This window comes from Leptospira bandrabouensis, assembly GCF_004770905.1.
GTDB lineage: Bacteria > Spirochaetota > Leptospiria > Leptospirales > Leptospiraceae > Leptospira_A > Leptospira_A bandrabouensis.
Genome location: NZ_RQHT01000014.1, coordinates 1,326,444 through 1,555,000, shown reverse-complemented (window position 1 = coordinate 1,555,000; position 228,557 = coordinate 1,326,444). Strand labels below are relative to the sequence as shown.

Annotated in this window: 194 protein-coding genes, 1 pseudogene and 1 riboswitch (1 of these 196 only partly in view); of the genes and pseudogenes, 93 read left to right on the top strand and 102 right to left on the bottom strand. The window is 37.4% G+C overall.

What is annotated here, in order from left to right; translation table 11 throughout:
- Nucleotides 1–273: 273 nt before the first annotated feature.
- From EHR07_RS14500 to EHR07_RS14460, 9 genes are all read right to left on the bottom strand, one after another.
- Nucleotides 274–741: a GNAT family N-acetyltransferase gene (locus tag EHR07_RS14500; RefSeq protein WP_135745716.1), complete on the bottom strand. Its 468-nt coding sequence runs from the start codon at nt 739–741 to the stop codon at nt 274–276.
- A 122-nt stretch (nt 742–863) separates the two neighbouring features.
- The gene (locus tag EHR07_RS14495; protein WP_135745715.1) at nt 864–2,507 is read right to left on the bottom strand and encodes a PEGA domain-containing protein; all 1,644 of its coding nucleotides are present in this window, start codon (nt 2,505–2,507) and stop codon (nt 864–866) included.
- Nucleotides 2,497–3,270: an ABC transporter permease subunit gene (locus tag EHR07_RS14490; RefSeq protein ID WP_135745714.1), complete on the bottom strand. Its 774-nt coding sequence runs from the start codon at nt 3,268–3,270 to the stop codon at nt 2,497–2,499. The genes EHR07_RS14495 and EHR07_RS14490 overlap by 11 nt, the downstream gene beginning before the upstream one ends.
- A gap of 2 nt (nt 3,271–3,272) precedes the next feature.
- Nucleotides 3,273–4,151: an ABC transporter permease subunit gene (locus EHR07_RS14485; RefSeq protein WP_135745713.1), complete on the bottom strand. Its 879-nt coding sequence runs from the start codon at nt 4,149–4,151 to the stop codon at nt 3,273–3,275.
- Nucleotides 4,152–4,155: 4 nt separating this feature from the next.
- Nucleotides 4,156–4,617, bottom strand: coding sequence for a PTS sugar transporter subunit IIA (locus tag EHR07_RS14480; RefSeq protein ID WP_135745712.1), 462 nt, complete (start codon nt 4,615–4,617; stop codon nt 4,156–4,158).
- Between the two features lie 34 nt (nt 4,618–4,651).
- Nucleotides 4,652–5,542: a hypothetical protein gene (locus EHR07_RS14475; RefSeq protein WP_135745711.1), complete on the bottom strand. Its 891-nt coding sequence runs from the start codon at nt 5,540–5,542 to the stop codon at nt 4,652–4,654.
- 13 nt (nt 5,543–5,555) lie between these two features.
- Entirely contained in the window at nt 5,556–6,557 is a 1,002-nt protein-coding gene (locus tag EHR07_RS14470; protein WP_135746310.1) for an ATP-binding protein, read from the bottom strand.
- A gap of 168 nt (nt 6,558–6,725) precedes the next feature.
- Nucleotides 6,726–7,004, bottom strand: a complete 279-nt coding sequence (locus EHR07_RS14465) for a hypothetical protein (RefSeq protein ID WP_002973362.1) — start codon at nt 7,002–7,004, stop codon at nt 6,726–6,728.
- Nucleotides 7,005–7,083: 79 nt separating this feature from the next.
- Entirely contained in the window at nt 7,084–8,625 is a 1,542-nt protein-coding gene (locus tag EHR07_RS14460) for a cellulose synthase family protein (RefSeq protein ID WP_167483376.1), read from the bottom strand.
- Nucleotides 8,626–8,746: 121 nt separating this feature from the next.
- On the opposite strand from EHR07_RS14460, the gene EHR07_RS14455 reads away from it, so the two are divergent.
- Together EHR07_RS14455 and EHR07_RS14450 are read left to right on the top strand one after the other, a co-directional pair.
- Nucleotides 8,747–10,930: a hypothetical protein gene (locus EHR07_RS14455; protein WP_135745709.1), complete on the top strand. Its 2,184-nt coding sequence runs from the start codon at nt 8,747–8,749 to the stop codon at nt 10,928–10,930.
- Nucleotides 10,927–11,667, top strand: coding sequence for a motility protein A (locus EHR07_RS14450; RefSeq protein ID WP_135745708.1), 741 nt, complete (start codon nt 10,927–10,929; stop codon nt 11,665–11,667). Before EHR07_RS14455 ends, EHR07_RS14450 begins: the two co-directional genes overlap by 4 nt.
- On the opposite strand, the gene EHR07_RS14445 is transcribed toward EHR07_RS14450, so the two are convergent.
- Nucleotides 11,664–12,659, bottom strand: a complete 996-nt coding sequence (locus tag EHR07_RS14445) for a class I SAM-dependent methyltransferase (protein ID WP_135745707.1) — start codon at nt 12,657–12,659, stop codon at nt 11,664–11,666. The two genes, EHR07_RS14450 and EHR07_RS14445, sit on opposite strands and share 4 nt — an antisense overlap.
- Nucleotides 12,660–12,869: 210 nt before the next feature.
- Here EHR07_RS14445 and EHR07_RS14440 point away from each other — a divergent pair, with 210 nt between their 5' ends.
- From EHR07_RS14440 to EHR07_RS14415, 6 genes are all read left to right on the top strand, one after another.
- Complete coding sequence (locus EHR07_RS14440) at nt 12,870–13,283, top strand: ribonuclease HI family protein (RefSeq protein WP_135745706.1); 414 nt, start codon at nt 12,870–12,872, stop codon at nt 13,281–13,283.
- Nucleotides 13,284–13,297: 14 nt separating this feature from the next.
- Nucleotides 13,298–13,645: a hypothetical protein gene (locus EHR07_RS14435; RefSeq protein ID WP_135746309.1), complete on the top strand. Its 348-nt coding sequence runs from the start codon at nt 13,298–13,300 to the stop codon at nt 13,643–13,645.
- A 32-nt stretch (nt 13,646–13,677) separates the two neighbouring features.
- Nucleotides 13,678–14,100 (top strand): Fur family transcriptional regulator, encoded by a 423-nt coding sequence (locus EHR07_RS14430; protein ID WP_002986407.1) that lies wholly within the window; start codon nt 13,678–13,680, stop codon nt 14,098–14,100.
- On the top strand, nt 14,091–15,377 hold the full coding sequence (locus EHR07_RS14425) for a CCA tRNA nucleotidyltransferase (protein WP_135745705.1): 1,287 nt from the start codon (nt 14,091–14,093) through the stop codon (nt 15,375–15,377). Before EHR07_RS14430 ends, EHR07_RS14425 begins: the two co-directional genes overlap by 10 nt.
- Before the next feature lie 179 nt (nt 15,378–15,556).
- Nucleotides 15,557–17,071 (top strand): outer membrane beta-barrel protein, encoded by a 1,515-nt coding sequence (locus EHR07_RS14420; RefSeq protein WP_135745704.1) that lies wholly within the window; start codon nt 15,557–15,559, stop codon nt 17,069–17,071.
- Between the two features lie 10 nt (nt 17,072–17,081).
- Nucleotides 17,082–17,546, top strand: coding sequence for a hypothetical protein (locus EHR07_RS14415; protein WP_135746308.1), 465 nt, complete (start codon nt 17,082–17,084; stop codon nt 17,544–17,546).
- Nucleotides 17,547–17,668: 122 nt separating this feature from the next.
- On the opposite strand, the gene EHR07_RS14410 is transcribed toward EHR07_RS14415, so the two are convergent.
- The gene (locus tag EHR07_RS14410; RefSeq protein ID WP_135745703.1) at nt 17,669–18,115 is read right to left on the bottom strand and encodes a hypothetical protein; all 447 of its coding nucleotides are present in this window, start codon (nt 18,113–18,115) and stop codon (nt 17,669–17,671) included.
- Nucleotides 18,116–18,228: 113 nt separating this feature from the next.
- Between EHR07_RS14410 and EHR07_RS14405 the strand changes: the two genes are divergently transcribed.
- The 4 genes from EHR07_RS14405 (at nt 18,229) to EHR07_RS14390 (ending at nt 23,315) form a co-directional block, all read left to right on the top strand.
- Nucleotides 18,229–20,271, top strand: coding sequence for a methyl-accepting chemotaxis protein (locus EHR07_RS14405; protein ID WP_135745702.1), 2,043 nt, complete (start codon nt 18,229–18,231; stop codon nt 20,269–20,271).
- Between the two features lie 273 nt (nt 20,272–20,544).
- On the top strand, nt 20,545–21,456 hold the full coding sequence (locus tag EHR07_RS14400) for a cytochrome-c peroxidase (protein ID WP_238776656.1): 912 nt from the start codon (nt 20,545–20,547) through the stop codon (nt 21,454–21,456).
- Between the two features lie 4 nt (nt 21,457–21,460).
- Nucleotides 21,461–21,613, top strand: a riboswitch (cobalamin riboswitch).
- A 202-nt stretch (nt 21,614–21,815) separates the two neighbouring features.
- A complete protein-coding gene (locus EHR07_RS14395) occupies nt 21,816–22,406 on the top strand; it encodes a hypothetical protein (RefSeq protein ID WP_135745700.1) in 591 nt (196 codons plus the stop codon).
- Nucleotides 22,407–22,457: 51 nt separating this feature from the next.
- A complete protein-coding gene (locus EHR07_RS14390) occupies nt 22,458–23,315 on the top strand; it encodes an LIC_13355 family lipoprotein (RefSeq protein ID WP_135745699.1) in 858 nt (285 codons plus the stop codon).
- Between the two features lie 179 nt (nt 23,316–23,494).
- Here EHR07_RS14390 and secA read toward each other — a convergent pair whose 3' ends face one another.
- Genes secA through EHR07_RS14375 form a run of 3 tightly spaced genes read right to left on the bottom strand, consistent with a single transcriptional unit; the run spans nt 23,495 to nt 27,529 of the window.
- Nucleotides 23,495–26,251 (bottom strand): preprotein translocase subunit SecA, encoded by a 2,757-nt coding sequence (secA, locus tag EHR07_RS14385; RefSeq protein WP_135745698.1) that lies wholly within the window; start codon nt 26,249–26,251, stop codon nt 23,495–23,497.
- 10 nt (nt 26,252–26,261) lie between these two features.
- On the bottom strand, nt 26,262–26,951 hold the full coding sequence (locus tag EHR07_RS14380; RefSeq protein WP_135745697.1) for a type 1 glutamine amidotransferase: 690 nt from the start codon (nt 26,949–26,951) through the stop codon (nt 26,262–26,264).
- Nucleotides 26,948–27,529 (bottom strand): TlpA family protein disulfide reductase, encoded by a 582-nt coding sequence (locus EHR07_RS14375; protein WP_238776661.1) that lies wholly within the window; start codon nt 27,527–27,529, stop codon nt 26,948–26,950. Before EHR07_RS14375 ends, EHR07_RS14380 begins: the two co-directional genes overlap by 4 nt.
- A gap of 146 nt (nt 27,530–27,675) precedes the next feature.
- Between EHR07_RS14375 and EHR07_RS14370 the strand changes: the two genes are divergently transcribed.
- Together EHR07_RS14370 and EHR07_RS14365 are read left to right on the top strand one after the other, a co-directional pair.
- The gene (locus tag EHR07_RS14370) at nt 27,676–28,155 is read left to right on the top strand and encodes a DNA primase (RefSeq protein ID WP_135745695.1); all 480 of its coding nucleotides are present in this window, start codon (nt 27,676–27,678) and stop codon (nt 28,153–28,155) included.
- A 258-nt stretch (nt 28,156–28,413) separates the two neighbouring features.
- Entirely contained in the window at nt 28,414–29,586 is a 1,173-nt protein-coding gene (locus EHR07_RS14365; protein ID WP_238776664.1) for a 6-hydroxymethylpterin diphosphokinase MptE-like protein, read from the top strand.
- Here EHR07_RS14365 and EHR07_RS14360 read toward each other — a convergent pair.
- A complete protein-coding gene (locus tag EHR07_RS14360) occupies nt 29,583–29,795 on the bottom strand; it encodes a hypothetical protein (protein WP_238752885.1) in 213 nt (70 codons plus the stop codon). The genes EHR07_RS14365 and EHR07_RS14360 overlap by 4 nt on opposite strands.
- Nucleotides 29,796–29,896: 101 nt before the next feature.
- On the opposite strand from EHR07_RS14360, the gene EHR07_RS14355 reads away from it, so the two are divergent.
- Together EHR07_RS14355 and EHR07_RS14350 are read left to right on the top strand one after the other, a co-directional pair.
- On the top strand, nt 29,897–31,369 hold the full coding sequence (locus EHR07_RS14355) for an HDOD domain-containing protein (RefSeq protein ID WP_135745693.1): 1,473 nt from the start codon (nt 29,897–29,899) through the stop codon (nt 31,367–31,369).
- Entirely contained in the window at nt 31,362–32,144 is a 783-nt protein-coding gene (locus tag EHR07_RS14350; protein WP_135745692.1) for an ABC transporter ATP-binding protein, read from the top strand. The genes EHR07_RS14355 and EHR07_RS14350 overlap by 8 nt, the downstream gene beginning before the upstream one ends.
- Nucleotides 32,145–32,221: 77 nt before the next feature.
- Here the strand turns inward: EHR07_RS14350 and EHR07_RS14345 are convergent, their stop codons facing one another.
- A complete protein-coding gene (locus tag EHR07_RS14345; protein WP_135745691.1) occupies nt 32,222–35,950 on the bottom strand; it encodes a Cna protein B-type domain protein in 3,729 nt (1,242 codons plus the stop codon).
- Between the two features lie 283 nt (nt 35,951–36,233).
- Here EHR07_RS14345 and EHR07_RS14340 point away from each other — a divergent pair, with 283 nt between their 5' ends.
- From EHR07_RS14340 to arsB, 7 genes are all read left to right on the top strand, one after another.
- Nucleotides 36,234–37,412 (top strand): DUF445 domain-containing protein, encoded by a 1,179-nt coding sequence (locus tag EHR07_RS14340; protein WP_135745690.1) that lies wholly within the window; start codon nt 36,234–36,236, stop codon nt 37,410–37,412.
- Entirely contained in the window at nt 37,409–38,371 is a 963-nt protein-coding gene (locus EHR07_RS14335) for an NAD-dependent epimerase/dehydratase family protein (protein WP_135745689.1), read from the top strand. Before EHR07_RS14340 ends, EHR07_RS14335 begins: the two co-directional genes overlap by 4 nt.
- A 29-nt stretch (nt 38,372–38,400) precedes the next feature.
- A complete protein-coding gene (locus EHR07_RS14330) occupies nt 38,401–39,213 on the top strand; it encodes a hypothetical protein (protein WP_135745688.1) in 813 nt (270 codons plus the stop codon).
- A gap of 179 nt (nt 39,214–39,392) precedes the next feature.
- Complete coding sequence (locus EHR07_RS14325) at nt 39,393–39,740, top strand: ArsR/SmtB family transcription factor (RefSeq protein WP_135745687.1); 348 nt, start codon at nt 39,393–39,395, stop codon at nt 39,738–39,740.
- Nucleotides 39,733–40,155 carry an arsenate reductase ArsC gene (locus EHR07_RS14320; RefSeq protein ID WP_135745686.1) on the top strand — a complete coding sequence of 141 codons (423 nt, stop codon included), beginning with the start codon at nt 39,733–39,735 and terminating at the stop codon, nt 40,153–40,155. The genes EHR07_RS14325 and EHR07_RS14320 overlap by 8 nt, the downstream gene beginning before the upstream one ends.
- Before the next feature lie 11 nt (nt 40,156–40,166).
- Nucleotides 40,167–40,703: a DUF6428 family protein gene (locus EHR07_RS14315; RefSeq protein ID WP_135745685.1), complete on the top strand. Its 537-nt coding sequence runs from the start codon at nt 40,167–40,169 to the stop codon at nt 40,701–40,703.
- Complete coding sequence (gene arsB, locus EHR07_RS14310) at nt 40,704–41,750, top strand: ACR3 family arsenite efflux transporter (RefSeq protein ID WP_135745684.1); 1,047 nt, start codon at nt 40,704–40,706, stop codon at nt 41,748–41,750.
- A 12-nt stretch (nt 41,751–41,762) separates the two neighbouring features.
- On the opposite strand, the gene EHR07_RS14305 is transcribed toward arsB, so the two are convergent.
- From EHR07_RS14305 to EHR07_RS14265, 9 genes are all read right to left on the bottom strand, one after another.
- A complete protein-coding gene (locus EHR07_RS14305; protein ID WP_135745683.1) occupies nt 41,763–43,007 on the bottom strand; it encodes an NADH:flavin oxidoreductase/NADH oxidase family protein in 1,245 nt (414 codons plus the stop codon).
- A gap of 49 nt (nt 43,008–43,056) precedes the next feature.
- Complete coding sequence (locus tag EHR07_RS14300; protein ID WP_135745682.1) at nt 43,057–44,073, bottom strand: sensor domain-containing diguanylate cyclase; 1,017 nt, start codon at nt 44,071–44,073, stop codon at nt 43,057–43,059.
- A gap of 42 nt (nt 44,074–44,115) precedes the next feature.
- Complete coding sequence (locus EHR07_RS14295) at nt 44,116–44,703, bottom strand: DUF6962 family protein (RefSeq protein WP_135745681.1); 588 nt, start codon at nt 44,701–44,703, stop codon at nt 44,116–44,118.
- A 47-nt stretch (nt 44,704–44,750) separates the two neighbouring features.
- Nucleotides 44,751–46,580 carry a PAS domain-containing protein gene (locus tag EHR07_RS14290; RefSeq protein WP_135745680.1) on the bottom strand — a complete coding sequence of 610 codons (1,830 nt, stop codon included), beginning with the start codon at nt 46,578–46,580 and terminating at the stop codon, nt 44,751–44,753.
- Nucleotides 46,581–46,682: 102 nt separating this feature from the next.
- The gene (locus EHR07_RS14285) at nt 46,683–47,393 is read right to left on the bottom strand and encodes an SCO family protein (protein WP_135745679.1); all 711 of its coding nucleotides are present in this window, start codon (nt 47,391–47,393) and stop codon (nt 46,683–46,685) included.
- Nucleotides 47,390–47,965, bottom strand: coding sequence for a toxin-antitoxin system YwqK family antitoxin (locus tag EHR07_RS14280; protein ID WP_244288950.1), 576 nt, complete (start codon nt 47,963–47,965; stop codon nt 47,390–47,392). The genes EHR07_RS14285 and EHR07_RS14280 overlap by 4 nt, the downstream gene beginning before the upstream one ends.
- Before the next feature lie 17 nt (nt 47,966–47,982).
- Complete coding sequence (locus EHR07_RS14275) at nt 47,983–48,840, bottom strand: YHYH protein (protein WP_135745678.1); 858 nt, start codon at nt 48,838–48,840, stop codon at nt 47,983–47,985.
- A gap of 319 nt (nt 48,841–49,159) precedes the next feature.
- Nucleotides 49,160–49,630, bottom strand: a complete 471-nt coding sequence (locus EHR07_RS14270; RefSeq protein ID WP_135745677.1) for a GNAT family N-acetyltransferase — start codon at nt 49,628–49,630, stop codon at nt 49,160–49,162.
- Between the two features lie 225 nt (nt 49,631–49,855).
- Nucleotides 49,856–51,022, bottom strand: a complete 1,167-nt coding sequence (locus EHR07_RS14265) for an acyl-CoA dehydrogenase family protein (RefSeq protein ID WP_135745676.1) — start codon at nt 51,020–51,022, stop codon at nt 49,856–49,858.
- A gap of 59 nt (nt 51,023–51,081) precedes the next feature.
- On the opposite strand from EHR07_RS14265, the gene EHR07_RS14260 reads away from it, so the two are divergent.
- Nucleotides 51,082–52,155 carry an alpha/beta hydrolase gene (locus tag EHR07_RS14260; protein WP_135745675.1) on the top strand — a complete coding sequence of 358 codons (1,074 nt, stop codon included), beginning with the start codon at nt 51,082–51,084 and terminating at the stop codon, nt 52,153–52,155.
- A 59-nt stretch (nt 52,156–52,214) separates the two neighbouring features.
- The gene (locus EHR07_RS14255) at nt 52,215–52,919 is read left to right on the top strand and encodes an SDR family oxidoreductase (RefSeq protein ID WP_135745674.1); all 705 of its coding nucleotides are present in this window, start codon (nt 52,215–52,217) and stop codon (nt 52,917–52,919) included.
- A 127-nt stretch (nt 52,920–53,046) separates the two neighbouring features.
- On the opposite strand, the gene EHR07_RS14250 is transcribed toward EHR07_RS14255, so the two are convergent.
- The 4 genes from EHR07_RS14250 to EHR07_RS14235 are packed head-to-tail and all read right to left on the bottom strand — an operon-like array spanning nt 53,047 to nt 60,105.
- Nucleotides 53,047–53,658, bottom strand: a complete 612-nt coding sequence (locus tag EHR07_RS14250; RefSeq protein WP_135630283.1) for a methyltransferase family protein — start codon at nt 53,656–53,658, stop codon at nt 53,047–53,049.
- Between the two features lie 51 nt (nt 53,659–53,709).
- A complete protein-coding gene (locus tag EHR07_RS14245; protein WP_135630282.1) occupies nt 53,710–55,725 on the bottom strand; it encodes a heavy metal translocating P-type ATPase in 2,016 nt (671 codons plus the stop codon).
- 44 nt (nt 55,726–55,769) lie between these two features.
- On the bottom strand, nt 55,770–58,877 hold the full coding sequence (locus tag EHR07_RS14240; RefSeq protein ID WP_135630279.1) for an efflux RND transporter permease subunit: 3,108 nt from the start codon (nt 58,875–58,877) through the stop codon (nt 55,770–55,772).
- Nucleotides 58,867–60,105: a TolC family protein gene (locus EHR07_RS14235; protein ID WP_135630277.1), complete on the bottom strand. Its 1,239-nt coding sequence runs from the start codon at nt 60,103–60,105 to the stop codon at nt 58,867–58,869. Before EHR07_RS14235 ends, EHR07_RS14240 begins: the two co-directional genes overlap by 11 nt.
- Before the next feature lie 672 nt (nt 60,106–60,777).
- Here EHR07_RS14235 and EHR07_RS14225 point away from each other — a divergent pair.
- A complete protein-coding gene (locus EHR07_RS14225; RefSeq protein ID WP_135745673.1) occupies nt 60,778–61,143 on the top strand; it encodes a DUF4180 domain-containing protein in 366 nt (121 codons plus the stop codon).
- A gap of 64 nt (nt 61,144–61,207) precedes the next feature.
- Here EHR07_RS14225 and EHR07_RS14220 read toward each other — a convergent pair whose 3' ends face one another.
- Together EHR07_RS14220 and EHR07_RS14215 are read right to left on the bottom strand one after the other, a co-directional pair.
- Complete coding sequence (locus EHR07_RS14220; RefSeq protein WP_135745672.1) at nt 61,208–61,723, bottom strand: SRPBCC family protein; 516 nt, start codon at nt 61,721–61,723, stop codon at nt 61,208–61,210.
- Nucleotides 61,720–62,064, bottom strand: a complete 345-nt coding sequence (locus tag EHR07_RS14215; protein WP_135745671.1) for an ArsR/SmtB family transcription factor — start codon at nt 62,062–62,064, stop codon at nt 61,720–61,722. Before EHR07_RS14215 ends, EHR07_RS14220 begins: the two co-directional genes overlap by 4 nt.
- A gap of 135 nt (nt 62,065–62,199) precedes the next feature.
- Here EHR07_RS14215 and EHR07_RS14210 point away from each other — a divergent pair, with 135 nt between their 5' ends.
- Nucleotides 62,200–62,649, top strand: coding sequence for a DUF4180 domain-containing protein (locus EHR07_RS14210; protein WP_244288948.1), 450 nt, complete (start codon nt 62,200–62,202; stop codon nt 62,647–62,649).
- A gap of 46 nt (nt 62,650–62,695) precedes the next feature.
- Here the strand turns inward: EHR07_RS14210 and EHR07_RS14205 are convergent, their stop codons facing one another.
- Complete coding sequence (locus EHR07_RS14205; protein WP_135745670.1) at nt 62,696–63,226, bottom strand: YcxB family protein; 531 nt, start codon at nt 63,224–63,226, stop codon at nt 62,696–62,698.
- Between the two features lie 816 nt (nt 63,227–64,042).
- Here EHR07_RS14205 and EHR07_RS14200 point away from each other — a divergent pair.
- Together EHR07_RS14200 and EHR07_RS14195 are read left to right on the top strand one after the other, a co-directional pair.
- Nucleotides 64,043–64,834, top strand: coding sequence for a rhomboid family intramembrane serine protease (locus EHR07_RS14200; protein WP_244288947.1), 792 nt, complete (start codon nt 64,043–64,045; stop codon nt 64,832–64,834).
- Nucleotides 64,835–64,960: 126 nt separating this feature from the next.
- A complete protein-coding gene (locus EHR07_RS14195; protein ID WP_135745669.1) occupies nt 64,961–65,806 on the top strand; it encodes a hypothetical protein in 846 nt (281 codons plus the stop codon).
- A 28-nt stretch (nt 65,807–65,834) separates the two neighbouring features.
- On the opposite strand, the gene EHR07_RS14190 is transcribed toward EHR07_RS14195, so the two are convergent.
- From EHR07_RS14190 to EHR07_RS14180, 3 genes are all read right to left on the bottom strand, one after another.
- Nucleotides 65,835–67,085 (bottom strand): adenylate/guanylate cyclase domain-containing protein, encoded by a 1,251-nt coding sequence (locus tag EHR07_RS14190; RefSeq protein WP_135745668.1) that lies wholly within the window; start codon nt 67,083–67,085, stop codon nt 65,835–65,837.
- Between the two features lie 267 nt (nt 67,086–67,352).
- Complete coding sequence (locus EHR07_RS14185) at nt 67,353–68,564, bottom strand: NADP-dependent isocitrate dehydrogenase (RefSeq protein WP_135745667.1); 1,212 nt, start codon at nt 68,562–68,564, stop codon at nt 67,353–67,355.
- 45 nt (nt 68,565–68,609) lie between these two features.
- Nucleotides 68,610–69,176, bottom strand: a complete 567-nt coding sequence (locus tag EHR07_RS14180; protein ID WP_208739859.1) for a hypothetical protein — start codon at nt 69,174–69,176, stop codon at nt 68,610–68,612.
- Nucleotides 69,177–69,255: 79 nt separating this feature from the next.
- Here EHR07_RS14180 and EHR07_RS14175 point away from each other — a divergent pair, with 79 nt between their 5' ends.
- A complete protein-coding gene (locus EHR07_RS14175; protein ID WP_135745665.1) occupies nt 69,256–69,630 on the top strand; it encodes an LIC_13246 family protein in 375 nt (124 codons plus the stop codon).
- 55 nt (nt 69,631–69,685) lie between these two features.
- A complete protein-coding gene (locus tag EHR07_RS14170; protein ID WP_238776686.1) occupies nt 69,686–70,720 on the top strand; it encodes a hypothetical protein in 1,035 nt (344 codons plus the stop codon).
- Nucleotides 70,721–70,793: 73 nt separating this feature from the next.
- On the opposite strand, the gene EHR07_RS14165 is transcribed toward EHR07_RS14170, so the two are convergent.
- Entirely contained in the window at nt 70,794–71,741 is a 948-nt protein-coding gene (locus EHR07_RS14165; protein WP_135745664.1) for an MBL fold metallo-hydrolase, read from the bottom strand.
- Nucleotides 71,742–71,789: 48 nt separating this feature from the next.
- On the opposite strand from EHR07_RS14165, the gene trmB reads away from it, so the two are divergent.
- Nucleotides 71,790–72,449: a tRNA (guanine(46)-N(7))-methyltransferase TrmB gene (gene trmB, locus EHR07_RS14160; protein ID WP_135746303.1), complete on the top strand. Its 660-nt coding sequence runs from the start codon at nt 71,790–71,792 to the stop codon at nt 72,447–72,449.
- A gap of 91 nt (nt 72,450–72,540) precedes the next feature.
- Here the strand turns inward: trmB and EHR07_RS14155 are convergent, their stop codons facing one another.
- The 4 genes from EHR07_RS14155 to rsgA form a co-directional block, all read right to left on the bottom strand.
- Nucleotides 72,541–76,140, bottom strand: a complete 3,600-nt coding sequence (locus EHR07_RS14155; protein WP_135745663.1) for a tetratricopeptide repeat protein — start codon at nt 76,138–76,140, stop codon at nt 72,541–72,543.
- Nucleotides 76,137–77,750 (bottom strand): LIC10124 family lipoprotein, encoded by a 1,614-nt coding sequence (locus EHR07_RS14150; protein WP_135745662.1) that lies wholly within the window; start codon nt 77,748–77,750, stop codon nt 76,137–76,139. Before EHR07_RS14150 ends, EHR07_RS14155 begins: the two co-directional genes overlap by 4 nt.
- Nucleotides 77,747–78,718, bottom strand: a complete 972-nt coding sequence (locus EHR07_RS14145) for a FecR family protein (RefSeq protein ID WP_135745661.1) — start codon at nt 78,716–78,718, stop codon at nt 77,747–77,749. Before EHR07_RS14145 ends, EHR07_RS14150 begins: the two co-directional genes overlap by 4 nt.
- 65 nt (nt 78,719–78,783) lie before the next feature.
- Nucleotides 78,784–79,737 (bottom strand): ribosome small subunit-dependent GTPase A, encoded by a 954-nt coding sequence (rsgA, locus tag EHR07_RS14140; RefSeq protein ID WP_135745660.1) that lies wholly within the window; start codon nt 79,735–79,737, stop codon nt 78,784–78,786.
- Between the two features lie 49 nt (nt 79,738–79,786).
- Between rsgA and EHR07_RS14135 the strand changes: the two genes are divergently transcribed.
- Nucleotides 79,787–81,613 carry a sensor histidine kinase gene (locus tag EHR07_RS14135; protein WP_135745659.1) on the top strand — a complete coding sequence of 609 codons (1,827 nt, stop codon included), beginning with the start codon at nt 79,787–79,789 and terminating at the stop codon, nt 81,611–81,613.
- Here the strand turns inward: EHR07_RS14135 and EHR07_RS14130 are convergent.
- On the bottom strand, nt 81,610–82,698 hold the full coding sequence (locus EHR07_RS14130) for an acyl-CoA desaturase (RefSeq protein WP_135745658.1): 1,089 nt from the start codon (nt 82,696–82,698) through the stop codon (nt 81,610–81,612). The genes EHR07_RS14135 and EHR07_RS14130 overlap by 4 nt on opposite strands.
- A 59-nt stretch (nt 82,699–82,757) precedes the next feature.
- Between EHR07_RS14130 and EHR07_RS14125 the strand changes: the two genes are divergently transcribed.
- Nucleotides 82,758–83,891 (top strand): LBF_2804 family protein, encoded by a 1,134-nt coding sequence (locus EHR07_RS14125; protein WP_135745657.1) that lies wholly within the window; start codon nt 82,758–82,760, stop codon nt 83,889–83,891.
- A 34-nt stretch (nt 83,892–83,925) separates the two neighbouring features.
- Nucleotides 83,926–84,441, top strand: coding sequence for a thiol peroxidase (gene tpx / locus EHR07_RS14120; RefSeq protein WP_135745656.1), 516 nt, complete (start codon nt 83,926–83,928; stop codon nt 84,439–84,441).
- Here the strand turns inward: tpx and EHR07_RS14115 are convergent.
- From EHR07_RS14115 to EHR07_RS14105, 3 genes are all read right to left on the bottom strand, one after another.
- Complete coding sequence (locus tag EHR07_RS14115; RefSeq protein ID WP_135745655.1) at nt 84,425–86,734, bottom strand: ATP-binding protein; 2,310 nt, start codon at nt 86,732–86,734, stop codon at nt 84,425–84,427. The genes tpx and EHR07_RS14115 overlap by 17 nt on opposite strands.
- Complete coding sequence (locus EHR07_RS14110; RefSeq protein ID WP_135745654.1) at nt 86,731–87,822, bottom strand: metallophosphoesterase family protein; 1,092 nt, start codon at nt 87,820–87,822, stop codon at nt 86,731–86,733. The genes EHR07_RS14115 and EHR07_RS14110 overlap by 4 nt, the downstream gene beginning before the upstream one ends.
- Before the next feature lie 75 nt (nt 87,823–87,897).
- The gene (locus EHR07_RS14105; RefSeq protein WP_135745653.1) at nt 87,898–89,091 is read right to left on the bottom strand and encodes a CaiB/BaiF CoA transferase family protein; all 1,194 of its coding nucleotides are present in this window, start codon (nt 89,089–89,091) and stop codon (nt 87,898–87,900) included.
- Nucleotides 89,092–89,199: 108 nt separating this feature from the next.
- Here EHR07_RS14105 and EHR07_RS14100 point away from each other — a divergent pair, with 108 nt between their 5' ends.
- A complete protein-coding gene (locus EHR07_RS14100; RefSeq protein WP_135745652.1) occupies nt 89,200–93,429 on the top strand; it encodes a beta strand repeat-containing protein in 4,230 nt (1,409 codons plus the stop codon).
- A gap of 24 nt (nt 93,430–93,453) precedes the next feature.
- Here EHR07_RS14100 and EHR07_RS14095 read toward each other — a convergent pair whose 3' ends face one another.
- Both EHR07_RS14095 and EHR07_RS14090 read right to left on the bottom strand, forming a co-directional pair.
- Complete coding sequence (locus EHR07_RS14095; RefSeq protein WP_135745651.1) at nt 93,454–95,253, bottom strand: sulfatase; 1,800 nt, start codon at nt 95,251–95,253, stop codon at nt 93,454–93,456.
- 3 nt (nt 95,254–95,256) lie between these two features.
- A complete protein-coding gene (locus EHR07_RS14090) occupies nt 95,257–95,646 on the bottom strand; it encodes a DMT family transporter (protein WP_135573690.1) in 390 nt (129 codons plus the stop codon).
- Here EHR07_RS14090 and EHR07_RS14085 point away from each other — a divergent pair.
- Nucleotides 95,641–96,540, top strand: a complete 900-nt coding sequence (locus EHR07_RS14085) for an alpha/beta fold hydrolase (RefSeq protein ID WP_135745650.1) — start codon at nt 95,641–95,643, stop codon at nt 96,538–96,540. The two genes, EHR07_RS14090 and EHR07_RS14085, sit on opposite strands and share 6 nt — an antisense overlap.
- A 153-nt stretch (nt 96,541–96,693) precedes the next feature.
- On the opposite strand, the gene EHR07_RS14080 is transcribed toward EHR07_RS14085, so the two are convergent.
- The 9 genes from EHR07_RS14080 to EHR07_RS14040 form a co-directional block, all read right to left on the bottom strand.
- Nucleotides 96,694–97,494: an SH3 domain-containing protein gene (locus EHR07_RS14080; RefSeq protein ID WP_135745649.1), complete on the bottom strand. Its 801-nt coding sequence runs from the start codon at nt 97,492–97,494 to the stop codon at nt 96,694–96,696.
- Nucleotides 97,484–98,470, bottom strand: coding sequence for a hypothetical protein (locus EHR07_RS14075; protein ID WP_135745648.1), 987 nt, complete (start codon nt 98,468–98,470; stop codon nt 97,484–97,486). Before EHR07_RS14075 ends, EHR07_RS14080 begins: the two co-directional genes overlap by 11 nt.
- Before the next feature lie 322 nt (nt 98,471–98,792).
- Nucleotides 98,793–99,512: a hypothetical protein gene (locus EHR07_RS14070; RefSeq protein WP_135745647.1), complete on the bottom strand. Its 720-nt coding sequence runs from the start codon at nt 99,510–99,512 to the stop codon at nt 98,793–98,795.
- Complete coding sequence (locus EHR07_RS14065) at nt 99,512–100,270, bottom strand: hypothetical protein (protein ID WP_135745646.1); 759 nt, start codon at nt 100,268–100,270, stop codon at nt 99,512–99,514. The genes EHR07_RS14070 and EHR07_RS14065 overlap by 1 nt, the downstream gene beginning before the upstream one ends.
- A 15-nt stretch (nt 100,271–100,285) precedes the next feature.
- The gene (locus EHR07_RS14060) at nt 100,286–101,011 is read right to left on the bottom strand and encodes a hypothetical protein (protein WP_135781385.1); all 726 of its coding nucleotides are present in this window, start codon (nt 101,009–101,011) and stop codon (nt 100,286–100,288) included.
- 13 nt (nt 101,012–101,024) lie between these two features.
- Nucleotides 101,025–102,023 carry a hypothetical protein gene (locus EHR07_RS14055; protein ID WP_167882455.1) on the bottom strand — a complete coding sequence of 333 codons (999 nt, stop codon included), beginning with the start codon at nt 102,021–102,023 and terminating at the stop codon, nt 101,025–101,027.
- Nucleotides 102,024–102,138: 115 nt separating this feature from the next.
- Entirely contained in the window at nt 102,139–103,839 is a 1,701-nt protein-coding gene (locus EHR07_RS14050; protein WP_135745643.1) for a hypothetical protein, read from the bottom strand.
- Nucleotides 103,840–103,847: 8 nt separating this feature from the next.
- Nucleotides 103,848–105,275, bottom strand: a complete 1,428-nt coding sequence (gene lpdA, locus EHR07_RS14045; protein ID WP_135745642.1) for a dihydrolipoyl dehydrogenase — start codon at nt 105,273–105,275, stop codon at nt 103,848–103,850.
- A gap of 43 nt (nt 105,276–105,318) precedes the next feature.
- On the bottom strand, nt 105,319–106,059 hold the full coding sequence (locus tag EHR07_RS14040; protein WP_135745641.1) for a class I SAM-dependent DNA methyltransferase: 741 nt from the start codon (nt 106,057–106,059) through the stop codon (nt 105,319–105,321).
- Nucleotides 106,060–106,136: 77 nt separating this feature from the next.
- Between EHR07_RS14040 and EHR07_RS14035 the strand changes: the two genes are divergently transcribed.
- Genes EHR07_RS14035 through EHR07_RS14020 form a run of 4 tightly spaced genes read left to right on the top strand, consistent with a single transcriptional unit; the run spans nt 106,137 to nt 110,353 of the window.
- Nucleotides 106,137–107,267 carry a hypothetical protein gene (locus tag EHR07_RS14035; protein WP_135745640.1) on the top strand — a complete coding sequence of 377 codons (1,131 nt, stop codon included), beginning with the start codon at nt 106,137–106,139 and terminating at the stop codon, nt 107,265–107,267.
- Nucleotides 107,268–107,783: a chemotaxis protein CheX gene (locus tag EHR07_RS14030; RefSeq protein ID WP_135573676.1), complete on the top strand. Its 516-nt coding sequence runs from the start codon at nt 107,268–107,270 to the stop codon at nt 107,781–107,783. It begins immediately after the preceding gene.
- Between the two features lie 6 nt (nt 107,784–107,789).
- A complete protein-coding gene (locus EHR07_RS14025; RefSeq protein WP_135745639.1) occupies nt 107,790–108,827 on the top strand; it encodes an alpha/beta hydrolase in 1,038 nt (345 codons plus the stop codon).
- Between the two features lie 44 nt (nt 108,828–108,871).
- On the top strand, nt 108,872–110,353 hold the full coding sequence (locus tag EHR07_RS14020; RefSeq protein WP_135746302.1) for a DUF342 domain-containing protein: 1,482 nt from the start codon (nt 108,872–108,874) through the stop codon (nt 110,351–110,353).
- Between the two features lie 11 nt (nt 110,354–110,364).
- On the opposite strand, the gene msrA is transcribed toward EHR07_RS14020, so the two are convergent.
- Nucleotides 110,365–110,874: a peptide-methionine (S)-S-oxide reductase MsrA gene (gene msrA / locus EHR07_RS14015; RefSeq protein WP_135745638.1), complete on the bottom strand. Its 510-nt coding sequence runs from the start codon at nt 110,872–110,874 to the stop codon at nt 110,365–110,367.
- On the bottom strand, nt 110,871–111,944 hold the full coding sequence (mtnA, locus tag EHR07_RS14010) for an S-methyl-5-thioribose-1-phosphate isomerase (RefSeq protein ID WP_135745637.1): 1,074 nt from the start codon (nt 111,942–111,944) through the stop codon (nt 110,871–110,873). The genes msrA and mtnA overlap by 4 nt, the downstream gene beginning before the upstream one ends.
- A 120-nt stretch (nt 111,945–112,064) precedes the next feature.
- Between mtnA and EHR07_RS14005 the strand changes: the two genes are divergently transcribed.
- Entirely contained in the window at nt 112,065–112,331 is a 267-nt protein-coding gene (locus EHR07_RS14005; RefSeq protein WP_135745636.1) for a sigma-54 down-regulated protein, read from the top strand.
- Nucleotides 112,332–112,368: 37 nt separating this feature from the next.
- Here the strand turns inward: EHR07_RS14005 and EHR07_RS14000 are convergent, their stop codons facing one another.
- From EHR07_RS14000 to EHR07_RS13985, 4 genes are read right to left on the bottom strand one after another with little or no spacing between them, the layout of a single operon-like run.
- A complete protein-coding gene (locus tag EHR07_RS14000) occupies nt 112,369–113,079 on the bottom strand; it encodes a hypothetical protein (protein WP_135745635.1) in 711 nt (236 codons plus the stop codon).
- Entirely contained in the window at nt 113,076–114,893 is a 1,818-nt protein-coding gene (locus EHR07_RS13995; RefSeq protein WP_135745634.1) for a CHAT domain-containing protein, read from the bottom strand. The genes EHR07_RS14000 and EHR07_RS13995 overlap by 4 nt, the downstream gene beginning before the upstream one ends.
- Before the next feature lie 12 nt (nt 114,894–114,905).
- Nucleotides 114,906–115,616, bottom strand: coding sequence for a hypothetical protein (locus EHR07_RS13990; RefSeq protein WP_135745633.1), 711 nt, complete (start codon nt 115,614–115,616; stop codon nt 114,906–114,908).
- A gap of 36 nt (nt 115,617–115,652) precedes the next feature.
- Nucleotides 115,653–116,570, bottom strand: a complete 918-nt coding sequence (locus tag EHR07_RS13985) for a sigma-70 family RNA polymerase sigma factor (protein WP_135745632.1) — start codon at nt 116,568–116,570, stop codon at nt 115,653–115,655.
- 45 nt (nt 116,571–116,615) lie between these two features.
- Between EHR07_RS13985 and EHR07_RS13980 the strand changes: the two genes are divergently transcribed.
- Complete coding sequence (locus EHR07_RS13980) at nt 116,616–117,530, top strand: M23 family metallopeptidase (protein ID WP_135745631.1); 915 nt, start codon at nt 116,616–116,618, stop codon at nt 117,528–117,530.
- A 41-nt stretch (nt 117,531–117,571) separates the two neighbouring features.
- Here the strand turns inward: EHR07_RS13980 and EHR07_RS13975 are convergent, their stop codons facing one another.
- The 3 genes from EHR07_RS13975 to dnaE form a co-directional block, all read right to left on the bottom strand.
- Nucleotides 117,572–119,470 (bottom strand): AMP-dependent synthetase/ligase, encoded by a 1,899-nt coding sequence (locus tag EHR07_RS13975; RefSeq protein ID WP_135745630.1) that lies wholly within the window; start codon nt 119,468–119,470, stop codon nt 117,572–117,574.
- A gap of 88 nt (nt 119,471–119,558) precedes the next feature.
- Nucleotides 119,559–120,611, bottom strand: coding sequence for an AraC family transcriptional regulator (locus tag EHR07_RS13970; RefSeq protein WP_275067123.1), 1,053 nt, complete (start codon nt 120,609–120,611; stop codon nt 119,559–119,561).
- A 53-nt stretch (nt 120,612–120,664) separates the two neighbouring features.
- Nucleotides 120,665–124,162: a DNA polymerase III subunit alpha gene (dnaE, locus tag EHR07_RS13965; RefSeq protein WP_135746301.1), complete on the bottom strand. Its 3,498-nt coding sequence runs from the start codon at nt 124,160–124,162 to the stop codon at nt 120,665–120,667.
- 163 nt (nt 124,163–124,325) lie between these two features.
- Between dnaE and cobT the strand changes: the two genes are divergently transcribed.
- From cobT to EHR07_RS13950, 3 genes are read left to right on the top strand one after another with little or no spacing between them, the layout of a single operon-like run.
- Nucleotides 124,326–125,381 carry a nicotinate-nucleotide--dimethylbenzimidazole phosphoribosyltransferase gene (gene cobT, locus EHR07_RS13960; RefSeq protein ID WP_135745628.1) on the top strand — a complete coding sequence of 352 codons (1,056 nt, stop codon included), beginning with the start codon at nt 124,326–124,328 and terminating at the stop codon, nt 125,379–125,381.
- 6 nt (nt 125,382–125,387) lie between these two features.
- Entirely contained in the window at nt 125,388–126,209 is an 822-nt protein-coding gene (locus tag EHR07_RS13955; protein WP_135745627.1) for an adenosylcobinamide-GDP ribazoletransferase, read from the top strand.
- Nucleotides 126,194–126,787 carry a histidine phosphatase family protein gene (locus tag EHR07_RS13950; protein WP_135745626.1) on the top strand — a complete coding sequence of 198 codons (594 nt, stop codon included), beginning with the start codon at nt 126,194–126,196 and terminating at the stop codon, nt 126,785–126,787. Before EHR07_RS13955 ends, EHR07_RS13950 begins: the two co-directional genes overlap by 16 nt.
- A 65-nt stretch (nt 126,788–126,852) precedes the next feature.
- Here EHR07_RS13950 and gatB read toward each other — a convergent pair whose 3' ends face one another.
- From gatB to EHR07_RS13925, 5 genes are all read right to left on the bottom strand, one after another.
- A complete protein-coding gene (gatB, locus tag EHR07_RS13945; RefSeq protein ID WP_135745625.1) occupies nt 126,853–128,316 on the bottom strand; it encodes an Asp-tRNA(Asn)/Glu-tRNA(Gln) amidotransferase subunit GatB in 1,464 nt (487 codons plus the stop codon).
- Between the two features lie 59 nt (nt 128,317–128,375).
- Nucleotides 128,376–129,479, bottom strand: a complete 1,104-nt coding sequence (locus EHR07_RS13940) for a bacteriohemerythrin (protein ID WP_135745624.1) — start codon at nt 129,477–129,479, stop codon at nt 128,376–128,378.
- 162 nt (nt 129,480–129,641) lie between these two features.
- Complete coding sequence (locus tag EHR07_RS13935) at nt 129,642–131,123, bottom strand: aldehyde dehydrogenase family protein (protein WP_409035729.1); 1,482 nt, start codon at nt 131,121–131,123, stop codon at nt 129,642–129,644.
- Nucleotides 131,124–131,202: 79 nt separating this feature from the next.
- Nucleotides 131,203–133,347 carry an adenylate/guanylate cyclase domain-containing protein gene (locus tag EHR07_RS13930; RefSeq protein WP_135745622.1) on the bottom strand — a complete coding sequence of 715 codons (2,145 nt, stop codon included), beginning with the start codon at nt 133,345–133,347 and terminating at the stop codon, nt 131,203–131,205.
- Nucleotides 133,335–135,449, bottom strand: a complete 2,115-nt coding sequence (locus EHR07_RS13925; RefSeq protein ID WP_135745621.1) for an adenylate/guanylate cyclase domain-containing protein — start codon at nt 135,447–135,449, stop codon at nt 133,335–133,337. Before EHR07_RS13925 ends, EHR07_RS13930 begins: the two co-directional genes overlap by 13 nt.
- Before the next feature lie 113 nt (nt 135,450–135,562).
- Here EHR07_RS13925 and EHR07_RS13920 point away from each other — a divergent pair, with 113 nt between their 5' ends.
- The 6 genes from EHR07_RS13920 to EHR07_RS13895 are packed head-to-tail and all read left to right on the top strand — an operon-like array spanning nt 135,563 to nt 143,609.
- Nucleotides 135,563–136,786, top strand: coding sequence for a FliG C-terminal domain-containing protein (locus EHR07_RS13920; protein ID WP_135745620.1), 1,224 nt, complete (start codon nt 135,563–135,565; stop codon nt 136,784–136,786).
- Between the two features lie 4 nt (nt 136,787–136,790).
- Nucleotides 136,791–137,714, top strand: a complete 924-nt coding sequence (gene fliH / locus EHR07_RS13915; RefSeq protein WP_002973208.1) for a flagellar assembly protein FliH — start codon at nt 136,791–136,793, stop codon at nt 137,712–137,714.
- Nucleotides 137,711–139,699 carry a sensor histidine kinase gene (locus EHR07_RS13910; RefSeq protein ID WP_135745619.1) on the top strand — a complete coding sequence of 663 codons (1,989 nt, stop codon included), beginning with the start codon at nt 137,711–137,713 and terminating at the stop codon, nt 139,697–139,699. Before fliH ends, EHR07_RS13910 begins: the two co-directional genes overlap by 4 nt.
- Entirely contained in the window at nt 139,696–141,693 is a 1,998-nt protein-coding gene (locus EHR07_RS13905) for a 7TM-DISM domain-containing protein (protein ID WP_135745618.1), read from the top strand. Before EHR07_RS13910 ends, EHR07_RS13905 begins: the two co-directional genes overlap by 4 nt.
- Before the next feature lie 12 nt (nt 141,694–141,705).
- Nucleotides 141,706–142,332 (top strand): Crp/Fnr family transcriptional regulator, encoded by a 627-nt coding sequence (locus EHR07_RS13900; protein WP_135745617.1) that lies wholly within the window; start codon nt 141,706–141,708, stop codon nt 142,330–142,332.
- 50 nt (nt 142,333–142,382) lie between these two features.
- Entirely contained in the window at nt 142,383–143,609 is a 1,227-nt protein-coding gene (locus EHR07_RS13895) for an NnrS family protein (RefSeq protein WP_135745616.1), read from the top strand.
- Nucleotides 143,610–143,620: 11 nt separating this feature from the next.
- On the opposite strand, the gene EHR07_RS13890 is transcribed toward EHR07_RS13895, so the two are convergent.
- Genes EHR07_RS13890 through EHR07_RS13875 form a run of 4 tightly spaced genes read right to left on the bottom strand, consistent with a single transcriptional unit; the run spans nt 143,621 to nt 148,252 of the window.
- A complete protein-coding gene (locus tag EHR07_RS13890; RefSeq protein WP_135745615.1) occupies nt 143,621–145,393 on the bottom strand; it encodes a nitric oxide reductase activation protein NorD in 1,773 nt (590 codons plus the stop codon).
- Between the two features lie 9 nt (nt 145,394–145,402).
- Nucleotides 145,403–146,185, bottom strand: coding sequence for a CbbQ/NirQ/NorQ/GpvN family protein (locus EHR07_RS13885; protein WP_135745614.1), 783 nt, complete (start codon nt 146,183–146,185; stop codon nt 145,403–145,405).
- Nucleotides 146,186–146,188: 3 nt separating this feature from the next.
- Nucleotides 146,189–147,538: a cbb3-type cytochrome c oxidase subunit I gene (locus tag EHR07_RS13880; RefSeq protein WP_135745613.1), complete on the bottom strand. Its 1,350-nt coding sequence runs from the start codon at nt 147,536–147,538 to the stop codon at nt 146,189–146,191.
- 9 nt (nt 147,539–147,547) lie between these two features.
- On the bottom strand, nt 147,548–148,252 hold the full coding sequence (locus EHR07_RS13875; RefSeq protein WP_135745612.1) for a c-type cytochrome: 705 nt from the start codon (nt 148,250–148,252) through the stop codon (nt 147,548–147,550).
- A gap of 302 nt (nt 148,253–148,554) precedes the next feature.
- Here EHR07_RS13875 and EHR07_RS13870 point away from each other — a divergent pair, with 302 nt between their 5' ends.
- Together EHR07_RS13870 and EHR07_RS13865 are read left to right on the top strand one after the other, a co-directional pair.
- Nucleotides 148,555–149,127 (top strand): cytochrome c oxidase subunit 3, encoded by a 573-nt coding sequence (locus EHR07_RS13870; RefSeq protein WP_135745611.1) that lies wholly within the window; start codon nt 148,555–148,557, stop codon nt 149,125–149,127.
- A 10-nt stretch (nt 149,128–149,137) separates the two neighbouring features.
- Nucleotides 149,138–149,368, top strand: a complete 231-nt coding sequence (locus EHR07_RS13865) for a prokaryotic cytochrome C oxidase subunit IV (protein WP_135745610.1) — start codon at nt 149,138–149,140, stop codon at nt 149,366–149,368.
- Here EHR07_RS13865 and mtnC read toward each other — a convergent pair.
- The 3 genes from mtnC to EHR07_RS13850 are packed head-to-tail and all read right to left on the bottom strand — an operon-like array spanning nt 149,357 to nt 152,506.
- Nucleotides 149,357–150,097: an acireductone synthase gene (gene mtnC / locus EHR07_RS13860; protein WP_135745609.1), complete on the bottom strand. Its 741-nt coding sequence runs from the start codon at nt 150,095–150,097 to the stop codon at nt 149,357–149,359. The genes EHR07_RS13865 and mtnC overlap by 12 nt on opposite strands.
- 22 nt (nt 150,098–150,119) lie before the next feature.
- Nucleotides 150,120–151,484: an MFS transporter gene (locus tag EHR07_RS13855; protein ID WP_135745608.1), complete on the bottom strand. Its 1,365-nt coding sequence runs from the start codon at nt 151,482–151,484 to the stop codon at nt 150,120–150,122.
- A complete protein-coding gene (locus tag EHR07_RS13850; RefSeq protein WP_135745607.1) occupies nt 151,481–152,506 on the bottom strand; it encodes a hypothetical protein in 1,026 nt (341 codons plus the stop codon). Before EHR07_RS13850 ends, EHR07_RS13855 begins: the two co-directional genes overlap by 4 nt.
- 126 nt (nt 152,507–152,632) lie before the next feature.
- Here EHR07_RS13850 and EHR07_RS13845 point away from each other — a divergent pair, with 126 nt between their 5' ends.
- Nucleotides 152,633–153,445 (top strand): WecB/TagA/CpsF family glycosyltransferase, encoded by an 813-nt coding sequence (locus tag EHR07_RS13845; RefSeq protein WP_035983331.1) that lies wholly within the window; start codon nt 152,633–152,635, stop codon nt 153,443–153,445.
- 88 nt (nt 153,446–153,533) lie between these two features.
- Here the strand turns inward: EHR07_RS13845 and EHR07_RS13840 are convergent, their stop codons facing one another.
- Nucleotides 153,534–157,199 (bottom strand): hypothetical protein, encoded by a 3,666-nt coding sequence (locus tag EHR07_RS13840; RefSeq protein ID WP_135745606.1) that lies wholly within the window; start codon nt 157,197–157,199, stop codon nt 153,534–153,536.
- A gap of 156 nt (nt 157,200–157,355) precedes the next feature.
- Here EHR07_RS13840 and EHR07_RS13835 point away from each other — a divergent pair, with 156 nt between their 5' ends.
- Nucleotides 157,356–158,234: a glycogen-binding domain-containing protein gene (locus tag EHR07_RS13835; RefSeq protein WP_238735786.1), complete on the top strand. Its 879-nt coding sequence runs from the start codon at nt 157,356–157,358 to the stop codon at nt 158,232–158,234.
- Between the two features lie 91 nt (nt 158,235–158,325).
- Here EHR07_RS13835 and EHR07_RS13830 read toward each other — a convergent pair whose 3' ends face one another.
- The 7 genes from EHR07_RS13830 to EHR07_RS13800 are packed head-to-tail and all read right to left on the bottom strand — an operon-like array spanning nt 158,326 to nt 164,105.
- Nucleotides 158,326–158,652: an ATP-dependent Clp protease adaptor ClpS gene (locus tag EHR07_RS13830; protein WP_135745605.1), complete on the bottom strand. Its 327-nt coding sequence runs from the start codon at nt 158,650–158,652 to the stop codon at nt 158,326–158,328.
- Between the two features lie 15 nt (nt 158,653–158,667).
- On the bottom strand, nt 158,668–159,633 hold the full coding sequence (locus EHR07_RS13825; RefSeq protein ID WP_135745604.1) for a transketolase family protein: 966 nt from the start codon (nt 159,631–159,633) through the stop codon (nt 158,668–158,670).
- Between the two features lie 2 nt (nt 159,634–159,635).
- Complete coding sequence (gene metK, locus EHR07_RS13820) at nt 159,636–160,802, bottom strand: methionine adenosyltransferase (RefSeq protein WP_135745603.1); 1,167 nt, start codon at nt 160,800–160,802, stop codon at nt 159,636–159,638.
- 24 nt (nt 160,803–160,826) lie between these two features.
- Nucleotides 160,827–161,564 (bottom strand): lysophospholipid acyltransferase family protein, encoded by a 738-nt coding sequence (locus EHR07_RS13815; RefSeq protein WP_135745602.1) that lies wholly within the window; start codon nt 161,562–161,564, stop codon nt 160,827–160,829.
- On the bottom strand, nt 161,561–162,253 hold the full coding sequence (locus tag EHR07_RS13810) for a Rossmann-fold NAD(P)-binding domain-containing protein (RefSeq protein WP_135745601.1): 693 nt from the start codon (nt 162,251–162,253) through the stop codon (nt 161,561–161,563). The genes EHR07_RS13815 and EHR07_RS13810 overlap by 4 nt, the downstream gene beginning before the upstream one ends.
- Nucleotides 162,250–162,597 carry a PilZ domain-containing protein gene (locus tag EHR07_RS13805; protein ID WP_238735780.1) on the bottom strand — a complete coding sequence of 116 codons (348 nt, stop codon included), beginning with the start codon at nt 162,595–162,597 and terminating at the stop codon, nt 162,250–162,252. Before EHR07_RS13805 ends, EHR07_RS13810 begins: the two co-directional genes overlap by 4 nt.
- A gap of 47 nt (nt 162,598–162,644) precedes the next feature.
- Entirely contained in the window at nt 162,645–164,105 is a 1,461-nt protein-coding gene (locus EHR07_RS13800) for an MBOAT family O-acyltransferase (protein ID WP_135745599.1), read from the bottom strand.
- Nucleotides 164,106–164,234: 129 nt separating this feature from the next.
- On the opposite strand from EHR07_RS13800, the gene EHR07_RS13795 reads away from it, so the two are divergent.
- Both EHR07_RS13795 and EHR07_RS13790 read left to right on the top strand, forming a co-directional pair.
- Nucleotides 164,235–164,741 (top strand): DUF3332 family protein, encoded by a 507-nt coding sequence (locus tag EHR07_RS13795; protein WP_135745598.1) that lies wholly within the window; start codon nt 164,235–164,237, stop codon nt 164,739–164,741.
- Nucleotides 164,742–164,793: 52 nt separating this feature from the next.
- A complete protein-coding gene (locus EHR07_RS13790; protein WP_135745597.1) occupies nt 164,794–165,861 on the top strand; it encodes a hypothetical protein in 1,068 nt (355 codons plus the stop codon).
- Between the two features lie 53 nt (nt 165,862–165,914).
- Here the strand turns inward: EHR07_RS13790 and EHR07_RS13785 are convergent, their stop codons facing one another.
- Entirely contained in the window at nt 165,915–166,268 is a 354-nt protein-coding gene (locus EHR07_RS13785) for a single-stranded DNA-binding protein (protein ID WP_135746299.1), read from the bottom strand.
- A 159-nt stretch (nt 166,269–166,427) separates the two neighbouring features.
- Here EHR07_RS13785 and EHR07_RS13780 point away from each other — a divergent pair, with 159 nt between their 5' ends.
- The 4 genes from EHR07_RS13780 to EHR07_RS13765 are packed head-to-tail and all read left to right on the top strand — an operon-like array spanning nt 166,428 to nt 171,990.
- Complete coding sequence (locus EHR07_RS13780) at nt 166,428–167,927, top strand: sensor histidine kinase (protein ID WP_208739796.1); 1,500 nt, start codon at nt 166,428–166,430, stop codon at nt 167,925–167,927.
- Nucleotides 167,924–168,325 carry a response regulator gene (locus EHR07_RS13775; RefSeq protein WP_135745595.1) on the top strand — a complete coding sequence of 134 codons (402 nt, stop codon included), beginning with the start codon at nt 167,924–167,926 and terminating at the stop codon, nt 168,323–168,325. Before EHR07_RS13780 ends, EHR07_RS13775 begins: the two co-directional genes overlap by 4 nt.
- 29 nt (nt 168,326–168,354) lie before the next feature.
- Nucleotides 168,355–169,917, top strand: coding sequence for an FMN-binding glutamate synthase family protein (locus tag EHR07_RS13770; RefSeq protein WP_135745594.1), 1,563 nt, complete (start codon nt 168,355–168,357; stop codon nt 169,915–169,917).
- The gene (locus tag EHR07_RS13765; RefSeq protein ID WP_135745593.1) at nt 169,918–171,990 is read left to right on the top strand and encodes an adenylate/guanylate cyclase domain-containing protein; all 2,073 of its coding nucleotides are present in this window, start codon (nt 169,918–169,920) and stop codon (nt 171,988–171,990) included.
- Here EHR07_RS13765 and eat read toward each other — a convergent pair.
- Nucleotides 171,987–173,282: an ethanolamine permease gene (gene eat / locus EHR07_RS13760; protein ID WP_135745592.1), complete on the bottom strand. Its 1,296-nt coding sequence runs from the start codon at nt 173,280–173,282 to the stop codon at nt 171,987–171,989. The genes EHR07_RS13765 and eat overlap by 4 nt on opposite strands.
- A 268-nt stretch (nt 173,283–173,550) precedes the next feature.
- On the opposite strand from eat, the gene EHR07_RS13755 reads away from it, so the two are divergent.
- The 9 genes from EHR07_RS13755 to EHR07_RS13715 all read left to right on the top strand — a co-directional run bounded on the left by EHR07_RS13755 (nt 173,551) and on the right by EHR07_RS13715 (nt 181,534).
- A complete protein-coding gene (locus tag EHR07_RS13755; RefSeq protein WP_135745591.1) occupies nt 173,551–174,369 on the top strand; it encodes an LA_0442/LA_0875 N-terminal domain-containing protein in 819 nt (272 codons plus the stop codon).
- Between the two features lie 12 nt (nt 174,370–174,381).
- A complete protein-coding gene (locus EHR07_RS13750; RefSeq protein ID WP_135745590.1) occupies nt 174,382–175,200 on the top strand; it encodes a hypothetical protein in 819 nt (272 codons plus the stop codon).
- Nucleotides 175,201–175,348: 148 nt separating this feature from the next.
- The gene (locus EHR07_RS13745; RefSeq protein ID WP_135745589.1) at nt 175,349–175,855 is read left to right on the top strand and encodes an Ig-like domain-containing domain; all 507 of its coding nucleotides are present in this window, start codon (nt 175,349–175,351) and stop codon (nt 175,853–175,855) included.
- Nucleotides 175,856–175,967: 112 nt separating this feature from the next.
- Entirely contained in the window at nt 175,968–176,798 is an 831-nt protein-coding gene (locus EHR07_RS13740; RefSeq protein ID WP_135745588.1) for a carboxypeptidase-like regulatory domain-containing protein, read from the top strand.
- 56 nt (nt 176,799–176,854) lie between these two features.
- Nucleotides 176,855–178,456, top strand: coding sequence for a TPM domain-containing protein (locus tag EHR07_RS13735; protein ID WP_135745587.1), 1,602 nt, complete (start codon nt 176,855–176,857; stop codon nt 178,454–178,456).
- A gap of 145 nt (nt 178,457–178,601) precedes the next feature.
- The gene (locus tag EHR07_RS13730; protein ID WP_135745586.1) at nt 178,602–179,540 is read left to right on the top strand and encodes a hypothetical protein; all 939 of its coding nucleotides are present in this window, start codon (nt 178,602–178,604) and stop codon (nt 179,538–179,540) included.
- A 64-nt stretch (nt 179,541–179,604) separates the two neighbouring features.
- Entirely contained in the window at nt 179,605–180,111 is a 507-nt protein-coding gene (locus EHR07_RS13725) for a DUF1993 domain-containing protein (protein WP_425270303.1), read from the top strand.
- A gap of 151 nt (nt 180,112–180,262) precedes the next feature.
- Nucleotides 180,263–181,027 carry a helix-turn-helix transcriptional regulator gene (locus EHR07_RS13720; RefSeq protein WP_135745584.1) on the top strand — a complete coding sequence of 255 codons (765 nt, stop codon included), beginning with the start codon at nt 180,263–180,265 and terminating at the stop codon, nt 181,025–181,027.
- Nucleotides 181,028–181,117: 90 nt separating this feature from the next.
- A complete protein-coding gene (locus EHR07_RS13715) occupies nt 181,118–181,534 on the top strand; it encodes a DUF1761 domain-containing protein (protein ID WP_135745583.1) in 417 nt (138 codons plus the stop codon).
- Nucleotides 181,535–181,639: 105 nt separating this feature from the next.
- Here EHR07_RS13715 and pckA read toward each other — a convergent pair whose 3' ends face one another.
- Nucleotides 181,640–183,232 (bottom strand): phosphoenolpyruvate carboxykinase (ATP), encoded by a 1,593-nt coding sequence (pckA, locus tag EHR07_RS13710; protein ID WP_135745582.1) that lies wholly within the window; start codon nt 183,230–183,232, stop codon nt 181,640–181,642.
- A 70-nt stretch (nt 183,233–183,302) separates the two neighbouring features.
- Here pckA and EHR07_RS13705 point away from each other — a divergent pair, with 70 nt between their 5' ends.
- The 6 genes from EHR07_RS13705 (at nt 183,303) to EHR07_RS13680 (ending at nt 191,461) form a co-directional block, all read left to right on the top strand.
- Nucleotides 183,303–184,733 (top strand): glycogen/starch synthase, encoded by a 1,431-nt coding sequence (locus EHR07_RS13705; protein WP_135745581.1) that lies wholly within the window; start codon nt 183,303–183,305, stop codon nt 184,731–184,733.
- Nucleotides 184,734–184,789: 56 nt separating this feature from the next.
- Nucleotides 184,790–186,322, top strand: coding sequence for a hypothetical protein (locus EHR07_RS13700; protein WP_135745580.1), 1,533 nt, complete (start codon nt 184,790–184,792; stop codon nt 186,320–186,322).
- Between the two features lie 309 nt (nt 186,323–186,631).
- Nucleotides 186,632–188,257 (top strand): hypothetical protein, encoded by a 1,626-nt coding sequence (locus EHR07_RS13695; protein WP_135745579.1) that lies wholly within the window; start codon nt 186,632–186,634, stop codon nt 188,255–188,257.
- A 174-nt stretch (nt 188,258–188,431) separates the two neighbouring features.
- Nucleotides 188,432–190,039 (top strand): hypothetical protein, encoded by a 1,608-nt coding sequence (locus tag EHR07_RS13690; protein ID WP_238735717.1) that lies wholly within the window; start codon nt 188,432–188,434, stop codon nt 190,037–190,039.
- 178 nt (nt 190,040–190,217) lie between these two features.
- The gene (locus EHR07_RS13685; RefSeq protein WP_135745578.1) at nt 190,218–190,592 is read left to right on the top strand and encodes a DUF1304 domain-containing protein; all 375 of its coding nucleotides are present in this window, start codon (nt 190,218–190,220) and stop codon (nt 190,590–190,592) included.
- Nucleotides 190,592–191,461, top strand: coding sequence for an RNA polymerase sigma factor (locus EHR07_RS13680; protein WP_135745577.1), 870 nt, complete (start codon nt 190,592–190,594; stop codon nt 191,459–191,461). Before EHR07_RS13685 ends, EHR07_RS13680 begins: the two co-directional genes overlap by 1 nt.
- Here the strand turns inward: EHR07_RS13680 and EHR07_RS13675 are convergent.
- A complete protein-coding gene (locus EHR07_RS13675) occupies nt 191,429–192,325 on the bottom strand; it encodes an AraC family transcriptional regulator (RefSeq protein ID WP_135745576.1) in 897 nt (298 codons plus the stop codon). The genes EHR07_RS13680 and EHR07_RS13675 overlap by 33 nt on opposite strands.
- A 144-nt stretch (nt 192,326–192,469) precedes the next feature.
- Here EHR07_RS13675 and EHR07_RS13670 point away from each other — a divergent pair, with 144 nt between their 5' ends.
- Nucleotides 192,470–193,318, top strand: coding sequence for an NAD(P)H-binding protein (locus tag EHR07_RS13670; RefSeq protein WP_135745575.1), 849 nt, complete (start codon nt 192,470–192,472; stop codon nt 193,316–193,318).
- A gap of 51 nt (nt 193,319–193,369) precedes the next feature.
- Here the strand turns inward: EHR07_RS13670 and EHR07_RS13665 are convergent, their stop codons facing one another.
- Nucleotides 193,370–194,542 carry a YncE family protein gene (locus EHR07_RS13665; protein WP_135745574.1) on the bottom strand — a complete coding sequence of 391 codons (1,173 nt, stop codon included), beginning with the start codon at nt 194,540–194,542 and terminating at the stop codon, nt 193,370–193,372.
- A gap of 249 nt (nt 194,543–194,791) precedes the next feature.
- On the opposite strand from EHR07_RS13665, the gene EHR07_RS13660 reads away from it, so the two are divergent.
- Nucleotides 194,792–196,297 carry a hypothetical protein gene (locus tag EHR07_RS13660; RefSeq protein WP_135745573.1) on the top strand — a complete coding sequence of 502 codons (1,506 nt, stop codon included), beginning with the start codon at nt 194,792–194,794 and terminating at the stop codon, nt 196,295–196,297.
- Nucleotides 196,298–196,342: 45 nt separating this feature from the next.
- On the opposite strand, the gene EHR07_RS13655 is transcribed toward EHR07_RS13660, so the two are convergent.
- Nucleotides 196,343–196,759: a DUF5329 family protein gene (locus EHR07_RS13655; RefSeq protein ID WP_135746297.1), complete on the bottom strand. Its 417-nt coding sequence runs from the start codon at nt 196,757–196,759 to the stop codon at nt 196,343–196,345.
- A 101-nt stretch (nt 196,760–196,860) separates the two neighbouring features.
- Here EHR07_RS13655 and EHR07_RS13650 point away from each other — a divergent pair, with 101 nt between their 5' ends.
- The gene (locus EHR07_RS13650) at nt 196,861–197,532 is read left to right on the top strand and encodes a TetR/AcrR family transcriptional regulator (protein WP_135745572.1); all 672 of its coding nucleotides are present in this window, start codon (nt 196,861–196,863) and stop codon (nt 197,530–197,532) included.
- On the opposite strand, the gene EHR07_RS13645 is transcribed toward EHR07_RS13650, so the two are convergent.
- Genes EHR07_RS13645 through EHR07_RS13635 form a run of 3 tightly spaced genes read right to left on the bottom strand, consistent with a single transcriptional unit; the run spans nt 197,529 to nt 206,411 of the window.
- On the bottom strand, nt 197,529–199,112 hold the full coding sequence (locus EHR07_RS13645; RefSeq protein ID WP_135745571.1) for a sulfatase-like hydrolase/transferase: 1,584 nt from the start codon (nt 199,110–199,112) through the stop codon (nt 197,529–197,531). The two genes, EHR07_RS13650 and EHR07_RS13645, sit on opposite strands and share 4 nt — an antisense overlap.
- Nucleotides 199,113–199,155: 43 nt before the next feature.
- Complete coding sequence (locus EHR07_RS13640) at nt 199,156–201,345, bottom strand: transglycosylase domain-containing protein (protein ID WP_135745570.1); 2,190 nt, start codon at nt 201,343–201,345, stop codon at nt 199,156–199,158.
- Nucleotides 201,342–206,411, bottom strand: coding sequence for an alpha-2-macroglobulin family protein (locus EHR07_RS13635; RefSeq protein ID WP_135745569.1), 5,070 nt, complete (start codon nt 206,409–206,411; stop codon nt 201,342–201,344). The genes EHR07_RS13640 and EHR07_RS13635 overlap by 4 nt, the downstream gene beginning before the upstream one ends.
- A 146-nt stretch (nt 206,412–206,557) precedes the next feature.
- On the opposite strand from EHR07_RS13635, the gene EHR07_RS13630 reads away from it, so the two are divergent.
- Nucleotides 206,558–206,992 carry a hypothetical protein gene (locus EHR07_RS13630; protein ID WP_135746296.1) on the top strand — a complete coding sequence of 145 codons (435 nt, stop codon included), beginning with the start codon at nt 206,558–206,560 and terminating at the stop codon, nt 206,990–206,992.
- Nucleotides 206,993–207,036: 44 nt separating this feature from the next.
- Nucleotides 207,037–209,415 (top strand): PAS domain-containing protein, encoded by a 2,379-nt coding sequence (locus EHR07_RS13625; RefSeq protein ID WP_135745568.1) that lies wholly within the window; start codon nt 207,037–207,039, stop codon nt 209,413–209,415.
- Here the strand turns inward: EHR07_RS13625 and ahpF are convergent.
- The 3 genes from ahpF to EHR07_RS13610 all read right to left on the bottom strand — a co-directional run bounded on the left by ahpF (nt 209,401) and on the right by EHR07_RS13610 (nt 212,599).
- Nucleotides 209,401–210,960 (bottom strand): alkyl hydroperoxide reductase subunit F, encoded by a 1,560-nt coding sequence (gene ahpF, locus EHR07_RS13620; protein ID WP_135745567.1) that lies wholly within the window; start codon nt 210,958–210,960, stop codon nt 209,401–209,403. The two genes, EHR07_RS13625 and ahpF, sit on opposite strands and share 15 nt — an antisense overlap.
- Before the next feature lie 44 nt (nt 210,961–211,004).
- Nucleotides 211,005–211,568, bottom strand: a complete 564-nt coding sequence (gene ahpC / locus EHR07_RS13615; protein ID WP_012389934.1) for an alkyl hydroperoxide reductase subunit C — start codon at nt 211,566–211,568, stop codon at nt 211,005–211,007.
- A 113-nt stretch (nt 211,569–211,681) separates the two neighbouring features.
- The gene (locus EHR07_RS13610; RefSeq protein ID WP_135745566.1) at nt 211,682–212,599 is read right to left on the bottom strand and encodes a hydrogen peroxide-inducible genes activator; all 918 of its coding nucleotides are present in this window, start codon (nt 212,597–212,599) and stop codon (nt 211,682–211,684) included.
- 92 nt (nt 212,600–212,691) lie between these two features.
- Between EHR07_RS13610 and EHR07_RS13605 the strand changes: the two genes are divergently transcribed.
- The 11 genes and pseudogenes from EHR07_RS13605 to EHR07_RS13555 all read left to right on the top strand — a co-directional run bounded on the left by EHR07_RS13605 (nt 212,692) and on the right by EHR07_RS13555 (nt 223,192).
- Complete coding sequence (locus EHR07_RS13605) at nt 212,692–214,617, top strand: PP2C family protein-serine/threonine phosphatase (RefSeq protein WP_135745565.1); 1,926 nt, start codon at nt 212,692–212,694, stop codon at nt 214,615–214,617.
- Nucleotides 214,618–214,626: 9 nt separating this feature from the next.
- Nucleotides 214,627–215,364 (top strand): LytR/AlgR family response regulator transcription factor, encoded by a 738-nt coding sequence (locus EHR07_RS13600; RefSeq protein WP_135745564.1) that lies wholly within the window; start codon nt 214,627–214,629, stop codon nt 215,362–215,364.
- 126 nt (nt 215,365–215,490) lie between these two features.
- Nucleotides 215,491–215,862 carry an LIC20211 family lipoprotein gene (locus EHR07_RS13595; RefSeq protein WP_135745563.1) on the top strand — a complete coding sequence of 124 codons (372 nt, stop codon included), beginning with the start codon at nt 215,491–215,493 and terminating at the stop codon, nt 215,860–215,862.
- An 8-nt stretch (nt 215,863–215,870) separates the two neighbouring features.
- Nucleotides 215,871–216,269 (top strand): hypothetical protein, encoded by a 399-nt coding sequence (locus EHR07_RS13590; RefSeq protein ID WP_238735678.1) that lies wholly within the window; start codon nt 215,871–215,873, stop codon nt 216,267–216,269.
- A complete protein-coding gene (locus tag EHR07_RS13585) occupies nt 216,266–216,607 on the top strand; it encodes a hypothetical protein (RefSeq protein ID WP_135745562.1) in 342 nt (113 codons plus the stop codon). Before EHR07_RS13590 ends, EHR07_RS13585 begins: the two co-directional genes overlap by 4 nt.
- A complete protein-coding gene (locus EHR07_RS13580) occupies nt 216,579–219,092 on the top strand; it encodes a TonB-dependent receptor plug domain-containing protein (protein WP_135745561.1) in 2,514 nt (837 codons plus the stop codon). The genes EHR07_RS13585 and EHR07_RS13580 overlap by 29 nt, the downstream gene beginning before the upstream one ends.
- Nucleotides 219,092–219,595 (top strand): hypothetical protein, encoded by a 504-nt coding sequence (locus EHR07_RS13575; RefSeq protein WP_135745560.1) that lies wholly within the window; start codon nt 219,092–219,094, stop codon nt 219,593–219,595. Before EHR07_RS13580 ends, EHR07_RS13575 begins: the two co-directional genes overlap by 1 nt.
- A gap of 1 nt (nt 219,596) precedes the next feature.
- Entirely contained in the window at nt 219,597–220,211 is a 615-nt protein-coding gene (locus EHR07_RS13570) for a MotA/TolQ/ExbB proton channel family protein (protein ID WP_135745559.1), read from the top strand.
- Nucleotides 220,212–220,213: 2 nt separating this feature from the next.
- On the top strand, nt 220,214–220,615 hold the full coding sequence (locus EHR07_RS13565) for an ExbD/TolR family protein (RefSeq protein WP_002973390.1): 402 nt from the start codon (nt 220,214–220,216) through the stop codon (nt 220,613–220,615).
- A 179-nt stretch (nt 220,616–220,794) separates the two neighbouring features.
- Nucleotides 220,795–221,265, top strand: a pseudogene (locus tag EHR07_RS13560) (energy transducer TonB); the annotation flags it as partial.
- Nucleotides 221,266–221,275: 10 nt separating this feature from the next.
- Entirely contained in the window at nt 221,276–223,192 is a 1,917-nt protein-coding gene (locus EHR07_RS13555) for a sensor histidine kinase (protein WP_135745557.1), read from the top strand.
- On the opposite strand, the gene EHR07_RS13550 is transcribed toward EHR07_RS13555, so the two are convergent.
- The 6 genes from EHR07_RS13550 to EHR07_RS13525 all read right to left on the bottom strand — a co-directional run.
- The gene (locus tag EHR07_RS13550; protein WP_135745556.1) at nt 223,164–223,736 is read right to left on the bottom strand and encodes an SCO family protein; all 573 of its coding nucleotides are present in this window, start codon (nt 223,734–223,736) and stop codon (nt 223,164–223,166) included. The genes EHR07_RS13555 and EHR07_RS13550 overlap by 29 nt on opposite strands.
- Nucleotides 223,718–224,788, bottom strand: a complete 1,071-nt coding sequence (locus tag EHR07_RS13545; protein WP_135745555.1) for a multicopper oxidase domain-containing protein — start codon at nt 224,786–224,788, stop codon at nt 223,718–223,720. The genes EHR07_RS13550 and EHR07_RS13545 overlap by 19 nt, the downstream gene beginning before the upstream one ends.
- Before the next feature lie 25 nt (nt 224,789–224,813).
- Complete coding sequence (locus EHR07_RS13540) at nt 224,814–225,125, bottom strand: PLDc N-terminal domain-containing protein (RefSeq protein ID WP_135745554.1); 312 nt, start codon at nt 225,123–225,125, stop codon at nt 224,814–224,816.
- 18 nt (nt 225,126–225,143) lie between these two features.
- Nucleotides 225,144–227,114, bottom strand: coding sequence for a right-handed parallel beta-helix repeat-containing protein (locus EHR07_RS13535; RefSeq protein ID WP_135745553.1), 1,971 nt, complete (start codon nt 227,112–227,114; stop codon nt 225,144–225,146).
- Between the two features lie 77 nt (nt 227,115–227,191).
- The gene (locus tag EHR07_RS13530) at nt 227,192–227,818 is read right to left on the bottom strand and encodes a TetR/AcrR family transcriptional regulator (protein WP_135745552.1); all 627 of its coding nucleotides are present in this window, start codon (nt 227,816–227,818) and stop codon (nt 227,192–227,194) included.
- A protein-coding gene (locus EHR07_RS13525; RefSeq protein ID WP_135745551.1) for an ABC transporter permease crosses the window boundary here: on the bottom strand, nt 227,815–228,557 show its 3' end. The gene runs 1,204 nt beyond the window's last position; 743 of the gene's 1,947 nt are visible here — the last part of the coding sequence; its start codon lies off the right edge, out of view — the gene reads right to left on this strand; the stop codon is at nt 227,815–227,817. Before EHR07_RS13525 ends, EHR07_RS13530 begins: the two co-directional genes overlap by 4 nt.

Here is a 228,557-nt window from a genome sequence, read left to right as displayed (position 1 = left end):
GGATGCGTTTTGTTCGATTGGGATTTGCATTATGCAAACATAGTGGCGGTATTGTTAGAAAGGCTTGTTGGTTGTTATTCTTTTTTACATGTATCTTGTGGGAAAGGTGAACTTAATCAGAAATTTTTTTCTGTAAGGCAAATCATAGTTGGAAGAAATGGGAGATCGTGATAGAAGGGAGTCATTGGGTGGCGGGTGGATTACCCCTCCCAGTTCGATCAGGGCGGGGAAAGTCTACTTTCTTATACCCCACATTAAATTGCATTTAACCTTTCACAATTCTTTCTTCATTACCGTCACACTTCTCTGGCCATAGACAACAGTTTCAACCTCACTCCAACCAAGACGGTTGTATAAGGGAACAGCCGTATCAGAAAACAAATAAACTTCCCGAATGCCCCGAACCTCAGCGACTCCTTCAATATACTGACAAAGCTCTGCACCTATACCTTGATGCCGGAAATCTGGTATTGTATATACCAAACCTAACCAGTGTTTGTGTTCTTTAAATCGTGGTTCCTTTTCTAAAAGGCCAACATGATGATATATACCGCCAGTTGCCACTGCCACATCACCCTGCATAACAATGACTTGGAACTGAGAATCGTCCGAAGTGATTGATCCCAGTTTTAACAATGTTTTTTCGATAGGGATTTTCCATTCATCAAAATACCAATCAGCAATCAGGTGAAACATTTCAAATTCATTCGGCAATAAAACTCGGAAGGTCAAACAGTCCATCACAATCAATGAATCTCCAAAACAAACAAAAAGATTATAAAAATAGAATCATCGCCAAACACAACTTAAGGAGAAAAGAGATGCTGAAACTAAGAAAAAAATAATTTATATCAGTATTTTTTTCAGTAACGCATATTAAACTGCATATAACTATATCCTTCGCGTGCATTCTGCCCATAACTTACTGCAGACGGATTTAAGGGCAAATAGCCAAACTCCACAGTTTCTTCATCAAGACCTAAAATGTAAAAAGTAGCTACCGATACAAGCATTAGTCCCATCATAATTACCATAGGGCCAGCCACTAATTGACGATCTTTTCGATTCTCCATAGGAAGAGTTCCTGCAACTCGCTTTAAGTTTTTACCTTTTGATTCGGCATCATCGATGATAGAGTTCTGAACTCCATACCAAAAGAAAAACTCATTTGGATTATTCCCATAAAAAGAAGAAATAGCACCTGCATTTACAAGAGTCACTTGGGACCTAGCTGCAGAATATGCTTGCCTTGATGCATAATTCAAATATACATAACTTGCGTAAAACAAAAGAGAACCATACAAAGAATAGGTGGCAAAATCTTTATATGTATGATCCAAAAACACATTCTGTTTATTCTTATAATAAACTTCTGTATTACCTTCTCTCATTTCTACATTGAAATTCACTTCTTCATTGTCCACTGCGTCGACGGCTCGAAAGCTATCAATATAACCTTCCTTCGAGATTCGCAATCGATTCAAACCCGAAGGAATGGGAATATGATGCAAAGGAGTTTTCCCTAGATATTGAATTCCTAAGTAAACATCCGATTCCACATTGGAAGTAACCGATATAAAAGAATTACTTAATTTCAAAGAGAGTTTAACTTCGAACTGAAAGATTTTACCTTTTTCTAACTGAACATCTTGTTTGTAAGGATGAAACCCTTCCTTGAAAACAAATAAGGATCTTTTTCCAACGGGAAACTTTTTTCCAGTTAAAGGTGTTTTTCCTAAATAAATTCCATCTAAATAAACAAGTGCACCTTCTTCTCCTGAAGCAGAGACTTCAACAGAAGTTGTGTCTTTACCTTGTAATTTTTCTCGAATCGATTCTCCCAGTGGGCCCATTTCTTGGTAAGCACGTGTTAAGGAAGTTTTATGTTCAAAAGGAATTGTTTTTCCTTCAAAGTCATCATATAAAAAAACTTTAGTGACAAGTTCTGAATCTTTAACTTCGAAAGATCCAGTAATCATGTAATCACAATTTAATTTTGTGGCCAAACCAAAAGATTCATCGGGTTTAGGAGGTTTTCTATCCCAGAGTTGCCTAATTGTAACCTTTACATAACGCGGATCTTTCTCAGGAGCCAGTTGTTTTTTACCAGATCGCAAATCCTGCAGATCTTTCTCATCATTGATTTCTCTCTTTTTTCTTTTCACATTTGGAGACTCTGCATCTATCCTTTCTTGCAGAGTTGATGTAGGAGCCTCACCAAACGAATGATAAATTATATTTGCCTTTGGGTATTCCACATAGGTATATTCTAAACTGCGAAGTTCCGAAAGTAAAACAGAAGGAATTCCTTTAGAGAGATATTCCTTGGTGGGATCTGAACTTGTAGCAGCAAATGAAAACAAACACAGATTCCGAGAGGATTCATAAGTCACACTTCCTTTGTAACTTTGTTTCGGAAAATTATAATAATCATCAATCGAATACAATGGTAGAACATTGCATACAAGACCAAGGATGATGAGTAATGCGGAAATTTTATGTTTCATTCTTTTTCTGGTTAGATCCCAAAGAATACACCAAAGTTAAAATGGCAACGATCGGAAGCAAAACGGAAACGGGTGACTTATCAAAATAATCTTTCGAAAATGAGATCTGTTCCCCGAGTCCAGGACCTGTTTCGCCTATTGATGTTTGGATTCCTAAATAGGAAAACAAAGCAGTAGTCATTACTACCCCTGGTAATCCGGAAAAAAACAAAAATCCGAACATATCACGAAGAGCAGGAAGATAATGCAAAAAAATAAGTTGGTAAGGTTTGGCACCCATACAAAGGGATGCCGATAAATACGAACTTTGTTTGATTTCGCGAATCTTTGCAGTAAGCGTTTCATATGACAATGCACAATCTGAAACCAAGATAGCAATAAAAATTGCAAATGGATTGTCAGGCAACAAACTAATCACAACCAAAGCAGACAGAAGAGAAGGAATCGCAAGGGATACAGAAACAATCCCAGAAAGAATCCAATCCGATTTTTTAGGAAAGAATAACGAAAACGCAGACAAAACAAAAGAAACAATGATCGTTAAAATGCGAGCAGGCACTACAAGCACAATGGTGGATAAAGATCCATAACAAAACAGAGCTAAGTTGTCACGACCCAATCGATCCGTGCCAGCAAAAAATCCCTTTGAAAACATTGGTAAATTATTATTTGTCAAATCTACATTTGTAGGTGCGGACAGAAGTATCACACCACCAAGAACCAAACAAAAAAAAGAAAATCTTATCAAGGTATGAATTTTCATCTTCAAACCCCACCGGAAAAAAATCGCTGAAGGTAAAAACCTATCCTGTTCAGAACATAAAATAAAATCCCTGAATACATCAGTAACGTTGCTAATAACTTTGTATCCATTGATTTAATCGAATAGTATAATGTTTTTCCAATTCCAGGAAAAAAGAAAATTTCTTCTACCACCATGGCGCCCGACAACAAAGATCCAAAATCCAGGACAAGAAGAATGAGTGCAACAGGAAGGACTTTTAAAAAAATCTCCTTACCGACGATATGGCTCCAAGGATAGGAACGAGTCTGCAACAACTGAACGTATTTCGAATCTGCCTCCTTTCGAATTTCAGGCAATAAATACAAAGACATTCTTGCATATATTCTTGAACCCAATGCTATACCCGGCAACACAACATAATACGTATTACCCGGTTCATACCCACCAGGAGGAAAAACCTCCAATCGATAGAAAAACACAATTAACAAAAGAATGGCGACGATAAAGATAGGAGTAGATAAAATTAGGTTAGCACTAAACGAAACTAGGTCGTAGAAAAGACGAGAACGAAAGTAAGTGGCACAAAGTGAAAGTCCAAACGCAAAAATGGATCCAAATAGTAGACTAAAGATCGCTAAATGAAAGGTAGAAAGAAAACGATTGGCAATATGAGAATATACTTCCTCACCATTTTCAGTTTTGCCTCCCGATTCAAAAATTAAAGATTTCCAAAACTGAAGGTAGGTAGACAAAAAATCCTTTTCTTGTGTGGCAGTGGCCGTCATCCCAACATCAGCATACAAATATGATTTATCTTTTGTGTGAAACTCTGATACAAAACTACTGATGCAGGATAACAGTAACAAAAAATAAAGAAAACGGAAAACTTCCGACTTCACTGGATTAACTTTTCGAAAGGAATGCCTTTTGGATTTCTTCGAAATTCTTGGCTTTAATGAGTTTCTCTCGTTCTTCTGGGATATTGAGAGTTTTTGCAATTAGTGCCAATGTCTTAATATGATCTTGAAACTTATTTTTAGGAACAATGAGCATGATAAATATTTGCACTAAACCATGATCCAAAGCATCAAAGTCGATACCTTGAGGTGCAATTGCCATAGCACATTTTAATTCATTTAAATAGTGAACAGAACAATGAGGAATCGCGACACCACTACCAATGCCAGTTGACATAGATTTTTCTCTGTTCATTAAAGAAGAAACAGTTTCCTCTTCATGGACAGGATCTAACGATTGTGTGGCGACCATATGAGATATCATCTTTCGAATCGCATCTTCTTTTGTAGAAGCTTTGAAATCAAAAATGATATTTTTAGGGTCCAGAATCTCCAGAAGTTGATTCATACGGTTAACTTACTCCCACCTTTTCAAGATCGACTTATTTTCCAAGAAAAACCCTGACAAAGAGGCCTTCTAACAGAAAAAAAACAACCAATACCAAAACAGCACTGAGTCCCATTTTACCCAAAAAAAACGAGATGGGAAGTAAAATGACAAAACTAAGTAAGGAAACATAGTAGGATCCGTAAAAATTCCGTCCCGGACTCAAATGCAAAAAGAATGTAAGGGAAGCAAAAGAGAGAATCCAGTTAAAGTTAAGTTGGCCTGAGCCAATCCCCCAAACTGAAAACAATAAAATCCAACCCAAAAAAAAGCCAAGTAAAACTGTCCTTCGAAAGGCAACCCATGCGATTCCTACCAAAGCAAAAATTCCCAAAGTATCGAAGAATGATAAAAAAGTAAGTCCATGGAATGGTTGAACAGAAAACAAAGGTAAGGTCATTGGAAGCAGTGAAGACTCGAAAGGAATTCCTGTCCAAGAAACAAGTTCAACTGGGGTTCGAAAAGAATAACCAAGTAAGGAAAATACACTATCCCAGATTAAAACAAAAAGAAGAACTAAAGTAAAAATCGGTACTCTTAAAGAATACTGCTGACTTAGAAGGTAATGAACCACCAAAGCAAATACGAATGCAACAGGTAACAACACAGGATGTAACCAAGTCACTGGCAAAATCAAAAAAACAATCAACAATTGAGAAAGTAAACCAAGCCAATACGGAGACTGGTTTGCACGAATACAAAGTCCTAAATACAAAAGTGTAATGAAAGATCCAACGGCTATTGGTAAAAATGGAATTGGGAAAACATGGGCAAGTGCAAAACCAAGAAATCCCATCAAGGTTAGAAAATAAAAGAAATCCGCAAAGATCTCAGAAGATTTAATTCCCCAACTATTTTCAGAAAGAATATAAAGGTTCTTTAACATAATTTAACGATGGTTAAACCAAAACTCCTTCAATTCTTTTTCGAATATCAATTCCAGAAGGACAATAAACTGTACAAATTCCGCAGGATATACAAAGACTCTTTTCAAACTCTTCAGTTTTTCCTTTGATGAGTTGCACTGGGTTTGCATGAGTTGGACAATAATTATTACACTCCATACAATCAATACAGCTGAATTCTTTCCTAGATGCAGGAAGTTTCTCATAAAGTGTAATAGAATAATGTTCGTATATATTGAAATATCCTAATGAAGTTACATCCAGAGGTTTTACTTCTTCGAACACAGTTTCAAAGGAAGCAATTTTATAACGTTTGTCTAAGTTGGCAGGAATGAAAGCTAACGATTGACCATTTGTCAAAAAGAACCGTCTAGGTTCCACATCCATTCGACCTTTTCTATCCACCAAAAAAACAGCTAAATGCCTTTTGGTAAAAGGTTCATTATAATATAACTTTCTTAAAATATGAAATATTGTTTCTCCACCTAAAAATAATACTTCGTGATTCACCAAAGACTTTCTAGTTTGAAACACTGGCTCGTGGAATTGTCTGTGTAAAAAATACTCAGGTATTCCATCTGGATGTTCAAAATCTAAAGATGGTACTTTAAAAAAATTGGATATCTCTGCTTTAGGAAAAATGATTTGTAAAAGTTCAAAAAATGCCTGGTAAGCAACTTTCATATCACGCAGGATCATCTCTTCAAAATTGAGATGTTGGTATCTGCAAAATGGTGATAATACAATTTTAAAAGTAGAATCTTTACTGAATTTTTGAAAGTAATCCTTTAAAGGTGTTTCCAACAAATCCAAGGAGTATAACGCACCTTCGTCAAAGGATTCTAAAAGTGTAGGGAGATCATATTGTCGAAATTGGTAAGGCGAAGTAGTCGACCAAGAACCATCTTGTTTGATCTGAAAAAACTTTTGGTCTGCAGTAAGACTTGCCACTCCATTCACTGGAGCAAGCACCTTCTTTCCGTTATGTGCAAGCATAACTTGACCATGAACCACACGTGTGGGATAGGAATCAGAGAGAACGCTGCCCGCAGGAACGGGGATCAGGAATTGACCCTGAATCGTCCGTTCTTTTTTATTTTCAGTTTTGTGAAGTTTGCGAGCGAAGGCGCGAGGTAACCTGGGGAACAACACGCCAATAATAATTTAGACGGCTTTCACCATGTAGATTTCGTCTTTGATAGGGAGTTCTTTTTTCAAGTTCTTGATATAAGGTAGAATCTCTCCCATTTCTTCATAATACTCGCAGTTGGTTTGCATACGACGAGCTACAGTGAAGTATTTATAAAGTTTTTCTTCACCGGAACGTTTTGACCATTTCTTCTTGTTACATTTGACTCGAAGAATGTATTTATCTTGCTCCGATTCGTATTGGCGAACGACAACACAATGCAAACAGTTCGCGCAGTAGACTTTTTCACTCATGGATGACCCCTGAACCTAGGTTGAATTTACAGCTTTTTGGAAGGAAAGGTTTCGTCAAGTAAGTACCATCGCTCTTTCCTTAAGCGACGGCACGAAGTTCCTTTTCTGCTTTGGTCGCTGGTTTAAATTTCCAAAACGACTCTGCAACAGAGAGGTAAGAGACATAGAAAAATCCAATGGAATAGAGAACCATAAAACCGATCATGTATGGTTTTCCGACCATGAAGGATAAATAAATGCAAAATACACAATAAGCTCCCATAAAGAATTCGAGGAAAGCTCGGTAATCGACAGGAACCACGTATTTGATTTTGTCCTGTAAACTATCCCCTTCTTTTTCAATTCGGAGTTTCGGAGTTCGTTTGAACCCGGATTGGATGCCAAAAACAGCTTCTACCCAAGCATAGGTATTCATAACTGCAATTCCCGTTCCAATCATCACAAGGATAGGAAGGTAAACCAATTTGGATTTCCAGTTTTTGTGGATTTCTCTTTGGGAATAAGCATAAAAAATCACGGGTCCCATAGAGCCAACGGAAAGAACCGCGGCGGATCCAAATAGAATTTCCATAGGGAGGTCATCCATCTTAAACCCTGCCCAATATTCCATAAGTAGGAGAGGAGCTGTGAGAAGGATATTGATGATCATGAGAGGATGAACAGAATAATTAATTAAATGGGTGATTGCTTCCCCTTTGATTTTCCAAGACTCCTTGGACTTCCAAATGCGTGGAATGAGTTTCACTGCAGTTTGGATGGAACCTTTACACCAACGAAATTGTTGCGCTTTGTATGCGTTCATAGTCGCAGGAATCTCTGCTTTACAAACTACATCTTTGATGTAACGGAACTTCCAACCTTTGAGTTCGGCACGGTAAGAAAGATCGAAGTCTTCTGTGAGTGTATCATGTTCCCATCCACCGGCATCTTCAATACAAGAACGTCTCCAGATTCCGGCGGTTCCATTGAAGTTCATCCAGAGGCTTGCACCGTTTCTTGCGACTTGTTCGATCATAAAGTGACCGTCGATTCCAAAACTTTGCGCTTTGGTTAAAATATTATAAGTTTCGTTGATATGGCCCCAGCGAGTTTGAACCATTCCGATGGATTCGTCATCAAAGTAACCCATGGTGCGGAGAAGAAAATCCGAATCAGGAGTGAAATCAGCATCAAAGATGGCAATATAATCGCCTTTAGCTTTTGCCATTCCCTCATCCAAAGCACCGGCCTTGTGTCCTTTTCGATTGGTTCTATGGACGTGTTCGATCCAAATTCCTTTTTTCTTGTACTGAGAAACAAGATTTGCCACCTTTTCAATGGTTTCATCTGTGGAATCATCAAGGACTTGGATTTGTAGTTTTTTTGCTGGGTATTCTAAGTTACAGGCTGATTCGATCAATCGATCTACCACATAAAACTCGTTAAAAATTGGTAATTGAACCGTTACCGTTGGAAGGTTTTTATCCTTAATCGATAACAACTTGGTTTCATCTTCCGCACAGTTTTGTTTGTATCTGCTATACAAAAAAACCATGAGGTAAGTGTGTAACCCGAAGTAGAACAAAACCAAAATGTCAAAGCCGTATAGAACCAAAAACGATATAGATAAAAACGTGAGCATAGTTATAGTCAAAATCGGCATAAGGGTCCATTTGGTCAAACATTTTGTGCACCGCCAAATAAAATTAGATTTTCTTTAGTTTGCGAATGAGGGCTATCAAACATCTTTGGTAGCAAATTCTATGGATTCTCAATGGAAACGTTTCTGGGAAACCGGCCTCTTCCCTTCACTGGAGTTTAGTCTTAGCCTTTCCATCGGTTACGCACTCTCTCTGTTTTTTTATGTAGCCGGGTCTGAACTAGCTCTTATCGATCGCACGGACACTGCGTATCCTGTATTACAGATTCTACTTGTGATCTCATTTTCGGCAGGATTTATTTATAGGAAATACAAACAGACGTTACCTGCTGGATTAGCGATTGCACTGTTAGTTGCTGCAGTCATACAGATTTTTTGGTTTTTTAGAGCCAATTCTGCAGAGTTTCTGATCGATTATATTTTTTCTTTTGAATTTGTTTTGCTCAGCGGTATTTTATCCGCCTTCTCTGTAGGAATTTATGGCGGCTCCTTACGTGATTTCCGTTTTTTAAGTTTTGCACTTGGTGTGACAGTATTTACTTTTTATTCGTTGTTCGAACCAAACCAAAACTATTCCATGAAAGTTTTGTTAGGTGTATTATACATTTTTTTATCTTTCTATTTTATAAGTACTTTTGTACAACGAAGCCCCTATTCTAGCAAGTTTTACAAAATTCGCTCGAAGATCGGCAAACACCCATTATTTGCACCTTTTTACAGATCTGCACTTTCTTTACTTATCTCTTACTGTATTTTACATATTTATTTTCAACCTGGACCAAAAATTCCACTGATCCTCTCTATTTCTTTTTCTGTGATTTTCGGTAGAGTATTGTCTTTACTTGGCGGTTTAAAAAAAGAAACAAAAGCAGTATTTTTTATTGGAAGAGTTGCACTCCTATTTGCTTTTTTCTTTTTTATTTATCAAACCTATTGGAGTTCTTTTTTTATCGCACTATGTATCATTACCGGCTCCATAGTTGGCTTTTTCAAACCGAACAAAACTCCATACAAAGAATATCTTTTTATAGGATTGGAAACAAGTATCTATCTAGGCCTTTCTTTTTTATTATACTTTTGGAATTTACCAACGGGATTACGAACTATATTAACGTTGTTATTTGTTCCTGTTTTGATTTATCCATACTTGATGCAAAAACACATCATTCGGACTCCAAGATTATTGATGTTGGTTATTGCAACGTTCATTGTATTAATTTTCTTTTCTCCACCGACAATACGAACCAATTCTCCGTTTTCCAAAAAAGAAATCTTTGATCCTATTCCGTTTGCAACAACCAACATTGCGTTTAATGAAGAAGATTTTATATTTTATAAATCTGTTTTACCATTTAAATCAAACCCCTTTCTACCGAAACGTTCTGAAATCAAAGGCAAAACTGTTGTTTTAGGGCTTAGCTCCAACCAATCACAGATCATTTCTTATATTGAAAGGTTGAGCCAAGAACAACACCCCTTTATGATTCTAACAACTCGCAATAAATCCAATCAGTTTCACCATATCAATGCTCTCTCCCTTTTAAATAGGAAGTCATACTGGAATTTCGATATTTATTACCCAAGTTATATGGAATCCAAAATTGGATTTGCCTCAACACTTCCAAACGATTGGAAACTAAAGTATTTTAACGAAAAATTAGATAATTCAACAGCTCCGGAAGTTGTCACTGTTTTAGATTCAGTATTAAAGTATTCTTCTGGTGATTTACGAAAGGATGCACTTGAAATTAAACATCTTTACTATGAATCTTTTTCTGAATACGCAAGATTCTATCACAACATAAAACAAAACAAACTTGCGTTAGACTCCATTGCCATTGCAAGAAAATTTGAACCACCGAAACCAGACTTATTACGTATAGCTTTTAATAGCTTAAAATTCACAACGCCAGAGTCAGAATATATTCCTATCCTCGAAGACCTGAGTTCTGATCCAGAATTTCAAGAATTTGCATGGAACTCATTAATTCCTATGTTTGAATCATTGAGAGATTGGAATCGTGCTCTAATTACAATGAGCGCACTGGAAAAATATTATAGGTCCAGAAATCAAATTGAACAAGCAAACGAATTAGAGTTAGCGCGCGTTCGACTATTCATCAACCAAGAAAACTGGAAAGAAGTAGAACCCTTAATCTCAGTTAGAATACGAGAAAACCCAGATTCAGTAATTTGGGAGAGACTAAAGAACGAAGTTATAGAAAAAAAAGATTCACTTAGAAGGTTGAGTGTTCGACCTGATGTGAGAGAGGCAAGAATTCAATGATCCATTCAACACTACTCGGAATCCTAGCTGCCGTTTTATCGGTATTTGTTGCTATTTTAATAGAAGGTGCTTCCTTAAGGTCTTTTTTTCATCTCCCTGCAATGCTACTGATCGTAGGTGGTACGTTAGGTGCTACGTTTGCATCCTATTCCATTTCCCAAGTAACGAAAGCAGTAAGGGACACACGTTTTGCTCTTTCAAGAAAAAAAGAAAGGGATTTAAAGTTAATATTTTTTCGTTTTTGGGAAAAAGCTAGAAAAGATGGATTATTATCTTTAGAAGATGAAGCCAAAAAATTAGAAAACCCTTTTTTACAAAAAGGGATTCAATTGATTGTGGATGGATCAGATCCAAGGACGATTGAAGAAATTCTATGGGAAGCACATGAAGAAGAAGAAAAGAATGGTTTAAAATCAGCGAAAGTTTTTGAAACTGCCGCAGGTTTTTCACCTACAGTCGGTATCATTGGAACCGTACTCGGCCTTGTTACGGTTCTTGAAAATTTAGATGGAGGCACAAAAGTTCTGGGGCAAGGAATTGCTACAGCCTTCATCGCCACATTTTATGGGATCTCGTTTGCAAACTTAATATTACTCCCTATTTCGAACCAACTCAAAGTTGTCGCCAAACGAGAGAGTAACGAAAGACAGGCGATCATGCGAGGAATCTTGTCTTTGCAGTCTGGTGAAAATCGAAGAATCCTAGCAGAACGGATTGATCCCTTTGTAAAATATTAATTTTTTACGGCTGGATCAGGTTTGATGCGGAATAACTGATGGATTTTTTCATCCCGAAAATCTGCAGGAATTGATTCTTTGGAACGATTGATACAAAGGAAACCTCGTTCCCTCCACTCCTCGTCAGCAACTTCCATTTTGAATTTTCTAAAATTGGTAGAGAACCAAATTTCTCCATTTTCAGTAAGAAATTTTGTTAAAAGTAATAAAAGAAGATTTCTATGTTTTGTTTGTACATCCCATTCCTCTCGCATTTTTTTACTATTGGAGAAGGTGGGAGGATCCAAGAAAATTAAATCATAACGCTCTCTATTAGGGTTTTTAGTTTCCTCTTCGATCCATTGCAAAATATCTGCATTTATAATTTGGTGATTAGAAGATTGGAAGCCATTGTGTTCTAAATTTTTCAATGCCCAATCGCAGTAAGTTTTCGAGAGGTCGACACTTTTTGTTTTTTTTGCACCACCTGACGCTGCGTAGACGGAAAATGCACCTGTGTATGAAAATAAATTCAATACAGATTTATCTTTTGAGGCTTTTCTTAACCAATCTCTCGTGATACGGTGATCCAAAAAAAGTCCCGTATCTAAATAATCAGATAAATTAATTCTAAATTCTAAATTAGATTCATTGACCCACTCATAATTTCCTTCAATGGCCAATTTGTCATATTGATCTAATCCTTTTTGTTTTTTCCTTCTTTTTAAATACAATTGGTCTTCTGTGATTTGAAATACGTCTCTCACAATCGCGGCAATTCGATCAAAACGTTCATCATGCCCATCCTCCAGTTGAAAGCGAACAGAACTTTTATCATATAACACGAACCCGTTCGGGTAGCGATCTAATATGCAAGAAACTTGTGGAATGTCTTCAGAATAAACGCGGTAACATGTAATCGATTCTCGTTTTGCCCACTTTTCGCGTTCCTTCTTCAATTTACGAAGGCGGTTTTCAAACATGGTGAGGGCACCCAATCCCCGTTCGGTCATATAATTCCTTTTTTAGGGGAGGTTGGGATTTTTAGGTAGATGTCCCCGCCCTATCTGGACTGGGTGGGGTTATCCACCCGCCACCCAATACGCTCCGTTTACCACGGAGTCGGAAAAAAGTCCTTCATAATTCAAAATCTAAAAGTTTTTTTTATGATTAGTTCAGGTTTTTGATTGGTGAAGATTGAGTTCACAAAAAGACTGTTGGCTATGTCGTCAAAAGATACAACCTTCATTTACTGTGACGGTAGTTCCCGTGGAAATCCAGGCCCTGCTGCGATCGGGGTTTCGTTTCAAAACAATGATGGAATCGAATTTTTTTTCCTGTCGGAAAAAATTGGAAATGCAACGAACAATGTTGCAGAATGGCAAGCATTGTTCCGAGGAATGGAAGAAGCAATCAAACAGAATTTACAAAAGATTAAATTCCGATTAGATTCTGAACTTGTCGTCAAACAAATGAAAGGCGAATATAAAGTTAAAAACAAAGATCTACTTGTGTTTAAAAATAAATGCGATTCCTTAAAATCATCGTTTCAAAATTTTGAAATTCAATACATTCCGCGCGAACAAAATACGAGAGCTGACCAACTAGCCAACTTGGCACAGGATTCTAAGATTTGATTTTTCGAATTTGGATGGCGACTTTTTTAGTCGTTTCGATAACCACCTCTTTAACTCAGTGCAAAAAATCCGCCACTCGTCAATTAGATGAATTATTAGAATCACAATCTTCCTTCGTATCAGCAACTTTCTGCGAAAAAAACAAAAACCAACTGGTAGATCGTAAAGACGATTGTGACCAAGTCACGAAATCCGCTAAAGAAGAAATCGATTCCATCCTCAATCGTAAATTGGATTTGGGAATAGCCCCTGTCATTGTGGATAAAACAAAGGGTAAGGAAATTGAGGAGTTCTTACAAATCCATACTCAAATGGGAATTCGGTATTGGGAAATCTGGAAAGCAAACGTGATTTTAGAATAGACAATCTCCCCCCACCACAGGATAAACAAATCATGGCAGGCGATCCTTCTCAAATACTAAAAAAAATCGGACTGAAAGTAACGAAAAATCGTGAACAAGTTTTGTCCATTCTTCAAGGATCCCCAAGGCCCCTCAATCACCAAGAAATCATGGAAAAACTTCCAAAAGAAGAATCCTGGGATCGAGTCACCATCTATAGAGCCTTATCTGATTTGGAAGAAAAAAATCTGTTGAATTCCTTACATTCAACAGATCGAGTCACCTATTTTGAGTTAAAGTCGGACGGGAATCACGTAGTATCAGCGGCACATGGACATTTGATTTGTAACGTTTGTGGAAAAATCGAATGTATTGATGATCCTTGGAATGGAATTCCATCCGCAAAACACTTGAAAGGTTTTTCTACAGAATCGGTCGAAATTGTGTTCAGAGGCAAATGTAGAAATTGCCAATAGATTTACGTTCCCTAATTCCTACAAAATTTCTTAATCACTTAGTGCAAATTGATTCTGCTCTGAAAGGAGAAGGCTTTGAATGTTACCTTGTCGGAGGTTCAGTTCGCGATCTTGTCATGGGTAAAGCTCCCAAAGAATACGATTTAACAACTAACGCCGAACCGAAACAAGTAAAACGTTTATTTAGAACTGTGATAGACACAGGAATAAAACACGGTACAGTAACGGTTGTTTTAGATAGAACCAACTACGAAATTACTACCTATCGCATTGATAAAGATTATACTGATGGTAGGAGACCAGATAATGTAGAATTTGGTACAACATTGTCAGAAGATTTAAAACGTAGAGATTTTACAATGAATGCTTTGGCATTCGATATTTCTACAGGAATTCTTGTTGATGAACATTTTGGACAAAAAGATATCCAAGAACGGACAATTCGTACCATCGGGGACCCAATCCAACGTTTTTCAGAAGATGGCTTACGTCCTATTCGAGCATTAAGATTTGCAAGTACGTTAGATTTTGTAATCGAACCAGAAACGAAAAATGCGATTCAAAAAACTAAGCACATTACAAAAAAAATATCATTAGAGAGATTCCAGGACGAAGTACTCAAATCTTTTTCCGGACCCCATCCATCTCGCATGATACAGTTGTTAGTTGACGAAAACATCTTTCAAATTTTCCTCACTAACCTGCCGCAGATACTAACCGCAAATTATCATGTCTTAGAAAAGTTAGACAAAACTTCGAAAGAACTAATTGGTTTACAGTTAGCGTTTTCATTTTTTGCAATATTAGAAAAAATCTCCTTAAAGGAGTTGGAATCAATCCTTCGGACTTTAAAATTTTCTGGTCAAAATATAAAAGACTGTCTTTTGTTCTTTGAATTAATAGCCAAGTGGGAAAACACAGAAAAGACAAAAAAAGATGATGAATTTATTCTGAAAAAAGAATTCCTTGCGCCCGTTAAACGACACTTTCAAACAAGGTTTCCTATCACCCCAGAATTCATTTTAAAGCTTAAACCTATTTTTGGTGACACCGTGAAACATTTTGTCCAAATTTGGGAAGAAGGACCTCCCCTTCTCCTCACGGACATGAAATTGAATGGTAATCATTTATCGGAAACCTACCCTGATCTGGCAAAAACCAAGTACGGAGTCATTTTAAACCAACTCCTAGAACTTGTCCTACGCTCGCCTAAAGAAAATGAATATTCAAGACTATTGTTACACTCTGCCCAATTTATAAGCAACCTGACCAAATAATTTCATATTTTTTAAAAATCTGGAATTCCTATTGTTCCTTAATTAATCAAAAACTTATTTTTTTTCCCCAAGAACCCATTCAAATACAGTGTTTCTCTTTTTTTCTTCCTATGACCTAAGGCAACCTCGCCAACCTGGTACACAACTTGCACAACAAGTTCACATAGGAGAAATGGCAAATGAGAAATAAATACACTCTGTTGGCGACGATTGTTGCTACCTTATTTTCCCAGGCTTCCCTTTTTGCTCAGGATAAAAAGGAAAAGGATAAGTCTTGGTATGAGTTGGTAAATTTTTCCGGATATGTGGACGTATATTATAACTATACTACAAATAACCGGCAAGGGGCTACCCAAGATACAGCGGGAACATTCCACACTTACAACAAGCAGTTTGCTGTGAATGCAGTAAAACTTTCTATGGAGAAGTTGGCGGATAAAGAAAGTCCATGGGGTTTCCGTTTAGACATGCAAAACGGACAAAACAACATGTATCAAGAGCGTCCGTACCAAACAACTAACTCTCTTCATAATATGCAGTTGTTACAACAAGCTTATGTTTCAGCATACTTCCCTGTTTTCAAAGGGTTGACAGTTGACGTAGGTAAAATGGCAACACATATCGGATTGGAACTTCTTGACTCAAAGGATAACATCGCTTACACGATTGGTTATGTGTTCTTTAACACAATCCCATTTATCCATACAGGTGCGAGGGCAAACCTCCAAATCAACGATAGACTATCAACTGGTCTTTATCTTTACAACAGTGCCCAAGGAACTGGCTACACTGGAAACGGCCAACAATTTGGTTACAATGGATTATCGCCTTACGGGGATGCAGCGGGTGGATCTAGTTTAACTAGCACTTCACAACATGCTTATGCTGATGGTCCAAACCCTACCAGAGCGATTGGAACTCAAGTGAAGTATGATGTTGTGCCAGATAAGTTTCAAGTTGTATGGAACACATTGCAAGCTAATGATAACATCAAAGGCAGACAAAACAATTCTTTATACTATCTTGAACAATCTACCGGAACATCGTTTCCTAAACAATCATCGTTCCATGCTGACCACTGGATGATTCAAAACTTAATTTTGATCTTCAAACCAACTGATAAATTAACAACGATCTTTGACTATACTTATGGTGAAAGAACTGGTCAAACTAACACAGCGGCGTATGGTTACGAAGCAGGTGGAGTTACTAAAACTAAGTTAGATACAGCAATGCCAGGACTTGTTCCTGATTTAGATCCAGGATTAGTTGCTGCTGGTCTCACAAAAGACACAAACCTAAGCCGAGAAAACAAAATCAAAAGAGTTTACCAAACTTACCAATTACAAGCTAAATATCAGTTCACAAACTTCTTTGCACTTGGTTTCCGTTTTGAGTATCTTGATGACAAACGTTACGGTGGATCACTCGTAGTAAACCCACCTCTATTTGCGGTAACTCCTGCAGACAGATATGACCTTAAATTCCAAGATTCTATTGGAACAAGAGCAGTTAGTAACTATGGACAAATCAAAACTCTAACTTTCACACCTACTTTTGACCTAACAGAAAACCTACAAGTTAAAGTAGACTTAAGAAGAGATTGGGGTCCTGGTCAACAATTCGTAGACACTTCCGGAAGACCGGCTTCATACCAAAACGGTATTATTGTCGGTATGGTAGCTAAATTCTAAGGAGAAAATGATGAAAATGAACAACAAATCCTTTAAATCTGGTTTAGTAGGAATCTCTTTGGTTCTCCTTATGACAGCAAACTTTGTTAGCTGCTCAGAATCTGGTTCCAAAAAAGAAGATAACCCAACGGCACTACTTTACTTGGTAAACAATGCGGTGATCGACTCAGAGGTTAAAGCTAATTGTGTTGCTGCTTATACTGCAGCGAACTCATGTGTAGGTGGAAAAGAATACTTTAACGCTGGCACAGGTTGCGCCTCAACAAAGTTGGAAGGAAAAACAACTGAACAACTGAAAGCATTAAAAGAGTGCGTTCTTTCTAAAGTAAATGATCCAATTCAACCATGTAGCTTACCACAGTTCACTTATGGCCTTGCGCAACAAGCCCTTGCTGGTGCTTTTTCCGCTTGTAACAAAAAGTATACTACAACGGCAGGCGTTGAAGTAGACTTAAAAGATTACTTAGTATACTAGTAAACACTGAAGTCAGGAGAGATTATCTCCTGACTAATTTTACCCTTTCTCTGTAAACTCTAACAAAACCTAAACTGAAATAAAACAATGCCAAAGTTACAAGGACAAATCAATAACTAATGTTATGGCTTTCTATAATCTACTTTTTCAACAAAAGAACGTCGAAATATAACGGTGATTTCTCTATCCGGAAGCGATTCACTGTCATACTTACTGATAGGACGTTTATATACCCAATATTCTCTATCACCACCACGTTTAATCTCGTCTGGATCACCAATGTATTCTCTAACAAAATTACCATTTTTCCCAGGTAATGTGTCTTTGATATCCTTTCGAAGTTTCATCCCAGCTAATTGTTCTTTCGTTAGCTGTGCTAATGTCGCTTCGCGTTGTTGTTCTTCAGACTGAATTTCTTTTGCTGAGCTTGACATGAATTCGCGACACTTTACTTCATCTTTGAAAGTTTTCATGCAATTTTCAAAAAGGCTTTCCTGGTTTTTAACTTCCAAAGTGCGAGCACAGGAAATTACGGTTAACAAACATACAAGTATCAGGGATTTTTTCATAAACCCTCCGTTCAATACTCTATAAAATTAAATGATCGATTTATTGAAAATCAATTATCGTTAGAAACTATATCGATTTTTATTTCGTCCACTACAGGAAGATATCAAGTCTTATGTCAAAACTTCTCTCCCAATTTTCGATTCAAATTAGATTATTACTTTTACCTTTGCCACTCATTGTATCACTATTCATCATTTTGCTCATTTTAGTACGTTCACTGAATGGAACCATTCAATTTGCAGAAAAAGAAGAACTAGGCATTCAAACATTAAAACCTATTTACTTAACCTATAGAGAGGGATTAGAACGGCTTAAAATTGGAGAAGAGGAGACAAACAACTTAATTCCTCTTATCGAAACGGCAAAAAAGAAAATCGAAGAATCAAATTTACTCGCAGAGGATCCAAAATTACTGAATGCTTGGAAAAAGTATACAACGATCCAGTCTTTTGATCCATCCACTAGCATTCAATTTCTGAATGATACACAAGAATTAGCACTAAAGATTGGTGATTTTTCAAATCTAATTTTAGATCCCGAAGTAAACTCTTACTATCAAATGGAAATTATTTTTTTTCGAGTGCCTGAAATCTTAAAAAATATAGCAACTTTAAAGGAAATTGTTCGTGATGAATATACAACTGCGAATCATAAAAACAATCAATACTCTAGTGTTAATTACACAAAAGCGTTAATATCTATAAATTTTATTGAAACAACTTGCAAGGAAATACAAAAATCATATACGAAATCCATAGAAGACATATCTCCTTATGAAAAAGAATTAACTGAAGCAAAAAATATTGCGAATACATCTTGCGAAACTTACGTAAAAGAACTTAAAAAAACCTTTATCCAATCAACCACCAAACCATCTTCTTCAGAAAACTTATTCACAACAATTCACAAAGGAACATTGATTGCTGGGACAATCCAAGACAGTTCCATTGGAATTCTTGAAAAACTAGTTAATGATCGAATTCAATTATTATCGTTCCAAAGAAATATAAACATTCTTTTGGCATTAGGGTCTTTGGTTGTATCTAGTTTCTTTGTTGTTTTTATCTTTCAAAGCATTAACAAACCTTTGGTAATGGTACTATCTAAAGTAAATGAACTTTCAAGTGGGGAAGCTGATTTAACAAAAACGATCCCAGATTTTGGAAAAAATGAAATAGGTAAAATAGCAGGTTCGATCAACCTATTTTTATCTAATCTAAATCAGATTATGAACCAATTAAAAATATCCGTGAGTAATGCTGAAAAATCATCCTTTCAATTAAAGAATGATGCTATTTCTGTTTCCGATAACGCTTCTTCGTTAGCTTCAGTATCAGAAGAGTCGGCAGCATCATTAGAGGAATTAACTACTTCATTTGAGATTATGTTTGAATTCATTTCAAATGAAACGAAAAATATTAATAAAATTACAGAAGAAATGAAAACAATTGAAGGTTCAATTTCCAACATTGAAAGTGCACTCTTACAATTGACTAATCTATCGATTGCCTCTACAAATTTAGCAAACATAGGTAATACTTCAGTGCAAAACACTGACAATGCAATGTCGGAGATACGTTCGGTGACTAAAGAAATTACCGGTATTGTCGATTTAATTACTGAAATTTCAGAAAGAACCAACTTACTAGCATTAAATGCAAGTATTGAAGCAGCCCGAGCAGGAGATGCAGGTATGGGTTTTGCGGTTGTAGCCGAAGAAATTTCAAAACTTGCCGATAAAACACAATCGTCAGTAAAAAACATCAAACGTCTCATTGAAAAAAGCAATGCAGTTGTGAATCTTGGAGCCAATCATGTTCATGAAACTGTAAATGCATTAGGTGAAATTGTCGAACAATCCAACAGAATGCAAAGTGGTGTGAATCATCTAAAAGTAGAAATGACGACACAATCTAAAAGTTTGCTCAATGTAACGACTGAGTTAAATGGCTTACAAGAAATGGCAGAAACCATCGAATTTTCCAGTCGGGAGCAAAAAAAAGCATCCGAAGATATGGTAAATACTATCAATACACTTTCTGGGAACGCACAACAACTTGCGAATAATTCCGAAGATTTGAACCAAGTCAGTCAAAAAATTGGCGAAATTGCAAGTACCATTGCGACTGTAACCAATTCATTTCGAACACACTAAAAACTAGCTGTCGAAAGATTCTATCTACAATTTTCTAAAAAAACAGATCTCTCAAAATCCAAATCTAAAAATTGATTTGCTGGAATTTAGGCCAAATTTCTGTTTGGTCTCATGGTTCGCGCTTTTATAGTTAATTTAAGTCATTATAGTATTCAAATATTAATTTTTTCAACAATTCATCTAACTTTTGCTAATTGCAAAATTAGCCAACATAATGAAGAAAAAAATAAAATTATATTTCAAATAATAACAGCAAACTTCCTCTCAAATTATTTGTATGCTACCGAATTACAAAAAATTGCCAGAGAACAAATTGGTATTTTACCAAACACCACTCCTGGATCAGAGGAAGACACAATTGCAAAAATTGCTTTAGGTAACAAAATTTTTAGAGACAATAAACTTTCCTCAAATCACGTTCAGTCCTGTATTACCTGTCACCCGTTAGATGGAAATGCAGCAGGTATGGACCGCCAAGCCACTTCGCGTGGAACCTTTGGACAAATTGGAAAAAGAAATACGCCATCGATATTGAATGTTGGATATTTACCAATGATTTTCTGGGATGGAAGAAGAGACTCATTATATAATCAAGCAATCGATCCCTTTTTAAATCCAATTGAAATGTCTTTACCTTCAGAAGCAGAACTACTGACAAGAATTCAAAATGATATAAGTTATACTGCTTTTTTTGCAAATGCTTTTCCTGAATCACCAAATCCTAGCATTCATTCTGTTCGCCTAACATTAGCAGCATTTGAGAGATCACTTATTTCTAAATCCAAGTTCGATGATTTTCTTGAAAATAATGTACTGGCACTCAATAATTCTGAATTAGATGGATTAAAATTATTTCTGGATGTTGGTTGTACCAATTGCCACAGTAAAAGCTTGCTTGGTGGTTCACAATTTGCAAAATTAGATTCAGTTTATTCTTATAATATTAGTGATTTAGGAAGAGCCGAATTTACCGGAAAACCTGAAGATGAGTTTTTTTTCAAAGTTCCTCCACTTCGAAACGTAGCCCTAACTGCACCCTATTTTCATGATGGCAGCGTAACAACACTAAAAGAAGCAGTTAGGAGAATGAACGAATATAATTTGAACCGAAAAATAAACGAATCTGAAATTGAAATGATTACAAACTTTCTTAAATCCTTATCTGATAAAACTAAGGTAAAGTAAATTCATTGACAAAAAACTTTGTGGTGAAAACTCTGGCATTACCTTCAGGGAGGAAACAGGTGAAAGTCCTGTGCTGACCCGCAACTGTGATGCACCGTTTGTAACTAAAGTTACGTTAGGTGATAAGCCAGATCTTCCCCGCAATGTTTTCTCGTGGATTGGGAACTTTGCACACTTATATTGTTTTGGTTCTACAAACAATATAAAGGGGCCCCGAAGGTAAACTCGGGGCGCCCGTATGGAAAAGATATTAATAAGAATTCTAATATTTGATTTTATGATTCTTCGTATAACGAAGTTGTTAAATCTATTTCCAGTTCGTGTTCCCCTAAATTCAAAAAAAATTTAGGAGAAACTAAATGAAACTAAAGTATCAACTAACGATTGTCATCTTGGCAATTTCAATTTTAACAGCATGCAGCGAAACTGGCAAGGTAAAAGAATCTGAAGCCAATACCAACTTACTTACAGGTTTAGTCGTAGGCCAACAACAAGGGATTTCAAGTGTGATGGATTCTTTAGCAGAAATTAGGGGTTATTGGAAAGGCGGATTTTGTAGTGGTGGAACTTGTTCCAGCTTCACATCGAATGTTTCGATTGTCCAAGATCCATCTGGTTTTGGAATTTGGGCTTCAGGAAGTAGTTATTTAAGAATCATTGCTGTTGATACTGTCAATAGAACTTTTATCTACCAATACCTTCCCAATGACACTTATAGTCCAAGTAAATATACAAAAGTAATTTGGACTGCACCGACAACATCTGGTTGTGAAAACTCTGCAACAAAATGTTTCTATTACTGTACGGTTTATCCAAATTTTTCATCATTAAAAGAAGCAGAAAATGTAAACCTCTCTAGTTATAGCTCAGCTGATCCAACAAGAACTGGTTGTGGCGGATTCGGTTGGAGTAAAGCACTCTTTGTTTCTTCAAACCCAACTAATTGGTAATGATATCAAAATTGACCCTAAATTTTTTTTAGGGTCAAACGGAGGATTCAAATGCAAACATATTTTTACAATATTTATAAGATCTTTTCCATGTTGTTTATAGTTACTTTTTTATTTACTTGTTCACCAGAAACAAAAAATAACCAAAACGAAATATTAGCCCTATTAGCTGCTGCTGAAATTTCCAATAACTCAAAGACAAATTGTCCGCCAAAGAATCTGCCGCAAGGAATTCCAATGGCCAATACAGTTGTATCCGCAAATTCCACAGTAAGTGGATTCAGTGATCCATCAAAAGCTATCAATGGAATTTGTGGCGGTGGAGAACTTTCAGGTTCTTTGGATGTATACGCACTAAACCTAACGGGTGCAGGTGCCACACTGGTCTTATCTTGGGGAGGAAAAACTGTAAAAAATGTATCTGGAATCGACTTTGTAGTTTATGAAAATCCATTCCGCGTCAGTGAGAGTAGCGATCGTTATGCATTTGATCCAATGGTTGTGCAAGTATCATACGATGGTATTAATTATTGCGGATTTGATCTTAGTGGATTTAATTCTTCGGCAGCAGATAGCAACAAAATTTCTTCCTGGCCAGGATTTGCCGGACTTAGACCCGTTCTTTATAATATGAGTTCTAACCTTCTTACACTAGATCAACTGTTTACCTCCACTGGTAGTGGCTTCCTGTTCGGTGGTGGAGACGGATTTAACATTGATGATTTAATTTCAAATGCATCCTGCGATAGTACTGCCCTAAATCAAATTAAAACTTTAGGATTTAAATATATTAAAATGACCTCGGCTTCAGCAGTAACAAATCCAAATACTGGTTCAGGTTATGTGTATCCTCATTCGTATACAAATGGTTCAGACATTGATGGAGTAGTTGCAAAATCAGTTGAATGATCGAAAACAAATCATTCAATGAAATCAATCAATTAGACCTGAAAGATTAGATTAATGTTTATTTCTAATGTTAATCTAAATGAGGATCTTAATTTTGAATAACCAACCCTTACTAAATTAAAATATAATAATTTGCAAGTAAGAGTTGGATGTTTATCTAAGAACTGGCGACTGATCTTTTATTTCTTTCTACGACTCGACTTTCTTTCAGAGCCACCACCGGAACTAGTTGTAGAAGAAACTTGTGGTTTGGATTTATTAGATTTAACTTCATTTCCAAACATATCCACCTCAGCCCTCTGTTCCTCTCCAATTTTTTTGTATTCTTTCGGGGAAGATTCGTCCTGGTTACGGTCAGAATCAGTTACTTCAATTTTTAATAAAAAGGAAACTACCTCATTTTTAAGATTTTCAACCAATTGATCAAACATCTTAAAACCTTGTAGTTTGTATTCAATCAAAGGATTTTTTTCACCGTATCCTACAGTCCAAATCCCTTCTTTTAAATGGTCCATCGCATAGAGATGTTCTTTCCAGCGGTGATCTAAAATGTCTAAAAATACATTTCTTTCAATTGATCGCCAGACTTCTTCTCCAATCGAAGACACTTTGGACTCGTATAGTTCTTTTACTAACTTTGATAAAACCTCAAACACTTTGAGTTGTGGGTTCGATTCCTTTTTAAACTGTTTTGGATCAATTGTTTCTGTAATTCCTAAACTTTGAATCCACTCGTTAAGGGAGTCAACTTCCCAAGCATCTACATTGCTTCCTTCACAATATAGTATAACTTGGTTTTCAACAACTTCATCAAAGAAATCAACAATGGTTCGGGACATATTCCCTTTATCCAAAAGTTCGTTACGAATTCCATAGATATAAATCCTCTGACGATTCATCACATCATCATACTCTAACAAGTGTTTTCTGATATCAAAGTTATGGCCTTCTACACGTTTTTGTGCACGAGCAATTGCATTGGAAACCATACTATGTTCCAACTCTTGGCCCTCTGGCATCTTAAGTGTATCCATAATACGTGCGATTCGATCAGATCCAAAAATTCGCATCAGATCATCTTGTAAGGATAAATAAAACCTAGAAGATCCAGGATCTCCTTGTCTACCAGATCGTCCTCTGAGCTGATTATCAATCCGACGTGATTCATGTCGTTCAGATCCGATGATGTGTAATCCACCAGCACCAATCACAAAGTCATGATCTACTTTCCATTTTTTGGCTTCAGATAAAATCTTTTCACAATCTTTTTTAATGTTATCATTTCTGATTTCGGAAATCTTAGATTCTGCTTCTTCAAACTTTTGTTTGATTAAATTTTCGCGAAAGCTATAGACAACTTCCAGTTCCGCTTTTGTTTTAATCCCTAAAGAATCACAACGTTCATCTAATTTTTCCAAATCCTCTTTGTATTTAGGCGCACCGCCTAACACGATATCCGTTCCACGACCAGCCATGTTTGTAGCAATCGTAATGGCGCCTGGGCGTCCAGCATTAGCAACAATTTCCGATTCTCGTTCGTGTTGTTTTGCGTTTAATACGTTATGTGAGATTCCATGTGATGTGAGAAGTTTAGAAAGAACCTCAGACTTTTCAATTGAGATGGTTCCCACAAGCACTGGTTGTTTTCGAGAGACTTTTTCTTGGATATCTTTTACAACAGCATCGAACTTTTCACGTTCCGTTTTATAAACACGATCAGCCATGTCTTGTCGCTGGATCTTTAAATTGGAAGGAATTACAATTACATCTAAATTATAGATTTTTTTAAATTCTTCCGCTTCCGTATCTGCAGTTCCTGTCATACCGGCTAACTTCTTATAGATACGGAAATAATTTTGGAAGGTAATAGAAGCCAAGGTCTGAGACTCACGAGCAATTGTTACACCTTCTTTTGCCTCTAAAGACTGGTGTAGTCCATCTGAGTATCTACGCCCTTTCATCAATCGACCGGTAAACTCATCAACGATGATGACTTCACCACCTTGCACAACATAATCCTTATCTTTGAAGAATATTTTGTGTGCTTTCAATGCTTGTTGAACGTGATGAACCAATTCAATATTTTCTGAATGATATAAATTTTCAACGCCTAATAACTCTTCGACGTGATGAACACCAGCTTCCGATAAAATGACGTTTTTTGCCTTTTCATCGATTTCATAGTCCTCACCTTCGATAAGTTTGGGGATAATTTTATTTACTTTGAGATATTTATCTGTAGATTCTTCCGCAGGGCCAGAAATAATCAATGGAGTTCTAGCTTCGTCAATTAGAATCGAATCCACCTCATCCACAATAGCAAAGTTATGTTGTCTTTGTACACGGTGTTCTTTGTAACTCACCATGTTATCACGCAAATAATCAAAACCGAATTCATTATTGGTTCCATAAGTGATATCAGAATCATATGCTAACTTTCTTTCTTCATGGTCCATGTCATGTTGGATGACACCAACAGATACTTTCAAAAACTCAAAAACAGGACGCATCCAATTGGCATCCCGCTTTGCTAAATAATCATTTACTGTAACAACATGAACCCCATCGCCTGAAAGTGAGTTAAGATAAATCGGTAGAGTTGAAGTAAGAGTTTTACCTTCTCCCGTTTTCATCTCGGAGATATTTCCCCAATGCAAAGAAATACCACCCATCATCTGTACATCAAAATGGCGCATACCCAATGTTCGATAAGAAACTTCTCGAACTGTCGCAAATGCCTCAGGCAGAATATCATCTAAAGTTTCTCCTGCCGCCAACCTTTCTTTGAACCTTGTTGTTTGTTGTGACAAAGTTTCATCATCCATTGCTTTGATTGTTGGCTCAAAAGAATTGATTGCTTCTACAATTGGGTTTAGTCTTTTTAAATCCCTCTCGTATTTACTGCCGAATAAAATTGTTAATATTTTTTGAAACATACCGGGTCCGTTATAATTTTATAATATTTCGAAATATGGTTTTAGCAGTTTCTGCCATTACCTTTTGTTTATTTGCGATCTCAGAAAAATCACCATTACCTTTTGCGATAAAGTCTTTATGTACGGACTGCCATACATTTAACATCTCCAAAGTTGGCTCCAAATGTGTTTGAAAAGCAAATATTCTGTTTTTATAAGCAAACATTTGGTTTGCGTAAAAATCACTTGCAAGCAAATGTTCTGCACCAACAGGGATATCAAAAATATCCTCGTGTAAGTGAAATGCCAAAACCAATTCTTTTTGAATTCCTGAAAAGATAGGATGTTCAGGTTTTAAAATCTGAAGTTCAGAAAAACCTGTTTCTGGACCTTTTGTTCCAGGACGAACGTTGGCACCTAACGCCTTAGCAATGATCTGAGACCCCAAACAAATTCCAATTAATTTTTTATTCGGCAAGGCAACCACATTCTCTACAATATCATAATATGGTTTAAAAAACTCTTGTTCTTTCGGATCAGCTACTGACTGAGGACCACCTAACATCACTATCAAGTCAAAATTCAAATGAATTTCTGGCATCAAATGAATTCGTCTATCGTAAGCATTTTGATAACTAATTCTATATCCCGCTTCGCGGAGTAAGGGTTCTAAAATCCCTGGCCCTTCACAATCGATAAATCTTATGAATACTGCTCTCATAATGATTCCATTCCAAATTGATAACGAAAAAAATTGAACTTAGCTTCTTTTCGAATGACATCGACCGAGGTTTGTTCCGAAATCGAACCCAAAAAATTATAATACAACCTCATTGGTTTTGTGACAAACAACATTGTCTCAGGAGTTCCAGTGATAAGCCCACCCTCCTTCACATGAAATGGAGGTTTCATAAAAACAATAGGAACTTGTATCTTTCGATTTTTGACTTCTGTTTCCATTCTTATTTTCGCCAACTGGTACACTTCACCAAACGGACGTTCTTCGGTCACGTCAGGAACAATCTGGTATGGATCAACCACCATGTATAATGCTTTGGTAGGGAACCGACTTTCAATTTCTGCATGGAGTAAGTTGAGGGCCGGTATCTCTTTCCAACAAGGAACACAGTCAGGCGAGTAAACATTGAGGGCTATTTCCTCTTTTTCCAGTTTAGAAAACGAAATTTCGGCACCACTCACCGTAAGTCCCGACCAAGACTCCTCACCGAAATAAGAAGATTTTGCTGGGGCACAGCTAATGAGACATAAACTAACAATTAAAATGAGGGAGGCTTTCATAAATCCCATATATTGGACGATCCTTCCCCATGTTTGGACTAGGAGAGAGCCTGTAAAGTCCGTTTTCGAACTTTACCTTGACATCTGACCCCTACCCCTCAACCTGGTCTAACATTCCACTCTCTTCCATCAGGGAATCAAAGAAAATGAGCCAATCGCAAAAAGAAGACTTCGATATCGTATCCTTAATAGAACTTTGCCGGGAAAAAAAATACGAAACTTGCGTGGCCGGTTTCAGTACGATCGATAAAATTGAAAAGATCACTCTCCCTAAAAAGTTAAAAAACCGTAAATTGACGGTTCAAGCATTATACGCGCTTACAAATGATATGGTTCAGTGGAAATATCTTTCCTCTGAAGAAAAAGCTCTTCTCCAAGCTGAAAAAGACAAACTGGCAGGAGTTACCTCAACGGCCGGGACTTCTTTTGCTCCTCACGCAGAAGAGGATATCGAAGAAGATTTCATCCCAGAAGAAGAAGCTCGTAAACCAGAACTTGATGACGGATACGAAAATGAGTTTGGAGATGAAGCAGAGGAAGAAGAAGAAGAAGACGAAGACGATGATGATTTCGACGACGATTCTGATGAAGATGATGATGATTCAGACGAGGATGAAGAGGACTAAGAGGTTACTCCCATTCCTCTAATCCCTCACTTCCAAAACAACCTTCTCTATAACTTTCAAACTTCCGACAATTTTTACCTACATTCTAAAGTCTCCCCTGAAAAGGAGGCTTCTCGGTTTCTATCTGGATTACGTACAGATTCCATCCCCGTCATACTTGGCATTGGCGCTTTACACATTGTTAGATCTTATTTAGAGACCCCAAACGAACACCAAACTGTCGTTTTTTGGGAGCCTCATCACGAAATCTATGAGTTAATGGAGTTTCAAAGGGAAATCACCAGTTTAGAGGATAGTTTCCAATCAAAAGGAATCCATTTATTTTTGGTAACGGGAACCTACCCAAATTGGCCCCATTTAAAAGAGAAAATCAAAAATCTTCCCGATGTGGCCGGTTCTTTACAATCCAAATGGAGTTTGTACATCTCTCCTAGTTATGAAAGAATTTTTCCCGAACTAATCAAAGACTGCCAATCTAATTTTCAGTCACAGTTCTTGCTAAGAGACATCAACAAAAACACCATCCAACATTTTAGTAAACTATGGACGCATAACTACTTAAAAAACCGAACCAGACTTTTTTTCAACGATACAAGTATCCAATGGTTCCAATCCTTTTCAGGAAAGAATACTTCAGTTTTATTTCTGGGTGCAAGTCCCGGTTTAGAAATCGATTTACCTAGGATTAAAAAGGACAGAAATCATTTTCTTATTTTTGCCAGTGACACAGCCATCGGTTATCTTTTACCGAATGGGGTTATCCCCGATTTTATTGTGTCGTTTGATTCCGGTCGCGGAACAACTTATCATTTATTGTTAGATTTGCCAAAACAAATCCCCATTATTACCTGGTTAGGTGGATCTTCCTATATCTTTGAACTTAGCAATCCAAAAATTTTAGTGAATACTGGTCACCCTTTGGATCAAATTACCCAACATTTATTTCTTAATCATCTTGGCAAACCCTGGCCGCATTATTCCAATCCTAGTTTGAACTTACTGGGAATGGTTTTATCCATAACAGATTCAATAGAAGATAGGCAATTTTTTGTGAGTGGAGTCAGTTTCCTTGCAGAACGTGGTAAATCACATTGTAAAGGGACTGGGTATGAAAGGTTTTACCTTCCAGATACCAATAGGAAAAAAAGTTTAGAATTCACCACCAAACGTTTGTATTCTGGCGATAGAAAAGGCAAAAATCAAATTGCCTGGGACAGACTGAATCAAAAACAATCTTTACCTGGTTTTCAGTTTCTCTCCGAAGCCAAGGAAATTAGTTTTCCAACCATTCAGGACAAAATAGATCCATTACAAGTTTTTCAGGGATTTCCCCCATCGATAGCGGATTTGGCAAAGTGGGCCGACCAAGACCATTCCGGTATCATTCATAAAAAAACCCTCAACACTTGGTTGCGGTTTTCACTAAGTTAAGCTCCGAATAGAACAGGTATTTCTTGTAAGTTCCACTCGGCTTGTTCCTTATTAGCGGGAATTCGACTCAAAGACTTTGTTTTTGTGGACTTTCCCTTAGGTCTTCTTTCCATATCCTCTAAAATTTTTTCCAACCTTTCTTGCATAAGCAAATGCAAATTCATTTGGTCTAACATATCCATAGTGATTTCCTCCACTGATGTTTTCACTATACAATTGCCCTGGGACAAAATAGAAATCGGATGCGAAAAAAATATCTATTGCCTCCTAAAGAAATCAAAATATAAGAGTGTTACGGGAAAAAGCGTTTGTGAATTTTCAAGATATTATCTCTCAATTAGAAACCGCAAAAGAATCCAGAATTAACTTTTACTTTGTTACAGAAGAACAAAATCAGGAGATATACGCATTACTTGTCCATGTAATGGGGTATATGGACAAACTTTATTTAGTAGAAGTCATCTTCACTGTCCTCAAAGAACTCCTCATGAACGCCAACAAGGCAAATGCAAAACGCGACTACTTCTCCCGAGAAAATTTGGACATCCAAAATGCTAGTGATTATGCTAAAGGAATGTCCCGGTTCCAAGAAAACATTATCATGAAATGGAATGAACAATTGAGCCGGTTAGATGGAGGAAATTACTACATTAGTTTACTCATGAAAGTTGAGGGAAAATCCATTCACTTTGCGGTGGAAAACAACGCACCCATCACCAAAGAAGAGTTAGCACGCGTTAACCGGAGAATCGAAGTCGCAAAGAACTACAATGACCTATCTGATGCCTTTACTGATGTATCAGATAGTACAGAATCCGCCGGTTTAGGACTAGTACTCATACAACTCCTTCTAAAAAATTCAGGAATTGGATCTGAAAAATTTAAAATCTTTACCAACGACAAGATAACACGCGCTACCTTGTCTGTACCAGAAGTGACAACTCCTGTAGAAATCCAAACAGACCTAAAAACAAAACTTCTAAATGAAATTGATGGATTACCTCCCTTACCACATTCACTTACAAAAATCATTCAACTTTGTAACAATCCCGATTCTGACTTACATATGATTTCTCAGGAAATCGAAAGAAACCCAGCTCTTTCCGCCGATCTTTTAAAACTATCCAACTCTGCTTTTTTTGCGAATCGAAGCCAAGTCAGTTCCATCTTACAAGCGGTCAAAGTTGTTGGTCTAAAAAATTTACGAAACCTACTCTATGTTTCAGGAGTCCGTAAAATTATGGATGGCCAGTACGGAAAGATGATGGATGTTTGGGATCATTCCAGTCGATGCAGTTATTACGCGCGTTACTTGGCAACAGAAAACAATCATACAAACAAAATTGCCGATATCATTGCCGTCAGTGCTTTGTTACACGACATCGGAAAGTTTCTTTTGCTTTCCGTGGACCGAGGTTTTTTCAAAAAAATTGAAACCTACCAAAGAGGAGTTGATTCCGGAAACTCAACTCTATTAGAAGAGATGGCCATTGGACTTAGCCACCCACAACTCGGTGCCCTTCTTGCAGAAAAATGGGAATTTCCTCTCGACCTTCGTGTCGCCATCGAATACCATCACAAACCATTTTTAGCTCCTGCCGAACTACGGGACCTAGTGGAAGTTATCTACATGGCAAATATGATGGCAGATTATCACGAACAGAAAAAAGGGTTTTATGCCATTGACAAAATCCTACTCGCAAAATTTAATTTAGATAATATCGATGTGTTCTCTGCTGCAGTGAATAAAATCGAACTTCTATTTAAAAAATCAAATGAGTGAAGTGATTCGTTTTGATTCTGTTTCGTTTATAAGAACTGACAAAAAGATTTTAGACAATGTAAATTTTTCCTTAAACCAAGGTGATTCTCTTGCCATCATTGGAAGAAATGGCGCAGGTAAAACAACACTCATCAATTTACTGTTTGGTTATTCTTGGCCCACTACTGGTTCCATTTCTGCCTTTGGAGAAACTTATGGGGAAACTCCGATGGCTCCTTTACAAAATCGAATTGGAATGGTGCAACCAGGCCACCAAGAAACCTTACTACAAAGACTTACAACATTTGAAATGGTTTTAACTGGGGTCATTGGAACTCTTGGCCTCTATAAAGAACCAACAAAAGAACAAGAACAGATCGCCGAATCATTGTTAGCCTCAACAAACCTAAGCCATAAAAAACAACAGATTTATTCCACTCTCTCTTCCGGGGAAAAAATGAAAGTTCTATTGTTACGAGCTTTTGGAGTAGGAAAAGAAATTTTGGTTTTAGATGAACCAACTGCCACCTTAGACATTACAGCAAGAACCGATTTTGGAAAATCCTTATCTCAGTTAAAGATGGGAAGTCCGTTACTAACAAGGATTCTCATCACACATCGAATCGAAGAAATCCCCGAAGACTTTTCTAAAATACTTTTATTAAAAGAAGGAAAGGTCATTAGTTTTGGGGAAAAAGCTGAAGTTTTAACAGATCAAAACTTATCTAATTTGTATGATCTAGACTTACAAGTGAACGTAAAAAAAGGACAGTATTCCGTTACTGTCCTTTCATAAGTATTCTTAAATTAAAATTCGAAATGACTCAGGAAACGACATCCTCTTTTAGTGTGCCGTTTCCAAAAGAAGAACTACTAATAATACATTGATCTTTCAATGAAATTAGAAGCACTGCAACCAGGTGTTCCCACATCCGAGATGGTTTTATCTTGTGCGATACAGAAGATTTTCCACCAACGATTCGAATGGTTTGGAGCAATGGAATAGTTTCTTACTTCTCCAACACTTCCCTTAAAGATTCGCACATTGGCTCCTGAAACTCCCATCAGTGCCTCACCAGACCAATTGTAGATACTGTAATAACGGTTAGGTTGGTCCCAGATGGATCCTTGGAGGGTGATAGTTTCTGGCCCATATCCTGTTGTGATATCGTAATCTAAACTTCCATTCCCAGAACCGAGTGGAGTTTTGTGATTCCAAACAATGCGGTCATTCGCCGAATTTCCATATTGTAGATGTGAATCTAAATCTCTTGGTTTGGCTCCCCAGGAAAGCACCACTCGCATTTCATTATCAGCAAGGATTGGTGTGACAAGAATGTTTTGGTTTGCTGGTGTTTCCGAACCTGCAGAAACTACAGTCCTGTAGGTGGTTGCATAATTCTCTGTCACCGATGTACAATCTCCTCTTTTTCCAGAACCAGATACCTCTAAGGTGTAATTTCCAGGAGGAACCGAAGGAATCACATAAGATCCGTCAGTTGCCGTTTTTACACTTGCAATCGTAACACCAGAAGCATCGATCGCATAAGCCCCCGATTTTACATTCACTCCAGGTCGAATGCGTGCTGTTAGGTTACAAACACCGGTATTATACAAAGCAGAAAGTGCTCTTCCAGAAATGGAACCGCTAGTTTGGCTACCAGGAACAAAGGTAATGATATCAAAGTTTGTGGTGACATCCGCTTGGATGTCCACAATCCCTTCTACCGATGCATAACCTGCCGAAACAAATCGAACCTTCCAACGACCGGCATTAATGTTAAAAATTGTGTATTGGCTCGCATTAGAAAATAAAGTGGCACCTGTTGCAATGGATGCCGGTTGCACACCTGCTGATGGACGTAATGTCCCTCCATTTGGATCCACAATCTCTAAGGAATAAGTTCCCAGGAAAGAAAATCCACCAGGAGTTCGCACGGAACCTGATAAATGGCCACGGCCATCATTGGTAATGACGGGAGTGTTAACCACTACCGTTCCCCCACCTGTTCCCACTTCTACAGGGAAGTAAGTAGTGATTCCATTTTTTTCTACACGGAGTTGGTAAGAACCAGGAGAAAGGAATGGGAAACTATAACTTCCGTTTGATTGTGAACTAATAGATCCAACTACTTGGTCTGCACCAGAAGTTCTTGTAGCAGAAACGGAACAGTTTGGAGAATCAAAACCACCAGAACAGTCACGATGAACATCCGCTGTAAAATTCCCACCTACAAGACGTCCAAGAGTTACAGTGGCACCACTCACATTTTGTGTGGAAACAGCATCTGTCACTACACCAGAAACAGTGGCCCTTGGGCTATGCATTACAACTCCGTTTACGTTATGTAAAACTGGGGAAGTGGCATATTGGTTGGTGGCAACCGAAGATGTATCCACTCGTAAACTTGTGGAAGATAAATAACTTGTTTGGTAAGACGGAGCCACTCGGTCCACAACCACCATTTGGTAGGAACTTTGACGGAAATTGTATTCATTTCCATTAATGATATCCACAGAAGCCGTACTATCATTGGCACGAGCTACGTTCGGTGTTTGCGATAAGGTTGTCGCAAGACCGGATCCTAATTGGTAAAGTGCATAACCCACACGGCCGGCTTCATCATTGGTAAACGGAGGAGGAAGGACAGCAGGTAAGGAAACTACATAAGAACTTCCACCAAAGCTAAACTGCCCACTTGATGTTGTTGTGATATGAGCCAAGGCAGTGCCATCTGCCAAAGTATTTCCCAAAAGAACCACAAAAAGCCCAGACTGATTTGTATGAATAGAATTTGTTGTAGGTGCTGTATCCCGAACCGAAATGGATCCGGCAATTTGAGAACGTGCTGCAATGGATGTCAAAGAGATCGTTCCCGCCTGATAGTTGTTACCATTCAAGCTAATTTGTAATGGATTGGAAGAACAAGGTGCGTTTTGAGAACCACAATAGTTTTCAAACCCGGGAGCCGAAATGTAATAAGCCCAAAGCCCACTTGCTCCGAGAAATGAAACTTCTTTGGTACTTGGATTTACTTCATAAAGTTTATTTCCATAAGTTTGGTAGACCCAAGGACCAGAACCTTGTGTTGATACCAAACAAGAAGCCGTTGGATTCACTGCACAGGAACAAATAGAACCTACTTGGTTTAGAGAACAATTCGTTCCTGCCACCGCACTCAAGGCTTCCACAATCCAAAGTTTGATCGCATTTCCTAAAATCGGATCATCCTTCAAATAAAGGATTCTAGAAGGTGCTTGGTTTGCGGATGGCCTTACGTTGATGACAGCACCTGCTACATGATTTCCATTGGCATCTTTCACAAATCCAGTAACAAAAGAAGGTTTTGCCACCATGAAAATGGGATCTGTTAGGCTTACGTTTTTCGTTCCACCTGTTGGGGAAGCGGTAAACAAAAACGACCGAGAAGCTGTATAAAAAACGGGATTGGATACTTCTAAATAATATACACCATTGGATAGATAACTTCCTTCGATGATAAAACTTCCATTACCAGTAATTTGTGCCGTTTGTAAAATCGCACCTTGTTCATTCTTTAATTTAATGGTAAATACAGATGTAGAATCAGTAGCAATAGCGCCATTTAGTATATTTCCTGTTAAGTGAAGATCACTTTCTGTTGCCGCCATCCAAGGAAGACTTGTTTCTCCCAAGTCAACAACAGCAACTGTGTTTGGATTGGTTCCGGGAAAGGTAAAATGAATGAATTCGGAAGTATTGGCAAATGGTTGCCCTGATACTTCTACAGAATCTCCCGAATATACAACAGTATAATTTCCGTTAGGCAATGGATTGATGTTTATAACATAGTATCCGTTTGCATTGGTGACACCAGTTCCTATAGTGTTTCCGCTTGCATCTACGATAGAAACAGTGATCCCGGCAACAGGACCAGCCGGTACAACGACACCGCCACCAGAAAAACCAGGGCTTGTCACCACTCCCACAAACTGAGCCGGACCTTGACCATAGTACAAACGTTCTGCGAGGAGGTTTCCTACATTGACTAAAGTATATGGGTGTTGGGTAGGATCAAATACGTAAGAAAAGTCTTGGTAGGTGTAATTAAGTCCAAAACCAGTATTGATTAGAACTCTATAGTTATTATTGGGAAGATCACTTAAATCAAAAAGAAATTTTCCATCAGAACCGGCGTTAGTGGTTGCGACAAGAGTATTTGTATTTCCATTGGCAACTTCGATCCTAACTGAAATTAAAGTAAGATCGACACATCCAGGAGCAGCAGGTGCACCAGGATTTCCACAGACAACATTGGCAGGAACACCAGAAACCGCAGGAACGATGGTTCCGATCACTCGAGCTGGGCCATGATTGGGTACTTCTTGCTCGGAATTGTTGCCAGGAACCTCTTCAGGATCGGTAACACCGACAGAATCACCAGGAGTAGGAAGAGGAACACCATTGGAATCAGGAGGAGTGTCGAGACCGCTGCTAGAATCAGCTACTGCACCACCAGTTCCTAATAGGAACCAGAACGGCATCGATTTCTTTTTCCGAGAACATCCGACTAAAACCAAAGAGATGAGAACGAGAACAGTAAAGATTCCTCGAACGCGCATAGACCTACCCTCAATCAAAATTCGCTTTATGGCAAAACCACTGTTTTCCAAATGACCTTCGGGAAATACCTAGATGTCGCCGAAGTGTACCATTTGTAGTTCGTTTTCGTACACAAATCAAATCTTTTTTAGGGTTATCGGCAAAAAAAAAGAAATCCTAACCCAAGGGCAGGAAAAAACAAACTCCGAAGGAATTTAGATTGCCCCAAACTTACCTCCTAGGGCTTACTCAAAGCGGAATATGTGGGAGAATTGGTTAACACCAGAACAATGGAAGCTCCTCATGATTCCATTCACCTATGGATTTGTGGGTTGGGTGACCAACTGGCTTGCTCTCAAAATGACCTTCTACCCGATCCAATTTGTGGGGATTCCTCCCTACCTCGGATGGCAGGGCATCATTCCGAGAAAGGCACATAAAATGGCAAGTAAGTCCGTGGATGTAATTACGGAACGCCTTCTCAATATCAAAGAAGTTTTTTTAAAAGTAGATCCCAAAAAAGCGGAGTTAGTATTTTTACCGGCCTTAGAGTCTAGCATTCGCTATACGATGAAGGAATTTTCAGATAGTATGGATCCAAAACTTTGGGATATGATCCCTGAAGTGGTTCGGGAAGAAATTTACCACAAGGTGAGACGAGAAAGTGGAATCACGATACGAAAAGTGATTCGAAAACTCCAAAAGGACATTGATTCATTATTTGATGTAAAGGCCTTAGTGTTAAAAAAACTTTCCGGTAAAAATGTTGGCCTCGTAGTGGAACTCTTTAAAGAAGTGGGGGCTCCAGAGTTTCGCTTCATTGAACGATCAGGGTTTTATTTTGGATTTTTACTAGGTCTTGTACAAATGATATTTATGATTTATTTTCCATTGGTTTGGACTCTTCCCATCCAAGGAGTGATCGTTGGGTATCTAACAAACTATCTTGCACTAGAAATGATCTTTCGTCCGCTTTTACCTAAAAAGTTTTTAGGAATTTTTACATACCAAGGTTTGTTTTTAAAAAGACAATCCGAAGTATCTAGACTCTATGCAAAACTAGTAAGCGAAAAAATTCTTACTCCAAAAAATATCTTATCGGAACTAATCTTTGGGAAAGCTTCTGTAGATATCATCAACATCATCCGTAAGGAAGTGATCTCTCATGTGGATTCTATAACTTTCCTCGCAAAACCAGCATTATTTGCCGCAGGAAAAATAGACGAGTTTGAAGCCGCAAAAGAAAGGATCGCAGTGGCTATGGCAGACAATGCAATCGAAAAATCATTCCATTTAGAAGAATATTTAGGAGAAGCTTTGGAAATTGAGAAGATGATGGGAGATCGAATGTCCGCTCTTCCTCCGAAAGAATTTGAATCAATATTAAGATCTGCCTTTCAAGAAGATGAACTTTTGTTAATTTTAGTAGGTGCCGCACTTGGTGCCATGGTCGGTTGGTTTCAAATGGTATTTATTGTATGACAAAAACAATTCTAATCACCGGAGGAAGTGGTGTTTTAGGAAAAAAACTTTTATTTGGTTTTATTGATGATTTTAAAATCATCGCCATTGGTAAAAATTATGCCAACTTTCCAGATTCTCTCCGTTTTCATAAAAATTTTAAATTCTACGAAAGAGACCTTGCTAAAATAAATTCTATAGATGAATTGATGATTCCCGAATCAGTGGATTTGGTCCTTCATTTAGCCGCTGTTGTTTCTGGAATCAAAGTCACCGAAGAAGTTTACCACCAAATCAATGTTAACTCCACAAAACTTCTAGTAGAATTTGCAAAATCAAAAAACATTCCCCACTTTGGATTTGTAAGTTCTGTTTCTGTTTATGGATCTAAAGAAGTCAGTTTGGAAATTGGTAGTGAAAGGATGGGAAAAACCATATATGCAAAAACTAAGGCTCTTGCCGAAGATTTTGTATTAAACTCAGGGAAACCTTATTCTGTCTTTCGTATGGCAAGTATTTACGGAAAAGGAACAAAAAGTTTTATCTCCAAATTACGATCTTTAACAAAATTAAAAATATATCCTTATATTTCCTCCGATCGCAAAAAGTCCCTGATTCATATCGAAGATGCCACAAAGGCTCTCGTTCTATGGACCAATCAGACATTAAGCGGAAAAACACCGCAGCCTATTTATGTGTTTTCGCATCCTGAATTTGTAACCGTAAACCAAGTCATCCGAACCTTTCAAGAACTGGGAATCATCGGAAAATTTTTAATCCCCATCCCTGTAGGCGGATTTTGGGGGAAAATTGTGGAATGGATTTTTCGATCTATTTCCTACATTAAAAAGAAACCTTTTCACGGCTCCCCTCTCCAACCTCTACTGGAGTCTGTGGCAATTTATGATGCGGAGTCTTTTGAAAATTTAGGATTTTTTCCAGAACGAGATTTACGAAAAGGTCTCACTGACTATCAATAATGAAGGTACTAGGGGCCGATATTCTAAGTATGAAAAAGCGACTTAGCATACTTGTTTTATTATGTCTTACTCTTTCTCAATTGGATGCCGCAACTTGGATCGAAGATTCTTTGAGTTTTGCGTTTGAGTATCCAAGGGGTTGGGCAAAGTCGGTTTTACGTTATCCAGACACGGTTCGCATCCAGTTATCCAAAACCAATCGAGAAGCCATTTTACAAATTGATGTAGCACGTCGTACCAAAGAATACGATATCGACCGGTTTATTGAAGAGACAGTAGATACATTTTTGACTAAATACCCGGACTTAAAATTGGTTCGTGAAAAAATGTTAGAAAACGAAGTGGCAGGATTTGATGAATCCGTCTTTGTTGTGTTACACTATACGGAACAAAAACAACTGGTTTCCAATCGTTTTTTATTTCATAGAAAAGGTGGATTGTATTATGTAATTCAGGCCAAAACAACCAGGGCCCAGTTTGCAAAGTATTCCAAAGATCTTGACTTAGTGATGAAAAGTTTCCGTCGTGAAACTCGCACAAAAAATAGATGGCGTAATGATAGTTTATCGTATTTGGATCCTGTCAAAGACGAAAGAATCATCCAATACGTTTCCATTACCATTCGGCCCATCGATTCTTATCCTCATGAACAAGGTGCAAAAAATAAACAAGATGATGGTTGGTTATTTTCTGTAGAAGGAAATAAAAAACCAAATTCGGCGGAATGGGATAACCGAACTAAACCATCACAATATGAAAACGGTTATACGCCAGCCGATGTCAAACCAGACACCCCCACTTCCGATGAACCTGTGGTCATTCCCGATAACTCTGGATTATAGGGAAATGCAATCCTTTCCCTACCGGTAATAACCGTTACTCAAATCGACTTACCTCCCCTGAAGATTCTCAGGGGGAAACCTTTCATAAAAAAAACAAAGCCATTGTTTCCTACCAAAACGATTCCGATTTCCCTTGACAGAAAATAAGAAACCAATTTATCGTATATTTACGATATACTATGGCATTAAACAAAAAAACAGAATTCCCAGAGAATATCCAAAGGATTGCCTCCTTCGCCAAACTTCTCTCCCATCCGGCTAGACTTGCGATTTTAGAAGTATTGGCCAATCGACAAACATGTGTTTGTGGAGAAATTGTCGAAATCTTGCCACTAGCACAGTCGACTGTTTCCCAACATTTGAAGGAATTAAAAGAAGGTGGGCTTGTGAAAGGGGAAGTGGAAGGAACCTCCTCTTGTTACTGCGTTCATTGGGAAAATCTATCAAAGGCCTATGTGGAACTTTCAGAACATATCCAATCCATTCAAAAATACCAAACGAAACAAGAAGGAAGCTGTTGTGAGTAAAACAAAAAATATTTTAATCCTTTGTACAGGAAATAGTTGCAGAAGTCAAATCGCAGAAGGTTGGATGCGGTATTATGCAAAGGAAAAAGCCAATGTTTATAGCGCAGGGATAGAAACCCACGGTGTCAATCCCAAGGCCATTGCCACTATGAAAGAAGTAGGAATTGATATTTCTAAACATACTTCCAATCACATAAACGAATACAAAGACATTCCTTTTGATTTTCTCATCACCGTATGTGATCACGCAAAAGAAAACTGTCCCTATTTTCCTAGTGATGCCAAAAGATTTCACAACAACTTTTCTGATCCTTCTAAACTTTCAGGAACAGAGGAAGAAGTAAAAACAGCATTTGCAAACACTCGAGAAGAAATACGAAGTTACTGTGAAAACTTTGTGAACAAGGAATTATAGGAGCGAATAAAATGAATACACTAACATGGAAAGATTTTCAAACCAACTTAGAATTATATCCCGAACTTCATTTAAATTTTGAATACGGGGAAAACCAAACGATATTACCAAATTACCATATTACTGAGTTTAAATTGGCAAAAATTCAATCAGTTGATTGCGGTGGGAAATCTGATTCTTGGACTGAAATGATTTTGCAAGTATTAGAACCAACGATTGAAAAAGATACGGAATCTATGACACTGTCCAAGGTGAATTCTATAGTTAAAAAAGTAACAAATGTAATGGAGATCCCTTCCAATGCAATTTTACGAGTTGAATTTGGGAACGAACAATTAGCGATGCGACAATACTTTGTTTCAGAAATGGTTCCAGGTAAAAATTCACTTCTTTTCAAACTAAAAAATGGGAAAACGGAATGCAAAGCATCAGCAAGTTGCGGACTTCCCAAGGATGTTATCAACTTTCCTAAATTAGAAAAATCAAGTTCTGCTTGTTGTACTCCCAATCAAAAAGAAAATACAAATGAAAAAGTAGGATGTTGTTAGGTGAAAGCATTATCATTTTTAGACAGATTTCTTACTCTTTGGATTTTTGGAGCCATGCTCCTAGGATTACTCATTGGAAAATTTTTTCCATCGGTTGTTTCTGAATTTTCTGCTCTTTCTATTGGAACAACCAATATCCCATTGGCCATTGGACTCATCCTTATGATGTATCCTCCTCTTGCAAAAGTAAAATATAGAGAGATGGGAAAGGTATTTAAGGATGGGAAATTATTAACAATTTCTCTAATACTCAATTGGGTTATTGGGCCAATTTTAATGTTTTTTTTGGCTATTCTATTTCTAGGAAATGAACCAGAATATAGAACAGGTTTGATTCTCATTGGTCTTGCTCGTTGTATTGCTATGGTAATTGTTTGGAATGATTTAGCAGAAGGTGACAGAGAATATGGAGCCGCATTAGTTGCTTTAAATAGTATATTTCAAGTTTTCTTTTATAGTTTTTATGCTTATTTGTTCATAACCATTTTTCCACCATATTTTGGTTTGGCTGGATCAGAGGTCTCTATTCAAATTTCAGATATCGCAGAAACTGTGGGAATTTATTTAGGAATACCATTTTTACTAGGATTTCTATCTAGATATGGATTTGAAAAGTTTGGAAAAAAAGAATTCTATGAAACAAAATTCCTACCAAAAGTTTCACCTTTAACACTTTTAGCACTATTATTTACAATTGTTGTTATGTTTAGTTTAAAAGGAGAAATGATTTTTGAACTAAGTAATGATGTGATTCGAGTGGCAATCCCCTTACTTTTGTATTTTGGAATTATGTTTTTTCTAAGCCTTTGGATCGGATACAAGTTAGGAGTAGATTATTCAAAAAATGCTGCCGTTAGTTTTACAGCAACAGGGAATAACTTTGAATTAGCAATTGCTGTCGCTATTGGTGTTTTTGGAATCCAAAGTGGTGCTGCATTTGTTGGTGTGATTGGCCCTCTCATTGAAGTTCCGGCCCTTATTTTACTTGTTAAATTCGCGCTTGTATTTCGGAACAAGTTCTACAAAGAAAATAACAAAGGATTATAAACAGCAAATTTTTTACTTGGAGTGGTTACGAATCCAATTTTGGTATCGTTTTGTCAAACGAGCCAACCGAATTTGGTCTATCACCAATCGCATGATAGGTGAAACATTGAATTGGGGCTGTTTGTTTTCGGACAATCGATTCAATTGGTAACGAACCATGGCCATATTGGCTAAACCTTTTAATGTTTTAGATTTCCAATTTGGGTCTGGTAAACGAGTATCCCATGGAACATTCGTTTTCCAATGATTGGGAAGGTTTGGATTAAGGGCCAAAGCTGTGGCAATCCCCACTAATGGAACCCCTGATTCCAAAACTGATTCTGCGATTTGTTTTCTACGAATTCCACCTGTCACTAAAATGGGAACCGTTGCCGTTTTTGCGACTTCACTTGCAAACTCTAAAAAGTAGGCTTCTCTAGAAATCGTAGAGCCATCCCTAGACTCTCCTTGCATAGCAGGAGCTTCATAATTTCCTCCAGACAATTCAATAAAATCTACACCTAATGTTTGTATATTGGAGATAACTTCTTTGGCATCTTGAAACTGAAATCCCCCTTTTTGGAAATCAGCAGAATTTAATTTTACAGAAACAATGAAATTTGGTTTTACAATTTGCCGGACTGCTTTGATTACTTCTATCAAAAACCTAGACCGGTTTTCTAAACTACCACCCCACACGTCCTTTCTTTGATTGGCAATAGGAGATAAAAACTGACTAATTAAATACCCGTGGGCCGCATGGATTTCCACTCCATCAAAACCTGATTCCTCTGCCAATTGCGAAGTTTTGGCAAACCTTTGGATGGTCTCATAAATTTCTGATTCTGTCATGGCTCTCGGTTTTCCGAGGAGTTTAGAAAAGTTTCCTAAATCTACAGGCACCGCAGAAGGAGCCCATACTTCTCCACCTAACTTTGCTAACACTTGTCTGCCTGGATGGTTGATTTGCATGATGATCTTTCCACCTGCCACTTTTGCTTTGGATGACCACAAACGAAATCCTTCTAAGGGAGTATCTTCCTCCAAAACCACACCACCTGGTCCTGTCATGGCTCTGTGATCCACCATTACATTACCCGTGATCATAGTCCCAACGCCACCGTGAGCCCAGGCTTCATATAAATTCCAAAGTGCCTTGTCTGGTTCTAAATTAGGGTTGGAAAGATTTTCTTCCATGGCTGCCTTTACAATTCGGTTCGGAAGGGTAACACCATTGGGAAGACGGAACTCTGAAAATAATGGGGAACTAAAACTCATTTGTCTTTATTAGACAAATGTTGGTTACAGAGTATAGGCTTTGCAGCGATCAATTTTCTTCTTTTTTTCGTTTGCGTTTGTTTTCATACATCCGACTATCAGCAACTGCCATTAATGTTTCCAAATCTGATCCATCTTCAGGATAAAAGGAAATACCCATACTAGTTTTAATCTGGAGTTTAGTAGATTCAAAATGGATTTCTCCTTCGACCATAGACCGAATATGATCGAGAAGTTTCAGAATCGAGTTTTTAGGTTCTTTATGTATCAGAATCAAACCAAACTCATCCCCACCTAGTCTTGCGAGTATATCGTGGTTTTGGACGAGTGGAGTAAAGCGGCTAGCAAACCGAGAAATATAAAAATCTCCCGCTGCATGCCCATGGTTATCATTCACTTTTTTCAATCCGTCTAAGTCGAAGAGAGCAATTGTCAAAGAAGAACCATCGTTTGTGATCCGAGAGAGCCCTTTTCTTAAATAATCGTAAAATGCAGATCGGTTGTAAATTCCAGTGAGTGCATCATGACTAGCAAGATAAGCCATTGATTGTAAACTTTTTTCTCTTTCTGCCCAACGATATGCATTGTGTAAAACGGCCGCCATTGTACCTGATAACATATTTAACGCAGAAGAATCGTTAGTCGAATAAAATCCAACTTTTGAACTATGTACTTTTAAAACTCCTAAGACTTCAGTAGCAAAGTATAGAGGTAAAACTATCATAGAACGAAGACCCACAACACGACAAGCCTCGCGATTCACTCGATCATCTTCTTCCGAATCAATACAATACAATGAAGTTCTAGATTGAAGGCTAAGTCCAGAAAAACTATCTTTTACTGGTAACCTAAGTCCAATCTGTTTTTCTGCTGTACCACTGGCTGCACGATAAACTAAATCATCACCCTCCACAAGTTCAAAAACTGCTCCTTCGGAACCAGTGATTTCTTTTGCACGATGAGTGATAAGATCTAATAAGTAAGGGACATCTGGTTTAGCAGCCGTTAGTTCAGTTTGTATTTTTAGTATTTTTTCTAACGTTGAATCAGAAGAGGAGTTTTCCATAGATAACCTATGAAAGATGATTCTAAACTCCTCGATATAAATCTAGCTTAATTTTCTAATTCCTTCTGCGATACAATAATTGGCAATCGCAAGCAGGATATGAAAAATATCAACGTTTAGGATTGGTCCTGTTGATCCTTTCGTCCCAATCACAAGGCCTGCTACGATAAATAAAACAGAACCTACGATACCCATCAACGCTGCATTTGATTTTCGTGGAAATCTTACGATGGAACTAATCAGAATGATTAACATAGCAATTCCACCAACAACAGTCGAATAAATCCCTAGTGGGTAGAGGTAAGAAAATGTTAAGTAAAGTAGAAAAGCGACAGCAATAAATAGGAAAAAAGTTTTTTCCGAAAGAGACCGAAATGTGAAATGAAAAAATGCAAGTCCAAGTAGTGGCACTCCCAAACAACCAGACAACCCTACAAAAAAACGATAAATTGGATCAAGAGTATTGATACCTAGAAAATGAATCGAACCAAGGCCAGCCGAGATTCCAATGATACCAAATCCATACAAAGCGGCCCGAGAAGGGATGGAAGATTTAGCAACAAAGCGATACGCTACAAAGAGCGAGACGAGGGACAGGAATAAATCGGATAAGAATGTTGAAAGAATCATGGTTCCAGAATTAGAACCAAAGAAAACTCGGTGGCAAGTGAAAATCCTTAAGATTTTGAATTAAATTCAGGAAGAATCACTTCCTGCGACTTTCGCACAATTGCACCAATCACTTGGTCCAATTCGTTTGCTGATTCGAGCAAATACTGCAGAGTTTTATATTCTTCCTCTTTCGTCAAACTACCGGTCCGAATGAGTTCCACAAGACCCATAATCGTTGCTAGAGGACTTCGGACCACATGCGACTGAGTCCACGCAATATCTCTTAACTTTTGGTTTTGGATTTGGATGGCATCGATTTGTGTTTTGCGTTCCGTAATATCGTGAAAATTGTCCACAATTCCGCCAATGGATTCATCTTCGATTAAATTGGTGATCGTGGATTCCACCCACCTCCAGGTACCATCCAGATGTTTGATTCTGAAATTATGACTGGGGAGAGAATTTCCGATGGGAATCTTACAAACTTCTTCCAATCGTTTTCTAATTTTTGGAATATCATCTGGATGTAAAAAATCGAATATATTCATATGCATAGCATCTGCTTCCGAATATCCCAATACTTTTGTAACAGACGGAGAGACATACTTTGCTTTGCCTTCAGTGGTTAATATAGCAATCACATCAATTCCATTTTCTACCAGGGCTCGATATCTTTTTTCACTGGCAACCAATTCCATTCGTTTTGTCATTAAATCAGTGATGTCTTTTGAAAAACAAGCAAGGCCTGTGATTTGGCCTTCTGCATTTTGGATTGGATTAAAATAAACCTCTTTATGTTCTTCCAGCTTTGTGATAGGACTTATAAAATTTTCATAACTAGTAAAAGATTCACCAGAGAGTCCTCTTTCATAATATCCTTTCCACTTGAGGTAAAAATCTTCACCAATCGTTTTAACAAGTACGGAGTCCCCTTCTTTTGCAGTTGCTTGTTGCAAAAAACTTAGTAAGCTTAAAAATGATTGATTAGCAGCCACCAAACGAAAGTTAGCATCAATTGACCAAATTAAATCTGAAGTACCATTAATCAATGCTTCTTGGTTACGTTTGATTCTTATCAGTTTTTCCTCGTTTATGACCTTTTCGGAAATATCACGAGTTACACTTAGAACCGAATTGACTTCCCCAAATTGGTTGGTTAACGGTACAGCAGTGCTTTCCATCCAACGTTCCGTTCCCTTCATTCCAATGATACGGAAACGAGCACTGGATTTAATTCCTTTTAAAGCATTTTGGTGTAAGGATCTGTAAAATTTTAAATCGGCAGGAAAGATAAGTGATTCAATTTTTTGACCAATGGCATCTTCAGGACAATCTGCCTCAATCATGTTGAGACCAGCTGGATTCATCTCGATAAGAACTCCATCAGGGGAAACTACTTTTACACATTCCGGTTCCGACTGGAGAATGGTGCTTAAACGCATCTCTTGCTGTTTTAATTTATAATAAGCTTCTCTTTGTTCCGTAACATCTTGGAAAATTCCGACAATTTGCATTGGTTCATTTTTTTCATTGCGAACTACCTCAGCGCGGGAATGCACAAATTTGACTTTGCCGGTGGTGGTCACAAGCCTACATTCTAAATCGTAGCTGATTCCTTTTTCTAAAACCTCATTCATATGTAAGGTCGCAAGTTCTCGGTCCTCTGGGTGGACAAATAAATATCCTTTCTCCAAGTCGACTGGCATCGATGAAGGATCCATTTCTAAAATGCGAAAAACACCTTCCGACCAATGTAAAGTTTGATTAACAAAATCGACCTCCCAATGGCCGAGTTTCCCAAGAGTTTCCATTTGTCTTAGGATCAGCTCTTGCTTTTTGTCTTCTCCTTTTACCGAAGAAGGTGGGATTAAATTTTCTTTTTTGTTTTTTTTCACAAAAAACCGCTTCCTAAAACAGAAGTATGATTTTTGTAGCAAAGGAATTCGAAGTCAGCCTTTTTTTTAATTTGTATCAAAAAAAACCAATCTGGAAATTCGTTACTGAATGAATGAAAATTCTCCAACTAACAGTTTCATGTCGTCTAACATGGTTTTTATAGACTCACCTCGATTTCCATTATAAACTCCACGAAAGTTTAAATTAGGATCGATTAAAAATATTTGTTCCGAGTGAACAAAATCTTTTATAGGGTTTTTATTAATTGTGTTAGTATCTGCTTGAAAAGTATTACGAGCTACTGCAAAGATTTTTTCACGGTCGCCTGTTAACAAATTCCAGTTTTTGGAATAAATTCCCTTTTCCTCCGCAAATTTTTTTAATTCCGCCGGAGTATCTAAATCAGGAGTTACTGAGTAAGAAACAATTTGAATATTTTTAGTATTTGTAATTTCAGATTGAACAAATTTCAAATTTCTAATAATATTAGGACAAATTCCGTGGCACCTAGCAAAGAAAAACGATACGACTGTAATTTTTCCTTTAAAGTGGGATTCGTCTATGTTTTGACCTAGTTGGTTTTGAAATATAAAAGGGTCTACCTTTCTTGCAGAATTTGGTTCTTCATTTTTATCCACCCAAAAAGCTTCTAAATCTTTACCTCGATAATAAGGTAACTTATCTTTTTTTGGAGTATCAAAGAACGTTAAATTGGAATCTTTTTCTCCTTCCTCACGGTGATACCAACCACAAGAGGAAAAATTGATGATAATAAATAAAATATAAATAATATAACGATTCAAAATGATCATGGATTGATTACTGTTTTTTGATTGGTCTCATCACCTTTTAATTTAAAACATAATTTTGATCCAACAACTCCATACAATCTTTCAGGAGAATAAGTATAATTGGAATAAATCTTACCATCTTTACGCCAAACTTTTGTTCCGACATTTAAACCTTTGTTAAATTTGGCGTATCGAAAAACCTTTCCACTTTCGTACCATTCCCAATGGTCTCCATCGGCCAAGTCGTCAATATAGGAAAATTGGAATCTAGCTTTGCCATCCTCATACCAACCTCGATGAGTTCCTATACGTTTCCCTTGTTTGTAAAAATATTCAGCGCTGATTTGGCCGTTTGGATAGGTATCCGAAGTTAACCCATCTTCTAACCCGTTCAAAAAAGTAGTGATCCGCACAGTTCCATTTGGATGGATTGATTTCATTTTTCCTGAAAATTTCTGACCTTTATAATAGTAGATACTTTCTAATCCAAGACTCAAATCTGGATCATGATCCATCACCACCTCTCCACAATGAACCAGAGAGGTGATAAAAATCGAAAATAGAAAAATCGATCTTAATTTGATTAATTCCATGTTTGTAATTTGGGAAATTAGTTTGTGGAGCCACCTTGACCGATGAGTTTACCAGAAAGAATAATTCCATTGACCTCAGTTCCATTATTCACATGATAATGTCGAGCAGTTCCGGCGGTTTTAGACGTATTGTAATTACTGGCTCCCGACCAAGTGGTAGGCACTGATGCATTATTAGCAGCATCCGTACACTTTGTACTACTATTGGCATCACCTAAAGTAAATCCAGTGGTTAAATTCGCTGTGGTCGAATCGTGTTTTTTCCCAAAAATCAGATACCCGTCTTTGGCAATTCCAACCAACTTACTATCGTTATTCGAAATTTTTGGTGGTTCTACATGATAATGATAAGCTCCAGTATTGGTTGGATGTCCTTGGGCAGAATCAAATGTATAATATTCTGTAGAGAGGGAATCACCGGGAGCAGCTTGGTCATTATAAATGGCAATTCCATTGGTGGAAACTCCAATCATTCCGAATCCGGAAGTGGTTGCTGTTGTATCAGTATTGTTCATAGGAACCGTTAAGGTATAGTTTTGTGATTTGATTAAATTAGGATTTGCAGCATTTGTTTGTCCTGAATTCGCATACATAGTCGTTTCGTAATTCGCACTTGAAGAACCCCAATAAATGCTCTTATAAGTAGGAACTGAATTAAACTTAAATACATAATTAGATCCGCTGACAGACACAGTAACACAAGTGAAACTAGTTTGAATCCACTCAGGCACTCCTGCCCCAAAGGTTGTAGTACAAGACGAACTGTTCAGTAACGCAAGAAGTGCTAACGAAGTAAAATCCGTATCTTTTTTATCACGTGCGCATTGGATTGTGAAGATAAAGGCGAAAGCGAAAGAGAGTGTTTTTTGAAACATTCCAAAAACATAATAACCAAATTTCTTACGTAAAGGGGATTTTTTAAATAATTCTAATATTTATAGAACAGTATCCGTTTTTGAACCAGAGACCTACTTTAGGACTAATACTTATCAAATAATCAAAAGTTTTCCTCTCGTAGTAGAAAAGTAAGGATCCGTATTTTTATCGAATACAAAAACCTAACATTGATTAAATAAAAATGAACCGCCAGGGATACGAAGGATGCCGTAGGCACCCTGATTTGACGACAGACAAATCAGGGGGAAGCGAACGCGGACTCCGAAGTAGCCCGCACGGGCGGCCAAAGAAAAAGAGTTAAGTTATTTTTTTCTCAAAACAAATGGCGGTAGGATCTGAAACCCATTTACCAAATGCGTGAATTTCTTTAAATCCAAAGTTTTTGTATAATGCAAGAGCTTCTGGCTGGGGGGCACCTGCCCGTAGGACCATAGAAGAATAATGATCGCTTCGTGCTTGTTTTTCTATTTCACTTAACAATGACTTGGCGACATTTTTTTTCCGAAACTGGGAAAATACAAACACTGCGTCCAACTCACACTGAGCGTTATTGAATTTTGTATATGCGGCTGATCCTAAAACTTCCTTTGTTTCATTATGTTCTGCGATGAAGAATCTACCCTTTGGTGGTAAAAAATCATGGAAGTTCATTGGATTGGGCGCTTGGAATCCATAACGATTTTGGATTTCTTCCCAAAGATGATCCAAACAAAGTTGCGAGTTTGGATCTTGGGTTTCGACCACTCGAATTGTGAAATTTTGATTCATAAATTTAAAAAGATGAACTTCTGAATATTAAAATTTGCAAATACAATATTTCGGTGGAAAGAAATGGGAAGGTGTTGTATAGGGAAGACATTGGGCGGCGGGTGGTCGCACCCCGCCCAATTCAGGGTGGGGATACATACATCAATCCTGTACCCCCACAGCCCCAAAAAAAAAAGCCCCCATTCCTGGAGGCTTTCCTTTCGAACGACTTTCTTTTTGAAGATCTTAGTCTTTTTTAGAAGCTGCTTCTTTAATTACGTAAGCTGCAATTTCGTTCTTTTGGATTTGAGTGGTTCCTTCGAAGATTGTGAGGATTTTAGAATCTCTCATTAACTTCTCAACTGGATACTCTTTTGTGTATCCGTATCCACCAAAAATTTGAACGGCGTCAGTAGCACACTGAACCGCACATTCAGAAGCGTATGCTTTTGCAATCGCAGAGTATTTTGGAAGGTTAGGATCGTTTGCATCAGAAAGACGAGCTGCTTTGTAAGTGATTTCTCTTGCAGTTTCTACTTTGATAGACATATCAGCTAACATGTGTTGCACTGCTTGGAAAGTTCCGATTTTAACACCGAACTGTTCTCTCTCACGAGCGTAACGAGCTGCATGGTCAAGTGCTGCTTGCGCCACACCCACACCCATAACTGCTACGAATGGACGAGAAGCATTCAAAGTTTGGAGAGCGTAAACGAAACCTAGATTTTCTTTTCCTACGAGTGCATCTTCACCTACTTCACAATCTTCAAAGATCACTTGGTGAGTAGAAGATGCTCTAATTCCGAGTTTATCTTCTTTTTTACCAACAGTAAGACCTTTTGCGTTACGTGGAACGTAGAAACATGAAACACCACGTGTTCCACGGTTTTTATCAGTATAAGCAAATACAGTAAAGGCTTGTGCATCAGAGGCTCCGGTGATCCATTGTTTTGCACCGTTGATGATCCATTTGTCGCCTTTTTTCTCAGCACGAGTCGTCATTCCTGGAACGTCAGATCCAGCACCTGGTTCTGACAAACAGAAAGAAACTCCGAACTTACCTTCAGCAATGTCTGGAAGCCATTTGAGTTTTTGTTCGTGAGTCGCACCTTTTAGAATTGGAAGGATTCCAAGACCAGTGTAAGCAAATCCTAATGCGATTCCAAGGCATCCACGAGAAAGCTCCTCGATGGCTAAACACTGTTCGATCGCACCAAGTCCCCATCCACCGTATTCTTCAGGAATGACAAGACCGTTAATTCCTAGTTCCGAACGCATTTTATTGATGAGTTCCGTTGGGTGTTGGTTTTTCTCATCCCAGTGCAAGGCTACTTCATGCGGGATTTCTTTTTTGACGAAGTTACGAACTAAATCTCTGATTTCAAGTTGTTGCTCTGTGAATTGGCTATACATTCCGGGATGTTCCTTATGAGAATGGGGTATTTACTACCTTTTTTCGTACGACCCTTCCTGTGCCAAGGGTTTTTCTCTCTTTACAAGAAAGCAAATCCAATGTATTATTTTCCATTTGTATGGCTAAATCGTGTTCTTTATTCCACAACCTTCGACAGCTGTCTGCTGTTCTCCTCATCACCGTTTCCTTTGTTTTAATTTCCTGTGCGGGTCGTCCCAAATATGAACCAAAAGCAAATTTAAGTTATGCGAACTTTGAAGTTTACTTTCAAGAGAAGTTAGCCGAAAGCAAACGCAAAAACCATAGACCAGGAAACGAAGAACGTTACATCAGTTTCGGTAAAAAAACTCCCTTAGCATTTTTATACATTCATGGGTTTGGTGCTTCTCGTGCAGAAGGTGAAGAGGTAATGGAAAAATTGGCTAAAAAATTTAAAGCCAATACCTATCTACTCCGTTTGCCGGGGCACGGAACCAACAAAGAAGACCAAAGAGATCAAAACTTTAATAACTATCTAGATGCATCTCGTGAAGCTTTATACATGATGCAATCGCAAGGAGATCGTGTGGTTGTGTTTGGAAGTTCGATGGGAGGACTCCTTGCCACTTGGCTTGCTTCTGAATATCCCGAAGAAGTGGATGGTCTTGTTTTAGCAAATCCATTCTATGCACCTGTGGATGGAAGTTTGAATATACTCAACTATCCTGGTGGACTGACCTTCATTCATTTACTGAAAGGAAAAGTTAGATCCTCTTCCCACAATAACAATCCTAAGGTGTTACCAGAACGAAACAATTTTTGGTATCCGGAACAATACTTTTCAGCTCTTGTGGGTGTGAATGATTTAAAAAACTATGCAGCAGTACCTGCGGTATTTCGTAAGGTAACTTCACCCGCCTTACTTTTGTACTACTATAAAAACGAAAAAGAACAAGATCCAACAGCGAGTGTTCCAAAAATGTTAGAAGGATATACCAACTTTGGGTTAGATAAAACTCCAAATCCACTCAACCGAAAGGTAGCCGTGGAAAATGGAATGCATGTTCTAATGTCGAAATGGGTGATCACTGACAAAACATTTATTGAGGCACAAACTGAAAAATGGCTCACAGAACTATCTAAGTCCAAGTAAAAACAGTCTATAGATAACTTGTAGGCTAATAAATCTACAAAAAGGGAGATTTGATTTCTATGAAAGCATCCAAGGAACGCATCGCACTTGTCACAGGGGCCAACCGAGGGATAGGGAAACAAGTCTCCATTGATCTGGCAAAACAAGGAATCTATGTTCTCATTGGTGCCAGAAATCCTGGAGAGGCCGAAGATACTTTAGCGGCAGTGAAAGCAGTGGGAAAAGGAGAAATCCTCTCTCTGGATGTTTCCAAAGAACAAAGTATCAGTGAGGCCCTTGACACTATCACAGGAAGTTTCGGTAAATTGGATATCCTTGTGAACAATGCCGGGATCTTTGCCGATCCAGGTTCCTTCTTTGATACCTCAAGCGAAGATTTACATCGAACTCTACTTGTAAATTTATACGGCCCACTCCGTTTGATCCAAACATTTCTGCCAATGATGATACAAAATGATTACGGTCGTATAGTGAATGTTAGCTCAGGGATGGGACAACTATCCGATATGGGTGGTGGCTATCCCGCTTACCGCATTTCCAAAACAGCAATCAATGCACTCACAAGTCTATCGAGTGTTGAGGCCGCAGGTAAAAACATCAAAATCAATTCTGTTTGTCCTGGTTGGGTAAAAACCGATATGGGGGGAGCGAGTGCCACAAGGCCTGTGGAGAAAGGGGCAGAAACCATTGTATGGGCGGCCACTTTACCTGATAGTGGACCGACTGGAAAGTTCTTTCGGGATAAGAAGGAGATTGGTTGGTAGGGGTGAGTCTATCAGCAAACAACCATTAAACTGTCAGAAAGATAGTCCGAATCTCAATTGTAAGGATATCAGTCACAATTCTGATTCTCACAAATATCCGGACTCTTTCAAAGGCGAAAAAGTAATTCTAATATAAGAAAGGAAGGTATCTATATGATTTTTCTTTGTATAACTTATAGTCCTCTCCATACACATTTTCTAGAAAATCTTCCTCGCAGCGAACTTGTATTTCAAATAACAAAACAAAAACAATGTTTAAATAAAAAACTAAGTGAGTCGGCCAAATAATCCAAACACCAAAATTCAGAAGAAACAATCCTAGATACGTAGGATTTCTTACTAAACGAAAGATACCATCAGTAATCAATTCCTCTTTCGAATTCTCATCTATACCGACTCGCCAAGAATTTTTCATTTTTATTTGTGCATACAAACAAAAAGAAAGTCCAACCAACCCAACAACAAAACCCGTAAAATCCCATTCGATTCCAATCAACAGATTGAATGGAACATTTAACCCATAGAAATTTAGTTTAAAAGTATGAATTCCGATTATCAGTATTACATAATAAGTTATCGCTTTAAAAAGAATATTCATTAAGGCTTGCAAATTCGATTTCGATTGCCCAATGACTTCTGGATCTTTTCCAGTTCTTTTTTTCTGAATCATTCTTTTAGTTTTCCATAAAACTAAATAAATTATAAATAAAATTCCAACAAAAACGGTTTCTAATAACATAAATATCTCCTATTAATTACATGAAAACTTCAAATGACTTAATAAAATTCACTATTTAATTGCGAATTTTTTCATCTGCAATCTGACTGAATTTAAAATCGCGAGAAGTGCAACCCCGACATCTGCGAAAACAGCTTCCCACATTGTTGCCAGTCCACCTGCACCCAAGATCAGTACAATACCTTTTACCACAAAAGCTAGAATGATATTTTGCCAAACAATCAGTCTTGTCTGCTTCCCGATATTGATTGCCATAGGTATTTTACTTGGTTTGTCGTCTTGTATTACTACATCAGCAGTTTCAATTGTGGCATCACTTCCTAAACCACCCATTGCAATACCCACGTCACTTAACGCGACAACAGGTGCATCATTAACCCCGTCTCCGACAAAAGCTACGGTTTCTCCTTTCGATTTGATTTCCTTTATCTTGTTGACTTTATCTTCGGGAAGCAAATCCCCAAAAGCACTCTGTATGCCTAGTTTTTCTGCAACAAATTTCACTATCGTGCTTTTATCGCCACTTAGCATTGTTGATTTTACACCAAGCAAATTTAACTTATCAATTGTGATTTGTGCATCTTCTTTTATGCGATCAGCAATGGTAATATAACCGATAAACTCTTTATCGTAAGCGACCGCAATGACCGTATAAACAATATTCTTCGGATCAATGTCGTAAACGATGGCAAATTTATCCATCAGCTTAAAATTCCCGACTAATAACTGCTTTCCATCTACCTCAGCTTTTAACCCATATCCAGGGATTTCCTCTACACTCTGTAAGAAAATCTCATCACTTACTGAGTCAACAAAGTCGACGATAGCAGTTGCTACTGGATGACTACTATGACTTTCCAGAGCTTTTACCATTTTTAGAATTTCAATTTGGTTAAATCCTGGATTAAAAACAACTTCCTGAACTTTAAAAACTCCCTCTGTCATTGTCCCAGTTTTATCCATTACTAGGTTTTGAATGCTAGCAAGAGCATCTAAAAAATTACTACCTTTGAACAAGATACCGTTTCGACTAGCTGCACCAATGCCACCGAAGTAACCCAAAGGAATGCTTATCACTAATGCACAAGGGCAAGAAATAACTAGAAACACCAAAGACCGATACAACCAATCGTTAAATTGATAATCTGATATAAAAAAATAAGGGAGCAAACATGTTGCTATAGCTAACAGAACAACAATAGGTGTATAAATCTTTGCGAATTTCCTAATAAGTAATTCTGTAGGTGCTTTCCTAGAAGTAGCGTTTTGTACCAACTCCAAGATCTTACTAAGTTTACTATCAGTATATGCCGCTGTTACTTTTACTTGGGCAACTGTATTAAGGTTAATCATACCCGCCAATACGGTATCACCTTTTGTTTTAGTATCAGGTTTACTTTCACCAGTTAAAGCTGCTGTGTTGAACGATGTTATTTCTGACAATAATATACCATCAAGACCAAGCTTTTCTCCAGGTTTAAGTTGTATAATCTCATCAATAGTAACACTTTCTGCCTTTACTGTTTGTTGTAGATTATTTCTTAACACCGTAACTTCTTCAGGTCTTTGATCAAGTAAAGACTTGATGCTAGACTTCGCCCTTTTTACTGCTATGTTTTGAAAAACCTCCCCAATGGCATAAAATAACATGACTGCAACACCTTCTGGATATTCGCCTATGGCAAATGCTCCGATCGTAGCAATACTCATTAAGAAGAACTCAGAAAAAATTTCTCCTTTTCCAATATTAATGCCAGCTTCTTTCAATACAGGCAAGCCAACAGGAGTATAAGAAAGTAGATACCAAAGAATCCTAACCCAACCTTTAAACCATTCTGGCTTTAATACATTATCGAAAAAAATAGCACCGAGTAATAACGCTAGAGAGATGATACTCGGCAAAAATATTTTTATCGGATGACTATGATCATGCTCATTATCTTCGCCATGTTCATGATTATCCGATTCATTTTTCAATCTTTTTATATCTACTTTAGAGTATTCGTTTTCGTCTTCTGCGCAACAAAGAGACTTAACCGGAGCTTTCTGAATATATTTATCTTTCATGATCAATTTCCTCACTTATAATCGCAAAATAATTCGTATTCTGTTTAATCTTCCTCAAGCCATTCGTAAAACACGGGAAGTAGGAATAACGTTAACAAGGTGGAGGAAACAAGCCCACCTATGACTACAGTTGCCAACGGCATTTGCACTTCCGCACCTAATCCTTCACCGATTGCCATAGGAATAAATCCTAAAGATGCAACCAAGGCTGTCATTAATACAGGTCTTAGTCTCGATACAGCAGCTTCTTGGACAGCTTCTTTAAGAGACATTCCGCTCTTACGTAACTGATTTATATTATGTATTTTTACAACTCCATTGAGTATGGCAATGCCAGATAAGGCGATAAATCCAATGGCTGCTGAAATGCTAAAGTTCATTCCTCTTAAATAAAGAGCGAAGATACCGCCTGTCGTTGCAAAGGGTATACTTAAATAAACCAAAATCGCTTGTTTATAACTATTTAAACTTTTGAGTAAAAGAAAAAATATAGCGAACAAAGTAACGGGAACAACGATCGCAAGTTTTGACTTTGCCTTCTCTAAGTTTTTAAATTGCCCTCCCCAAAAAACCTGATAATTATTTGGAATACTAAGGTTTGAATTAATTTTCTCCTTTGCTTCTTTAACAAAACTCTCCATATCACGGTTTTCCAAATTAATAGAAATCGCAGCATAACGCCTACCGTTACTCCGAGAAATAGTCATTACTTTTTTTTCCAAAGTATAATTAGAAACCTCACGCATAGAAACAGCACCCAAATCCAGCGTTCCTATCGGCAATTGGCTTAAATCGGAAAGAGACTCACGGTATTCTTCCGCAAGCTTCACAACAATAGGAAATTTTTTATCGTTTTCATAGTAGTTGCCAACACTTCTACCACTTAGGTATGCATTATATGTATTGTTGAAATCTTGAATGGTGATACCATACCGAAGGATACGATCATAATCAGGTTTAAAATCCAAAACTTTGCCGTGCCTTAGAGCTAAAATAGGATCAAGTTCAACATCACCTACTCCATCGATTGATTTCAAATTCTCTTCAGCAGCGTTTTGAAGTAAAATTAATGTCTCTAAATCGTTTCCTAAAATACGAAAAGTAATATCAGCACGACTACCTTCCAATAACTCGTTGAATCTTGCTTCTACAGGTTGTCCAATGGATATTTCATCCTCAGGAAATTCATCATTTAAGCGAACCCTTAACCTTTCTATAAATTCATTCCAGTTCTTTTCTCGAATCAAAGAATCGATTGAGTCCTTTTTAAGGATAACAAAAGTATCCGACATATAAATTCCCATTGGATCATTAGCAACTTCGGTAGTCCCAGTTCTTGAAAACACATACTCAACTTCTTTAAATCCACGCAAAAAAGTCTCCATTTTCTTCTGCATTTCGGTGGATTTGGATAAACTGATATTACTATCCCGAACAACAGTAATCATCATATCTCCCTCTTTCAATTGAGGAATAAAATCGCCACCTAATCTAAAGAATATTAAGCAAGAAACACAGAACAAAGAAACTGCAGTTAATAAAGCAAATCGCCTCTGTTTAAATCCGAAAAGTAGGATAGGAACATATAAATTCTTAATTTTATCGAACCTGCCGTTCTTTTTAGATTTTTGGATATATCCTTTCACTATGAACAAACATAACGTTGGAATAACGAGTAATGTGATTAAATAACTACCGCCAAGTGCTAACAATACTGCCTCTGCCATAGGACGAAACATCTTCCCTTCCACTCCATCCAAAGTTAGAATCGGGACATACACAGTTGCGACTATAATGATACCGGACGTGACAGGTGCCAAAATTTCCCGAGAAGCTTCCAATACAAATGTTATTGGATCAGAAACGGGACTATCACCTAACTCTTCTCTCTTCGCAAGCACATTCTCGACCATAACGATCGCGGCATCAACGAGTAACCCAAAATCAATTGCACCCAGGCTCATTAAATTTGCAGATATGTTAAAATAATACATCCCTATTGCGGTGAACAACATAGAAAGAGGAATGATGATTGCTACAAAAATGGATGCCCTGAAATTTCCCAGAGCCAGAAAAAGAATCAATACAACAAGTAGTGCACCTTCCGTTAAATTTTTAAATATCGTTGCAATCGTAGCATTCACAAGAAAACTTCTTTCGCTTAATATGTTGATCTCTACATCTTCGGGCAATTGGATCTTGTCCAAGAAGTCTTTCAATTCACTTACAGTTTCCCTGCTATTCGATCCCATCAACATCATCACTGTCCCAAGAACGATTTCTTTTCCGTTATGCGTTGCTGATCCTAACCTCTGCATCCCATGAACTCTTACGACGGCGACATCACCTACTCGAACTAAATTACCTAAACCATTCTGACGGATTGGAATTTTTTTCAATTCTTCCAATTTCAATCCACTTCCGAAAGATCTTGCAATGATCATTTCATCGTTTTTCTCTATATAACCTCCGCCAAAGTTATCTCCAACGGAATCAAGAGCATTAATGATCTCATTAATACTAATGCTTTGTGCTTTTAACTTATTTGGAATTAAGTCAATATGTATTTCTTGTGCATATCCTCCTATCGTATCCACTTCAGCAATATTTTTCACATTAGATCTGATTTGATTTCTTATACTTAAATCCTGTATCGTTCGGAGATACGTCAGTTTTTCTGATTCATCTAACATATCTAACTTAGAGCCAGATTTTGCAGTGACAGAATACATCAATATCTCGCCAAGCCCTGTAGTAATAGGTGTTAATTCAGGCATAGCCCAAGGTGGGATTCTATCTTTTACATTCTGAAGTCGTTCCATTACGATTTGCCTAGCACGATAAACATCAGTGCCATCTTCAAAAGTCAAAACCACATTAGACAATCCGAACTTGGACAATGACCTAATATCTACCACACCAGGAATTCCCGATAACTCCGTTTCGATAAAGAATGTTATTGTTTTCTCTACCAGTTCTGGATCTAAAGAACCTGATTTTGTATTCACTTCGACGATTACATTAGAAATGTCTGGCAATGCATCAAGAGAAACCCTCGACAAAGAATACAATCCTAAAGAGATCAGCAGAAACGAAAAAATGATTACAAAACCTCTATTCTTTAGCGAATACTCTAATATTCTACTTAACATTGATGGCTCCTTCAAAATCAGGATTATTAGTTAAAAACAAAATCTCGGTAATGTTGTCCACAAACTGCATTTGATAGTCGTATATAGCTTCATGAGTTTCATGAAGTTGTGTTTCAAGTTCCAAATAATTAATTAGGCTTATGCGACCTTTGATAAATTCATTGTCCGCATAACTCAGCTTTTGTTCTATGGAAGAAACTAGAGAAATGGAAAATTTATCTAAGGATTTGTTAATGGAATCGTATTCTATTAAGCTGGAGTTTAGCCTGGTCGTTAAGATTCTTATTTGATGATTGAGAAGATAATTCTCTGATAAGGTTCTAGCTTGCATACTCTTCACAACATCCTCGTTAGTGTCCAACGAAGGTAGAGCAAACGAGACACCTAAGTCAAAGAATCTATTGGCAACCCCCGACTTATCTTCTCCAATCGAACCTTGCAATTTTATATCCGAATACTTATCTAATCTTGCAAGTTCTACTTCTTCCTTTGCTTGTTGAATTCTACTCTGAGATTGTTTTAATACAGGATTCTTACTAATCATTACTGACAAAAGATCACTTTTAGGTAGAGGTTTTCCTTTCTGAAGCCAAGGAGATCGAATTGAAATTTCCTTTTCCAAACCTAAGAAAAAATTCAGTTTCTCCCATTCTACCGATCTATTTTTCTCAAGAACAATCAGGTGCTTTTGAAGGGTTAACAAACGATTTTGCACAAGATACAACTCAACTTTTGTTTCAGGAGAAACGAAAACTTTCTTCTCGATATAGGATTCAATTTGAGAGACTCGCTTGATCCTATCCTTAATGTGAGAAGCCTTTTCTGAAGCGATTAAGTAAGAGTATACCAACTTAATCACACTGAACCTATACTCTAACTTACTTTGTTCTAACTCTGCCAAAAGTGACTTTTCACTTGCTTCGGCAATTTTGATTCGTAAGTCTCTCTTTCCTGGATAGTAGAAGTCTTGGCTTAATCCCAATGCGTATTCGGGACCAGATTCATTACTTGCCCGTCTTCTACCGTAATCCAAAGAAATGTTCGGGTTCTTGTATTTTCCCGCTTTTTGTTTTAAATTTTCAGCTTCTTCTACTTTCGCCTGTCCAGAGAGGATTAAATCCGCTTTGGATTCGGCAATACTCAGTATCTGATCAAGAGAAAAAGACTGAGAATATAACGGCAACGCCAAGACGAAGCTGAACGCAAACGCATTCCTTAATAATAACATATTTTACTCCAATACAATATAAAGCTAAAGAAGAAGTAGGCTTTATATCAGATTTGAAGTTTAGTGTGAGTTAGTTGTTGGGAAAAATAGAGATCTGAAAATACCAGCTCAGGATTTTGGTATTCAAGATGGTCAATTAGAGAGATTGAAATATCAGAAATAAAGGATACGGAAAAAACGATAAAAACAGGTTTGAAATACTTCGTCGATTCGAAGATAGAATAATCTTTCTGACAAAAACAATCTTCGAAGCTATGGGTTTTTCCATCACAGGGAGCTTCCGAATTTTGATGTTCCTGATCAATTACTTTGGAAATAAACTCATCATTTAAGCACTGAAAATCAAATGTCTCAAGGAATTTACAGAATACAGAGATAGATATTCCGAATAACAATATAGATGTGAATATTTTTCTTAACATTCTTTTAAGCCAACATCATACAAGGAGACAATCTAACTTTCTAAAACATAACTAGATTTACAAGAAAATTTATTACCTAAATGCAACAGGTTATCAAAATCGCCAAAAAACATTCGGCTGTCTTAAGTTTTACGAAATCTCAGCGCCCTTCATATTTGCATCGATAAGGTCTTCTCAAAGTTTGACTGAGATCACCTTTGAAGGTAGAATCGGAATTCACAAATAGCCTTTCCAATAGGAATTTGATTTAATGAACATTCGCAAAATACAAAAAAACAATATTGATATCGCAGTGGTTGATACAACGGAAATCGTTTTCACCGATGGTTCCTCAGCCCTTGACTTTTTTGCAACAACACAATATGAATCAGGAACTGAGCGCTTTGTATTGAAACAATCTCAGATCCCCGAAAGTTTCTTCGATTTAAAAACTGGTCTTGCAGGGGATGTATTACAAAAGATTGTGAACTACCGAATGAAACTGGCTATTGTTGGGGATTTTTCTATTTATTCCAGCAAAAGTCTAAATGATTTTATTTATGAAATGAATTCTGGGAAGGATGTTTTTTTTCTGAATTCGGAAGAGGAAGCAATCAACCGTCTAAGTAGTGTTTAGTGCTTTACTACAAAAGTGTATGATCCATGCCCGAGCAAAATCGCACAAGACATGGATACAATCTCTATACGATTTCTACCAATAATTTATCTAACTCCAAGTAACATTCCGCCATCCCATCGGCTGCTCCGGATTCAACCATCATCTTACACACTTCGGCGGAAGCATATCTGCATAGGTGTGTCATGAGTGTCCTATTTCCTTCGGTAGTGAAGGTCCGCGACTCAAATGTAGCATTCGGATTTTCGGGGGCACTCGGATCGAAGGTCGACATGTCCATGATGTAATTCTCGGTATTGGCTAATCTTTCAGGTACAATCACTTCCCGAAATGATCCATAAACGCCGGATTTGTTTCCCTTTGCATCCATATAAAGATACAAGTATTTGCCACCGACTTTCAGATCTTGTTCGCAAGTTTCAAGAACCATACCTTCGGGACCAATCAGCCATCGGCGCATCAGATCGGGTTTAGTGTGACAATCGAATACCAATTCACGTGGTGCGTCGAAGTACCTCGTAAACACAACTTCAGTTTCACCTCGATGTTCCATCTTTACTTCATTTTTGTCTGTATTCATCTTTTCTTATCCCCTTTGGTTTGTATTGTTTGTAATTCGATAAGTAGTCCATCTAACACCTGATATCGTTTCTCCCACATCTGGCGGTATTTTTCGATCCAGTCAATGGCTGTTTTGAGTGGTGCTGTTTCCAACCGGCGAGGCCTTTCCTGGGCTCGAACCGTTGTGGAAACAAGTCCGGCTTGTTCCAAAACTTTGAGGTGTTTGGAAATAGCGGGTTGGCTCATGTTAAAAGGTTTGGCCAACTCCATAACAGTTAAGTCCCCTTTCGCAAGGCGCATCAAAATGGCCCGACGTGTGGGGTCAGCAAGAGCTGAAAATGTGGCATCGAGTGTTTGCATAACTAATTGGTTATATAATTACTTGGATATATAATTTAAAAATGTCAATCCAATTTTTGGAGAAAACTCTGGTAGTTAACTTCAGCGGACGGATTTGGGATTTGTTTTTTTCCGTTTCCTTCCAAGAATTTCCATGTGAATGCAGAGCCCAACCTGTCTAAAGAGAAACCTAAGGAAGAATTCCACTATAGTTTTAAAATGGAACTGACAGAATCACCAATGAATGTTCGTAAAATTAACAAAAATAATATAGAAATCGCAGTAGTCGACTCAAACGAAACTCTGATCACAGACGGATCCTCTGCTCTGGATTTGTTTGCGACAATTCAATACGACTCTGGATGTGATCGTTTTATATTGAAACTATCTCATTTTGCGGAAGACTTCTTTGATTTAAAATCGGGACTTGCTGGAGTCGTATTACAAAAAATAATCAACTACCGGATGAAACTAGCAATCATCGGCGATTTTTCTATTTATTCCAGCAAAAGTGTAAATGATTTTATCTACGAAATGAACTCAGGGAAAGATGTTTTTTTTCTAAATTCAGAAGAGGAAGGAATCGACCGTTTAGCTAACATTTAATGGAAATCTACAGCTAAATCCAAAGCCAGAGAGAATTCTCCCATTTTTAAGGGTAGATCAGATTTCCATTCTTCTGAATCAAAAAGTGGATGATTGCCTGACTATCCGAGGGAGAATGAAAAATCCGATTGGGTAAAATCAGAGCCTGAATGTTCGAGATATATATGTAAAGGGCTTCTGTTCCAATGGACAACCTAACAAGATTTTCATAGGGAATTTTTGACTCCACGTTTTTGGATTGGGTCAGTATAAATGAATCTTCAAACAGAATGGTTAATTCCGATTCAATAAATTCCCTTCCCTCCGTATAGAATTTGTTGAAGTATTTAATCAGCTTCCTTTTTCGAGTCAAACGAAGGTAAACATAATAAAGAATGTTTAAAAACATATACAGGACTGCAAAAATGTTAATTTCTTTTGGATATGTCGTAAAGAATATCACAACAGAGATAATAGTCGTAATGGATAAAAAAAACTCAGGGTAGTATTTCTGATATCTATTACCGAAAAAGTTGTGATGATGTAAGGAAAAAGAAGATAGGTCTTCTAATTTTTGTATGTATTTTATTTCATTCATTTCGGGTCTCTACTCTTCCAGATTTTAATACACCTAACAGATACCAATATAAATTTATTACGCGACTTCTTTCCCACGTGCCACTTCTAAAATAGAAAACCAATCTAGGGAAGACAATGATTTGCACCAAAATGGAAACTATTTCGAGAATATAGTTAGATCTACCAAAGTCAAGACGGAACCCATTTCTATAGAATAGTTCCAATACAATGAAAATACCATACGACCCGAAGGTTACCAACGAAAAAATCATATGATAAGACCGCTTACCTTCATAGAAAAATTATTTTAACCAATCTCGATTCGGTCTATATGAAAATGATTCAAAATAAAGGATCTAAATGCCAAAATGATTCTGTGAATCCATATTTTATAGATTTGTATAACCAAAGTCAAAATGCCTCAGATCGTCCGAGTCCTCTAGGCGTGCTTGCATTCACGGGAGAATTTATTCCTTGTTCTCATTGATGATTCGAATTCTGGTTAAAGATGCAAACAAATTGTTCTCGGCTTACTTTGTTTTACCACCCTATGACAGAACTAACTAAAATATATTCGGAAGGATTAGAATTATGATAAAGTATCTTTCAAAATCTTAAACATTTATTTCCTCACATCGTTCGAGAACCAAATACGAAACAACCTTATTTCGGAATAAGGGATGAATGGTTTTATGGAATTCTTCTTGCGTTTACTTTCTTTTCTTATCTTTGGTATTAAAAATATCAAAATCGAATAAACTTGGCCCATAAAACTGTATTACTATGGCTAAACCTTTTTCTATTTTAAAAAAGTAAGGGATTGGCAATACATTCATTGATTAAAATAATTGGCAGTGTCCCCGACCAACTAACAATGTTTGTATTTGAAAAAGCAAATCACAATTTTAGAAAACCAATCCTTACCTTGGGTTTTATTTTAATCACAATGCTAACATTATTCTTTGATAATATTGATTCCTATGCATTTACACCAAAAAAAGAGTTTGGGTTCAGTATCGTAGGTTCGATCTTTTTTAATACTTCTTTTACCGAGTGGCTTACCAATGCAATCTACTTATACATGTTCGCTGACAATATAGAAGATGTAGTGGGACATTTTTACTTTTTTATCTTATTTCTTTTTTTTGGGATCCTAGCCAATCTAACCTATTTTTTATTTCATACGAATTCCATTATTCCAGTGATCGGAACCTCTGGGGTCATATCAGGAATCCTTGGGATGTACTTTGTTTTTTTTCCTAATGTAAAAAGTACGATGGTGTTTGAAAAAGCTACCTTCCGTGATATACCAATCTTTATCAGTCTCAGTATTTGGATTCTCATCCAATCCTATTTCTATATTGTTGAATTAAATAACCAAGTGCGGAGTGTTTATGGCGGACAAGTAATCACCTTTTTAATGGGAATTATCATCGCCCAAATCTTTATCCGATATAAATTTTTAGATCGACTGGACCATAATATTCGTCTATCTACTTTTATCAACAAAACTGTCCTTTGTCCTTCTTGCAGTAATCCAATCCCGACTGAAAAATATGGAAGGTTGCACTGTTCGGCTTGTAATACAAATTTCTTTTTCGATCGCCATGGAAAAAAATTTCTATAACTTTATCCCTTCGATTGATTTTAATTTCTAAAATCTTTTTAAAAATAATTTAGTCATTTAATTTCTCATCGACAATTCTTTTCTCTTATTTAGAATCCTTCGTTACCTAACGGTGGGAGAACATAAATGCAAAGAATCTTGTTCCTTTTTCTTGTTTTAACCCTCTGCATTCAGCCTATTTTTGGAGAAGTAAATCCAAATTCTCTCGGACTTCCCAAAGAAGGTTATTATATCATCACTTATAAAAACAATTCAGTTAATTTAGAGATAAACGCCAATGGGTATGAAGTCAAAGGAGGATCATCTAACGAAGATTCTTCTGGGCAAGCAGACATCAACTACTGGATTTTACCTGGGAAAAACAAAAACAAAATCAAAATTCGACTGTCAGAACGCAAAGGCAAACAGAAAGAAAAAGAAGGTCTTCCAAAAGAAGCGGAAGTCAAACTTGTGTTAGGTCAAAAAGGGCAGTTCCCAGACGAAGGAATTCCTCTAAAACACTTTCAGTGGCCGGACCAAACACATGCCAACTTGGGAGAATGGACTGAGTTAGAATTTGACCCGCCATTCCTTCCACCAAGTCAGTTGTGGAAACAAGCAGAAATCATCTCACTCACAAAGGAAAAAGAAACTTCGGCCATTGAGTTTGCAACTGAACTTACCAAAACTTTAAACACAAAGGATCCGAAAAAAATACTTTCGATGGTCCAGTTTCGTGCACAAGACACTTCAGAAGTTCGTTATTATCCGTATGTAGAAGCAGAGGAACTTAAATCCATAAACGATATGATAAAAGCCATTGGTTCCAGTTGGAAATTGGATACAAATAATATCAAATTCACCTTACTGTGTAACAACCAAATCCTAAATGTCACCGATCATAAAGGAGAACCCATCCTTACTTCTAAAAAAGGAGCCTCCATTCCGCTCTATTTAAGTTGGATAGCCGGCAAGTGGGTGATTGTCCGTTGATTTAAAATTTTAATTTTTAAATTTCATCTTACCATTTCCGCTTCGTTCTTTCGGAGATGGCAAATATCTTTTTTGGGGAACTAATTCCTTTCAATTTGTGTTCCCCTAATTCTTCCCAACGAACAGGAATTTGTTCTGCCAAACTTTCGGAGGCCAAAACTGCTTTCCCTAATTCCCCACACATCCCAGCAATGCGACTCGTTAAATTGACTGCCTCTCCTATGACCGTAAAATCCAATCGTTCTGTGGAACCAATGTTTCCATAAAGGATTTCCCCGGAATGCAAACCAACTCCATGGTGGATGGGAAGTTTTTCATCCTTTTCTCTGGTTTGGTTGTGTTGTAATAAACTTTCACCTAACTTTCTAACGGCGAGAAGGACTTTTTTGCCAACAAAGGTTTTATTGGATTCGGAATAAGGAAATACAGCTAAAATTCCGTCTCCCAATAATTTCAATACTTCTCCGCCATGTGCTTCAATCAGTGGAATAGCTAAACCAAAATAATCATTTAACAACTGAATAATTTCCGGCGGTGATAATTTTTCACTCATCCCTGAATAATTACGAATGTCCGAAAACCAAATCACTGATTTGATTTTGTCGAGTTCCCCTAAATAAATTTTTCCCGAATACACCGTAGAGCCGGTTCGTTTTCCCAAATATATACTGAGTAATGATTCCGTTAATTCATTCTGAATGAAATTCATCCATTGCAAAGACAGGATCTTTAAAACCTGATTTAAAAAACCTTGTTCTTCGTCAGACCAACCATTTGGTTTGTCTGTCACTAAACTTAAAAAAGCATAACTAACCCCTTTTTGTAAAATGGGAACTGCTAAATAACCTGTAGCACCGAGCGGAGCCAAATCATCTAGGATTGGATAAGGGCGTGGTTTTCCTTGATTTTCCGCAAAACCAAAGTAATACGGCTTTTTGGTAGACATTACATGTTGAACAGGACTTACAGCAAATTGAGAAGTCTGCAAAGATCCCAATCGAAATCGCACTTCCCGAAGAAATCCATTTTCAGATTCTATTGTGGATCTTGAATGTAATAAAGGAGTTGTGGAATCATCAAAATATTCGATTTTGTTTTTAGGAACCCAAGTATAAGACAAAGATTCCACTTGCGGGTGGAGGGTACGTGTTCCCATATTAACTCGTACAATTTGAAACCCTTGATTTTGTAAATATCCAATCCCTTTATCGAAAAGTTCGACAGAAGATTTTAATCCAGGCAATTCATTCGTATACCATTCAATAAATTCAGCGATCATTTTCCTATTTGACTTCCAAACTTCACTTAAAGTGAGTCACCTTCTGTTTAATTTTTAAACGAAACACAGAAACAGAAATTCACAAAATTTTTATCTCTAAAAATTTCTGTGATCCCATGTTCTATTCAGTATTAAGGAGATTGAATCTACAACCACTCAGACCAATTGCAAGGAAATATTTGATTTAAAAAAAAGGGGAAAAAAGGAAGGGATATTATGTTAAAACATCATACCCTGCCAAAAGACAGGGTATGAAATTTACGAATCTTATTTTAGTTTCGCATCCAAACGTTTTTGTACAGCTTCCATAAATTGGAAAGTATCCAATTCTTTTTTGTTAGCTGCAGTGGAAAGAGAAAGTAGGTCTTTTGTCATTTCGCCACCTTCGATAGTTTCAATGATTGCTTCTTCCAATTTCACTGCAAAGTTTACTAGTTCTGGAGTTCCATCTAGTTCCCCACGTTTTGCAAGAGCTCCCGTCCAAGCAAAAATAGAAGCCACTGAGTTTGTAGAAGTGGTTTCTCCTTTTTGGTATTTACGGTAGTGACGAGTCACAGTTCCATGTGCGGCTTCGTATTCGTATTTTCCGTCTGGAGACACAAGAACCGAAGTCATAAGTCCAAGAGAACCAAAACCAGAAGCAACCATATCACTCATAACGTCACCGTCGTAGTTCATCATCGCCCAAAGTTGTCCACCTTCGTTTTTCATGATTTGCGCAACAGCATCATCAATTAGGTAGTAACTATAAGTAATACCAGCAGCCTTCATAGCAGCTTCTTGTTCTTTTGCCATGTTATCAAAGATATCGCGGAAACGTGCATGGTATTTTTTAGAGATCGTATCTTTTGTTGCAAACCAGATGCTGATTTTTTCAGATATAGCGTAAGTGAAACATGCCTTTGCAAATGACTTGATGGATTCATCAAGGTTATGCATCGCAAGAGCAACACCTGGCGCTTTAAAATCGTTTACAAGTAATCTTTGTTTTTCTTTTCCAGAAGCATCAGTATAAACAAGTTCTACTTTTCCTGGACCATCTACTGCGATTTCTACGTCACGGTATATATCACCGTAAGCATGTCTTCCAATCGCAATTGGCTTTTTCCAAGAGTTTACTGCCGCTGGAATGTTTTTGATGATGATTGGTTTACGGAAAACAGTTCCATCTAAGATGGCACGGATAGTTCCGTTAGGTGATTTCCATTCTTGTTTTAGATTGTATTCTTTTACTCGGTCAGCGTTTGGAGTGATAGTTGCACATTTAACACCCACGCCGTGTTTTTTGATCGCGTTAGCAGAATCGACTGTGACTTGGTCATCTGTCTTGTCACGGTATTCAACACCTAAGTCATAGTATTCTAAAGTGATGTCTAAATAAGGGTAGATGAAACGATCTTTAATTTCTTTCCAGATAATTCTTGTCATTTCATCGCCGTCTAACTCAACAAGCGGTGTTTTTACTTTAATTTTTCCCATTGATTTCTCCTAAACTCATTCAATTTTTGATTCGCATAAATACGTTTATGTGGGATTTACCATATGTAAATTCCATATGTAGTGACAAAATTCCGTAGAATTATTGATCGCTCCTGAAATGGTATGAATTCCCGTAAGGGATGTATATCTTTTTCTATAAGCATCTCGTTCAGAAACTTGAGAAAGTTTAACTTCCAAACGAATGAGAACCTCTTTCCAAGATTCACAATGTTCTTTTACCTTTGGGTCTGTCGCTTTGATTTTGAGATCCGATGCTTTAGAAATCTGAATTTCCCAGAAATGAGTTGGAAAAGCGGGAGGTCTATATTTGTCCCGAATGGTTTCTAAGTCTTTTTCAATGTCTTGGTCCCTGAAGGCCGTAAAAAAGAAAAATCCGCTGATTCGTAATGAGAGTGGAAGGAAAAAACTAAAATTGCGATCGTAAGAGATCATTTGTTGGAGAGTCCATTCGGCAGATTTTCCACTGGTTCTTTTCTCGGCAAAGGTCTTGGCATCCAAAGAAGCCAATTCATCAAAGCAGTATTGGGCAAACCGGAGTTTCTCTTTCCAGAATATTTCTAATATCTCGGTGACCATGCCTGTTTCGTTCATCTTGGATAGGGGAAAGTATTTTTCAAGTGCGAATCCTTTTTTAAGAACCAAAGTCAATCTCCTTCTACCCCCAAGAAATATGAAAGAAACCGAAGTCCTTTGGCGCGAGCTTGTGACAAAAAAAGATGAATTCTTACATATCTTACGAATTCTGAATCATTATTATGAAATGCGAGGTGAAACTAAATCCAAACAGTTTGCCTTCCGTAGACATTTGGCCGATTCCCCACCTGAATCGGTACAAATTTTTTTCTCAAGGCTTGGCCCCTATGAATACCAAGTGGCTTGTCGGATTTTGCCCGAAGAACAGACGGAAACCTGGATTCATATTGATGGGATCGCAGAAGAAAGAGAAAGATTAAAACAAATCGGTAATACAGAACACCCCGTCTTTTCGCTCGTTTGTCTCGGAGATTTATTTGCTCTTTCTGAACCGAGCACAGTCTCCATTTAAAGGGAATCCCTAAGAAATATCTTGATTCTTTTTGAATACCCGACAGGATTTGCCGGTGTTTCGGCAAATCTTTCGACTGACTTGGATTACCCTTTTATTTTCACTCCTAACAACGGTGAGTTTATTCTCCCAAGATTTTAAAACCCAACACTTCCCTGATGAAGGTTATCTTCAGGCCTGGAACTTCACTTTCCGAAATGAGAAATACAATCTTTTTGCCACCTTCCTGGTTAGTAATTTTGGCCCCGGTTCACATAACAATGGTATATCTCTACTTTTAAAACCAAAAGACCAGCCAGTTTTTTATTCCACTCGTGAATTTGATTCAGATGAATATGAATTTAGAAAAGGCCAGTTTTACCAAAGGAGTGGAGAAAACTGGATGGAATACAAAAACGGAATCTATTCGTTTTATATGAACTATGGGGATTGGGAAATTAAATTAGATTATAAACCAAGACGTGGTTCTGTTCCCATCTCTCAAGGAAGGTATCCATTAAAAGATGATGGAAAATTTGTCCAAGCAGACATTCCATTTTCCTACTCTCAAGTAACAGGAACCATTCGATACAAGGAAATCACCGAAGAGATCAAAGGTGTTGGTGGTTTGGAACATATTTTAACAAACGAACCAGTGTATCAATTTTCAAAAAAATGGGAACTGGTAAGATCGATCACAAAGGATGGATATCGAATTTTTACTGGTGGGTTTATTGGCACACCTGATTTTCCAGGAAGTTTTTTTAGACGAGTCGCTGTCATTGATAATACGGGCCATCTGGTTTTGGAAGGTACTGTAGAACATGTTGAAGTTTTGGATTGGGAAAAAGAACCTACTTCTGGTTATACAATTCCGAAAAGGGAAGTTTTATATTTTAATGAAGGAAAATGTTCACTTCTTGTAAAACGAACAAAACCAATTGCAACAATGAGCGCTTTGGAAAACATTTCTTCGTTTTTAAGATTTTTTATCCAATTGTTTTTTGCAAAACCATACCAAATCCATTGGTATGCCGATTTAAAATTAGATTGTCCCATTTGGTCTGGAGATGCAAAGGGATATCATTCCAATTACTTGATCAATGAATAAATTTTAAAATTCAATTTATATTAATGTTTGTTTCTTGCCTCTATACAAACGTTATTCGAAAATCAATTACAAACTAAAGAATTAATTTTTGCCCTTCATGGGCAATATGAACCTGCATGCCGCCAGGTTTGATTAACCTAGCTTCATCTAAAATAATCCGTGCCACTTCATGGTCCGTGTGATCAGGTTCATGGTGGGTGAGAACCACAGAACGAATTTCCATCATTTCTGCAAACTCAACAGCTTTGCTGACAGCAGTGTGACCCCAACCTATTTTTTTTTCAGCCTCTGCGGTACTATACTGCGCATCGATAATGATAAGATCGGCTCCAGCAATCTGGGGTTTCATTTTGAGTAGATGTTCTCTATCTTCTTCTCGGTATTCTACATCTGTACAAAATAAGAAAATTTTATTTCCTTCGCGGATTCTATAACCAGTACAAGACCCTGGATGGCGTAATCCAAAAGGAATGATCCTTAGACCACCTAACGAATACGACTCGAATTCCTTCCAAAGATGAAAGTGTTTTTTTGCGGCCATTTGCTGCAAGGTCACGGGAAAATTTTCAGGATGTTGTTGGCGGATTAACCGTTCTTCCAAATTCTCAATACATGAGTAAAAATGAATATTACAAGATGGTGAATACCCTGGTTTAAAAAAAGGCCAACCTTGGATATGGTCCCAATGTGTATGAGAAACCAAAATATGAATGTCCATTTCTTCCCCACTAAATGCTTGGGTCGCCATTTGGTTACCAAGAACCCGAAGTCCCGTCCCCATATCTAAAATGACTTTTTCACCACCATCTCCTTCAATGAATACGCAAGTCGTATTCCCTCCCAAATCTTGGGAGAGAGGAATGGGTAAATGATTTAAAAACTCCTCTTCCGAAAAAGAAGCGGGATCCTTTTGCCACTCTTCTTTGGCCATTTGGAGAATCTTTAGAGTTTTCTCCCGTTGTTCCGGTTTTGAAATCGGTGTGGGTAGAGAACCGCGAACACCAAAAAGAGTTATTTTCATCTAGTTCCTTTTAAAAATCCTGACAATACATCATCGGAAGGAATGCAATTGTTAGTTAGCCCAGAAATCCAAGAAAAACTTTGGAAGTTTACTACCAAGACTTCCTATCAATCAGACTACCTCCTGCAACCTAAAGAGCGGGGAAAAAAAATCGACCTAAAAAAATCTTTCCCAGAGAAGATCCAAAACTTTGTCTTAGAACTTGGATCAGGATGGGGTGAAGTTGCCATAGAATTGGCAAAGAATGACCACCAAACAGGCTATCTGTTGATGGAAAAAAAGGTAAACCGAATCATCCATACCGAAAAACAACGGCAAACGTTAGGTTTGAATAATATCCGCTATATGACCGTTAACTTCCAATGGTTTTTCGATGAATTACTTGAAAAGGAAATTTTTGACAAAATTATCATCAACTTCCCAGATCCTTGGCCGAAGAAAAAACACCGGAAAAACAGACTCATGCAAGAGCATATGCTCGAACAAATATATGATCTATTGAAACCAGGTGGCCAGTTGTTGTTTGCCACCGACTATGGCCCGTATGCGAGGCGAACCATTTCTTTATTTAGAAAATTTCCTAAATTTGTTTGGGATAAAAAAGAATACGAATTTGAAAGACCAGGTTTCCCTATTTCCTTTTTCGAAGCAGAAAAAAGAAACGAAGGAAAACGAATCTATTATATAAATCGAACTAAAACAAAATAAAATGATAAGAGGAAAGTCTTTCCAGCGAATTTCTCCATCACCCTCTAAGTAAGAACCAATGCCTCTTACTTAGAGGCTAATTTGGTTGCCGTTAGTCGACAGTTACCGTACTGATACGAAGGCCATCGCGGTCACCTTTCCAAGGAACAGAAGTTTTTTCACTTCCTTTGATGAGTAGTAGTTCTTTCGACCGACCTTCTACTACAAGTCCATCTAATGGATAATAAAAATCTCCTTGAATGGCGTAGGAATCCTTCCACTTAGATCCACCTTTCCAAAGATAGGTGGTATTTTCCGTATTGATGAGTAATGACTCTGGATTTTTAACAACAGAACGAATGGACTCTGTATTTCCAAGGGAATACAGTTTTGCTTTTTCGGTTCCTTCGTAAACATGGCTTCCGAATTGAACCAAACAAGAATCTTCCAAACACCCGATGATTTGTGCTGATTCTTTTGTATCCTTTTTGGCCACAGGATTTGATAATTTTTTGTCCTTATCGGAATTGGCACTGGAACCAATCGCAAATACTTGCAATTGAAATTCTTTTTTCAAATCACGTAGGACAAAAAGTTTTCCTTCTGTCGTATAAGAAAAACTTAAAAAATCATTTCCATTCCATTCTTCTTCAATTTCCAAATTTGGATTTGTTTTAACAATCTTTCGGTCTGATCCCTTTTCTTTTTCTAGAAGAAGGAAAAAACCATTCGCATCAGCTGTTCCTTGTTTGACTTTCCATCCAGCTAATATCTGTTTTTTAAAAGTCATCTTTCCTGATTCAGGATAAATTTTGGTGGCTGTATCGTTGGAAATTCCAACAAGCTCTTTACCTGCAACTAACAATTGATACGGAGTAGATGTGTATTGTTTCCAAACAAGTTCCTTTGTAACACGGTCATAACCAACAATTGCGGATCCATAATTTACAATAATCCGGTTTGGATAAATAATAGGAGTAGAAACCGGAGTTCCAGAAAGATTGAGGTCTGTTACATGAAGTGGTTCATCATCCAATGCATCAGAAGGAAGTAACCTTGCGTATTTGGTTTCGCCGTATTCGCGTAAAATTTTCTCTTTTATTTGGTTTCGTTTTGTTTTCAGCTTTTCAGAGGGAGATTGTTTTTGTTTGGCATCTAAAATTCGAAATAGTGCGAATAAAGCCTCAGCAGAAGGATCTTCTTTCAGAACACGTTCTATGATTTTTTCTGCTTCTTCTAATTTGTTTTCTTTATAATAAATGTATGCTAACTGGATCTCACCGTCCATAAAATCTGGATCCGATTTGCGAATGGATTCCAAAATAGATTTTGCTTCTTTTGTAAGGTCTTCGTTGAAATAAGCGATAGCTAAATTGTAAGAAGAAAGACCAAATTCAGAATCCTTTTCTCTTGCTTTTTCAAATTCCCGTTTGGCGTTATCCATCTGGTTTAATTTATAAAATGCCAAACCTTTAGCGACATTACTCGGCGCAAAATTCGGATTTACTAAAATGGAACGATCAAAATCACCAATTGCAGCTTCGTAGTTTTTACGTTTCATGGTCACGAGACCCAACATATAATAGGCGTAATACGAATCTGGTTTCTCTCTTAGAATATCGTTAAAACCATCTTCAGCTCTTTTAAGTTCCCCTTTTTTATAGTAAAAAGAGTAGATCCCTTCTTTGAAGGAAATTGCATTTTCTTTGTTCGAACGAACGGCATTTTCCAAAATAGAAAGACCTTTTTCTTCCTCACCTTTTTCAATATAACATTCAGCAATTTTGACAAGAAGGGAAGCCTTAGGTACTCGGTCATAAGCCTTTTGATACGGAGTGACTGCTTCCAAATATTTTTTACGGTTGAAGAAGGAATTTCCTTCTTTTACGTAAGGAAGGATTTCCGCAAAACGCGAGTTTTCTGCTACTGTCTTTTCCGTTTCAATTAGTTCCGGAATGTCTTTTGTATATTTTTTGGATTTTTGGATAAACTCGTTTGCGCGAGTGTAGTTTTCTTTTGAGTTCTCTTCTACTGCACGTTTGTAATACAAACTTCCTAACCTGTAATCAACTGCATCATTGTTTGGAAATTTTTTCTTTAGTCCCATATAGATGGATTCAGCTTCTTCCCATTTACTGGCATCTTCTGCAATCCGTCCTAAAGTGATGGCACTAAATGGATCTGTTGCCGAAAGGATTTCTAATTTTTTGATAAATTCCTTTTCTTTTTTGGATTCCCCAGTTTTTGCATAAACACGAGCCAGTCCTTGTAAGGCACCAGGGTTTGAAGAATCCATTCGGTAAGCTTCTAAATAGGAACCTTCCGATTTTTTATATTCTCCAAAAGCAAAATAAGCCCGACCAAATGCATTTTGTGCAGCAGGATTTTCTGGATTGACACCCATCGCTTTTCCATACTCATCAAAGGCTTGTTTTCTTTTTCCCTGGCGTAAGAAGGAATCACCACTAGCAATGTACTTTTGTGATTCGGCTAAAACTTTGGCTTTGCGAATCTCTTCCTTCTTTGCTTTGGGATGAGACTCTGCTTTTTTTAGTACATCCAGAGCTTCCTCAAAACGACCAGAATCAATCAGCACATAAGCTAAGTTGAGTTTAGGTTCGAAAAAATTGGGATCCCAAGACGAAGCATCTTGGAAACTCAGAGTGGCTTTTTTGGTTTCACCCCATTTCCATTCGCATATTCCTTGTTTGTTGCGGATTTCTGCATTTTTTGGAATTTTTGCGCTAGCTTGTTTGGAGGTTTTTAAACAATCTGAATAGTTATGGTTTTGGATGTAAACATTACACAATCCAACGTAAGCATTGGGATTTGTGTCTGAAAATGAAATGGATTTTTTAAAACTTTCTTCACTTTCTTTCAGTTTGCCATTTAATAACTGTGCATTTCCCAAGAAGGACCACAAAGATCCATTTTGAGGTTGTAATTCTGTGGCTTTTTTAAATTCGGAAGTGGCCTCAACGTAATTCTTTTTGGCTAAAAAATCATTACCACGTTGGATGAGTGAAGCAATCTTTGTAGAAAGTTTTGCATCTTTAGCAGTTTTTAATTCTGGATTGAGTTTTTCTGCCTTGGCAAAGTAAGCCTCTGCTTCGTCGTATCTTTTTAGTTCTAAACAAACATCACCTAATTGGTTCAGAAGTTCAATCGGGTAAGGAAACTCTGGTTTTGTTTCCAAAGATTTCAGAACTACAAGGCTCTCTTGGTATCGGCCTATGTTTTTTAAAAGGATCCCCGTTTTGTATGAATAAATGGTTTCTTCTGGTTTGAGTTGGCTTAAGGTTTGGTAGGTAGATAGAGCTTCTTCGTTTTCACCCAAAGTGGATTGCACTGTTCCAAGACCAATCAGTAGTTTTTCATTTTTAGGTTCTATGTTTTTGCCTTTTTCGAAAGCAAGTTTTGCATTTTCATAATCACCTAACTGATAGTAGGAGGAACCTAGTAAAGAATAACCATCAATGAGTTCAAAGGTTTGGATGGAAGTTTTTGCTTTTTCCAAAGCAGTGTCCATATTTCCTTTTTGGAACTCGTTACTTCCCTCTGCCACAAGTGCCCGAGCCTCTTCAATTTTTTGACGATCGGAAATATCTGATTTTTCTACAACTGGATCTTTAACAGTGACCGGTTTAAAATCTCTAGACTGACAACCAACGAACAGAACAAAGGTGATAATTAAAAAACTAAGTTGCCTCATTTTTGGAGCCTTTCCTCAAATTTAACCATATCAGGATATCTTATTTTTAGACCGCGAAGGGGTGTGCCCGTAATGGGAGCGTTATGCGGGGTCAAAACTCCTAAATTCCAAAACGTTTCAAAATTCCAAGGGAGTTCTTCGACAGTTTTATTTCCCAGAGACAAACGAATCATTTTCTTTTCTATATCCGTGGAAAGTTTGACTGTTCTTCCTTTGAGTTCATCTTCTTTGTCCCAACGATAGGAAGAACGAACAGGTGCTTCCTTCTCTTCCGAAGTAAACTTAATAATATGGAAATCTGTTTTGTCTACGTACACGATAATTGCATTTTGGTTATGATCGGTAAAAGAAAGACCAACAGCACCGTTCAAATCTTTCATAAGGTCCAATACAAGTTCAGCTTCCAGGTAATCAGGGATCAAATCTTCGGAATACACTCCATACCAACCGTTTGGTAAGTCCTTGTTTTTTGCGAATGTCAATTTGCCTGGGAAAGTTGCTGAAAAGTTTGGAGAAACAGATGTTAAGTTCCAAAACTCTTCCGACTCCCAACCCACTCCATCTTCTAGTGAAATAGGCAAAGCAACGGATGTAATTTGTTTAGGTCTAATTTTAATTCCAGCTTTTGCATACTCAAAATGGGAGTCGTTTTGTGTACGAATGAATTGGATCGGATAACTACCGTAAGGTACACCTGATTCCGCATATTGTGTTTTACCTTTTTTCTGACCATCTACTATGATGTCGAGGCCAGGAGGAAAACTGGAGATCACAATGGTTCCTTGGGAAATATCATCACTCCATTCTTGGAATACCCTTGTCGTTTTTCCTGCGCGAATTAAGATATTTCGTTTTACTGGATCTTTACCAGGTTTGGAAAAGGAGAGGGTATGTTTGCCATTGATAAGTTGGTAAGAAAGTAAGGGAGCTTTGCCCACTTCGATCCCATCCAAATAAATAGTGGTTCCTGGTGAAGTGGAAAATATAGAAACATTTCCACGTAAGGAAGAAGTAAAATAAGTGCGGAGGTCATCTTCGGAAGGAGAAGAAACTTCTGCGTAATAAGAAGGGACAGTTCCTGTTAAAGGTTGGAGTTGTTTTTTGCCATGAAACACATCAAAGGATTTTAACGATTTCACAACCGGCTCTTTTTTCTCTTGGTAAACAAAAATCGCCTTACCAAAGTTTTGTGAAAGCACAGGGTCTTTGTATTGGATCTCAACGGAAATTCGTTCCGCAATTTTTGAAAGAGTTAATTCTAATATTAAATCTAAGTCGGAGGATTCGAAAAATTTCGGATCTGGGTTTTTAGGAGCTTTTTTATATAATCCTAGTTTGTTATGTGGGAAAAGAATTTTTTCTTCTAGTAATAATAAATCAGATTTGGAAAACCCCTCTGGAACTTGTTTCCAGAGGAGGGAAAAATGAGGAGTGGATTTATTTACCAGTCGTTCTTTGTAATCTCTACCCGAAGGAAGGGGTTCTGATTCACCCGGAAGAGGTGTGATGAACTTAGGTTTTGTAAAACTTCGATTCAGTGTTTCGATCTTTGTGACCGAAGAACAATAACCGACTAAAAAACAAAGGACCGGTAAATAAACATATCTCATTTCGTCTTATCAAAACTCTCTTTAGGAGCTAATTTTAGGGAATCTTTTTGAACATCTTTTTTGATGTATTTTGAATCTTCAATAGCCTTTGCCGTTTTAATTACTTCATCAGATTTTGATTTTGTAATCTCACGAGTTCTAGCTGCTTTTTCTAACTCTTCTGCCGAAGAACCAATGTTCAATTTTTGAAGTTCTTCGTTGTTAGTTTTTAGCTCATTCGCAAGAGACTCAAACTGTAACATCTTAGTATTTTCAAAAGCCAACATTTCTTTCATCTCGGAAAGAGATTGTTTGTCCATTGGTTTGATCATTTTATCAGAAAGTTTGGTTTCATTACCAACTTCAGCTGTTTTCTGTTTGTCGACAACGATTTCGTTTTCTGAATTGGATTTGCGAATGGCAACGGCACCATCAAGAACCGTATACTTAACAACACAGTTTCCAGATCCGCAAGCTACGTTTCCACCTTTGGCAGATGGATTTTCAACATTGGTAAGAAAGATGGTTCCACGAACACCCGCAATCGAAGTAGGAGTGACAACACTGAAAGATTCTGTTTTTCTTTCTTTGCGTAAAACTGTTACAAGTTTTCCATATTGCATGTTAACTTCTGTTTCACGAGATCCGTCGTTTGCTGCAAACGCTTGGCTTACACTAAGAGAAGTATTTTTGTTTAACTTAAGAACTCCGTCTTCACCCACAAGGATTTCCACAGAACCGTTTTGGCCAGTGACGATCGTATCTTTAGAAGTTAATACATCACCTAAGTTTGGTTTCACTTGTCCACTTTCGCGGATGACAACTACATCACCTTTTACAAAAGCAACAACAACATTACTAACTTGTTCAGTTTTCTCTGTAACGTTTGTTACAGATTCCTTGGAATCTTTTTGGCAAGCAGTAAAAAATATGGCAAATACTGCCACAAATCCCAATGCCGACAACTGATTGATCATTGTTCGTTTCATATTCCTTCCTCCGGAAATAACACTCTAAGAATAGATAACAACTGAGGGCTTGGCAACTCTTTTCCCTAATACCTTTTTGTGACAGCTTTGGTCCAATGATCCCTTCTTGTGACCCTGTGGGGGTTCTCCAAGCTCTCAATCATGGATTCTAGACTTTTTTTTCTGGTTTCATCCAAAGATTCGTTCAGGTGTTTTCGCATTGGACATTCGGAACCCAGTTCACAGCAATAAATTTCCTGACAAGTTTCTTTAATCTTTCGTAATTCGGGAAAACTTTCCCAAAGTTCAACAGGTGTCAGGTGTAAGATTCCCCATTCTTTGACTCCGGGTGAATCGATAAGGACCGTGTTTTCTTCCAAAAATAAGGCGAAGGAATTGGTTGTGGTATGTTTTCCTTTTTTGGTGGAACCGCTGACGAGGTTGGTTCTCTGTACTGTCTTTTTATGGAGGTGGTTCATTAAAGTTGATTTTCCGACTCCTGAATTTCCACAAAGAAAGGTTCGTTTCCCACGAATCCTCTCCCATAAAGGTTGGATGGATTCTTCCGAAAGGAGAGAGACACTCATCACCTCATAACCTAACTCTTTATAATATACTTCCCTATCTTCAATTTCTTCAGGAGATACCAGATCCTTTTTTGTAAAAATAATGAGCGGAGGAATTTCTGTTTGATACGAAGCAGCAAGTAACCTGTCAATAAATCCAGGTTTTGTTTCCGGGTCTTTACAAGAGGCAAGGATGGCCACTTGGTCAAGGTTTGCGCATAACACATGACTATCGCCACGATCACTTTTCCTTGTTAAAAAATTTTTCCTTTCCATTCGTTCGAAAATGACCCACTCTTCTCCCGAAGATTTTTCGGCCATAACCATATCCCCCACAACAAAGGGATGGCGTTCCCCAGAATCCTTTAACCTAAGTTTGCCCTTAAGTACGGCGCGGGCATAGGAAGTTTGTTCCGAATAAATTTCGTAATAGGCTCCGAAGATACGAGCGATTGTAAATAGTTCTTTACCCAAGTAGAATCTGCACCAAAATAATCTAGTTCTTACATTCTATATAGATGACATGCAAACACAAGTTTTCTTTCCTTTTGGAATCATAATCCTTACTTCTTTTAGTTGGTTGGTTTTTGCTTATACCTTAAGCAAAATTGACTCCGCAAAAAACTTATCCTTGTTTGCCTTTTTTTTAGGGATATTCACTCTTTCTCTTTTGTACTTTTTGCGAAAAAAACCGAAATCTCTGCAGGCAGAAAAACCAAAAAAAAGAGACGAACTTGTACAAAACCTTTTTGCCTTAGAAAAATTCAAAGAGGAACTGATTTCCTTCAATGACCCAGACCAAATCAGCCAAACCATTAGCCAGTTCCTTACATCCAAAATCCCTGCCGAGTTTGCCCAAGTTTATACTTGGGATGAAAGAGAAGGACAATTCCGTCCGAGGCCATTTTTAGAATCCAAAGACCAGAAATTTTCCGATTTACCATCCATTCCGGTTTTTAATCCTTTTTTGCTTTGGCTTTCCGAACGAGAAGGAATCCACATTAAAGAAAATTTTCTCCAACCAACATCTCCGAACCAAGAAAAAATAGCAAAACAAGCATTAGACTTTTTTAAAGAAACCAAATCAGAGTTAGTGGCAACTCTTTCCATCAAATCAAGTCTTGTTGGTTTTATCTTACTGGGAAAACATAAAGAAGGAAAAATTTACGATATAGAAGAAATCGAAATCATTTTAGAAATTCTTTCGGTTTCTCTTATGTCTTTATCCAACTCGATGATTTACCAACAGTTGTTAAACTTAACAGAAACTTTGGAAGCAAAAGTAAGAGAACGAACCAAAGAATTGGAAGAAACACAAGCCCACTTGGTGCAGTCAGAAAAGATGGCCTCTCTTGGAGTGATGGTGGCAGGAATTGCGCACGAAATCAATACACCTGCTGCTGTCATCAATGGTTCAGCAGATAACTTAGATGCCAATTTAGTTTATGTATTATCACATTTAGGAGATATTTCACAACTCATTCAGAATCCTGATTTTCGTTCTATTTACCTAGATATTCTTTTTAGTTTTGTGAAAGAAGATCCAGCCTCAAAGATCGATCCTAAAGACAAATTCAAACTCAAAAAAGAAACCAAGTTTCGATTTATCCAAGATGGAATCCCTGAAAATGATGCAACGGATCTAGCAACCTTTATCATTGACCATCATCTTTTGCATATGCAAGAAGAACTGATCCGTATTTGGAAGGCCGGTGGAAAAGAAACCTTCGAGATGTTAAAGAATACTTTGAGTTTACAAAGAAATATCAAAAACATCAAATATGCCATTCGTAATATTGTAAGGATTGTCAAAGCACTCAAATATTACTCTCACCTGGGACAAGCATCCTATGCGGAATCTGACCTTCATGAAGGTTTAGAAAACACGTTAGTCATTATGCAAAACCAAATCAAACACGGAGTGGAAATTGAAAGAGCTTACGGAACTATCCCACCGGTTCGCTGTAATATCGATGAACTGAACCAAGTTTGGACAAACCTCATCACCAATGCCATCCATGCAATGAAAACGGTAGAACATCCTAAACTTACCATCTCCTCTAAAATGATTGGAGAAGATTATGTATTAATTAGTTTTGAAGACAACGGATCAGGTATTCCTTCAGAGATCAAAGATAAAATCTGGGATCCGTTTTTTACAACGAAAGACCAAGGAGAAGGTACGGGGCTTGGTCTTGGGATTGTGAAAGGTATTATCGAAAAACACAAAGGAAGAATTGAAGTGGAATCTGCACCAGGACGAACCCTTTTCATGGTATATCTACCGTTAGTTGGCCCTGGAGATGTTCCAAGTATCCCGAAAGAAATCTTTCGGGAAATCCGTGGTTAAGAAAAAAGAGGTTTGCCTAGAAGTTTTTCCCAGTTTTCTTTTGTTTGTTCAAAGTTTCTTCTGAAAACACCTGCTTCGTTTTCGTTTGCAGTTTGTTTTGCTTGTTTCCAGTTTTGGTATTCTAACAAGGTTTTTTCTCTCAATTTTTCCAGCTGTGCTTCCCAAGTGCGAAGTTTGTCTTCACTTACATTAGAATACTTATGCAGTGTTTCCTTTTCTTTTAAAAACATTGTTTTTTGTAAGATTTTTTCTTCGGAAACTTTCTTTAAGTTATAAGTTAATCCTAAATAAGAGAGACCTTTTATCATCCATTTAGAAGGATCATAGTCAAACCAACGGATTCCATTTCGATAATCTGATTGAAATTCATGGTGAAAGTTATGAAAACCTTCACCAAACGTAAAAAAGGCGATGATCCAATTGTCTCTTGCTGTTTGTTCTTTAGAGAATGTACGTTCTCCCCAAACATGGCAGGCACTGTTGATAAAAAAAGTAAACTGGTGCACTACAAACAGTCGAAGGAATCCAGCCACAAACATTCCTTCCAAAAAAGAACCCCATAACATAGAGATAAGCCCTGGAAGAATAAAACACATAAAGATTGAAATAGAATAAAAATGTTTATGTTGCCAAAGTACGAATGGGTCATTTACCAAATCTTGAACACCATTTTGGTTATACTTTCTTTTGCGAAACAACCAACCTATATGAGCAAACCAAAATCCCTTTTTGATGGAATAAGGATCTTTGTCAGTGTCTACAAAACGATGGTGGATGCGGTGGTCTTCACTCCACTCTAGAGCTGTCGATTGAAACGCAGCTGCTCCAAAAAGGAGTAACCAAAGTTTGACGGGAGTTTTTGCATCGTAGGCTTTGTGAGAAAAAAGTCTGTGATACCCCACTGTGATTCCCATTCCCGTTGCAAAAAAATAAAAGATAAACAATCCCCATGTCGCCAAATGAATGGAATCATAAAGATATAAATAAAGAGTTCCGAAGATCCCTACCAGTGGATAGGTGAGTAAAAAGATCATAGTGACCCAATCAATAGGTGCTTTGGTTTTGATTTCAGCTTGTGTCGTCATAGAGAATTCCTGTTTCATGGAGTGGGAGTCCCAAACCAAGTACCTGGTTGCAAAAAAATATGAGTATAGAACGTTACAAACCGGGTTTTTTAGAACAGTGGGGCCGCCGTGTTCTTATTTCTATCCAATCCAAAGCAAAAAAACCCTTAGATTCGGGCCAAAGTTTTGCCTCCCAAACCAAAATCCTCCTACTTGGGGGAGTTTTTTATTCCTTTTGGATTGGATTTCTGCCATCGGTAACCTTCGTTTTTCTCTCCACCTACCTGCCACCGCTGCAGTTTTGGCCTTTGGATAAACTTTCTTTTTTGGCCCTAACTCCATTTGTTTTCCTTTTGGCACTTGTCACACTCATTGAATTTTATCTTCTCTTTCGATTGGGATTTTACCTTTCCTATCGAATGGCACAGTATGCAGACATTGAACTGGCCGAAGAACCAGAACTCATTACGCCGATCCCAGGAATGATGGCACGATTGGTTTTAGAAATTCCAGACCCAAGAATCCGATTGTATGGAATTGATCCTTATAAACATCTAAACGAACGTGCTTTATTCTTTAGGACTGTTTTATACAAAAGCAAAGTTTTCCTTTCTAATATTTCCGCCAAACTTCTATTAAAGGTTTTTTTAGGAAGGACAGGAATTCGGTTTTTAATTGAATATATTTCAGGTCCCGTGACAGGGATTTGGGATAGTTTAACCACCTATTGGATTTTATATGAGCTACGAAAACGGATCATCACAAGAAAGTTATCCGATGCCATAATGTTAAAAATCAAATCTAAAAAAAGAAATGTAATATTTATAGAATCAAGTGTTCGTGCAGTTGCACTTTCCATTGTTTTTACAAAAACGTTTCATCCTAACTTTGAATATTTGTTATTTGGACTCATTGGTTTATTGCCCCAAAAAGATAATTTAAGAGAATTAGATGATTGGCCTGCATTTGTGGATTCTTTTCAAAAGTTATCTGTCGAAGAACAAAAATGGCCTATCGCCATATTCGCCCTTTGTTCTTCCTTTGATGGTACCTTAAATAAAGAAGAATTACAAGCGTTTGAAGAGATCACCGATCTTTCTCCAACTTGGCTTTTGGACCGAGTCCGTCATCTCAGTGAAACCATCAAAAAAGGCGAACTTGCGGAATCTTTGCTTTGGATGGAAAAAATCCTTCCCGAAGAATCGATTCTTTAAAAGATTAGAATTAGTCTAAAAAAAGGAGATAACAATGGCCCAAGTAACACTCAAAGGAAATCCCGTCCCCCTCGAAGGAAACCTTCCCCAACCGGGAGATAAAGCTCCTGACTTCCGAGTCGCCAAACAAGACCTAGGTGACCTTACATTAAAAGACCTAGCAGGTAAGGTAAAAATCCTTGTGGCAGTTCCGAGTTTGGATACAGCAGTTTGTGCTCTCGAAACTAAAAAGTTTAACGAAAGAGCAGCCAAAGAAGATGGAATTACAACTCTCATCATCTCTGGTGACTTACCGTTTGCAATGAAACGTTTTTGTTCCACAGAAGGAATCGATTCTAAAAACTTAATCACAGGTTCTCAGTTCAAAGATTTTTCTTTTTCCAAAAATTACGGAACTCATATTGCTGGAGGCCCACTGGCAGGACTTTCCGCACGAGCCGTATTTGTAGTGGATAAAGACGATATCATTCGTTATACGGAACTTGTACCGGAAATCGGAAGTGAACCGAATTACGATACTGTTCTTGCGGAAGCTAAGAAATTGGTTTAGTCAAATCATGAATTTGGCAGGGGAGACCAAACCCCTCTGCCAATTCTTTGATTTTGGATACAAGTTCACTATCAAAACTAAAAAATACTACCTTCCAATCCTCTTCCGCACTAGATATACATTGTAGTGTGTATGTAAGTGCCGCATCCCTTCTAGTAACGTCCATATGACGGAAAGGTTCATCTAACAAGAGATAGGGTAAGTTAAATTGTTTACCGATCCGAAACGCATATTCCAAACGTAATACATAGGAAATTTGTTCTTTGGTTCCAGTAGAAAGATTTCCAAATACCAAATTTTCTTGTGTCGGACCGGAGCTGATTTGGATTTCATCCGAAAATCCATTCCATTGGATTTGTTTTGTGGGAAGAGATCCTCTTAATGCATCCATTCTAGTCTGCAAAGATTTCACAAGGGAGGACATTTTGTCCGTACTCTCTGCTTGCATCTCAGAGAAAACCTCAGACAAAACTTCTAGTGCTTGGAAGTTAATATCTAAATCGTTTTTTCTTTTTTCTTTGGCTTCTAGATCGCGTTTTGATTGTTCCCATTCTTTTTGCGCTGGCACCATTTGAGATTCCAAAACTGCTTTCCCTGTCTCTAATTTTTTTTCCAACTCCACCAAGGTTCTTTCTAAATTACGGATTTTTTCCGTTAGTGATTGAATTTCATTTTCTAATCTCTGTTTGGTGGTACGATCCTCTGAAGAAAATAATTTTGAGATCCCTTTTTTCTCCCAATCGACCAGTTTGTCCTTCAGTTTCAGTTTTAACTCGTTTAAATCTTGTGTTCCCCACTTTTTAGATTCAAGTTTTAAGGTTTCTTCGAGAGTTCTTAACTTCTCCGCTTTCAAACGGATTTGAACATATAATTCAGAAAGTTCTGATAAAGACTGAACTCCTGCCTCTCGCCATACACTGGCCAATTCCTTCTCTTTTTCTGAAATGGCTTCACTGAGTTTTTTATCTTCAATTCGCAATCTTGAAACTTCTTCTTCAATATTTGTGATCGCAGTCACCATATTTTCCGATTCTAGTTTCTGTTTTGTATATTCCCTTTCATACCTTTGGAAACTAAGAGATAAGGATTCCATACTTAAGGAATCGGGTTTCCATTCTCCTAAAGTTTTAGTTTCCATTTCGGTTGCAATCCGGCTCACCATTTGGTTCCACTGTGCTTCATCCCGTTCCGTTTGAATGTCTTTAGGACTTAAAACAAAAAATAGCAATGCTCCAAAAAATAAAAAGGGGAGGAAGTAAATCCATACTCCTAAATCAGAAAAAAATGAAAGTATGAGAGAAAATAAACCAGAAATACCCGAAACAATAGCCAAACTTTTGTAATATGGTTTCCAAGATATTTTTTTAATCACAGGAGATTCTTCCTGAAACTTTCGAATCGTTTGTTTCCAAGTTTCAAAAAAATCAAAATAGGATTCTAACTTTTTTGATTTTTGTTCGATCTGTTTTTTTTGGTTTGAAGAAGTTTCTAATTTGGATTCTAAATCAGAAAGTCTCTCTTTGGATAAACTTTGTTTTTGTTCAAGTGATTTGAGTTCTCCATCTAACTGTTTGGATTTTTGATCCCAACCTGATTTAAGAATTTTATCTTCTTGTTTGGACTGCGACTCTATTGTTTCCCATTGTAATAGTTGGCTATATACACGATCTGCTTCATTATGTTGCTCTGCTTCTTTCAAATCTAGAAGTTTCGATTGTAATTTGGTTTGTTCCGCATCAGTGTCCGACAATTCTTGTTTTATTTTTTGACGTTCCGTCTCTAATTGTGGTAAATTAACAAATTGTGCAGAAATCCTATTTAAATTGGACTCTGATGCATCAAACTTTTGTTTGGCGGTATTTAATTCGACCAAAGCCAAATTCCAATCCTTTGCTGATTTCCTAGTTCCTGATTTTGCGGAAAGTTGTTCTACTTGTTCTTTCAGTTGGGACGGGTTGTATCCGCTATCAAATATGGTTTGTTCGATGGTGCTGATCAGTTCTTTTTCTGATCCCACATCCATATTCCCTTCCCTAATCACAAGTGAGTTTAAATATAAATTTTGAGAAAGGGAAAGTTTAGGAATTCCTAAATCAGAATTTCTATCCGCTTTGTATCTCGCATTGAGAAGAGCACCATACTTTGTACTTCCTACCACTTTGACAAGTGCTGATACAAAAGCATCCAGGATCGTTGTTTTTCCAGATTCGTTTGGCCCTGTAAATACAGTCACTTTTTCAATAGGAAATTCTTTTTTGGAAAAGATACCGAAGTTTTCTATTTTTAGTTTCATCGGCCTTTTTTTCCTTCTAAAATCAATCGAATGCCTGTAACACGAGTTTGCCGCCAAAGCAAAGGATCCATTTGTTCTTTTCTTTCGTTCATTTTATCCAAAAACTGTTTTACAAATTCATTTTCAGAAAGGTGTTGGAAAACAGTGATTTGGGATTCATCGGGATCAAATTCCAAAATTCGAAATTTGGATTTCCAATCGCGAAGAACTGTTTCTTGAAATTTTTGTTTTTCCGACATCGAATCTACATAACCAACAAATCGAAACACAATCCAATCATTCGGATTTGTACCTTTCAAATAGGATTCGATACTCTCCTCTGGTTTTCCTTCTGTATCCAAAGAAACTATGATTTCTCTATATTCACCAGCTGATTTCCAAAAAACAGATTCCTTGGTAATTTGGTTACCATCGATATGAAGAAGGATCCCTCCTCTTTGCCCAAACTCCCCTTTTCGCCAAACACGAGAAGACCCCGCATAACCAATGTCACATTTACCAACAGATCCTTTACGAGCTTTATGGAGATGTCCGATTGCAAGATAATCCAAACCCAAACTTTGAATTAAATTTGGATCTAAATAGGATCCACCCTCTTCTTCTTCCTCACTAAGACCAGAAAAACTCATACCAGAAACAGTTCCATGAGCAAGGCCAATCCGAAGTTTTGTTTTTTTAGTAGGTGGAGGCGAAAGTAACAATTCCGAATAGTTTTCTTGGTGAGGAATGGATAAAAATTCGATTCCATCATCTTCAAATAAAAAATAAGGAGTTACGTCCAAAACTTTGATTTTGGGGGACCAATCATAATCCGCATAACGGTTGCTATTTCTTTTTTTCTCGAGAATTTCATGATTCCCCGGAAGAAAATAAATCAAACCTGAATAAGCTGATACTTCCTTTAGAAAATCAGAACGTAAACCTTCTAAATCAGGAAAGGTATTAAAAAGATCTCCACAAATAAGAATTCTATCACATTTTGTAGACTTAGCTGTTTGTAAAATTTCCCGTAAAACGGAAAGGGAATAAGTCTTTTCCTCGGGGGAATTTTGGGAAAGGTGGAGGTCTGAGATTTGTAATAACTTCATATTGTAACTTAAGGGAGAGTTTACCTCCCCCCTGGGACAAAATAAAGAAATTACGAAAAAAAATCAAGGGAGCTGTTACACCACCCGGTCTTTTTTAAACTCCGCAATTTTATCCTTTCCAAACCCCAAACCAGCCAAAATTTCTTCGGTATGTTCCCCATGTTCTGGTGGGTCATTTCTATACACAAAAGGTGTCTCTGAAAAATGAAACGGAGATCCAAATTGTAAAATGGGACCGTATTTAGGGTGGTTTCTTTCAATGACCATCCCACGATCTTTCATATGTGGATCTTCCGAAACTTCCTTCATATTAAGAATCGGTGATAGACAAGCATCTGTATTATCGAAGATAGGTTGTAAATCGGAATAGGTTTTAGATTTAAAATATTCATTTAACTTTTGTTTGATGACCGGAATATTTTCTTCATTCATCGGATGGTCTTTGGTTAAGTTTTCCATTCCTGCAGCTCGTAAAAAAGTTTGGAAGAACATATCCTCTAAGGCACCAAGAGCCACATACCTTCCTTCTTTGGTTTCATACACATTATAGTTTGGTAATTTACCAGATAAAATATCGTTTCCAGCTTCAGGAGATTTTTCTGAAGCAGATAAAATTCCACCGTATAACGAAAGAAATTGGAGAGAGGCATCTGTCATTGAAATATCAATCCTTTGACCTTTCCCTGTTTTTTCTCTATAATAAAGTGCAGCAAGGATCGCAGAAAGTGCAGTGAGAGTTCCTCCACCCACATCTGCCAATTGGAAACCAGCAGGCCTTGGAGGATTTCCTGTTTGGTCAAGGACTCCTGAGATCGCTAAATAATTCAAATCATGTCCGGCAAAGTCTACGTATTTACCCGAGATTCCGTAGCCAGAAATTCCACAGTAAATCAAACGTGGAAATTTTTCTTTTAAGACATCATAACCTATTCCCATCTTATCCATTCCATCGGGACGAAATCCTTCGAGTAAGATGTCTGCATCTTCTAATAGTTTAAAAAGAATTTCTTTGGCTTGGTCTCGTTTTAGATTCAGTGTGATCGCTTTTTTATTTCGATTTAACATCATATATAAAGCGGGATAACCAGTTTTGCCTTTGAACATCGCACGAGAACCATCATAGGCTCTCGGGTTTTCAATTTTGATCACTTCGGCTCCCATGTCCGCTAAATGTTGCGAACAAAGAGGGCCTGGAAGAAGCAAAGAAAGATCGACTACTTTTACACCAGCAAGTGGTCCTTTAGAGGATTGATTTTGGTTTTGGCTCATTTGGGTTTTATTGCATTTCCTAGAAATTTTTTATAAATTTAAGCTATTTTTCTCGTAATATATAGAGGGAGAACCCTAATGGGGTTCATACGAGAATAAAAGGGAATCATGTTCAGAGTCTGTATTTCCGCTATTTTTATCGTATTTTCCACTCTCACCGTTTCTTGCCAATCCATAACACCGTTAAATTTGCAGATGTTATTCGGTTCATTTTTTCTTTCCACCGCAGGGCAAGGTTCTGTCATTTACGAAGCTCCGAATTTTTTATTCACGAGTGAAAACGGAAGACAAGCAGAATTCACAATTCGTTTGAACATTGAGCCGAGCAGTTCAGTGAGAATTGGCCCAATTACAGTCTCTGATTCCACAGAAGGTGTATTATTATCTGCAACATATTTGGAATTTACAGAAGACAACTGGGATACACCACAAAGCATTCGTTTGGCGGGTGTGGATGATTTAATTGCTGATGGGAATCAAAACTATAGAGTCCAACTGGGAACCACTTTAACTTCCGATATTAGATTTTCTGCACAAGGCCTTCCTGTTTTACTTGTTGTGAATACCGATGATGAAACTTCGGGAGTGGCTGCAAGTCCTACACTGGGACTCATTACATCCGAAACAGGAGAAACGGGAACCATTGCCTATGTTTTACAAACAAGACCCATGCAAGATGTTACTATCAGAAATTTTGTTTCCAATGACACAACAGAAGCAACTGTCGCTGCAGTAGAACTTGTATTCACACCTAACAATTGGAATGTGCCACAAACTGTGACTGTCACTGGTGTGGATGATTTTAGTGTAGACGATAGTACTTTTCAAATCTCAGCCGATCCCACCGTTTCGAATGATCCTGCTTATATGGGAAAACCAATCCCCATCATCACGGGAACCAATGTGGATAATGATGTCGCAGGTTTTACTGTGATTAATTTATCAGGACTCACAACCACGGAAGCTGGGGGTGCTGTGAGTTTTGGGGTGGTGATGAATACTTTACCGACAAACTCTGTGACCATTCCTTCGATTGTTGCCACACCCAGTTCAGAAGGAACCGCTTCCCCCTCTTCCCTTACTTTTGCACCAGGGGAATGGTTCACTCCCAAAATAGTCACTGTCACTGGGGTAAATGATAATATTGTGGATGGTTCCAAAACTGTCTCAATTGTTACAGGTGCTGCCACCTCTGCCGATACGGATTACAATGGTTTGGCGGGACCGGTTTTTCCTTCTGTAACCAATACAGATGATGATGTTCCTGGATTTGTACTGACACCACCCGGTAGTTTGACCATTTCAGAAAATGGGGGAAATCTTTCCTTTGCCATCCATCTATTGTCCCAACCTCCTCCCGGTTTTACAGTCACACTCACAGGAATTTCAGAAAATCATACCATCACCAATAGTAACACTTCCAACTTAGTTTTTACCAATGCCAATTGGAATGTGGACCAATATGTCAATATTACCACGAATAACAATTCCATTGATGAAGACACAAGGACTGTCACCTTACAGTTTGGATCTGTGGATACAGGTGGGTCTGCCGATCCTGTGTATAACTCTGTATCACCACCGGGATCTGTTACCATTTTGGTAACAGATGATGACACCGCAGGATTTACGGTCACACCAGTTGGAGGACTTATGGTTCATGAAAACGGAACCCCTTCAACAGAAACCTTTACAGTCGTTTTAAATTCAGAACCCACAAATTCAGTTAGCATTCCTAGCATCACATCCAGCAATACATCGGAAATTACTGTATCTCCGGCTTCTTTGAGTTTTACTTCGGGAAATTGGAACACTCCACAAACAGTTACCATAACATCCGTGTTAGATGGAGTGGATGATGGTGATAAAAATGTTAATATTTCCTTTGGAAATTCCGTTTCCACAGATCCAAAATATAGTTCCATATCTATTCCTGCAGTCACTGCCATCAATACGGATAGCAATGAACCGTTGGTCCGTATCCAAAACTTATCCGCATCTTCTATGGTCGAAAACGGAACCTCCACCATAACCTTCGAAATCCGTCTTTCCTTAAAACCAAATGCCAATGTCACCATTGGACCTATCACCGCTTCTGATGGAACAGAAGCAGTTCTTCTCAATAGTTCTTCTGGTGTGGCCGCATCCAGAACTCTTACCTTTACACCCACAAACGGTCAAGTCGCCAATTATTCCGGGAACACCAGTGATAGTGGATGGGATGTGGCTCAAGTAGTCACCATTCGTTCCGTGGCCGATTCTTTTGATGATGGAAACATTCCCGTCACCATTCATATCCCACAAGCAAGTGGTTCCTACTTCACTGGACTTTATCCCACAGGTGCACTTCCTGGTTATACAGAAGCTAGCGGTGATTTGGTGGTTACTATCACAGACAATGATACCGTAGGATTTACCATATCCTCCACAACGCTAAACCTTACCGAAGGGGGAAGTGATGGAACCTTTACAGTTCGTTTGAATTCCGCACCCTGTGATACTCCTGGAAATTTATCGGCTTGTGCCACGGGTTCTGTTACCATCCCGATCTCAGGGGAAACTTTTAACTTACCTGACACTGTGCAGTATACTTTTTCCCCTGCCAGTTTGACTTTCAATCAATCCAATTATTCCACAACCCAAACGGTGACTATCTCTATCGTAAATGATTCTATCAATGAAACCAATACAAGAACTCATACACTGACACTCGGTGCCATCACAGGATCGGGAACAGATTATGAAGGAATGAATCCTTCTGACATCACCATTAACATTACCGATGATGACAATCCTTCTCCCAGTATTTTATTCACTTTGGATTCAGGACAACCTTACTTTACCACAGAAGCTGGGCAATCGGCGATGTATAGTTTGCGGCTGGGAAGTCGCCCCATTCCAGGAAACCAAGTGACAGTTACCTTGACCACTTCTGATCCCACAGAAGGTAGGATCAATGATGGAGGAACACCCGTTAGTTCCAAACAATATATCTTTGATGAAACCAATTGGAGTACATCCATTCCAGTCGAAATCCAAGGTGTGTCCGATGCCTTAAGTGATGGTAACGTGAGTTATTCAGTGACAGTCAATGGAACAGAAACTGGTTCTATGCCTTCATGGTATGTAAGTTTTGTGGGAAGCACAGGCGACACAGCTAACCTTGTCAACTATAGCACATCGGAAAATCCTGTGACTGTTGTCACTCCCACAAATATGACAAGAGCCGAAAACTCTGCTGCCTTCCCTATTTATGTGCTTCTCAGCCAAACACCGACAGACGACGTGACTGTTCCCATTTCGGTAACAACCACATTCCCTTGCCAGTTGATTGCGGCACCAAGTGTTCCTCAATTTACTCTCTCTACAAGTTCTCTTACCATCACGAGTGCCAATTGGAATACCATCGGGGCACATAACACAATCACTGTGACTCCTAATGATGATGCCGTTGATGATGGGAACGTATCTTGTGCGATTGTTGTCGGTGTCCTTTCTTCGACTGATGGATTTTATAATGGAGTGAATCCCTATCCATCATCGAATTATCCGATGCTTACTTTGAATGATAACGATAGTGCTGGAATCACAAGTTCTGGATTTACACCTGCCACTGTCATCACTTCCCAATCAGGTGCATCCTCTGAGTTCTATATCCATTTAGATTCTCAACCCACAACCAACATTACCGTGAACTTTAACACTACACCTGGTGGACTTGTGAGTTTTCCAACAGCCCCTCTTACCTTCACCCCAAGTAATTTTGGTACGGGCCAACTGGTGACTGTGACAGGACTCGACACAGCAGCAGTGGGTGATGTGAGTTATACGATCGCTTCTGTGGTCACCTCTGGGGAAACAGGAACTGGATTTACTCCTTCGGCAATTTACAGTGCCCTCACTCCTTTATCGATCTCTGCCACTCATATCAATTACATTTACGATATAGTTCCTTGTACGGATCCCAATCCCATGAATGCCTGCGGGACATCCGCCAATAGTTCTGGTGGCCTTGTCACATCACCTAACCTAGTCACTACGGAAATTGGTGGCCAATCCCGATTCCAAGTTCGTCTGCGTGCAAGACCCACCTCCAATGTCACCATACCGGTTTCCAGTTCCAATGTGGCCGAAGGGACCAGTTCCGTTTCTAGTTTGGTTTTTACATCGAGTGATTGGAATACCTACCAAAACGTAGTCCTCACAGGAGTGGATGATTTTCTTGTGGATGGAAATTTGGTTTATTCGATTCTATTTGGTTCCCTTAGTGGGGGAGGGAGTGGATTTAACGGAGAATCTTTGCAAAATGTATCTGTTACCAATCAGGACAATGATTGATTCGAATCATAAATTCATCACCCACTACTGCACATAACCTTGTTTCTTTAGAATCTCTAAAGCATCGGTTCCTAATTCTTGTTTGGAAGAATAAGATTTTTTTTGGCCACCTTCTTTCCAAAAATAAACTTTTGCATTCGGATGGATGACTGGTCTCTTCGAACCTGATTCATATAACAGATCACAGTTGGACTGACAAGATGCCAAACTCACTCCAAAGTATCCTGTAAAAATTTCTGATTTAGGAATTTGTTTTTTAGAAAACGATACACTAAATTCAGGAAAACTCACATCAGGATACACTTCAAAACTAATTTCAAAAGGATCTTTTCGTTTGGTTTGGATTTGAACCAACTTTTCCTTTTCTTCCAAATGAAGATCTGAGGGATAAGATGCCATACGAATGGTTCCACTGGGAACACGGATTAAAATTTCTGTATCTTTTGATTCTGGTTGGATGGAAAGATGATATAACGGCAGTTTGGGTTCCATCGAACGAATTTGTTTCCAAAACCTAAGGATTTTTTTTTCCAAATCTGGTTGTAATTTCATATCCTGAATGGTAGCAATATTCGAAATTCTTAATGGATTTTCTTGGTTCGGATCTTTTTTTGTATCCGAATACAAATAAAACTCACTCCCCACAGAACCTAACCAAAATTTTCCAAGTTCATGAAACCGATAAGACCTTTGTAAAAGAAACTCATGTCCTTCTCCATACCCTTGTGTAAACCTAGTTTCACCGTAGTACGTTCGTTTAGTGGTCTCTTTATTTTCAATCAATGGTTTTAAAGATTTTCCTTGGATCGAATTGGGAATCGGCAAACCCACATAATCGAGTACTGTCGGAAACAAATCAATGGATCTTGTCATGGTTTGGATGGACTGTTTCAAATGAGAACCCGGCAATTTTATCAGTAGTGGCACATGGATATTTTCTAAAAATAAATCCTGGCCATGTCCATAATAGGTATTGGTCCCGGTAAAAGGAGAGATGGCATGGGCGGCATGCATTACCTCACCGTGGTCCGCTGTGATGAGAACAATCGTGTTCTCCCAAAGATTTTTGTTTTTTAGTTCTGCAAAAACTTTTCCAAGTTCCTCATCAACAAAAGCTACCTCACCCAAATAATTCATTTTCCGTTCATCCAAAACTTCGTTCGTTTGGATTCGGTTTGTAAATCCTTGGGGTGGCGTGTAAGGTTTATGCGGATCGTTATAATTTAAAAACAAAAAAAACGGTTTATCATGTGAGGAAATTTCATTCAAAACTTCAAATGTTTTTTTGGTAATTTTTTTTGTGTCTTCGCTGTAATTAGAAAAATCGTATAACTGGTCAAAGCCGACATCCACTCCTAACCCAAACTTATCGGTTAAAAACGGATTGTTCCCCACCATATAAGTAACAAAGGAATGATCTTTTAATAACTTGGGTAGAGGACGTTTTTCACTCCTGTAAAAAGCATCAACCTCAGATTTTGTGGTAGGATAATCCCAAAAATTGACAGGATTTGCTGAGGCATATTTGCCTGTAAAAAAAACAAGTGTGGATGGTCTTGTCCAAGCAGCATTGACCAAATGATACTTGAAAGTAACTGCATTTTCCGCAAACAATTCCAAGTTAGGTGTGACACCATAACGACCAATGATATCACCGCGAAGCGAATCAATCACAATCCAAATTACATTCGGACGTTTTGTTGTGTTAGGGAGATTGGATTCAGGTTCAGTATCTGAACTTGTTTTTTTACAAACGAAAAACGAAAAGATACAAAATAGAAAAAGGAAAGTTTTTAGTTTTATGGAAACAGAGTTTGGTTTCAAGATTTATGATTTAACATCAAACATTTGCAAGGCGGTGAGCCAAACGCCAATCAAAATAAAGGCAATCCCTATCCACTGCGTTAAATTCAGCCGTTCTTTAAAAAAGAGGGAAGAGGCAATGAGAACAATGATAAAACCACTAGAAGTAAACACAGGATAAGCCAGTGATAACTTCAAACCTTTTCCTAAAACATAACGATACCCAAGTAAAGCCAAACCAAAACTAGCAAGCCCACCAATAAAGTAAGGATTAAGAACCGTAAAGATTGTATCCCAAAGACCACCTGACAACGATTTGGTTTGGTCTTGCATGGAAGATGATTTGATTAAAATATTAGCCAATGCATTGAAGAATACAGCTATACAGAAGAAGAGGATAACCTGGAATTGCATGAGATAGAGACAAAATCCGATCTAAATCGGGAAGGGTCAAATAGAAAAATGAAACAAAAATCCTTTCGGTTCAGAAACTGGGAATGTGCTTACTTAGATTCGGAAACTCCGGGTCCCGTTCTCGTTTTCTGTCATGCCAATGGTTATAGTGCCGGCTGTTACAATTATTATTTTGAATTATTATCCAAACACTACCGAGTCATCGCTCCTGATTTTTTGGGACATGGCCGTTCCGAGTTTAGTTTAAAATTTAATAACTGGAATGTGTTTCGAGACCAAATCCTCGCACTCCTCGACCATGAATCCATATCCAAAACCAATATCATCGGTCACTCACTTGGTGGAGCTTCCTCACTCCTTGCCGCTGCCAAAGAACCAAATCGTTTTGATAAAGTTCTAGCGATGGATCCTGTCATCTTAGGTTGGAAACTCATCCTTCTTTCTAAATTTTTAGAAAACCCTTTGGCAAAAGGTGCCAAAAAAAGAAGAACTCATTTTAAATCCATAGAGCTTGTTAGGCGGTCGTTTCGAAAATTTCCCGCCTTTGCCAACTTCGAACCATCCATCTTCGAAGATTATCTAAACTCTTGTTTCGTCAGCACTGGCCATGACACAGAAGTCAAACTTTGTTGTGATCCAAAAGTCGAAGCCCGAATCTTTGGACATGCCCACATCCATGTCTTCAAAAACTTTTATGGAATCAAAACGGAAAACCATATCGCCATTCCCGAAAAATTTGAAGTCTGTAGCCCAAAGTATGCCGACCTCCTAACCAAAAAACATCCCAAGTCCGATGTCACCATCTTCCCCGGCTTCACACATTTTTTTCCCTTCGAAAAACCAAAAGAAACTTGGGATTGGATGAAACGCTGTTTGGAGATTAAAGAAGATTGAGACAGGCTTCGATAAGATTGCAGATAGGGGCGCCTCGAATTGGTTAGGTGGATTGGAATTCTAAACTGAAACGACCGCGCTTTCCGCTCCAATCTTTCCTACGGAAAGGATTTCCGCTCAATCGCTGGCGCGGGATTATTTTTATTTCAGTTACTAATCTTCAATTTTATATCCAGGAGGGAAGTCCTCTTTCCACTGCACAAAAGCTCCAAAGATATAGCCTCTTTTTCTATTCGAGAGTTCAATTTTGATCCAATAATTCTTCCCGTATGGTTCGATTTCTACATAATCAGTTTCCACATCAATTACAGCGACAGTTTCCCCTTTTTTAAGTTTTTGAATGATCTTCCCTTGTGTAGACGGAAAATCTCTCATGAGAACTGAGTCTTTATTGATTGTATGATAGCCCGGCCCTACTTTGTAGAAGGTTCCGTCAGGCTCACTGCCATATTCAAGCTCTCGTTTATACTCCTCCATGAGTTGGTTCATTCGATTTCTTTCTAAACAATTTTCATAAGTTACTGATTTATGCAGAAAGCCACTGGTTATCAAATCTTGCTTTTTTAAAGCATCTTTCTGGCTCGCATAAAGTTCTAAATCTTCGGATCCATTCCTTTTTTGAATAGTTATGAAAGCGCTTCCATTTCGACTCCGAAACTGAAATATATCCCCTATCCTCTCATGAAATTGTAGTATAATAGGTTCGTCTGTTGAATAGGTTAGAAAAATTACTTCTCTATCATCTATCTTTAATGTATATTCTCTGCCTTTAGAGTCCTCTTCAAATTTAGAAATATTTATATTCAACTTTTTCTTAATGAATAATGGGAAATTATTGGAACGATTGCCAACTATAAAGCAGTTCGGATTCAAACTTTGTGCGTTTACTTCGGCTTTCGTGTTACAATTTGTAATAAGAAAAACTAAAAATAATAAGATGTATTTAATCAACATATGTAATCCTTTTAATATTTTTTAGATTTTCATCGCTAAAAGCATTATTTCCTCGCCTCCACTTTTCGTTGCTCGTATGATCTGCTGTTTCCCAAACACCTGTTTCCTTGTTCCGTATTACCGTTATAAAGTGATCGCCAGCAGACCCATCTCGTGCAGTATCAATGTATATAATCGCTGTGTTAGCCGAACTCTGATTAAGCATCTTAATCTCATTTTGCAATTGGTTTTTAGAAGTAATGTCTGCGTTATGATAGGTTCCATAATTAATTCCATCAGAAGCATTGCTGCCAGTTTTGTAAGTATTTCGGTTTATATCCCCAGTCCCTTGGAATATTCCTCTCTTCTCGGCTTTATTGGTTCCGATACCAATATCATGTGTTTTAACTTTGTCTATATACCAACTTGCAAAATCTTGTTTTGTGATTCCATTTGCTTTTTGCATGACAAAGTTTACAAAGCTATAGCAAATTGCTGAGGATGCGTTTTTCCCAAAATCCTTGTCTTCAAACATTTTTTTAACGTCAGTAGAAACAGTTTTATATTCTTGTGGGTTGGTCATTGGAATGGCTTCTTTCAAATCATTGAATGGGAAAGGATCCATAGCTAAGATTTTATCCTTAATAGAGTTCATAATAGCACCCATATGATCCGGATCCTGCGTAAAATAACCGCTTGTCAGCATTTCTTGCAAGTCTTTCGGATCCAAAATGATTCTACCTTCGCCTAGCAAGGATTCTGGGAGTATTTTACCATCTATCCCTCGACGAATTTCCAGTTTCGGATCACTCAATAGTTTTTCTTGGAATTTAATTTTACCAGAAACAACATCCAAATCCTTAATCATCTTATCGATCAGTTTGTAATTTTCACTTTTTTTATCAAGGCCACTTTGGATTTTTTTGAGATCATCAATTTTTTTCCTTACTCCGTCATCATCGGCTTTCAAAGTCTCTATTTTTTGACTTTCACTCATCCCACTGTAATCTGTGCCTTCATAGTTACGAATCGTTCCGTCGAGATTGATTGCGTCACCATTAGAATCTTTTAATTTTAAATCCTTAAGGCTTTTGTTTACAGTATCTAGGTTTTGGTTAATTTTACCAATTTTAGTTTCCCTAACTTGAATCCCATTGGCAGTAAAAGTTTTAGTGGCATCTAGTTGGTTATATCCGTCAGAGAATAGTTTTTTCTCAAATAATGTTTCCCTAATCTTCCCGTCACTACCAATCTGCTCTATTAGTTGGAAACGGTGAACTTGGGGGAAGGAGAGAATAGATTAGTATAGTATACTAATCTTACGGATTACTTAGTGTTTTTCCTTCTTTCTTTAATCTTTCATACAGTTCGCTTTCCTTTTCCATATATCTTTTGCCACCCTCGACTTCTTCTTTTAGGCGCAACTCATATTCTTTAACTGCGTCATCATAGAATTCAGGAAGTTGGTTAACACAGTATTCCATTGTATTGTAACGTCGACTGTTTTCATTGGAAACTGGAAAGACAGGTACGGCATAACGTGCCCTCCTTTTAAAAAACTTATCATTCCCCCCGGTTCTACTATTAAAAGCAGAGTAATCGTCATTTTGGGAATTTTCTTCTATAGTATTTCTATTCGAGGAGATATAAATGTAACTTTTTTTATCAGACTTGGACCCTGATCCCCCGACAAAGATGAAAACTTTGCCTCCATTCTTGGCTTGTACATACAAATATTTATCATCTTCGAGTAAAGGAAGGTCAATGATTGGTTTTTTCTTTACATACTGTTCATTATAAAAGGCTGCTCTGAGTTTTTTATTTATAAAATTTATTTCCAAACAATACCTTGGAACAATTCGTAATTCTTCTTCGGTAAAGGAGACTTCTGCTACCTCTGCTATGGTGTGACCAGCATCATAAATAGTAGGTCTACTTACTTCCAAAGTTAACCCTCGGTATTTTTGGCACGATGTTGAGAAAAATGAAATCGGAATGCATCCGAAGATAACTAAAAGTATTTTTTTAATTAGATTCATTATTTCGCCTTTACATCCGTTGTGAACAAACGCAATATATTGAGCCCCTTCCCTTTTTCAGCGCTACCATGATTCAGGTCCAGCCAGTCTACATTTTGACGGATTGAGGAAGAATGATCGTTTATCATTATTGAAGGCTGTCCATTATTTATGTAGACTCTTCCTAATGTAAAATGGTTGTGAATGCCGTCGCCGTTCGTATCAATGCTTACTTGCACAACACTACCTTCAGTGACACGTCCTGCATCGATGGCCCGGATAAGTTTTTCGGACAATTCACTGTCACTAAGTGGATTTTCGGGATCAAAAATACTTCCATTCATTTTTGAATTTCCTGTATCAACTACCGAGTATGTCACCTTACCGTTTACATCTGGTGGGTTGCGGTGGAGACTAATTGTGTGACCATCATGGACTCTCAGGGTTACAGCAGTAAGGTTGTGTTTAAGTAAGTCATCTCCAAGACTTTGATACCTTCGATCTCTTTCTTCTACTGTCATTGGCAAACTATCCGTTTTCCCTTCGTAAAATTTAGTCCTTTCGAATGTTCCGAGCCCTTGAGAATAGTAGCTCAATACGGCTCCAGTATCAACTTCCATATTGCTTTTTTTGATTAAATTATTATCAACACAATTCTTAATAAATTTATCAAAGTCAGGTACGACATCACCCAGATTGCTTTTTAAAACGGCCAAATCAGAGAATGCAACACACCAACGATCTCTTATGAATTCTGGACTACTTTCGGTTCCAGTCAAGGAAGTCGCACATTTTTATTTTTCATAACCCAAGGGATCTTCAACGTCAGCTTGTAGTTTTCGTTTGTATTTGATCTCATATTTTTTTACAAGATCAAGAAAATCTGAAATACTTGCACCTTTCCAATTTTGCAATGACAAGTAGTTTAAATTTGGAAGATCTAATATGCAAGCGAGTTCCTTTTTACCTTCTGATGATTTTAAAATACTTAAGAGGTCAATGGTTGAAAAATTTCTAAGCGTATTACAAAAATTAAATTCGCCATTAAACTGAATGTCATCCAATCCTAAACTTGATATTCCTGTTTCGGCGGAATTACAATGATTCAGACTTTGATCTAAAATAAGATTTTGAATAAGCAGGCTCTTCTGGCGTTGGTTCGATATTTTAAATAATGAACAAATTAATTTTAAATCCACTTTTTTACTAGAAATAGCAACTTCTTCTAAATTCGACCAATCACATTGACGAATGTTTCTAAAGAATAAATCATCAAATTCTTCGTTGTGTATGCCAAGTGATTTAATCTTAAAGTTAAGGCAAACCTCGCTTATTGAAAAATTCTTTACATTGCTTGATTTGTGAATTACCAGAGTAACCAAGTCAGCATTCTGTTTATCTGGCGTTAGTCTGATTTTTCGTGAAATCAGGTCAGCTTTCATGCCTTCCTTTGAAGTGCGGTTAATTGCAGTTGTTTGGCATGATAACAAGAATAAACTAAAAATTAGTATTGTCTTCATCGCGACTCTCACTTCATTCTATGTAATCAAATCGTCGTGGAAGGTAATCGCGATACACATTTGTAGTGCCATAGCTGCCCAATTTTGAACTTAATGGATCATTGGGATCGAAAATACTTCCATTCATTTTTGAATTGCCAGTATCAACAACGGTGTAAGTAATTTTTCCATTAACATCCGGTGGATTCCGATGTAAGCTAATTGTGTGCCCTTTCGAGTTTATATCTTCTTTTACTCTTAGAGTAATCACCTGGGGATTATGATGTTTTAGAATTTCACCACCTAGCTGTTGATATACTCTTTCCCTTTCCATGCGTAAATCTACGTTGGTATCATTTTTCGCCAATGTCAATTCAGTTCTTTCAAATTTTCCTAATCCGTGAGAATAATAATTAACAACTGATTCTGTCATCACCGTCATATCCACTTTATTAATGAGATTATTTTTAACACAATCCTTTATAAACTGATCAAAGTCAGGAACCGCATCCCCCAAATTTCCCTTCAATAATGACCAATTTGAAAAAGCTACACACCAACGGTCTCTAATATATCCTGGATCACTTGGAGAATTTGTGTCGCTCACAATTCCAAACGCAGTAGCAAAGGCTTCTACTGAGGATTTACTTTGGTAAGCATCTGTTGCCGCCAAGTTTTTAAAATACTCAGCATCTCTTGGTGTACCAATCACAAATTGACCCGTTGCTGGATTGATAGTAATCGGGAGTTCCTTGTTCAAATAGACGGCAGGGATTGTGGTAATCAGTTGTTTTGGATCAGCGACAATACCCTTTAGTTCTGCTGTAACATTTTGTAGGTTTCCATCGCCATTAGCAATAACAGTATCAAGTGTATCACCATACCTGTTATCAAATGCTTTTTCTAAATTATTCATCCTTTCTGTCAATTTATGGAAAGCATCTTTATCTTCTTTGCTAATCGTAGATGGATCTTGATGAAGCAACTTGTCTTTCATCAGCTGATGTTCTTTAGTGACAGCATCCAATTCCAACGCACTTTTCCTCATATCCGAGGAAAATAATGACTTAATCATTGGATCAGTTGCTATACTTGCAGCAACTGCGAGTCTTTCTTTTTGTTTGTAGACTTAATCGTATTTCTTTAACTCAAATGACTCTGAGTTTGATATTTGACCCTGTAATTTTTTTTTCAGACTCTAATGGATTCAAACGATCAATATCCTTTTGGATTGTCGTATCCGAAGAATTGACTTGTATTAAAGGTTTAGTTATACCGTCTTTTGTTATTGTTAAACCTGTAAGTTGTATCTTTAGTTTTTCATATTCAGCATCTTTTGCCTTTAAAGTTTCTTTATCTTTTTCATAACCACTATCCAGTTCCCCAAGCTGTTTTAGAATTTTCTGTGGATCTGGTTTTGGAATTTGATCTACAGATGTTTTGATAATACCTGGAAGATTTTCCTTTAAAACCTGGGTCCCATAGCTTTCATTCAATTGGTAAGTTGATGGTTTATCGAATACAGGTACTGTTACTTTTAAATCGTTATTTCCGAAATAAGAATTTAGCGGTAGATTTATATTCATCGCATTGATTACTGAGATTGCCTGTAATCTTTCTTTAAGTGGTAAGTTGTTGATATCACCTACTAATGCATCCATGATGAACTTAACATCACCTAATGTTTTCGCAGTATTTAATTTTTCTATAAAGTCTGATTGTAATTTGATGATTTTGTCTTCAATTCCTGCGTCTCTTTTAACTGGCTCTTCATTTCTTGAGTTTACTTGAAAACCTTCCGAATTCGTGGCATCATTTTTTGTATCACCTTTGGTTTCTGCAAAATAAGCCTGATTTCCATCATCATTGGTTAAAACTTTAGGAGCATGAGTGTTGGTGATATCTTCAACGTTGTCCAAAAATTCCTGACTTGGTATTGAAGAATCAGTTGTACCCATAGTAACCTGAGTAGATTCGACAGGAGCTTGGAAAGCGCCTTGGCCCGTAGAAATATCGTTATCTACCGAAGTAGGAGGATCCAAAAGAGCAGAACGGGGATTTTCCGAATCTGATCCATTTTCATAATCATTATCAAGACTTGGATTCATCTGATCCATAGAGTCAGAATTAGCTAAATCGGAACCTGGTGTATCGTTGTTTCTATCAAGATCTTGATGATCCGCAACATCGCTGTTGTCGTCCTCTTCTCTTCTTCGATCTCTCTCCAACACAACCGTCTCACTTGCACTAGGTGCTGGTGTAGCGGCACCTCCTGCAGCTGGTATAGGTGACCCACCAAACAGTCCGGTCACGACAGCGGCACCCCCCGCAAGTAAACCCGCTAGAGCTTGTCCAGCGTTAGTCATATCATCAAAGAAATCATTTTCATTTGGCGGGGAGTCTTCACTACCTATACCCTTTGGGTTTTGGTCATCTTGCGTTCTATCTTGAGCGGCGTTTATGTTCTGTTCGGCGAAGTTGATTTCATCAAGTTGGAATCCATTGGGTCCATTGGTTGCGATACCAACACCGGTTAGCTCTGCGGAAGTGGACATTCCATCCTGGTTGAAGGTAGAAGTAAGACCTAAGTTAGATCCAGGATCAGTATACCCAATGCTACCAGAAAGTCCAGTACCCGCCATATCATACATGAGAGAGAAGTTCCAATCCCGTCTTGGTCCTTCCCCTGTAGGGTTGTAGTTTAGGCCAATATTAGCAGCCCCATTGGTGGTGACGTCACCAGCAAGTTGGACACCACCTGCAAGGGAATAGGAACCTTGTACAGTGGTATCACCGCGTTGCGAGAAAGAGATGCTAGCATTTTGGGTAGTGTTTCCAAGTCCGATCATACCACCTACTAAATATTAATCGCCTCACCAAGCACCGCCGCCGCACTTTCCATAATTCCTTCCGATAACGTTGGATGGGCATGGATGGTATTAGCAAGTTCCCGAACTGTGATCTCCATATTAGCACCTAGCGTCAATTCTGCGATCATTTCGGTGGCCCCACTGCCAATGATATGGGCTCCTAAGATTTCCCCGTGTTTTTTATCAGAAACAATTTTTACCATTCCTGTTGTGTCCCCTTGGGCTTGGGCACGGCCACTGGCAGTGAATGGAAATTTACCAACGGTGATTTCATATCCCATTGCCTTTGCTTTTTCTTCCGTAAGGCCTACGCTTGCCACTTCCGGATGACAGTACGTACATCCAGGAATATAAGAATAGTTGAGTCTTGCGATTTGTAGATGGTGCGGGTTACCGACTCGCACAGAAATATCTTCTGCCGCACGAATGCCTTCGGCACTGGCTACATGGGCGAGAGCCGGTGTGGCAATACAATCCCCAATGGCATAAATATGATCCACAGTGGAACGGTAGTTCCCAACAAAATCCACAAATCCATTTTTTAATTTGATTCCAATCTCATCTAAACCAATATTTCCTGTGTTAGGTGTTATTCCCACCCCAACAATCACCTTATCAACGTTCAACTTTTCTTTTTTTGCGGACTTACGATCTTGTATGGTAAGCTCCACTCCCGCATCCGTAACCGAAGCCGTTTCTACTCCAAAACTCAAATACTGTTCAATACCTCGTTTTTTAAAACTTCGTTCTAAAATTCCAGAGATTTCTAAATCTTCATTGGGAAGGAGATGGTCTTGGAATTCAATGATGGTTACCTTAGAACCCATACTGGCATAAAAATCCGCAAACTCCACTCCAATGGCCCCCGCCCCAATGATGGCAAGGTTAGGAATGACTTTTGGTTCGATCATGGCATCTCTTGCCGATAACACACGTTTGCCGTCAAAGGGTAAAAAAGGAAGAGCTTTGTTTTTTGCACCCACCGCTAAAATATAAAAGTCGGCAGTATAGGTGGAAGGTTCACCGGAACTTGGCTTTACTTGGATGGTTTTGGAATTTTGGAAACGGGCCTCTCCACTGATCACGGTGATTTTGTTTTTCTTCATGAGAAACTCAACACCTTTGGCCATTTGGTCTGCCACAGACCGAGAGCGTTTGATCACGGCATCAAAATCGGCTTTGATATTGTCGCAGGACAAACCGAAACTAGCAGCATGTTTTAGATGTTCCAAAACATGTGCACTTTCTAACAGGGCTTTGGTGGGAATACAACCCCAGTTCAAACACACTCCGCCGAGTTTTTCGCGTTCCACAAGACAAGTTTGTAATCCTAATTGTGCAGCACGGATGGCAGCGACATAACCGCCGGGCCCTCCTCCAATAACGATGACTTGGAAATGGTTTGGACTAGACATAGGTTCTCCCAATAGATTGGGATACCGTACGAAAAATGGAAAGTCAAGACCTCTTTTTGGCGACGATGAGCATCCTTGCGCCGGTTTTTATATATTTTTCACCGTCGTAGTTGCTATAAACATGGAGAACATCAAACTTATTATCGTCTAAGAAATTTCGAACTTGCGGAAAATGAAAGACACGCATCGTATGTTTGTCTTTCAAATCTTTTTGATTCAAATTATATACATAGTTCACTTCGACTATGGCCACATCGTCTGCTCTTGTTAATCGAAATCCCCGATTCCTACGAATCGAAGTGGCACCTTGGCGCACATTACTCACAGTGGTGATGGGTTTTCGTTTGATGCGGTGAATAGGATCTGCATTCCAAATCTCTAAAACCAAAAGCCCGGCTTGTTTTAAGTTTTTATAACAATTACGTAGGAAATTTTGAACCAAATCATCGTTGATAAGATAATTGAAGGTTCCATACAAACAAATCACTGCATCTACAGGTTGTTTGGCGACGTATACTTCCATTTTCCCCAATTCAAATTGACAATGGGGAAAACGGACCTTAGCAATCTCCAACATCCTTGGAGAACCATCCACACCCAGTGGTTTAAAACCCATTCCTTGGAGTTCTTTGATATGTTCCCCCGTCCCACACCCAATGTCTAGAACTGTATGTATTTTATGTCGCTTAAATGTATCTCGCAGGAAAAGGATTTCTTCCGAAAACTTGCGACTGGGTTCTTCAATGGTAAAATAGTATTCGGCCAATTCGGAATAGAGTTTCATTTGCCCCTAGCGGAAAGGGAAAATCAGTTCAGCGAATCCCCATTTTACCCGTTATTGTAAGTAACGGCTAAGAAACCATGAAACGATATACAATTCCTACAATTTTTTTTATGATTGGAGTCATCCTTCAATATACATTCTATTTTTCCTGGGTGAGTTTTACTCTCCTTACCGTTTCCTGTTTATTACTCGCATTATTTTTGTACAGTTTGGATTTCCAAAATCCAGAATCTTCCCAAACTTCAGAACCTCATTCGAATCCGAATGAATCACTCACACAAATTCCAAAAACAGATGTTGTTTTTGATACGGAAACTTCATTACCAACGAAAGCCTCCAACGCCGAACCAAAAACAAAAGAAATCCTTTGGAAAAAAGATCCTGTGTTATTAGCCCGTGAAGAGATCCAGGCCGAAGAAAGATTTTTATTCTGCGAAACAGTAAAAGAATCTCCATTTCCTTTTTCTTATGAAAAACTCAGTTCCATCCAATACTTTTACTATGACGGAAAAGAGTTTAAGGAATGTTTTTGGCAAAAAGCAGAAATGTTAGTCGAAACAGATGACAATGCAGTGGAATGGAATGAATACGAAGAAAGTAGAATTAAAGAACTACTCCCTGCCATTTCGATAGGCAAACGTAAGTTATATGTTCCATTAACAATCAATGCACATCTATTTGGTTTTTTATGTTTTTCCACCAAAGACACATGGAATGAATCTGAAATCCAATTTTTCTGGGAAAAATCTACCATCATTTCCGAAAAGATAATGGCCAAAAAAGAATACGCCAAAGTGATGAAACATCCGGTTTCCAAACTTTTTAATACATCACATTTTTATGCGATGGCTAAGTCCCTATTTGAATCAAAGGAAAATGTCACACTTATCCTTTTCAAATTCATCAATACAAACTTCCAAACAGAAATTGCCATTGGACTCAACGTACTCGGAAAACAAAATGCCAGTATCGGTTTAGGGTTGTATCAATTGGAAGAGGACTTATATGCAGCAATGATTCCGAATGATAAACTCGATATTTTTTCAGATTTTTTCAAACAGTTCATTGAAGAACTCGATAGCCTTGGATATCCATCCGAAGTAGCCCTTGGTTATTCCAACCAATCCATTCCTGGAATCAAATTTGATATTTGGATTAAGGCTGCATACAAATCTTTAGAAGAAAGTATCCTTTACCACGCAGCTTAAATGGATCCACTCATTGATGAAAAATTCATTCTGACGGTTTCGCAAGTATTGCCGGAACATTTTCAAAAAACCTTACTAATCTATGCAGAACGTGAGGCCTATGGTCCTTCCAAAAACGAAGGGCTGTGTTTTGAAAACTGTACACTTGTTGAATTTGTTGGTGATATCAATGGGAAAGTATATTTAGCATTAGATGGTTATACAAAACTAAAACTCCTTCCAAAAATTGCCAAAGCCTTTCAGATTGATCCAACATCGCGTTCTCATTCTGCATCCATCATGATGGAATTTGCAAACCAGATCGCTGGAAAATTGATCACAGAAATGAGACTGGGACGTTACGAAATTGACATTTTGCCACCAGAGAATTTAAACCATAAATTAGTTCCCATCTCTCTAGAACATTTTCGCCAATACATTCTTATCTTCAATCTCAAAGACAGAAGAGGAGAAGAATATATGGGTCGTCTTTATTTGATTTTATTGTTGGAAAAATTCCCCACTCCCAAAAACTAAATCTGAATGAAACCTTATGTTTTGGCAATTCCTCTCGTTTTGAGTTATGCCGGGTTAAAACAAAAAAAATCTTTAGAACGTAAGGAACTGCGACTTCCCGATACGGGAAGAAGGGCATTTCATTTTTATCCCACAGGAAAAAATCCAAATTCGCTACCAGGTGTTTATATCCAACATGGTATGAGTGCTATGGGTATCGATGACCTTAGGATTATAGAACTAGCAGAAAACATTGCTAGTTCCAATCATAGTGTGATCCTTCCTGAACTTCCAGAAGTGAAAGGCTTAAGGATCGAAGAAAAAACTATTTCCAATATTCAAGATTTAATGATGGAAATTCACTCCGCAAAACAATTGTTCAACGGAAAGGATTTAGGATACTTATCAGCAAGTTTTTCTGGTGGAATGGGACTCATTGCCGCTTCCAAATCCAACACAAGAAACAAAATCAAATCATCGATGGTGATTGGTGCTTATTGTAATTTTTTAGATACGGTTCCCTTTGTTTTTTCAAATTACCATATCGATCCTTATGCCGTGTATGTGATTCTTTTTAATATGCTCCATCGTTTTGAACCAAAACTGGCAGAAGAGTTAGAATCTGTTTATTACGAAGCCGCTTTGGACAATGGGCTAAAAAGGTTAGGAACTGATGCCCGGTCGGAAGACCTCTTGAAAAAAACATCTTCCCAAGCGAAAGAATTTTTTTCCCAAGTGGGAGCGGATGCAAACTTCCGCATGCAATTGGCAAAACGAGTTCTAGACACTGTTCCTGAAAATCTCCCGGAAAATCTTTCCCCTTTTTACCAGTTGGAAACTTTGGAGGGTCCTGTCTCTCTCCTACACGGACAGACGGATTCTGTGATTTCCCCTGAGGAATCAGAAAAGTTGGCTCTCCTCTTTCAGAAAAAACGAATTCCCTATGTCCACCGCACCTCCACTGCCCTCACCCACGGGGATAGCCTGCCCCTCCACTCCCAGATTTTCGGAGTCCCTGCCCTCCTCCAAACGTTTGGAAGTTTTCTATATTGGCTGAATCGATAGAAATTCTCGTTTCTCCTAAAAAATATGCCGATACTTTTAACAGAATGGACGTTAAAAATGCACCGGACTTCAATCCGGAACGGGGACTGAAAATCCAAATCTCCGAGGATCGGCTTACAGCAACTTTGGTTACAAAACCAATATGGTTGTTAGGCGGTTCGATGAGCAATATATTAATTTACGAAGCTCTGGACAATGCTTCCATTCATAGAGATCGGATTTTGATGAAAGAGGTAGACAAAGCCGCCATCGAAATCGACAAAATCCTGAAAGATCCCACCAAAGTAAAAGAAGATTTTAATTTTAAAGTAGCTGAAGGGAAACCCGCCAAACAAGGCGAAAGTGGTTGGATTAAATTTTATTTTCCTAGAGCACAACGTGTTGTTTTGAAAGATGACGGGTCCGCAGATTATAGAAATATCAATAAATATGTACACGTTAAAGAAGGCGAAAGACTCGCTACCTTGTTTGAAGGAATTGCCGGCGAACAAGGAATTGATGTTTTAGGAAATCCAATTTATCCTAATCCCATCGATAGACCAAGGCTTACCTTAGGAAAAAACGTCCTTCCAAAAACCGTGGAAGATCCAGAAAAACCAGGTCGCCAACTCAAAGAATATTTTGCATCTCTCAGTGGAGTTGTGTTTTCTACAGACACATCTCTCACTGTTTCTCCTGAATTAAATATTGAAAGTAACATTGGCCTTGGAACCGGTAATATCAACTTTGAAGGAACCATCCGAGTGAAAGGAACCATCGAAGAAGGTGCCATTGTTAATTGCCAAGGTTCTTTATATTTAGATGGAAACGTAGAATCATCCGATGTAGTTGTGGGTGAAGACTTAGAAGTCAAAGGTGGAGTGAAAGCGAAAGGCAAAGGTGTCATTCGCATCAAAGGTGATCTTCGCGCGAAATTCATTGAAAATGCCAATCTCGAAATTGATGGAGATTGTATTGTTGAAAATTTTATTTTAGGAAGTAGAATCCTTTGTTTAGGAAATGTAATCCTAACGGGAGAATCTTCCTCTATCATTGGATCAGATATCATTTCTTACCAAGGAATTACTGTATCTTCTCTTGGTTCCACTGCACAGATGGATACCATTGTAGAAGTAGGATTTCATTTCAAAAATGATAGACTGTTAACGGAAGGGAGTTCTAGACTTGCTGAATTTGAACGAGAGTTAGAAGCACTTGTACCAGAGATTCAAAAAATCAAAGAAGTGGTACAAAGATCTCGTGGAAAATTAGATGATGCCAGAAAAGAAAAGTTCAAAGAAATCTTCGATGCTTATCAGAAAAAAAACAAAACCGTAGAATTACTCAGATCAAAAATAGAAGAACTAAAAGGGGCACGTTACAACCAAGACAATGTTAAAGTGGTTGTACGAAATACTGCCCACCCAGGTGCGGTCATCAAATACAGAAGACAAGTGGAAAAAATTACAAAAGCTCAAACTGCGTTTGTGATGAATTTCTTTCCAAACCAAGAAAAAGCTATGTTAACCGCTTTTAAAGGGAAATAACCTTACTACGATTATAGTTTTAAACCCAGTTTTTTTAATTTGGGAAAAATTACATAATGGCAGTAGGGATTTTGCGGATTTAAAGTAAAATAATTCTGGTGGTACTCTTCCGCAGGATAAAACTCTGGGGCCGCGGAAATTTCTGTCACAATGGGATCAGGAAATAAATAGGCATGTTTTCTTTTTGATTCTACAGCTAATTCTTTTTGTTTTTCATTTAGATAAAAAATAACAGAACGATATTGTGTCCCGACATCATTCCCCTGTCTATTGAGTGTAGTGGGATCATGGGAATTCCAAAAGATTTCCAATACTTTAGAATAAGAAATCACTTCTGGATCAAATTCAATTTTTATCACTTCTGCATGACCAGTCGTGCCAGTACAAATCTCTTTATAGGTCGGATGGGGATTGGAACCACCTGCATATCCAGAGGTAACAGACAGAATACCTGGTATCCTAAGATAAACAGCTTCCGTACACCAAAAACATCCACCGCCTAAAATTGCAAATTCCGTCATACACTCTTTAGACGATCAGAAATCTCTGAAGGAGGAAAACATCCGAATTCTGTGATAAAGTTTTTAATTAAGTGTGCTTTCGTGATATCAAAAGATGGATTGAGAGCCCTTGCACCCAAAGGTGAGGTTTTTCCCTCGGGAAATAAATACTTTCCATCGGCATCTTTTAAAAAATCAAATTGTGTCACTTCTGATTCTTTTCTCATTTCAATAGGAATTTCTTCGCCTGATTTCAAATTTAGATCAAAACTATCTTTGGTAGCACAAACATAAAAGGGAACTCCATGTTCTTTGGCAACAATCCCTAAATTGTAAGTTCCAATTTTGTTGGCAGTATCTCCATTTGCTGCCACCCGGTCACATCCAACGAGCACCGCATCAATGTTTTTATGATTCATCAACCACCCAGACATTCCATCTGTGATGATATAACATTCAATTCCCTCTTCCATCATCTCAAAGGCAGTAAGCCTAGATCCTTGCAAAAATGGTCTAGTTTCATCCGCATAAACCACTACTTTCTTTCCAGCATCACGTAAACTTCGAATGACCCCAAGAGCTGTTCCATGTCCAGCTGTCGCGAGTGCTCCCGTATTACAATGAGTGATGATATGAAACTCAGATTGGTTTTCTGGGAATAAAGAAACTCCATTTTCCCCCAAAGCCTTGTTTGCTGCCAAATCGTCTTTCATCATTTCCAAACCATACGATTCCCAAATTTTGGCTATGGTTTCCCAATCCTTGACTTCTTGGATTCTGTGTTTTGCTTCTCGAATCGCATAACTCAAATTGACGGCAGTGGGACGAGATTCAAGTACAGAGGAAAGCAATTGCAAAGTTTCTTTTTCAGTGACACCACCTGACTTAGATTTGGCGCCTAAGGTGAGTGCGAAAACTCCGGTAATGGCAATGGCTGGTGCTCCCCTAACCGCCATTTCACGAATGGCAACAATAGTATCTTCGGCGGTGGATAATTTTAAAAATTCCTTTTTCCCTGGCAAAATACGTTGGTCGAGAAGTTCTAAGTAGGTCGATTTCCACTGGATGGGTAAAAATTCCGGGTGAGTCATCGATCCACTTTTTTGGTGCGATACGGAAAAAAAATACAAAAACGGGTTGACGAATCCATGTGCACCGCACAAAAAGGGGTAGTGCATCGCACAAAATTAAACCGAAAAGGAAAAATGAAAATGGAACAACAAGTAAAAGACGGACTAAACTTCATCCTAGGCGCAGTAAACACTGCAAAAGTAGAAGCAGAAAAAGCAATTTCTGAAATCAGCTCAGGATTCCAAAACTTAGCAGCAAAAGGTGCGCAAGACCAAAGCGAAGTTTCTGTTAATCTTAGAAAATACCTTCAAGAAGGAATTTCTCAAGTAGAAACTATCATCGGAAAAGCAAACACTGTTGTTGCTGAAACAAAAGCAAAAGTAGCAACTGTTACATCAAAAGCTTAAGCAAAAATTTATTCCAATCAAAACCCGGATAAGACCTCTATCCGGGATTTTTTTTACTAAAACCTTCTTTCCACTCTTTCCAAAAATCTCCCAACTCTTTGGTAAAATAATCTTCCAAAACTTCAAGATCAGAAAAACTCTCATAATTGATTTCAAAGGATGTGAAATTTTTTTCCGCCGAAGTTTGTAACCTCGTTCGAAACAAATCCATAAGTTCTAAACGAAACTCTTGAAACATAGAATCAATATTTAGGTGAATCAATTGAAAATACCTTTCGATTGCACTGGAAAAAATATGATCTGCGGATAAAAAAGAATACTCAACCGAGTCTTTTGCCACTTCCACAAAGAAAGTTTCCCAAAGATCAGCCAATGCACTTTCTTTGTTTTTACAATCATAGGCTTGGCAAATGGAAGCACCATAAAAAGAAAAATTTTGGCTTTTTGGGTCTCCCGTAAAAATGGGATGAATCATACAACCAATTCGTTGTTTGGCGCTATCTACGTATCCCAAAAAGGGACAATTGTAAGTCATCTCATCTTTTTTAGGAATGAAAACTTCTTTCGTTTCCCTTTCTTTACGGTATATTGGAAAGGTATGACGAACTTCAAAATCTACGGTAGACTGAAATTCGGAAGTTCTTTCTAACAAAAGTGTTTTAAATTCTTTTGGTTGGAGTTTTAAATTAAATAAACCACAGCAGGCACCACAAGAGACGTTCCCAACTTCCGGATGGCATAAACTCAATTCTGCTTAGCTCCTAAAACAAAAGGAGTAAGTCCATTAAAGACAAGTTCCAAGTCCCCAGTTTCTTTTTTTTCTTTAAAGTAAGTGGGAAAAGGAATCACAATTTTACGACTTTCATGTAAAAGGACAAGGTTTCCTTTGTGTTTAGAAAGTTGTTCTTGTAATTTGTCTTTGGATCCAGGAGAAGATGGATACAAGTAGGCAGGTTTAATCCCTTTAAAATAAAAATGGGGATTATGATTTTCTGAAACAAGAAGAATACTTACTTTTTCTAATTCGGAAAACTCAAGTAACATATTTTCTAAAAAGAACTGGAGAATGATTTGGTAAGATTCGATTTCTTCTTCTTGGATTTCATCTCTTTCCCAAGATTCCATCCATCCTACAATTTTAAAAATAGTTTCTTTTTGTTCGTGTAAAACAGGTAATGCCAACTCTAAAATACTTGCAATTTTTAGTTTTTGAAAATCCCAAACACATCCGTAGACAAGTTCCCACCATTTCCTTAAGGTAACCGCATCATCAGGGTTATTTGGTATTGATTTGTTCATTGCATGGGCGGCATGATCACTAAACACCATCATCCCAACCACTTGACTGATTGCTTCAAACAACTTAGCCAAACCGAGGATATTGTTTTTACCAGTTGTTTTCGATTTTCCTGAGTTCACTAACTTGGAATAAGCAACGGCAATCGGTGTAGGATAAAATTCTAATACTGATGTTGGATTTAAAATCTTTGCTGAATGGAAATTTCTTCTTTCTTTTACAAATAAAGAAAAATCTGGATTACCATACAATGCATAGTTTGCCCAAGTTAAATCATTGGCATGATAGTTCCGTCTTGCAAATTCTTTGGACAAAAACAAAGACTCACCTACTGATTTGTCAGAAAACAAAAAAGTATAAAACCTTACGGTAAAATCGATGGTTCTTTCATTGTCTAAAATTTCCCAATTGGTACCGACAAAAGTTTTGATACCGGCAGTCAAAAATGCACCTGCATACTGGTTCATCACATTTGTATTTAATTTTTTGCCGGCTGACTTTGCAGACATACAAGAATTGGAAAATACTAAATCAGTATCAATGCCAGTTGATTTAATTTCACGTGCTTTTAATACTTTTCCGTCAGATAATAACCAACCGTTCTCCAATGAATCATCCGAAAAATGAAGGTGTCCTGAATAATGTATGATATGTTTATCTTTTATTAGAGAAAGTAACTTTAGTTTGGTGACCTGTTTGCCACCTATAAATTCTAACTCTAAAAGATGTGTAGGAACCTTTTGGCTAAGAACAGAAAACAAAACCTCACCTTCTTTTTGCGCATGAGGAAGGTCTTCTGTCGGATCGGCAATGATGAGCATTTTGATCTTTCTGTTTTCATGGTGTGTAGGACGGTGTAACCCACCTCGAATGGTTTTTCCAATCCTAAACTTGTCAGAAAGGAAACTGGTTCCATCATGTAATAATTCCCAAGGAACTAAAGCAAGGGTTGGATCAATATTAAAATGTATGCTATGTTTGGTTGTATTTTTTAATTTTTCAATAATCGATTGTGGAAAAAACTGTTGGTAAAAGGTTTCACCAAGGATTTTTAAATCTTGTAAGATATCCGCATTGAGAATTTGGTTTGGTTTGGAAAGAACCGATTGAGAAACGTGGACAAGTCTTTCCACTTCTCCTAAATATTCTAATATTAAATCATCGTCTAGCGTAGACTGAATATGGGATTCTTCTACAGGAAGATGGTCTTCCAAAACATTGAAGATATTTACGTTACCAACTCTATCGATGATTAGGGAGAGCATGCTCCCATGAACCTATCCAACTAGGATAGACAAGTCAAACGATTTTGATTGGCCAGGACCAACAAACTCTATGGTGTAACTACCTGGGACTAAACCTGAAAAACTCGCACTCCCTTCTAAGCCGATTTTACTAGAAAGAATAAACCTTCCTTCTCTACGTAAGTTCACTTGTTGAAAAGCCGGAGTTCCTTCTGCCTTCACCGAGAGGTAAACCTCTCCCTGGTTTTCTTTTACAATTTGATAATAAAACTTTTGGTTTTCGCTAGTGGTTTCTTCAAAGATAACCGCATTCGCATCACCAGAACTAACCTCTGCCGAAGCAGAACGCATAGAGGGAGCAAATTCCAAACTTTCCCGAATTTGTAAAGATTCCACAAGACTATCGATCACTCGAATCCCTGACTTAGTGAGTCGAACGATCAAACTGTCTTTCTTTTCAGGCAGGATCAAATTTTGGCGGGTATATTCTTTTAAAAATTCTGGCAAAGGAAGTGGCGCTTTCGTCATCACCAACTCGGCTTTCGTTAGATCCAAGGATTCGGCGAAAGGGTGTTCCGACACAGTCTCTTGCCGTAAATGAGCAAAGAAGGTCTCCTCACAAAACAAGAAAGCTTCCTGTAAATTGGGATGATTTTGCAACTCACCCTCACTCGGAAATTCGCCTCGGATAAAAATCTCTCTAGCCAGCTCCATCGTCTCTACGTTAAAACCCTGATCTTCCATGTCAAACTCCGCTCTCTTAAAGTATGACGAAGGAAATCAGCCCTCTCCAGCCATCGAATGCATTTTTTTTTGCATTTTTTCGAGAACTCTTAGCAAGGTCACACTGACACCACCTTCGGAAATCCCTAAGATTTTGGCAATCTCTCGATAAGGGGTTCGGACAAGAAAATGGCCTTTTTGTTTTTTCTCGATTAATTTCTTTCTCTGCTCATACTTTTTGGACAAAGCATGGTCCAGTCTCTCTTTATAATATTGGGCTTCTACGGAATCCCCTTGGGCCTTTGATTTTTTTTGTTCCTTCAAATCCAGAATATTCAAATACAGAGATGTGATTTTATCTTCCATTTTTAAATTTTCTTCTTCACGGCCAGAAAGTTCTTCTCTGAGTCTCAAAATTTCAAGTCGGATCTCTTCCTCAGACCGGTTTGTTTTTTCAGCGATATAATGAACCTCTTCTGGATCCAAATGCAGGTAATAAACAAAGGAGAGTTTAAAAACTACGCGGTTTTCAATTTTGATTGTGGATAGTACGGAATGGAACTGGTCCGACACATCAATGGCCAAAGCCAAAGCCTCGGATCTCTTGTCTGGTTCGTCCTCGATGGTGCTGTATTCTTTCCCTTCTTTATTGACTTTGGAAATGGTTTGGGTTTTGACTTCGCGTTTGGTGCGTTGCCAATCGATGAGTAAGTTTCTCAAAACCGAAAAAAACCAGGTTTTAAAACTAGATTTTCCCACAAAACTTTTGAAACGTTTCCCCGTTTTTAACCTTTCAAAAGCATAAATATAATAGTCGGAAGCATCATCCTCGCTCAGATGAAAGACTCGAATTGGGAAATTGTATATGTCTTGGGAATAAATATCAAAAAAAGTGCGGAGTGCCTTCTCATCGCCGGCACCACATGCTTTGACAATCTCTAAAATTTCTTCAGTGGTATAAGAAGTCTGTTTCATTATCTACTTTCCAAAAAAGGAACCTGCCAGGAGACTTCTCTAAACATGAGAAGTATTGTTGTAGTATTCAGTCTCTTGGCAAGTTTTATTTTCGCAGAGGAACCAGTCTCCGATATAAAACCGGAATTTGTTTGGCCCATCCAAGGTTTGGAACTGCCAGGTCTTATCACAAGTACCTTTGGTGAATCCAGAAAAGACCACTTCCACAATGGTTTGGATATTTCTTCCGTTTTCCAACCGGTTAAAAGTATGAGCCAAGGATTTATACTATACTCCCGTTATGCGGAAGATGATCCTTTCGAAGAGGAACGTGGTTCCGGGAACATTGTCTGGATTGCACATAAAAACGGTTATGTGAGCGGTTACTACCACTTAGGTGGCACAAGAAACGAGAAAGTTAGGACAGGCAAACAAGTCTCTGCTGGGGATACCATTGGAATTTCCGGGAATACAGGACACTCTACTGGGGGCCACCTTCACTTTGTTTTGGGGAAGGACTATGGAAAAACACTTCTCGATCCTCTGACCTACCTTCCTCCCGTAGAAGACAATATGCCTCCCCAAATAGCCAACCTCTTCATCCATGTGGGAGAAAATTACACCAATTTAAATGATGGCGACAATATCAATGTATCCAAAGCCTTCCCACTGACTGTCAGTATCATTGATGGGGGAATTAAAAATAGCCAAAGGAGAGGGATTAAGGAAGTAAAATTCCTTTTTAATGGAGAGGCTTACAAACAGGCAAATTTCGAATCCCTTCGATTTGAAGATGGGAAATGGAAAACAAAAGAAGGCCATAGTTTTGATGATCTTTTTTTTAAAGACAGGTATTTGGTGGGAGTTTTGAATTTAAAGGCAGGAGAAAATGTCATCAAAGTTCAAACTAAAGACTTTAGCGGACAAAGTGCCGACAGAAGTTTCAGTATCAACATAACAAGGATTAGTGGAGGAAACTAAGTCCTCCACTAATAAAATCTAATCACTGAATTTGTTTATTTTCAGTTATTGGAATACAATTTGGCAATTTCAGATTTGTATTTCTCTGTAATCACATGTCTTTTTAAAGATAATTTGGCAGTTAGTTCATCACCCACTTCAAACGGTTTTGGTAATATCGCCACTCCAACCACTCTTTCAAAAGATTTGAATCCAGTTTGTGCATTTACTTTTGCTTTAATTTCAGATTCTATTTTTTGAATCACTTCTTTTTGTTTCCAAAATTCCCCAGATAATGGTTCATCAAATCGAGAAACATTCGGGTAAACAAGAACACTCAAATACTTTTGGTCTTGGCCAACCACCATACATTGGTCAATCCATTCCGATTCTAAAATTTTCGATTCAATGGGAACTGGCTCTACGTTTTCACCACCTAACAGAACGATTGTTTCTTTGGATCGACCCACAATCCTTAAATTATGATTTGCAGTGAAAATTCCTAAGTCACCGGTATTTAACCAACCATCCACCAACACTTTATTAGTAGCATCAGGATTTTTATAATAACCTGCCATCACCTGTTTTCCCTTCACATGGATCTCACCTTTTCTTCCAAATACAAATTTCCCAACCTCTGTATCTAAAAAAACTTCTCCTGTATGAAGATCCACAAGCCTTAAATTTGTTTTTGGGAAAATACGACCTACAGAACCAGGAATGATTTCTTCAAAGGTTCGCATAGCAAGGACAGGTGCCGTTTCAGTCATACCATAACCTTCTAATACAGGAATTCCAATTGTGTTAAAAAATTCATCTACATGATATGGAAGTGCTCCCCCACCAGAACAAGAACCGCGAAGTTCACCACCAGTTGCCTTTCTAATCTTGGACAATACTAAAAAATCAAAAAAGAAATGTGGAACACATACCAAAAAGAATCTAAATAAATGATAAACAAAACGAAGGATTTGTTTCCAAAATACTACTGGATGAATATCCAAAACATTTCCAGTAATCACTTGTCTTGAAATAAAAAATCTTTTCGCAAAGAACATAGCAATTTGAAACATTTTTTGTTTGGTTGCAGAAGATTTGGAAAGAGTTCCTAAAATACCAGAATAGATACTTTCCCAAAGTCTTGGTGCAGAAGCCATAAAGTGTGGTTTAACAAATCTTAAGTCTTCTTTTAAAGTACGAACACTGCTGTAATAAGTACAAGCTCCGTAGTATAAACTAAAGATTTCAAAAATTCTTTCAAAGATATGCCAAACTGGTAAAATTGATAAGGTTCTATCTCCCTTTTGTAACCGAATCGGAAGATTTTTAAGTTGGAATAAAATATTCCCATGTGTCAACATCACTCCTTTAGGAGTACCAGTAGTTCCCGAAGTATAAATCATCGTAAATAAATCAGATTCTTTGATAGTAGAATTTAAAAAAAAGGAATCAGATGGATCGGCTTTACGAAGTTCCTTACCTTTGGCGACTATCTCTTGTAAGGTTGATATTTTAATTTTCCTAGAACTTAATTCTTTATTCCCTTCTTTCGGAGGATAGAGAATGACAATTTCTTTTAAATATTCCAACTCTGATTCCAAACGAATCACTCGTTTGAATACAGTTTCATTCTCTACAAAAAGAATTTTTGATTCCGAATGATTCAAAATATATAATATATCTTGGTCGGTGACATCAGAAGCCCTCGGAACATCAACGGCTCCAAGTAATGTCACCGCAATACTTGTTTGTATCCACTCGTATGCATTGTCAGCAAAGATGGCCACCTTTTCTCTTTCTGACAAACCTGAACGCAATCCAAATGCTAAATCTTTTGCATCAATGAGTAAGTCGTCGTAAGTTTTATACTGATAAACGCCAGCCCCAACTCGGGTAGCAAAAGCATTTTTGTTTCCGAATTTGGCTGGAAGGTTTAAATAAAAATCAATCATGGTTCGCATGGAATTTCCTCGTTACAAACCAATTCTAATTTAGATTTTTACAACTGTCGTCTTGAGGAATTCTTTGAGACTTCGAAATTGTGTGGACTTAAGCCAGTTTTGATTGTTTGCGAAACTCGGAAGGGGTAGATCCAACCGTCTCCAAAAATACACGGTTGAAGGTTGATTTAGAATTAAACCCAACAGAATCTGCTATGGAAAGTATGGATCTTTCTTCTGATTCCAATAACAAACGTTTTGCCTCATCGATCCTATATTGATTGATGTATTGGTAAAATCCAAATCCATACCGTTTGTGAAAGTATTCAGAAAGTTGTCCTGGTTTGACCTCTGCCATCTCTGCGAGTTTAGAAAGACTCAAGTCTTCATCACAAAACACTTTTTCACACATCAATTCATACAATCTTTGGTCGATGGTTTCTAACTGAACTGAAACCAATTTGGATTTTTCGTATTTGTTTCTTTGGATGCTATCACGCACATCAGAAACAAATGGTGCCCAAAGTTCTCGAGTAAAATAATAAAAATACATAAGAACAGGCAATAGATAGGCACTGAGTTTACGAAAAAAAGGAATTTGAAACGTAAATCCAATACTGCCTAGTAATAAGTCGATCCAAATTAGAAGGATAAAAATTAAAGAGTAAATGGCTTTCTTTGTAAAAAAAACAGACAACCTAACGTTAGGAATCCACTCTTTGATTAAAAAAGTTCCTACAGATAACAAAATGGATATCTTAATACCAAAGTTTAGTCCAACGATAACTGATCCATATTCCGTTTTACCAAGTTGTTCCAAAATTTCCAATTGTTGCGTATTGGATTCTAGATAAAATGGAATCAAAAAAATAACAGATAGAAAGGCAGGAACAAAATGATAAATTTTGATATGGATTGGTTTCTCTAAAAACAGGTATTCCAAATACAAATAAAGTAACGTTGCAGAAAGAAATACGAAGGGAATATGCACTAAGGCTATGGTAGGAAGGTATTGGTAAAACCCAGTGAACATAAATGCTCCGGTGAGTAACCAAAGCCCTGTAGAAAACAAAACAAAAGACCAAACAAATCCAGAGGTATTTCTATTTTGTATTAAATTCGAAAGGGACCAGACCAAACAAAATACTGATCCAGAACCCATCCAAAGAAACTCTAATAATAAAGTTAATGAAAGAGAAGTTGTCGCCACCGATTTTATCCAAATACTCTGACTTCTTCACCAACTGTATAACGAACCATTCCTTTTCCAAGTATATCGGTTAACATCTTCATAAGGTCAGGAGTGATTTCAATGGAGAAATGGTCGTGAGCTCGAATAACTTTTTTTTCGTCACCATTTCCAACCAAATGAAAGAACACGGAAGAAGCACCTCTATGTACGGAGAGAACATCTTGTAATTTTAAAATGACATCTCTATTTTTTTCTTCCATCATATTAATAGTTAAATGAAGAGTTTTCTCCATTTTCTTTTCAATGGTAACGGAATTTAGTTCTTCGAGTTTGTTAACAATAATCTGACCTTTTAACTCTGATTCGTCGGCATCCAGGCGTTCCAAAATCCCACGAATGAATACTGTATTGTCTTCTGTGAATAAATGTTTAAATTCGGCATAAGTTTTAGGGAAGGCAACACATTCAATTTCCCCTGTTTGGTCCTCTAACATAAAGTTCACAAACTCTTCTTTTTTCTTTGTGAGTTTGACTACTTTTTTGGAAAGAACTCCCGCAATCTCAACTTTCGATTTGGGTCGAACCTCTTCTAAATTTTCGATGGTTGTTGGCTTTAGTGTTTTTAATTGTTCTGTAAATTTATCTAGTGGGTGGCCAGAAAGATAAAGTCCTGTAGTTTCTTTTTCCCTCTTTAATAATTCATCCACATTCCATTCTATTCCATCTTTGGGTAAATTGAGATTTTCTTCCCCACCACCGTTTGCGCCGCCAAATAAAGAAAACTGACCTTCTTTTTCTTCCGCCTGCTTTTTGTTAGCGTAGGTTAAGATCATATCCGTGGATTCGAAAATGGTTTTTCTTGTATAACCAAAAGAATCAAAGGCTCCCCCTTGCGCAAGAGACTCTAAAACTTTTTTGTTAGCAAGCCTTGTATCCAATTTTTTGGTGAAGTCACTTAGTTGTTTGTAACCACCAATGGAATTCCGATTGGCGATGATGTTTTCTGCTGCAAGTTCCCCGACACCTTTGATGGAAGAAAGACCAAACCTTACTGTTTTATCATCAGTGATTTCAAAAGAAATTCCTGATTCTTTGACATCGGGCCCTAAAATGCGAATACCCATTTCTTTAGCATTGTTTATGTATTTTACAACATCAGTAATTTTCGAATGGTCCCCTGATAATAAAGCCGTTAAGTATTCAATGGAATAATTTGCCTTTAAGTAAGCTGTTTGATAAGTAACAAAGGCGTAAGCAACTGAGTGAGATTTATTAAAACCATACTCACCAAATTTTTCTAACTGTTCAAAAAGTTCGGTGGCAAGTTTTTCGTTAATCTTTTTTTCGATCGCACCTTTTACAAACTTCTCTTTCAAAGCAGGAAGTTTTGATTTGTCCTTTTTGGCCATCGCCTTACGAAGAACATCCGAGTCTCCCACTGAATATCCACCCATGATTCGTGAAATACCCATCACCTGCTCTTGGTAAACAACCACTCCGTAGGTTTCACCCAAAACTTCTGCTAAACTTTCATGAGGGAAAACAACTTTCTTTTTGCCGTTTTTACGATCTAAATAATCATCCAACATCCCCGATCCCATTGGACCAGGACGATATAACGCAAGCAAGGCGGCAATCTCTTCAAATTTTTGCACTTGTGCTTTGGCAAAAAGGTCACGAATTCCTGAAGACGAATCTAACTGGAATATACCTAGAACATTTGCTTTTCGTAACAAACTAAAGGTGGCAGGATCATCGAGCGGAATTTTATCTAAATCAAGTAAAACACCATGACGTTTTTCGATAAGTTTTGTGGCATGATGGATGGTCGTTAAGTTTTTTAAACCTAAGATATCCATCTTAATGAGTCCCACTTGTTCCGACATATTTTTGTCGTATTGGGTAACAATAGAACGTCCATCTCTACCTGGCTCACTCACCGTAGACAAAGGAACAATTTCTTCCAGAGCTGTTGGAGCTATGACAACACCGGCCGCGTGTCTTCCCACCTGACGATAGTTACCTTCTAGTTTCTGAGCAATATAAAATACTTTTTTGTTTAAATCGGATTTTTCGGCAATGTCACGAAGGTCTTTGGATGTTTCTACAGCTTCTTGGATGGTAATTCCCAATTTTTTGGGAAAGAGTTTACTCATTTCGTTCACTTCAGAAAACGGAACATTGAACACACGAGCAACGTCTTTAATGGCAGCTTTGGCAGCTAAAGATCCAAAGGTGATGATTTGACCTACGCGGTTCTCACCATATCGATGTTTGATGTAATTAATTACTTCTTCCCGTCTTTCTACGCAAAAATCCGTATCAATATCAGGCATATCCTTTCTGTCGGGGTTCAGGAACCTTTCAAAAAGTAAATTATAACGAATGGGATCCACATTGGTGATTCCAAGTGCATAAGCAATGATTGATCCCGCTGCGGAACCACGTCCTGGGCCGACAGGAATACCTGCCTTTCTAGCAAAGTTAATATAATCCTGAACAATGAGAAAGTATCCGGCAAAATGCATATTTCGAATTGTTTGCATTTCATATTCTGTTCTTTCTCGTACAACAGGCGTTATCTCATGGTACTTTTCTTTAATACCTTCCCAAACCAATTTTTCCAAATAACTATCGGTATCAAAACCAGCAGGAACTTCAAAAGGTGGTAATAAAGGATTTCCAAATTGGAAATTAAGAGAACATTTATCTCGAATGGCTAAAGTATTATAAAATGCATCTGTATGATCAGGGAAAAGGCCCAACATTTCTGCGGGAGATTTTACATAAAAATTATCATTAAATCCAAAACGCATTTCATCATCGATATTCTTACGCATACCAATACGAAGTAAGATGTCTTGCGCCTCCCTATCATCTTTTGTTAAAAAGTGGGAATCATTGGTAAGAACGAGTGGAATACCTGTTCGTTTGGAAAATCCCATAACCGCTTCTGCAACAGTTCTTTGTTCTGGAATTCCGTGGTCTTGGATTTCTAAATAAAAATCTTCTTTGCGAAAAATTTCATGTAATTTACCAGCTAACGCATACGCTTTGTCTTCTTTGCCTTCTAAAATCTTTCGGTTGACTTCTCCCGCAAGACAAGCGGTCAAACAAACAAGACCCTCACTATGACGTTCTAATAAATCGTAATCAATTCTAGGTTTGCGATAAAACCCTTCTGTAAACGAACGACTTGCTAGTTTAATGATATTTCTATAACCAGTTTCATTTTTACAAAGTAAGATGATGTGATAAGCACCGCCGTCAGCAATTTCCTCTAATTCTGTTTCGGCACTTCGCGAAGGTGTTACATAAAACTCACATCCTATGATGGGTTTGACATCATGTTTGACTGCTTCTTTGTAGAATTCGATGGCACCATACATGTTTCCGTGGTCGGTTATGGCGACAGAACTCATACCTAGTTCCTTCACACGTTTCATGAGATCACTGATCCGTATGGCTCCGTCGAGCATGGAATAGGTAGTATGCAAATGAAGGTGGGCGAAATCTTGCATGGCTTGGTGACATAGTAATGCCAATGGGTTCGTACGTAAAGCGCCCCAAGGGAAGAGTTTCGGATTTTTTTCGGCCCAAATAGCCAATTCCCAAACCTCCCTGTCCCGTCCAAGCCCAAAAACGATGGAAGCTGGTACTGGTTCGTTAAGGATGGTTTTGATTATGTCCCTGTTTTCCCTACCTACGATTTCTCCCGTAACCGATGTTTTGCGAAATTCGATTCGCAGCAAAATTGACAATAAAACTAAACCCTTGGGTTCCCTGGGTGATTTGGAGGCCATTGCCATGCAATTGGCAGAAATCCAAAATACCCTCACCCCTGAGTTAAAAAATCCGAAACTCATTTTATTTGCGGGAGATCATGGGATCACGGATGAACCTGTTTCCCTCTATCCAAAAGATGTCACTTGGCAAATGGTTTTGAACTTTTTATCAGGTGGAGCCTGTGCCAATGTTTTTGCCAAACACAGTCATATTGAAGTGGAAGTGGTTGATGCTGGTGTTGATCACGATTGGGACGAAAATGGCCCGAGACCCATTGATAAAAAAATAAGAAAAGGAACATCCAACTTTTTAAAACAAACTGCGATGTCTATCAATGAGGCAAAAGAAACTATATTAAGTGGGATAAACCTCTTATCTGAAAATAGATACTCGGAAACTAATGTATTTTTGTTTGGCGAAATGGGAATTGGCAATACATCTGCGGCATCTCTCATCCTTTCTCATCTAACAGAGATTCCACTCAGGAAACTGGTAGGACGAGGCACTGGTCTAAACAATAGCGGGAAGGAAAACAAATTTAAAATTCTGAACGAAGCCTACCAGAGAACAGGAAAATTAAATGATCCATTAGAAGTTCTTTCTGAATTTGGTGGATTTGAAATTGGAATGATGGCGGGTGCTATGATTGGAGCAGCCGCACAAAGGAAAACTTTTGTTGTGGATGGTTTTATTGCAACAGCGGCATACGCTATTGCATTTGCACTCAATCCTTCCGTAAAAAGTTACGCTATTTTTTCACACCTATCAGAAGAAGAAGGCCATACTGTCATTTTAGAACATTGGAAAGTAAGACCACTCCTTCGACTCAACCTTCGATTAGGAGAAGGTAGTGGCGCCCTAGCCGCTTATCCTCTGATTGAACTGAGTGTTAAGTTTTTAAATGAAATGGCGTCCTTTGCTGATGCTGGTGTTAGCAATTCTGATTCAAAATAAATTTTTATGATTTGGATGATAACAGAAATTCGCCTTTTCTTTGTTTGTTTATCATTTCTATCTAGAATACCTTCTCCAAAATGGATAGGTTTCCAAGAAGAATGGTTACATAAATCTATTAAATACTCTCCCACTGTGGGAATTTTATTGGGATTTTTACAATGGAGTATCTTTACCATTTTCCAAATGTTTTTGGGCACAGGGATAGCATTTATCATTTCCCTTGGTTTTTTGCTGATTTTAACCGGAGCATTTCATGAAGATGGATTTTCTGATTTTTGTGATGGGATTGGCGGAGGTTGGAAAAGAGAAGATATCCTTAGAATTATGAAAGATAGTAGGGTTGGAAGTTTTGGTGCTGCTGGAATTTCTCTATTATTGATTCTTAAAATAATTGCTGGTCTCGATTCATTGAAAACTACAGGATTTTTTTGGAATCAGTTTTCACTTGAAAAAATCTTTCAACAAATGCCCGTTATACTTTATTTTCTATCCGCACATAGTTTTAGTCGTTTTATTTCTGTATTAATGATGAAACTACTTCCCTATGCAAAGGAAGAAGGTTACGCAAAACCAATGGCAAAGGAAATCACCTGGCCCCAAACTCTATTTGCAAGTCTTGCAGGTCTCCTCCCATTTGTTTTCCTTGTTTACTTATATCCAAAATTTTCACTTAGTTTGGTTTTAATAGTTCCTAGTTTTTATTATATGTATTCACTGATGAAACGTTGGATCGGTGGATTTACTGGAGATTGTTTGGGAGCCGTCCAACAAGTGGTAGAAACTTGCCTTTGGATTTCAGGAGTGTTTGTATGGACCTCTATTTAATTCGCCATCCGGAAACCATCGCACCAAAAGGCACTTGTTATGGTCGAACAGACTTCCCACTCAAATATCCTGTGGAAGATACGGCAGATTCTACTTTTTCTTATTTACCATCCTCATTCGATCATTTCCTTTCGAGTCCAGCGCCAAGAGCACTAAAACTATCTTCAGCCTTATTATCAAAATACAACTTTGCAAAGGTAAATCATAACTCAATACCAACTGACGAACGTTTGTGGGAGATGAATTTTGGTGATTGGGATGGAAAACTTTGGGAAGAAATTCCAAGAAAAGAAACTATCCCTTGGATGAAAGACTTCGTAAATGCAAAAACACCTGGTGGGGAAGCTTTCACTGATCTTATTTTCAGAATGGATTCTTTTATCAACGATTGGAAAAGTGATGGTCCATTAAGACTAGGCTGGGAAAACACAAACAACAAACCTTTAAACGCAATGATTGTTGTTTGCCACTCAGGTCCCATTCGAGCGGCCTTATGCAAATTTAATGGAACTCCTTATGAAGAAGCCTTTAAATCTCCTGTGGACTTTGGATCAGTCCACAAATTAGAAATTTCTTAACACTCTCTATGTGGCGGATAAAACAATTAATATTTCATCCGCCGTTATTTTTTTCCTAACAAAGGTTATACCTTCTTTTTTTCACCCAGTGGGCCAAGCTTAGCAAGAATCAATTCGTTTACGAGTTTCGGATCGGCCTTACCTTTGGTTTCTTTCATCACACCACCTACGATGGCACCAAGAACTCGATCTTTTCCATTTTTCCAACCTTCCACTGATTCAGGTTGTGACTCAATCACACGAATGACAATTTCTTCTAATGCTTTGTCATCACGAACTACTTTCAAACCTTTCGCTTCGACAATTGTTTCTGGTTGGTCTTTTGAAGTTAACATATCTTCAAAGATAGTTTTAGCAATTTTTCCTGTAATTTCACCAGAATTGATGAGTTTTACAAGTTTACCAATTCGCAGTGGATCAATAGAGAATTCTTGAATGGAAATGTTTTCCTTATTTACAATTCCAAGAATTTCATCTTTTACCCAGTTAGAAGTTTTTTTGGCATCTCCAGAAACAAGGAGTGCTTCTTCAAAGTATTCGGCTATCTCACGTTCGCTGGTTAATACTTCGGCATCGTAATCAGGTAATCCAAGTTCCGTTTTGTATCTTTCTTTTTTTTGCCTTGGAAGTTCTGGTAATGTTTTACGAATATCTTCAATAAAAGAATCAGAGATTTGAATCGTTGGAAGGTCTGGTTCTGGAAAATAACGATAATCGTGACTCATCTCTTTGGAACGCATAGGAATTGTTTTGAGTAATGTGGCATCCCAAAGTTTTGTCATTTGGCGAAAAGACTCTCCACGAGAATAAACATCCTTTTGCCATTCAATCTCATAGTCTATCGCTTGTTTTACGGCCTTAAAAGAATTTAAGTTTTTAATTTCGACTCGAGTGCGAAAACCTTTTTCACCTTTAGGTCGAATGGAAACGTTTGCATCACAACGAAGTGATCCTTCTTCCATATTACAATCAGATACTTGAATGTATCGTAAGATAGTTTTTAATTCATTCAAATAAACATAAGCTTCATCCGAAGAACGTAAGTCAGGTTCCGATACGATTTCAATCAAAGGAGTTCCTGCACGGTTATAATCAACATAGGAACGATTGATAGAAGGATCATGAGAGTGAATGAGTTTCCCCGCATCCTCTTCCATATGAATCCTTGTTAGGGGAATGAATTTTTCTTCTGTTTCCCCCTTTAATTTGATATAGATTCCACCTTGGGTTGCATAAGGTTTATCAAATTGAGAAATTTGGTACCCCTTCGGTAAATCAGGGTAAAAATAATTTTTACGATCAAATTTAGTAAACCTTGTGATTTCGCATCCGAGTGCCACTCCAGCGCGCACTGCCTTTTCCAAAACAACTTCGTTTAACACTGGCAATGTGCCAGGAAGTGCTACACAAAGTGTGGAAATATGTGTGTTGGGGCTACCGCCAAATTCGTTTGTAGCAGTAGAAAAAATTTTAGATAGAGTGTTGAGCTGGACGTGGACTTCCAGACCGATGATGACTTCGTATTCCATGCGTTTGAAAACAGGATTTTCCTGGAAAATGAACCTGGCAATTCAATTTCCGAGGGAAATCAATCGAGAGGGTCGGGAGCCGATTGCATTACCAATTTATATAGGTTTTTTTGCTCTCGAGAGATACTAATTTCACCAGTTTGGTGCAGTTTTTTCGTAAACTCGGAAAGTTCTCTCACCCGCGATTCAAATGCGAGTCCAATTTTTTTATCTTCCAGCGCAATATGAGACAAAAGCCAGTTACGAAGGTCTTGGACCAAATGAAGTCCCGCCCTAGGGTTTCCCAATTTGAATTCGTCGTTTCTTGTTTTGATAAAATCTATAAATCGTTTGTGTTGGTTCATGTGGTTGACCACATCGGTGAACCTAAAGTAACGCATTATTTTATCTTCCACACCAAAATGATCTTTGGTATATTCAATAGCTGCTGTTATGACTTTTTGAAAGGTGGCGCTGGAACCGTCACCTAACTTCAGAGAATGATCTAGTTCAACAATCATTTTTAATAACCAAATGTGTTGTAAATCGATAATAGGAATTCCAGTAGAAAGATTATACGTTCTCCATATATTTCTTATCTCCTGAATTGTATCAATAGATTGTTCCTGAAGAGAAATATGTGTTGTATCCATCTGCACAATGTTTTGATAAATCAAAAGTTGTTCTTTGGAGATTGGATATTTACCTGATTTTAAAATTTCATTACAGTAGGATTTTAAATCAAATCCACTTGCTTTAAAAAAATCTGCATAATCTGTATCATCATGTAAGATATGTTGAAAAAGCCATTTTTTAAGGATTTGTAAAATACCAAGAGCAGCCATTTGGCTATTTTTTGCTTCATAATATTTTTCAGTTAAACGTTCTACAAACTTACGATGTCCTTGTATGTGCTCTGAAAACTTTGGATAGTTAAAATGTTCAAGAATATCTTCTTCTAATGCAAAATGTTCTGCCACATAATCCAAGGCTTTTCTAAACGAAGAATGAACATCCACATCTGAACCATCTTTCTCGGATTCAACAATGATTTCTTCTAATTCAAGGATGATATGAACCAACCAAACATGTTGGAGGTCGATGATCGGAATTCCCAAATGGAAAGGTTCACTTAACCATGTGATTCGCAAGGAATCTAAATGTGCAGAGTAATCCTTTTGCATAATTCCACAAAAAAGTTAATCACTTAGGTGTCACGGATTTAGAATCATTTCAGAAATTGATATTTATCAGTATTTTGAAAAATAAGCTAATCTAGTGGATTTGAATCAAGGAAGGAGAACCACTCCCAGGTAATCCCAGGAGTGTCCGAAAAGTAAAGAAAACTAAACGAAAAATTTAGTAGTTAATTTTACCATCAGTCTCACAAAACCGGAGTAAGGTGGATACATCAATTTTGCAATTGATGCCTTAGGCGTTTGTAAAACAGATCTTTCATGGGAGAAAGTTTTAAAACCAAATAGTCCATGGTAACTACCATGACCTGAATGATTGACTCCTCCAAATGGAAGATTCGAATTTACCAAATGAAGAATCACATCATTGATGACAGCTCCACCTGAACTTGTTCTTTTAAGAACATATTTGGATGTACTTCTTTTTTTAGTAAAAATATACAACGCTAATGGTTTTGGTCTCTCATTGATAATATGGATGGCTTCGTCCAAAGTTTTATAAGTGATGATAGGTAAAAGCGGCCCAAAAATTTCATCCTCCATAATACGTGCATCGAGAGATACATTCGTAAGGATGGTTGGTGAAATAAAATTATCAGAGCTTCTGACTTCTCCACCATAAGCAATTTTTGCACCTTTTTTGACTGCATCATCTATATAAGAAGATACTCTTCCAAAGTTTTTTGCGTTCACGATACGGCAAAAGTCTGGACTAGATGTAAAATTTTCAGGTTTTGATTTAAAAAAACTTTCAGTGGTTTCTTTTGCATATTTTACAAATTCTTCCACTTTGGATTCGGGAATTAAGAGATAATCGGGAGCTACACAAGTTTGCCCTGCATTTAAAAATTTCCCCCACATAATTCTTTCGGCAGCCACTTTTAAATCAGCATCTTCTGCGACGATTGATGGAGACTTACCACCTAATTCTAACGTTACGCTAGTTAAATGTTTTGCTGCCGCTGCCATCACAATTTTACCAACAGGAGTGGAGCCAGTAAAGAATATATGATCAAAAGGAACTTCAAGTAATGCAGTTGCAACGGATACATCACCTTCGAAAACGGCAATTTCATCTTCTGCAAAAATTTCACTTAACATTGCTTTAATGACATCAGCTGTATGTGGTGTAAACTCAGAAGGTTTCAACATGATTGTGTTTCCAGCAGCAATTGCCGCAGCCAGTGGAGCAATGGCTAAGTGGAAAGGATAATTCCAAGGAGCAATGATAAGACAAACTCCTTTTGGTTCATAAACAATACGGCTAGTGGCACCAAGTAAAGTCGGCGGTGTCATTACGTTTTTCGGACGCATCCAATGTTTCACATGGCGAATGGCATCATTGATTTCCGCAATGGTTGGCAAAATTTCAGTGATATCCACTTCTCCCGCAGATTTTCTGAAATCTGAATGGAGTGCTGTTTGAATCTCTTTTTGGTACTTGAGGACAGCGTTTTTTAGTTTTTTTAATTTAAGAATTCTTGTTTTGAAATTGGATAAACGAAGTTCCAATGCCTTTTTCTTTTGTGCTTGGAAAATACGATCAATATCTGAGGGAGTAAAACTTTTGGTTTGGATCACAGCCTTTCCAGAATTCGAGGTTTGTGAGAGGGTGGCTTGGGTCATGGGAATCTCCGTATTACTGACTCTCGTTCATTTAGAGAGGAAGTTCAAGAACTTTTTCGGAAATCTGGGCGAATCTATGTCTTTTTTATGCCAAAAATCCTTTCCCAAACCCAGGAGGTGGGCCGTTTTGCGCATATAGTTCCGTTCGGTCCAAATACAATTGAGATGCTTTGTCAGAAGGATCGATGGCAAGAACCTTTCGAAACCCATCCCCCGCTTTCGCAAATTCCCCATCCCAAAACAAATTTACACTTTCTTCAAACTGTTCTTTGGTTTTTAATTTCAGATCAAAGGAATCTTCCACTCCCTCTACCAAAACTTGAGCAATTCCAATTAACTTTTGTTTGGCTGGAATTTTAATAAAATCTAATAACCTATGCGGATAGGAATCGGGGCGCTCCATCTCAAGAAGTGCGTCCAAACTAAGAATGATTTTTGCACCATATTTTTTGGTCATTGATTCCAAAGAATTGGCAACACCCATCGAGTCAGATAATACAGCAGACTCAATTCTTTGTTCTTCCCCAATGATACCGAGCATCAATTCTCCATAATGAATTCCTACTCCAATATGAATATCCCCTACTCGGTGAGGTCTAGATTCCCCGTTCCACTTAGCAATTGTTCTGTGCATTTCAATGGCAGCTGATAACGCATCTTCTGGACTTCTTTCAAACAAAGCAAAAACAGCATCCCCAACATATTTTTCGATAAACCCATTATGAGATCGAATGGTTGGCCCTACTTGTCTTAAATAGTCATTGAGGAATAAAAAGGTTTCTTCTGGACTTAAGGTTTCAGATATTGCGGTAAAATCTCGAATATCTGATGACAATACCGACATTTGTTTTACGATAAAATCGCCACGTTTGACCCTAGCTTTGGTTACTTTTGAAAACAATTGAATGAGACGCAATGGAACAAATTTCGCATAAACTTGGTTAGATGCTTCAAGCCGATTGTTTACTTCAATCAGTTCCGTTGTCAAAGTATCCATAGAGGTATAGAACCTAGCATTTCTTCTGGCAAGTAGAATACTCTGAAACAAAAAGAAGACAAACAATGAAAAAGGCATTAATGGTTGAGACTGAAACCAATAATTTCCAGCCATCAGATCATGTGTTGACCCAATCATTAGAAGTAGTGATCCATAAAAAACCAAACTACTATCTCTCTTTTTCTGTTTATAAATCTTTAGAATCACATAAAAAGAACAAATACTAAAAAAAAGAATTACAACTTGAGAAAAAATATTTGTTTTCGTAAAAAGTTTAACATCCGTTAAAAGAACAAACGACACGTAACATGCAGTTATACTCCAACAAGAATACAACATCCACTTAGGCACTTCAGACCTTCCCGGAAACAAACTCTTTAAGTAACCTAAGAAAAAACACACAAGAAGAGGTGCGGAAGTATAATCTAAAACCTGCATCCAATGCCAGGAAAAATCTGGAATTGCATAAACTATATAATAGTTATCAAGAACAACCAATCGAAGGCCGGTAAACAAACAAAACAGAGCAAAAAATAGAGAACTTTTTTCCTCCCTTCTGAAGAAAAATACGGTTAGTTGGTATAATGCCATAGTTAACATCGCACCAAAAACAAATACTTCTCCTGCGGAATAAATAAGGGATTGGTTTTGGATTACCTCTTTAGTACCTATCTCAATCGGCTTTCTATATCCACCTCGAGCATGATGAAAATTACTCACTACATAAAGGATTTCTTGTTCGACTCCTTCTGGCTGAAAAGATACATATTGGATTTGGTATTTTGGTACTGCACTTAACTCATCAGTTCCTACTTTACCAGAACTTGCAATTTTTTGCCGATTAACATAGAGTTCATAAGAACTTGTGGCGGGTTGTACCCTTAGGTAATACCGAATTTTTGGATCAGGTATCTTTAATGTTAGGCGAAAAACTGCAAAACCATCGCCACCTTCACCTTCTGGTCTATAGGAATTCCAGGAGGAAGGAACTTTCGCATAGGACTTGTTAGGTTCAGATATTTTCCTAAATAAACTTTCCCCAAATACTTCCCCCCAATAGAACTCCCATTCACCACCAGTCGAAAGTTTTTGATTGTTTTCTACTGCCTCAAGTGGAAGTTCAAGATACCCTTTGACTGCTTCTTGTGAAGAACTGAAATTACAGGAAAAAAACAAAATAGAGAAAATAAAAAAGTATAAAACACATTCGATGGTTTTATTTATTTTTCCCATGCGGAAACTCCATCCCAATCTTCACCTACACCTGCGGTTTGGTAATATTCACATCTCTCAATATAAATTTGTGCTGCCAAATCTTCTGGATTGTTTGCAAAAACTTCACGAAACCCTTCTAAGGCAGAAATAAAATCAGCACGTTCATAATCAAAAATGGCTGCTTCAAATCTTTCCTTATTTTCAATTTTCCTATTGGAGATAATATCAATATCAGGTATCAAAACTTCGGCAATCATCACCGTTTCTTGTTTTCCTTTGACACGTACAAAGTCCAAAATCCGATATGGAATTGTATCCAAGTCTTCATGTAACATAAGTGAGGTTAAACTTACCAAAATTCTTGCGCCATATTTTTTGGTTAAACCTTGTATACGACTAGAAAGATTGACAGTGTCAGAAATAACTGTGGATTCGAGTCTTTCCTCTTCTCCCAAAATTCCAAGCATCGTATCCCCAGAGTGAATTCCAATCCCTGCATGAAGAGGCAAATACCCGAAAGTTCGTCTACGTTCATTGTATTTTTCTAATTCCCATTGGATGTCTTCTGCTGCCTTGATGGAATTTTGAATTCCTCCATCAAAAAGTGCCATAATCGCACTTCCAATGTATTTATCGATAAAACCATTATTTTTTCGTACACATGGCCCAATCCTTCCCAAATAAGAATTAGTAAACAACATACGATTTTCTAAAGGAATTGAGTAAATGATATCCCAATACTCCCAAATGTCGGCGAACATAACCGTCATTTCTCGTTCGCTACTATCACCTAACTGAACTTCTTCGATACTTTCCTTACCTAAATGAGTTAAAAAATCGCGAGGAATAAATTTTGCATATAATCGATTTGTTAAAATAAACTGTTCGTTAATAGTTTCAAATTCTTCTTTTAATAAAACTTTTTTATGAAAGGTTCTTGCCGTACGAAGTGTAACGATTGTTGATTGAACCCCAAAAAACAAAAATACAGCAATTTGAGATAAGGTTGATTCCCCTTCCCCACTATAAGCAAGAAAAACATCATAAACAAACCCAATAAATAATACAACATATCCTAAAAAGAAAATTCCAGAATCGGGCAACCCTCTAACCATCATTTGGTATAATCGAATGCCCAAAAACACAGCATAAACAACACCCAATACTTGGAATACAACTTCAAACTGTGTATAAACTTCCGGTTTAATAATTAAACCATAAACTAACATAAACTGTACGTAAGCACTGAAATAAAGAATTAACTTTGTATCGATAAATCGAGGAAACAAACCATCAACAAACCACAAAAACAAAATTCCTAAAACAAATACAGAGGCATACTCAACATAAACCACTAACTCCCAAGGAATATTTGGGAATACTGCATAAATTGTTTTACTACCAACAAAAGGAATCCTAGCGGCGAAAACCAAACAAAAAAAACCAAAGTAAAATGCTTCTCTTTGTTTGTTACGATAGAAAAACAAAATGAAATGATACAAACCAAACATAAATATAGCGCCTGTTAACGCTAAATCAATTGTACTTTGTGCCAGAATATAATTCTGAACACTTTCCGCCAGGCCGAAGACAGGTGCATTAGGGAGGCCACCTTCTTTGTGATGGAAGTTACTGACTTCAATACGAATCTGAAGGTGGTCTTTTGCAGTAATCGTAAAACTTTGTCCTTGGGCACTTGGAATGGTTGTATCTTTTGTCTGGCCAGGTCTACCAGACACCAAACTTCTGTTACCCGCGGTAAGTCGAAAAGAAGTGCGAACCTCAGGTAAATAGACCGAATAAATTTCATTTTCTTTTGGAAGGCGAATGTCCAAAACATAGGTGCCATAACCCTTCCCATCCTTGATCCCAGATCGCAAAGGAACCTGGTTCCAAAGAGCGGGAACCGGTAGGTAAGTGGGCGGAGTGGCACCTTCAGGAACATTGAATTGTCCTGGAAAAAATTTCCAGTCACCTTGGAGAGCCATCGCTTTTCCTGATGCAATAGGAAAATTTTCCAGATCCAATACACCAGATTGAATTTGCGGAGAGGGGGCGACCATACGACAAGCCGTTGACAAAAGTGCCATGGAAAGATAGATTATTGTCTGACGGGTCATCCCTAACCTTCAGAGACTTTGAGGACACGAATTTGGAAAGGAAGTTTTCGGATTAAAAAAAATAATATTTTTTGGTTTGTACGGCTGTCCCATTCAGTTATTATGTCACCTAAATGAAAACTCCATCCGGACCCAACAAAGCCGCCCTTGCCTACCAAATCCTCGGCCGCTATTTACCGGATGAAGTGTTCGCCCATTTGAGTGATGCAGAAATTGAATCACTCCTGATCAAAGTAGAATCCAATCCTTCCCCTACAAAACGGCAGGAAAAAGACATTCTCCTTTCCTTTACTAATTTTCTCCAAAAAAATCAGCAAAAAAAAGGAAAATATCCGAACCCAACAGGCCTTCCAGGTAATTTACAATCCAGGCCAGGATCTCCCAATTTGGGCGGATATACGAACCACGGCTATTCCCCCAGTTCCCTTGGGAGATATGCGAATCACGACAATTCCCCTGAAAAAGAGGGGAAAACAGATCCTCAGTTTGGAAATTCCCCCACAAAAGATGGCGATTATACGCATAGCGATGATTATCGCCGAAATCCTAACAAATCGGGCGCGAAATATGCGAATAGCGAACATCCAGATTCCAATGAATTGTATTCCTTACTCCAGGAAATTCTAAAAGAAGAAGATTCCAAAGCCAACTCCCCCCTATGGCAGGAACTACCGAAATATTCCCTAGAAATGCTCCGTCATTTGACTATGGACGAATCTTCAGAAGTAGTGGCCAGGGTACTCAGCTTTTCTGATCCGGAAACGGCTTCCGAGGTTTTAGCCGAATATCCAGAAAACCACAGGGAAGATATCATTTTAGCACTTTCTGAAATTGACTACCATTCGGACAGAGAACGCGACCAACTCGAACGGTTTCTCCGCTTCAAAATGGAACTGATTGAGAAAAAAATGCCGGTTTCTAAAATTCGCAGCCGGAAAGCCAAAACGGCAGGGGAAATTCTCACAAGGCTACCTTTTTTGCCATCGCAAAATTTAATTGAACGAATTCAGAAAAAAAGTCCAGAATATGCCGAAACTATAGTAGAACACTACTTTCGTTTGGAAGACCTCCTACATTTAGGAAGGACGAGTCTTACTCGGTTTTTTTCTGAGATCCATCCCCTCGTCATTGCTTGCGCATTGAAAGGAGTTGAGACCGAATTTCGTGACCAAGTGTATTCCAATTTGGAATCTTGGCTTGTGAAAGAAATAAAGATCGAATGGGATTCGTTAGGTCCAGTTTCGCTGGCAGAGATTGAAGAAGCTCAGAAAGGGATCTTAGATCGTTTGCGGGAAGCAATGGATGAAGGCAAAGTGAAACTTTGGAGATTGAAGTAAGGATATGGCAAAACTAGTTTTTAAACCCATTCAAATTGCCGACTTACAAGAAGAAGTTGAAATCCAACTTCCTGATAAGTACAAAAAATTTCATAAAACCGACGAACAAGAAGACTTCGAGATAGACCAAGAAGGGAATATCATTGAACAATACCAAGGACCATCGATTGAAGAAATCGAAGCAGAGCTCCAAAGGTATCGCCAAGAAACGGAAGAACAAGTCCGCCAATTATTAGAAGATGCTAAAAAACAAGCAAAGGCCATTGAAGAAGAAGGTAGAACCAAAGCCTTCCAAATGGTCCAGGATTCTAAAGAAAAAATCAAATTAGAAGAAGATTCAGGTCGCGCCAAAGCAGAACAGATCTTAGATCGTGCAAAGATGGAAGTCGAACGTATGATCAAAGAAGCCGAAATGAAGCAGGCTGAGATCGAACACGAAGCTTACCAAAAAGGGTATGATGCGGGACGTGAAGTTGGATTTAAAAAAGGTCAAGGGGAAGTAAGACGACTCATTGACAGATTAGGAACTATCATTGGTAAGGCGATCGATATTCGGGAAGAGATGATTGCGGCTTCCGAAAAACAAATGGTCGAAATGATTCTTGTCATCGCAAGAAAAGTAATCAAAGACGAAATCATTGAACGTAAAGAAATTGTACTCAATAACATTCGTGAAGCAATGAAACGTATCAAAGACCGTGATCGTATCGATATTCGTGTGAACTTTGCCGACTTGGAACTAACAACAGCACACAAAGACGAACTAATCAAACTAATGGAATCACTGAGAAAAGTAAACATTTACGAAGATTCTCGAGTAGACCGCGGTGGTGTGATCATCGAAACAGACGTGGGTGCTATCGACGCAAGGATTTCCACTCAGCTCAAAGAAATCGAAGAGGCAATTCGAAACGTCGAGCCGATATGATTTCGAATACCCGTATTTACCAACTCGTTTTCGGGTTCGCATTCGTTTTGTTACCAACTTTATTCGGTTTGGCGGCAGAACCTTGCGGAACCTTAATTACATCTTTTGAAAACCCAATCGTTTTAAAAACTGACTGGTTATTTAGAAAAGGTGACAATTTAGATTGGAGAGATGAAACAGTTGAGGAATCCTTCTGGGTTAAACGTTCGGTTCCTGATTATGGAATTTCAAAAACAGAAAACCTTACTGGCTATCATTGGTACCGTTGTTCTTTCTTTTTGCCAGAAAATTATACAACTCCTGTGGAACCAATTGCAATCCAGCTTGGTCGCATTCGAGATATTGATGAGTTTTATTTAAACGGAACTTTAATCGATAAAACAGGGACGGTACTTCCCAAACTAGAAGTTGACTTTCAAAAAATTCGAATTTATTCCCTACCGACCCACCTTCTTAAACCTGGCCAAAATATTATGGCCATTCGTATTTATGCAGCAACCAATCTCAATGGACTCAAAGAAGCACCTACCATAGGGAAGGAACGCCTGTTACGTGAGGAAGTTTTTTCGAAAGAAGCCTTTGCCATGGTTTGCGGATATGTATTTATCTTTATGGGAATTTACTTTTTAGTAGGTTCGATTGTCCGTGGACGTGCCGGTGAAAACTTTTTCTTTGCTTTATTTTCCATTTTTATGGGAATTTATGTTCTCATCCGTACACAACATCGAGACATTTTATTTGATAGTTTTACTTGGTCTTATGTAGCAGAACTTTTAGTCCTCATCTGCCTTCCCGTATTTTTTATAAACTTCATGCACCAATATCTGAAAATGAAACGCAGTTTGGTATTACTCGGTTACGAAGTTTTTCTTTTTGCATTATTTGTAATCACTTTGTTTTTCAGAACTCCCAAAACTTGGATTTTGGTCATTGCCCTTTTCAACTATACTTTACCTGTGGCAATGGGGCTTGTAATTTACCTGTTTGTAAAAAATGGAAAAGCAAACATCGCAAAGGTGAAATTCATCCTCATCGGAATTGCCTGTATTTTACCTACCGTTCTAATCGATAGTCTCTCCGCATTAGAAATCATTTCTATGCCAGGAACGTTGTATCTTGGATTTTTGATATTTCTTGTGATGATTTCGATCCAACTTTCAAACGATATTGTTTTAGGATTAGAAAACTTCATCGAACAAGAAAAAGAACTCATCCAAATGGAAAGAGTCAAAACTGGATTCTTAATAAATTTATCTTCTGAATTCAAATCAGGAATGGAAAAAATTAAAAAGGCCATTGATAATATTGCAACAAGTCAAACAAAAGTTTACACAAAAGAACAATCGAAATCAAACACGAAACAAGCTGCAAAAAAGAAATCCAAGGCCAAAACTAGTTCCGCAAAACACGATTTAGATCCAATCAAACAAGCGGAAGATCATATTTCTTACATGGGTTATATGGTTGAAGAAGCGATCCTCTTACGTAAACTCGAGGACAAAACATACATACCTTTTTACGAAACTTTTTCTGTATCCGAGTTAATCAAACACTGTGTTTCGAATATCGAAAACCATTTGGAACAATACAGAAAATCAACTACAATCGATGTAAAACCAAACGATTTAGAAATTTATTTTCCAAAAGAATTATTATTCTGTATCTTAAGAAATCTTATAGAAAATGCATACCAATATACTGACCCAAAAACAGATATTAGCATAGAGTTTTTTAACCGCGATGGACATCATCAACTTGTTGTTATGGATGAAGGTATGGGCCTTAGCCAACTAGAAATGGAAACTATTTTTCAAAAATTCGTCAGAGGATATCGTGATAAAAAAAATGAAATCCCTGGTGCTGGCATTGGTTTAACTTTAGTGGAAGCCACTACAAAATTTCTAGGTGGAACTGTAAGTTTAAAATCAAGCGAAGGGATGGGAGCAAAATTTACAATCCGTATCCCGGAGAAACAAAAAAAATGAAATCCTTTGTATTCAATCGAATCCTTATTCTCAGTTTACTCTTTTTTGTTTCATTTTGTTCACGTTCCACAGATGAAAACACCGTTGTATTAAGATTAGATGGTGAAGATTGGGGAATTTATTTTAATAATAATGCAGATATACTTAGTAATGACTTTAATGCAAATAACCTGGATATCACAACTGTTCCCAGTAATTTTCGCAACTTAAACAGAAGTTACCGTGGATCGATCTGGATCAGAAAAAGTTTTGAAATAACAACGGAACAACACCAAAAATCCTTAGCTCTCCAACTTGGAAAAATATACCAATCAGATGAAGTATTTATCAACGGAGTTCTTATTGGTAAGAACAATTCTGCCTTCGGAAAAGATCCAGATGAGTTTGCATTCGGTAGACCAAGAATCTACCCGATTCCCCATGATCTATTGTTAGAAGGTGAAAATGTTTTAATTATCAAAATTGATTCTTCACTTTCAACTTCTGCTGGTATCATCACTGGCCCTATTCGTATCGTTACTTATGAGGAAGCTCTCAACGGCAATCTTTATGATTCGCTCGTAGAACTAATCTTTGTTGGATTTTATCTATTTATTGCATTATTCTTTTTTATTAACTTCTTTAACCTAAGAGATAAAAAGGAATACCTCAGTTTTAGTATTCTAGCGCTTATCTTTTCTGGTTATGAGTTATCAAAAAACGAAGTCCGATTCTTTTTGATCAATCAATTTGCTATTCTAAAGTTTATCGAATATTCATTTCTTCTAATCCTTCCTTATGGATTCATTAAATTTATTCAGGATTTCTTTGAACTAAAACCTTTTAAATACCAAAGGTTATATTTATTAACACAGTTTTTATTTATCGCAGTTTTTGCATTGGTTTCGAATCCCGTGTTTTGGTATAACTTTATAGGTTATTGGGATATTCATTTACTAGCAGTTATTGGTTATGCGATATATGTTACATTTATCAAATTTCGAGAACAGAAACGTGGATCTGCGATCCACTTACTTGCACTTATTTATTTACTGTATTCTATTTTAAAGGAAATCTTAATTGAAAGAGGTTACTTAAATTCACCTTCTTCTCTTGAAACTAGTTTCCTATTTTATTTGATTCTAATGACTCTCGCACTACGTTTCCAATTTTTAATGATGAAACGTAAACTTCAGAATAGATACGAAAGGTTAAAAGAAGCAGACTCTTTACGAGAAAAAATATTTTATTATATGGATGCGATGATTTCAGGTCCCTTGAAATCGATGAAAGAAAAGTTAGTAACTTATCGAGAATCTACTCAAAAAACTAAGGATAAAAACTTAGTAAAAGAAGTGATCGAAGTACAATCATCGATCGACAATGTAATGGATGATATCATTGAACTTTCGCGGTTGGAAGTTTTAAAGGAAGTTCCTTTTAAAGAACAGGTAAACTTTGTTTCTTTTATCAACGACGTAATTCCAGAAGATGACATTACTTATTCGATTAAAGTAAATCCAGAAACAGAAATTCACAACAGTCTGGATTTAATTAACTCAGTTGTTGTGAGACTCGTTGATTTTCCTCCATTCAAAGAATTCAACCATAATGATTTAATTATTACCCAAGACTTACGAGGGAATGTTCATTTCCGATTTTTATTATTCCACAGCAATCCGAAAGTTTCACAAAGATTGTTTAGTGAATTAGTGGAAAACTATAATACACTAACTCCGATAAAGGTAAAATGGGCTATCATCCTTGAGATCGTAAGACTATTAGGTGCAAAGATTGACTTCAAAATCATTAAAAAGAAATACTTAAAAATTGATTTGGGCATTGCAGCAATCGTTCCAGTTTCCGAATTGCAACCAATCAAAGAATCAAAAACTACAAATCAATCAACTCCAATCAAAACGGAAAAAGAAGATTGGAAAGTCACTTTAAAACGAATTTGGAAATTTTTAAAAGAAACTGAGATTAAGATTCCAAATTTTAAAAAGAAAAAATAAATTTTATAATTCATGATCATAAAGTATCTGACACAACCAAATCCAGAATCATTAAAAAAGGCCTTTGAAGGTTGCCAGGAACTTACATTCACAAAGGATGAGTTTTTATTTCACGGTGGTGACACAGTTGCTTATATGGATTTATTAGTAACAGGTGATCTTCAGGTGTTCAAATATGATGGGAATATGAATGAAGTAACTTTAACATTCTTTCGTCCCGTCAGTATCATCGCGGAATGGGCCGTCATCCAAGGAATTCCTTATCCGGCTTCCGGTAGATTCACCAAAACAAGTACGATTTTAAGAATGCCTCTATCAGAAGTGCAAACTCGCATACATAAAAATATTGAACTAAATCATATTCTCATGCACTCACTAATGAATAAAATTGATACATTAAATTTAGCGATCAATCGCGGATTAACAATGGATGCGATGCAGAGAGTGGCACATTTTTTATTTTATGGAACACCTGATTCGCTTGCTTTAAAACAGACACAAATGGCCTCTCTTCTCTATCTAAGACCAGAGACATTTTCAAGAATACTCAAACAATTAAAAGATCAGGGTCTCATTGATAACCAAAAAGGGGAAATTTCCGTTTTGGACAAAGAAGGTTTACTTAAAATTTTGGCTTAGTTCTTGATTTGAATCAATGAAATGATTCTAATTTCCAATAGGATCTAATCATGAAGACTTCTTTTTTTCAGTGGAGTTTATGGAATACAGCCTTCCGACCATTTTTTTGGTTCGGCTCGTTGTACGGCATTTCAGTGATCGGAATTTGGTTATTAATCCTATCCAATGCGATAACGAATCCCATTCAAATTAACTCGATTCATTGGCATTCTTATGAAATGGTATTTGGATTTTCCAAAGCCATTGTCCTTGGATTTTTATTTACTGCAGTTCAGAACTGGACAAACTCAAGTATCTTAAAAGGAAAAAATCTATTTTTCCTCCTTCTCTTTTGGACTTTAGGAAGATTTTCCATGTTTCCACTTGGGATTGTGTCTTATTTATCTTTTGGTTTGGATATAAGTTCCGACTTAATGGTAATCCTTTTGCTTTATCCAAAACTCATAGTGCCAACGCAAAAACACAATCGTCCGATTCTTTATCATTACGGACTATTTACAGTCTATCACTTATTAGCTGGTCTTTCTGCCAGATCTGTGATAGATTCAGAAATGACTTTATTATACATTCATCTAAGTATTTTTGTAATTCTATTTCTCATTTTGATTATTGGCGGGCGAGTTGTTCCTTTCTTTACAGGTGTTGTCATACAAGGATATTCTTTCAAACGAATGCCAAAACTAGAAACGGTTATCCTATATTTGCCATTCGTATTTTATGTTTCTAAATTGATCCAAGGTTATTTAGTCAATAGTGAATCCATAAATTTGAATTTTGCGAATTTCAATCTTTCCAGTTTGATTCTCCTTATGACTTTTTTAGTTAGTTTTACTTTGTTTGTTACCAATCTGATACGATACGTTTCATGGAAACCTTGGAGATCTTACAAAAAACCAATCCTTTGGATTTTGTATACAGGTTACTTCTGGGTTTGTTTAGGATTTTTATTGTATAGTCTCGTGTATTTAGGTTTCTTTCCCGTGTCTTCCGCAATCCACAGTCTGACTGTTGGTGGTATCGGTGTTTTTATCTATGGGATGATCACTCGTGTGAGTTTAGGCCATACAGGAAGGAGCATTGTTGCATCTCCTCTCACTGTAGGTGCCTATATTATATTAAATTTTGCTGTGATTGTCCGAGTATTTTTTCCACTTTTTGGAAAATACACCTGGGCCTACCACCTATCAGGAATTTGTTGGATTTTAGCGTTTAGTTTGTTTATTATCCAATACACGAAGATTTTGTTTAGCCCAAGACCAGACGGAAAACCAGCTTAAAGTTTTAAATTTTATACCCGGATGGCTCTTCGAAAAAACTCTTGAAGTGAATCGAGGAGCCTTTCTGGATGAAACAACATTTGGTAACTTGCATTTCTCATCATCGCAGGGATGGTTGGTTTTTCTTCTGTTCCAATGGCTAACGTATACACTTGAATTCCATTTAACAAACATTCACCGACAGCCTTATTCACATCTTCGATTCCGTATTTTCCTTCATATTTATCATAGTCATTGGGACGAGCATCAGTAATGAGGATGATCCATTTTTGTTTATAAGATGTATCTTTTAAAATAGAATTCACATGCCGTAACGATGGCCCCACTCGAGTGTATCCTATGGGAGAAAGTGCACCCAAACGGTCCCGAGAACTCTGCCAAGATTCTGATAACTGTTTTAAATGGATCAATTGGTTAAAATTGCGAGTTCTAGAATAAAATCCAGCAATTCCAAATGGAATTTTTAAATCTTCCAAACATTCAGAGAACAAAAGTAAACTTTCTCTTTCTACATCCAATACTCTTTTTTCTTGAATCCACGAATCAGTAGACAAACTCAAATCCACCAAAAAGTATAAAACCATATCGGAAACATCGCGAATAGGGTTCATATAAATTGATTCTGATGGACTGATTTTAGCTTTGATATCCGCATAACGATCCACAAGTGCATCTAAATCAATATCATCTCCCGATACCAAACGTTTTTTGATTCGTGTTTGGTTTAAGAGTGCCATCATTTTCTTTTTTAATTGGGTCAAAGTAGAATGTTGTTTTTCTAATACATGTTTTGTGTAAGAAACATCCTTTTGGTTGGGAAATTCCTCTACAACGTTACAATAATCTGGTTTATAGTTTTTTAATTTATAGTCCCACTCAGGATAGGAAAAACGATTTCCCGAAATTTTTTCGTCTAAAATTTCCAGAGTTGTTCCGGCTCCGGATTCACTACTTCTAGTGGTATGCACAGGATCTTCTGTACGAATGATATGTTTTAAGTTTAGCTCTTGTAGTGCTTCCTCTTCCTCCATATCTTCTTCGCCATCAATGTCACGCCATTGTCCATCAAACTCTTCTACCGTTTCTATTTTTTCAAAATTATGACCTAACGTATATTCTTCGATTTTTTTCTCATCGACTTCCAAAACCTCAGCATCACTTGGATCTAATTTTTGTTTGGATTCTTTGGATTCAATTTTTTGTTTATCGGTTTTCGAAATAAAATCTTTTCCTGTGGGAAACTCATGTTTCAAATCGGAAATGGCAGAGGATGTATCCGTGATTAGTTTCTTTATTTTTTGGTGTTGGACTGGATCTTTTTTTCTTATTGTTAATCTCTCTTGTCGAATCTCCTTCCAATCACTCCGAATACCCTGAAATTCTTTGATAAACTTTCGAAACTGATAAAAGAAATTTTCTTTTGAATGGAAACCTACTTCCTTAATTTTTTTTAAATCTAAAGACTGGTTTGTTTTAACTTCTTTACCAATAAAGAGAAAAGCTAAATACGCAAGATAGATACGTACAAATTTTTTAGAAATAGATTCTGATAGAAACCAATGTATTTCTTCTGGAAATTTTAAATAATTGGGACCAAACGTGACAGTTTCCCCACCAAGAATCAAAGTTGTAGGTTCTTTTTTTAATGTTTGTAAATAACGAAGAACCCGAACTTCTTCCAACCCCATTTGATACGCATAATACGGATTTGGTGGAGTTAATTTTTTACGAATTTTTTTCCAAAGTTTATGACCTTGGAAGAATACAAACTGATCCCATTCCAATGTTGTATCCTAAAAAATCAGATCAAAACTATCCTGCAAAGCAGAGACAGTATCCAAATCGTCAGAAAGTGGTAAAATGATTGCAGTCCTTCCTGCTAAGCGCGCCGGTAGACCCTTTGCCATTAATTTGGCACAAGATACAAGTAACCTTGTCGAAACAGTTTCTGCCAAACCTAACTCTGGCTTATTTCTTACCAACCCGGCAAATTGGACTAATTTTTTTGAGATGGAATCATTGATTCCTGTTTCTCCCACAATAATTTTCTCCTCAACGGATGCATTTGGATATGGGAAGTCCATTCCAAGGAATCGTTGTTTGGTGGAAGGTTTTAATTCTTTAAACCCTCTTTGGTATCCAGGATTATAGGATGCTACGAGTAAAAAATCAGGATGTGCTTGAATTTCTTCGTTTTTTCTTTCTAAAAATAAAGTACGACGATGATCGGTTAAGGAGTGAATGGTTACAAGAGTGTCAGGTCTTGCTTCTGCCACTTCATCTAAATAAACTATGGCTCCTTCTTTGACTCCCGTTGTTAAAGGTCCATCCATCCAAATGGTATCTGCCCCCTTCACTAAAAATCTTCCGACTAAATCTACAGAGGATGTTTCATCGTTACATAAAATTGTGATGAGTCTACGGCCTAATGTATGAGCCATATACTCCAAAAATCGAGATTTACCGGATCCAGTAGGACCTTTCAACAAAAGCGGCAGAGAATTCTCTGCCGCCATTTGAAAGATTTCTATTTCCTTACCGATTGGTTCGTAATAGGGTGCTTTCTTCGTTAACATAGATTATTCGAGATCACCTGCATTTTTTCCTACAGCTTCATCGGATGGAAGACCATGTCGAATGAAATCCACAATAAAGTAAGTGATCCCTACCGTAAATAGTGTGGCAGCAAGTAACATCCCAATAAAGTGGAATATAATTTCTTTCTGAACCACGAGGAAGTCCATACCTAATTTACGTTCTAAATACACTTGAGTGATCCCTGCAACAGCGAGTGCACCAGTCATACCTAACATTCCAATATTGGATGCCCAAAATGCCAAATAACCTGACATTCCAGTAAACAGTTTTCTTCCAGTTAGGTTTGGCATTGCATAGGAAATCACAGCTAACACTAACATAGCGTAGGCCCCCCAGAATGCAAGGTGTCCATGCATTGCAGTGATGAGAGTTCCGTGAGTCCATTGGTTGACAGCAGGCCAAGTATGTGCAAAACCAAGGAAACCAGCACCGATAAAAGACATCATGGCACTGCCCAAAGTCCAATATAGGGCAATTTTATTGGGATGGTTTTTTCCTTTTTTGCGATACATATTGAGAGCCCAGATTGCCATTCCAAGAAAAGCAAGTGGTTCCAAAGCAGAAAAAATTCCACCAACCATAAGCCAATACTTAGGAGTTCCGATCCAATAGTAGTGGTGACCTGTTCCGAGAATTCCCGAAAGGAAAGTTAAACCAACAACTACATATAACCATTTTTCGATTACTTCTCTATCCACTCCAGTGAGTTTGATAAGTAAAAAGGCAAGGATACCACCCATAATGAGTTCCCATACTCCTTCCACCCAAAGATGAACTACCCACCAACGAAAGTAGGAATCGAGAGTTTGGTTGTCGAAGTAAATCATACCTGGAAGATATAATAACGCAGCACATAACAATCCAAAGAAGAGAACTAGTTGTGTTGTACTTCTTTTTTTTGCCTGCCAGATCGTCATAGCGATGTTAAACAAAAATGTTAAAACATTCACAACAACCAAATAGTCGAGTGGTCTTGGAATTTCTAAGAACTTACGACCTTCCCACCAGTTAAAATGGAATCCGATAATGGCGACCACCCCCACGACAACCCAAGAAAGAAGTTGAATATAGGCAAGTTTTACACTATACAACTCTCTGTCAGATTCTTCAGGAATAATGTAATAAGCAGCTCCCATAAAACCAGTTAACAACCATACAACGAGTAAATTTGTATGTGTTGCACGAGCGGTATTAAATGGAATAAAGTCATGTAATCCATCAAACCCGATACGAGCAAAACCCATAATAAAGCCATAAACGATTTGTAAAGATAAGAGTAACATACAAGTTGCAAAGAACCAATATGCGACCTTTTGTGATTGGAATCTCATTGTTTCTCCTTATTTCAACGCCGAAAGATAAGTAACGATGTCTTTTCTTTCAGGATCAGTTAACGGCAACTTTGGCATATTTGTTCCCGGTTTGATGGCTTGTGGATCTGATAACCAACGATTGAGATAATCAGAATCAAACTTGGAACCTACATGATCAAGTGCGGGTCCAACATTTCCACCCTTACCACCTACTGCGTGACAAGCGACACAAAGTTGAGAAAACTTTTCAGGTTGAGCCATAACAACTGCATTTGATTTTGCCTGTGGAACTTGTGGAGTGGCAATGGAATCGATTGGGATATTTGGTTTTGGAGGCCATCCATTGGCATCAATTTTACCAACCCAATCAAGAAAGGCAATGATTTGTCCCTTTTCTTCCTTATTGAAGCCGTATATGATCATCTTACGTTCTCCAGGAAACATCGCCTGTGGATCGTCTAAAAATACATCGATCCAAGTAGCTCCCCTTCTTTCGACGACCTTTGTTAAATCGGGAGCGTAATAAGCTCCTTCACCTAACAATGTATGGCATCCCATACAATTGTTTTTTTCCCAAATTTCCTTTCCTTTCAAAACATCCGCTGTCATGTTTTGCGCATTGGTTCGGGATTCGTTTTGTCGCAAGGTATCCACAGTGAGAAACACAAAGATAGCACTGAACAAAAAGGTGCCTCCCAAAAAGAACGCCCTGGCTTGCGATTTTGATAGCATCCTTGCCTCCTAATTTCAATTTTTTGAATTGTAGGTGCAGATTTTAGTTTTCGCATTGATTTATATCAAGTACGAATTTGAATTTTTCTAATAACATAATGAATGAATATAAGAACAGCGGTTAATTGAAATCCAGAATCAATTGCTTGTATCAAGAACTATGTTCGTGGAAAAAATAAGGTACAGAATGTCAAAAATTCAAAGGAAAACCCTAACAAATACGAATATCAGATTTTTATATATAAAATTAAAGCAATTGAATATTCGATTATTTTGAAATAAAATTCACAGAGGAGATTTTGATGCACGAAAACAAGATAGAAACAAACGAATCCTTATGGTACCCACCCGGTGGAATCTTAATTTGGATGATTGTCCTTGTTGAAGTTCTGACATTTAGTTTAGGAATTGGTTCCTTATTATATGATAAGTCAAAGGATCTCACATCATTTACTTTTATGCAGTCTCATTTAAACAAAACGTTTGCGTTTTGGAATACTGTCTTTTTACTCACTAGTGGATTTTGTATCGCAACTTCTGTTTATTACAGAACAAAAAACAATATAAAGTTTTTTACAATTTTGTTATCGGCATCCATTCTCTTTGGATTTGCTTTTCTTTTTCTTAAATTCTATGAGTTCCGAGAAAAGTGGGCATTGGGTTTTGGTCTAGAAACCAGTCAGTTTTTTAGTTATTATTGGTTACTCACTGGATTCCATTATCTTCATGTAGTTGTAGGTCTTATCATTTTATTTATTATTTATCTAAGCCGCAAAACAATCTCCGTTAATAACCTGGAAGCAGGTGCAGTGTTTTGGCATATGTGCGATTTGATTTGGTTATTACTCTATCCGGCTTTGTATTTAATTCAATAGGAGGTTCCTGATGAAATCGATTCTATTTACTTATTTAATTCTTTTGGGAATTGTTTATTATTCTTTTTTTGGAATGGGTACGAACATTCCTGGAACTTGGAACTTAATTCTATTTAGTGCGATCAAATTTCTTTTGATTTGTTTTGTATTTATGAATTTGAAAGTGGCCCACCTGTTTTGGAAGGTGGCCTTTCCTATTCTCATTGGAATTTATTCCGTAAGTATTTTGTTACTGACTTAAAAAATGATCCCAGATGGGAAAGGGATGTGGTTTCTGAGGGATATTTCCTGGGCGGTTTAAAATCACCACATCCATTCCTATGGCATTTGCTGCTTCCGCTTCTTCTACAATATCGGTAAAAAAACGAATTTGGTCTGGGGAAGATTTTAATTCCCGAGTTATGTTTTCATAACTAGTTTTTTCTCTTTTACCACCCACTGCAGTATCAAAATAAGATTCAAAATAATTTCGAAGGTCACCTAACTCTGAATACTGATAAATCAAAATTTGTGCTTCCACAGAACCAGAGGAATACACATGATTTTGGATTCCAGCTTCCTTTGCTTTTTTTAAAAATTCAGGTACATCTGGATAAATGATACTTTTGATTTCCCCAGATTCATATCCCTCTTTCCAAATTTTACCTTGGATTTCTTTTAAAGGGCCAAACTTTCTATCCTTCTCAATTAAATATTCGAAGTAAGAAGGAATGAGATCCTTTGTAAATTCAATCGGCTCCATTTTTGTAATAGAATTTGATTTAGAAAATCTTGATAAAAAACTTTCTTCACGAAGGACCTTATCCTTTTCAAATTCCATTTGGATTTCCTGCCACTGCAGTTCCGAAAATTCGAAATCTTTTAAAAAACGAATTATATGTTTTTTAGCATAAGGAAAAAGGGCCTGATGGACAAAGGCAATTGGTGCCGTTGTCCCTTCAATGTCGAGCAAGTTATGTTTAATATTCATCTATACCTAAATGATTAAAAATTTAAGCATTTGAAACATTTTGTTTCATCAACTGAAGCATTCTATTTTCATCTTTTTCGTAATTAAACAAAATCAGTAACCATGCCAATGCACATGGAATCCAAAAAAGTATCGAAATGGACAAAGCAAGTCCTCGATCAGGAGTTAATCCTAAAATCACTGCAGACATCACAGGCCCAAGTCCTTTTCCTAAATCGTCAGTTAGGTTATAAATAGAAAAAATAGCACTTCTTGATTTTGGTTCGTTTACATTCAGTAACACCGCACGTACGTTAGGTCCTGTAATCGAAATCATAATTCCTGTAAAAATATTCAGTGCAATAAATAAACCCATATAGGGAACGATATCAAATGAATAAAGAAGCATGATGGCAGGAAATACACCAAAAAAAGTGGTACCAATACAAAGCAGCGGTTGGTATGTTTTTTTGATATTGTATAAAATTTGTCCAAGCACTCCACCAAAGAATGTTCCTATAAAAATTCCTACGGCGGCAAAAGTAATCATACCAGCAGAAATTTCTTTGGAAAGATGGTAGGTGTGTTCGTAATAATCTGCCAAATAAACAAAGAACACTCCCCAAGGAATACAACCTGGTAGGCCTTGTAAAAAGGCACCTAAGTTGGTTTTACTTTCAAAGAGTAATTTAAAATCTTTTAAACTTATTTTATGTGATAACTCATCGCTGGAAACACCTTCTGCTCCACCACGTTTTGGTTCTTTACAAAAGAATAAATAAATGGCCGCAAAAACAAAAGAGGGAGCAGACATATAAATAAAAGAAGCGCGCCAACCGTTGATGGGATCGGCACCACCCAGTATTCCACCAAGCAATTGTCCAACTCCTACTCCAAGTCCCATCGCCAAGGACACATAACCAGTGGCAATCGCCCTAGATTTGCTAGAAAAATAATCTCCAATCAAACTAAAGAGAAGTGGAAAAATTCCTCCAAGACCAAAACCGCATAACGTTCGTAAAACTAAAAACTGGTCATAGGTTTCAACGTATGCAGTTAAAAAACATGGAATTTCACCAAGAAGAACGGTGGCAAGAAGTAAGTTCTTTCGTGAAAAAGTCTGTGAGAGATATCCCATAGACAAGGAAACAGCACCACCCAAAATAAAAAACAAAACAGGAATGATACCACCTAACTTCCAGTCGACTTCATTTGGATCAGTGATTCCCAAGGAAGCACCAATATTTTTCATATTAGGGGCAATTAGGTTTTGGTCACCAAACAAAAAGAAGGCCATTCCCAAAATGACCCAAAATGCTAAAATACCCCTTGCCCCGTGATCTGCAAGTTCGGCAAGACCGAAAAATCGCAGATAGGTTGTTTCTCGTTTTGATTGTTTTTGGTTCATGGATTGTTTTTCCTTACTCTTTGTTTTCGATAGACAAAAATAAATGAGAGCGTAAATAAAAATCCTAAAAACCCAACAATCGCAAAAAGAGAAAGATCCCAACTCGTCAGTATGGAGCCGTTCCAGATTTCTGGATTTACATTGTTAGAAATTGTCGGAAGTGGTTTTCCACCAGAAAAAGTAAATTCAACTGTGGATCCAAAATCCAAAGAACTCAAAACATAAGCACTAAGGCCTGGGGGAACATCTTTGTCTAGTTTAGTGACGGGAGTTTTTTCTCCGGTTTTGATTTCCATGTCTTGTGGTTTGACAAAGATAGGAAACTTTCCATTTTCCGACTCAATTAACATTCGTTCGCTGAAGGTGTCTTGGTTGTTAGGAATAAAATAGGAAATTTGCATTTCCGATACACCGGGAAGAATGGCGCGGTCGAGTAACCTTCCTCCGTTTGGTCCTTCAGGGATTCCTAAAGGTATTGCCATTTTACTTCCAGGTTGTTGGATTTGGGCCAAAATCTCTGTAGCTTCTGCTGCTACAGAATATTCCAAAGGGGATGACTTTGAATCATACGATTTGGGAGGTTTACTCGAATTATCTATCAAAAATAACTTAAAAACGCGGAGACCTTTTTTCTCTCGCATAACCTGCATTAAACTTTTTATAGCGACTTGATTTCGACTGGCTCCCGTGTCATAAACCATGACCTCTTGCGGAGATGTACGAAACTTGGTTGTTGGCGGTATCATTTTATTATAATTTACGCCTTGGTATTGGATTTGTAAAAGAATGGGTGCTCCTTCCGGCAATTCCGTTTCAGGAAAACGAAATTTACCTGACTGGGGACCAATGTCTGCTAAAGGAACCATAGCTCCTTGTAAGGCAAGCATTCGAATGGAATCAGCTTTGCCTGGTCCACCCGTGGTTCCATTTTGTAACGTTCCAAAAATGGAAAGTTTTTCCGCATAACTTGCGCTTGAGAGAAAAATAAGAATTAAAATTGGGAAAAGATAGCTACGAAACATTTTGATACTTTTTCTCTTTCTTTCGATTCCAATCCAAGTGAAAAAACGATAGTTTTTAAAAATTTAGAGGCGACAATAGAGGGTACTGGACATAATGTTTTAGATAGGAAAGGAAAGCCCGGCTACATGAAGCAATTGAGCGAAATCGTTCACAATTCCTCAAAAGATGAGAGGGATATACTACTAGAATACCAAAATATCGATGTTTCCAAGCTAGAAACTCTAAATGTTTTGGGAATTCCTATCGACAACGTCACTACAGACGAAGCCATAGCCAAACTCTTTCGTGTGCTTGAGAAAAAAGAAGGCATGCATCATGTTTTATTTTTAGATCCGATTAAACTCATGAGGATGCGTCCGAAAAAATCCCTCCACCGCATCGCGGAAAAAGCCGGAACCATTTTGGTGGAAGGGGCAGGAATTGGTTGGATGACTTCGGGAAGGTTAAAAGAACGAGTCACACCGATTGCTGTCATGATGGATCTCATTCGTTTGGCCGAACTCAAAGAATTCACAGCTTTTATCTTTGGAGCCAAAGACGAAATTGTAGAACGAATTTATTTTAACCTGACTAGGCATTTTCCAAAAGTTCGGATCGTGGGAAGGCATGCCGGCCATTTGGATCGCCAAAGAGAAATGCGAGTCAAAGAAGCCATTCGCAAAACGGGCCCGGATATCATTTTTCTTGCGATGGATTTCCCAGACCAAGAAATTTGGATCGAAAACAACACTGGGTATTTTGGTAAAGCAGTTGTGATTGGTGTAGGCGGCGCCTTAGATATGTTATCTGGTGCTGACAAAAAAGCACCAGAGTGGTTTAAGGAAAGAGGACTCATCTGGCTTTGGAGGATCATCGCAAGACCTTACCGAATCCAAAGGATGTGGGAAACTTTCTATTTCTTTCTACTGGGGATCCGCGAACGATTTCGCAAACATTAATTCAAAATACAAATCAAGAACAAAACAATCTCGGAGGATAGAATGTATCTATCCTCCACTCGCCAACTTCTCTCTCATTTCTTAGAATTTATTTTTTAATTTGATCCAATCGGTCAAGAGTTGGTGCCAACCAATCCTCGAGTAGTGGTTCTCGGTCTAGTTTGGCCCTAGCGAACACCAAATCCTTGTTAGAATTTGCAATTTCACTTACAGAACCAATTTTACGAGCTGTTTCCATTGCTTTCCAATAGTATTTGAGGGCATTGATAGTATCTTGTTTTTTCTCATACACTGCTCCAATATTATTGTAGAGGGCCGTAAGAGTTTCATATACTTCTCTGTGGTCTGAGTTTTCCGTATCAATTCGACCCAAACTTTGTTCTTTGAGTTCAAAATCATCCTTTAACTTCAGATAGTTGCCAAGAGCCGCATTGTACTGTCTTGTATAGTAAAATGCATTTCCTTTTCCAAAAAGTAAGGTTGCATTATTATAAATATCTTCTTCTGGAAGTTCTGCCCAAAAATCCAAACTTTGCGCAAAGTCTCCGTGATTGTAATCAATCCAACCCAAATAATAATAACATTCTCTGACAATTTTTGGATCTTTAGAAATATCTCGATCTAGGGCTGCAAGGAAAGATTCACGAGCCATAAACAGTCCGTTTCTTCTTTCTTTTTCTTCATAAGATAAAGTGCCAATGCTACGTTCTGGATAGATTTTTTTTCCAGGAAACTCTCGTATATTGTCTGTTACATTAATACCAGCAGCTTCCAAAAATTGGATTTTCCCTAAGTTAAAGGAAATCCTTCCAGGGCTTCCTTCGAGTAAGGTTTCATCCTCATCTCTTTCGCCGAGTCGGTCTTTATAATTTTGGTAACGGTCATCGGCTTCCCTGAGAAGTTTTACTGCTTCATCATAGTTTTCTGTTTGGATATAATATTCTGCCATCAACAGAACTGCTAAGTAATGGCGAATGTCATAAGTAGATGCAAGTTCCAATTGTTTGAGAGCCCGTGCCGCCTCTTCTTTTTTGAAGTAGAATCTGGCACGTTGGTAATATCCTTCCGCAAATTTGGATCCACCCTCTTTGCCATAAGCAATGTTTAAGAGGTATTCTACGTTATCATCAATTTCCATCCCAGTAACTTGGTCTTCTGGGTTGATATTGTATTTGATTCGAACTTCTTCCGAATCCAAATCAATGTAGAATGAAGCAAGTTTTGCGAGCACAAATAGAGAAAGTTCATCTTCAATGTTCAGAGCATTCCGAACCTGTCTATGGTGGTTTAATACATACTGCGGGTTTTTATCACGTTTCCACATTTCAATGTATGTTGATAAAATTCCACCATGTCCAATGGCATTTTTCGGATACTTTTCAATGATATCGTTATAGTATTTAACAGCCGTTCCAAACTCTTGTTTGTTGTAAAAAATCTTTGCTATCCCTGCAATGGCATCTACATTGTCTGGATCACCACCATCGGTAAACACTCGTTTGAAGTATTCAATGGCAAGGGGATCGTTTTTATATTTTTTGCGATTACTTCCAGGAGGAACTTCGATAAAATCTTTTCTATGAAAAGAGTGAAACGTTCCTAACGCAATGTATGTATCAATATCATGAACATTGTATTTGAGACGAGAGGCAATATAAGCACCTGCTTTTAAAACCTTTCTTGGAACTTTGTCTTGTGAGGTAAGATAAAAAGTTAGTTCCGGTAAGGGTCTACGACCTGCTGTTTCCACACCGGCATCGTTCCATTCTGTTTTTTTCGCAAAACTAATGTTTGGTACTTCTTTTCTGTTTTCCCAGGCTCTTTTGTGTTCCTTATCTTCTGGTTCATAACCAAAATCAGGTTCCACCTTTCCAAAACATTTTTCAAATGCCCTTTCATACTGACCGGCTTTGGTATAAGCAATACAGTATTTATTCAAAAACTCTAAGTTATGTGGGAAAATTTCTTCCCCTTTGATAAAATAATTTTCAGCATCAGCAAGAAGTTTTTTCTTCTCTAAAGCATCGGTTTCATAACTGAATTCTTCAATTTTTTCAAGACCGAGTGCATACTGAGCTTTGGCACGATACGGAACAATCACATACTTCCAAAGAGTGACAATTCCAAAAACAAGAAATACGGCAGCGGCAGAAGAAAGAATGGTCCTACGAACTAACTCTCGTTTGCGGGCAGCCCCTTCTTTGGTGTAAGCATCACGACTGGCAATGATCGGAACACCATCGGCTGCAAACTTTCCAGTAGAATCGCTAAGTTCGACACGTTCACCCAGAAGGCCACTTAGGTAACTAGCAATGTCTTCTGGTTTTTGTTGAGCCTTAATGAGTTCAATGATTTCTTTTTGATTACGAACCGGAATCCTTTGGTTCACAATCGTATCAATGATGGTACGTCTTAGTTTCGGCGGATACCTGAGTAATTCCGCTTGGATGACTGCTAGTTCTTCATCGGTTAGATTAGCTTCGAGTGATTCTTCCGGTTCTTCTTCTTTACCAAGAGACATGAGGTCTTCCTCAAATCCCCCTGGCCCATCAGAACCAAAATCGTCCATCGTGGAGACAGGCATATCATCTATGGATGGTGCTAAATCGTCAAAAGAAGGAGCTCCTAAATCATCATCCAAACTTGGTGGTTCCATACCCACACCCAAGTCTCCAAATGGATCATCAAACCCACCACCCATGTCAGCAGGTTCATTGTCTCTGGAAGGAGTAGAAGGACTGTTATCCCCACCTAAATTAGCAAAAGGATCATCACCAAAACTTTCTGTAGCAGCAGGTGTCGAACCCATATCCGCAAAGGGATCGTCTCCAAAAGAAGTATCACCGCCACCACTAGGAGTAGAAAGATCACCAAACGGATCATCGGCGGAACCTGCAATAGAAGAAGGACTGTCATCCCCACCTAAACTAGCAAAAGGGTCATCACCAAAACTTTCTGTGGTTTGGGGGGTCGAACCCATATCCGCAAACGGATCATCGCCACCAGCAGATGGAGTCTCAGCATCTGCCCCAAAATCAAAATCATCACCTGCAGGAGCCTCTTCTTCCGATCCAGAATCAAAACCAGCAAACAGGTCTTCGTCGGTGGCCTGTGGTGTATCATCTCCACCTAAATTGGCAAAGGGATCATCCCCAATGACAGGGGCCGGTTTGTCCTCAATGGGAGCTTCATCAATCGAATCTAAATTAGCAAAAGGATCATCATCACCAAAACTTTCAGTAGCGGTGGGTGTGGAACCCATATCTGCAAATGGATCTGCCTCGTCTGTAGTCCCGGCATCGGAGGAAAAGGGATCCGTATCGTCAGGTGTCGAAACCGGTGCATCAAAGTCAAAATCGTCAGTGGCTTTTGGAGTTTCTGCTTGTTTGGGTTTGGGACTGTCCTCACCCAAAAGTTCATCTAAATCTATGTCATCGTCTTCTTCCGCTTCGCGGTTCGGAAGTTTGGGAGGACCAAAATCGTCGTCCTCATCCAGGCCAGAAAAAGGGTCTCCGGCATCTGAATCACCTGCCCCTTCGTTATCAAAATCATCGAAGGCGGAACCAGAGTCTTCCTCGGATTCCGGTTCTGGCTCGGAAGGCGTGATAGGACTTGTATATCCCAGTTTCTCACGTAAAACCTTCGCCATCGGATTCAATTCTTCCGATGAGAGCGGATTTTTATTGAGAGCCGAAAACATCGTCTCGATTTGTTTGATTTCTTCCGGACTCAATTTGTCTATCGGCTCAGCCATTTGAAGGTCTATTCCTAATGAATTATCGGCCCCTTCTAAAAATGACAGAATATTTTTTTTATTATGTCAGATGGTTCTTTCAGAAAAAAACCTTTCACTCTCTTTTTTCATTTCTGCCGAAAATTATCTAGAAGGACAGTTTGCAGCAAAACGACTATGATGAAATTGAAATCCGTTCGTATCGCCATCATTTTACTCTTTTTTACAGGAATCGGAATTTTTGCCGAGGACGGGATGGATTGGATTGGAAGTTTTTCCTCAAAAGAGTTGGAAATGTCGGATGAAACGGAAGACCAGGATACAGTATATTATCTCTGGCAGTTGGAAAGCCTCAAAAAAAATATCGCTCCACGTTACATTCGTTATCTCGATGTAGAATCTTACGTATCCTCAGGCAAACTCATTCACCGCGGTATCCTTTTTACTTACAATGGACTCCGCGACGAGTCGGTTGAAATCTGCGGAAGTTTTAACAATTGGGAATGTTCCGATATGAAACGAAACCAATACGGAATTTATTATACTGTGATTGAACCCACACAAATCACTGATACTTATGAAGACGATCCAGTGTACGAATATAAGTTTCGAGTGAATGGACTTCTCACATACGATCCAGAAAACTTTGATAAGGTGGAAGACGGGTCAGGCTCTTACTATTCCCGTTTTATTTTAGAAGGAAAGGATACCGATCGCCAAACAAAAACTATGGTTTTGGAAGATTCTGCAAACGAAGAAAGGGACTTACGAACTGTAAAATTCCAAATTTATTTGCCCAACGCAGAAGTTGTAAGAGTGGTAGGAAATTTTAATGATTGGAACCCAGAACATGATTTTTTAAAGAAAGATCGAAAAGGTGTCTTTACTCTGGAAAAAAAATTATTACCGGGTGAATACCACTACCAATTCATTGTGGATGGGGAGTACATGTTGGACACTTACAATCCAACCACCAATATCAAATTAGATACCAATGAATCGGTTTCATCGTTACTCGTTCCTGATAGAAATTATGCGTTAGAACGTAAGATGTAATTTTTTTAAACATCTATGTGATTTGCGATACACAATCGGAATCAAAATTTAACAACAAATTCGGTTTTAAAAAAAAATTGAGATCGATATTTTATTGTTCGAGAGTGGCCGTCATGGAACCTTTCGATGTTCCCATACGAGGATCTGGTCCATAGTTTAAGATCCGTTCGTGGATAAACTCCGCATGTTCCAACTCACCGGAAAATACAATTGTCTTTTTTCTTGTGTCTACTTCGACTGCATGTTGAAAGGCTTTTTCCCAAGGCATCTGACAAACATCCATTAACATTTCGATCACATATTCGTATGTGTGAAAGTCATCATCCCAAAGAACCACCTTCCAAGGCCCATCATTCAGACGGGGCCTAATTTCGGTTTCTTCTAAAATGGATGGTTGGGATGCTCCAAAGCTGGTCATAACCCAACCATAACCTTATTTTTTCTTTTTGGAAATAGCGATTTCTGCGTGCGAAACTACATCTTTGGCACGGAGACCGAAGTAATCGAGTAAACCACTCCAAGTTCCTGACTTTCCAAAACTATCTTTCATTCCTACTTTGATCACAGGAACAGGATATTCTTCCGAAAGTAGTTCTGAAACAGCAGAACCAAGTCCACCCACCACATTGTGTTCTTCACAAGTGACAATGGCACCACATTCTTTTGCTTTGGCGATGATGGCTTCTTTGTCCAAAGGTTTGATAGTAGCCATATTGAGAAGGCTTGCATGAATTCCTTTTTCTTTAAGTAGTCCCACTGCTGTCATGGCTTCGTTCACCATCACACCGTTCGCAATGATACAAACATCTTTTCCTTCGGAAATCACTTCTGCTTTTCCAATTTGGAATTTGTAGTTTTCTCTTTCGATGACAGGAATGGCTGGTCTGCCAACCCTTACATACACAGGGCCATTATAATCGGCAATCGCATGGATGACTTGTTTGGTTTCGTTAAAATCAGAAGGACAAATCACAGTCATTTCAGGAATGACACGCATAATCGCGAAATCTTCGATACATTGGTGAGAGGCACCATCTTCCCCCACAGTGATTCCACCGTGAGAAGCAACGAGCTTCACGTTTAACTTTGGATAAACGACGCTATTTCGGACCACTTCCCAAGCTCTACCAGATAAAAACATGGCAAAACTGGATGCAAAAGGTACAAACCCAGAAAGGGCAAGACCAGCTGCATGGCCAACTAAGTTTTGTTCCGCGACACCTACGTTAAAAAAACGTTCAGGATACTTTTTTTTGAAGTCCGCAGTTTTAGTGGAACCAGAAAGGTCCGCATCTAAAACCACGACATCTTGTCTAGATGCACCTAACTCAACTAAGGCTTCGCCGTAGGCATCTCTTGTTGCTTTTTTGTCTGCTGTGGATTGACTAGGTGCTCCCATACTTATCCTTTTTTTAAAGCTTCTGCTTTATCAGTTTTTTCCCAAGTAAAAGTACTACCTGTTCTACCAAAGTGACCGTAAGCCGCTGTTTCTTGGTATTTTCTTCCTTTTCCAAGAAGATCCAAACCTTCTACAATTCCTTTTGGAGTGAGTTTGAAATTTGCCAAAACTCGTTTTGCAATTTCTTCATCAGGAATCGTTCCTGTTCCAAATGTATCCACAAGGACAGATACAGGTTGTGCGACTCCAATCGCGTAAGCAAGTTGCACTTCACATTTATGAGCAAGTCCAGCTGCCACTACGTTTTTAGCAATATAACGTCCCATATACGCTGCAGAACGGTCTACTTTTGATGGATCTTTTCCAGAGAAAGCACCGCCACCATGACGTCCCATTCCACCGTAAGTATCTACAATGATCTTACGTCCTGTAAGACCTGTATCACCGTGTGGCCCACCGATTTCAAATTTACCAGTAGGGTTAATAAAATAACGAGTGTTAGTCAAAAGTTCTTTTGGAATCATTTTTTTGATACATTCTTCAATCACAGCTTCTTCGATTTGTTTGTGAGTCACACCAGGTTTATGTTGTGTGGAGATCACAACTGTATCAACACGTTTTGGTTTTCCATCTTCGTATTGGATGGTAACTTGCGATTTTGCATCTGGGCGGAGCCATTCGATTTTATTTGTATGGCGAAGTTCTGATAAATGCTCTAAAAGTTTGTGTGAGTAGTAAAGTGGTGCAGGCATAAGCTCTGGAGTTTCTGCAATTGCAAAACCAAACATAAGTCCTTGGTCTCCAGCACCTTGTTCTGTATGGAGTCCCTCACCTTCGTTTACCCCTTGGGCAATGTCTGGCGACTGTGCATGCACGTGGGATGCAACCACTGCAAAATCAGCATCAAAATACATATTGATATCGTTATAACCGATTTTACGAATCACATCGCGAGCTACTTCTTGTGTGTCTACTTTTCCTTTACTGGTAATTTCACCAGCAATGACTACGAGATTTGTTGTCACAAGTGTTTCACAAGCAACACGGGATTTTGGATCTTGGGCTAAATACGCATCGAGAATGGCATCGGAAATTTGGTCGCAGACTTTGTCTGGGTGTCCTTCAGATACGGACTCGGAAGTGAAGATATAGTTTTTGAGAGATGACATTTTTTTACCTTACTTGGTTAAAATTTAGAGTTTAGGCGGTACGTCAATAGAATTGTCTGCACTTAGGCCACGCACATAAGATTCCAAGATTTCTGCATTTTTTCCCATGGCAATTTCCAATTTTTTGGCATATTCATCCATTTGGCTCTCGGTTAGGCCTTTGGGTACAAAGAAAGGTTCCCCGTATTGGATGTATAATTTCGCACCGAATTTGGGAAAAAAATGCCTGTCCCAACTTTTGAAAGTATAAGCCCTGTCATAACAAGAATGTAAGTATAGGATAGGAAATCCAGTGAGTGAGGCCGTCACAATGACTCCAGGTTTTACCTCACGCCTTGGGCCCTTCGGACCATCCACGGTAAAAATGGGAACGGCCCCTTGTTTCATTTCTTTTAAGATATTGCGAAAGGCACCGGTTCCCCCTCTTGTCGATGATCCCCGCACCGATCGAAGTCCTGAGCGAGCAAAGGTTTGGTGGATGATCTCTCCATCTTTGGATTGGGAGACAAGAGCCACCATATCTGCCTTTTTCTTTCGTTTCAAATACTGAGTCGCATGCCGGTACAAGGAAAGAGTGGTTTCGTGAAAAACAGCAATGATATAACCTGAGCCTTTTTCAATAACCTTCGCACTTTCTTCTGGAATGATGAACTTTTGGTTGCGAACAAATAGATACCAAACTCGGACAATAAAGTGAACGACCCAACTCAGGATGATGTATTTGGTTTTGGAATAGGGTTTTTGTTTGTTGTCTGGAATCAAAAAGAATGGTCCTTACCGATCTCCCAAAGGACATCGTTTTCATAAACTTTTACTTGTGGAGTAGATCCTTGTTTTGGATGATCGTGTAACAAAGAATAAATCATTGATTTGGCAACGTATTCACCAGGGATAGGTTTGAATTTTTTTAAGCCCAGAAGGCCAAAAGGAATCAGGTTTCCAAGAACTTCCCCAACTTTTTCTCCGATCCGAACTTCTTCTCTTTCTCCAATGAGTAGCGATGGTCTAAAAATTCCCAGGAAGGGAAATTGTAACTTACGAAGTTCTGTTTCAATTTCTCCTTTCACTCGGTTATAAAATATAGTCGAATTAGCATCAGATCCCATGGCGGTGATGATATAGAATCCAGGAACATTTTTTTCCTTCGCTTGTTTGGCCGCAAGGAGTGGATATTCGTAATCTATCTCTTTAAATTTTTCCTGGCTTCCTGCTTTATTAATCGTTGTACCCAAACAACAAAATACAGCATCTAAACCATCAGGAAGGGAAACCTTTCCTGATTGGAAATCTTCCCAACTAACTTTGACTACTTCGATAGGAACATTCGGATTTGATGCAGACTGAGAGTTTCTCACCCAAACAATTACCTTTTTGATTTGTGGATAAAAAACAAGAGAGAGTAATACTTGTTTGCCGATAAGACCAGTGCCACCCAGAAGTAAAATTTTCATTTGATCTCCAAACTACGCGCAAGCATGGAATCCGTAAGATTGAGCCTTTCCTGAAACTGAATTCCCGCAATATAATATACTACATTTTTAATTTTAGAAGTTTGGGTCCAAACAATCGTTCCTTCAAAAAACATTCGCTTGGTGCCTTTTGCCCAAACGATACTTCCTAAAACTTGGGACTCGATTTCATCGCCAAGTAAGTCATCTTCGCCTAAAAAACAAAGTCCTTCTTCCGAAATATTCCCTAACTTTCCGAACAAAGTGATCCCTTCCAAATCCAATTGTACCTCAAACCCAGAAAAGTCACCGGGAGATATTCTTGGAAGCCTGCGCTCACTTTCCATAGCAACAAGGTACAAGGATTCCTAATATTGGAAACGAAAAAAGCAAATTAGAACTGAAAGTAAATGAACGGAACGGAATTTTCTGGTGTAGCTAAATTTAAGACAAGAAAGAGAATCGGATACAGGGCAAACTCCAAACTGGCGGGGATTTGTTTGCCTTTTCCCTTTTCGAAGATAAAATACCCAATGATATGGCCCAAATACAAAAAGCCAATGATCCAAAGGAAATCCTTCCACATATAAGGCCGAATTTGCCCGGCTTGAAAAGTAAAAATACCCTGGATATGGATCCAAGCATTTTCCCAACTGAGTGACCGAAAAAAAACTGCCCCCAAAAAGAAAATGGAGCTATTCAGAATATTCTGAAAGAGCCAAAGGGGAACCCTAAACCAATTTTTAGTTTCTGACTCACCTTTTTTGTCAGGAAACCATTCTTTCCAGATTTCCTCCAAAACATAAAAAACACCGTTAAGAGAACCCCAAAATACAAAGGTCCACTGTGCCCCGTGCCAAACCCCACTCACAAACATGGTAAACCAAAGGTTAAATTTACGTCTTACGGAAGTTACACGACTGCCACCCATAGGAATATAAATATAATCCCTTAACCAAGAGTTTAAGGTCATATGCCAACGACGCCAAAATCCAGAGACAGACGTTGCCAAAAAAGGTAAATTGAAGTTAGTTGGAAGTTTGTAACCAAGTAACATGGCACTTCCAATGGCCATATCAGAATACCCACTAAAATCCAAATAAACTTGAATCCCACCGAGGGCTGCAGCAATTAACAAAGCATAGGCGTGATGGCCGGCCGGGTCTGCATAAATTGTGTCGATGGTAGGTGCTACCATATCAGACAAAACAGCTTTTTTAAAATACCCCAACATAAAAAATCGAATGGCCACTCGAAATTCGATGTCTTCCAACTTTTTGGGAGTGTACAACTGAGGCATAAAGGTTCGCGCTGTTACAATTGGACCGGCAACCAACTGTGGGAAAAAACTTACAAACAACGCAAAACGAATGAAATCTTTTTCAGCGGGTATCTCTTTTCTGTACACATCAATGGTGTAAGACAAAGACTGGAATGTAAAAAAGGAAATTCCTGCAGGCAAAATGATGTTTAAAACAGGCATTGCATCACCACCAAACACCGGATTGGTGACCGCATTGATCGATGTAACAACAAAATTGTAATACTTAAAAAATCCTAATATAAAAACTAAGTTTGTAATCAAACTAAAAAGTAAAAGATAATATCTTACTTTTTCTCTAGATTCGGAGGCAAGCCTTAGTCCTACGTAGTAATCAATGGCTGTGGAAAGTAAAATGAGAGCACCAAATCGGTAATCCCAAGACATGTAAAAAAAATAACTACTTACGAGTAGGAAAACATGCAAGATTCGCGTTTCTTTCGTATGATTCGAAAAAATAGAAGGGAATACGTACCATACCGTAAAGAAAACGAAGAGAAAGAAGACAAAGTATTCAAAATCAGAAAAGATCAATGGGATTTGCCTTCTATTCCGACCAGGGTCTTTGAAAAAATATGTCTGTCAATCATTTCGACTTGCAGACTTTCCAAGAATATTTTAGGATTGGTGCCTAGTTCTTTAATTAGAAACTATGAGGTTACGATGAAAAAAATATTAAAAGCTACCGTTGTAGGGCTTTTGTCCTTCGGTCTATTGTCGAATTGTTTTGGAAAATTTGGAGCAGTAAAGGCAGTTTATTCTTTCAATGGAAATATCCAAATTGGAAGTGGAAAAGTTGCAGGATTCTTTCGTTCCCTTCTTATGATTTTCCCCCTTTATTTTGCATACGGAATTGGAAGTTTCTTAGACATCGTAGTGTTCAACTTAATTGAATTCTGGACTGATAAAAACCCAATTGCTATGGCTGAGTATGACTTTGATGGAAAGTTAGTCAAAGAATACAATCATGAAGGTCAAACCATCACTCTTACTTACACTGAATGGGGAAAAGTTTTAAAAATGGAAGCTCCAGGACAAAAAGGAATGGAAGCAATTTATTTCTTAAAAGATCGACCTGAAAAAGCATTCCGCCAAGTAAACGGAAAGTATGTAGAAATCATCCAAACAAGTGGACCAATCCTACCTCCTGCTGGCGTAAAACATATCTAAACTTACCGATTGCCCCTAATTTTAGGGGCAATCTCTGACCGATACTTAAAGTATGAATCGTTTGTATTTTGTTTCCTGCCTGTTACTTTTCACAATCGGATGCCAAACACCGCAACAGGTAATCACTCCTACCTTCCCTAAACATACGGAACAAATCAATCTCAACCGAATCAAAATGATTACTAAATCGGAAGCCCTTCCTTCCGAATCCAAAGACACAAAAAAAACTTTGGCACAAGAACCTGGTGTCAGCATCGAATATTCAGAGAACAAAATTCCTTTTATTCAATTGGATTTATTTTTTGAAGATGCAGGGATCAGCATCATTGAAGAAATCATTGCAGGTACGATTTTAGAACATCATATCATTGTCAGAAACCAAAAGGGCGAGGTCATCGCCAAACAACCGGTAAACTTCCAAGCGTATGAAATTTTGGAAACAAAAACGGAAGTGATGAGAAACAAAGTGATTGTTGGTGAATCGAAAAAACCCGTTAAAGTCAACAGTACAACTCCTGAAACAAAAATTTCAAGAGAAGCCATCGAAAGGCAATACACGGACCGTGATACAGTCCCACAAGTTTTGGAAATTAAGGAAGATAAAATTCCAACCCTCGGCGAATACATTAATATCTATTTAGAACTTACTTATGTTAATCCACAACTGGAACCTAATTGCGAATCTTACCTTGGAAATTGTAATGGTGCCAAACAAAAATTTTTTGAAGATGTCACAGGCAGGAACCGCAGAGAATTAGATATTTTAAAAAATCGATATGTGGAAGGGGAAGTTGCACAGTTTCCCAGCTTAACAGAAAAAGAACAGGTAGACTTCAAAGCAAATATCAAATCTAAAATAGATAATTTAAATGGAGTGTTTGGACCTAAACATGGATTCACAAAATTTATGTTTAGGGAATGGAACTTAGTTTCTTCTCCTCAATACTTTCGCATCTTAGCAATCAATAAAAACGGGAAACAAACTTTGTTAGAAGAGCGAGTTGAAGATAAAAAACAAACCGATGATTCAGCAGATAGATCAAAAGCAGATGGAAATGATTCGATATTTGACTCTCCCACTCATACAAAACACAAAAAAAGAACCATTCCAACGCCCTAAGAAACTAACAGACAAAAACGGGTGAAGGGAAAATCCGACACCCGAAAAAAACATCAAGCAACCTTTGTTCCCTTTTTTTGCATACTATCAAACCGGACAGTGGAAGCAGTGACTTTCACCTTTGATCTGCTTTCCCCTTCAGGGTTTTTCCAACGGTTTTGTTTTAGGTTTCCCATTACCGTCACCTTACTCCCTTTTTTGAGGTATTCCACGCAGTTTTCTCCCAGTTTTTCCCAAGCCTCCACTTCAAAGTAAGAAACATCTTCCTTATCCTTTCCTTCTTGGTTGTTGGATGTATGGTTCACAGCAACAGTGAAATTTGCCAAAGACTTCCCTCCCGCAATGCTTTTTTCTTCTGGATCTGCGGTTAAATTTCCGTCCAGAATGACGTACGATAGATTTTTCATTTGAGTATCCCTTAATTCAATTTTGATGGCCACAAAAAGTTTGGTTCGTTTTTGAATCGGTTGGTTAAAAAAAAATACCATTGAAACTAAATTTCTAAAATACCTGTTCGTGTTTACAATTCGGATAGACAATCCAAAGGAAGTGAAAAGAATTTTCCTGTGGGACTTCCCGATTCCGAGATACTACACTTAGTAACTTCTATTAGCCGAGAATTGGTTTGTTTACATGAATCAGACGGAACCTATCTTTATGTAAGTCCTAACTCTGAAAAAATCATCGGATACAAACCTGAGGAACTCATTGGAAAAAACCCCTATGATTATTTTCATCCTGACGAAAAAAGACTCATCCAAGAAAGGTCACATCAACCTCTTCTCCGTGGTGATGAAAATATTCATACTACGTTTAGATTTTTACATAAAAACGGTAACTATATCTGGTTACAGTCTGACAATCGTTTAACGATACATCCCACTACTGGAAAAAAATACCTTCATACTTCCTCGCGTGATATTTCAGAAAAAATTGATACCGAAGCAAACTTAGCACTTTCCGAACGAAGATTTCATACCTTATTTCATGACTCACCAATAGGACTTGTACAAACTGGAAAACATGGATATATTGATGAAGTTAATGATGCCTTTGCCAACTTTTTAGGTTATCAAAGTTTTGAAATCATTGGAAAACATTTTTCTGAAATTAGTGCCGACGAAGAACTCGAAGAAAATTTAAAATATCGAGATGAAGTTCAAAAAGGAATCATCGATAACTATTCGATTGAAAAACAATACCTACACAAATCAGGAAAAAAAGTTTGGGCCTATATCACAGTCACTGTCCTACGCGATGAAATGGGACACCCGATCCACTATCTTGCACAAATTGTTGATATCAATGAAAGGAAAAAAACCGAAAAACTACTGCTTGAAAATAATGATCAATTGCGTGCCATTACCAATTCACTTTTAACCCAAAACAAACAACTTCAAGCATACAACCAAATCATCTCTCACCATTTACGTGCACCCGTCAGTAATTTAAGAAGCCTTCTTGATTTGATGAAAATGACTGACAATTTAGAAGAAATTAGAGAATTTGAAAATCATCTGGAATCGGTAACAGAAAACTTAGAAACAGTTCTTTCCGAACTCATCTCCACTTTAAGAATTCAAAATCCAGACAATTACAAACCAGAACCAGTCAAAATCAGCCAATCTTTTTTGAATGTAACCGAACTTTTAAAAGGAGAACTAAAGGATAAAGATGTGGAAATCCAGGCGGATTTTTCAGGTGGGGATACCATTTATTTCTCCAAAGAGTACCTAGATACGATTTTCCTACATTTACTGAATAACTCGATCCGTTACTCCCATCCCGACAGAAAGTTAAGGATTTCCGTAGAATCCTTTTCCATTGGGACACAAACCGCCATTTCTTTTTCCGATAACGGAACGGGGATCGATTTAGAGCGTTATGGTGATCAAATTTTTCAGTTAAAGAAAACTTTTCATCGTCATATCAGTGGTAAAGGGCTCGGGTTGTTTTTGATTAAATACAAAATTGAATCTATCGGTGGTAAAATTGAGGTCCGTTCCAAACCAGGAGAGGGAGCCACTTTCCTTATGTACTTTCCCGATGGGAGAGAAACCCTATGAGATCTCCCAAAATTTGTGTGATTGATGATGATAAAATATATCAGTTCACTACCAAAAAAATCATCTCCAATGCCGGGATCAAAGAAGAAGTTCTCATGTTTTCTGACGCAGAAAACGCCTTGGATTTTTTTCACAAAGAAATTCAAAACAAAGACCAACTTCCTGATATCATTTTTTTAGATATCAATATGCCATTTATGGATGGTTGGCAATTTTTAGAAGCCTTTGGAGAAATTTTTCCCCAGTTTCCAAAAACCATTGAAGTGTTTTTAGTGAGTTCCTCTGTTGATGAAGCCGATACAGATCGAGCCGCAAAAATTCCAATCATCTCTGGATATATCTTCAAACCTTTTACGAAGGAAAAACTTTTGGATTCTTTGTCCCACTTCCAATCTTAGCTTGTCATCTTTTTGCTTTTGATGTAGAAATGGACGCACCCTATATGGACCAGATACTTACTTGGATTGAAACCCATCCCCTATCTTCGACACTGATTGGATTGTTGGCCTTCCTTGTGATCGTCTTTTTAAGAGACATCACACAAAAAAAGCACACAATTCAGAGAAACTTTCCTATTGTCGGCCGCCTCCGTTATTTTTTAGAAATGATCGGTCCAGAACTCAGACAATACTGGGTAGCTCACGATAAAGAAGAACGTCCTTTTGACAGAACAGAAAGAAGTTGGATTTATGCCACAGCCAAAGGACAAAACAATAACTTTGGATTTGGAACCACAGAGATCCAATACGAACCTGGATATCCTATCATCAAACATAAAGCGTTTCCCTATCCAGAATCAAAAGCTTATATTCATAACAATGACGTTAGTTGTATTCCTTGTTTAAAAGTGATAGGTCCTAAACGTAAGTTTCCCTATAGGCCATATTCTATTATCAATATTTCCGCAATGTCTTTTGGTTCTCTTGGAAAAAATGCGATTATGGCATTGAATAGAGGGGCAAGAGATTCCGGCGCCTATCATAACACAGGTGAAGGTGGCTTAAGCCAATATCATAGGGAAGGTGCTGATATGGTTTGGCAAATTGGAACCGGTTACTTTGGTGCTAGAGACAAATCAGGAAAATTTAGTTTAGATGTTTTGAAAGAGAAAGTGGGAATGAACCCTTGTATCAAAATGATCGAAATCAAATTATCCCAAGGCGCCAAACCAGGGAAAGGTGGAATCCTTCCGGCAAAAAAAGTCAATGCTGAGATTGCTGCGATCCGTCATGTCGAAGAAGGAAAAGATTGTATCTCACCAAACTCGCATAGTGAGTTTACGAATGTAAAAGAATTGATTCAATTCATTGAAAAAATTGCAACAGGAACAGGACTTCCTGTAGGTATCAAAAGTGCCGTTGGAGAAATTGAATTTTGGGAAGAGCTCGCTCGTGAAATGAAAGAGAGTTCGACAGGACCTGATTTTATTACAATCGATGGAGGAGAAGGTGGAACAGGGGCCGCTCCTCTCACCTATGCGGATCATGTTTCCTTACCGTTTAAAATAGGATTCCAAAGAGTGTATACTCTCTTCCAAAATACGGGTTTGTCCGAACAAATTGTTTGGATTGGATCGGGAAAACTGGGTTTTCCTGACCGGGCCGTGGTTGCGATTGCTATGGGATGTGACCTCATCAATGTGGCAAGAGAAGCCATGTTATCCATCGGTTGCATCCAAGCACAAAAATGCCATACGGACCATTGTCCTGCTGGTGTTGCCACACAGAACTGGTGGTTACAAAGAGGAGTTGATCCTGAAATTAAAGGAAAACGTGCAGCAAAATACATCCAAGGATTTCGCAAAGAACTACTTAGTTTAGCTCATTCCTGTGGATACGAACATCCGGGACAGTTCACTGGCCAAGATATAGAAATCAGTATGGGAATGAATCGTTACCAAACTTTAGAAGGATTACTCGGTTACAAACGAGATGAAGTGAAATTTACCAAACTTCAAGACTATACTGTATTTCCGAAACGACAAGCCTAAATGAAAAAACTCCTTTTTGTTGTTATCTTACTACTCTTTAGTTGCCTTTCCGAAGAGAGGAATGTAAAAGCAGAAGCACAAAAAGGTTTTTTAAATCTAAGCCAACATTCCTTTGTTAAAGAACCATTTGTAGCCTTAAATGGAGAATGGAAATTTTTTTGGAATACTGCTCCTTCGCAAATCAAAGAAACCGATTCCGATTTATTTCTTAACCTTCCTAAACATTGGAATGGATTTGCAATGAATTATGGTCCTTTGAGTGGGATTGGACATGCCAGTTTTAGGCTCAAACTAAAACTAAATGACAACCTCCAAGAAACGATGGCCTTAACTGTCCATGAACAGGACACTTCGTACGCCATATATGTTAACGGTAAATATTTGGGTGGGGCTGGAAAACCAGGATCAAACCAAAATGAATTCATTCCAGAAGTAAAATCAACAATCGTTGTATTACCGCAAACTTCAGAAATCACAATAGACCTTTACATAGCCAATTATGTTCATAGAAAGGGAGGAATTTGGAATGATGTAGTTATTTCCACTTACAATAAGGCGGAGAGTCGACTCACCAAACGTAAGATCAACGAAACAATGTTGTCTTCAATCCTTTCCTTTGTAGGAATTTTCTTTTTAGTAATGTATTTTTACAATCGAGATGGAAAACATACCATTGGAATCTTTTTATTTGCTGCTGCCGTTCTTCTAAGAACTATTTCGACCGGAGAAAGGATTTTAATAGAATTTTTTGATGTTCCTTATTGGATTTTACTAAGATTAGAATATCTTTCTTGGTTCTGGTCCGCACCTTTACTTTATCATTATTTTTATACGATTTTTCCCGAAGATTTTTCAAAAAAAGTGGGAACCTTCTTTTATACACTTTCTTCGGTCTTAACGTTAGGACTTTTATTACCTCCGATTTATTTTACAGAGACAGCTTCCATTTATCCGATTGCTTTTGTAGCGAATGGAATGATCATCTTAGTGTATTTGTATCGTGCATACATGAAAAAACGCATGCAATCAAGACCTCTCTTATTCGGAATGCTTTTGGTTCTGATCGCTGCCACTAATGATGTGTTACATGCAGAGTCTTACATTCACACTATGTACGTTGCTCCTGCAAGTGTTGTAATATTTGTTTTTTTACAAGTTATTACTTTTGGACGAATGGTTCGCCAAAGTATGACAAAAACCTTAGAATTTGCGCAGGAACAAAAACAACTCAGTAGTTCTTTTAGCAGGTTCGTACCCACAGAATTTTTATACCACTTAGGAAAATCTGACATACGTTATGTGGATTTAGGAGACCAAGTACAAAAGCGAATGACAATATTATTTGCTGATATCAGGTCATTTACAGAATTTTCAGAAACACTGACACCAAAACAAAACTTTGATTTTTTAAACAGTTATCTGCAAAGAGTAGGCCCTATCATTCGACATAACAATGGATTCATAGATAAATTTATTGGTGATGCAGTGATGGCCTTATTTCCCTATGATATCAATGATGCTGTAAAAGCAGCTGTTGAAATGCAAGATGCCATTCGTATTTATAACGGACATAGGGCCAATTGTGGATACATTCCCATCGAAGTAGGAATTGGAATCCATACAGGAAACCTCACCTTAGGGATATTAGGTGAACATAAAAGAATGGAAGGTACTGTGATTTCCGATGCAGTAAACCTTGCCTCTCGTATCGAAGGAATCACAAAACTATTTTCTGCCCGCATTGTTATCAGCGCTGATACCTTCATTGAAGCTTCTGAAGGATTGGGATATCATTACCGGTTGCTTGACCGTGTGGCAATCAAAGGAAAAACAAATTCCGTATTTGTTGTGGAAGTATTAGATGGTTACGATCCAGAAAAAGCAGCAAGACTCATTGCAATAAAAGACGATTACACTTTAGCATTAGATTCATTCCGAAGGGAAGATTATGAGGAAGCGATTGACGGATTTTCAAAATTATTAGATAAAAACCCCGACGATTCTGTTTCCAGGTTGTTTTTAGACCGTTGCCACGAAGCGAAAGAAAAAACCAAAATGGAATTTGGAAGTTAATTTTTTCTGTTTTTAAAATAATAACCAATTCCCAAAACCAAACCAAAACCTAAAACACCGAGTGCTAAATAGGGTTTAGAAACAAAAACAGAACCGCAGGCAACAATTCCTAATACCAGTGCCAATCCTGGTAAAATCGGATACAATGGCGCTTTGTAAGGTCTTGGCATTTGGGGTTCTTTTTTTCTCAAAACAAAATAAGATACTAAACTCAAAAGATACATTCCACAAGCACCGAGTGCTGAAATAGTGATTAATTCTGCTGTATCCAAAAAACACATACACAAAATTCCCAGTGCGCCGCCACTAAGAACTGCATTTTGAGGAACAAGAGAACCATAACTTAGTTTCGACAAATATGTTGGTAAATACCCTTCTTTGGCCATTGCGTAAATCAATCGCGAGTTTCCAAGGATGATTCCAAAAAGGGAAGCCACAAGACCAAACAAACCTATAAAGGTAAATAAAAAAGGCCAAATTACTTCCGTCCCATATAACTTTTGCAATACGTAAGATAATGGATAATCTAAAACAGAAATTTCTTTGGTATCCACAACAGAGGCTGTAAAAACAAAAATGAGTCCCGCCAAACATAATAAGGTAAAAATACCTGCCGTATATCCAATGGGTATATCACGAGCAGGATTACGAACTTCTTCGGAGGCCAGGGCCACTCCTTCTACAGCCAGAAAAAACCAAATGGCAAAAGGTATCGAAAGAAAAACTGATGACCAAGATATAGAACTGACTAAAGGAAATTTAGGAATTCGGTCAAAAGAAACATGAGGCCAAAGGAAAACCAAATATAACAAAAGACCAAATACAGCAACTATGGTAACCAAAAGTTCAAAACGTGCCGTTTGTTTGATCCCCGTTAGATTGATCAAAAGTAACAAACAAAACATAACAATACCGGCACCAAAAGCTGGTATCACTGGAAAAAGAAAATGGATGTATCCACCTAACGCAGAAGCTATGGCGGGTGGTGCTAATAAAAACTCTACTAATACTAAATAACCAGTGAAAAGTCCAAACAAATCACCAAGTGCTCTTTTAGCATAAGCAGAAGGACCCCCAGACTGAGGAATACTGGCAGCAAGTTCAGTAAAACAAAGCGCAAATAGAACGTAAAAAGTAGCAATCCAAACAACTGCAAAACTAAATTCCCAAAAACTTGCATGAGACCAACCAAAATTCCAACCAAAATAGTCACCAGAAATAACAAGACCCACAGCTATGCCCCATAAATGAACAGAACGTAGAACTTTATGCATTTTTTGCTCTTCTTTCATGTTACCTCTTTGTAAGAAAAAACGATTCTTGGCTAAAACTACTAAAAATTGCAAATTTAATGCCATAGACAACTTAGGAAATAATTTTCTAACCCAGTTTAACGAGTGTAATTTTTTTTTACCGAGGGAAATATGTTTGGCGGTCACCACCTAATCAATCTCTGAATGCCTGTCAATTCCTGGAGTATTTCCAGAAAATGATAAATTAGGTATTGCAAATGATTCTAAATTCTATTATTATAGGGAAAATACTAGTATAGGCTTCCATATGCGAAACATAAAACTGTTCATCATCGTCTTTCTTTCTTTTTTCATTTTTCCTTTAAGTGCAGTACAAACCATCCTTCTCAAACAAGGTAAATCAATCAAAGGGATTGTCACCAATCAAAATGTGGATAGTGTCGAAGTAGACACACAAAACGGAAAACACATGGTCATTTCCAAAAAAACCGTTTTAAAAATCATTTATAAAGACATTGCCGAATCAGAAGAAGAAATCATACGGAAAGAAGAAGAAGAAAAACGAAAGATCGAAAAAGAGAAGGCCATCGCCGCCAAACAAGAGGAAATTCGAAAAAGAAGGGAAGAATTATCAAAACAAGAATCAGAAAGAAAAGCCGCTGAAGGTGGAGAAGTAGTTACCCATAGCCTTCGCGATTCTTTTGTATTAGGTTCCGTGGCGGATGGAAATATGGTCACCCTTGCCCCTGAATCAGCGAAATGCCAAGCTTTCCAATCCTATCCAGAATACTTTTGGTTGTTTGGAGCCCTCCGTTTCAAAGAACCTAATTGGGATGTATTACTTCCTAAAGACAATCGTCCTGTACGCATCAAACAAACTTCCACTTGGACTGATATGGCTTTTACCTTACTCGGTGGATTTTTGGTTACTGTCACTCGCAAGACCATTATCGTTGATGTTTGTGAAGGGAATGGATATCGTATGGTTTCAGATTCCGAAATCAAACGAATCAAAGATGAAGCTGTGGAACAAATTAGAACTGAACAAGAAATAAAAGAAGCAGAAGAAAAATACGAGTTAGAACAATTAGAAAAAGATTTAGAAGTGCTAAAGAAAAGAAAATAGAGGAATCAAAAGATGAAACATATGCTTACAAAACCAATTTTAATATGCTTCGTCTTTTTAATTTCTATGACGAACTGTTACTTCAATCCTTTTGTTTTTGATTTACTCAATCCAGAAAAAACAAAAGATAATTCTTCTGTACTAGGAATGATTGCAGGTCTTACCAACCAAACAGGGACGGTTCGAATCTCCGGACAACTGAAAAGAGAAGGGGCAGCCTTATCCAATGTGCAAATCTCATTACAAAATGTTTCCCCTTCTTTAAAAAGCCTAACTAACTCTACCACCACAAATATTTATGGAAGATTTCTTTTAGATTCACCAACGGGCATTGTCTCTTTACAATTTTCTGACAATGGAACAATTGTGAATTTCCAATTAAATGTTTCAAAAACTTCAGTGACTCTTGTCTCTATTGACAAAACCAATTACCAAGTTCAGAGTTTCGAAGTTTATGAATTGGGAGTAGAACCACCCGTATACTTGGAACTAATCACTTCCATGCCTTATGACGGGTTATACATTGACGAATTTAATTTTAACAATACGATTGCTGGTGGATCGATGTTTATGTTTTCGGAAAATTTGGAAGTGCCAGCGGAAGGAGCAAAATTTGGTTGGGCCGCGGATAATTTCATCGTTTCTCCAGCGGTGTATTTATTGAATGTAAATGTGACACCTTATTATGTCCAATTGATATTGGATAACTCTACAATTCAACCATTGACAACTTATACTGTTACTTTGAATCCTGGAATTAAATCAGAAACGGGAAAATTTTTAAAACCAACTACTTTCCAATTTAAAGTAGGTACGTTAAAAGCACTTTAGATTGGATCAGGTAATGAAGGGGATGTTTGTAATACTTTGATTCTCCGTTTCAATGGAAATTCTGTAGGATCGAAGCCTTAGACTCTTTCTTCTAAAACGTAGTTTCCTTATTTTAAAACAATCATCCTAACCTTGGGAGCCTATTTTTATGAAGCGAAATCCTAGATTACCAATTTCACTCTATCTATTGTGCGTATGGATGTTACTTGGAAATTGTTATTTTAATCCTGCGGTGCAATTGGTTGTAAACCCAGAAGTAAAAGAAGAAGGTAGTGCTGTAAGTGCAGGCCTGCTAGCAGCTCTGGGTGCAACACCTTCACCCTATTTTTCTTTAGTAAGTTCTATACCAGCAGATGGTGAAGATATTACACCTCCCTTAACTACCTACTCTTTTACATTCTCAGAAGAAATAGAAATTAATGTGTCCGATCCCACGACTTGGATTAACGAAAATATAATTCTGACAGAAACCATCAACTTCTTTCCAGTAGTAAACTTTGCAAATAGAAAATTTGAGCTTTCTGCTGACCCTGCTTTAGACAATTTACTCACATACACTATTGCATTCGGAGCAGGAATCAAAGCAAAAACGGGAAAAACTTTGTCTCCCAATACTAAAGTTACTTTTACCTGTTCTGGATGTATGCCTCTGTAAAATACGATGTTTTGCGTTGACAGAATTATGCAACTTGTGTTAGAATTTTACAGATCGCCATCTGTTGTTTCCTATCAATTTTTCATTTAAGGAAACACCGAACCGAAGTTTAATGAACAAGCTAAAGCAAAACTATTCTTTATGTCTCTTATTTTTTTCTTTGGTAAGCTCATCAGGCTGCTATTACCATCCAATATGGCAACCTATTTTAAACCCTGCAAAAGATAACTCTGAACAAATCAAACAATTAGGATTGTTGTTAGGTGCCTCTTCTTTAGGAAAAGACGTTTATCTTATTGCTGGACAAATACGTGATCCAAATGGAGTTGCACAAGCAAATTTAGAACTCAAAAATAAAGCCATTTCTTCTAACAAAAAAAATATAGCATCCACATACACCACAGATGTAGGAGGTCGTTTTTATATTAGCTTAGGAGCAGGAAGACATTCTTTCGATGTATATAAAGAAGGGCTTTTATTTTTTGAACTCGTATTTGAAGTGTTAAGTGCTAATAATGTGCAATTGGTTAGTGCATTACAAGGAATGGAAATTACTCTGGCAGTTGTTGTACCAAGCCAAATTGGTTCTGAATTTGATTTAGTTGACTCGTTTCCAAAAAATAATACTAATATATACTCAACCATCAACCCAATGCAATTATACTTTTCAGAAATACCCGAGTTTGTTGCATCTGGATCTACATTTCAGAGTTGGGCATTCGATAAAATAGTAATCATCCCAAGCATCGGTAGCCCACCATTTGAGGGAAATATGGTGGTCACTGGAAACAGGATGGACATTCAAATGGCATACAGTTTTGCAATGAATACTCCGTACACAATTTACATTACTGGAATTAAATCGGTTTCTGGTAAAACTGTAGCCCCACGGATGATTCGTTTCTGCTTTGAGCCTTCCATACCTTGCGTTTTTTCTAATTGATTCCTAATTTAAGGAAACTAGACTCAGTAAATTCAAATCCTCTGGTAGAAAGCATAATGCCAACAAACAAAGCCAATTTTTTTTTGACAAGTCTTCCCTACTTACTCACTCTCTCTTTCCTATTCTCCTGTTCTCCCACAGGGGAAGGAATCGATCAAAGAGTTGCACAAGTTCCTAACCCCAAAGAACTTAGAAACAGTTGGGTAGAGGACAGTGCCGGAGTATTAACTGACACAACCGTCATTGACCAGATGATCAATGACGAAGAACAAAATTCCGGTTTAGAAATTGCCGTTGTGACTCTTCCCACCATTGAAAGTTATGTGCCAAAAGATTTTGCCGTCGCTTTATTTAATTATTGGAAAATTGGGAAAAAAGACAAAGACAACGGAATTTTAATTTTACATGTGATCGACCAGCGTCGTGTGGAAATTGAAATTGGATATGGCTTGGAAGGGGACCTACCAGATGCCACCGTCAAACGAATCATCGATACCTATACAATCCCAGCATTCAAAGCTGATAATTTTCAAAAAGGTCATGTTGATACAGTTGCAGCCCTAATTCAAAAATTAAACCATCCAGAAATCCCTGTAGAAGATTTAGTTTCCAATGTTAGCGATACAAATGTTTCATCTGATACAAGTAATTATCCGACTAACACTGAATTATCGAATAAATTCAAACGAAATGATTATTATGATTACCAAGGGAAATCCTATACACAGCTTTCAGAAGAAGAAAAGAAAATATTAGAAGAAACCATTGATCGATACAATACAACGGGAAATTATTTTTTAAACGATGAAGAATCAAGGTTATTAAATGAAAAACTTTCGGAACAAGAAAGAATTGAAAAAGAAGAATCATTTCATTATAAACAATTTTTTATTCTAGGATACCTTGGCTTATTTGTATTTTTAAATTTACTCCAAAGACTCATCGTCTGGATAACACCTTCCCCCACTGCCAAATACCATATAGTTCACAAAACCGATTTTGTATTGTTTTATGGCCTAGTCATTAGTCCTGTCATCATAACGATCACTCTTCTTTCTTTGGTTTTAGAAGATGCATTATTTCCTGTGTCTATCTTTATTATCATTGGTAGTATTGTCATTTTTTTCATCTTTTGGGGAGACTTACGAATGCGTAAGCTCACGGGCCGATTACAAGCCATTCGCAACATCCCCAGAAAGTGTGGTAAATGTGGATCTATCATGACAAAACTTTCCGAAGAAGCAGATAACAAACATTTATCGGAAGGACAGGTTTCTGAAGAAATTGTCAACTCTATTGATTATGATGTTTGGGTTTGTCCAAGTTGTGATGCCAATGCCATTCTAAAATTTCCTAACATCAATCCTGAATACATATACAAAGGAACATCCTTTCCCAAAATCAAAGTTTGCCCTGAATGTAAATTTGAAACCTTTGTTTGTAAATCAAGTCGTGTTTTATCAGAAGCAACTTACAGCAGTTCGGGGAAAGTAGAAGTAAGGCGAACTTGCGCCCATTGCAAACATAGTGCCACCGAATACGAAACCATTCCTAAAAAACAAAAAAGTAGTTCTGGTGGTTCTTCCGGTGGCGGTGGTGGCGGCGGAAGTTTTGGTGGGGGTTCTTCTGGCGGTGGCGGGAGCGGAGGAAGTTACTAAGGGGACTCTAAACCGCTAGACTTTAATAACCTGGACCCTGCGAAAAGAAACATAGTATTTATCCCTACTTAAAAATTCTCCTTTTCCGGGTTTCTCCAGACACATTCCCCTATTCCAAATTGTTACCGATTTAGAAAATGGCTTTATGTACAATTTGTATTCCCTTAGAATCAAACGTCCGTTTGTTTCCACTAAACATAAATTTTACGTTTTGATTGTTTGTCTTTTGATTGGCTCTTCGATTACGGCCGATGAAAATGTGGCACCTGCTACCATTCACGATAAAAAAGGAAATTGGAATATCCAATGGGGTTACAACAGAGATTATTATACACAAAGTGATATTAACTTTCGGGGACCCGGATACAATTACAGTTTAAAGTCAGTGGATGCCAGGGATAAACCAGAGTCTTTTAAAGCCGATGTTTATTTAAATCCAACCAAATTTGAGATCCCGCAGTACAATTTAAAATTCAGTTATTTTTTTACCGATCGATTCTTTTTATCCTTTGGCGAAGACCATATGAAGTATGTGGTAACACAAGGCCAACCGGTAAAATATTCAGGTTATATTGATCCCGGTGTCATTGCAAAAAACCAAATGGCATTATCCACTGAAGCTGCTCTTTTTATCTACTTGTTCCCAAATCATGTCCAGGAAATGGCCGGGTATCATGGGGGCGATCAAACCATCGCATTAACTCCCGATATATTAAAGTACGAACATACAGATGGATTAAACTATCTCTTTTTAGATTTTGGGTGGATCACTCCCCTTTATACTTCCTCTGATGGATTGAGTGGACTTAGTTTAGTTTCTTCTATTGGTGGTGGTCCTGTGGTTTGTCGAAGCGACGTACGCGTGTTAGGTAAAGGTCAAAACAACAACTTCCATCTTTCTGGTTATGGTGTTTCGGGATATGTTGCCACTCGTTACGAATTTTCTCGTACTTACTTTTTAGAATTTGGTGGAAAAGGTGGATACATAGATCTTACCGATGTTTTGACCACTGGTGGCTCCAATCGTGCTTCTCAAAATTTTGGATTTTTAGAACTGATTTTATCAGGTGGAATTGCGATTTAGAATTTTTGATTTAATGGATTGATTTTGTTTGTACCTCAATTCGAGTAGAACAATGAATGAATCCATTATTTATGAAATCTCTGTCCAATCATTCAAAAGAGGACTTGGGAATTTAATTAAAATTTTAGAAAAAGCAGAAATCCATTCTGAAACCAAGAAGTTCCCTTTTGAAAATTTGCTAAACTCACGACTCTTTCCAGATCAATTCCAGTTAACCAAACAAATCCAAATAGCTTGTGATACCGCCAAACTTTGTGTCGCTCGTATCACAGGAAAAGAAGCTCCTGTTCATGAAGATTCAGAAAAAAATCTAAATGAACTCAAAATAAGAATCCAATCAGTGATCCAATACTTAGATACTTATAAAGAAGAAGATTTTAAATCAGTAAATGATATCAAAGTTTCGCAACCAAGATGGGAAGGAAAATATTTAACAGGGTTCGAATATTTGACTCACCATGCAATTCCCAATTTTTATTTTCATATAACAACTGCCTATGCGATTCTCAGGCATAATGGTGTGGAGATAGGGAAAAAAGATTATTTGGGTGAGATGCCATTTAAGAAATAGGAGTGAGCCCGGTCGGTTTTGGACAGGGCAACTATCACCTAACCAATTCGAGGCGCCCATAATTCTCAAAGTCCAAGCATTGTCCCTTGCTTCTACTAGCAGGAAAATACTTTACAATGAATTAAAATGAGTTTCATTGGGATCAAGTCTTATGGTGCCAACTGTTTTTGAATACAAACCTCGACTACAACTCAGCCCTTATATAGAAAGTTATCTCCTCATCCAATGTGAGGAAAGTTTTATTAAATCTATCATTCCGCACCATTCGTTTGTTTTGACCATCAAACTCAAAGGGAATCATCACTACCGAATCCATTCGGATTCTAAAAGTTTACCGATTATCTCTTTGTCGGGTTTACGTAAAACAGTAAAACATAATACACTTTCGAAAGGAGCAGAAATTTTGATTGTTAAGTTCCAACCATGGGGTGCTTTTTCTTTTTTCAATATGTCTATGAAGGAATTGAATGAAGTTGGGATTTCTGGATATGATTTATGGAATCAATCAGATTTAAATGAGATGTATTCACAATTATTGGAATCAAAGGACAATCATTCGAAGATAGATCATGTTGAGAAATTTTTATTAAAAATGATCCAAAAACAAATCATTGATAAACGTATTTTGGAAGCGATTTCTCAAATGCACTTGTCGCAAGGAAAAATCAAAATCAATGACATTGCCTCCGTTTTGAATTTAAGTATCGATACCTTTGAAAAGAAGTTTCGAGAAGTGATAGGAAGTACTCCCAAACAATTTTCTTCCATCATAAGAATGAATTCCGTAATTCAAGAAATTCGAAAATATAATTCGCTCACAAGACTTGCTTATGATTTTGGATATTTTGACCAATCACATTTCATAAGAGAATTCAAATCATTCACAGGCAAAACACCCACAGAATTTTTGACTTAAAAAAAATCACCCACCCTGATTTTTTACAATCCCTCCTTACAAAAATTCGTTATAAACATTCAATACTTATCTACCAAAGGAAGATTGTTTATGTTACAAATTTTATTCAATTTGAATTGGATTGCTATCGGATTGGCATTCCTTGTCTATTTTTTTCTAGGTTACGTTTGGTTTACTGTTCTGTTTGCAAAACCATATAGAATTTCTCTCGGAAAAGAAAACGAAACAACAGAACCTCTCACGCCAATATTTATCATTGGCCCCGGAATTTGTACTCTATTCAATCTAGTCACCACAGCAGTTTTGTTCTCCGCATTGCAAATCAACCAAATGGCCGATGCGCTCCAATGGGGATCTTTCATTGGAATTGGATATTTAGCTGCCAATACGTTTAATATCGCTATCAATCCAAACATTCCGAAACCCATTCTATATGGTATCATTTCCAGCGCCTATCACCTAGTGGGAATCAATATCGCCTCTTTTCTACTCATCCAAAACTTCTAAGGAATAAAAAAGCCGCTTTCCTTTCGGAGGAGCGGCTTTGATCCAAACCAATGAACCAACTTACCTACGTAAGTCGGTATACATTGTATTTTTCTGACTTAACCCTTACGCTACTGGACCGTATTGGCTGTAGTCAAATTCTTTGGAACCAGTTAGGTATTTTTTGTAGTTCTCAATGAATTGTTTTGCAAGGTCAGTTGCTGTTTTGTCGTATTCTTCTTTGTTTTCCCAAGCGTTACGTGGGTTGAGGATATGTGCATCCACACCGTTGATTGTTTTCGGGAAAGACACTTGAAATACAGGGTGTTTTTCGAACTCGGATTTTTCAATGTTTCCGTTAAGGATTTCATTGATGATTTGGCGAGTTGCAGGAAGGTTCATACGTTTTCCTACACCATACTTTCCACCAACAAGACCTGTGTTGATTAGGTATGCATTTACTTGGTGTTTTTTCATTTTTTCACCGAGTAACTTTGCATAGTATGTTGGGTGGAGAGTCATAAACGCCTGACCGAAACAAGCAGAGAATGTTGCTTGTGGTTCTTTCACACCGCGCTCAGTTCCCGCAACCTTAGCTGTGTAACCAGAAAGGAAGTGATACATTGCTTGTTCGATAGAAAGTTTAGAAACCGCAGGAAGAACACCATAAGCATCGTAAGTGAGGAAGATTACAGTGTTTGGGTGACCTGCTTTGGATCCTGGTTGGATGTTGTCGATGTGGAAAATTGGATAAGAAACTCGAGTGTTTTCTGTTTTCGCAGCAGAAGAGTAATCTACCTTTTTAGTAGCCGCATCAAACACAACGTTTTCTAGAAGAGCATCACGACGGATGGCTGCATAGATTTCTGGTTCTGTTTTTGGATCTAGGTTGATGGTTTTTGCATAACATCCACCTTCAATATTGAAGATTCCGTTATCGTCCCAACCATGTTCATCATCACCGATGAGTTTACGGTGTGGATCTGTGGAAAGAGTTGTTTTTCCTGTTCCAGAGAGACCAAAGAAAAGAGCGCTATCTCCGTCTTTACCCACGTTTGCAGAGCAGTGCATTGTGAGAACGTTTTTGAGTGGAAGGTAGTAGTTCATGACAGAGAAAATCCCTTTTTTCATTTCTCCACCGTATTCAGTTCCACCGATGATACAGATTTTTTTCGCTAAGTGGAAAATCACAAACACTTCAGAATTGAGGCCGTGTTCTTTGTATTTTGCGTTTTTGTAACCGGATGCATTGATGATGGTAAATTCTGGATTTAGTTTTTCGAGTTCTTCTTTGGTTGGGCGAAGGAACATGTTTGTGCAAAAATGGTGTTGCCAAGCTCTTTCAGTCACCACACGGAGGGAGATACGTGTATCGTTGTTTGTTCCTGCATGACCGTCAAAAACATAGAGTTTTTTATTATCTAGGAATTTGGTGACTTCAGCGTATAATTCATTGAAAATAGCTTCGGAAACCTTTGTGTTGACCGGTCCCCACCAAATGTTGTTTGTGGAAGAAGGTTCATCGACAAAGTATTTGTCTTTAGGGGAGCGACCCGTAAAAATCCCGGTATCTACCATCATCGTCCCATTATCAGAAGTTACGCCTTCTTTGTTGTTCAATTCGTGCTGGTAAATTTCTTCGTAAGATAAGTTATGGAAGACTTCAGACGGTTTAAGGCCTAATTCAGCAAGGCCGCGCAGATTAGTAGATACTGACATGGATCTCTCCTCGATTTCACTTTGTGTTTTTCTAGCTTCTTACTTTGCGAGTCGGTGTCAATAACAGAAAATGAAGATTCTCCACGCATCCGCAGAATATTTTCCTTACATTAAGATGGGTGGGCTTGCCGACATGCTTTCCTCCCTTACCAAAGAACAGGCAGAGACGGAAGAAGTTTATGTCGCATTGCCTCTCATCACTTTGATGGGTAAAGAACCCAAATGGACAGGGAAAGAATTTCCTGCTCTCCTCCCGGCCGATTCCAAAACGGATTCACTCGTCGTTTCCATACTCAGAAACTCTAGGTTTTTGGAAGCGGAAGAATCAGGAGTCAAATTGTACTTTTTTCAATCAGACTTATTCCAATCCTTAAATTCAATTTATGGACATGCAGAAGAACATTTTCGGTTTGCCATGTTTTCATACTCCTGTTATGCGCTAAGCCAAATTCTAAAAGTAGATATTTTCCATGCCCATGACTGGCATACTGCTTTGTCACTTGCTTTACAAAAAGATTCTGCTTTCCCTATCCCCTCAGTCTTCACTGTCCACAATTTGGCTTACCAAGGAGACCACCCCTATTGGATGACCGGGTTTTTAAAAGAAGAACCTTTTCGCCTAATCACAAGTCCCTTTGACCATGATGGAAAGTGTAATTATATGAAAGCAGGGATTCTATCGGCAGCACAAATCACTACGGTCAGTCCCGGTTACCGAGTAGAAACATTGTCTGAACCAAATGGATTTGGGCTTAGTTATTGTTTAAACCAAAGATCTTCTGACTATTCTGGAATTTTAAATGGAATCGATACAGAAGAATGGAATCCAGAAAAAGACAAAAGAATTTTTAAATCTTATTCCAGAGAAAACTGGAAAGAAGGAAAATTAAAAAACAAAGAAGAGTTGTACAAAGAAATTGGAAGGCCTTTTTTACCAATAGATGTACCTTTGATTGGACTAATAGGAAGGCTTACTTTCCAAAAAGGTTTTCCTACATTTTTACAAGCCTTTTTAAATAGAAGGCACCTACCACACCGTTATGTGGTCCTTGGCTCCGGTGATTTGGAAATGGAAAAAACATTTTTTTATCTCTCCGATCACTTTCCTGGAGTATTTTATTTTTATAGAGGTTATAACGAAAGTTTGGCTCACAAAATTGAAGCAGCCAGTGATTTTTTTCTTATGCCTTCTTTGTTTGAACCTTGTGGACTCAACCAAATGTATAGTCACGCCTATGGAACGATTCCCATTGTTTCTCGTGTGGGAGGTTTACGGGATACTGTGGAAGAATCTATTTTATTAGATTTCAAAACCGGAATTGTATTTGAACCGAATGACGCGAGTTCGTTGGGATATGCTTTAGAACGGGCCAAAGATTTGTTCGAATCTACAGATCGAGAAACCGTAGTGAAAAACATTATGAATTTGGATTGGAGTTGGAAAAAAAGAAAATTAGAATATGATGGAGTTTATCAAAAAGCAATTGATCTAAATATATAAGCTATTTCTGATTCCATTGGGAAATTTTTTATTCCCAATTGTTAAAAAGTAAGTATATGAATTTTTTTTATTTAGTCACAGTTTTATTTACGATATTTACTTTATCCTGCAAACTCAATCTAAACAATCCCAGTGACCCAAGATCCAAAGATTTTTTTCTGACTAATTTATTAAAGGCCTTTCTACTTTCTGATCCTTGCCTCAATTTTCAAACTTGGAAAAAAACTTATGGTACCGGCGTTTACAAAACAACTGGATCTGATTTAATCATATTATCCAACGGGGATTATTTAGTTTCTGGGATTACTAGAGAATATATAGTTCCTGGCTCACCTACAGGTGTCACCAATAACTTTGCGGGAAGCCCCGGAATCAACCTCAACACATTTTTGATGCGAGTTTCACGCACCAATGGGGAAATCTTATGGGTAGATTATCTGGGAGAGGCTGGAATAGAAGTCAGCTATAGACCCAAATTAAGAAAGTATTCCAATGGAGATATTTCTGCTGCATTCATTGTGAAAGGAGCCGAACAACCGGGAACGATCAACGCAAAATCGGGAGTTGGGACAACTTCCGCACTATTTGTCGGAAGAATTCGAGAAGATGGAACACGCGTTTGGTTTACTTATTTAGATTCGGCAAGTATAGGAGATTTTGTGGTCTCTGCAATGGATACTTCCAACCGTTTGCATGTATTTATCGAAAATCTGGGTGGTAGTCCTGCTCATACTTCCTTTGTAGATGGGCCTGCAATCAGCAATTCATCGTTAGGTGGTTCATCGGATTCTGACACAATTCACCTAATTGTAAATGAAAATGGAGCCATGAACTTTCAAAGATTTTTCACAAGTGCCGGGGGTGATTTTATCTTTGGAGCGGAAGCCAATGCCAATGGACTTTTTGTCACCGGGACCTCTTCCCAAGGTGCCAATGGAACTACCCATCCCAATGCAACTTACCAAATGCCCTTCGTTATGAAACTAAACGAAACGGATGGAACAACCATCTGGTATCAATATTTTGGAACTACTATGGAGTTGGATTACGGTGCCTCTCGTTTTTTCCTGAAAGATGATATGATTTATATGATTGGCTCAGGTCGATATACTTATGGAAATCCCGTTGAACCCATCATTGGCGCAGATGGAACTAACAAACATTTTATTTTAACCAAGTTGAATACAAGTGGCAGTGTATTGTGGAATTCTTTTTTAGGAAACGCCGCAGAAAATGTAATGGATACAACAGAATCAGAACCAATACTTCTTTCCAATTCGCAACTTTTAATTCGCATGCAAACCACTGCCATCAATGGCCAATTTAGTTCCCTTCCCGATTCTATTACTGGTAGTGGATCTGGCCCTTATACATTGGCCGATGTTTTTGTGAACTCACAACAAGGAACATTCAACAGGTTTCACTATTCTTCCAACTTAAGTTTGCCTGCCATGGAACAAACCGACAAAATAAGAGAAGTATGTTCTGGGAAGCTAACTCGTTTGAATTACACAAGATTTACCACAACTCCACCAATTGAAGCCACACAACTCTCCATCGAAAATGTAAGTGTGCCTTCAATTTTGTAACTTTGGGCGCCTCGCAATTGTTACGTGTATCTATAAAATAATGATGTAAGCGACCGCGCTTTACGCTCCAATCTTTCGCATCGCGAAAGGATTTCCGCTACAATCGCTGGCGTTGTTGTCTTAATTCTCTTAAAATTAAAAAATTAAACATTAGGACTCGTACGAATTTTTGGACTAATTTTTTATTCGTATAATCCCACAAAAGACTTGTGAAATTTCCTATTTCGATTCCTTTAGGAAACCGAATTTTATTATCTAATTCCATTCTTCCCCTTTTACAGATTTTTTGAATGGAACCGAAAGGGAACTATGTCGACAATCAACTTTTACCAGAAAGCTCCGACTATCAAAATCTTAATATTAACACTTTTACTTTCTCTATTTTCACTTAATAACTGTAAACTGGAACTAAACAATCCGAGTGATCCAAGATCAAAGAGTTTTTTCGAAACTGCACTCTGGAATTTCTTTCTAAATTCTTTATGTAATCCAAATACAAGCGGGTATTTTCACTTTGGAAGTGGGAATACTTTAATCATACCCTTATCTCTCAAAGTATTAAATAGTGGAAATACTGTAGTTACTGCAATATCGGGAGAACCACTTTTTTGGAATGGGAGTTCAGGAGGAGTTAACGCAAACCATCAAAATTCGGCATTAAATGGAGTTGTTTTCGTCATAGACAAAAGTTTTTCAAGGATATTATGGCTGGATTATATTGGTGAAATGAGTTATGGAGTTGATGATTGGCCAATACCAGAAACCATCTCGATTGATGAATTTTCCAACGGAGATTTGGCAGTTTATGCTTTGGTAAATGGTGCAGGAAGAACAAATGTAACCAATGCAAAAACTACAACGAATGCATTCTACCTTGCTCGGCTGAAACAACATTCTGGAGAAATTGTTTGGCAAGGTTATTTGAATAAAGACAACACAAGACTTGGAACAAAGAGTTATGCGATGTCCATCCTTAACTTTGATCGAATTGCACTATTATTCCAAGGTACTTCTGAGGCTTCATCTCCAACCCAAGACAATATAGGACTTGGATACCCAGGCCTTCCCTATCCAATCTATGGCTCAAATGCAACAACGGCAAGCCAAAAGGAACTAGGAATTGCAGTTGTTGATGGAAATGGAAATGGACTCAGTCAAAGTTTTTTGCCTAATACCGGAACTTTAACGGAAGCAGTTTTATTCAAATCCGATGGAAACAAAATTTTAATTGCTGGTGGAACATCAAACAATTTTGTTTCTACTTCAGGTCACCCAAGAGTAAATGAAAACAGAGTTTTTTATGGAGTTATAAATTCCGGGTTAACTTGGGATGCATTGAGTTATTTTGGACCAACAAATACAGTTGGAACTTTCAATTTACAAAAAACATTATTTGCTAATGATGAAGTTTTTTTAATTGGGAAAACTGATGAATCTTATCCTACACCTAACACGTTATATCCTTTCCAAGGAACAACTGGTCGCAGAAATTACCAAATATTGAAACCAGACAAAAGAAATACTGGTTTAATCTGGGGCCAATTTTTGGGAGCCAGTGCCTACAATGTTCCAGAAGTATTACCAGGTAATTTAGCATTCAATAGTGGAAGGCGGGAAATTGTTGGAAATCTATTGGCGATAGACAATGGCAATGTATTTACAGGTATATCTTCTGATATCGCTTTAGGCAATTTTCAATACCCACTGGCTCAAGCAAGATTGAAAATCAATCCTTCTAATGGTGGATTCAATCAACTACAATACTATGATGCCACCTCGGACAGTAGTGGTAATAATGGAAAGTTTCTCACCAATCAAGTGGACGCATGTTCGGGAAGAATGGTCACAATCCATTCCAAATTCGGTGCCATTGCAAACTTTAGTACTGCTAGAAATTTTGAAATCTCAACAAAACCTGCGAGTGCAGAACCATAAAAGAATATATACATAAAATTTAGTTCGATCGATCTCTAAACTAATTTTTGATTCGTACTGTATTAAGACATCTTCTCTTAGGGAAATCGACAAAGGGCTTGAGAAATTCGTCACTTCCCTTAGTATGGACAAAAAAGAAAAACCTTTCGAATCGAAAGGTAATTTAGTTTGGCGATGAAAGAACATATATATTTTAAAAAAAAATTTTCTACACTTCTTATTTTTTCTATTTTAATCATAGAACTTAACAACTGTAAGTTGAGCTTCAATAACCCTAGAGATCCTTTTTCAAAAAGTTATTGGGAAACTTGGCTTTGGGAAGAGTATTTAAGAGGCCTCTGCGATTCGAATATTCGTGCTTCGATTCGTTTAGGATCCGGTAATTACAAGATTTATCCTTATAAATTACTTAAACTTAAAAATGGGAATTTTGTAGTTACAGCGGGAGTTTATGAAACGATTACTTGGAATGGAAACAATTCTGGAAAAAATTTTTCCTTCTCAGGAACACCTGGAACGAACATGAATGCGATTGTTTTTTTAGTAAATGGAAAATCATTTCAAATTGAATGGTTGGATTATATTGGTGAAACAGTCAATGCTTCTGACAATAAAGAAATCGCACCGATTTCTGAATTATCAAATGGTGATGTAGTAGTCGCAACATATATCAAAAGTGCAGAGCAAGGCACTCCCCTCTCGCCGAAATCCAACACAAATTCATTAATCTTGGTTCGTTTTGACAATAAAGGTGGTCGAATTTGGAGTACTTATTTAGATAAAATCGATAACTCAATAGTGGAAAATAGGTTTGCTCTCGTCACTGATGATGTAGACAATATACATTTATTTTTTAATGGTCGCGCAATTTCTATGACTCCAGATACAAATGGATTTGGTGAATTTCCTACCGTAGAGGTTGCATCACAGGCAACCAATGCTGGAATGGAAGAAATTGGTTGGGCAACCATTTCCCCACAAGGACAACCAATAAGACAAAGATACCTACCTTCTTATGGGAGGGTCTTAGTCTACAATGCAACCTATAGTTCTGACCGTTCCATATTACTGTTTGGGGCGGCAGATGATAATTTTGTCGGTAATACAGGACATCCTTTGCCTTCCTACAATTACCAGAGACCATTGGTAACAAAAATTTCACTTTCCAATTTTTCGATTCTAAACAAAACCTATCTTGGTTCATTTAATACCAGTCATACCATAGGTGTCATTTATGGAATAGCACCAGCAACTGATGGTATTTATACATCAGGCATCAATGCAGGAGATTTTGGAACATCATTTCATCCTTTTCAGCTTTATCCAACTACCACTAGTTTCCGTAATAATATTTTTTCAAAGTTTGATTGGAATGGAAATTTAATTTGGAATCAATTTCTAGGATCTACGACCATTGATTCACTCGAAATTCCAGCTATCATTAGTTATTTATCAGAAAGTAATAAAATTAAAGCTTTTACTTTCTCACCCGAAAATGGAATGCAATATACTGGATTAAATATTCCTACAACTGGAGTTGGAATCAATCCTTATCAAAGGACTACACTAAACATTGACGCTTCTAATGGACATTACCAATCCATCCATTATGAAACAAGTTTTTATAATTATCCTCCTACCGCACAAGAACCAACTTATAATATAATTTCTGTAGCAGAGGCATGTGGTGGCAGACTTGTTCGATTGCAAAACGTTATAGATTTAAGCACCGAAGTCGGAGTTTTAGAAATCTCTACTCGTCCAGCTAGTGAGGAACCTTAAACAGGTTCCTCATAGACTTTCAGGCCAAACAAATAATATATTCTGATAGCAACACTGAGATTCTAGTCAGTGATTTAATTCAGAAAAAATAAATTTTTTTTCGTTTTTTTCTTCCTATTTTGTCACAATCGAGAAAATCAATTGTCCCAAGAAGAAAACAATTCTTTAGGAGAATTTTATGAAACTTTTTTCTCTCATCCTGACTGGCTTTGTTGCTGTAGAACATGTGTTCATTTTAGTATTGGAAATGTTTCTCTGGAAAACTGAGTTTGGAATGAAAGTGTTCCAACTAACACCTGAAACTGCGGAAATCACAGCAAAGTTAGCAAAAAACCAAGGTCTCTACAATGGATTTTTAGCGGCAGGACTTTTTTGGGCACTCTTCTTTATCAAAGACCAAAAACAAAAATTCCAAACCATTTTATTTTTTCTCATTTGTGTGGTGGTGGCAGGTATTTATGGATCAGCCACAGCTAAGTTTTCGATTTTGTTTTCGCAAGGTTTGCCAGCTTTCCTTGCTCTTGTAGTTCACTACGTAGCCAACAAAAAATAATGATCGACGATCCGCATCTTTCTTTAATAGAAAATTCTCTGTCTGGTAAAACAAGTGCTTTGGAAGAATTGATTCAAATCTTCCAACCCAAAGTTTTTTCTCTGGCATTGAAATTTTTATGGAATCCGGAAGATGCGGAGGATGCTACCCAAGAAATTTTAGTCAAAGTAATTACGAACTTAGGAGGTTTTCGAAAAGAAAGTAAACTATCAACTTGGATTTATAGAATTGCCAGTAATCATTTAATCAATTTACAAAAATCAAAAATGGAAAGAAGAAAGGTTCATCTTCGAGTGATAAGAGAAGAATTACACAAAACCCAATCGCCATACAATCCTGACTACCACTTACCAATCCACCTCCGCGAGGAAGAACCATCACCTAAAGTTTCTGAACTTGTTTTACATGTACAAGTAGCCTGCACCTATGCCATGTTACAAGGTCTCACGAGACCTTATAGAATGGCTTACCTCCTAGGGGAAGTATTCCAAACATCTAGTGAAGAAGGTGCATCCGTGATGGGCATTCGGCAAGAAACCTTTCGTCAAAAGTTGTCCAGAGCCAGAAAACAAATGGAGACCTTTCTTGGAAAAGAATGCAGCTTAACCCATGCCCACAATCCCTGCCAATGTACGAATCGAATTACATACGCTACGAAGGCAGGAAGGATTAATACCTACCTCAAACTTTCCGAACAAATGAAACTAGACGGAAGATGGAAAGAAATAAAACCAATGATGGCAGATACTTCCAAAATTCGCAAAGCTGCCGAAGTATTTCGCAATCACCCCGAATTTTTACCTAAAAAAAACCAATTGGAAAATATCAGGACATTATTACACAACTCGTTTCCACTCTCGACTCGGTGAACTTCCAAAAATACGTTTATATGCTTTGGAAAAAGAAAAAGCGGACGCATAACCTACATTTTGTGCAATTTCTTCAAGCCCCATATTTCCCTTCTGGAATAATTGTTTGGCTTTTTCCATTCTAAGTTTTGCCAAATATTCCATCGGAGGAATTCCTAGTACATCCCTAAACTTGTTAGCAAGGTTGGCTCGAGACACACCTGTTTCTTTCGCTAAAGATTCAATCGTCCAATCTTTACTATATCCATTATGCAACTTTTCTAGTGCATACAATACTAATGAGTCATGGAATGCTTTTACCCAACCTACCTGTAAGGTTTCATTTTGATTTAACCACATCCTCAACATATAATATAACAAAATATCGGTTAACCTTTGTACGATTAAATCTGTGCCTAAATTTAATTCCAATTCGCGAGACAGAATTTGAATGATATCACCTAGTGCATGATGAGCTTGTATAGACTCAAATGGTATGTGAATATAATCGGGTAATTCCAAAAAGAATGGATGTATTGGTCCAGGTGGCACTTCATATCGAATCGAAACAAACGTAGTCACAGGATTTTCCTTTCTAAGACGAATCTCCTTATCACTTAAGAATCTTTCTATAGTAACCACCTTTGCCTTAGGGTCAGATAAGAGTTCGTGATTGATTCCTCGTGTGATAAAAATTAAATCACCTTTGTGTAAAGGAATTGTTGTATTTCCCATCCTCGCATAACAGCTGCCTTGTGTCACTACGTGAAAACCACCACTCCTTTCACAAGGAAAGTGGAATCCAAAGCTATCGTAAATTTGACCTTTGGAAAGGAGGTCGTTTTTCCAACCTGCGGAGGATAGAATTTCAGAAAGTAGGTCCATTACCCTTTTTCTTTCCAAATTCACCAAATGTCTACCAATTTATACGATCTGATATATTTTTAATATTTTACGGCATTTACAGTCTAGAATTTTCGATGTATTCTAGATAGATCAAGGATTGGATTCCGAAACGAAGGATAAACTATGAAAGTATTTGTATACGGCGGCTCAGGACTCGTCGGTGGCCACTTAATCAAAGAATTGTTAAGCCAAGGGCATGAAGTTTTTGCAGGATCAAGAAAACCAGAATCCCAAAAAGGTTCGAACCAATTACATTGGGTCTTCGCTGATTCGAGTGAACTTACCAAAGGACAAGAAATTTTAGAAAAAGTCGATGCGGCTTTTTTTATGGGACCTCCCGGACAAACAAACCAATATGAAATCCTTTCTCCTTGGATAGAAAAAGCAAAACAAGTCGGTCTGAAAAAACTAGTTTTAATGACAGCTATGGGTGTGGAACATGCCCCACCAGAAGCACCATTCCGCAAAACAGAAATTATGCTTGAAGGAGCAGGAATTCCTTGGAATATCATTCGTCCTAACTGGTTTATGCAGAACTTTCATACCTTTTGGATTGCAGGAATCAAACAAGATGGAAAAATTTATTTTCCAGGTGGGAATGCCACGACAAGTTTTATTGATGCAAGAGACATTGCCTCTGTAGCTTCAGTCCTACTCACTACTTCAAAAAATGATAACCATGCCTTTACTTTGACAGGGCCAGAGTCAATCGATCATAAAACAGTAGCTGACCACTTAACAAAAGTAAGTGGTAAAAATATTGAATATGTTGATGTAGATCCAAAAGTATTCGAATCTTCACTTGTAGCTGCTGGACTCACAAAAGACTATGCGGCATTTCTTGTAATGATTGCTGGGGCCTTAAAAGAAGGATTTGCCTCTACTATTTTGGATACGGTAAAAACACTAACTGGCAAAGACCCAATTACCTTTAGCCAATATGCCAAAGAAAATGCGAATGTTTGGAAATAAAAAATTCAAACATTTGAATTAGAATCGATAACAAAAAGTAAAGATTGAATTTTAATCTGGGATTAGAATCCGGTTGGCAGCTCCGCCAGCTGGATCTTCTAGTATATTCCTTAAAAGTAATTTACGAAACGGTAAAAATACCGATCCGCTTACGTTTACATGGTTTTTATAAAATTTTTTGGTAGGGATGACTTTTTTCTGTTTTAAACTGACTGGATCATAAATATATAAACCTGAATTTCTGACCCAAACAAGTTCCCCTTCTTTCCAAAAACCTAATTTATGACCATGTGTCCCCCATTTCGATTTTTTAACATCTGCTAGGTTGTCTGTATGATACATTCGGACTTCCCCAGTATCAGCTGCGACCATATACAAAAACTTACCGTCTTTTGAAAAACTAATTCCATAAGGAGTTGAGGGAATGGGAAACTCTTGAAATGAGTTTTGTTCTACTTTATACAAATATCCCACTGGATTTCTTTTTTGGAAAGCTTCCGTATAACAAGCAATTACGATTTGTTTTGATTCCGGATGAAACTCTGGTGTGTATGGATAAAACTTTGATTTGTATTCTTTTAATTTTGACAAATTTTTATTTTGAATTTTGTAAATAAAGGCTGTGACATCTTCTGATTCATCATCTTTTAAATCTGCATCCACAGCAAAGGTAAAATATCCGGTATTATCTTCTTGCGAATACCCAATGACGGAACTTTGGGCAAAAGACTTTTTATCATTCTCTTCTATTTCAAAAATTGGTTCTGCCAGATCTATTTGATTTGTTGTCAAATCCCATCCGATATAAAAGTATCTTTTGGCATTCAGAGACTTATGTTTATTTTCGATAACAAAGCCTGCACGTTTTGATTTTTCATCATAAAATAAAAATTCATAAATAGTGAATGGCAATGGTTTGCCTTTTGTTTCTATTTGTCCAAGAAACTGAGTTGGTTGTGATAGATAATAAGCTTCTAAGGGAATAGAACGATAAATTTTTGACTTAGACTCAGTATCAAAAAAATACAATCCTGGTTCATCAAAATCGGCAGTTTTGCCTATATAGATCCACTTATCACCATTCGTAAAGAATGGGGAATTTCCCTCAACAAATGTTGGTCGAACATTAAAATCAGTAGCAAAAGAAAATTCTGATTCGATGCGTTGTGCCGATAGAGAAATTCCGAAACTAAGAAGAAAGGTAAAAAAAATGGAATAACGCATAGTAATCTCCGATGTAACTTTTTGTATGGTGGAAAATACTACAAGGCCCCTTATTTTTTACAACCATTGTTTACACTAATGTGAAAAATGTTTTTGTAAGCAGACAAATTTAACTAAGGGGACATTAAGAGAGGAAACCAATCAGGTGAATATTTGATTTGATTGATGATATCAAATAGTTTTCAAAAAAAATTCGTAACCTAACCTATAGTTTAATTCAATGGCATCATTACTTAAAATGGTGTTTCTATGTTTAACAGGTTGTTAATTCTAAATATACTAATATTCATATTTTCTTGTAAATTAACTCTGAATAACCCAAACGATCCGAATACAAAAGACTATTGGATAAGAGCGTTCATTCAAGAATATTTATTAAATGATGGTTGTAGGAATTTTGCTGAGTGGAACAGGCGCTATGGTGAATCTACGTCATCTACTTTTGGAGCCGACTTTCAATTTTTATCCAACGGGGATATTGTTTTAATTGGTATCACCAAAAATCCTATTAAACCCGGTATTATGAACGGGATTACGGGATCTTTTGAAGGCACACCAGGAGTTGCTAAAAATCTTTTTCTGATGCGGATTGCAAGAAACAATGGAGACATCCAATGGATAGATTATTTGGGACAAGTTTCTAATCCAACATACAACCTAAAACTTCATTTATTTTCTAACGGAGAATTAGCAGTCAGTTTTATAGCTTTAGGTTCTGGGCAATCAGGTACGGGCCTCATCTCACCTAAGTCAAGTTCATCGGCTGAAAAATCCGTATATTTAGGAAGACACCGCACTGATGGTAGTCGTGTTTGGTTTACTTATTTAGACTCTGCCTCGATTGGAGCAAATTTAGTTACCACATTAGATCAAAATGACAGATTTCATTTTTTCGCAGAGAACGATGGATCCACTAGCCATACTCCTTTCTCGGAACTTCCTGCCATCCAAAATTCAACTTTGGGTGGGGAGAGTGATACAGATATCATCTATGGTCTCGTTGACTCCCAAGGAAATGGTGTTTACCAAAGATTCATAACAAGTTCCTATAATGAATCTCCATCCAATGCAGTTTATTCTAACGGCTATGTATATTTAGCTGGAATAACAGCTGGAAATCTGGAAGGATCTGCTCACCCATACTTAGGGGGAACTCTTCCTTTTATTACAAAATTCAATACATCGACAGGTAATCGAGAGATGTTTATTTATGCAGGATACCCAAGTGCGTCATTTGACTATAGCCTTCAACTTGTAGTAAGTAACACATCCATTTTACAATTGTTACGAACCACTTTATCTTGGAGTTCTGTGATCAAGGAACCAATTCAAGGTGATACAGATAATTATGCCTTTGCCCAATATGATTTGAATGGTGGTTTACAGTGGGTATCATTTTTAGGATTTTCTAGTGGCAATGTAGCTTTCTATGAAGAACCACCTACCTTATTAGAATCCAATGGGCTTTGGAGGAATAGGTCTCGAATTCCAACTGGATTGGGACGTTATACTTCTGGGGAGTCTGTCAGTTTTGGTTCCGGATCTGGAGACTATCAACTAGCAGATGTTTGGATTAATCCAAACACTGGGTATTTTGATCGTATCCTTTATAGTTCCAATATTAGTGGAACAGAAAATAAACGTACCGATCAAATGAAAAAACTTTGTGATGGAAAATACGGATATATGGATAGAGTGTTTTTCTCTGAATCAGAAGAACCAACACAAATAGAGTTCCAAACTTTGAGACAGTAAAGGATTCATCGGATCCTCTTTACTTCAATTTGAGGATCATTTCCTTTACTTACAAATTTCCATTTGTGCCAATTCAGCAAATAACCAATCAGCAGATGGTATTTCCTTACCTTGCGAAAATTGAATCCTGTATGGGGTACCCGTTAAAAATGATTTTGAGGCAATTTTTTCAATGAAAAGTTTTGCGGTCCAATCTTTAGGTTTTGGAGCAAAAATCGAACTTTTAGCTTCTTCTAATTTATAACGTAGATGTTTCTCCGCTTCTTCTGGTGTATGAGTATCTCCATTACGAATAAAACTTCCCTGGATTTTTCCCACTTTTTTCAAAAGTTTTTCAATTTTTTGTTCTTCTGTGAATGGGTAACAACCATCTGTTTTTGCATATAAATGCAAATGCATGGGAACCAACTCGAATAAAATAACAAATAGAAAACAAATAGGTCGTATAAATTTCACAAACATACCTTTACAAGATAACTGACTGACGGTTGTTTCAAATTGACCCTTAGTCAATCGTATATTTTTTCCTAGCATATTTTTTAAGATTTTCGCATTCTGGAAGTATGAGCCGCACGCCAATGGCAGAACGTTCGCCTAAAAAAAGAGCCGTATTGGAAAAAGATAAAATTTCCAAACGAACCTCCATTCTTCAATCCGCAGCTTATCTTTTACAAAAAAAAGATTGGGCAGAGTTATCTATGGATGAAGTTGCGAAACGTGCTAAAATTGCCAAAGGCACTTTGTATTTATACTTTCCAACAAAAGAAGATCTTTGTCTTCGAGTTCACAATGCAGACTATGAAGCTTGGTTTTTAGATATGGAAGGTTTTTTAAAAGAAACCAAAGTAGTCGATGCCGAAGTGTTTTCTAATTGGTTTGTTGATTCAATGGATAGACATGTCCGTTTTTTAAAACTATTGCCAATTGTTCCAACCATCTTAGAAAAAAATGCAAGTGTGGACACCATTCGTGAATTTAAACTCAGCCTTAAAGATCAAATTTACAAAATCCTCCCCCTTCTTATCAAAGTGTTTCCTTTTTTCAATGGACAATCTGCATTTTTATTTTTGATGCAATGTCATGCTTTAGCGATTGGATCTTGGTCACATGGATTTCCTTCAAACCAAGTGAAAGATGCAGTGAAAGAAAATGGATTGGATATGTTTGTTTTAGATTATAAAAAATTCCTCAGAACATCGATCCTTACACTACTTAACGGCTATAAAATCACTTAGCGAGTTTCGGATAAAATCTGTTTTACCAACTTTTCTTTTAACTTAACGTCTATTACTTGTTTTCTATTACTATCATCCAATTCCATCTCTAGTAACTGATCGCGGTCACTGTGATAAATATATTTTTTGTCAGATATAATCCACGATTTCTGAATTTCAGAATTCCAAGTTTTTAAAAATAATTCCAGTTTATAATCAGGTGTAAAAAAGAGTTTACGTCGATCCAAATGAACTTGGTCTTTATTTTGATTTAACAAACTTAGGATCGTTGTTTTAAAATCTATTGAAGTACCCTGTTTCGGACTAAAGATTTTTCCCGATTTAACAAAATAAAAAAGAAAAGGAACATCTGTTTCCTGATTATACAATGAATAATTATGTGCATGGGCACCTTCTTCGCCAAAAGATTCCCCATGATCTGCAGATATTATAATTACTGTTTCACGATCCGAATTTTCTTTCCAATAAGAAATAATAGAATCCAATACCTTCACTTCTTCCTGTAAAGCTACCTTATAACGAATGGATGGTGATTTCCATTCAGAATTAAGTCCATTTACTGCAACAAAATAAGGACTATGAGTTTGGCTTAGACCAATCAATACAAACAAAGGATCATTTGATTTTAGGTTTATTTTTTTTTGTGCAGCAAGTATCACGCGATCGTCCATACCCCAACTAAATGAGGAGTACAGAGAACCATACTCTTTTTCTAATGTAGTTTTATCCCATACTGTTTGAAAAATTTTCGGAAAGAACCTATCCATTCCTTCAAAGTAAATGGATTGTGTATAAATCATAAAGGTTTGGTAATTATATTTTTTTTGTAATTGTTTAGGAAGACTATCTTCCAGTAAAAAATTATCTAATTGCAATCTGGTTTGATAAAGTTGCGATTGTCCAGTCATCCACGTAAATAAACTTTTAGAAGTATGTGGCATGGGAATCCAAAAATGGGACCCTTCTAGGAGAGAAAAATCGATGTAATTTGATCTTTGTGTAGATAAATGTTTTCTAGAAACACCTTCCAATATAACAAAAACTATATTTGATTTCTCTGGTATGGATTCCAAAAACGTTTTCACTCTTTTAGTTTGCGTGATGGAGATTGAGGATTTATTACGAACATCCAAATCCTCCCTTTCCACATGAAAGGAAAGAAAAAACAAAATCACCACTGACAATAGAATAAAAATCTTTTTTCGAGTTTTATAAAGAATCCAATAAAATCCTAAAAACAAAACGATCCATTGCGACAACTTCCATTGGTATAAAAAACTGATTAAATCATTAAACAAAAGTTGTATATGTTTTAAAAAATAGATAAACAATTCATAATTCACCTGAGTCTGGTATACTTGTTGGTAACCAAGAATCATTACATATAATATCCAAGAAATTAAACGTAAAATTAAACTATATTGATTTCCTTGATCCTGTTTATATCTTAAATAGAATTCTAAAAATAAAACAACAACGGTAAATGTATTCAGAAAAAAACTATGTAAATATATCCAAACATCGATGGACCCTGAAGTAATTCCCTGAAAACAATATAAGGACAAATAAATATAGAACATAGGTGTACTTTTCCAGATGGAAAAAATAACATCGAACGTAACCTTATTTAACTTCAAAATCAACAGTTGCCTTTTGTACATCCCCATCATATAAAACCAAGGATTGTTTGCCACGAAAAATTGGTATTCGCAATTCACCGTTAGGTGAAGGTATTAGTTCCTTTTCTCCATTCCAAACTAGTTTAGGTTCTTTTAGAGTTTTAATTTCACGAATTCGAACGGGGATACTTTGTGTCTCTTTCTCATAGGAAGGATGGTATAAATAAATTTGACCCTTTGAAGGGTAAATAAACCCAACTCCGAGTATTGATTGTTTTGTCTTTTCTGTGTGTTCCTCACAGAACTCATCTGGAATTACTTTTTTTCTAATGCGAAGTGCGATGACAGGACATTTTTCCATAGCAAGTTTTCCTGTGAGGCGACAAAAACTTTTAGTCTCAGTGAATTTTGGAGTAAATTCTTGTTTTGGTTTATCTTTCATCAAGTTTCGGAATATGTTTTGCACTATACGTCCTGCACCAAACGAACCTGATACATCCATCGTACGTTCACCAGAAAAATTACCAACCCAGGCACCTACCACATATCTCTCGTTAAATGCAACTGTCCAAGAATTTCGATAATCTTTTGATGTGCCAGTTTTAATTGATACTGGAAAAGGAAAATCCAAATAACTTCTTCTGCCAAAAGCTCTCTGTCGTAATTTTGGATCTTTTAGAACAAATTTAATTTCTTCTGCAGTTTCTGGTGAAAACAAACGCTGTGTTGAACCATAATATAATGGTTTTTTATCAATGGTTCCAAGACGAATTTTTGGTAGTAAGCCATTCATTACATATGAACCATAAGCGCGCGTTAGTTGCAAAAGACTAGTCCCTCCTGCACCCAATGCCAAACCTGGACCGTAAAACTGCGGAGATTCCTTTAAGTGTGAAAAACCAGCCGATTGTAAAAATCGAAAAAACGTTGGAACTCCAATTTGATTAATAACCGTGACTGCAGGAATATTACGAGAATTACCGAGAGCTTCTGCTAAAGTTAAATCTCCCCAATACCTTAAGTCAGCATTTCTCGGCAGATAATTCCCTCCTTGCCCAAGTGAAAACGAATATTTTTCATCCGAGAAAATAGAATTCACAGTATAATAACCTTTATCGATAGCAATAGCATATAACAACGGTTTCAATGTACTTCCCGCATCTCTATATGCTAAACTACCATTCACCATTCCGTTCCCATCTTCAAAAAAATTTTTAGATCCAATCATGGCCCGTAGTTCCAACTCATCCACTTTGTCTGGCACTCGTTCTAATACGATTGCAGACGCATTCGATACGTTCCATTTAGTAAGACCTTCCAATTCGGAATTTACAATCGAATGTAATTCTGAGTTTAGTTCAGAGGATAATGAAGAAACAAATTCTTCTGAAGGAATAGAGATTAACTTACGAATCCAATTCAGGAAATGTTGATTTTCTCCTTTCCAATCTTCGGTTAATTCGGACTTACTTTTAGATTGAAAATTTAAAGTCAGTTCGTTTGGATCTTTTAATTTCGGAAACTCATAGGGAATTCGCTCGATTAGATTGTTATAACGAACTGATAATTCTTCTAAACCAGGTTTGTTCTTTCGAATTAAAACCGTTAAATATACTGCCTCTTCAACCGACAAAAAACGAATGTGTTTCCCAAATAATGTTAGTGAGGCGGAAGGAAATCCAACAAGATTTGAATGAATGGATACAGAATTTAGATAAGCTTCTAAAATTTCAGATTTTGAAAGCCAAATTTCGTATCGTATCGCTTCAAAGATCTCAAAAGATTTTCTCAAAAAAAATGGATACGAACGAATCTCAGGATTTTGAATCCGAACCAATTGCATGGTAATCGTAGATGCACCACCTCTTTTTCCTTTTGAAAAAAGATAGGAGCGGATTGAATTAAAGCCAGCTAATAAGTCAACACCATGATGGGAGTCAAATCGTTTGTCCTCCGCGATTTTAATGATTTCCAAAACGAAGTTTGGATATTCGCGAATTTGTTCCCAATCTTGTTTCGTTTGATTTGAGTTTTTCCCTCTACCAATGAGCGTTCCTTCTTCTGTAACAATACGGACCGTAGAATGATTTCGTAATGACTCAAAATAAATGGGTCTTAATAAAAAAGCTGCTAAGGTGAAAAGAATCCCTCCACCTAACAGAATAATTATAATATTTACTTTTTTAGAAATCACTCCACTTTCACTCGAATTGTATTGGTATTGCCGTAAAACTGAGGATGATACATCAAAAATGTTTTTGCTGCTGGCAATATCGAATTACCTTTAGCAACTGGTCTTAGTATATAATTAAACTCTGTTTCTCCCTTAGCAAGTCTATCTTCAGAAAAGATAACACGATCATCTCTATATTCTTTATATCCTCCATAATAACTTTCAGTAACATCAGCTTCCTCTCCATCTGATTGTTTTTCTGTCAAAAAGGATGTGTTCACAATCTCCGTATTACTAGGAATCGGATCAACTATCATAGCAAATGCATGATCTGTGTTACTTAAAATTTTTACTTTCACAAGATAAGTAGATCCTCGTTGGAGATTAGTCACTTCTTTTAAGATTGGATTACCATTGGAATCTCTTCCATCAATTCTAAATAAAATTTTACGAATTTCCAAACCATTAAACTTCTGTGTGGTGGTATCTTTAACCGGCACATACATTAACCTAGATTGAAAATAAAGTCTTCCTTCGGAACTTGTACGTTTAAAAAGTAAAGGTCTTCCCGAAGGGTCTTTGGAATCAAACAAACGATCAAACGTAATTTCTTCTTTATAGATAGAATCAGATGAAGGGGAAAACGATTCATTAATCAAAGTTTTTTCGCCAAAAATAGCTTGGCCTTCGGTGTCTAACGATGTTGACTCAAAACGGTTTCGATATTCAGCTAACGCAAGTGCAATGGTTCCAACACTGTGGCTGTCAGACCAAAAATGATTTTGTCGATCCATCATTATGGATTTTACTAAATCAACAATCCGGGGATTTTTAGAATCCACTCTTAACAACAATCTCAAATAATTTCCAAGAACCGTTGAAGAGTTATAATAGGAGTAATAGTATTGTTCTTCCGCGTTGTCTTTTAATGGTTTTAATGTGAAAACTTCCTTTTCATAGGATATGTATTTTGTATATTCTGAAAATAATTTTTTAAATACAGAATCAGATTCGTAAGATTCAAGTTTATGTGTTTCTGCATAAGAGGTAAGAAAAATACCACGCGACTTCAAATTCAGTTCTTCAAAGTGATCGATAAGAGTTTTTTCTAAAGAACGAACCTCTTTTTTGTCTTTGGAAAGCACCGAATAAATCAAACTAAGAGTTTGATAAGAGTTAACTGAAGTTTCTGTTGGATTTTTTACATAATTTTGTAAATATTGAATAGCAGATTGATAAGCTAGTGAATTTGATCTTTTTCCTTTTTCTTTTCCAATCTGCATTACAGAAACAACATAAGCAGTCAAATAAGGATAACCGGTTCGACCAGAATCTTTCCATACTTTAAAACTTCCATCAGACGCTTGGAATTCAGACATCTCATCTAAAAACAATTTTTCAATTTGTGTAAAATCATAAGAATCTTTTGAAGGTGCTTTATATTGAAATTCTTTCAATAACTCACCTGCACTTAAAGAAAGTAGATAAGCAGAGGTTCTCTGTTCCATACAAAAATAAGGATTGGATTCATAAAAATCAAAAGCGGATTTTAATGCAGTCAAAGCAGTTCCAGACATCCGGATGTCTAAAGAACCTTTATTCAGCAATATAGATTCTTTTTTAGGAACGTTGATGATAGTTTTAAATTCGGAATCAGTATAACCAGAAAACTGAATAGCTGTTACCGGATCAAATTCCTTAATGGGAACTTTCACCGCCAAAGAATCCGATAAATCTGATTTTTTTAAATCGACAAAGTCCGAAATATTCTCAGGTTCTACTGACATTTGATAAGACAATTGAATTTCATCCTTAGGATGATCCAATTTTAGTTTGATGTATTGTGATTCGGAAATTTGGAAGGTTCGAAGAACTTCTTTGGTTTGGCCTGCCGCTAATTCAATAGAAGACCAACCTTTGTTCTCAGGTAAAAAACTAGAATCTATCTTATATTTAAATTTTCCCTTTTTCTTAGTATTATTAGTAATACTTCCACCTAACTCTAAACTATCGCCCACACGTATGAACCGCGCCACCGTCTTCTGTAAAACTAAATTCTTTTTAACGGTAAACTCAGCATTGGATGCACCAAATTTTCCATTCGCAGAAGATGCCACCATCACTCGAAATGTGGTAAGGTTATCTGGTAACGTAAAACTTAAATCTGCATTACCATTACTGTCAGCAATTACAACCGGATTCCAATAAGCAGTGTATCGAAAGTCTTTTCTTGCACCCGATTCTGATTCCGCTGAAAAACCACCTCCTGAATCTTCGCCATAATCTCCTCCTGGACTATCTCCTTTGTTTTCATATATATAATGTTTGATGATCATACTACGAAGTTCAAAAGTTTTAACCATATTATACCAATATTGATAAAACATTTGTACTGGACTTTGGAAGGAATAACCAACCAAATCTAGAACACCTCGATCTGCTACCGACACTGTAAGTTCTGCACCGGGAGCTGACTGAATAGATAACTTCACTTGTTCTCTAGGTTGGTATTCTTTTTTGTCAGTTTTTATTACAACAGGAGCAGTTCTGGATGCTAAGTTTACTTTTAAAGTGACAGAACCAGTTTTTGCTTTCGGAGCACCTAAGTCTTGTTCATTGAACTCTTTTATATCCTCAGCGGAAAGCCCTTCAGGAACAGGTAATCTTCCTGACAACATCACAACATTGACGTCAACGTTTGGTAAATAGGATTCTTCGATAGGAATTTCTAAAGGGGCACTGTTTCCTTTCATCAAAAATGATTTTTTATAATAAACAGAATCTCTTTCGACGGTTACAATAACTCGCGCATTCTGCAAAGGAGATTTAATTAATATTTTTGCTTTATCTCCAATTTTATATTCTTGTTTGTCGGTACGTAACTCAATCGAATCATCCCCACGAAAGTCCCAAGTGTAATATGATTCTTTTTCATAAGCATAAAAATCCACTCGAGAAAAAACTTTATCGCGATTTAAAACCAAAACTGTATAACTTCCAGGATCTTTCGCACGATAATCGAAAGAAACTCCTTCGGCTTTAGAAATCAGCTTCTTAGTTTCTACAACTTTTTTAGTTAGTTGGTTACTTCGAAAAAAGAACTTTCCTAATCCTTTTGATAATACAGAAGTCCAATCGTTATAAATAATATAAGCCTTTAACTCAGCACCGGCAACGGCTTTGCCTTGTAAATTGACGGCGACAGCTCCAAACTGAAATGGTTTGTCTAAAGTTTGGTATCTATCATTACATTTTAAACCAACATAAGTTTCTGAAGGATTGTAGGGTATACTGGAAGATTTTGTAACTGACTTTCCATCCACATCATATACAGATGATTCCACAACCAAATTGAATGGATCTGCGATTTCAATATCTTCACCATCGGTAACAAATTTGCGTGTCAACTCTTTGACCGGAATATCCAAACTAAAAAGCCCTCTGCTATCCAAAACTCCTTCAGAACCGGTTACATAATCTGAATTACCTCCAGAATATTCATCTTCATAATCATACCAAGTATCAGAAAAATCATAATTAGAAAATGAATCAAAATCTATAAATCTTTTCCGTTTTAATACCGAATAACTTACTTTAGCTCCTCCCATAGGAGCTCCAAACATATATTTACCTTCTACTGTACCTTTGACGTTTTGATCTTTGTTTACCGCATTCGCCAAATTTACGTTTACCATAAAGTTCACGGGCCGAAATTCTTCCACCTGGAATGTATCATAAGTGATAGAACCGTCCTTACCGGGAATATAAACAGAAACAGAATAATGTCCGAGCGATGCATCCGAAGAGATGAGATAACTTGTGTTTATACCTCCCTGAGAAGTGGAACTTAGATTGGTATTTGCCACATCCTTTCCACGTGAATCTCTAATTTGTAGGTTGAGTGATTTAGAAGAATAAGGTATCAATATTCCATTTTTTCTTTCTGCAATTACGGCTTTAATTTCAACACGATCACCAGGTCGGTATAACTTTCGATCAAAGTAAATCTTTCCTTTTACGTTGTTTTCTGAATAATAATCGCTATAACCTTCGATATGCGTTTCATTAAAATGAAGGAAGGCTTTATCCCCCAATGAATCTTCAGCAATTAACACTGATTTATCGAAAGACTTTGTATCACTCAAGGATGGAAGACTACAATATCCATCTTTATCGGTTTTGCACGTCCCACGCAAATTTCCTTTTTCATACAAACTTATATTTGTATTTATAACCGGTTCTGCTTTCGATAAACTATGCACCCAAACATGGAGAGTATTAGGATCTAGTTTTGTTGTGATTCCTAAGTTTGTGGACTGTAAAAAAATGGATTCTCTCTTAAACTCCTCTTTGTTGTTTTCACCGATAACATTCGCACCTAATTGTAATGCAATCCATGCCTTTGTATTAGGTTTTGATCCAAAGTAATTATCAATATCCATCCCTTGGTTGCCAAACGAGTTTATTTTGAGTCCAGATTTCCAGATGGAGTTTTTCCAATTCAATTGACTTTCATATTCATAATACCGATTCCCTAATGTCGCCACTGCGTTCACAAGTGTAGGTATATTTAATTCTGCTGATCGAATTTGGAATTCAGGAACATTCGAAATAGATATAGGAAGTACTTTGTTTAAACTAGATTCAAAAATATTTTCACGAGATAGATAAAAGGAAGGTTTATTGGTCATTACTGGAAGTTTAAAACTAACAGGTGTTTCTAAAAAACAGTCATTCTCAGCGTAAAACTTTCCGATTTTAATTTCGTATTCAACTCCTGAATCAAAGTTCCAAGAATCGAGAGAAAACTCGCGACTTATGTAATCGGAAAATTCCGTTCTCGGGTTAGATGGTTTTGGTAAAATTTGGATTGCAGAGGCTAATTCTTGTAAGTTGGTATCTTCCGTAACGGTAATGCGATAATCCCAAAGATCTTCTAAGTATTTGAGATCTGTTGTGTCCAGTTTGACTTCGATGCGGCAACTACTCGGAAAAATTGTGCGTTTGATCGACCGGAAAATCCCGCTAATAGAATTACAAGAACTTAAAAAAAATAGAAACCCTAAGGCCAATACTAACTTACGCATGAGAACTCCGAAATTCGAATGTTCCCTGTTCTACGAAGGGCAGCACCTCTTGCCAACTCTTTCCTGAATGAAAATAGAAATCTTTCTATATTTTTTTATCTGGATCAGAATTTTCGCTATGCTTTTAAATTTTTGGAATTTGATTGATGACGATGTCCCTATCTCAAATCAAAAAACAATTTTTCGACTTAAAAGCACCAGGATCTTTTCCTGCTGGAAATTACAAAGCAGAATGGTTAGGACCCAAATGGTTTCAGGTCGGTGCTAGTTTCAGCCTAAATTTTATGTCTTTTCGCCATTGGTGGGGGAAATCATTTGATGGCTCAGACACTGCCTACAATTTATTTTTGCCTCCAAAAACTACGGAATTTCAAATGCGTCACCCCATGAAATTATCTTTGAGGAATTCACCTCTCGACGGAAATCCTAGTCTGATCTTAGAATATACGAAAGATGCCCCCTTCCCCTGGCCCTACTTTATTGATGAATTCCGGGTTTTAAACGATACCGACCTGCTGGGAATGAGCTACAACAAATTTACACCTTCGCTGGCACTTCCCTTTCTTATTAGAAAATCCTAATCTAGTTTGTTAAATCCCTAAAAAAGATTCGTCCAATGGTAGGTATGCGTCCTCCTCCACCTTCACTGGAAAAACAAATTCTCTCCGCCATGGAGGAGGTAATATTTTCGGCGACCTATCCCGAATTAGAAATCATTTATATTAGTCCATCAGCAGAAACACTTACCGGATACCCGATAGATTATTTTACAGAAAAACATGAAAACTGGAAAAACTTAATCCACCCAGATGATAGATCCATTGTCGAAACCGCTTTAATTTCACTGAATGCTGATGATAAAATTCGCATTCGTTATCGAATCCAGACAAAAAACAACAAAATTAAATTTGTTCAATGCCAAGGTAGATTGATTCGAGACGAAAATGGAAAAATCTTACGGTTCGACGGAATCATTGCAGACATTTCTGAATTACTTTCCCTACAAGATATTATCAAAAATGAAACAGGCGAAATTAAACAGTTGTTACTTGAAAACAATATTCTGTTTAATGGAAGCCAAGATTCAATGTTCCTAATTGAGGTTATGGATGATGACAAATTTGTAATTAGGCGTATCAATGCTGCTTACGAAAAATCTACTGGCATAAACCAATCATCAATACAAGGAAAAACACCAATAGATCTGTTAGGTGAAGAATTAGGCAGACCAGTTATTAAAAACTACCAAAATGTTTTAAAAGCGAAAACCACAATTACCTACGAAGAAAGCATTCCTATGCCAGCGGGAACAAAAATCTGGACCACTGCCCTTACTCCGATTGAAGTAGACGGAAAATTCAAATTCATTGTGGGAGCAAGTAAGGATATTACCGAACAGAAACGAGCCGAAAATGCTCTCAAGGAATCTAACGAACGATATGCTTTGATTCTAGAAGTAAGCTCCGATGGTTGGTTTGATTGGGATTTTGTTACCAACTCAGTCATCTACTCGAGAAGATGGTGGTTAGAATTTGGTAATGATGAAAAATCAGAAAATGTCCCCATTGATTATTGGAAAAGTTTGATTCATCCTGATGATTATGATTGGGTTACTGAATTTTTAGATAACATCATGCTCTCACAGAGGGAAACTTTTGAGTTTAGTTTCCAAATGAAAAAAAGAAAAGGGAATTATGCCCATGTTCTCTCAAGATGTTATATCCAAAGAGATTCTTCTGGAAATAAAATTAGAATGGTTGGTTCCAATTCTGACCTAACTGAAACCAAAAAAATAGAATATACACTTAGAAAAGCAAAAGAAATGGCAGAAGCTGCCAATATGGCAAAAGGAAACTTTTTAGCCAACATGAGTCACGAAATAAGGACCCCACTCAATGGAATTATTGGCTTCACAGAACTTTTGTTACACTCCAATCTTACCGAAGAACAAAAGGAATCATTACAGAATATCCGCCTTTCAGGAAAAAGTTTATTATCATTAGTGAATCAAATTCTTGATTTTTCTAAAATCGACTCCGGCAAAATGGAACTGGAATTGATAAGCACGGATTTAACTGATTTGGTACAATCAACTGTTGATCTCTTTAAAATTTCAGCTGCATCCAAGGCCATTCATTTAAAACTAAATTTAGATTCTCACTTACCAAAATTTGTTTCTTTAGACCCATTGCGGGTCAGACAAGTGCTTTCCAATTTAATTGGTAATGCTATTAAATTTACTCACGAAGGAGAAGTCATTGTTTCTGTAAAACCAATTAAACAAATTGAAGAATTCATAGACATTGAATTTTCAATATTGGACACAGGAATTGGAATTGATCTAAACTCAAAAACAAAGTTATTCGATTCCTTTTCCCAAGCGGATACATCCATCACTCGTAAATATGGTGGAACTGGACTTGGCCTAACAATCACAAGTGAACTGATTCAAAAAATGAATTCTCAACTTCATATCGAAAGTGAGCTTGGGAAAGGAAGTAAATTCAGTTTTATATTATCATTGCAAGTTAATGCAACGGGTTCAGTATCTTCCAACTTATTCGAAGAAAAAAACACTACCACAGATGAATCGGTAATCGTGGAAAACGATCAATTACAAAGCGATATTTTAATTGTAGAAGATAATGATTTAAACAAAAAACTATTATCAAAAATGTTATTAAAAAGATATCCATGTATTCACTTGCGATTTGCTACTGATGGAGCCGATGCAGTAAGACAATTCCAATTAAAAATCCCAGATTTAATATTTATGGATTTACAAATGCCAATTATGGATGGTTATACGGCAACCATCGAAATTAGAAAACTAGAAAAAGATACTCACAAAAAAACACCTATCGTTGCACTTACGGCAGGAGCATTTTTTTCAGTAAAAGATACAGCGATAGAATCGGGTATGAATGATTTTCTCACCAAACCGATATCTACCGCAGATCTTTATTCTACCATTGAAAAATGGCTGTTATCAGGCCGCATGTAAAAGATATTCGAAAGCGCTGATCGCAGCCTTTGCTCCCTCACCCATTGCGATGATAATTTGTTTATAAGGAGTGTTTGTCACATCCCCGCAAGCAAAGATTCCATCCGCACTGGTTTTACATTTTTCATCTATTAAAATTTCGCCAAAACGATTTGTTTCCACCAAATCTTTCACAAAACTACTGTTTGGTGCAAGTCCAATTTGTACAAACACCCCATCCAGTGGAATGGTTTCCGTCTTTTCTGAACTTCTATCCTTGTAGGTAAGCCCTGTTACTTTTTCAGCATTTGTTTGAATTTCAGTCGTCTGTGCTTTGACTAAAGTTTTGATATTGGGAGACTCGGCCACTTTATCCAACAATACTTTGTCAGCATTTAGTTTGTCACCAAATTCAATTAGAGTCACTGACTTTACGATTCCACTTAGATCTAATGCCGCTTCAACTCCTGAGTTTCCTCCTCCCACCACAGCAACATCCTTATCTTTAAAAAAAGGACCATCGCAATGGGGACAATAGGCCACGCCTTTTCCAACAAATTCTTTTTCACCTGGAACGTTTAGTTCTCTCCACTTTGCCCCGGTTGACAAGATCACAGTTTTGGTAACAATACGTTCGCCTGTATTCAAATGAATGGTTTTTAATTTTCCAGGTTCAATTTTTAACACACGGACGTTTTCTTTCTTTTTGATTTGGTTTTTATTTAGTTGTTCTGATAAAACATTTGTGAGCTCAGGGCCAGTTGTGTAAGGTAAGGAAATTATATTCTCAATACCTAAAGTATCTTTCACTTGACCACCTAACCTATCTGCAATGACAAGAGTTTTTAATCCTTTCCTTGCAGAATATACTGCCGCTGTCACTCCCGAAGGACCACCACCAATTACTGTTACATCATAAATTTCACTTGGTTTAAAAAGATCAGTTGTATTTTCGGTTGTTTCGGGTAAAGAATATAACTCTAAAAGTTTATCAAAAATAATTGAAGCTTCGGCTTTTCCGGAAAGAAAACGTTTCCCGTTTAGAAAAACCGCTGGAACTCCTTGGATATTTTTCTCTTTTACTAACTCTGGATACATAGCCCCATCAATCATGTTATGTGAAATAGAAGGATTCACAAGAGCAAAACTATTGAGAGTTTGAACGACTTCAGGACAGTTATGACAATCAAGCGAAATGAATGTTTCAAAGTGTAAATTTTCTTTGAGTTTAGAAACTGTGGAAAGAATTCCCTCTTCCAATTTGATTGGGTTTCCACCCGATTGAAGAATTGCCAAAATCAACGAAGTAAATTCATGTCCCATGGGAATTCCAGAAAATTCAATCCCTGTTGGTTTTCCTTCGGAAAGAATGGTAAATCGAAGTCCATCATTGATAGCCGCAGAAATTTCCAAAGAAAGATTAGAACTTAAAGAAACAATATCATTTAGAAATTCAATCAATTCTTCACGTTTTTCATGGTCTCCAGAATACAATTGTATCTGCACTGGATTTTTGATTCTTTCAAAGTATTGTTTTACTTGTTCTTTTGTTGATTCATCTAACATAATAACCTCCCGATTTAGGCGGGCACTAACCCGCCTAATGTCATTTAGATTTTTCCAACCAAATCAAGACCTGGCTTCAATGTTGTGTTACCTGGTTTCCATTTTGCAGGACAAACTTCGCCGTCGTTGTTTGCAACATATTGTGCTGCTTGCACTTTACGAACGAGTTCTTCCGCGGAACGCCCGATTCCAAGATCATGGATCTCAGCAGTTTTAATCACACCTTCAGGATTCACTACAAATGTTCCTCTAAGTGCTTGACCATCATCTTCAATCATCACTCCAAAGCCTCTAGTGATCTTTCCAGAAGCATCACCTAACATAGGGAATTTGATTTTTTTAATGGTGTCACTTGCTTCATGCCAAGCTTTGTGAACAAAATGTGTATCAGTAGAAACCGAATAAACTTCGACTCCCATTTTTTGGAGTTCTTCGTAATGATCTGCTACATCGCCAAGTTCTGTTGGGCAAACAAATGTAAAATCCGCTGGGTAAAAAACAAAAACGGACCATTTTCCAAGAACGTCTTTTTTGCTTATTTTTTTAAAAGCACCGTTATGAAAAGCTTCCGTAGTAAAATCTGGAATTTGAGTGTTGATATTGGACATTGAATATCCTCCTTTGTTGTTAAGAAGAATATACTCCCAATTAGATCATTTGTAAAATAAATACTATAAATGACAAGATTTACAAAAACTATCGACCAAGTTTTGCTTAATTTTTAATCTTGGTTTAATGATACACCAATAATTTTAAACTTTTCTTTAGTATGGTATTCATCAGGAATTACACTTAAAATCAAACTTGTGAGTTTTTTCAAAATTCTAGTTTTATAAAATCCTTTTTTATAAACCAAACTAATCTCTCTTGCAGGTTCCGGTGAACTAAATGGAACCACACGCTCTGAAGTTGCAATTACAGATAATTTAGGCAAAAGTGTCACACCAATTCCCATATCCACCATTCGTTTGAGTGTTTCAACACTTCCACTTTCAATTTTGGCAAGTGAGTTTCTATTGCATATTTTTAATGATTGGTGACGAAAACAATGTTCCTCTCCTAATACAAGAAGAGGATATTTCTCTATATGTTTCATAGAAACCGATCTGGACTTTTCTTTGGCATCTTTTGGATAATAAACAACAAAAGGTTCATAATATAGCGGTTGTTCCACGATATTTGGAATTTTTAATGGAGTGGCAAGAATCCCTAAATCAATTTCCTCCGATTCTAATTTTTCAAGAATGGTTAAAGTGGGTAATTCAGAAATCCGAAAATTAACTTTTGCAAATTCTGTCTGTAAACTCTGATAAATGGAAGGAATTAAATAATTACTGACAGTGGGAATGATTCCAATAGAGATACTACCTGCAGGTTCATCCTTCCATTGCCCTGCGATTTCAAAAAGTTTGTCGGCTTCTTTTAAGGTATTTTTTGCCTGATCTACCACCGCTTTTCCCAATTTGGTGGTAATGACTGGATTTTTTTTCCTATCAAATAATTCAAAACCAAGTTCCTGCTCTACCTTTTGAATTTGTAAACTCAAAGTCGGCTGAGCAACTAAACAATGTTCGGCGGCTTTTGCAAAACTTTTAAACTGGTCCAAAGCTACAATATACCGAAGTTGAGTGATTGTCATTTAGATTTGCTCCAAAAAATTAACTAAACCATATAAGAAATTGAAAATCAACTTGCTTTCTTGATGTACAGAACTTACCTTATCCGGTAGTGATGAGATTCCTCTCATTTATTTTCCCTATTTTACTTACCTCAGTTTTTTCGCTCTCCTCGGAACCACTAAAAGTAAGTCCGAAGTACCTGACGACACTTTCAGAGGGTTGGACATTTACGTCCCAAGGGAAAACAATTCCCATCCAAGTAGGAAAAGGTCTCGCCTTACAAGGAATGAACCCACCGGTCCACGGCTCCTATAAAACCTCCTTCTATTATGAACCAAACAACAAACCACTTGGTATTTACTTAGACCGAATTCAAGAGGTCGACAAACTTTTTGTGAATGGGGTATTGTTAGGAGAAACAGGTTCTGTCTCTAGTGATGGATTTTATTCCCCAAACTGGTATTACAAACGTCTTTATTTTATCCCAAGTTCGGTTCTTAAAGTCAACGAACCCAATGATCTAGAATTGGAAATTCATTTTAGAAACAAAACATTCCAAGGTGGATTGTTTAGAAAAATTCCAGTCATGGGGAATTATGAACAATTACAAGAATTCATCATCAAAGAAGATGGACGTGACTTTTGTTTTATCATGTTGTTTTTTGGAATTGGTGCTTACCAAATTTTTTCCATTATACTCAAAAGACAGGCTAAATCTAATTTTTATCTCCTCTTATCTACACTTATATTTGTTATGTGGAGATTACCACTTTTAAACATTAGTTATACTTACACAGATTTTTCTTTTTTCTTTTGGTTAAAAGTATTTTTCACTGCACAAACTTTACTCCCTATATCTATCTTTTTATTTAGTTATTCTTTATTTCAAACCAAACTCCAACTCAAAGAAAGATTATTAATTTTTTTCCTTCTTTGCCTTGCATTTTTCCAGACTTGGAATTTAGAAATCCCAACAAGAATTTTATTACTTCGAATTTGGGAATTCTCATTGATCCTTGTGGTATTTTTTATCATCCGAGGAGTCATTCGAGCTGCTAAAGCAAAAAAAGCTGAAGCCTACTTTTTAACCGCCGGTTTCATTTGTATCTGCATCGGAACAACCATTGATATCATTATCGATGTGACCTCCGGAAAAAATATATACCTAACACAGTATGGTTTTTTAGTATTAATGATTCTTTCGGGAGTGGCAATCTCCTATAGACATGCAAAAAATGAAAAAGAACTCTCTATACTAACAAAGGATTTAGAGATTAGAGTTCGAGAAAGAACTTTAGAACTCCGTGAAAAAAATCAGGATTTAGAACAGGACCTATTTTTTGCCTCACAGCTTCAAAGTTATCTACTACCTAAAGAACATCCAAACACGATTGGAATTCGAATCCATAGCACGTATCTACCGATGAAACAAGTGGGTGGGGATTTGTATGATTGGGTTGAATTGGATGAAAACCGTCTGCTTTTGTTAATTGCTGATGTTGCTGGACATGGGGTTCCTGCCGCTTTTGTCTCTTCTATGGTAAAGGTACAATTCAGAGAATCAACTAAAAACATCAAGTCACCAAAGGATGTTTTAGAACATATGAACCAAGCACTTACTTCACTTGTCAGTAGATATTTTATCACCGCATGTTGTGCATTGATAGATACAAATGTAAAAACAATTACCTTTTCAACTGCTGGCCATCCAAACCCTCTTATTTATAATCGTGACAAAAGTAAATTTGAATTTATGAATATCAAAGGTCCGATTATAGGATGGAGGGAATCTTTTACTTACGATGAATGGACTCACAATATAGAAACTGGTGATCGTTACTTTTTTTTCACTGATGGTGTTACAGAAGCTCGCGCCGAAAATAAATTGTTTGGTGAAAGCAAAATACTTGATTTACTGGAGAGAGGAAAAGACAAAGATATCAAAACGTTATCTCAAGAAATTATCGTACAAATTTCAAAGTTTTCCGAAGAGGAACTTAAAGACGATGTCACTTTTTTATTTATTGATATAACTTAAATTAAATTCATGGAATCATCCTCCTATTCTGTATTAATCATCGAAGACGAATACCCAGCAAGGATGCTAATGATGGATTACGTCATGAACTGTCCCGAGCTAAAATTAGCAGGCATTGCAGAAAGTGGGGACAAGGCATTAAACCTCCTTCATGAAAAACATTTTGATTTAGTGTTTATGGATATCAACCTTCCTGCAGTGAATGGGATGGATATTTTAAGGAAAGAACATAGTAGATCGACTTTTTTTATCATCACAACTGCATATAGTGAACACGCAGTCGAAGCATTTGATTTAGACGCCACTGATTATTTGCTAAAACCATTTTCGTTTGAAAGATTTAGAAAGTCCGTAGACAAAGCTTTACGTTTTTTGCAAGAAACAAAACAAAACAAACAACCGCCCCAAGGAAAATTAACGAATCTCAAGATACAATCAGATTCTGCTGTATTTTTACTTTCCTTTGATGATATACAGTTTATTTCAGCAAATAACAAAAGTTGTGTGATCCATACCTCCCAAAAAGACTACGAAACTTCAAAATTACTTAAGGAAATTGAAGAAAAACTGCCTTCAGAACAATTCATTCGTATACATAAAGGATTTTTAGTTAATTTGAATTATGTGGCAAGCCTTCGTTATGACAAGGGCGGTTCTTATACGATCCAACTAAAAAACGAGGATGAAACTACCCTCCCCGTAGGCCGTTCCTTTGCTCAAAACCTAAAAGAAGCACTTAAATTGTAGTCCCAACAGATTTCACTCCGGAATATGTAGCGTTCATTCCTGGATGAGTAGTTAATCATCGTTAGTATAATTATTCCGTTGACCCAACCAGTAAAAATGAGATTTGGATGCAGACGGAGTCTTTTTATGAAACATTATTTTACAGTCGCTAGTTTCTTCTTTTTATCTTTAGGATTAATGAATTGTGCCTCTTCTTCCGTTGGAATTGCCACAAGCAACAAACCAATTCCCAACGCTCCTTACGAAACAGTAAAAACTGTAGAGAAAACCTTTACGTGGTATGCACTTGATTTAATCCTTTTTGGTTTGCCGTTCACAGAGCCACCCATCACTGATTTGTATGAAAAAGTTATGGAAGAAGATTCTGGAGATGCTCTCGTGAATATTCGTTATTGGAACGACAAATCTATATTTGGACCATTAACTAGATATCGATTTACTATCAAAGGGGACTTGGTCCGTTTCTCCGCACAAACAACTCCTAAAAGCAAAAAATAGAATCACGAATGAAAACCTCATTTCATAAAATTTTTATAAGTTTTCTATCTGCTTTGGTTATGCTTACGGGTTGTATAGGTTCCCACGTACCTAAAGAAATTACTCTATTTGATTCAGCCACAGTAGTTAGATCCACAGATTACAAAATTCTCGGCAAAGGGAAAGGACAGGACTCTGCTTTCTATTTATTAGGTATGTTTCCAGTAACAAAAGCACCTAACGTAGAACTGGCGATGAGTCAAATTTTGGAAAAATACCCTAACGGGAAAACCTTAATCAATATCAAAGTCCAAAGAGAAGATAAAGCCTATTTTCCATTAGGTCTGGTAACTGTTGTGAATGTAACTGCAGATGTTGTTGGTCAACCTGAAGATACTGAAAAACCAGGGTTAAAAGGTACCAAATGAGATTCCATACGTTTGTTCTTTTATTTCTGATTTTATTTGTGATTAACTGCGGTCCAGGAATTGATCGTGTAGATACAAATGATGCCCAAAGCCAAATTTACTCTGCAGCAAAATTTGCCGCAGACAAATGTGGCAACCCAATTCCAAATCCACCTTTACTCGTATTAAATAAACCAATCCAAAGAAATTTAGATTTATGTACAATTGCGATTACTCGTACAGAATGTCCATTTCTTGGTTATCCCTTACCATGTACGCTTATTTATCTCGAACAAGAAACGGGAGAGATCCCTTGGTATTTAAACTTCAATGAAATCAGCAAAACTCAAATTAAATAAATTATTATTAGGGATTTTTGTTTTTTGTATTGGATCCCCAATATTTGCGGTAAGTATCCGTGCAAAACTCATTAATCCCAAAAAGGAAATTGCAGAGAAGAACCTATCAGTTCTTATTTTTGAAACCAAAAAATTCGCACAAACGGATGCAGAAGGAAATGTCACATTAGAGTTTCCATCTCCCGGCGACTACACCTTGCGCTTGTTACGTGATACAGGAATCCAAGAAATAAAGATATCTGTTGGATCTGAAGACGAATCAAGGACTATTTATACAGAAAAAAAAGCAAGTGCTCCAAGAACCGGGATTGTTGTGGAAGGAGAACGAGAAAAGACCGTAGCTTCCCGAACCAAAGTTCGTTATGAAGAAATCAAAAGGATGCCAGGAACTTTTGGAGAAGCACTTCGTGCGTTGGAAACACTTCCTGGAGTCATTCCTAATATTGGATTTGGTGGAGGAGCCAATGGGATCATTGTTCGTGGTGCGAACCCAAATGCAAACACATACCTATACGATGATCTTCCAATATTATATCCCTTCCACTTAGATGGTTTAACTTCAGTTATCCATAATGATTTAATTAAGTCAATTGACCTATATTCAGGTGCATACCCAGCAAACTTTAATAATGCAACTGGTGGTATCATTGAAATTGAAACTGTCGATGCAGTTCAAAAAACAAAAGGGGCATTTCAAGTTTCCTTATGGAATACAACTGCTTACGCTGCCACACCCACTTCAGGTGGAAAAGGATATTTGGCAATTGCAGGTAAACTTGGATATCTAGATAAATCATTAGGAGCAACAGGATTATTACCTGAGGGAATTCGTCTTCCTCGTTACAATGATTCTCAAATTAAGTACGTCCATAACTTCACACCTGAACACCAAATCGCTTTTTATAACTTAACAGCACAAGATAACTTTGCAATAAACGTTCCGAATAAACCTGTTAATGATCCAACAAGTTCTGCCTTTGCACTACTCAGTGGTGCAAAAGCTAGTTTTGGTCAAAGTTTTAGGACAACTGCCTTGCGATACACTTGGATTCCAGGTGATAAATTTCAAAACCGTATCACATTAATTAACTTTGATCCAATAGGTGAATACAATGTTGGTTTTGGTTCAATCCAAGGAAAACAATACCAAAGAGGAAGTTATGTTGGTGTTCGTCAAGATGCCTATTGGACAGCTACAAAGTTTCTAAAAGTTGATTTTGGAACAGAAGTTAGAAAATTCTCTTTTAGAGATTACGGAACAGAAGTAGCTTTACGCGATCCAACCAATCCATCACCTAACCCATACAATTCGTCCAATCCAGACTTCGTCGGAAGACCTATTAGCATTCGAGGTGTATCTCCGTATTACAATGCATACACGACTCTTCATTTTAAGTTCGGAAACTTTCTATTTGAACCGGGAGCGCGTTACGATTATATTCAAGTTACAGGAAATGGTGCGTTAACACCAAGGGCAACTGCCTCCTATACCTTTCCTGAAATTGGGAAAGGAATGACTGTATACGGAAGTGGTGGTGATGTTTCCAGATTCCCTTTAACAACAAACTTTAATGCAGAAACAGGAAACCCTGATTTAAGATTTGAACGAGCAAGAAAAGTCAGTGCAGGAATTGACCAAAAAATTGATCAAGTATGGCAAGTAAAAGTGGAAATGTTTAAAAACCAATTCACTGATACCATCATTGATGATCCTTATGCATCTACTCCTGTTGGTTTAAATCCTGATAAAGGCCAATGGTTAACACAACCTATCGTCGCCAATCGGCCATTAAACTATTCAAACCGGGCTACAGGTTGGTCACATGGTTATGAACTTTTGATACGTAAAAATGCACGTCCAGGAACAAGAGACTGGTTTGGTTGGATTTCCTATACTTGGTCACAATCATTTCAAAATACAAATTTATACCAAATTTATGAAGGTGATAATTCGCAAATTGGTGGAATCGAAAGAAAAATCCTCGCCGCATATTTTCCAAACTCAAAAGAACAATTAGCACCTTGGGATAGGACTCACGTTGCGAACTTAATTTACGGTTGGAGAATGAATGAAGGTTTTCAAATTGGTGGAAGGTGGAGTTATTTAACATCGATTCCTTCTAGACCAGTTGTTGGAGATGATGGCGGTAAGTTTTCAAATCCACTGAATGGCCTAACTTATTGGAACCCACAATACTCTAACAACCCTTACACATCCGAATACGGTAATGTAAAACGAGGAACAGATTTCCATAGACTAGATATTCGATTTGATATTTTTGAAAATTATTCATGGGGATACCTAAACTGGTATTTGGAAATCGTAAACGTTTATATGAGAAAAAATAAAAACGGATTTGATTTTGACAATTCTCGTCCTTTTTCCGCAACCAATCCCAAGGAGAACGATACCTTCGGAACCTTACAGCTGCCAGGTGGAACAGTAATTCCATTCTTTAACGTTGGTATGGAGGTACATTTCTAATGAAATTCTGGTTTTCCATTTTAGCTATTTCATTTGTCTTCTCATGTTCGGAACCAAAAAAATTTGAAGACTCCTATAAAGAAACAGTGTTGTTACAATATCTTACAACTTTGAATGCCCCACAAGAAACATGTGAATCAATGATTACGAACAAAGATTTATGTTTTAAAGCTTATGCGGATTCGATAGGAGCAACTTTTACAAATACCACAGCTGCAGTAAAAACCCAGACTTGCCAAGGTTTGCTAACAAATCCCCTCTACAAAGATATGTCGGGAATTGCACAAACTTGTGCTTTTGAATGTCAAGTAACAGACTGGAAAACAAAAACTAATTCTGGAATTTGTGCACAATCTACAATTCCTGCTCTCATTGAATCGAGTCTAACTTCTAGTTCAGCAATCTCTTGTTTAAGATCATGTTTTGCATCAACAAACAATCAAATTAGTAACGATAAGATTCCATTATATTTATTATTTAATAACATTCAACACGGAGAATAGTATGCAAGAGTATGTAGAAATTGGCGAAGAATTAATCTTTATAGCAATGGCATTTGCAAGTGTGGTAGCTTTGGCTGTATTTGCTGAAAGATTAATTTATTACAGAAAAAGTTTAGGTAAAAAAAACGAGGACTATTTAACGGAAGTTAGAACTTCATTACAGGAAGAACCAGAAATTCATTGGAAAACTGATGCCGGTGAAGAATCTATATATACTAGATTTTTACAATTTGCTCTCAAACAATTAAAATTGGGACGTAAGGGGTTGGATGAAAGTTTGGATGGTCAAATTCTTTCAGAAAAATTAGAATTGGAAAAACGTTTACCAATCTTAAATACTTTGGGAAACAATGCTCCCTTTATTGGATTACTTGGAACCGTTCTTGGTGTCATCAAAGCGTTTTATGGTTTGGGTACTTTGGGAAGTTCCGGTGCAGAAGTTGTCATGCGTTCGATTTCAACGGCCCTACTTGCGACGGCAGCTGGTCTTGCAGTGGCGATTCCTGTGGTTATGGCAAACAATTATTTTTCTAGAAAATCTAAAGTCATTCTACAGAATTTGGAAATACTGAAAAAAGAACTACTCTCTTATCAAATGAATAAGACAAAGGTATAATTATGGCTGGAGCATCAGGTTCTCAAGACGAAGAAATTGGAAGTATCAACATCACACCCATGGTGGATGTGATTTTAGTACTTCTTGTTATTTTTATGGTAACAGCAAACTTTTTAAAAAAAGAAAGTTTGAACATCAATTTGCCTAAAGTGCAAGCGGCGGACCCGAACGTGGCGGAATCGGTCCAAGTAGCACTAACAAAAACAGGCGCAATACTTTTGGAAGGAAAAGACACTGACATCTCAGGTTTGGTTCGCAATCTGGAAAGAGAAGCAAAAATTAGACCTAACATGCGTTTAACTCTTTCTGCAGATGAAAGCTTGCCTTATGGAAAAATTACGGAGCTGATGGGAATCATCCGAAAAGCGGGTGTCACGAAAATTGCCCTCAGTGTAAAAAAATGAATCGTTTCGCGGATTTATTGGGTTCATTCAAACATTCCATCAAACAAAATAGAGAACGTATTTTCCATCTATGTTTGATTGGAAGTTTGTTTATCCATACCGCAACTTACGCTGGTTATAAGATAAGCCAATTACGTGGCGATGAAGTAGTTGAAGAATCAACTTTCGAAGATGTGGATGTAAGTTTTGAGGAAATTCCTCCTGAACTTATTGGTGGCACTTCTTCCCCTGCACCAGTAGAAAAACAAGAATGGGTAGAAGGAAGTAACAAAGACAAAGCCGATGAACCTGACAACTCAGACCTAAATCCAAACCAACTTTCTGGAAATGGAACTGACAAAGATGGGTACCTTTTCTCCTTTAACGGCGACAAGATGCCAACAGCGATCATTGATTTTGATTTAAAGGAATATTTTCCACCTCAAGCTAAAGCTGCCAATATCGTCGAGAAACAAGTTGTGTTACTTGTGCAAGTAAATGAAGACGGAAGCCTTCAATCAGCAAAAATTGTTTCTGGTCGGGCTGGATACGGATTTGAAGAAGCCGCTATGAAACTCATCAAACGTGTGCGTTTTAGCCCAGGTTATGTGCAAGGACAACCTAAAAAAATGGCGCACAGATTACCTATTTTATTCTCTCTAGAAGACTAACATTAGTTCTATGGAGCAATATTGGAGCAGATTTTTAGAAAAACCAACTCTATCTATCTGCCTCCTCTCTCTTGTCATCACAGTATCTTTAACATCTTATGTTTATTCCGTATTAAAACCTGCCGATGGCTCCTTGGCAGAGTATTACCTTGCAGAAAATACTGAATATTTTGTTGGAGATATACCAACAGACGATGACGGAAAAATCGATTTTCAAAAAATGCATAAAGTGTATTGGGAATCCATTTTTGGTTGGATCAATGATTCAGAACTCCAACGAATCACTGATTCAGAATTTATTTGGCTACGTTCTAAAGCATTTCCCAACCACCAAGAGAAAAAGGAACTATATTTATTATTAGAACATGGTGGATTGAACATAGAAATCTTTAATGAATATGGAGATTCTATTTTTAAGTTTGGAAATTTTTCAATCCAAGAAAGACTTCCTAATATTTTCCAATCAAAATTTGATTGGGTTAAAGTTCCAAATGATGATTCAAAGTATTATTATTTAAGATTGTACCATAAAAAAGGAATTCTCTTTCTCATATCGATTGTTGAAAATTTGGTTGGAAAACAAACGGCGCTCTACAGAGAAATCGCATTAAAAAATTTAACACCTATTTTCTTTCATTCCTTCTTTTTGATGATTGGAATCATCTGTGCCATAGTATATTCTATTGAATTCAAAAAACAATATAACATACTACTTGATTTTGCAGCCTTTTCCTTGTGTTTCGGGTTACTTGGACTTACATCAAACGTACTAATTCGATATCTTTTTACCAATTCAGAAACCTTATTCATCCTTACGACTATTTCTTCCAATTTTGTTTTTATTCCAATGTTATCGGGAGTACGACGCCTCTTTGGAAGTGGCAGTTTTCGCATTCTAGATATACTAATTTATATAGATGTATTCATTTGTACATTGACCACTATTTTAGTTTTTTCCCTTCCGTTTTTTGATTTATCACATACATTACTGATTAGTAGCAGGACATTTTTTATCTTATTCAATCTTTTGAATATTCTAGGACCAATTTTCATTACCTTTGAATCTTGGAAAAAAGGGAACCAGGAAGCCTTTGGACATTTTATAGGTTTTAGTGTTACACTTTTCCTTGTTATCTTAGAACTATTTTTAGCCATCAAATCCAATGACAACTCTACAAACAAAGTTGTTCTTTGGGGTGTTCTTTTTGGTGTGATCTCTCAAGGATTTGCCTTAGAACGTACGATTTTTGCTAATAGACAAAAAGCGCAAGTTTACAAAGAAGATTTGTTAAAAGCAGAAAAATCACTCAAGGAAAGCCAACTCAAAACTCTACAAACAAAAATGAGTCCTCATTATTTATTCAATTCTTTGAATACAATCCATGCTCTACATAAAATAAAACCAGAGTTAATTGGTGATGCAATTTTAAGCCTTGCTAATAATTATCGATTTATTTCCGACAGAACCGATAGAGACTGGATTCCTTTTGAAGAAGAATGGAATTTTTTAGAAGACTACTTACATCTTCAAAAATTAAGATTCTATGATACAGTACAAATTGAATTTAAAAAATCGGGTGATTTTTCTTCGGTAGTTCTTCCTCCCCTATTACTCCAACCTATCATTGAAAATTCTTTTAAACATGGATTCAGAGGGTCGGCGGAGGAACAGTTCCAACTTTTTATACATGCAAAAATGCTAAGAGATTCTGTTTTTAGTTTTGTAGTTTATGACAATGGAATTGGAATTCCTGAAGATTTACTTGCTGATAAAACAAAACTCTTGGCTAGGTCTCTCGGAAATATTAAGGAACGTTTAAGAAATCTTTATACAGAATTTAGTTTTGAAGTTACAAAAAATTTCCCAGAAGGTGCAAGAACTGAAATTGAAATTATCATTAATTCTCGTGTTCAACAAGCTCTCTAAGTTTGGTAGCAAGAGCATTGGCTGAGACTCCACCCGGAAAATTGGCAAGAGTATTCAAATCTTCATCTAACACATAAATAAAATTGGAATGATCAATTCGGTAATTTTTTCCATCACCAACTTTTTCACGAACAATCCCAAATAAATCGGTAAGTTTAGTTAATGATTCCGCATTGGGTGAAAGTGCCGTCAAATTTTTTCCAGGAAAATTTTGAATGTAATTTTTGAGAGTTGTTGGAGAATCCCTTTCTGGATCAAGAGTAACAAAAATAAAACGAAAACGATTGGATTTTTCACCTAATATCAGCGAGGTCCTTCCGAAGTTTGTTAAAGCCAAAGGACACATATCTGGGCAATGAGAAAACCCAAAATATAGAACTGATTTTTTTTCTGACCAAAACTTTGGTTCCAATAAACTCCCATCAGGTTTAACAAAAGATAAGTGTTTCCATTCTTCTTTGATATGATCTTCTTTCGATTTACAGAAAAAACTAAAGGTGAGAATAAATATAATAAATACTAATTTTAAACTGCGACGATCCAACCCATTCCTCCATTTTCCGCCATATGTGTTTGGTGTGGATGAAACATATATCTACCTTTTTTCTTAAGAACAAATTCAATTACTACGCGTTCTGTTTGTCCCAAGGACACCACATCAGAATGACCATCAGGAATCGTACTTCCTAAACTTCGAATGATATCAAATGTTTGTGCGTGTAAATGGAATGTGATGATAGGCTCTCTTTCCATCATATTTTGAATGTAAAAACGTACTCGTTCACCTACAGGAACTTTCATAGGATATCTATCATAAATTCCCGCAATTCCATTCCATGTATAATAATCGTTTCTACCTTTTCCTTTGGTATCCCAACCAGAGAATGTTAATACAAATTCGTGTGCGGGTTTACGTTTGACAGGTGGATCAACAAGCAAAGCACCATACAAACCTTTGGCGGTATGCAGCATCAGTGGGGGAACATGGCAATGATATGGATGAAGACCAACAGGACCTGCTTCTATTTGATATGTCCTTTCACCAAATGCAGGGATCGGCTCCCAACCGTCTTCTAAGGGATCATGTGTCCCATGAAAATGTAACGAATGAGGATCAGGACTTGAATTTTTTACATGGATCCGAAGTGTATCACCTAAATTTGCTCTAAGGACTGGACCTGGAACTAGTCCATCAAAGGTCCAAGCTGGATAATTGACATTATGTGCTATATTCATACTCAAAGGAAAAAGATTTAAATTAAAATCTTTCACCTTATTTTTCGTATTGGAATAGTTAGGTGGATAGTAAAATCGCTCCGTATACTCTTCTTTAATAAAAAAAGGTGGGTGCGCCATACTTCCATAGGTATTTGTGGCACGCAAACTACCGCCAGCTCCTATCGAGTTTTGATAGTTATCGCTAACGGTAGGTGTGGTCACAATTCCAAAGTTTGCTGCAGAGGATGAATTACCAGGATCAGAAGGTCCACAGATTTCCTCAGAATTTCGAATGTTACCTCTCATGGAACCAAACAATGATCCCACAAAACCCATCACTCCAAATCCTATCGTTGTTAAAAAACTCTTCCGATCCATAGACATACTCTCTTTTTCTTTTGTCTTAAATGTGAGAAATTAAACTAAGTACCCACACAAGAACAAAAACTCCAAACCCTCCACCAACAGCGATTTGTTTGAATTTTTTTTCGTATTCCTTATCAACAAACAAAAGATAGATTGCTGGCCCAAGGACTGGAATTACCAAGATCACAAGCGACCAAATGATTTGTTTTGTTGTATCCATATCTTTTTGTTTGGAAAGTCCAAACAAAGCCAAAGGAGCCCATACCATCGTTAAAACGAAAGGAAGGTAATACGCGTAAGAGCCGATAAAATAAGTCCAAAAACCTGGGTTTGCAAAAGTTGTTTCCATAAATAATCTCCTAAATGATTATACAGACGGTTCCGTTACCGCTGTCATCGCATAACCGGCATAAGCCAGAATTGTAAAGAAAAGCAAAATACCACCAAAGACAACGGTATTTCGAACGACTCGTGAAACTTTAGATTCTTTAGAATATAAATAAATCAAAGAACCAATAAATGGTACGAGTAAAATTAACCAAAAGTAAGAATCTACTTTTGCACCTTTTGCAGAGAATCGATCTAAAATAGAAAGCCCTGTCCAAGCAGCAAAAATGGCGAATGGAAGTAGATAACCCATCAAATGGAAATACCAAGTTTTTAAAGTACCTGGAAAATGAACTCTCCAACCAGAAGTGTACATCTTATTTGTGGCAACTTCAAATTCCGCTTTGCTGAGTTTTGGTAACTCCGCAGTTTCAATTAAACCTTTGTTTGTTTCAAATACATCATGCGCGGGAATGACATTCGCCAAACTTTCTTTAGGCATGTTCATTTGTGCTCCAGGGATTGGTTGGTTTTTATAGGAACCTAAGACAAATTCACGAAGGTTTGCTTGCACGAACAAAGCGAGTAAACCAATACTAGAAGACATATCTCCTGTATGTGGGTATCGAAGTCCTGAACATGATTGTAAGGATTCCAAAAATGGCGGACTTGATACTCCGTAGGAGTTTCCTTCAAAACAGTTTCCAACATTAACTGGACCACTTAGAGCAATGTCTCCACGACCCGAATGATACACTTGATTGTTACGAATGACGTTGTTATTGGAGATCCAAATATTTTCGTCAATATTCATGGTTACTAAAATTCCATAGTTGTTATGGTTAAAAACCAAATTGTCTTCCACTAAGTTTTCTAGTGCACCAAGGAGTGCGATTCCATTTCCAATGGACGGATATTCCAACTTTTTGGAAGGAGCATTAGTATTGTTATTGTCATAAACAATGTTTTTCTTCACCACAATTTGTTTTTGAGGGGGAAGTAATTCACGATCCAAAGTGTTAGGACCAATTCCTAATTGGTTTTTTCTCCAAATGGAAGACAAAAGATATAAGTTTCCACTCGAATTGGTTCCAGAATATCCAAGCGCATTGTTTTCTGAAATTACACCATTAATAATCGCATTACATGGATTACATTGTCCAATATAAAATCCTGAATCAGGAGATCCGGATGCATAGGAATGTTCCATAAGTCCATCTTCTGAATCAAAAGCATAAATTCCATAATCACCGTTGTTGTAAGCAGTTAGATAAGAACCGCGATATCCTTTTACACCAGTCCAATACACACCATTGAGTGTCGCATTACGAGTGGTTAGGTTTTCAACAGCAACACCGTCGGCACCAACAACCATAATTCCGTTTCCGCGTAAGAACTCTCCATCAATGATGGTTTCATTGCGATCTTCACCGCGAATCACAATGGAAGGAGTGGTGACAGTTACTTCTTCTTTATAGATACCTTTTGCAACAAGAACCAAGTCACCTGGGGAAGCAGCATCCACAGCATTCTGAATGGTTTTGTATTGGGAAGGAACTTTGCGAGTTACACCTGTCCATTTTTTAGATATCTTCGACTTTGCAATATTAGTCTGTGGGTTGTAAGTGGCATCACCAATGACAGCAACGCCAGTCATTCCAATTTTGCCATCAGGAGAGGCATGGAAAGAGCAGAAATAAGGGAACACACCTTCTTCTGGAAAAAATACATCGGTATGTGCACCACGAAACATCGCCAAATTCCCAAAGGTCTTTTCCGTAGACCAATCTTTGGTAATGGAGATCGCATTGTGAGGGTTGTTTCCTTCGTTCACAAATCGAATTTTACCGCCTTTGAATGTCCGAATGACTGGCGGGTGGAAGGCGTTGTCCATCATCGTAACATGGACGAAGGCCGAATTAGCAGGATCTTCCGAACTACAATGATTCATACCGAACGTTATGAATACTGCAATGAAGATTCCCAATAAATATTTTTTGGTCTGTTTCATAGCTCTTTCCCGGAACATGAGGATTCCCTCACATTTGGAGAATTTTACATCTGTGTTAAAACTTTGTCAATGTTAAATCAAAGGAAGGAGGAAAAATATACAAATAAGAGATTTTGTAGTTCCGAAAGGACTGCCTTTTTTTCAGCCGGTTTTCCCTTTCTTTGGGCAATTTTGACTACAGAGTCTACGGTTTCCACGATCATTAACGAACTATAATAAGCTCTTTTTTTATCTACTTTGGGAAACAAATAAAGTATTACTTTCTCCGCTAACGACTTTGCAAAACGTTCATTACTTTCAATATCTAACTTCAAAAGAGCTTGGTTTGTATAAAGAATCGAGTTGATCAAACGATATCCTTTTACTTCATTTAACGCCCGTTCAAAGGAATGTAAGGTAAAATCAATAAAATCTGGCGTAAATTTTTTTCTTTTTTTGAGTTCCTCATCCAGAAGTTTGAAAAAAAAATCATGGAGAATGATATAACAAGATTCCGCATGGGAATATATAATGGATTCTTTGTTTGGAAAAAATTGATAAATAGATCCGACCGGGATTCCACTTTTCTCCGCAATCAAATCCGTGGTTAAATCGTCATACCCAACTTCACCTAACAATTCTATGGTTGTATCTATGATTTTTTGATACCTTTCCTTGGAACGTTTTTGTTGGGGAATTTTCCTTGGATTTAATTTTATATTCATTCTGATCTTAATGCGACTATGGGACTCAATTTTGCAGCGTATTCGGAAGGCCACCAACCAAAAAGAATTCCAATCGATATGGAAAATAGAAAAGCAAATCCAATAGAAGGAAAGGATAAAACAATACTCCAACCAAAGTATTCTTGCAAAAACAAGACGGATAAAATTCCAAAAACAAGTCCAACAATTCCTCCCGTCAAACTGGTTAAAGTGGATTCAATTAAAAATTGAATCCGGATATCAGATTCTCTAGCTCCGAGTGCTTTCCGTAAACCAATTTCTTTAGTTCTTTCTTTCACAGAGACTAACATAATGTTCATAATTCCAATCCCACCGACAACAAGAGAAACAGTTGCTAACGCGATGAGTAATGTTGTCATTGTTTGATTTGTTTCAGACACTGCGGATTGGATGTCAGCCATATTCATAACTTGGTAAATATTACCCATCGATTCATTGGTTCCATGTCTCTCGTGTAAAAAACGTCTTAGGGAAGTAGTAAATTCTTCGGAAGATTCCGTTTTTTCTAATTCCATTTCTAAACTGTCGACAGCATCTTTGTTTAACAACCTTCGCATCGCGGTATTTATAGGAATCAGAATCACGTCGTCTTGGTCACGAAAACCCGCACTTCCTTTTTCTGGAAGGAGACCAACCACACGAAATAGAATTCGATTTACTTTTAAATAAGTTCCAACAGGATTTTTTCCTTCATACAATTCTCTCACAACCGTGTTTC

Excerpts from the sequence above, each read along its gene's own strand:
- EHR07_RS14405 (WP_135745702.1), top strand. The coding sequence starts at position 18,229 with ATGTCAAAACTTCTCTCCCAATTTTCGATTCAAATTAGATTATTACTT.
- lpdA (WP_135745642.1), bottom strand. The coding sequence starts at position 105,275 with ATGTCTAGTCCAAACCATTTCCAAGTCATCGTTATTGGAGGAGGGCCC.
- EHR07_RS14110 (WP_135745654.1), bottom strand. The coding sequence starts at position 87,822 with ATGAAGTTATTACAAATCTCAGACCTCCACCTTTCCCAAAATTCCCCC.
- EHR07_RS13955 (WP_135745627.1), top strand. The coding sequence starts at position 125,388 with ATGATTTGGATGATAACAGAAATTCGCCTTTTCTTTGTTTGTTTATCA.
- EHR07_RS13985 (WP_135745632.1), bottom strand. The coding sequence starts at position 116,570 with ATGAAACAGACTTCTTATACCACTGAAGAAATTTTAGAGATTGTCAAA.
- pckA (WP_135745582.1), bottom strand. The coding sequence starts at position 183,232 with ATGTCAGTATCTACTAATCTGCGCGGCCTTGCTGAATTAGGCCTTAAA.
- EHR07_RS14195 (WP_135745669.1), top strand. The coding sequence starts at position 64,961 with ATGCAAAGAATCTTGTTCCTTTTTCTTGTTTTAACCCTCTGCATTCAG.
- EHR07_RS13765 (WP_135745593.1), top strand. The coding sequence starts at position 169,918 with ATGAAAAAACTCCTTTTTGTTGTTATCTTACTACTCTTTAGTTGCCTT.
- EHR07_RS14060 (WP_135781385.1), bottom strand. The coding sequence starts at position 101,011 with ATGAAGACAATACTAATTTTTAGTTTATTCTTGTTATCATGCCAAACA.
- EHR07_RS14495 (WP_135745715.1), bottom strand. The coding sequence starts at position 2,507 with ATGAAACATAAAATTTCCGCATTACTCATCATCCTTGGTCTTGTATGC.
- EHR07_RS13670 (WP_135745575.1), top strand. The coding sequence starts at position 192,470 with ATGAAAGTATTTGTATACGGCGGCTCAGGACTCGTCGGTGGCCACTTA.
- EHR07_RS14350 (WP_135745692.1), top strand. The coding sequence starts at position 31,362 with ATGAGTGAAGTGATTCGTTTTGATTCTGTTTCGTTTATAAGAACTGAC.
- EHR07_RS13805 (WP_238735780.1), bottom strand. The coding sequence starts at position 162,597 with ATGGAAAGTGAGCGCAGGCTTCCAAGAATATCTCCCGGTGACTTTTCT.
- EHR07_RS13785 (WP_135746299.1), bottom strand. The coding sequence starts at position 166,268 with ATGAAAAATCTATCGTACGTCATTCTGGACGGAAATTTAACCGCAGAT.
- EHR07_RS14040 (WP_135745641.1), bottom strand. The coding sequence starts at position 106,059 with ATGAAACTCTATTCCGAATTGGCCGAATACTATTTTACCATTGAAGAA.
- EHR07_RS14365 (WP_238776664.1), top strand. The coding sequence starts at position 28,414 with ATGGAGTTTCAAAGGGAAATCACCAGTTTAGAGGATAGTTTCCAATCA.
- mtnC (WP_135745609.1), bottom strand. The coding sequence starts at position 150,097 with ATGAATATTAAACATAACTTGCTCGACATTGAAGGGACAACGGCACCA.
- EHR07_RS14105 (WP_135745653.1), bottom strand. The coding sequence starts at position 89,091 with ATGAGCCAAAACCAAAATCAATCCTCTAAAGGACCACTTGCTGGTGTA.
- EHR07_RS13715 (WP_135745583.1), top strand. The coding sequence starts at position 181,118 with ATGTTACAAATTTTATTCAATTTGAATTGGATTGCTATCGGATTGGCA.
- EHR07_RS14100 (WP_135745652.1), top strand. The coding sequence starts at position 89,200 with ATGTTCAGAGTCTGTATTTCCGCTATTTTTATCGTATTTTCCACTCTC.
- EHR07_RS14115 (WP_135745655.1), bottom strand. The coding sequence starts at position 86,734 with ATGAAACTAAAAATAGAAAACTTCGGTATCTTTTCCAAAAAAGAATTT.
- EHR07_RS13705 (WP_135745581.1), top strand. The coding sequence starts at position 183,303 with ATGAAGATTCTCCACGCATCCGCAGAATATTTTCCTTACATTAAGATG.
- EHR07_RS13900 (WP_135745617.1), top strand. The coding sequence starts at position 141,706 with ATGATCATAAAGTATCTGACACAACCAAATCCAGAATCATTAAAAAAG.
- EHR07_RS14090 (WP_135573690.1), bottom strand. The coding sequence starts at position 95,646 with ATGCAATTCCAGGTTATCCTCTTCTTCTGTATAGCTGTATTCTTCAAT.
- EHR07_RS13990 (WP_135745633.1), bottom strand. The coding sequence starts at position 115,616 with ATGGAAGATCAGGGTTTTAACGTAGAGACGATGGAGCTGGCTAGAGAG.
- EHR07_RS13655 (WP_135746297.1), bottom strand. The coding sequence starts at position 196,759 with ATGTTTGTGAAATTTATACGACCTATTTGTTTTCTATTTGTTATTTTA.
- EHR07_RS14315 (WP_135745685.1), top strand. The coding sequence starts at position 40,167 with ATGAATACACTAACATGGAAAGATTTTCAAACCAACTTAGAATTATAT.
- EHR07_RS13570 (WP_135745559.1), top strand. The coding sequence starts at position 219,597 with ATGCAAGAGTATGTAGAAATTGGCGAAGAATTAATCTTTATAGCAATG.
- EHR07_RS13580 (WP_135745561.1), top strand. The coding sequence starts at position 216,579 with ATGAAATCAGCAAAACTCAAATTAAATAAATTATTATTAGGGATTTTT.
- EHR07_RS14080 (WP_135745649.1), bottom strand. The coding sequence starts at position 97,494 with ATGTTGATTAAATACATCTTATTATTTTTAGTTTTTCTTATTACAAAT.
- EHR07_RS14340 (WP_135745690.1), top strand. The coding sequence starts at position 36,234 with ATGATTCCATTCACCTATGGATTTGTGGGTTGGGTGACCAACTGGCTT.
- eat (WP_135745592.1), bottom strand. The coding sequence starts at position 173,282 with ATGAAAGAAGAGCAAAAAATGCATAAAGTTCTACGTTCTGTTCATTTA.
- EHR07_RS13950 (WP_135745626.1), top strand. The coding sequence starts at position 126,194 with ATGGACCTCTATTTAATTCGCCATCCGGAAACCATCGCACCAAAAGGC.
- EHR07_RS14250 (WP_135630283.1), bottom strand. The coding sequence starts at position 53,658 with ATGTTATTAGAAACCGTTTTTGTTGGAATTTTATTTATAATTTATTTA.
- EHR07_RS14220 (WP_135745672.1), bottom strand. The coding sequence starts at position 61,723 with ATGAATACAGACAAAAATGAAGTAAAGATGGAACATCGAGGTGAAACT.
- EHR07_RS14175 (WP_135745665.1), top strand. The coding sequence starts at position 69,256 with ATGAAAGAAACCGAAGTCCTTTGGCGCGAGCTTGTGACAAAAAAAGAT.
- EHR07_RS14165 (WP_135745664.1), bottom strand. The coding sequence starts at position 71,741 with ATGAAAATAACTCTTTTTGGTGTTCGCGGTTCTCTACCCACACCGATT.
- EHR07_RS14395 (WP_135745700.1), top strand. The coding sequence starts at position 21,816 with ATGAAACTAAAGTATCAACTAACGATTGTCATCTTGGCAATTTCAATT.
- EHR07_RS13830 (WP_135745605.1), bottom strand. The coding sequence starts at position 158,652 with ATGACCAGCTTTGGAGCATCCCAACCATCCATTTTAGAAGAAACCGAA.
- EHR07_RS14335 (WP_135745689.1), top strand. The coding sequence starts at position 37,409 with ATGACAAAAACAATTCTAATCACCGGAGGAAGTGGTGTTTTAGGAAAA.
- EHR07_RS13535 (WP_135745553.1), bottom strand. The coding sequence starts at position 227,114 with ATGAAACAGACCAAAAAATATTTATTGGGAATCTTCATTGCAGTATTC.
- EHR07_RS13775 (WP_135745595.1), top strand. The coding sequence starts at position 167,924 with ATGAGATCTCCCAAAATTTGTGTGATTGATGATGATAAAATATATCAG.
- EHR07_RS14480 (WP_135745712.1), bottom strand. The coding sequence starts at position 4,617 with ATGAATCAACTTCTGGAGATTCTGGACCCTAAAAATATCATTTTTGAT.
- EHR07_RS14500 (WP_135745716.1), bottom strand. The coding sequence starts at position 741 with ATGGACTGTTTGACCTTCCGAGTTTTATTGCCGAATGAATTTGAAATG.
- EHR07_RS13845 (WP_035983331.1), top strand. The coding sequence starts at position 152,633 with ATGAAGCAATTGAGCGAAATCGTTCACAATTCCTCAAAAGATGAGAGG.
- EHR07_RS13745 (WP_135745589.1), top strand. The coding sequence starts at position 175,349 with ATGAAGCGAAATCCTAGATTACCAATTTCACTCTATCTATTGTGCGTA.
- EHR07_RS14070 (WP_135745647.1), bottom strand. The coding sequence starts at position 99,512 with ATGAATCTAATTAAAAAAATACTTTTAGTTATCTTCGGATGCATTCCG.
- EHR07_RS14295 (WP_135745681.1), bottom strand. The coding sequence starts at position 44,703 with ATGATTCTTTCAACATTCTTATCCGATTTATTCCTGTCCCTCGTCTCG.
- fliH (WP_002973208.1), top strand. The coding sequence starts at position 136,791 with ATGGCAAAACTAGTTTTTAAACCCATTCAAATTGCCGACTTACAAGAA.
- EHR07_RS13700 (WP_135745580.1), top strand. The coding sequence starts at position 184,790 with ATGAATTTTTTTTATTTAGTCACAGTTTTATTTACGATATTTACTTTA.
- EHR07_RS13905 (WP_135745618.1), top strand. The coding sequence starts at position 139,696 with ATGAAATCCTTTGTATTCAATCGAATCCTTATTCTCAGTTTACTCTTT.
- EHR07_RS14020 (WP_135746302.1), top strand. The coding sequence starts at position 108,872 with ATGGACGTTAAAAATGCACCGGACTTCAATCCGGAACGGGGACTGAAA.
- EHR07_RS14490 (WP_135745714.1), bottom strand. The coding sequence starts at position 3,270 with ATGAAAATTCATACCTTGATAAGATTTTCTTTTTTTTGTTTGGTTCTT.
- EHR07_RS14240 (WP_135630279.1), bottom strand. The coding sequence starts at position 58,877 with ATGTTAAGTAGAATATTAGAGTATTCGCTAAAGAATAGAGGTTTTGTA.
- EHR07_RS13665 (WP_135745574.1), bottom strand. The coding sequence starts at position 194,542 with ATGCGTTATTCCATTTTTTTTACCTTTCTTCTTAGTTTCGGAATTTCT.
- EHR07_RS14330 (WP_135745688.1), top strand. The coding sequence starts at position 38,401 with ATGAAAAAGCGACTTAGCATACTTGTTTTATTATGTCTTACTCTTTCT.
- EHR07_RS14325 (WP_135745687.1), top strand. The coding sequence starts at position 39,393 with ATGGCATTAAACAAAAAAACAGAATTCCCAGAGAATATCCAAAGGATT.
- EHR07_RS13750 (WP_135745590.1), top strand. The coding sequence starts at position 174,382 with ATGAAACATATGCTTACAAAACCAATTTTAATATGCTTCGTCTTTTTA.
- EHR07_RS14155 (WP_135745663.1), bottom strand. The coding sequence starts at position 76,140 with ATGAGGCAACTTAGTTTTTTAATTATCACCTTTGTTCTGTTCGTTGGT.
- EHR07_RS14300 (WP_135745682.1), bottom strand. The coding sequence starts at position 44,073 with ATGGAAAACTCCTCTTCTGATTCAACGTTAGAAAAAATACTAAAAATA.
- EHR07_RS14345 (WP_135745691.1), bottom strand. The coding sequence starts at position 35,950 with ATGCGCGTTCGAGGAATCTTTACTGTTCTCGTTCTCATCTCTTTGGTT.
- EHR07_RS13795 (WP_135745598.1), top strand. The coding sequence starts at position 164,235 with ATGAAAAAAATATTAAAAGCTACCGTTGTAGGGCTTTTGTCCTTCGGT.
- EHR07_RS13835 (WP_238735786.1), top strand. The coding sequence starts at position 157,356 with ATGATGAAATTGAAATCCGTTCGTATCGCCATCATTTTACTCTTTTTT.
- EHR07_RS13980 (WP_135745631.1), top strand. The coding sequence starts at position 116,616 with ATGAGAAGTATTGTTGTAGTATTCAGTCTCTTGGCAAGTTTTATTTTC.
- EHR07_RS14075 (WP_135745648.1), bottom strand. The coding sequence starts at position 98,470 with ATGAGTGAAAGTCAAAAAATAGAGACTTTGAAAGCCGATGATGACGGA.
- EHR07_RS14270 (WP_135745677.1), bottom strand. The coding sequence starts at position 49,630 with ATGAATCAAAATTTCACAATTCGAGTGGTCGAAACCCAAGATCCAAAC.
- EHR07_RS14475 (WP_135745711.1), bottom strand. The coding sequence starts at position 5,542 with ATGTTAAAGAACCTTTATATTCTTTCTGAAAATAGTTGGGGAATTAAA.
- EHR07_RS13790 (WP_135745597.1), top strand. The coding sequence starts at position 164,794 with ATGAATCGTTTGTATTTTGTTTCCTGCCTGTTACTTTTCACAATCGGA.
- EHR07_RS14190 (WP_135745668.1), bottom strand. The coding sequence starts at position 67,085 with ATGATCGCTGAATTTATTGAATGGTATACGAATGAATTGCCTGGATTA.
- EHR07_RS13730 (WP_135745586.1), top strand. The coding sequence starts at position 178,602 with ATGTACAATTTGTATTCCCTTAGAATCAAACGTCCGTTTGTTTCCACT.
- EHR07_RS13865 (WP_135745610.1), top strand. The coding sequence starts at position 149,138 with ATGAAATCGATTCTATTTACTTATTTAATTCTTTTGGGAATTGTTTAT.
- EHR07_RS13825 (WP_135745604.1), bottom strand. The coding sequence starts at position 159,633 with ATGGGAGCACCTAGTCAATCCACAGCAGACAAAAAAGCAACAAGAGAT.
- EHR07_RS13630 (WP_135746296.1), top strand. The coding sequence starts at position 206,558 with ATGACGATGTCCCTATCTCAAATCAAAAAACAATTTTTCGACTTAAAA.
- EHR07_RS14265 (WP_135745676.1), bottom strand. The coding sequence starts at position 51,022 with ATGTATAGCCAATTCACAGAGCAACAACTTGAAATCAGAGATTTAGTT.
- EHR07_RS14380 (WP_135745697.1), bottom strand. The coding sequence starts at position 26,951 with ATGAGAGCAGTATTCATAAGATTTATCGATTGTGAAGGGCCAGGGATT.
- tpx (WP_135745656.1), top strand. The coding sequence starts at position 83,926 with ATGGCCCAAGTAACACTCAAAGGAAATCCCGTCCCCCTCGAAGGAAAC.
- EHR07_RS13975 (WP_135745630.1), bottom strand. The coding sequence starts at position 119,470 with ATGCGAACCATGATTGATTTTTATTTAAACCTTCCAGCCAAATTCGGA.
- EHR07_RS14225 (WP_135745673.1), top strand. The coding sequence starts at position 60,778 with ATGAACATTCGCAAAATACAAAAAAACAATATTGATATCGCAGTGGTT.
- ahpC (WP_012389934.1), bottom strand. The coding sequence starts at position 211,568 with ATGTCCAATATCAACACTCAAATTCCAGATTTTACTACGGAAGCTTTT.
- EHR07_RS14410 (WP_135745703.1), bottom strand. The coding sequence starts at position 18,115 with ATGAAAAAATCCCTGATACTTGTATGTTTGTTAACCGTAATTTCCTGT.
- EHR07_RS13680 (WP_135745577.1), top strand. The coding sequence starts at position 190,592 with ATGATCGACGATCCGCATCTTTCTTTAATAGAAAATTCTCTGTCTGGT.
- EHR07_RS14445 (WP_135745707.1), bottom strand. The coding sequence starts at position 12,659 with ATGACCGAACGGGGATTGGGTGCCCTCACCATGTTTGAAAACCGCCTT.
- EHR07_RS13925 (WP_135745621.1), bottom strand. The coding sequence starts at position 135,449 with ATGACCCGTCAGACAATAATCTATCTTTCCATGGCACTTTTGTCAACG.
- EHR07_RS14030 (WP_135573676.1), top strand. The coding sequence starts at position 107,268 with ATGGATCCACTCATTGATGAAAAATTCATTCTGACGGTTTCGCAAGTA.
- EHR07_RS13870 (WP_135745611.1), top strand. The coding sequence starts at position 148,555 with ATGCACGAAAACAAGATAGAAACAAACGAATCCTTATGGTACCCACCC.
- EHR07_RS14255 (WP_135745674.1), top strand. The coding sequence starts at position 52,215 with ATGAAAGCATCCAAGGAACGCATCGCACTTGTCACAGGGGCCAACCGA.
- EHR07_RS14185 (WP_135745667.1), bottom strand. The coding sequence starts at position 68,564 with ATGGGAAAAATTAAAGTAAAAACACCGCTTGTTGAGTTAGACGGCGAT.
- EHR07_RS14415 (WP_135746308.1), top strand. The coding sequence starts at position 17,082 with ATGAAAATGAACAACAAATCCTTTAAATCTGGTTTAGTAGGAATCTCT.
- EHR07_RS13600 (WP_135745564.1), top strand. The coding sequence starts at position 214,627 with ATGGAATCATCCTCCTATTCTGTATTAATCATCGAAGACGAATACCCA.
- EHR07_RS13530 (WP_135745552.1), bottom strand. The coding sequence starts at position 227,818 with ATGAATATAAAATTAAATCCAAGGAAAATTCCCCAACAAAAACGTTCC.
- msrA (WP_135745638.1), bottom strand. The coding sequence starts at position 110,874 with ATGACGGAATTTGCAATTTTAGGCGGTGGATGTTTTTGGTGTACGGAA.
- EHR07_RS13840 (WP_135745606.1), bottom strand. The coding sequence starts at position 157,199 with ATGGCTGAGCCGATAGACAAATTGAGTCCGGAAGAAATCAAACAAATC.
- EHR07_RS14455 (WP_135745709.1), top strand. The coding sequence starts at position 8,747 with ATGGATTCTCAATGGAAACGTTTCTGGGAAACCGGCCTCTTCCCTTCA.
- EHR07_RS13660 (WP_135745573.1), top strand. The coding sequence starts at position 194,792 with ATGTTTAACAGGTTGTTAATTCTAAATATACTAATATTCATATTTTCT.
- EHR07_RS13650 (WP_135745572.1), top strand. The coding sequence starts at position 196,861 with ATGAGCCGCACGCCAATGGCAGAACGTTCGCCTAAAAAAAGAGCCGTA.
- EHR07_RS13740 (WP_135745588.1), top strand. The coding sequence starts at position 175,968 with ATGAACAAGCTAAAGCAAAACTATTCTTTATGTCTCTTATTTTTTTCT.
- EHR07_RS13770 (WP_135745594.1), top strand. The coding sequence starts at position 168,355 with ATGGACGCACCCTATATGGACCAGATACTTACTTGGATTGAAACCCAT.
- EHR07_RS13555 (WP_135745557.1), top strand. The coding sequence starts at position 221,276 with ATGGAGCAATATTGGAGCAGATTTTTAGAAAAACCAACTCTATCTATC.
- cobT (WP_135745628.1), top strand. The coding sequence starts at position 124,326 with ATGTCCCTGTTTTCCCTACCTACGATTTCTCCCGTAACCGATGTTTTG.
- gatB (WP_135745625.1), bottom strand. The coding sequence starts at position 128,316 with ATGGAATACGAAGTCATCATCGGTCTGGAAGTCCACGTCCAGCTCAAC.
- EHR07_RS13895 (WP_135745616.1), top strand. The coding sequence starts at position 142,383 with ATGAAGACTTCTTTTTTTCAGTGGAGTTTATGGAATACAGCCTTCCGA.
- EHR07_RS13920 (WP_135745620.1), top strand. The coding sequence starts at position 135,563 with ATGAAAACTCCATCCGGACCCAACAAAGCCGCCCTTGCCTACCAAATC.
- EHR07_RS13735 (WP_135745587.1), top strand. The coding sequence starts at position 176,855 with ATGCCAACAAACAAAGCCAATTTTTTTTTGACAAGTCTTCCCTACTTA.
- EHR07_RS14245 (WP_135630282.1), bottom strand. The coding sequence starts at position 55,725 with ATGAAAGATAAATATATTCAGAAAGCTCCGGTTAAGTCTCTTTGTTGC.
- EHR07_RS13545 (WP_135745555.1), bottom strand. The coding sequence starts at position 224,788 with ATGGATCGGAAGAGTTTTTTAACAACGATAGGATTTGGAGTGATGGGT.
- EHR07_RS14430 (WP_002986407.1), top strand. The coding sequence starts at position 13,678 with ATGGCAGGCGATCCTTCTCAAATACTAAAAAAAATCGGACTGAAAGTA.
- EHR07_RS14285 (WP_135745679.1), bottom strand. The coding sequence starts at position 47,393 with ATGATCATTTTGAATCGTTATATTATTTATATTTTATTTATTATCATC.
- EHR07_RS14460 (WP_167483376.1), bottom strand. The coding sequence starts at position 8,625 with ATGCTCACGTTTTTATCTATATCGTTTTTGGTTCTATACGGCTTTGAC.
- EHR07_RS14145 (WP_135745661.1), bottom strand. The coding sequence starts at position 78,718 with ATGAAACGAACAATGATCAATCAGTTGTCGGCATTGGGATTTGTGGCA.
- EHR07_RS14470 (WP_135746310.1), bottom strand. The coding sequence starts at position 6,557 with ATGCTTGCACATAACGGAAAGAAGGTGCTTGCTCCAGTGAATGGAGTG.
- EHR07_RS14215 (WP_135745671.1), bottom strand. The coding sequence starts at position 62,064 with ATGCAAACACTCGATGCCACATTTTCAGCTCTTGCTGACCCCACACGT.
- EHR07_RS14205 (WP_135745670.1), bottom strand. The coding sequence starts at position 63,226 with ATGAATGAAATAAAATACATACAAAAATTAGAAGACCTATCTTCTTTT.
- EHR07_RS13880 (WP_135745613.1), bottom strand. The coding sequence starts at position 147,538 with ATGAGATTCCAATCACAAAAGGTCGCATATTGGTTCTTTGCAACTTGT.
- EHR07_RS14440 (WP_135745706.1), top strand. The coding sequence starts at position 12,870 with ATGTCGTCAAAAGATACAACCTTCATTTACTGTGACGGTAGTTCCCGT.
- EHR07_RS13590 (WP_238735678.1), top strand. The coding sequence starts at position 215,871 with ATGAAAACCTCATTTCATAAAATTTTTATAAGTTTTCTATCTGCTTTG.
- dnaE (WP_135746301.1), bottom strand. The coding sequence starts at position 124,162 with ATGCAAGATTTCGCCCACCTTCATTTGCATACTACCTATTCCATGCTC.
- EHR07_RS14390 (WP_135745699.1), top strand. The coding sequence starts at position 22,458 with ATGCAAACATATTTTTACAATATTTATAAGATCTTTTCCATGTTGTTT.
- EHR07_RS13850 (WP_135745607.1), bottom strand. The coding sequence starts at position 152,506 with ATGTTTCGTAGCTATCTTTTCCCAATTTTAATTCTTATTTTTCTCTCA.
- EHR07_RS14450 (WP_135745708.1), top strand. The coding sequence starts at position 10,927 with ATGATCCATTCAACACTACTCGGAATCCTAGCTGCCGTTTTATCGGTA.
- EHR07_RS13635 (WP_135745569.1), bottom strand. The coding sequence starts at position 206,411 with ATGCGTAAGTTAGTATTGGCCTTAGGGTTTCTATTTTTTTTAAGTTCT.
- EHR07_RS14420 (WP_135745704.1), top strand. The coding sequence starts at position 15,557 with ATGAGAAATAAATACACTCTGTTGGCGACGATTGTTGCTACCTTATTT.
- EHR07_RS13585 (WP_135745562.1), top strand. The coding sequence starts at position 216,266 with ATGAGATTCCATACGTTTGTTCTTTTATTTCTGATTTTATTTGTGATT.
- EHR07_RS13695 (WP_135745579.1), top strand. The coding sequence starts at position 186,632 with ATGTCGACAATCAACTTTTACCAGAAAGCTCCGACTATCAAAATCTTA.
- EHR07_RS13930 (WP_135745622.1), bottom strand. The coding sequence starts at position 133,347 with ATGGGAAAAATAAATAAAACCATCGAATGTGTTTTATACTTTTTTATT.
- EHR07_RS14135 (WP_135745659.1), top strand. The coding sequence starts at position 79,787 with ATGCAAACACAAGTTTTCTTTCCTTTTGGAATCATAATCCTTACTTCT.
- EHR07_RS13575 (WP_135745560.1), top strand. The coding sequence starts at position 219,092 with ATGAAATTCTGGTTTTCCATTTTAGCTATTTCATTTGTCTTCTCATGT.
- EHR07_RS13540 (WP_135745554.1), bottom strand. The coding sequence starts at position 225,125 with ATGGAAACAACTTTTGCAAACCCAGGTTTTTGGACTTATTTTATCGGC.
- EHR07_RS13910 (WP_135745619.1), top strand. The coding sequence starts at position 137,711 with ATGATTTCGAATACCCGTATTTACCAACTCGTTTTCGGGTTCGCATTC.
- EHR07_RS14235 (WP_135630277.1), bottom strand. The coding sequence starts at position 60,105 with ATGTTATTATTAAGGAATGCGTTTGCGTTCAGCTTCGTCTTGGCGTTG.
- EHR07_RS13855 (WP_135745608.1), bottom strand. The coding sequence starts at position 151,484 with ATGAACCAAAAACAATCAAAACGAGAAACAACCTATCTGCGATTTTTC.
- mtnA (WP_135745637.1), bottom strand. The coding sequence starts at position 111,944 with ATGACTCACCCGGAATTTTTACCCATCCAGTGGAAATCGACCTACTTA.
- EHR07_RS13970 (WP_275067123.1), bottom strand. The coding sequence starts at position 120,611 with ATGGGTTCTGGATCAGTATTTTGTTTGGTCTGGTCCCTTTCGAATTTA.
- EHR07_RS14305 (WP_135745683.1), bottom strand. The coding sequence starts at position 43,007 with ATGAGTTTTAGTTCCCCATTATTTTCAGAGTTCCGTCTTCCCAATGGT.
- EHR07_RS13645 (WP_135745571.1), bottom strand. The coding sequence starts at position 199,112 with ATGTTCTATATTTATTTGTCCTTATATTGTTTTCAGGGAATTACTTCA.
- metK (WP_135745603.1), bottom strand. The coding sequence starts at position 160,802 with ATGTCATCTCTCAAAAACTATATCTTCACTTCCGAGTCCGTATCTGAA.
- EHR07_RS14025 (WP_135745639.1), top strand. The coding sequence starts at position 107,790 with ATGAAACCTTATGTTTTGGCAATTCCTCTCGTTTTGAGTTATGCCGGG.
- EHR07_RS13625 (WP_135745568.1), top strand. The coding sequence starts at position 207,037 with ATGCGTCCTCCTCCACCTTCACTGGAAAAACAAATTCTCTCCGCCATG.
- EHR07_RS13755 (WP_135745591.1), top strand. The coding sequence starts at position 173,551 with ATGCGAAACATAAAACTGTTCATCATCGTCTTTCTTTCTTTTTTCATT.
- EHR07_RS13610 (WP_135745566.1), bottom strand. The coding sequence starts at position 212,599 with ATGACAATCACTCAACTTCGGTATATTGTAGCTTTGGACCAGTTTAAA.
- EHR07_RS14275 (WP_135745678.1), bottom strand. The coding sequence starts at position 48,840 with ATGTTTCAAAAAACACTCTCTTTCGCTTTCGCCTTTATCTTCACAATC.
- EHR07_RS13605 (WP_135745565.1), top strand. The coding sequence starts at position 212,692 with ATGAGATTCCTCTCATTTATTTTCCCTATTTTACTTACCTCAGTTTTT.
- EHR07_RS14130 (WP_135745658.1), bottom strand. The coding sequence starts at position 82,698 with ATGACGACACAAGCTGAAATCAAAACCAAAGCACCTATTGATTGGGTC.
- EHR07_RS13565 (WP_002973390.1), top strand. The coding sequence starts at position 220,214 with ATGGCTGGAGCATCAGGTTCTCAAGACGAAGAAATTGGAAGTATCAAC.
- EHR07_RS13595 (WP_135745563.1), top strand. The coding sequence starts at position 215,491 with ATGAAACATTATTTTACAGTCGCTAGTTTCTTCTTTTTATCTTTAGGA.
- EHR07_RS14125 (WP_135745657.1), top strand. The coding sequence starts at position 82,758 with ATGAGTATAGAACGTTACAAACCGGGTTTTTTAGAACAGTGGGGCCGC.
- EHR07_RS13940 (WP_135745624.1), bottom strand. The coding sequence starts at position 129,479 with ATGCAAAAGGATTACTCTGCACATTTAGATTCCTTGCGAATCACATGG.
- EHR07_RS14435 (WP_135746309.1), top strand. The coding sequence starts at position 13,298 with ATGGCGACTTTTTTAGTCGTTTCGATAACCACCTCTTTAACTCAGTGC.
- EHR07_RS13690 (WP_238735717.1), top strand. The coding sequence starts at position 188,432 with ATGAAAGAACATATATATTTTAAAAAAAAATTTTCTACACTTCTTATT.
- EHR07_RS14180 (WP_208739859.1), bottom strand. The coding sequence starts at position 69,176 with ATGAACGAAACAGGCATGGTCACCGAGATATTAGAAATATTCTGGAAA.
- secA (WP_135745698.1), bottom strand. The coding sequence starts at position 26,251 with ATGTTTCAAAAAATATTAACAATTTTATTCGGCAGTAAATACGAGAGG.
- EHR07_RS14370 (WP_135745695.1), top strand. The coding sequence starts at position 27,676 with ATGAGCCAATCGCAAAAAGAAGACTTCGATATCGTATCCTTAATAGAA.
- EHR07_RS13995 (WP_135745634.1), bottom strand. The coding sequence starts at position 114,893 with ATGCTCTCCCTAATCATCGATAGAGTTGGTAACGTAAATATCTTCAAT.
- EHR07_RS13685 (WP_135745578.1), top strand. The coding sequence starts at position 190,218 with ATGAAACTTTTTTCTCTCATCCTGACTGGCTTTGTTGCTGTAGAACAT.
- EHR07_RS14375 (WP_238776661.1), bottom strand. The coding sequence starts at position 27,529 with ATGAAAGCCTCCCTCATTTTAATTGTTAGTTTATGTCTCATTAGCTGT.
- EHR07_RS14050 (WP_135745643.1), bottom strand. The coding sequence starts at position 103,839 with ATGATCGGACTTGGAAACACTACCCAAAATGCTAGCATCTCTTTCTCG.
- EHR07_RS13875 (WP_135745612.1), bottom strand. The coding sequence starts at position 148,252 with ATGCTATCAAAATCGCAAGCCAGGGCGTTCTTTTTGGGAGGCACCTTT.
- EHR07_RS13810 (WP_135745601.1), bottom strand. The coding sequence starts at position 162,253 with ATGAAAATTTTACTTCTGGGTGGCACTGGTCTTATCGGCAAACAAGTA.
- EHR07_RS14280 (WP_244288950.1), bottom strand. The coding sequence starts at position 47,965 with ATGGAATTAATCAAATTAAGATCGATTTTTCTATTTTCGATTTTTATC.
- EHR07_RS14005 (WP_135745636.1), top strand. The coding sequence starts at position 112,065 with ATGGAACAACAAGTAAAAGACGGACTAAACTTCATCCTAGGCGCAGTA.
- EHR07_RS14150 (WP_135745662.1), bottom strand. The coding sequence starts at position 77,750 with ATGAGATATGTTTATTTACCGGTCCTTTGTTTTTTAGTCGGTTATTGT.
- EHR07_RS14465 (WP_002973362.1), bottom strand. The coding sequence starts at position 7,004 with ATGAGTGAAAAAGTCTACTGCGCGAACTGTTTGCATTGTGTTGTCGTT.
- EHR07_RS13675 (WP_135745576.1), bottom strand. The coding sequence starts at position 192,325 with ATGGACCTACTTTCTGAAATTCTATCCTCCGCAGGTTGGAAAAACGAC.
- EHR07_RS13885 (WP_135745614.1), bottom strand. The coding sequence starts at position 146,185 with ATGTTAACGAAGAAAGCACCCTATTACGAACCAATCGGTAAGGAAATA.
- EHR07_RS13720 (WP_135745584.1), top strand. The coding sequence starts at position 180,263 with ATGGTGCCAACTGTTTTTGAATACAAACCTCGACTACAACTCAGCCCT.
- EHR07_RS14035 (WP_135745640.1), top strand. The coding sequence starts at position 106,137 with ATGAAACGATATACAATTCCTACAATTTTTTTTATGATTGGAGTCATC.
- ahpF (WP_135745567.1), bottom strand. The coding sequence starts at position 210,960 with ATGTTAGATGAATCAACAAAAGAACAAGTAAAACAATACTTTGAAAGA.